Raw genomic sequence first — 224,149 nt, 5'->3', positions numbered from 1 at the left:
GATTTGCGCCACAAAGCCCTAAGTCAGCAGGGCCTCAATTTTGCTAAGTGTCGCTACGTTCACCGCAACGCCATCAGATTTAGCTGCCAGTCGCTTTGCACGGCGGCCATCTCCGGGCAAATGTGCGCCCTCTTGCGACCGGATCGCTTCGACAAGATCGACAATTCCTGTTGAAAATGCGTCATTCGCCGTCGCATTTGCGTCAATCGCAATAAAGAACTGCCCCGTCTTCGGCGGACCACCGGCCGTGCCAGAAAACGGAGAGGCGTGGATTCCCAAAGTCGCGCCGGTCAGAGCAGCAGCCAGAACTTCGGTCAGCAGCGCGATGCCAACACCTTTATAACCACCCGACGGCGCCATCGAACCCTTGAGGCCCACATTCGGATCAGTGGTTGGATTTCCTTCATCGTCCAGTGCCCAACCAACAGGGATCGGCCTGCCTTCACGCGCGTGTTTCATGACTTCGCTTTTGGCGATGGTGCTGGCGCTCTGGTCAATCAATAGGGCGGGCTGGCCGTCCGTGCCCGGAGCGGCGATTGAAAACGGATTGGTGCCGACCACCGGCTTGGCCCCGCCGGAGGGCGCAATTGAGGCCGGAGCGTTGGTGAAACCCAGACCAACCAGGCCGGCCTGCGCCAGACGATAAGTGTGATATCCAAGAACGCCGCAGTTATAGCTGTTTCTGATCGCCAGCGCCGCAATCCCCTGCGCGCGGGCAGCGGGGATCAAGGCGTCGAACCCGGCTTCAATGGCGGAATGCGCAAATCCGGTGGCAGCATCGACTGTAACGACGCCGGGGCGTGGCTGCGCCAGAACGGGCTGTGCCAGCCCATCAACCTTGCCGCATTGAACATGCTCACAGTAGATCGGGATATAGGCCAGACCATGGCTGGCAACCCCGTCAGCCTCGGTTGCCGCGGTCGCAACCGCCAAGGGACGCGCGTTTTCTTCGCTCGTCCCCGCAGCCACCAGCGCGCGAAAGGACAGGTCTTCAATTTCAGCAAGTGAAAGGGTGCGGGTTTCAATCATGTCTGTCTCTTTTCAGTCATTGTCAGAAAGCCCGGCCCCTGCGCCGAGCAAACGGGATTCTTCAGTCGCAGGAGCATAGGTAAGATGGGCAAAACGGTTGAGTATCGTCCATGCCGCCGGATCAGGCGTTGCACGCGTCTGTCGTGAACACGGCTCGATCGGTAGGTCGCTAAATGCAACCTCGACATGATCCGCGCGAATCGGGCAGTCGTTTCTCGGCATCAATCTCGCACCATCCGTCAAAGCCCTGAAATCGCCCGCCGTGACTGAAACCACCGTGTTGTGCATGCGCGCAGCATAGGCCGCAAATGGCAGTAGCATCATTGACGAAGCAACCTGTCTGATCCGGATCGGGCCTGCCAACAGCATGTGCGCACAGTCGGAAAGCAGAGCACCGACCATCAGTGGGCATAGGTCTTTGTGACCAACCCAGTCTCCGTCCAGCCCTGCGGGAACATGATCTTCCAGTGACCCGGCAAACTCGCCTTCCAGCACGCGCGACAATTCGACCGTTCCGTCCAGCCCCTGCGCACAGAGCCATCGCGTCGCTTTTGCGGCCTCTTCAGAGATGCCCCAGGCATAGCCCGCACCCCGCGTTGCGCGCTTGGCCGTGGCTTCGATTTCATTAAGGGAAAAACTCATTGGGCGCGCTCCGGATACACCCACAAATCCGCGTTTTCCGGACTCAGTTCCTCGGGGTAAGGTGCCCCCGAATACATGCAAATACGCACCCAACGATCCGAGCGCGGGTCGAAATGCGTGGCACCAAAGAACGACAATTTGGCGCGCAACATGTCGATCGGCAGGACCTCCGCGCTGATCGTATTGTCGCTGATTTCGCCATATGGTGCCAGACGGCTCATCTGCGCACGACGTACGGTGTGGCGGTGTTCAGGGTGGCGCAGCAGGAATTCGGCGATCGGACTTTCGCCCGGCCAGTCCGCCAAAGCCTTATCGGCAAGCGCGGAATCACGTGCCGGAGCAAGAGGTTGCTCATACTCCTCTATCGGTTCTTCAAACCGTTCCCCCAAACGAGGCTCAAGCTTTTCTTCCGACACATACCAGGCGCGCGCACAGTGTTCAGGCGCCGACCAGTCGAGTTCGAGCGCCCAGCCAAAACTGGAGCGGATCAGGTCGCGCACCTGTGCGACTGGCATCGCGCCGTCAATTGTAAAGGCCGCGCTATTGCCATCCGCCATGCAGCAGGCCAGCCCGTCCACCAACTCGCCATATGGTTCAAGGATCAAAGAAGCCAGCAACTCTTGCCCTTCTTCGCTAAGCGCGGTCCGGGACCACAGGATCAGGCGATCCCAGGGCTGATTTTCCGTCAGATGGGTCTGATCGAGATGCGCGTCTATCGCGCCCAGATCGGCATTCAGTGCGGCGAGTTTTTCAATCTGGATCGGGTGCTCGGACCGCCACCACGAGATCGACAATTTACTGCGCTCGAAAATCTCGCGGAACATGGCAACTTCGGCGTCTGTGGCGGCATCAAGGGACCGAACGCGTGCGATGGCCTCTTCACGGACCATGATCCAGTTGTTGAACAGGATCGGGTGATTGACGATGAAAGGCGCCATGCCCAATCCCGTCGAGTTGCCGATCCCCAGCCAGCGGGCGATATCGGGGTCAAGCTGCGCGGTCTGCGTACCACCCTTGGCATTTGCCATATGCTGCACCAGATCACGGACGAATATTCGCGTCAGATATACCGACAGCATCTCGGCCTGAAACGGGCCGCTGACCTCGGGGCGATCAGCGATCTTTTCCCGATCCGCCGCGCCGAACTTGCCCGATCCGTAAACCGCAGTTGTGCGCATCAGATAGCCAACCTTGTAGATCTGTGCGAGATCCGGTTGCTGGCCCGCAGCCAACTGGTCGACCACATGAGCCCACAACCGAACAGAACGGTTGGCACGCGACAGCGACAACTCGTTTTCACTGACACGCCCGGCCTCTTGCAGTGGTACGTTCCGAGACAAACGTTGGATATCGTCCTTGGTGGGAACACCATCAAACAAGGTGAAGGTGGCATCCCAGGCCTCGGCGATCACACGGTCCGAGCGTTGCTCGGGCGGCAGGTCATGGGCGAATGCGACCAGTGAATAAGTGCGATTGGGTCCTTGTGCGGAATAGACCGCTTGGCCAACCCCGTTGTCACCGATATCGAATACGGGACGGCTAAAAACCCACTGCTCGGCCGCCATGCGACGGGTGAGCTGGCGCATAAAACTGAGCCGGCATTGATGAAGCGAGCCCAGACGCGAAAGGCGCATCACCGTAGCGGGATCGCGGCGTTCGATATTTGGGTTCACGGTATTCATGGTTTATAAGGTCCAAAGTTCTCTGCAAAGAACCGATACCAGTTGCCGCCCATGATTCCGGCGACTTCCTCGGCATTCATGCCAACGGCACGCAATCCAGCTTCGATATTGCCAAAATCTCGATTGTCGCGGAACCAGTTTGGCATCGGCGGGAACCCGGCGTTAGAAGCCGAGCCTTCGCCATAGTCGATCTCTTTTGTCCAGCGCCCAACCCGCATCCATTCGACCACGCTATCGGGTTGGTCCTGACACAGGTCGGTACCAATCCCCAGATGCTGAGCCCCGTACTTGTCAGCGGTGCGGACGATCATCTCGCAAAAGCTTTCCAATGTGCAGTCGGACTTGTCTCTCAGGTGATGAGGATAGACCGAAAAGCCCAGCATCCCACCTTTTTCCGTCACCGCCCGGATCACGTCATCCCGCTTGTTGCGAAGCGCTGGAGACCATTCATGGGGGTTTGCGTGGGTGATCGCGATGGGACGCTCGGACAGTTCTACCGCTTCGATGGTCGAACGGTCCGCCGAATGGCTCATATCAACCACCAACCCCACACGGTTCATCTCTTTGATCACCTGCTTGCCCATGCGGGTGATGCCGGTGTCTTCGGCCTCATAACACCCAGTCGCCAGAAGGGACTGGTTGTTATAGGTCAATTGCATGAACCGCGCGCCCAGATCGTGCAGGATTTCGACCAGCCCGATATCGTCTTCGATGGGGCTGGGGTTCTGGAAACCGAAGAACACTGCCGTCCGCCCGGTTTCGCGGGCTGTGTCGATATCGCTGGCCCAGCGGCCTTTCATGATCAGGTCCGGATATTGCTCGAACCAACGATTCCACTTTTCAAAGTTCAGAACGGTTTCGCGAAAGTTTTCATGATAGGCGATGGTGACGTGGATGGCGTCCACGCCTCCTTCACGCAGTTGCCGGAAGATCTTCTCCGACCAGTTGGCATATTGCAGGCCATCGATCAGCATCAGACAGGGCCTGCGCTGATATAGGCGGTTTTGACGGTGGTGTAGAACTCCGCCGCTGCCTTGCCCTGTTCACGCGGACCGTAAGAACTGTCACCCCGCCCACCGAAAGGCACATGGTAATCGGTGCCTGCGGTGGGCAGGTTAACAGTAACAACACCCGTGCGGGCATTGCGGCGGAAGTGAGTGGCACGTGCCAGAGATTTAGTAACGATGCCCGAAGTCAGACCGAAATTGGTGTCATTGACCACGCTCAGCGCCTCGTCATAGCTGCTGACCTTGATGACGCTGGTCAAAGGCGCGAACATTTCCTCGCGGTTGATACGCATGTCATTATTGGTGTTCAGGAACACGCCCGGCGACATGTAGAAGCCGTCATGCGGCATCTCAAGACGCTGACCACCGCAGGCCAGTTCCGCGCCTTCGGATTTGCCCAGATCAACATAAGCGAGGTTCTCGCCCAGTTGTTGTTGGCTGACGACGGGGCCCATCTGAACGCCTTCTTCTAGTGCATGGCCGACCTTCATCGCCTGCGCGCCTGCAACCAGTTTCTCGACAAATGCATCGTGAATGCCCGCGTGAACCACTAGCCGCGACGAGGCCGTGCATTTCTGACCGGTGCCACCAAACGCGCCGCCCAATGCCAGCGAAACCGCCAGATCTAGATCGGCATCGTCCATAACCGCCAGTGCGTTCTTGGACCCCATTTCCATCTGAACCTTCGTCAGATTCTGTATGGCCGCTGCGGCGATGGCCTTGCCCACCGGGACCGATCCGGTGAACGAGATTGCATTGACCTTGGGGCTTTCAACAAGACGCTGCCCGATTGAGCGCCCTGACCCCATAACGAGGCTGAACAATCCTTTGGGAATATCCTGACGCTCGATGATCTCGGTCAAGGCCACTGCCGAGGCCGGGGTGATGTTGGCAGGCTTCCAGACGACAGCGTTGCCATAGCACAGCGCCGGTGCGATCTTCCACGAGGCCGTCGCAGTTGGGAAGTTCCACGGGCTGATGATCGCAACAACGCCAACGGCTTCGCGACGCACATCCACCTCGATATCAGGGCGCACAGAATCTGCGTTCTCACCGATCTGACGCAGACATTCTGCAGCGTAGTACGTGAAGAACTGACCGGCGCGATAAACTTCGCCCTTGCCTTCGGCCAGTGGTTTGCCCTCTTCCCGGCTGAGCAGCGTGCCCAGTTCCTCGGCGCGCGCCATCAATTCATTGCCGATTGCGTTAAGAACTGCTTGCTTGCGCTCCAGCCCGTAGGCGGCCCATTCCGCCTGTGCCACGCGTGCCTTATCCAGTGTCGCCTCAAGCTGGTCGCCGCTGGCCTGCGCGAACATGCCGACCAGATCGGTCAGATCAGAAGGGTTCCGGTTTTCAATTTCGCTTTCGCCTGCCAGCCATTCGCCAGCGATTAGGTTCAGTTTGGTCACAATGCGCCCCAGAGTCAGAATTCGTTTGTCACAGGATGGATTTTCGGGGGCGCATCAGTCAAACTCAAATAACTTAAACAAACTTCAAGGAAACTGAATATTGGCCATCAAAATCGAAATGTTGCGATGCTTTTGCACCGTCGCGCAGACCGGCAATCTGGTCGAGGCAGCCGATCGCCTTGGCCGAACGCAATCAGCCATCTCAATGACGCTGAAACAGCTCGAAGACCATCTGGGTAAGAAACTGTTTGAAGGCGAGCGAAAAAACCAGCTATCGCCGCTGGGTGAGCAGGTATTCGAACTTGCCCTGAAACAGATCCGCCAATTTGACCAGACCGTCCAGAACATCGATTCGGCGGCACAGGCTCAACAAGGTCTGATCAGGATCGTATCCGTCCCTTCGGTCGGGGCGTTGATATTTCCGCCCCTGCTGGAATACATGACCAGCCAATTCCCAGGTGTTAAGATCGAACTGCGTGACTCGGATACGCAACAGGTGCTCGACGCGATTGCGCAGGATCAGGCCGATATCGGCATTGCATCGGGATATCATCCATTGAATGGTGTTCGCGCTCTTCCACTATTTCAGGATCCATTTGGACTTGTCGCCGCCTCAGATCATGACCTGATCACAAGTGCAAAACCGCTGAGCATCGCTGATATCCCAACCGCGCCATTTGTGCGAAATAGGCTTTGCGATCTCATTCAATCGCCAGCGTTCCTGTCAGCCACCGAAAATGCCGCGATCACAATACACAATACACATTCACTGATCACTCTGGTTCGATCCGGTAATTGGATCACTGTTTTGCCCCAAACCGTGGCGGAATTCCTGCCAGAGGCGGTCGCTTTCCGCCCTATCGTGGATCTTGACGACAAGAGGCAGGTCTATCTGTATGTCCGCGAACGGTCGCGGTTTCAGAACCTGACCGAACAGTGCAGCACTTTCATATTGTCATGCGATTTCGCCAAGAAATAGGATTCCCAAATTCAGCCTCCGCGCAGGCGCTGCATCAGATAAACTTCGGCACCTTCCGGGATCGGCTCGGACAGACCCGTCGCGATGATGCGACCGTCAACCGCAACCGATACGCCCGCGTCAATTGGGGCCTGTAATCGGGGATGATGGCGCACCAGTTCTTTCAACAACTCCCCCGTGGTAGCCGCCTCAACTTCGACCACCTGCTGGCCTCCGGTCAGAGACCGGAGGCTGGACCAGAGGTGAACCTGGATCATTTTTCCTTAAGCGCCGCCAGAATGCGCGGCGGTGACATCGGCAGTTGCTTCATCCGCACACCAGCTGCGTTGGATACCGCGTTGGCGATGGCGGCCAGAGGCGGCACGATCCCGGTTTCTCCCACGCCGCGCACGCCAAAGGGGTGGCCGGGGTTGGGCACTTCGACAATCACCGTATCAATCATCGGCAAATCGCTTGCGACCGGAATGCGGTAGTCAAGGAAGATCGAGTTCTGCAATCGACCATCCTCGCCATAGATATATTCTTCGTTCAGCGCCCAGCCGATGCCCTGCGCGGCGCCGCCTTGGTATTGGCCTTCCACATAGGTCGGGTGGATTGCCTTGCCGGCATCCTGAATGACCGTGTAGCGGACGATGCTTGTTTTGCCGGTTTCCGGATCCACCTCGGCATCCACTATATGAGTGCCAAAGGACACACCCGCGCCTTCAGGGGTGGCTTCGAAATGACCTGAGATCGGACCTCCGGTCGCGCCCATATCTGCGGTGATGTCAGCCAACGGCAGCGGGTCGAAATCGCCCGCATTCGGGCCCGACGGTACTGCGCAACCATCCTCCCATTTCACCGCATCAACCGGAATGCCCCATTTGGCTGCTGCGCGTTCGCACAGTTTCTCAACCGCGTGGTTTGCGGCTTTGATCGTCGCCAGACCACTGGCATAGGTCACGCGGCTGCCGTGAGAGACATCATTGTAACCAAGCGAAGCGGTGTCCGCGACGGTCACCCGAATGTTTTCATAGGGAATTCCCAGAACCTCGGCCGCCATCAGGGCCATTGATGCACGCGAACCGCCAATGTCAGGCGTTCCAACCATAACTTGCGCCGAGCCATCCTCGGACAAGGCCAACGAAACAGACGTCTCGCCACCATGGTTGAACCAGAAGCCACAGGAAATTCCGCGCCCCTGTCCCGGTTTCAGCGGAGCCGAATAATGCGGATGTGCTTTGGCTGCTTCAAGTGTTTCGACAAGGCCGATGCGCTCATATGTCGGTCCATAGCTGGCTTTTGAACCTTCAGCCGCCGCGTTCTTGAGGCGCACATCCACAGGGTCGAGACCCAGTTGATTGCACAGCTCATCCAGCACGGATTCAACCGCAAAAGCACCCATTGGTGCGCCCGGCGCGCGATAGGCGGCCTGTTTGGGGCGATTAGCAATTACGTCATACCCCACCTGCCGCACGTTGGTCAGGTCATAGGGCGCAAAAGCACACATCGCAGTCAAATCGCCGGGTGCACCGGGAAACGCGCCGCCCTGCAGACGAAAAATACCTTGGGCCGCTGTGATCGTGCCGTCTTTCTTCATCCCGATCTTAATATCCATCGACGCGGATGAAGTGGGGCCGGTGGACCGGAATACCTCGGATCGGTTCATCACCAGCTTGACCGGGCGGTTGGCTTTGCGGCTTAACGCCAAGGCCACCGGTTCGATGAACACAGTGGTCTTGCCGCCGAAACCTCCTCCGATTTCGGAAGCTGTCACTCGCAACTGCGCGGTTTCGATGCCCAGCAATGTGGCACAGTATTTCTGGGCGTACCAATGACCCTGAGTGGTGCACCACAGTTCTCCCTTACCATCCATGCCCAACGACGCAAGACAGGCATGAGGCTCGATATAGCCCTGATGAGTCGCCTCGGTCACAAAGCTGTCTTCGATGACCAGATCAGCCTCGGCGAACCCGGCCTCTACATCTCCGTGACCGCTTTCATGATAGCGTACGACATTTGGATGCATGCCTTCAGGCACCGAATAGTCGGCCGCACCTTCGCGGATCACCGGTGCATCCGCAGCCATCGCCTTGTCTACATCGGTGACATGAGGCAACACTTCATATTCCACCTCGATCAGTTTCAGCGCATCACGTGCAGCCAACGCTGAAGTCGCGGCAACCGCAGCAATCGCATGGCCGTCATACAGCGCCTTCTCGCCCGCCATGACGTTTTCCAGGACATTCCAGAACTCGCCTTCCAGACCCGGCTTGAACGGGAGTACGGCAAAATCTGCACGAGTGACGATAGCCTTGACATCCTTGAGCGCCTCGGCCTTTGAGGTGTCGATCCTGACGATCCGCGCATGGGCGTGGGGTGAGCGCAGGATTGCACCGTGCAACATACCCGGCGCGTAGGCATCAGCCCCGAACCTGGCACGACCTGTCACTTTGTCGAGCCCATCAGGGCGGTCGGGGCGCGTGCCCACAAAGTTGAAGATGGACTTACGATCGTCGAGTGCCATTACGAAGCCTCCCGCAGCTCAGCAGCCGTATCCATCACGGCGCGGATGATCTTGTCATAACCGGTGCAGCGGCACAGATTGCCGGCCAGCCAATAGCGTGCCTCTTCCTCGGTTGGATTCGGGTTCTTTTCCAACAGGGATTTGGCCGCAACCAATATGCCCGGCGTGCAAACACCGCACTGCAGAGCGGCATATTCAATGAACTTCTTCTGCAACGGATGAAGGACATCGCCATCTGCGATCCCTTCAACGGTTTCGATCTGCTTGCCCTCAGCCTCGACGCCCAGCATCAGGCACGAACACACCAAACGACTATCGACGGTCACAGAGCAAGCGCCGCAATCACCCGTGCCGCAGCCTTCTTTCGCGCCGGTCAAGTTCAGCTTGTCGCGCAAACAATCCAGCAGCGTTTCACGCGGATCGCAGAGATATTCAACTTCATCACCGTTTACGGTGGTCGTTACGTGCAGCTTACTCATGCTTGCTCTCCCTTGGCGCGGGCATAGGCGATCTTGGCGGTACGCTTGGCAAGAACTCCGGCAACTTCGGTCCGAAACGCGATGGTGCCACGTTTGTCATCAATTGGGTTGCACGCGGCCGATGCGGCAGCGGCGAGGGCATCGAGCGCGGCGTCATCCAAAGTGGTGCCAATGATCGCGCGGGCTGCTTCTTCGACCAGAAGAACGGTCGGCGCGACAGCCCCAAGTGATACGCGCGCCTCGGTGATGATGTCGCCGTCCAGTCGCAGGTTTACACCCACTCCGACCACGGCGATATCCATTTCGGTACGCGGGATGAAACGCAGATAGGCATCCCCACCGTTTTCGCCACGCGCCGGAATGTTGACAGACGAGATTACCTCACCCTTAGCCAGTGAAGTTCTACTGGGGCCGGTCGGGATGTTTTCAACCGCCACGTCCCTTGCACCCTCTGGGCCAGTGACTGTGACCGTTACACCTGCCGCGACCATGGCGGGAACGGAATCAGCCGCCGGAGAGCCATTGCAAAGGTTGCCGGTCAACGTCGCGCGCCCCTGTACCTGAGTCGATCCGATCAGGTCCATTGCCTCGACCACACCGGGCCAGTCGTGGCCAAGCTCAGGGTGCTCGCTCATCTCTGCGCCGGTTGCGGCTACACCCAATGTCCAACTGCCGTCGAAATTACGGGTGATGTCATGTACGCCGTTGATTTTCTTGATATCGATCAGCGTATCCGGTGTCACCAGTTCCGAGCGCAGTTGCACCAGAACGTCGGTGCCCCCCGCCAGAAACCGCGTGATGCCCGTTGCATTTTGTGCCAGCGCCGACGCTTCGGCAAAACTGGCAGGGCTGTGATAGTCCATGAAAGTACCTCGCACCTGTTGATCAGGGTTCACTGGGTTTTGCGGGGACGTTAGTGCAGCGACCCCAGTTCGTCCATGGCCTGTACGACCTATTTTTTGATCTAAATATGTCGCATTCAGACTGCGCTCAGAGATCGATTTCGATCACACCGTCTTTTTCCGCTGCGCGGCTTTGGCAAAGAATGATCGCCCCTTCTCGTTGTTTGTTCGACAACACAAAATCACGATGTTCGATTTCGCCCGAAATCACTCCGCATTTGCAGACACCACAGATGCCATCAGAGCATTTCACATCAACGTGTATTCCCGATTCATTCAGGACCTGAGCAGCATCTTTGTCTGCAGGTACACTCAGTTCCCGACCCGATTTGGCCAACCTAAGGGTGAATTCGTAGTTCTCATACTCCGGCTGTTCGGGGACCGAAAAATACTCCAGATGCCGTGCTTCTTCTGGGAAACCCTGCGCTTCGGCGGCTTGCATGACGCCATCCATGAAACGATCCGGACCGCAGGTATAGACATGCCAACCCTCCTGATAACCGCCAAGGATCGCATCTAGGTCGGCACGCGTGCCCTCATCTGAGAAATGATAGTGGACGTGATCCGCCCAGGGCATCGTGGCCAAGTCGTCCAGATATCCCGCCCCGGCGCGCGTGCTGGCGGAGTAGTGCAGTTCAAATGGCCTGCCTAACGCATGCAATCGATGCGCGAAGGCAATCATCGGAGTAATCCCGATGCCGCCCCCCATCAGGAAGGTTTTTGATGCATCTTCTTTCAGCTCAAAGTGGTTGATCGGTTTGGAAATGAAAACCTTACGACCTTCATTGAAAATCCGATGCAATAGGGCTGATCCACCCCGCCCCTCGTCTTCACGCAGAACGCCGATCTGATAGATCGAGCAATCTGACGGGTCACCGGACATAGAGTATTGCCGCAAAAATTCAGGTGCGACCAGCACGTCCAGATGCGCACCAGCGGTCCATTCGGGCAGTGGGGCACCATTGAGCGTCGAGAATTCATACTTCGTGACATCCGCGGTCATCTTGTCGACCTTAGTCAGCTCCACCCTCATGACCGGAGCATCGCCTGCGATCTGATAACGATGAATGACCGACATATCGCCCGCAGCCTTGCGGGCTTTGTATTCATCGGCAGTCAGCATCGCTTCATACGCTGCGATCCCGGCCTCGCGGTCCATCGCAAACGGATAGGGCCACGGATGCGGCGCAAGGTAGGCCGGATACACCGCAAGCGTCTGATCCTCGTACTTCAGGTCGAGGTCCTTTTGCAGATCGCGCCGGTTCAGGGGATGTTGCGTTGGGCGATAGGCACCGTCAGCTTCCAGCTCGATATCCCACCACCATTTCTTGGTGTCATTCAGACCACCATTGCCGACGGCGTCATCCAGTTTTGCCAAGGCAGTCGCGGCCTGAGGGATATTCATCGCGGCCCATCGGAAAGGGCGTTCCTTGAATATGCCTTCCAGGTTCCAGGGGCAGGTTTTCATGCAACGCCCACACATGGCGCCGCCCGGAGTGGTGACCCGGTAGGTCGCGCATTTCTGGCTATCGGACTTCCAGATTTCGTAGCCATTGAACATCAGCTTCGGCCCGGCGGTAATCGCACCCGATGGGCACTCACGCGCGCATTTGTTGCAGTTCTCACAGAAAGTCTGCAGGCCAAAATCGATCGGCTTGTCATGCGTCATCGGCATGTCGGTTGTCACGACACCCGATTTCAATCGAGGGCCGAGATATGGGTTCAGAATAACTTCTCCGATCCGACTGACCTCGCCCATTCCCGACAGTAGCAACAGAGGGGGCTGCAGCACCTCTCCATCCATCACCGTATGGGCCTTAGCCTTGTAGCCGAGATTCCGGATTTGCTGCGCGATAACGCCGCCCAAAAGCGAAAACCGCAGATATGCGCGCATCGACTGGGCCACGCTGATCCAGTCATCACCGCTGGCACCTTCCATTGTCTCGTAACCCTGGTCAATGATCATGCTGATCGCCTGATCATGTGGCGGGTTTATCTCTTCGCCAGTGGCGTCGTGGGAATACCAACTCCATTCCGGGCACCGGCTGAGGCCCACCGCGTCGACCCCAAGGAAGTAAGTCGCAGCCTTGATATTCGCGGCATTTCGGTCGGCATCTGTAGGTCCTTCGACCTTGGCGCTGTCGCCATCCTGCAGCAGAACAAACGCGCCCAACGCACGGCGTTGGGCAAAGCTTGGGGCCGCTTTGCGGACATAATAGCCGCCTTTGGCTGCGTCCTGCAGGTTTTTGCCCATGTCGCCGAACTGTGCTCGCGCGAACATATCCGCCCGTTTGGGCACGCGGGCAACATTCTCTTCGTCGATATATGTGGTCGGGTTATCCACGCGTTTGAGGTTTTCGAACGGATGCGCACCATCGACATATCGACGCTTAGCATACGGATCACGGTTCATGGCATTCTTCGCAAAGCCGGTACCCAACCACCACGCCGGGCCCTGGGTTCGGAACCAGGGTTGTTCCGCCATGGGGCAAAGCGGGAGGTCATGAGCAAGTTCCATTTCGGTGGTTACCGCAGCCAGACCAAAGCGTTTGCCAAGCCACGGCACTACGACTTCGCCGTCCTCCAGTGAAGCCAGGCCTGCGGCCACGGCGAGTTTGCCCAGATCAACCTCGGATGACATTGCCGAGTGTGCCCGCGCATCAAAACCCAACAATCGGATGTAGTTGGCTATCACAACAGCATTCTCGGTCGCCAACAGGCAGGCGCGGTGGTCCTGTGCATCCGCAATCCATTCGGCCCCCGGCTCAGCAGGGTCAGGATCACGGTTGAATTCATAAAGAAACACAAGTGCATGGCGATGGCTGTCGATGGGTCTAGGCGCGGCCTCCATGCTTTCTTTCAGATCTGCCATGATCACGTCGATGCCCGAGGCCAGCGTCTTGGTCTGGCGGGTTCGAAGGGCATGGGCCAACCGATCGATATCCGGGTTGCGCCGGGGTTCGGCCAACATTGCATCTGGCAGCAGAGGTCCGCAGCCCATCATCGACGCGTCGTTAAAATAGCCGAACGCTTTCAGGTGGTTGACGCGATCAACGGGATCGGCTGGAAACTCAGACGCGACTGGATTCACGAAACCGTCCCGGATCGCATCCAGCATTGCCTGGAATTCTCCCATTGCATTGACGATGCTTTCGGGCCGATCAGAACGGTGAAAGCTGAGCGTGCGCATTGGTGGGACTTGTGTCAAGTCAGGCATCCGGTTTTGCCGTGCGAGCCGTTCCAACGGGTACGAGCCCATATGAACGGGTCGGTTCTTGTCCGAGAAAAAGCGGATCCCCATCGTGTGCCTCCTGCTTGCTGCCCTTCCCCCTATCCCGGCATGGACACCAAATCCATTCATGAATAATCATATACAGTATGAATAAAGTTGATTTCACTGATCTTGATGGCAAAGTCCTTCGGGTATTTCTGACAATACTCGAAGAAAGTTCAGTCTCGAAGGCAGCCGACCGGCTCGGGGTGACGCAATCGGCCATCAGCCATACGCTGGGAAAGTTGCGGCAAGTGCTTGGTGATCCGCTGTTCGTTCGATCCGGTCAAGGGCTGACTCCGACTGAACGCGCGCTTGCTCTCAAAGAGCCGGTTCAACAGGTGTTGGACAACATGCGCGCCCTGACCGTCGGCCGTCCATTTGATCCTGTGTCTGAACAGATGGGCATCCAGATCGCCACCAATGATATGCCGCGCGAGCTGATCTTTCCCGAATTGCTGCGTAAAACGCGCGACGAAGGCGTCCGGCTGCGACTGGAATTCATCCCTTCGGGGGTTCCGGACCCGGACTTACTACGCAGTGACCGGTGCCAGTTGATGCTGACCCCATTGCCGCCAGATGGGCCGGATATCTTTCAGAAACGGCTGATCACCAGCCCACTAATGATTTTCTACGATGCCGCCCACCACGACCCGCCCAAGGACTGGCAGGCATATTGCGATAGCGATCATGTCGAGGTGCGTTTCGCCGACGGACGAAATGCCCGTGCCGTAATGCGTGGCGTGGACCAAAGCCAGATCAGACCACCCGTTGTTACCTTGCCGCATTTCAACGCAATCCCGCCCTTCGTGAAAGGCAGCGACCTGATCTCGACCGATACAGCTTTGATGCAACGCGGTCCGCTGGCGACACTGGACTGTGCGCCCTTACCATTTGAGTGTGACCCAGTGTCGATCTACATGGTCTGGCACCAGCGCTCGACCAACGATCCCGCGCATCGCTGGTTACGCACACGGATCGAGAGCATTGCCGCCAATCTTCAGACCTGAGATAGAAGCCAGTCGCGCATGTGTCCTACTAATTCTGGTTGACGTGGCTTCTTAGGGGTGACGATAAAAAAGCTCAGATCATCAACCAGTACCTCGGATAATGGTTGCGATAGGCGCCCCGAGGCCAGTTCATCCGACACAAGCGGGGCATTGGCCAGCGCAAACCCCTGACCTGAGATTGCGGCGTCAACCGCCAGGCTTGTCTGACTGAAGCTTATCGTCCGGGGTTTCCCCTCTACCCCTGCACGTTCCAGATACAGAGGCCAAAGTCCGTGGGAATCGCTGAGTAGAACGTACTCCATCAGATCATCTGGGCTGTAGATTTGTGACGCCAATTCTGGAGAGCTGACAACAACGAACTCGGTCGAGAATAGCGGTATGGCATTCAGGTCCTGCGCAATCGGCGATCGGCTTTGACGTACTGCGATGTCGATCCCATCCGATCTGAAATCCGCCAACCGCTCGCGTGCATCAACCTGAACTGAAATATCGGGATAGCTGGTCAGAAAATCATTCAAACGCGGCACCAGCCATTTAGATGCAAAACTGGGCGTGACCGATATTGCGATCTGCCTATTATTGGATAGGTCATCGAAGGCATCTTCGATCAGACGAAACGCCCGACGTAGTGGCGCTTGTAGCCTGCGTCCCGCTTCGGTTAGCCGCAACCCGCGCGGAAGGCGTTCAAACAGAGCAGTCCCCAATCGCGCCTCAAGTCCACGCACTTGCTGAGCAACGGCCCCTTGAGTGACCCCAATTTCTTCCGCTGCAAGGCGAAAGTTCAAGTGATGCGCCGAGGCCTCGAAGGCGCGCATCGCGTTGAGTGGTGGAAGAGCAGGCATACTTAGACTGTAGATTTTCTACTGCTATTGCGCAATAGAACTGATTGGTCAAATTCATGCAGGTCAGTCATCTTCACATCAGTTATCGCAGAGAGGCGCGAAGATGGAAAAAGTTGCATTGATCACTGCAGGCGGCAGCGGTATGGGCGCGGATAGCGCGCGCCGGTTGGCGGCGGACGGGTTCAAGGTTGGCATCCTATCCTCTTCGGGTAAGGGTGAGACGCTGGCGCATGAATTGGGCGGCGTCGGTATTACGGGTTCGAACCAGTCAAATGATGACCTGCAAAAACTTGTGGATGCGGCGATGACCAATTGGGGGCGCATCGATGTACTGGTCAACTCGGCTGGTCATGGCCCACGCGCGCCGGTGCTCGAGCTTACGGATGAGGACTGGCACACTGGTATGGATGTCTATTTCATGAACGCGGTGCGGCCCACACGTCTGGTTACCCCTATCATGCAGGCGCAGGGTGGTGGATCGATCATCAACATCTCGACCTTTGCCGCCTTCGAACCTGACCCGGTGTTTCCGACTTCGGGCGTATTCCGCGCGGGGCTGGCGGCCTTTGCAAAACTGTTCTCGGACAAATATGCCATCGACAATATCCGCATGAACAACGTCTTGCCGGGGTTCATCGACAGCCTTCCCGAGAAGGAAGAGTTCCGCGCACGCATTCCGATGGGCCGTTATGGGCGCAGCTATGATGAGATCGCCTCGGTCGTCTCGCTGCTGGCTTCCGAGGGTGGCGGATATATCACCGGTCAGAATATCCGTGTGGACGGCGGTATTACCCGGTCTGTCTAAACTTCAAAATCGGGTTTTGACGAGGTGCGTCAGGGCAGCTCCGGTTTCGAAAAAAGCACGGCGCAGACCCGTCCAGCTCTCACGGTACTCCGTTATCGGCGGCACAGGCAACAGCAACGGATCATCGTTAAGTAGGCTTTCGGCCATCAAGCGACCGAACACGGTGCCCGGTCCGATCCCACGCCCCGAGAACCCATGCGCGGCCAGCGCATGCGGACCGATCTGAATGATCTTGGGGATGTGGTCTGAAGTCATCGCAATGCGTCCGTGCCAACCTTTGACCAGCGGTTGATCCGCCAGTTGCGGGTAGACCGCCACCAACTTGCGACTGACCCAAGCTTTGTGCGCAAAGCCTCCGACGCTGTTCAGATCACCCATTCCGCCGATGATAAATCGTCCCTCCTGATCCAGCCGGAACGATGTCATGATCAGCCCTGTATCCCAACAACCTTCACCCCCGGGCAGTATGCTGGCTCGTAGGTTATGTGACAGCGGAGCAGTGGCGTATTGGAAATAGTAGACAGGTACGTAGGCGGGCGCGGTATCGGTGATGCCTTGATGATAGGCGTTGGTCGCCTGAATGATCGATTTGGCACGCACGGTGCCGTTTTCTCCGTGCAAAACCCACACCCCCGCCTCCTGTCGCAGGGATTGGATTGGGCTTTCGGTATAGATCATCGCCCCCGCATCCTGCGCAGCGCGTGCCAGGCCGACTACAAAGGCCAGCGGTTGAATTGTGCCAGCACGGGGGTCGAACAAAGCGCCATGGACAGCGGGGCTACCTGTGCGCTTGCGTGAGGTGTTTGCATCAAGTAGCTCGACCGGCGCCCCAGAAACGCTCAACTGGCTATGGCGTGTATGCAAATCCTCAAAGCCCTTGGCCGAATGGGCACAATGTAACGTGCCATGCCTCACCGGCTCGCATGCAATCTCATGCGCATCGATCAACCCAAAGACTTCAGATGGTGCATTCGCCAGCAGATCTATCAGACGATTACCTGGCACCTGCCCCAGATGCGACTGAATTTGATCAGGTGGCAACCAAAGCCCTGCATTGACCAACCCAACATTTCGACCCGAGCCGCCATGCCCAATCTCATGTGCTTCGAGCAGGCAAACCGAAGCCCCAGCCTTTGCTGCGGTCAAGGCGGCAGAGCACCCCGTGTACCCGCCTCCTATAACTGCAATGTCTACGGTTACGTCACCGGAGAGCTTTTGCGTGTTGACACTCTCGCCGCAGGTCTGCCGCCACAACGATTGATCATAGTCAGGCATTCCCAAGCCTCGCCAAATTTTCGCCGATCATCAGGCCGGATCTAGCCAGTTGCAAGGGCGCGTTGATCGGCCCGCCCCATGGCAATCAGAAACGGGTCAGCTTCCTGCAGCGACTGGAACGACATCTTGTCCGTCATACCGCGCCAATTCCCCAAGGTCAGAGATTGCGCGACGGCACCGCCTAGCGTTGCACCGGGGCCTGTCACAATAAAGAGGTCCGGAGCAAACTCGCGCGCGGCCGTCTGGATGGCATGGGTGAAATCATAGGTCTCGGTCACCTGATGGCCAAGTGTATACTCCCACAGTGCCCCGGTATCTGTCGCTCCTGGCCACCAGATTTTACCACGGCCGTCGATCATCGGGCGCTCTGGTTGGCCAAACAGATCAGCGCCCAGTAGCGCTCGACCTTCCGCCGCCACTGGTGCCTGTAGCGCAGTGTGGAAGGCAGCATGGTTCGCCAGTCGCAAAGGAAACCTATCGTGCACAACGGGATTGGCGATTTCAAACGCAGTTAGCCCTGCCTCATTCCCTGCAAGTACCAGCATCCCGCCCAGATCAATCGAAAGCGCCAGAGCATGGTCTTTCAATGTGTTGATCCGCGCAACCGTGTCTAACAACGCTGATTTGCGTTCAACATCATTCGACCATTCTTCGTCAACGAACGGGTACACCAATTGGCCACCGATCAGTTGCTTTTGCATTAGCGTACCCATCGTATTGACCACACGAAAGCCGTTCTCTGGGGTCAATGCACCAGCGACGGCCAGCGCGATATACCATCCCATCGAATTGCCGGTGACGGCGACTACCTCAATATCCTTGGCAAGTGCCTGCGTATCCGCCAATGACGCCGCATAGATCAAGGGTGAGGCCACATCGCCACGCGAATATTTACCAACGCTGAAACGGCCAGCACCATCCAGCGCCGTAACCGTCTCCTGCCCCGCTTCAGCACGGATCTCATCGAAACTGTGAAATTGGCTCATCCGACCCGCATGATGTTGATGCAGGTAGCCCAATTCAGGCTTGTTATAAGTACCCCGACCAGGACAGATCACAACAGCAGTGCGGGTCATGATTTTCCTCCGGTCAGCGCCAAAGCAGCGTCAACAATGCCGTCCCTCGAAGGGAGTGGAGCAGCATAGGCCGGTCCGGTCGCGATAAAGCAATCCTCGGCCACAACACGAGCAGTTGGTATTGCGGGGCTGTTTTCCGCGAAGAAAGTCATCAACGCCTCAGACTGGCTGCCGGTGCGGCGGCATTCATCAATGATCAATACATGTGCGCATGAGTTGGTGGCCTCGCGCAGGGCGTCAGTGGGTAGTGGAGCAAGCCAGCGCATATCAATGATCCGGGTTTTCAACCCTGCCGCCCCAAGCTCGGGCAAAGCCTGTCTCGAAAGATAGTGCCCATTGCCGTAGGTCACGATCGCCAAATCTGTGCCGTCACCATGCACGCCAACCTCGCCCAGCGCGATCTTTTGATCCGGTGACGGATATGTGGTCATCCACCCTCCATCCTGCGCCCCGTGCAGATCGCGCATGGGATAGAGCGCGATCGGTTCAAGAAACACCACAACCCGTTGCTCCTCTCGCGCCAACCGCACGCACTCGCGCAGCATTTTTGCCGCATCCGTACCAGTAGAGGGGCAGGCGATGATCACACCCGGTATGTCCCGCAAAACGGCCAGAGAATTGTCGTTGTGAAAATGCCCGCCGAATCCCTTCTGATACCCCAGACCAGCGATCCGCAGGACCATCGGATTAGTGAATTGTCCAATCGAGAAGAACGGCAAAGTTGCCGCCTCCCCCCTGATCTGATCCTCGGCATTGTGCAGATAAGCCAGAAACTGGATTTCGGGGATCGGCACGAAGCCGTTATGACCCAAGCCGATAGCGAGCCCCAAAATAGATTGCTCGTCCAGAAGTGTATCAATCACCCGGTCCGGGCCAAAACGCTGCTGTAGCTTCTGTGTCACGCCATAAACGCCACCTTTGCGTCCTACATCTTCGCCCATACACACGATCTCATCATGCGCCAGCATCAGATCGGTCAGCGCCCAGTTGATCAGCCGACTCATCGGCTGGGGCTCATCCATCGCACGCGTATCGCCGCCAAAAGTTTCAGTCCGAGCTTTGGCACTCGGGCCATTTGTCGGCTTGCAGGGACGTTTGGGCGGGATCAGGCTTGCCATAACCTCGGCCGCATTCGCCAGATGAGGACGACTGGCAGCCTCGGTCGACACGCGGTCGGTTCTTGCGCAAGTGTCGCGGTAAATACTCAGCGCCTGGTCCGGCGACAACGCACCTGCCTGATCCAGCAGCCGTACGGTGTGCAACAACGGGTCGTTTGCCTCGTCTGCTTCAACTTCAGACTTTGGCAGATAAGTTGTCGGCACATCCGCACCAGCGTGGCCATACAGGCGCACTGTTTTCAGATGCACGAAAGCTGGTTTTCGACGCCTGCGGACATAGTCGGCGGCATCTTTTGCGACAGCGTGAGTTTCATAGATATCCAACCCGTTTGCCTGAAAATACCTGATCCCCGGACGGTGCTCCATCGACGCCTGAACCCAGCCTTTGGGCGTTTTGACGGAAATCCCGATTCCGTTGTCTTCACACACGAACAGCAAGGGCAGTGGCGTCGACTGCACGCTTGTCCATCCTGCAGTGTTGATCGCCCCCTGAGCCGTCGAGTGATTGGCTGAAGCATCCCCAAAAGAACACATTGCAATTCCGTCTTCCGGCAGCACGCGATTTTCAGGCGTGTTTCGGCGCGCAGCCCCCAGCGCATAAGCCGCACCGACAGCTTTGGGTAAATGGCTGGCGATGGTCGAGGTTTGTGGCGGGATCATCAGTGCTTTTGACCCCAGAACCTTATGCCGTCCGCCCGAGATCGGGTCATCACTTGAGCACGCAAAGCTGAGCAGCATGTCCCATGTGATCTGTTGACCCGGTACCTGTTCCGCCCGCGCTATCTGGAAGGCCGCGTCCCGATAATGGAGGAACGCAATATCGGTCGGGCGCAGGGCATGCGCAACGGCTGCCATCCCCTCATGCCCGGACGAGCCAATCGTATAGAACCCCTGCCCAGCCTTTTGCATCGCTCGACTGGTCCTGTCCAATGCACGGCTCAGAACCTGTGACCGGAACAGCGAAATCGCATCTGCATCGCTCAACCCGGAGCACGGCGGCACACCGTCGGGAAAATCGCGATCTGCAACGCGGGTCAGAAAATTCTCATGTACGATCTGGGCGCGGTCCATGGTTCTCGCTTTTGTTTGGTCTGTATCATCGGCTTTGACCGATCTCGGCGCGGGTTCGCCCAGCCTCTCGATTTTCCCGCGCCCGGGAGCGCGTTTCAAGATCACAATTGGCGATGCGTTACAGCTTTCATCGCTCTGGTGGTTGGAAAAAACCAGTGTTATTGCATTCAGAAGGTATGAGGATAAGTTATATGATTACGCCCAGGCGGTTTCTTCCCTCCATCTCATCCCTGCTCGCGCTCGAGGCTGTTGACAGGTTGGGCAGCGCTTCGGCTGCGGCAGCTGAACTGTCCCTGACCCAAAGCGCAATCAGTCGCCAACTGAAGACAATGGAGGATCAGTTGGGCGTGCAACTGATCGAGCGCAGCCAAATGCGGCTGCACCTCACGCCCGCCGCCAAAGATTATGTCCAGACCGCAAGGTCTGCAGTGCAGGAACTGGCGCGTGCGGCATTGAAGCTCAAAGCCAACCCGGCTGGCGGGTCGCTTGACCTGTCGATCCTTCCCGCGTTCGGGATGCACTGGCTTGCACCGCGCCTGCAGGATTTTGCCCGCCGCCATCCTGAGGTCACAGTCAATCTGGGGACCCGCCTCAAGCCATTTGATTTTGCCTCTGAACCATTTGATGCAGCGATCCATTTTGGTCAGCAGGATTGGGCGGGTGTTCAGTATCTGCCGATCATGAGGGAAGAGGTCCTGCCCGTTTGTGCCCCTGCACTTACCAACGTCAATTTCGACACCTTGGATACCCTCTGCGCCGCGCCGCTGTTGCACCTGGATTCCCGACCAGATGCCTGGGAGCGCTGGTTCGAGATGCAGGGCCAATCAGTCACCGGCCTGCGGGGTATGATGTTCGATCAGTTCTCGACAATGATCCAAGCCACGATCCATGGATTGGGCGTAGCATTGGTGCCTTCATATCTGGTTCAGGATGATCTGCGCTCAGGGAGACTTGTTAAGGCGTGGGACGGTCCGTATGTGAGTCTTGGCAGCTATTATCTCGTATGGCCGAATGACCGGTCTGCCCCCGAGCCGCTGCGATCTTTCCAAGGCTGGATCAGTGAACAATTGGAGCCTGATACCAGCCTTTAGAACTCCCTTAGAATTTGCCGTTGTCATTCTTCCATTCGCTGCGCGGTGCAATGGTCTCAACCGTATCCCAATGTTCAGTGATCTTGCCATCAGATACGCGGAACAGATCATAGAAAGAGCTATGCTTGCCTGCTCGCTCGCCCTCACAAACGGTCAAAACAAAATCGCCTTCCGCCAGAACCCGGTGAAGATGCTGATAGTCTATGGCCTCTATGTCGGACAATGCGGCGCGCAACGCTGTTAACTCGTCTGAGAAACCCGGGCTGTGTTCCGCAAAGGCAGTGGTGTTAACAAAAGCTTCTATCTGATCTGGATCTCCTGCGATCAGGGCATTTTCGACGAAAGAACGGACAAGCGTCCGGTTCTTTTCTGTATTCTCGATGTCCCGGCTTTCTGTGGGGCCATCCACCATACTGCGCCCCGAACCATTTGGACCCAATCGTTTCTGAATATTGTCCCAATGCTCGACCGCTCGCCCGTCTTCAAAGCGGAACACTTCAAAACCAATGTTTCTGCGCGAGAAATCATATTCGGTATGCGCAAAGACAAAGTCTCCATCTTCAAACGCGCGCACAATGTTAACGCGTGGTGAGGTATCAGACAGCCGCTTGAACAACGCCGCCAAGCCCTCACTGCCTTCATGAGTTTGTGGATTATGCTGGATATACCGCGCTTCGTTCACCACTGAAATCGGGCCCGGATCGCCCGTCTCAATACTCTTGAGCAGGGCGCATATGCGATCCTTGTTAGACGCGACCATGTCGAGGTTCCTCTCAGACAGAATATCCCTCGATCACAATGGCAGGCAGAATGCAGTGCTTCAATGGCAACGAGTGCCACAAACCTGCCTGGCCCAAGGGGAGGAGACGTTCTACAAGGAATGTCGACGACGGGCGAGAGTGCCGCGCGTTAGACGTCCAGCGAACGGGCGATAAGCTCTTTCATCACTTCGTTGGTGCCACCGTAGATCATTTGCACCCGCGCATCCGCGTAGAGCCGCGCTATCGGGTACTCCATCATGAAGCCATAGCCGCCGAACAGTTGCAGGCATTCATGCATGATTTCGTTCTGCACCTCTGAACCCCAGTATTTCACCATCGAGGCTGTCGCTGCGTCCAGTTCACCGGCCTCTAGCTTGCCGATGCAGTCATTGACGAAACTGCGCAGGACTTCGGCCTTGGTCTTACACTCGGCCAACTTGAAACGGGTATTCTGGAAATCCATCACCCGCTGGCCAAAGGCTTTGCGTTCCTGCACATATTTCACAGTCTCAGATATTGCAAAGTCGATCGCGCCCAGCGCCATGATCCCGATGGTCAGCCTTTCCCACGGCAGCTGTTTCATTAGCTGATAGAAGCCTTGCCCCTCCTCTGGGCCCAGCAGATTAGTCATTGGAACTTTGACATCCTCAAAGAACAACTCTGCCGTGTCGTTGCCCTTCATCCCAAGCTTTTCGAGGTTCCGTCCCCGGCGGAATCCCTCGGTTCCTTCGGTTTCGACGGCGATCAGCGAGACACCCTTTGCCCCAAGGGACTTGTCGGTCTTCGCCGCCACGATGACCAGATCAGCCGATTGCCCGTTGGTGATAAATATCTTGGAGCCATTAAGCCGATACGAATTGCCATCCTTCTCAGCCGTAGTCTTCACTGCCTGCACATCCGATCCAGTACCCGGCTCGGTCATGGCAAGCGCTCCGATCATCTCGCCCGAGGCAAGCTTTGGCAGCCATTTGTGTTTCTGATCTTCACTGCCATAGGTGGTGATGTAATGGGTCACAATGGACTGAATGCCATATCCCCATCCAGCATCACCGCGAGCGGTCTGTTCGTACAAGGTGACAGAATCGAAGCCCATTCCACCGCCAACACCGCCATATTCCTCGGCAATCGAACCAGCCATCAGACCCGTCTGACCCGCCTGCAGCCAAAAGTCCCGATCGACAACGCCGTTTTCGGCCCATTTCTCTGTGTTGGGAACCAAAGCATCGTCCATGAAACGGCCGGCCATCTCGGCAAACATCCGGTGTTCGTCAGTAACCCAGGCGGCGGTGCTGGTAAAAAGCGACATCAATAAGCTCTCCAGATCAGGTGTTTGACCCAAGGCTACCTGCGTGTGCGATTCCTTCCAATCCATGTGACGTGGCGTCGAAAAGCGTTGCTACGCAACGTCTTTGGTCCAGTTTCCGTCCCTGTTCACTTCTGCGTTCCCACATCTGACAGCCCACGCAATTGTCATCCATATTGAAGACGATCCGCGAAAGACCCTGGAGACAGCAAAATGCCCCGCGCCTTTTCTGAACTGACCTTCACGCCCGCAGTGCGCGCCCATCAAGAGCAGATGGGATCTGCCAAAACCTACTCAAAATTCCTCGAATCCGGGCCGCGGCAAGGTCATCAAATCGGACCGGCAGAAGAGGCGTTCATTCACGCACGCGACGGATTTTATCAAGCCACCGTATCAGAAACAGAGTGGCCCTATGTTCAGTTTCGGGGTGGACCGGTCGGGTTCCTGAAAGTGCTGGACCCGCAAACTATCGGTTACGCTGACCTGTCGGGAAACAAGCAGTACATCTCGCGCGGAAATCTTGATGGAAATGACCGCGTGGCGTTGATTCTGATGGATTACGCGAACCAGCGTCGCCTCAAGATCCTAGGTCGGATGACATTTTCCGAGGGTGTTGAAGCCGCAACCAATCTCTATGTCGACGGCTCGGAGACCGAGGCAGAGCGTGCTGCCATCATCAAAGTTGAGGCGCTCGATTGGAACTGCCCGCGCCACATCACGCCCCGCTTCACCGAGGCCGAGTTACGGCCCCACCTAAACACTCTGGGTAAGAAACTGGCTGATCTACAGACAGAAAATCAGCGGCTGCAGCGCGAGTTGGCCGAGCTCAAGGCTTCCGGCGCGTAGATCAACTTCAATCCAGGTGCGACGGTGGCGCGCAGTTGAGAACAGTGTCTTGACCTTCCAGTGACTGGAGCCTCTATATCGAGACCAAAATACATTACCAGGACGCCACGAATGGCCGAGTTACTGCATACACAGATCAGGATTACGGGCATGGGATGCGCCTCGTGCGTTGGCCGGGTCGAGGGCGCATTGCGTGCGAAACCCGGGGTGTGCTCCGCCGAAGTCAACTTCGCGACCAAGACGGCCGATATCACCTATGAGGCCTCATTCGACGAGATTCTAGACGCGCTCAACACAGCGGGCTATCCCACGGCGACAAGACAGATACGTCTGGACATCGATGGCATGACCTGCGCCTCGTGCGTGAAGCGGATCGAGCGTATTTTGCAGGCAAGCCTGGGTGTGTCAGATGTGGCAGTCAATCTTGCCACGAAAAGCGCCACAGTGACCTTTGCCGAGGGTGTGACCGAAGCGGCAATGCTTGCGAAGACTTTGACCGAAGCGGGGTATCCGACGCGCCCGCAGGCCGAGGACGGAGCCGATCATAATTGCAAAATAGATGAGTTTGCAGGACTGCGGCGCGCGACGGTGTTTGCGGCCATGTTGGCCTTGCCGGTTTTTGTTTTGGAAATGGGCGGGCATATGATCCCTGCATTTCACCATTGGGTTCATTCTACTATCGGCCTTCAAGCAAGCTATCTGATCCAGTTTACGCTAGCTTCAGCGCTGCTAGTCGGTCCTGGCCGGGTGTTCTACGCCAAAGGTATCCCATCACTGCTGAGGGGCGCCCCCGATATGAACGCGTTGGTCGCTTTGGGGACAGGCGCGGCATATCTGTACTCGGTCCTCGCGACATTTGCGCCGCAGGTTCTGCCGCAAGGCACAGCCAATGTCTATTTCGAGGCTGCGGCAGTCATCGTTGTACTGATCCTGCTGGGCCGTCTGATGGAGGCCCGCGCAAAAGGGCGAACAGGTGCAGCAATTCGCAAACTGGCCGGCCTCCAACCCAAAACAGCACGGGTCGAGAGGGATGGAACAACCCAAGACCAGCCTATCGCTGAGATCATCGTGGGTGACATCATTCAGATCCGCCCGGGTGAGCGCGTTCCTGTGGACGGCAACGTTTTGGACGGAACCTCGTATGTAGATGAGAGCATGATTACCGGTGAGCCCATACCCATCGGCAAAGCCAAGAACGATCCGGTGGTCGGAGGAACGGTGAATGGAACTGGTGCCCTTCGCATTCGGGCCACGCATGTAGGTTCGGATACCGTGCTGGCGCAGGTTGTCAGACTCGTCGAACAGGCACAGGGGGCAAAGCTGCCCATTCAAACGTTGGTGGATCGAATCACCTACTATTTTGTACCTGCGGTGATAGGCGTGGCCTTATTGACGGTTGTTGCGTGGCTGATTTTTGGACCCGCCCCGGCTTTACCGCTGGCACTGGTAGCCGGGGTCTCGGTGCTGATCATCGCCTGCCCTTGTGCGATGGGTCTGGCTACGCCGACCTCGATCATGGTGGGTACCGGGCGTGCAGCTGAATTGGGCGTGTTGTTCCGCAAGGGCGATGCATTGCAGCAGTTACAACAAGCCAAAGTCATCGCCCTGGATAAAACAGGCACCCTGACTCTGGGTCGGCCCGAACTGGAAGAGGTTGCGACAACAAACGGCTTTGACTGCGCTGAAGTCCTGCGCCTGGCCGCGGCGGCTGAGGCGCGATCGGAACACCCTATAGCTACCGCAATCACTCGCGCAGGTCCTGACATTTTGCCTGACGTGAAGGAATTCAGCTCCCTGACAGGGTTGGGCTTGCGCGCGCAGGTCGAGGGGCATTCTGTATTGATTGGGTCTGACCGCCTTATGGTACAGACCGGCATCGACCTTGGTAGCCTGCGGCCTGATGCGCAGATACGTGCAGCCCAAGGGGCTACACCGATCTATGTTGCAATTGACGGACAAGCCGCTGCTGCGCTGACAGTTTCAGACCCAATCAAACCGGGCACGCCCGAGGCACTGACCCGACTGCATGAGATGGGTGTGACCCTCGCCATGGTCACCGGCGATAACGCGCAAACCGCACAGGCGCTGGCCGATAAGCTGGGCATTGACCACGTCACCGCCGAGGTGCTGCCGGAAGGGAAGGTTGACGCAATAGAAAAGTTGCAAACCAGGTTTGGAACGCTCGCCTTTGTTGGTGATGGCATCAACGACGCGCCTGCTCTGGCAAGGGCTGATATAGGTGTGGCAATCGGAACCGGCACTGACGTGGCAATCGAAACCGCGGATGTGGTGCTGATGTCGGGCGATCTGCGCGGTGTCGTAAACGCGGTCGAAATCAGTCAACGCACGATGCGCAATATTCGCCAGAATCTCGGTTGGGCTTTCGGATACAACACGCTGCTGATCCCGGTCGCAGCCGGAGCGCTATATCCGTTAGGCGGTTATCTACTGTCACCCGCTCTAGCCGCCGGGGCCATGGCCTTGTCCAGCGTCTTTGTCGTATCCAATGCTCTGCGGCTGCGGCGCATCCGGACCAGCTTGCCGGCGGCCAGTGACAATTCACTTCAGCGGGAGGCTGTAGCATGAACATCGGAGAGGTCTCGACCCATACGGGCCTGCCCGTCAAAACCATCCGTTACTATGAAGACATCAACCTGATCAAACCGCTGCGCGACAACAATGGGTATCGTCGGTTCCGCGATCAGGACATTCACAAACTGAATTTCCTGGGTCGCGCCCGAACGCTCGGGTTCACCATCGAAGACTGCCGCACATTGCTGGCCCTTTACGAGGATGAGACCCGGGCCAGCTCTGACGTAAAACGCGTTGCGCGGGATCATCTGGCGCAGATTGACGCCAAAATTGCTGATCTCAAAGGTATGCGCGAAACGCTCAGCCATCTCGTCGATGCGTGTGCCGGGGACGACCGTCCTGATTGCCCGATTCTGAAAGACTTGGGCGGCAAACTGTGACACAGGGTTGCCCTTTAGCCCAACCTTTGATTTGTCTCTGCTGAACATCTCGCCCTGTTGTGCCGTCGAGGCCTGGGACGGATTACAAAGAGGATCATCACATGGCAAAAATCGCTTTCCTTGGTCTGGGCGTCATGGGCTACCCGATGGCCGGGCACCTTCAGGCCGCCGGTCACGACGTCACAGTCTATAACCGCACCGCATCCAAAGCAGAGGCCTGGGTTGCCCAGCATGGCGGAACCATGGCGCTTACTCCGCGTGAAGCCGCGGCAGGGGCAGAATTCGTGATGGCCTGTGTCGGCAACGACGACGATCTGCGCATGGTGTGCACAGGTAAGGATGGGGCCTTTCACGGAATGGCCAAAGGTTCAATCTTTGTGGACCACACTACGGTATCCGCCAAAGTGACGCGCGAGTTGTACGAGGCTGGCAAAGCTGATGGGATCGCTTTTGTGGATGCCCCGATCTCGGGCGGTCAGGCCGGGGCCGAGAATGGTGTATTGTCGATCATGTGTGGTGGCGATCAGGAGGCCTATGACGCAGCTGAACCGGTGATGCAGGTCTATTCCAAGATCTGCCGCCGCATTGGCGACAACGGTGCAGGCCAGATGACGAAGATGTGCAATCAGATCGCCATTGCCGGGCTGGTGCAAGGCCTCAGCGAAGCGCTGCATTTTGCTGAGAACGCCGGTCTAGATGGCCGTGCTGTCGTCGAGGTAATCAGCCAGGGCGCTGCGGGCAGTTGGCAAATGGCAAACCGGTACGAGACCATGTTGGATGACCACTTCGAACATGGCTTCGCCGTGGATTGGATGCGCAAGGATTTGGGGATCTGCCTGAATACAGCAAATGAGACCGGCGCATCGCTGCCCGTTACCGCGCTAGTCGATCAGTTCTACAAGGATGTGCAGAAACTGGGCGGCGGCCGGTGGGATACGTCCTCGCTGTTCAAACGCCTGCGTGCTTTGAGCTGACGGCAGGGGGGCTATCTGCCCCCCATCGCACCGGGGCGCGATCCCCCTGAGAGTATTTTTGGCCAGATTAAGGGGATCAAGTTGGGAATGGCATGGGGTAATGCATGGGCGATCTAAATGCATATTGGGCTGGAAAGCTGCGTCAGAACTGGGGGCTGGAAGCCCGTCTAACGCGGTTGGATGGGGAATATGACCTCAACTTTCTAGTCGAGGCCACGAATGGGCAGGACTATGTGCTCAAAGTAATGCGGGGCGGCTGCGACGCTGATCTGGTGGATTTGCAAATCAAAACATTAAAGCATCTCGATACCGAGGCTCCTGGCTTGCCGTTTCCTGACGTTGTTTCTGATTTGAACGGAACCATGTTGCCTGAAATTGCTGACGCGGATGGGCAGCCGCGGCTGGTCTGGCTGCTTGAACGAATGCCGGGGCAGTGCTTTGCCCGCAGTGTGCCAAAAAACGAGGACCTGATCCTCAAGCTGGGGCGTGTTCTAGGCGCAACGGACCGGGCGCTGGAGGCGTTCAAGCACAAGGGCTTAAGTCGTGCAGATTTCAAATGGGACCTGACCCAAGCTGGTTGGATTGTTGATCAACTGGGGGCAATTTCTGATCCGGCACGGCGCGCGCGACTGCGACAGATAGCCTTAGAATTTGATGCCATCGGTGATCAGCTGAACGGCTTACCTAAACAGGCGATCCACAATGATGCCAATGACTACAATATCCTTGTTGAAGGTGAGTTGAGCGAACGTCGAAGCGTCTCGGGCCTGATCGACCTTGGTGATATGTGCGCAGCACCGCGTGTATGCGAACTGGCCATTGCCGGGGCCTATGTCGTTCTGGACCACCCAAAACCCGAACGCGCATTGGCCGCTTTGGTGCGTGGCTATCACGCCGCCAACCGTTTGCGACCTGATGAGATCGACCTGATCTGGCCCCTTCTGCAGATGCGGCTGGCAGTGTCGGTGGTGAACTCTACTCTGATGGCGGCCGAGAACCCGGACGACCCTTATGTGACAATCAGCCAGGCTCCGGCGTGGCGATTCCTGGAGGACGCGAAGATCAATGGCGCGCTCATGCCAGCCCGCCTGCGCGCCGCTTGTGGCCTGCCGGTAGTTGACGGAGCCGAGCGTGTCCACACCTACCTGTCCAGCCATCGCGGGCATTTCGCACAGATGTTCGGGCAGGATTTATGCGATGCGCCGATGGGCTCGTTGTCTGTGGAAAATTCAACATGGCCACAAAATCCATTCCACATGCCGCTTGCTGAGGCGGCACGAGTCGGAGAGGAATTCGGAGAGGGCCTCTGGCTTGGCTATTACAATGAACCCCGCTTGATCTATGCGGAGCCAGGGTTCCGCAAGGGTCCGTGGAAAGCGTCGGATCGGCGCACCGTGCATCTGGCGGTGGATGTGTTTGCTCCAGCCGGAACGGTGCTTCATGCGCCGCTGAGTGGTCGGGTCGAGGTGGTTGAGAACCGGGACGCTCATCTCGATTACGGTGGGGTGGTGATCCTACATCACGAAACACCCGAGGGGGACGCGTTCTATACGCTCTACGGCCATTTGGACCCCGAAGTAAGCGAGCGTTTGAAACCCGGTGATCCGGTGGCTCAGGGTGCGGCTTTTGCCCGGCTGGGCAATGCCAGCCAGAATGGTGGCTGGGCCCCGCATGTGCATTTCCAACTGGCACTGACGACCGACGGGATGCAGGCCGACTGGCCCGGAGTTGCCGACCCGGATGAGATGGAACTGTGGAAAGCGGTGTGCCCCAACCCGGCGGCTTTGTTGAACCTGTCGGATGAGAAGGTTTTCTATCGCCCAACCGACAAGCAAGCTATCCTACAAGACCGACGCGATCACTTTGGCGGCAACCTCAGCCTTACCTATGATGATCCGGTCATGCTGGTGCGCGGTTGGAAGCATCACCTGTTCGACGAATGGGGGCGGCCTTATCTGGACGCGTACAACAACGTGCCACATGTGGGCCATGCACATCCGCGCATTCAAGCGGTCGCGGCGGATCAGCTGAAGAGGATGAACTCCAACACCCGCTATCTGCATCCTGCGCAGACCGCATTTGCTGACAAGATTTTGTCGAAACTGCCAGATCACCTTGAGGTCTGTTTCTTCGTCAACTCGGGAACCGAAGCCAACGAACTGGCCTTGCGGCTGGCGCGCGCGCATACCGGGGCGAAGGGTATCGTGACGCCGGATCACGGCTATCACGGAAACACAAACGCAGCGGTGGCGATCTCAGCTTACAAGTTCAACAAACCCCGAGGGGTTGGGCAAGCCGATTGGGTGGAACTGGTTGAGATCGCAAATGACTATCGCGGTTCGTTCCGCCGTGACGATCCCGACCGTGCCCGGAGGTTTGCGGATCTGGTTGATCCGGCGATTGAGGCATTACAGGCGAAAGGCCACGACCTTGCGGGCTTTATCGCAGAAACCTTCCCTTCGGTCGGCGGGCAGATCATCCCGCCAAAGGGCTATTTGCCTGCTGTCTACGAGAAAATCCGCGCTGCCGGCGGGGTCTGTATCGCAGATGAGGTTCAGACTGGTCTTGGGCGATTGGGCGAACATTACTTCGGCTTTGAACATCAGGCCGCGCTGCCTGACATCGTGGTCATGGGAAAACCCATCGGCAACGGCCACCCCCTGGGCGTGCTGGTCACCACCAAAGAGATCGCCCAAAGCTTCGACAACGGGATCGAGTTCTTTTCTACTTTTGGTGGCTCAACCCTGTCCTGCAGGATCGGGAAAGAGGTGCTGGACATTGTCGACGACGAAGGCTTGCAAGAAAATGCCCGCGTCATGGGGGCTCGCCTGATGGACGGCCTCAGGCAGATTGAAGCAGACTTTTCCTGCGTTGGCGATGTGCGCGGTATGGGCCTTTTTCTGGGCGTAGAACTGATCAACCCAGATGGCTCGGAAAGTGGCGAGATCTGTAGCTACGTTAAAAACCGGATGCGCGATCACCGCATCCTGATTGGCAGCGAGGGGCCGAAGGACAATATCCTGAAAATACGGCCGCCGCTAACCATCGAAGCGGAAGATGTGGACATGATCCTTTGGGCGTTGCGGGAAGTACTTGCGGAGGTTGGGGACTATAGCCCCGACCTCGAACGCGATCACGACCACAACCATGCAGGCTGTGGCTGCTGCTGAGTAAAACAAAACCCCGGCAAAATGGCCGGGGTTTTGCTACCACCGATCAGTGGAGCACCGCATTTGGGGGTTGGTGCCCTGTCGTCGGCAAAGGTGCCGCTAAAATCATCCGGCGTAGAGCCAGCCCCAGTTCCTCGGACAATGAGGCCAATGCTGGGGCAAAATCAGGTCGCACAATCAGCGAGGCCATCATCATCGCGTCCTCGCGCGCGCCCTCGGACGCGGCGCCGATCATCTGGGCAAAGCAGTTCTCATCAGCCCCCAGACAGGCGCATCCCAAGCCATGGCGCACCAGCGGGCGGCGACCATGATGCGTACACAGTGAACACAGCCGATCCAAAGTCAGCATCGTGGCATGGCCCTGATCTGCGCCCAGCGCGATGTCGAAATCACTAGCAGCGTTGGCGCGGCCTTTGTCACCATCACCCCAGAGGCGCAGGTACATGACGGCACCGGCCTCAATGGGGCTCAGGTCGGTCAGACGACCGACGGCCGCCCCGCCGCGCGAAGAAGGTGCGCTCATTTGGTCAGGATCAGTTTGCCCGCGCGGGTGATGCGCAGTGTATAAAGCTGATCGCCCAGCTCGATATGGGCCAGATTGCCACCGTTTGTCAGGTCTTCTGCTTTATGAGCCGGCAGCATTGAAACAGCATAACTTTGCGTCGAGGAGGGGGTTTGCATGTTCATCGGGGCATCTCCAGAGCGTCTTTGGCACGTGGCCTGTCGGTTTGTTTCGCTTGATCTGGCTGACCCTGAATAGGGTTGGCTATCTGTTCGTAAAATTAATCTGATAAAAATAGTAAGGTTTGTCAAGCCACAGTTTTGAAGCCAATTATTCGGCTCTCCATTGCGTCGTCACGAATTGCGACCTAGGCACTAATCATCAATAGTTAAAGGTGGATTCGCAGATGACGGCAGTCGTTGTATTTGACCTGGACGGCACCTTGGTAGACAGCCTTGCCGACATCGCTGCTGCAGCAAATCGAATGCTGGATGATCAAGGGCATCCGGCCTTGCCTAATGACACGATCCGTAGATTCGTCGGAAACGGTCTGCCTAAATTGGTCGAGCGTGTAATGACCCATTGCGGGATAGAGCCGGATCGGCACGCGGAACTGACGCAGCTTACCTTAAAGCACTACAATGCGGGCGCGTGCGACCAGACCGTCGTTTACCCCGGAGTCTTTGAGGCATTGGAAGAACTGCGTGAAATGGGATGTGCGCTTGGGGTCTGTACCAACAAACCCGAAGCGCCGGCCAGGCATGTATTGAGCGAACTGAAGCTGCAGCCTTATTTCGACACGGTATTTGGCGGCGACACCTTGGATATCCGCAAGCCCGACCCAGCGCATCTGCACGCCAGCTTTGAGGCGCTGCAGGCTGCCGGCCCGCACATTTTTGTCGGAGACAGCGAGGTTGATGCCGAAACAGCCCAGCGTGCAGGGGTACCGTTTTTGCTATTTGAACAAGGCTATCGCAAATCACCTATTTCGGACCTGCCGCACACGCTCAGCTATCAAAACAGCGCCAAGCTGCCTGCACTCGTTCGGCAAATCATTCAAAACGATACGGTGTAAGCCTAGTCCCAAAAAAGTTGAGGGGCCGGCCAAGGGGGTAGGAAGCCAGCCCCTCATCGGGGGAAATTAGTGAAAGTGGTTGGGCGCACTGGCCCGGTAGTTAAGGAAAAGTTAACGCATCTTCGGGAAACGCGAAATTGGGGGATTCCCGTAGTGTCGAAAAATTTTTGTCTGATCCCAGAAAAAATCTTCAAACCAGCGCGCTTCGAATGAGAAGATTCAACCGATCTGCGCAGCCGCCGCCCGCGCTATTACCAATTCCTCATTTGTCGGAATGACCATCAATTTCACGCGCGACAAATCGGTGGAAATAACCCGCCTGTTATCAGCGTTTGCATCATGGTCCAGCTCGATGCCCAACCATCCCATATCAGTGCAGATGCGATCACGGATGTAGGTCGAGTTCTCTCCGATCCCACCGGTAAACACAACCGCGTCCAGCCCACCCAGCACGGCGGCCAATGCACCTAGTTCGCGGCGAATCCGGAAGGTGTAATAGTTGATTGCATTACGCGCACCCGGCGTATTCGACGCCTCGAGTGTGCGCATGTCATTGGTCATACCCGAAAGTCCCAGCAACCCGGATTTGCGATAAAGAAGATCCGATATCTCGTCCGCATTCATGCCCTGTTGATCCATGAGATACAGCACAACCCCCGGATCCAACTGACCGCAGCGCGTGCCCATAGGCAAACCATCCATGGCCGAAAATCCCATGCTCGACCCGACCGAGCGGCCTGCGATCATGGCACACATCGAAGCACCGTTGCCAAGATGGGCTACAACCACGCGCCCACCGTGAATTAGTGGGGCAGTGTTGGCCAAATGGTCCGAGATGTAATCATAGCTCAACCCGTGAAAACCATAACGCCGAACGCCTATGTCGTAATACTCGGTCGGCAATGCGAAGGTGTCATTGACCCAGGGGTGATGGCGGTGAAAAGCCGTATCGAAACAGGCAACCTGCTTGGCATCTGGGAACCTTTCCATCGCCGCGCGTGCACCATGCAGATTGTAAGGCTGGTGCAACGGCGCAAAAGGCTCGAGCTTTTCAAGCACCTGCAAACTATCGGGGGTCAGCAATATCGGTCGATCATTGTCCGGCCCGCCGTGCACAATGCGGTGCCCAACGGCTGCCACACGTGCAGCCGGGAATTCTCGCTCTAGAAAATCCAGAATGTAGTCCAGTGCGCTGGCCTGATCGTGAAGAGCCTCGGAAGTGGTATCGACAAGTACCCGGCGATCCGTGGTCTTTGCGCTGATCTGTGCCGCCGCACTGCCAATACTCTCAACCTCACCCGAGCAGATCAGCACCGGATCGTCTCCGGTGGTTGTGAACAACCCAAACTTGAGTGAAGACGAACCCGAATTCAGAGTAATGATATGGTCCATCAGAATCTTCCCGATATACGTTCCCGTTGCAGAGTCGCATCCAAGGCAGCTGCATCCTGTATTGTGAAGCGCCGCGTCAGATCTGCAATATCGCAATTCTGTAACTGATCATTTGGATTGTAGTGGCAATGCATTGAATCTCTCGGCGGTGGATTTGACCGGAGCATTATGAGATTTCAAGCAAATGTCCAATGACATGGCCAAGCTCTTCTAGGGTTCAAAGCCCTCGGGCACACCAAAGAGCGGCGTATCAAGCGTCGTTCCCGTCAGAGCATGAAGAAAGGCAACTAGGTCGGCGATCTGATCATCCGTCAGATTTTGCCGGGTAATATCGATTTTGCGGCGCTGGCGAGCCATCTCTAAGCTGTCTTCCCAGACGATGAAGTCGACACGTTCCAGCCACGGCACTTCGGGAAGGGCTGCCATATCTGAGGTCCATGTCGCAAGGCTTTCCTGCGGGTTCAGGTGATGGCGTACAATACCTTCAAGATCGGGAAACGCACCGTTGTGACCGTAGGGTGCCGTTTTGGCAACGTTCCGCAGCATTGGCGTGCGGAACCGATAGGCGTCTTCCAGGCGATTGCTTTCACCCACACGGCCCACGTCGCGCGCATAAGGATCCCACTGACGGGTTTTCCCCGGACCAAACGCAGGCAACCCCAATGCATGGAAACTTTGATCCGAAAGCAATGGGCCAGAGTGGCAGGCAGAACAGCCCGCGTCGCCAAAGAACAGGGACATCCCTTCTTTTTGTTGTGGCGTCAGGGCCAACCGATCTCCGGCCAGAAATTGATCAAACGGACTGTCTGTGCTGCGCCATTCCAATGCCATGAACGCGGCCAGCGCGTTGGCGATCTGGGTAATCGTGATGTCTTCGGTCGTGTCGATTTCATCAAACGCACTGACCATTGCTGGGCCATAGAGAGGGTCGGTGCGGACGCGCTTCGCGAGGATCGGCCAACCTTTGTCGATGCGGTCATGCACCGCGCCCGTCACCTGATTTTCGGCGACATTACCAGCCATCTCGAACTGCGAGGTCAGCGGGAACAATGCTTGTGCGGCCAATAGGGAGTTCAATCCTTCCGGCAGCCACTCCTGTGCAGGTGAATTGAAGCCGTTGCCGTAAACGTCCGAGATACTCAGGCGGCCGTCGTGAAAGACCGTATGGATCTCCTTGGCCCCCAGATTCCACAAGCCCGGCGAGTTCCGCGGAATTCGCTTGCGGATCTTATCCGCCCCGATGCCGGGCGTGCGGTCCGGGCCTAGCCCTTGCCCGCCTTCGCCGATGCCCAGAGACAGCCCGTCCGAGGTGCCAAAATCCGGGTGATGGCAATGAGCGCAAGCAATGTTTTGGTTACCCGACAGGATAGGATCGTAAAACAGTTGATGACCGATAGCGGCCTGTTCCATATCAAAGGGAATGAAATCAGAATCCGTCAGCGGGCGCGGCAAATCCTGAGCCGCCGCGGCCCCGGCCAAGAGGAAAGCAACCCCATGCGCCAGTTTGTATTTGCCCTTTATCTGCTTGCGACTCCGGCGCTGGCCGAGTTGGAACAGGCGCGTGATTTGATGGAAGCCGGGGAGTTTAAGGCCGCGCGCGAAGAACTGTTGCCAGCGGCGCGATCCGGCAATGCCGAAGCCGAAGAGTTGATCGGTGTGATGTACGGGCTGGGTCTTGGGGTCGAGCAAGACTATGAGCGCGCGTTCGAATGGTATCTGCGCGCCTCGATGAAGGGACATCCGGGGGCACAATCCGGCATCGGCTGGTATTATGAGCTGGGTCTGGGCATGCCTGCGCCTGATCTGGTGCGAGCCTACATGTGGTACACGCTCAGCGCGATTGGCGGCGATCCCGATGCGGCGATCAGCCTTGAGGAAGTGGTCAAAAAGATGTCGCCGGAGCAGATCGAAAGGGCGCATGTTCTGGTCAACGACTACAAAGGGTGGATGTACCCGTTTCGGTGAGGGCCGGGTCCAAAGACCCGACCCAACAATTTAGTTCAGGTCCGCATCACGCGAGGCGTTTACATCCGCCTCAGCCGCTGCAACGGCCTCGGTCAGCGCAGTGAACACTTCGTCCCCGCGTGCCACGTTTGACTGGAACCACGCATAGACAGGGGTTGCAGCCTCTTTGAACGCGGCTTTCTGCTCGGGTGTAGGTACGTAGAGATCACCTCCGCCAGCAACGAAATCTTCGTATGCTTGGATCGATTTGCGCTTGGGCGAGGCAAAGGTGGCCTGCTGCAGCGCATAGAAACCATCCACGACAACGCGACGCATGTCCTCGGGCATTTCCTGGAATTTGGCGTTGTTCATCCACCACAGCGCACCCATGTAAGCGTGACCATCAAGCGTGACGTATTGCAGACCCGCATCGGGGAATTTCATGCCCATGATGTCGGTGATGCCGTTTTTGGATCCTTCAACCACACCGGTCTGGAAGCTGGTGAACAGTTCCGGCCACGGGATTGGGGTCGGCGAGGCACCAAGAGCCTTAACCAGTTCTTGTGGCAGGTCGGCCACGACTGTGCGGATTTTCAGACCTTCCATATCGCCAGGCTCGGCCACACGACGCTGCGTATTGGCGAAGTTGCGCCAGCCACCGGTGTTGCCAATGGTCATCAAGCGGATCGCGCCACCGGAATCTTCCAGCGCCATGTCGCGCATTTGGCGGGTGAAATCGCCTGACAACACGTGTTCGGCAATGCGGTCATCGGCCATCAGATAGGGCAGGTCCAGAACCTGCACGTAAGGAAAGATGCCCGACGCGCCGCCAGAGGTGGAGATGTAGATGTCGATGGTGCCATCCGCCACGCCCTGCAGACACTCGGCACCGTTCGAGCAAAGCTGCGTTCCGATGAACAGCTCAACCTCAATGGCTCCGTTCGAGGCCGCCTCGACATAGTTTTTGAAAACGACCAGACCGTCATAGTCTTCATCGTTTTCATTCGAGTTTGCTGTGGCGCGTAGCGTGTAGTCGGCGGCTGTCGCGGCAATCGCTGATGCAGCCACCAACGATGTGGCCACCGCTGCGGTTTTGATAAATCTTCTGAGCATGCGTTTCCTCCCTGTGAAACTCAGTTTGCAAATCCCGTTATCCTCGGGATCGTCATGGATAGTGCGGGGATGTATGTGATCAGGAAGATCACAATGATTTCGACTGCCAGAAACGGCAGGATGGCTTTGGCGATGGTTTCTACCCGCTCCCGCGACACTGCGGCGGCTACGAACAGAACCAGACCCATTGGCGGTGTGGCCAGACCAACGGTCAGGTTGACGCTCATGATGATGGCGAAATGGATCGGGTCGACACCAAGACTGGTGAAGATCGGACCAAGGATCGGGCCAAGGATGATGATCGCCGGGCCTGCGTCCAGAAACATACCCACGATGAACAAAAGCAGGTTGATCAGGAACAGCAGGATCAGCGGGTTTTCCGATAGGCTGAGGATTAGCGAAGCCAACTGTTCCGGCGCATGGCTGAGGCTGACCACCGTCTTAAACGCCATTGCCGCGCCCACCAACAGCAAGACGACCGCCGAGGTCATTCCCGCGTTGCTAAGTATTTCGGGAACTTCCTTCAAAGTAAGGGTGCGCAGAACAAAGAAACCGATAATGAAAGCGTATCCCACGGCAACGGCGGCGGCCTCGGTAGGCGTGAAGATTCCGCCAAGAATACCACCCAGAATGATCACTGGTGTCATCAGCGGAAAGAAGGCCTTAAGGCTGGCCTGACGACGTTCGGGCCAAGTGTATTTGCGGCTCGCGACTGGGAAGTCATAACGATCGGCCATGACTTTGATCATCAGCATCAGTCCAACGCCAACCATTACACCGGGCACAATACCTGCAAGGAACAGGGCAGCCACGCTTTCACCCATGACATAGGCATAGATGATCATGATGCCCGAGGGCGGGATGATCGGCCCGATCACCGAACTGGCCGCTGTGATCGCGGCGGCAAACTTGCGAGTATAGCCCTGCTTCTCCATCGCCGGGATCAGCATAGATCCAAGCGCCGATGTGTCGGCGACGGCAGAGCCGGACAGACCCGCGAACAGGATCGAGCTAAGCACATTCACATGCGCAAGACCGCCCCGCAGGTGGCCCATCAGGGCCTGGCTGAACTCGACGAGGCGGATGGTGATACCGCCGCGATTCATCAGCTCTCCGGCAAGCATGAAAAACGGAATGGCCATCAGCGGGAAGCTGTCCATGCCGTTATAGACATTGCGATAGAGCAGCGTGATGTCGTTGGTTTGGCCACTCAGCCACAGCAATATACCGGGTGCAGCCAGTAGCGCGAAAAAGACCGGCAGGCCGATCAGCAGGAAGACAAGGAATGTAGGCAGGAACCAAATCAGCATCTATTCAGCCCCCACCGCAGCTTCGGGAATTTCGGGCAGAAGATGCGCTCCGCCCAGCATGGTCACTAGGGATCGCAGGATCAGTTCGATATTCACCGAGATCAGCAGGATGATCCCCACCAGCAGCGAAGCCATCATCCAACTGCGCGGGATGCGGTACCATTCATCGAACCCAAAAGACGTGGGCAGATACAGGGCCGCGGTGGCAAACTTGCCGCCAAAACCTGTGACCTCGGACCAGCCAATATTGACAGCAACCAACAGCACGACCAGCGATATCAGCAGCAGGAACAGATTGAGCGAAAGGCCAAGCGCACGCGGCAGGAGACGCGCAAGCATATCGATGGCAACGAACCCTCCGCGGCGGAAAGCGGTGGGGGCCATCAGGCCCGTCATCCAGAGCATGCAAAACCGCGCAGCCTCGTCCGGCCATGGCAGGGCGTTGCCCAGAACGTATCGAAAGAACACTTGGATCAGGATTGCGATTACCATGACTGCAATCGCAACGACACCAACCGCGCGGCCCAATCGCAGCACGGTTTCGTTCACGAATGCAATCGGCGCTAGCGCCGATGCCAGTCCGCCCATGCGGATCCTCCCTTGTTCAGCTGCGGGTTTGCCCCGCAATCGTCATATCGCGCTTAGCTCTGCGCAAATTGGCCGAGTTTTCCGGCAAAGAAAGTCAGCGCGTCTCCATCCGCCATGCTGACCTTCAGAACTTTGCCCACCACGATCACATGATCGCCCGCATCGTGATAAGCGTGCTGCTCGCACTCGAACCGGGCAAGACTGCCCGGCAACAACGGGGTGCCGTTTTCACACCGGTCATGCTCGATATCACGCAGCGCGTGGGCGTCTTTCGAACACCCAAAGCATAGCTCGGCCTGTTCGGCAGACAGAACATGCACGCTGAAATGACGTGCCTCTTGGAAATAGCGGAACCGGCGCGAGTTGCGGTCTCCGGCCCACATCACCAAGGCTGGGTCCAGCGACAGGGACGAAAAGCTGTTGGCAGTAATACAGATCGGGCCATCTTCGCTGTCGCAGGTCACGACGGTAACACCCGTGGCAAAACGGCCAAAGGCATCACGCAGGGTGCGCGTGTCGTCTTTATGCGGGACGAATGTATGGTTCATATCGCGCGAGATTGCATTCATCATGGCACCTCATGTCCCAGCGCCGCCTCATACAGGCGGTACCAGCTTTCACGATCCAGCTTGACCTTCAAAGCATCCGAGACGCGCTTGATGCGGCCCAGATTATTTGTGCCCAGAACCGGTAGGATGTTTGCCGGATGCGCGAGCAGGAAGGCAACGGCCACTGCGGCTCGGTCCACGCCGAATTCTGCGGCGATCTCATCCGCTACAACACCGACCGGAGGGTTCCCGGCCATCAAAAGGCCGCCGCCAAGCGGGGACCACGCCATCAGCGGATGTCCATACTGCTGATGGAACGCCAGATCACCGTTAGTGAACGGGCCGATTTCTCCAAGCGAGATTTCAATCTGATTGGTGACCAACTGGGTTTTCATTGCCGACTGCAGCAGAGACCAATCCCAAGGGCGGAAGTTTGACACGCCTACAGCCCCGACCTTGCCACTCGCAACCACCTCGTCCAGCGCTGCACCGGTTTCAGTGTGGTCCATCATTGGATCAGGGCGGTGGATCAATAGCAGGTCGATGTGGTCAATCGCCATTTCCGACAGAGACGTATCCACCGATTTCAGAATATGCGCGCGCGATGTGTCGTAGTATTTGACCTTGGCCTCCGCATAGCGACCCATTGGCGCGACGATGTCACATTTGGTGACGATCTCCATCTTCTGGCGCAGGCTGGGATTGGCGCGCAAGGCGTTGCCCAGAACAGCTTCGGCTGCGTATCCACCGTAGATATCTGCCTGGTCGAAGGTGGTGATCCCTTGATCCAGACAAGCCTGTATCTTGGCCTCGACATGCGCTGTCGAGGTGTCACTGTCATCACCCAAGCGCCACATGCCATAGACAAGGCGGCTCATTTCCAGCGTGTCAGATAGTTTCACACGTTGCATTAGCGACGAACTCCGTTGCCCAGCGGGGTCGCCGGGGTGGTTGCTGGCACGCGTCCGTAGGCTTCGGGAAGCGAGCAGGTTTTCAGGTTGGGCATCACGCGGGCGCCAAAATGCTTGGCCTCGTCCATGTGCGGATAGCCCGAGAAGATGAAGGCGCGGATGCCCATCTTCTGATACTCTTCAATCTTAGACATAACTTGATCGGTCGAACCGACCAGCGCTGCACCACAGCCCGAACGCGCGCGACCGACGCCGGTCCACAGGCCGGGTTCGACATAGCCATATTCATCCGCCAGATCACGGTTCTTGGATTGATGCGCCACACCCAACGATGTCGCGTCCAACGCCCTCTCGCGGATCGCGCGACCGTATTCGTCATCCAGTTTCGAAACGATGTAGTCGGCGTATTCCTGTGCCTCAGCCTCGGTATCGCGAACAATCATGTGGACGCGCAGACCGTAATCCAGAGTACGATTGTAATTCTCGGCAACGGCATGAACGGCTTTCATCCTCTCGGCCAACTGATCCTTGGTTTCCGGCCACATCAGATAGACATCGCAATGCTCGCCACACAGGTCCAAAGCAGACGGGGAGTAGCCGCCAAAATACAGAAGTGGCCCACCAGCCTGGTAAGGCCGGGCCGGGTCCGTAGTCAGGCTCGAAAAATTGTAGACCTCGCCCGCATGGTTAATCTCATCCTGCGTCCAGGCCTGTTTCAGGATTTCCACCACTTCGCGCGAGCGTTGATATCGGAAAGCGCTATCGGCTTTTTCACCGGGAAAATCGGACGAGATGATATTGACCGTCAACCGCCCCTTAAGCATGTGGTCCAGCGTCGCGATGGTGCGGGCCAGCATGATGGGCTGCATCTCACCACAGCGCACGGCGGCCAGTAGGTTGATTTTTTCGGTAATCGGCGCGCACCCAGCGACAAAGCTCAGGGTGTCCTGTCCGACCTGATATGACGATGGGCAAAGGATGTTGCGAAATCCTTGCGCCTCGGCCTCTTTAACGATGCCCGAGCAATGCTCCCAACTGGATCGCAGATCACCATCGGGCACACCCAGAAACTGGTAGTCATCCGAGCAGAGCGCTGCAAACCACGAAACCTCGGCCGCATCCAGGTCGGGGGATGTGATGGGGACGATGGTCATTTGATTCACGCTCCGTACATCTTTGACTTTCCTCTTGCGTAGCAAGCGCATTGATGTAGATCAATAGTATATCAATTTTTCCTGCGACCGAGTGAAGCGCCCTTAATGTCCTCCAACAGCCGCAACCCAAATGCCCTGCCGATCTATGTCCAGATCTCAGAGCTGCTGATCCGAGATATCGCGGCGGGTCGCCTGATTGATGGTGAGCGTCTTCCGCCCGAACGAGACATGGCTTCGAACCTGAATGTCTCGGTCGGGACCTTGCGAAAATCCCTAGCCGAGCTTGAGAAAAAAGGCATGCTGGAGCGTATTCAAGGTTCGGGCAATTACATCCGCGAGACTGGAACGCAGAACAGCGTCTATGCGATGTTCCGGCTGGAATTACCCGAAGGCGGCGGGTTGCCGCGCGCTGATATCCTATCGGTTGATCATCTGCAAAAGCCCGCAGACCTGCCGGAATTCGGCCTGTCTGATCACGGTTCGCGGGTGCGCCGGATGCGCTATTTGAATGACACAATCATCGCGATCGAGGAAATCTGGCTGGACGAATCGGCTGGGACCATCGACCAGAACCTGCTGTCCGACTCACTTTATCGCTATTACCAGCAACAGCTTGGCTTCTGGATTACACGGGCTGAGGATCGCGTTTCCATCGGTTCATTGCCCGACTGGACGCCTGAAGGCTTCACCAAATCTGCCGGACACAAGGTCGGTTACATCGAACGGTTCAGCTGGTCTGAGAAAGCCAAACCTGTCGAGTTTTCTAAAACATGGTTCGATCCGGATCGGGCCAAATACGTTCAACGCCTGAAGTAAAAGGAACTGCGCATGACCCGGACCACCAACTACGGGCTGATCGGATGCGGCATGATGGGGCAGGAACACCTGCACAACATTGCTCTGCTTGAGGGCACACGCGTCGCCGCAATCTTCGAACCTGACCCGGAGATGGCGCAAAAGACGCAGGCGATTGAGCCCAATGCGAAGATGGTGTCTTCCATTCAGGATCTTCTGGCGGTCAGTGATTTGGACTGTCTGGTCATCGCCAGCCCCAACCACCTGCATGTCGATCAACTGGTCGAGATTGCGGAAACCCGCCCTCTGCCCCTGTTGATCGAGAAACCGTTATTCACCGACCCCGCCGATCTTGCCCGGCTTGAGAAACTGGAACGCATTTACCCTCACCCGATCTGGGTAGCGATGGAATATCGCTATATGCCCCCTATCGCAGCGCTGATCGAGGAAGCAGCGACCGCCAGTGGTGAGATCAAAATGCTCTCGATCCGCGAACACCGTTTCCCGTTTCTTGAAAAGGTCGACAACTGGAACCGGTTCAACCGCAACACCGGCGGTACGTTCGTTGAAAAGTGTTGCCACTTCTTCGATCTCATGCGCCTGATCCTGCAATCAGATCCGGTTCGGGTTTCGGCAAGCGGTGGCCAGGCCGTCAATCACTTGGACGAAGACTATAACGGCGATACTCCGGATATTCTGGACCACGGCTATGTCATTCTCGATTTCGCCTCAGGCGCGCGCGCGATGCTCGAGCTTTGCATGTTCGCCGAGGGGTCGCGGTATCAGGAAGAAATCTCGGCCATTGGGCCCAATGCTAAGATCGAAGCGCTTGTGCCCGGCCCGGGCCGGTTCTGGCCCGAACATCTGGGCGACGCTCCGGTACCACAGCTGATCATCAGCCCCCGCGCACCGAAAGGTCCAATCCAGAGAGAGATCCCGGTTGATCCCGAGTTATTGGCGGCTGGCGACCACAATGGCTCGACTTATTATCAGCACAAAGGTTTTCTGGAGTTGATCCGGGGTGAGCGCGCCAAACCCGAGGTCTCTCTGGGTGATGGGATTTGGGCCGTACGCATCGGTCTTGCGGCGCAGCAAGCATCCGAACAGGGCCAAACAATCAACCTGTCTGGATAGTCATCAGGGTTAGAAGATCACGTTCAGCATCAACAGCGAGACGATCAGAAATATGATCGTCATGACGCCGCCGGAACGCACGAAATCCATAACCTTGTACCCTGCGGGCCCCATGATCAGCGCGTTGACCTGGTGGGTCGGGATAATGAAACTGTTCGAGGTCGAAATCGCGACGGTTAACGCAAAGACAGCGGGGTTGCCACCGGCGGCAACCGCGATTGAAACCGCAAGGGGCACCAGCAGAACGGTGGCCCCGACATTCGACATCACCAGCGAAAACGCTGTCGCCAGAATGGCAACTCCGGCCTGAAGCGCCCAGATTGGCCATCCGTCCAGGATGATCATGATCTGTTGCGCAATCCATGCTGCAGTTCCCGTATTCTGCACCGCTTGCCCCAATGGGATCAGGCAGGCCAAGAGAAAGACCGTGTTCCACCCGACCGCGCGGTAGGCCTCGTCCACGCTCAACACGCGGGTCAGCATCATACCCGCAGCACCCGTCAGCAGGCAAAGCGACAACCGCACATCTGTGAATAGAATTAGCGATAAAGAGATCACGAAAAACAAAAGCGCCCAGCCAACCTTTTGCGGGCGTAATTCGTCTTGCGGGAAATCAGACGTGACCACAACAAAATCCGGGTCACGCTTGATCCGCATCAGGTTGTCCCAACGGGTATGGGCAACCAACATGTCACCGGCCTTGAACTTCTCAAGACCGATTTGCGTGGATTCGTGTGTCTCTGTTTCGACATGGCTTAGCGTTTCCTCCCCCCGATGGATGGCGAGCAGAGACATTCCGTAAGTTTTCCGAAACAGCAACTCCCTCGGGCATTTGCCGATCAGCTTGCTCTCGGGCGTCACGACCACCTCTGCGACCCCGGCATTTGTGGGTGCAAACTCTTCGACAAATACATCCAGATCCGGCAGAACGGTCAGCCCGTACTTTTCAGCAAATTCTTCGACAACCCAACGCCGCCCCACAATCGCCAATCGGCATGGCGCGGCGATCTCGGCTGTCAGCACCTGAACCATCGAGGTCTTGCCGCGATAAAAGGTCGAGATGATATAGAGGTGATTTTCAAAGTTGATGTCGGCCAGAATTTGCCCAACCAGAGGGCTGTCGGCCGGTACAACAACCTCAAACACGTCGGCTTTCAGCCCATAAACCCGCTGAAGATATTCCTGCGTCCCGCGCCCGGTACCGGTGCTTTCAGAACCTGAATCGCCCGGCAAAACCCATCGCCCAAGCAACAGGAAATACGCGATACCCGTCAAAATCAGCACCGCACCTATGGGTGTGACCGAGAACAACCCAAAAGGCTCCATACGCTGTGCTTCAGGCAAACCTTCATTCGCAGTTTGGATCAGATCATTCAGAAGGATCAGCGGAGAAGAGCCCACCATAGTCATTGTGCCACCCAATATGGCGCAAAACCCCATCGGCATTAGCAATCGCGACAGCGGGATCCCTGATCGAGATGAGATCCGGCTAACCACAGGAAGGAACAAAGCCGCGGCACCGACATTCTGCATGAATGACGAGATGACACCGACGGTGCCTGAAATGATGGGTAGAACCCGTCCTTCCGACTTGCCACCATATTTCAGGATAACAGAGGCGACTTTGTTCATCAGCCCTGTCTTGTCCAGCCCCGCACCAACGATCATTACTGCAATGATCGAAATGACCGCATTCGACGCAAATCCGTCAAACAGATGCGGTACATCTGCCAGATTCTCAAGGCCGGGCGCATAACTCAGCAGACCAACAATGACCAAAACGAGAATAGCGGAAAGATCGATCCGGACGATTTCAGACACAAACAGGAAAACAGTGAACGCCAAAAGCCCCGACACCACGGCCATCTCATAGGTAAATGCCAATTGCTCCACAGGGGTCACCGGGCTTCAATCGTAAACTTAATTAGCATTTCTAGGCAATTGCCCGGTGTCTGTCATGGTTTTTGTGATCGTGGTGCAAAATCAAAACCATTATCAGGTTGTACCCGCCTCCATATCGAAAGATCTAAACATAACAAACATCCCGCAATTAGCGCCACAGACAGATCGCCATTTTGTAGAATAGCGTGGATGGTCGCTAATCGTTCCGTCAAACAGCTGACTCCAGTATGTCGCGGGCAGCGCACTGTTGAGCATTTGGATCAAGCTCGGCCAAAGCAGCGCGGAAATCTCGCCCCCACAAATGGAACCCAAATGTGGTGGGTGTCACAAAATCTGAAAGCCGGGTTCCTGCTTGAAACAACGCAGGTATTTCTCGACTGGAAATATGGTAAAATGCGGTGCTGTCATGAGCGTATTTGCGTTCGCCTGACATATTCAATGCAGTTGTCAAAGCTCTTGGGCCAGTTGACCCCCAACGCAAGCGCCCAAAAGGTTTCTCGCGTTGCGACTCAACCGCCGCGTTCAATCCCAAAAGTGCTGGCGAATCCTTCCAGGCCTCAGAGGCCAACTGGTCCTCCTCAAACACCTCTCCCAACAGGGCAAGCGATTTACTATGCGCCGGAAGCCCAAAAACCGCATTATTCACGAGTGAATGATACGTTTGATGCCGTGGAAGATCCGGCAAAACACAGCCAACACAAAAACCTGCACGAGATTCAGCCGAAGCCATGAGCCTCTCGGCCGAAGCGACCATGTACATATCGGTATCGAGCCAGATCATGCCGGTCTTACTAATCAAATGATACCTGAATATGTCTGCGTGTATCGCCGGGCTTTTGTGCCTTACATGCCGAATGACCCTGCCTGGCTCATATATTTCTCTCGCATCAAAATACTCCACCCCTTCTGGCAGGTTTCGGATCGGCTCGTAAGAAAAGACAATAGGATTATAACCAAAGTCCTTCATGGAATTGAGGCAAGCACGTTCCAGTTTTCCCGGCTCTCCCCCCATCCAGAGTGTCCCAAATTTTTGGTCCTTCTCTTGCTCGCTTCGCTTCTTGGGCAACGCGGCATTCTTTGGTTCTCTCTTTGGCTTTAAGTGCAGCCAACGCATTGGGTATCTACGTCCCTCGGATGCAAGCACCCAAGTCAAATCGTCTGGCATTTGCAACTCATTCCGAAGCTGCAAAAGATCGCGTTTTGTATCGTCAACCAATTCGACATCAAATAAGACCTGTGCGTCGCGAATTAGCCTTTCTTCTTTTTCGTTGCCCAACCAAACACCACTGGAGTGCAACTCGATCAGAAACTCTGAAGACTTGAATTCACTAAGAAATTCGAAGGTTAAAAGTTCGAACTCACCGCCTTCGATATCAATCAAGAAAAACAAATCCTGAGGCTGATACCTACTAGACACCAGTTCGCGAATTGACGTTTCCGTAGCGGTGGTAGCAATCTCGACCCTGTCGCGAACACTATTCACGTGCAGGGTCTTACGGATGATCTGTCGAGCTTTGCGTCTTTGTTCGAAACATAGGCTTCGCTCGAAATGGCCCGCTTGCACCAAACCAACGCCCCAATAGCCATCTGCCGCCCCAAGATCGACGAGTATCGGCTTTGTGCTTTCCACGAAAATAGGTTGATTTTGTTGTTCGTAGATCCCCAGCAATTTCGTGAACAAATCTGCTTGCCCCCAACTGCTTTCTTCAAGCAACCGGAAACCGCGGAGGCAGCCGCCCATGACGTATCCACCACTTTCCTTAAATAGTTGGTTACCTATGTCCCTCCGATACTGGACGATCTGACGCTTTAACTGCCGCAATTCTTTTGGAGATTTGCTCGGACGCATGGAACGCTCTTGATAGAACCGAAATTTGGACCTTTTCTAGCGCAAATGTCTAATAGCGAAACCATCTCCCAACTTGTCGGCACTATTTGTGACATCAATGCAGCGGCAACGCGGAACAAAAAAAAACCGACCAACACCTGTTGGCCGGGTTTTCTGAGAGTATTTCGAAGAACTTATTCGCCCGCAGCAGCCGCCACGTCCAAAGTTACACCCGGGCCCATCGTCGAGCTCAGTGCGATTTTCTTCATGTATGTACCTTTGGCGCCCGACGGCTTGGCTTTGGCCACAGCCGAGATGAAGGCGCGGACGTTTTCCACCAGCTTGGCTTCGTCAAACGACGCTTTGCCAACACCGGCGTGCACAACGCCACCTTTTTCCGCCTTGAACTGAACTTCACCACCTTTGGCTGCTTCCACGGCCGCTTTCACGTCCATGGTTACGGTGCCAACCTTGGGGTTCGGCATCAGGTTGCGGGGCCCCAGAACCTTACCCAGACGGCCGACGATCGGCATCATGTCCGGAGTTGCAATGCAGCGATCGAATTCGATGGTGCCGCCCTGAATGGTTTCCATCAGGTCCTCTGCGCCAACGATATCTGCGCCAGCTTCTTTTGCTTCGTCAGCTTTCGGGCCGCGAGCGAAAACAGCAACGCGCATCGCTTTACCGGTGCCGTTCGGCAGGCCAACAACGCCGCGAACCATCTGGTCTGCGTGACGGGTGTCAACGCCCAGGTTCAGAGCGATCTCGATGGTCTCATCGAATTTCGAAGTTGCGTTGCCTTTGACCAGGGAAACAGCTTCTTCAACCGACAGGTTTTCCTTGCCAGCGACAGCTTCGCGCGCGGCGCGGGTACGTTTACCGAGTTTTGCCATCTTACTTCACCTCGATGCCCATAGAGCGGGCCGAGCCCAGGATGATCTGCATTGCGCCTTCCACGTCGTTGGCGTTCAGATCTTTCATTTTGGCTTCGGCGATTTCGCGAACCTGCTTCGAGGTCACGGTTGCCACGGTCTCGCGACCTGGGTTTTCCGCACCGCGGGGGCGGTTACGCTTGCCAACCGGTTTCAGACCAGCCGCTTTTTTCAGGTAATAAGACGCAGGCGGCGTCTTGATGTCCATGGTGAAGGACTTGTCCTGATAGTAGGTGATCACGGTCGGGCACGGAGCGCCGGGCTCCATGTCTGCGGTCTTGGCGTTGAACGCCTTGCAGAATTCCATGATGTTGATGCCGCGCTGACCCAGCGCCGGACCAACTGGCGGCGACGGGTTCGCCTGACCTGCAGGAACCTGCAGTTTCATTGTACCAGCAAGCTTCTTGGCCATTTGGTTTTCCTTTCAACTTAGGCAGGACGCGTCCCACCCAGATTATGTTGCGTGGTCCGGTCCAAGATCGCGATCTCAGTAACCTCCCACGAGAGAATCTCGCCCGAAGACGATAGTGGCGGCGTTTACAGTGGAACGAAGACGTTGGCAAGTGGCCGACGACCAATTGGACCATATCGAATCGCGCTTCGCAGCATCGAGAGTGAGTTCCATGGATGAGCGGCCTCGCCACCAACGTCGCGTGAACAGCTAACTATCCCATAGCTCGACAGAAATTCCAGATACTCCGCGCACAAGCAGCCAATTGTCGCCGGTTTCACCCGCGCGTGCTTAGCTGTGATATACTCAGCGAAATTAGTGATTTTTGAGTGGAGGTTAATTATGATCGTTCGTTTTATTCTATCGTTGGGTATCGCTATATCTATTGCAGCAATAGCCCCTCAGAATGCGCGCGCTGACGCTGGGGATTTCATCGGCGGTGCTGTCGTCGGAGGGGTCGCTGGATATCTTATTGGCAAAGATCAGCAAAAAAAGAAGACACAGTCATCGACAGCGACCCGAACCTACCGGCAAGGTATCCCATCCACCACTCAAGGGGCGCAAACCCAAACGGCACTGAATTACTTTGGCTACAATGCCGGTCGTGTTGACGGTCAGGTCGGGCGTGGCACGCGCTCCGCCATCGAACGTTATCAGGCCTCAATGGGTTATCCCGTAAATGGGCATGACTTTCAGCCTTATCAATATGACTTCCTGCAGCAGGCTTATTACTGGGCGACAAGCGGTGGACAGGCAGCCACGCAGCTCTCGGGTCAACCGCTGTTGATGGAGTACCGCCGACAGGTTCAATCAGGATCTTCTCTGGCTGCGGCACCTCAGGCTCCAGCTCAGGCTATTCCGGTTATCAAGCCCCAAGATACCGAACCCGCAGCGAACACCACTGAAACAACGTCTGCGAGCCTGCCGAGCCTGTTTTCGGGTGGCACCGGGGGGCCGTCGCTGGCAAATCGTTGCAGCGGGGTGATGCTTCAAACCTCGACCAATGGCGGCTATACGACTCTGTCGAACATGTCTGATCCTGATTTTGCGCTCAGCGAGCAATTTTGCCTTGCCCGCAGCTATGCGATGGCGCGCGGTGAGGATCTGATGCAGGATATCCAGGGTCTGACACCCGATCAGGTATCTGCCCAATGTGCCTCGTATGGTGAGATGCTGGCACCTCAAGTTGACGCTCTGTCTATCAGCTCAAAAACAGAAGCTGAAACCCAGGTTCGCAAAATGGCGCTGGACTCTGGATTGAGCCCCGCAGATCTCGCTGCGACGAGCAAGGTCTGTCTGGCGATGGGCTACCGTCAGGACAACATGGATACTGCCGTTGGCTCTGCGCTCATGCTGGTTGCGATGGGTGAACCCGCCTATGGAGAGTTGGTGGGCCATCACTTGCGCGAGGGCTTTGGCGTGCAGGAGCGTCGCGATCTTGCGATGCAGTGGTATGATGCGAGCCTTTCGGCACTGGATGCCGGTTCGCAGGCTGTCTTCCTGCCGTCCCAGACCGACCGTCCACAACTTTTGCGCGCGGCTATGATCCAATCGCAATAAGACGACACGCAATTCGGTATCGGCCCCTGTAGGTTTCAAAACGCGCCGCGTCGCTAGCTGCGTTGCGGCGCTTATTCCGGTCGCGTAGCATGGCCCAACTCGTGATCGCGCGCCTTTCAATCTGGGATGAGAGCCTCTCCCCAATTATTGTGACCGCAACTACGCTCAACGCGGAGTACCTTGGGGCGGAGTTTTGATACATTCACCCGCTTTTCAAATAGCCAAGCGTCTTTTGTGGAATATTGTGCTATCGATTGGCCATCCAAAGTGCTGGGCCGACAACAGCCCGAAAAAGGGAAATCAATGATGAATACGACAGGCAGAGCAATGGCAATTGCCGTGCTGGCAGCCTCGGTCGGCACCGCGCACGGAGAAACCGCCGAGATCAATGGGTCTGATATCTATTATGAAACCGTCGGAGACGGGCCGCCAATTCTGATGATGCACGGCGGCCTCGGCCTGAGCCATGATTACCTGAGACCCTATTTCGATACCTTGTCCGATACGCATACGGTTATTTACTATGACCATTTTGGCAATGGTCGTTCGGGCAGACCCGACGATTATTCTGAAATGACCTTTGACCGCCTGGTATCAGATGCCGCCGGGCTGATGGATCATCTGGGGCACGATAATTTCACGCTGATCGGTCATTCCTATGGTGGATTTGTCGCTCAGGATTTTGTCACTCGACATCCGGATCGGCTGGAGGGGCTTGTATTGATCAATACGGTCCCCGCGTTTGACTATGCGCCAACGATTTCCGGGCCAGACGAGCAAATGGCGGCTTTTGGGAAGTTGTTCAGCCAGCCCATGGCCGACAACGACGATTGGCGGTCAACTTGGGGCGAAGTCGTGAAGCTCTACTTCAAGCAATACCAAGAAGATACTGGCGCGGATCTGGATGATCGAACCGTCTATGAATATCAGGCCTGGAATGCCGCTGGCCCTCTTCTGGGCACATTCAACATGCTGGATAAACTGCCTGATGTGACTGTGCCTACTCTTGCGATGGCTGGTCAGCATGATGGCATTACGCCTCCCGGTCCTGGGGCCGAAAGAATTGGCTCATTGATGCCCAACGCCACTGTCGTGGTTTTCGAAGAATCTGCCCATTACCCATTCATAGAAGAGCAGGATGCCTTTTTTGCCAGTCTGAACGAATGGCTGAACCGATAGCAGAAACAGGCGGCGCCCTCGGGCACCGCTTTTGATTTTTTCAGGCAGAGCCCGAACAGGCGCGGCAGCCTACGGAGACCCAAATATGTTTGGGTTGTTTGGTCAAAGATCGATTTTGAGACCCGTTCGATCACGTACCAGTCCCTGATAGTCGATTCCATTAGTCACAGCGCCATCTTCGCGTGCTACTTGCGGTCTCGGACTAAGACCGCCACAATTTTATCCAACGCGGAACGAACCTGACCCAGCATTCTATCGCGAGAGGCTTATATTGCCCCCAGCATCCGAAGCGAACCAGCAACAGAACAAGGTTGATGCTCTGATCGAGTGGATGGTTGACGGAGCCCGACCAGCTGGAAATGCGGTCGAGATTATTGAAGGTATCTGCACGCGTCTGCTGGAAGCTGATGTGGCCATTGATCGGTTCGGTTTGTTCATTTGGACGCTGCACCCCAATCTGATGGGCCGGCGTTTCCTGTGGAAAGCAGGCGCTGGCGTCGACAGGGTCGATGCGCCGTCACAACTGTTTACTACGGCTGTTTATACCGATAACCCCTTGCCACACGTGATCGAGCGTCAGCAATCCATCCGTCGCCATCTGGAAGATCCAAACTGCCCCCAGGACTACATTATCGTCAGCGAACTGCGCGAGCAGGGATTCACGGACTACCTGGCGCAGCCGCTGATCTACCTCAATGGCGATACCCATGTCTGCACTTGGTCAAGTGCTACACCCGGAGGGTTTTCAGAGCGAGATCTGGCAGTCCTGAACCGGGTTCGCGGTCCGCTCGCGCGCCTGACCGAGACATATATGCTGCGACTCGACGCGACTTACCTGCTATCGACCTATGTTGGCCGTAACAGCGGCGCGCAGATACTCGATGGCAAGGTGCATCGCGGTGATGGCAGCACAATCGATGCCGTTATTCTGTTTGCTGACCTCAAGGGATTCACACATCTTTCAAATTCTGTATCCGGCGATGCACTGGTTAGGCTGCTGAATGACAGCTTTGACTGCCTTGTTCCTTCGGTGATGGATCAGGGAGGAGAGATTCTGAAATTCATGGGCGACGGCTTTTTTGCCATCTTCCCAACCAACTCGGACCATACCCCGAGCACTCAGATCACAGCCGCCATTACAGCAGTCCGCGAGGGTTTGGCGTCGCTGACCAATGCCGACTTCCAGCACAAGCTTGGCGTACGGACTGCAATCCATCACGGTCGTTTCCACTATGGCAATATAGGTGGCGGTGATCGGCTGGACTTCACGGCCATCGGCCCCGATGTCAATTTAACAGCCAGACTTGTGTCGGCGGCGACAGAACTGAATTGTGATCACGTCCTATCCGAAACCGCCGCTGCGTTTTTGCCAAAACTCTGCGAACCGGTCGGGACCGTGTCACTTAAGGGGTTTGGCGAAGATCAAACCGTTTGGCAGGTGAGTGGCCCGTAAACGCAAAAAAGGGTGCCGATAAGGCACCCCATCCAGTGGTTCAAAGAAACCAATCAGCTCTGCTTGGTCACCTGAGTGAAGTCCAGCTCGACCGGAGTTTCGCGGCCAAAGATCGAGACCGACACCTTCAGCTTCTGCGCCTCGTCGTCCACACCTTCGACCATGCCGTCGAAATCCTCGAACGGGCCGTCGTTGACCTTGACCTTCTCGCCAACCTCGAAGGTGATCATCAGCTTGGGCGCTTCTTCGCCTTCCTGAACGCGGTTGAGGATCTGGTTCACCTCAGCATCGCGCATCGGCATCGGGCGGCCCTGCGGGCCCAGGAATCCAGTGACGCGGTTGATCGAGTTCACAAGGTGATAACCCTGATCCGACATTTCCATGTGCACCAGCACATAGCCGGGCATGAAACGACGTTCGGTGGTGACCTTCTTGCCCCGGCGCACTTCGATCACCTCTTCGGTGGGCACCAGAACTTCGTCGATATCGTCCTCAAGGCCCTGTTCAGCCACCGACGTGCGGATCTGCTCTGCGATCTTCTTTTCGAAATTCGAAAGAACGCTGACCGAGTACCACCGTTTCGCCATGAACCTGTCGTCCTTGTTTGCCTTTGGCGCGTTCGAACCAGGCGAAGCACCGTCATTGAAATTCTATCACGTCACCCGGAATAAAAAGCGGCGCGCAGCTCGAATCGCCGCACGCCCATTCCGAATAGTTCCGTGTCACCTACTCTGACACAGCGCGCTGTGCAAGGGGCAATGGCGTTTCCACCCGCCCCGAACGGGCTTAGCTGAACGCGCCTAGGACCAGTTGCAGACCACCACGAATGCCCAGATCGACCAGTGCAAAAAACACAGCAGTCAGCGCTGCCATGATGAACACCATGACCGTGGTCAACAGCACCTCGCGACGGGTCGGCCAGACGACCTTTGCAACTTCGGCTCGGACCTGCTGAATGAACTGGATCGGGTTTGTGGTTGCCATGAGGCTACAATCTCTCTGCTTGCGGATGGGCCGGACATAGCCGGGCATTGCGGCAATTTCAAGGGCTGTTGGCACCGCGTCAGGGCTTGGGCTTGTCATCCCATTCGTCGCTGAGGATGCGGCGCGCATCACCTTCGGGATCTTCATACTGGTTCGAGCGCACGGTGTAGATAAAGGCGATAAGACCAACTGCGCCCAAAAGCAGCGAAATCGGGATCAGATAAGCAAGCACTTCCATCGGGGTTACCTCAGCCGCAAGGCGTTCAGTGACACCGTAATCGACGAGGTCGACATCGCCAAGGCTGCGATCAGAGGGGTTGCCAATCCGGCGACGGCCAGCGGGACAGCGATCACGTTATAGACAGTGGCAATGCGGAAGTTCTCGCGAATCCGGCGCGTCGCCTTGACAGCAGTTTCGCAGGCCTCGGCAATCGGGGACAGATCGTTGCCCAGAAGCACGATATCCGACGCCACCCGCGCGGCATCCAAGGCGCTGGCAGGAGAGATGGATACATGCGCTGCCGCCAGTGCGGCCGTATCGTTCAGCCCATCGCCGACCATCAGAACGCGCCGACCCTGATCGCTCAGTTCCTGCACCTTGGCGGCTTTGTCCTGAGGCAAGGCTTGGGCGATCCAGTTCTGGATGCCAAGCTTGTCAGCCAAGGCCTGAACTGCGGGGTGCGTGTCGCCGGATATCAGGATGACGTCTTTTCCCGCCTTTCGAAACGCGGCGATGGCTTCGGCGGCACCCGCGCGCAGGCTGTCCGTAAATGTAAAGCGCGAAGGGGTTTGCGACCCTATGGCCAGCCAAGCTGCGGTCTGCTCACAATCTTTGCCTCCGACCCAGGCAGCACGACCCAGCCGGACGCGCTGTTCATGATACATGCCTTCGGTGCCATAGCCCGGCACCTCAACCACATCACGCAATGTCGCAGGCTTTATCCCCGCCCCACGCGCCGCCTTTGCAAGGGCAATCGACAGCGGATGGGAAGAGGCCTCAGCCAATGCCAGCGCGACTTCCAGATCAGCGCGGGAATGATCACCGAGATTGGTCAGCTCGGGTGCCCCTGAAGTGAGCGTACCGGTCTTGTCGAACACCACCGTGTCCACCTCGGCAAGGCGTTCAAGGGCGGTGGCGTGTTTGATCAGCATCCCGTTGCGGAATAACCGGCCCGAAGCCGCTGTGGTTACTGCTGGCACCGCCAGCCCCAATGCGCAGGGGCACGTGATGATCAAAACCGCCGCTGCGATGTTCAGCGCGGTGCGAATATCGCCGGAATAGATATACCATCCTAAAAAGCTGAGCGCCGAAAGGATGTGCACCCCTGGCGCATAAAGCTTGGCCGCCTTGTCTGCCAGCGAGGTATAGCGTGACCGGCCCGACTCTGCGATGGCAACCAGATCGGCCATACGGTGCAGCGAGGTATCCTCGCCGACCGCGGTCGCACGGATGGTCAAGGGGCCGGTCAGGTTGACCTCGCCTGCGCTGACACTTAGCCCAGCTTCGGCAAAGACAGGAAGGGTTTCCCCGGTCAGCAGCGATCGGTCCAGCTCGGACCGGCCCGAGGTAATTTTGCCATCCACCGGCATACGCCCGCCGGGACGAACCAAGATCAGATCACCTACGTGCAGGTTAGCGACGGCGACCTCCTGTTCTGAACCATCCACCAGACGAATGGCGCGGGGGACTTCCAGCGCTGTAAGCTCTTCGGCAGCCGATCGCGCAGCGGCGCGCGTGCGATAATCAAGATACCGGCCCGCCAGCAGGAAGAATGTCAGCGTCAAGGCCGCATCAAAATAGGCGTGTTCACCGCTGAGTGCAGTTTCCCAAAGCGAGGTGACCAGCGCCAGCAGGATCGCCAAAACAATCGGCACATCCATATTCAACCGGCGCACGCGCAGCGCGCTCCAGGCGTTGGCAAAGAATGGTTGGGCCGAAAATGCAATCGCAGGCAAGGCAATCGCTGCCGATATCCAGTGGAACATGTCGCGCGTCGCATCGGTGGCACCAGACCAGACCGAAACCGACAACAGCATCACATTCATCGAGGCAAAACCCGCAACCGCGAGCCGCATCAGAAGATCGCGCCCAGCCTTATCCGATTGCGTGGCCGACAGGGCACCCGGATCCAGTTCGTGTGCTTCAAAACCGGCACGTTCCAGCACTGGTATCAGATCAACCGCACGTGTATCGGGTGTCGCTTTAATCATCGCGCGTTTCAGCGTCAGATTGACCCTCGCACCCTCTACACCGGGATGAGCATTCAACTCGCGTTCGACAGTGGAGATACAGGCCGAGCAATGGATACCTGGCAGCGACAGCGCGATTTGCACGTCCTCGGGGATTGGCCGGGCCGGTTCCGCCGCGGTCGCGACACAACCGGGACAAGCTGCCCGAGCTGGAGTAACTTGCGCTGTCATCCCTCTAACCCTTCACATAAAGCGGCACGCGTTGCGCAAACTCGGCACCGTCTTTCGCTTTAGCCACAAGGCGAATATTCCAGTTTCCTTTACCCAGCGCAGCTGGGGCGGCATAGGTGATACCGTCAAAGGTGAAGTCAGGTGAGAAGTCATCTTTGACGTGGGTAGCGCGCCCGACTACGGCTTGCAATTCTGCCACCTCAACTGGTGAACCAGTCTGATCGGTGATGCGCAATACCAACAATCCACCGACCAACTCAGCCCTGATATCCCAGCCCAGCGCCTGCTGTTCCTGCAAGCGTTCGTTGAACTCCTGGCTGGCAACGTAGGAGTTCTTGACTTCCAAACCCGGGAACGTCTTTACCGCGCTATAGGCCAGTACGAGATTTACCGCGATGATCACGCCAAAGGCCGCGACAAATACCGCCAGTGCGTGTTTGCCAGTGAATTGACGCTCTGCCATTGTCAGTTTCCTCGCCCATTGAACGTGGTGTCTTTGTATGCGCGCTCACCACTTTCCAGATCTTCGACCCAGATGCGAACTGATGTGCTGTCATCCGCTGCGGGCCCGGTGTCTTTCGCTGCTGTAACATAAACGCGCGTCAATTGTGCCGTATCTGCCGTGACATTTACAGTGTCACCTTCGACGCCCTCAATTTCGATCTGCAGCGACGGATCACCGGCAAGCGACAGTTTAAAAGCCCGTTCCTCGCCATGCTTGTTACGCAGGCGTACGTCATAGGTATTGCGGATCGTACCATCGGAAAGGGTTACGAAAGTCGGGTTCCGTACCGGAGCCACAGTCAAGTCGATGTCCGACCGGATGAACAGGGCGAAGAGCAAGGCAAAACCAACCAGCGACCACAAAGAGGTATAAAGGATCGTGCGCGGACGCAGGATGTGTTTCCACACATTCTTGGGCGGATGGCCTTCGCGTTCACGCGTTTCGTCACTTAGCGCCATATAATCGATCAGGCCACGTGGCTTGCCGATCTTGGCCATCATGTCGTCGCAGGCATCAATGCAAAGCGCGCAGGTGATGCATTCCAGCTGCTGACCGTCGCGGATATCGATCCCTACCGGACAGACATTGACGCAAGCCATGCAATCGATGCAATCGCCCAGCTCGCTGTCAGCGGTGCGTTTGCCCTTGCCACGCGGTTCACCCCGCCATTCACGGTAGCCGACGACCAAGGTATCCTCGTCCATCATCGCGGCCTGTATGCGTGGCCATGGGCAGGCATAGATACAGATTTGTTCGCGCGCGAAGCCTCCAAAGAAGAAGGTTGTACCTGTCAGGATCAGCATTGTCGTGTAAGCGACGGGATGCGCATTGCCGGTGACCAGATCACGCGCCAGCGTTGGGGCATCCGCAAAATAGAACACCCACGCGCCACCGGTTGCCAGCCCGATAAAGAACCAAACTACCCATTTGGTCAGTCGCAGGCGCGCTTTGCGGAAATCCAGCTTCTTTTGGCGATGCAGGCGCAGACGCGCATTGCGGTCGCCTTCGATCCAGCGTTCAACAAGAATATAGAGGTCGGTCCACACAGTCTGAGGGCAAGCATATCCGCACCAAACCCGGCCCAGCGCTGAGGTAAAAAGAAACAACCCCAATCCCGCCATGATTAAAAGCCCGGCAACGAAATAGAACTCGTGCGGCCAGATTTCGATCCAGAAGAAATAAAAACGTCGGTTCGCCAGATCCAGCAAAACAGCCTGATCAGGAAGGCTTGGTCCTCGATCCCATCTGATCCACGGCGTTACATAGTAGATGCCCAGTGTCACTGCCATAATGATCCACTTAAGGTTCCGGAATGGACCGGATACCCGTCTTGGGAAAATTGGTTCTCTGGCGGCGTAAAGGCTGGGGGTCGGGTTGGAATCGCTCACAGGCTGGCTCCGGGACTGGCTCTTCTGAGTGTGCGTTCTTCCAGATCACAAGCATAGGGACTTTGACATGGGTCAAAACGCGCATCGTACAGATACCTTTTATCACGTTTCACGTGCCTGACGTCTAAGCCAGCCAGCAAAAGTTCTGACAGCAGGTCTAAGTGCCGAATTTGCCGTCACAATATGGTATCCGCGCGCATCGGGCTCAGCGTAGAGTTCCACAATGCGCCCAGCTTTGATGTCTTGCTCGACGAAATGTCGCACGGTCACCGTGACCCCCTGCCCGGCGCGCAATCCTTCCAGAACCAGATTGCCAGGCAGCTGAGTCCGACCTGCACCGCGTTCTGGACCGACGCCGTGCTCGGCAAGCCAAGACGTTGCCTCGGTGGTGCCTACCTCTTCCAACCACGGCAGCTGGGCCAGCTCTGACGGGGTCAATGACGTCTTGCCTCCCAGAAGTTTCGGCGCGGCGACAATCACCACCGGCGATTGCAACAGCATTTCTGAATGAACTCCCGACCAGCCTCCGGGGCCGTAGCGGATCGCAATGTCCACTCCGCCTGGGCGCAAATCAACCACTTCGGCGGACGGGTCGAGGATCAGATTCACCTCGGGGTGGGATTCGCGAAACGCCGGAAGGCGTGGCATCAGCCATGAAGCCGCGAAAGAGGATGTCAGTGATACATGAACTGGGCGATCCAGGCCGGATCTGGCCAGATCGCTGACCGCAGCCTCGATCGCACCAAAGCCAAGTTGCAGGGCGCGGGCCAGATGCTCTCCGTCCACTGTTAGCGTCAAGGCTTTGCCGCTGCGATCCAACAGGGCTGCGCCAAGATACTTTTCCAGCACGCGCAACTGCTGGCTAATAGCGGCATGACTGACGTTCAGCGCGGCGCCGGCTTCGACAACATTGCGCTTCTCAGCAAAGGCAGCAAAAGCGCGCAGCGCGGCAAGTGGAGGAAGTTTGAGCCAATCCATATGTAATCCATACTTACATGTTGGAAAGGTTATTGAGTCGCATTTTCGGCGTCAAAGGTCAATCTATTCGGCAGAAACAACGCCACATAGGAGGCAAGCCATGCTGACTGTATTTGCCCGATCTTTCATGAACGCGACCCGCATCGACGCTCCGCACATTCGAGAGGCTCCTAAGCCGGGTCTCCGTAAGCGCCGGTGGCTGCCCGAGAGTCATTGGTGGAGAGAAAGCCCGCGCGGGGTGGATCTGAACAACCTCTGATGGCGTCTTAGATCCCCACACTAGACCGCAGCCTGACGCGGCCCTATTGTTTGGAAAATCGGCACCGGCTGTTCTGGAAACGCGCGAACAGATTGAACAGCCGGTGCCTCAGCCTTCGGGCGGAAAACCGCCCGGAGGTGTTCTTTTAGCCTCTACTGACCACCACCCAACTGGTGGACATAGGACGTAACGGCGCGGATTTGCGCGTCAGTCAAACGATTTTCCCATGGGGGCATCACACCAAAGCGGCTGTAGGTGACCGTTTCAGTCAGAGCCTCTTCACTGCCACCATAAAGCCAGATCGCGTCCGTCAGGTTTGGCGCACCTTGTGTGACGTCGCCTTTACCATCCTCGCCGTGGCACGATGCACAGTTATCCTCGAACACAACCTTGCCCGCCTGCGCCGCCGCATCGTCGGTCTGCGCATTTGTCAGAGACATGACGTATTGGACTACCTGAGTGATCTCGTCTTGCTCGAGGATCTCACCAAAAGCCGGCATCTCAGAATAGCGCGCATCGTCGCTTTCCTCGTTCCGGATACCATGGGCGATGGTGTACTCGATGTCTTCGAGCGTACCGCCCCACAGCCAGGCGTCATCCAGCAGGTTCGGGAAGCCCGGCGCGCCTTGTGCACCCGAGCCATGGCATTGCGCGCACCAGGTCCGGAACACGGCACCGCCAGAGTTCACAGCGTATTGCTGAAGCTCTGCATCCGCCGAGATCTCTTCCAGCGGCGTCTCTACCAGCTTGGCATTCCAGGGCGCGTTCGCTTCTTCAAAAGCGACCATTTCCTGCTGCACCAGCTCGCGCGAAGACCAACCCAATACACCGGCGGTTGCCGATTGGACCAGAGGCCACGCTGGATACATGATCGTATAGATCACGCCCCAGAGAATGGTCGCATAGAACGTCCACAGCCACCAACGCGGCATCGGGTTGTCGAACTCTTCGATACCGTCCCAGCTGTGACCCGTGGTGTTTGGATCGCCCGGCTGTTTTTCAGGTGTCTTGCTCATTGCCGCGCCTCCTTGGATGTGGCGGGTTTGTCTTGCTGAGGTGCAGGGGCATCCACATGTCGGAACGGGATATTGGCCGTGTCCTTGTATTCCTTGCTGGCACCGGGGCGGAAAACCCAGATCACGATGCCCAGAAAGAACGTAAACAGCAGCAACAGCATCCAGCTATCCGCAAACTGTCTTAGGAGAGTGTATTCTTCCATCTTATCCCTCCTTAGCGGCTTGCATCTGGCGTAAACGTCGAGAAGTCGACCAATGTACCCAGCATCTGCAGATAGGCGACCAACGCGTCAGTTTCCGTTAGTTCGGGCTGACCATCAAAATTGCGCACGTTCACCTTGTCACCATAGCGCTCCAAAAGACCGTCGTAGTCGCTGTCCGGATCCGCCTGAGCACGGAAGTCTGCCAGCGCGTTCTCCAGCATCTCATCGGTGTAAGGCGTGCCGACCATTGCATTCGCGGCCATGACATCACCGATGTACTTACCGTCGATCTTGCGACGCTCGAGATAACCATACTTGGGCATCACCGATTCCGGGACCACCGATTGCGGATCACGCAGGTGATCAACTTGCCATTGATCCGAGTATCGGCCGCCGACGCGTGCCAGATCAGGTCCGGTACGCTTCGATCCCCACTGGAACGGATGGTCATACATCGACTCGGCCGCCAGAGAATAGTGGCCATAGCGTTCGACCTCGTCCCGCATCGGGCGGATCATTTGGCTGTGGCAGACATAGCATCCTTCTCGGATGTAGATGTCACGCCCCGCCAGTTCCAGAGGAGTGTAAGGGCGCATGCCCTCCACCTTCTCGATGGTGTTCTCAAGATAGAACAGAGGCGCGATTTGAACGATGCCACCGATAGTAACGACCAGAAAGCTGAAAATCAGCAGGAGGGTCGCGTTGGTCTCGAGGATCTTGTGTTTGTCGAGAATTGCCATTGCTCCGGCCCTCCTTATTCAGCCGGGACCGCGACGGTCAGGCTGGCCTCTTTGGCCGGTGCCTTCCGCACAGTCATCCACAGGTTGTAGCACATGATCAGCGAGCCAGCGAGGAACATCACCCCACCCAATCCACGTACGACGTACATCGGGAACTTGGCAGCCACGGTGTCAGCAAACGAATTCACCAGGAAGCCGTTGGCATCCACTTCACGCCACATCAGACCTTCCATGATACCAGTGACCCACATCGACGCGGCGTAGAGTACGATACCGATTGTGGCGAGCCAGAAATGCCAGCTGACCATCTGCAGCGAATACAGGCGGTCCCGTTTCCACAGAACGGGCACCAGATAGTACAGCGCACCGAAGGTGATCATTCCGTTCCAGCCCAGCGCACCCGAGTGCACGTGACCAATAGTCCAGTCGGTGTAGTGAGACAGGCTGTTCACCGCACGGATCGACATCATCGGACCTTCGAAAGTGGACATGCCGTAGAAGCCGACCGAGATGACCATCATCCGGATCACAGGGTCTGTGCGCAGCTTGTCCCATGCGCCGGACAGGGTCATCAGACCGTTGATCATGCCACCCCAAGAAGGCATCCACAGGATCACCGAGAAAACCATGCCCAGCGTCGAGGCCCAATCCGGCAGCGCGGTATAGTGCAGGTGGTGCGGACCGGCCCAGATATACAGGAAGATCAGCGCCCAGAAGTGGATGATCGACAGTTTGTAGCTGAACACTGGACGCTCGGCTTGTTTCGGGATGAAGTAGTACATCATGCCCAGGAAGCCTGCGGTCAGGAAGAAGCCCACGGCGTTATGGCCATACCACCATTGGATCATGGCGTCTTGGACACCTGACCAGACTATGACCGATTTCGAACCCCAGATGCTGACTGGAATGGTCATGTTATTGACCAGATGCAGCATGGCGACGGTCACGATGAATGCCAGATAGAACCAGTTGGCCACGTAGATGTGGGGTTCTTTCCGTTTGATGATCGTGCCCAGATAGACAGCCAGATAAGCAACCCAGACAACGGTCAGCCATAGGTCGACATACCATTCCGGTTCCGCATATTCTTTCGACTGGGTTCCACCCAGCAAGTAACCGGTCGCGGCCAGAACGATAAACAGCTGATAGCCCCAGAACACAAACCAGGCCAGGTTTCCGCCCCAGAGACGTGCGGCACTTGTGCGCTGCACGACATAGAACGAGGTTGCGATCAGCGCGTTACCACCAAAGGCAAAGATAACCGCCGACGTGTGTAATGGCCGCAAACGTCCAAAGTTCATATACCCTTGCGCCCATTCGAAGTTCAGCGACGGAAAGGCCAGCTGGAACGCAATGAAAGTCCCCGCAAGGAACCCGACTACACCCCAAAAGGCGGTTGCGATCACGCCATAGCGGATCACGCCATCCATATATTCCGCCGAGCGATCTACAAGAATATCTGGCTCATCGGTGTTTCTAAGCGTCCAAATGAACAATCCGGCAGCGATGAACATCACCAGAATTGCGTGCACCTGATACGCCAAATCCCGTGCATAATTGGACCCAATGGCTGCGAACAGCACAACCAGCCCAAGCACGATCAGCTTGATGTAATTTGACATATTGCGTCCCTTTGCCATGCCCCGCGCGATTCTTCATGCCACACGGAACCCTTTTGACTGCGTGTCGTAATGCAGTGATGCCAATTGTGCTGCTTTGATCTGTGTCAAGACAACCCCCTGTTTTCTGTGAGAGGTATTTTCCAGAGACAAACACACGTTCCGCATTAAGGAGCGTCGGAATAATGAGGTCGACATGGCATATAAATCCCTGCTTACAGTCATGACAGAAACCAAGATTTCCCAATCGGCTCTGGCACAGATGATCGCCTTGGCCGACGGGCAAGACGCCCATGCCGAAGCGCTGTGCCTTGGGGTCGACCGCAGTCAGACCGGGTATTACTACGCCGGGGCCAATGCACTGATCCTGCAGGAAACCCTGAGTCGCGCAAACGCCGAGGCGGATGAAATCCTCAAATATGCTCAGGACTATCTTGGCAAATCGGGGGTGCGTTGGTCAGCTGAAAATGGGGTAGCACAGATTGCCGATATTGGCCGACACGTCGCACGCCGCGCGCGTTTTTCAGATCTAGTGATATTGCCGCGCCCATACGGAAAGGATCGCGACGCCGAGGCCGAACCGATTGTTGAGGCCGCCATGTTCGAGGGCCACGCCCCGGTATTACTGGTACCGGACGAAATTGAGCCGATCTCCTCACCCAAAACCATAATGGTAGGCTGGAATGAAAGCATCGAAGCGATGCGCGCCATCCGCTGCGCTCTTCCCTTCCTGAAGCAGGCCGAGCTTACACGGATTGTCGTCATTGACCCGCCACGTCATGGGCCCGATCGCTCGGACCCGGGTGGGCTGTTGTCTCAAATGTTGGCGCGGCACGGCGTGAAATGCGAGATTGATGTGCTGAGCAAAACCATGACACGCGTTTCGGATATTCTTAATCGTCACGCTGCCGATACCGAGGCCGACATGATCGTAATGGGCGCCTACGGGCACTCGCGCTTTCGCGAGGCCATTCTGGGCGGTGCGACTCGGAACATGCTTGAACAATCCGAAGTGCCGGTCTTTCTGGCGCATTGATCGAATTGCAAAAACCGCCCCATCGGGGCGGTTTTTTCTCAAGCCTTGCGGATCAGGCCGATTAGGAACAGAAGAATCACTGCGCCGGCCGTCGCAAAGAAAATCGAAGTGAGCAACCCACCACCGACGCCAAAGCCCAAAGCGGGAAAAATCGTGCCGGCCAAAAATGCGCCGACGACTCCGACGATGATGTTGCCAATCAAGCCGAACCCGCGGCCTTCCATGATCTTTCCGGACAGCCACCCGGCAATCGCGCCGATGAACAACATGGCCAATACACCGCTGAATTCCATTGTTGGCTCCTGTTTGTTTTGGGACCTTAGTCAGATCATTGGATATCAGACCAGAAATCCGCCATCCGAATCGTCACCCGCCTCTTCCATCAAACGCCCCATATCTGGGATCGTGACATGGCGTTTGCTTTCCAACAAGATGACCTTGTCCTTCTTGAGGGCTGAGATTTGTCTGCTAACAGTCTCAAGTGTCAGGCCTAGGTAGTCTGCCATCGCCTCTCGTGTCAGAGGAAGGTCGAATATAATCGGGCCGGTGCTGCCGGATGAATGAAGCGACGCGTCCCTACGCGCAATGATTGAGAGAAGGCTGGCAATCTTTTCCCGCGCCGTTTTCCGCCCAAGCACCAGCATCCATTCACGCGCGGCATCCAACTCGTCGAGAGTCATCTGCAACAGACGCTGCGCGATATGCGGTGTCGTCACCATCAGTTCTTCAAAAGGTTTTTTCCGAAAACAGCACATCACCAGATCGGTCGTCGCAACCACGTCATACGGCGCGTTTTCACGCCCGGGTCGCCCAACGAAATCACTAGGCAAGAGCAAGCCCACCATCTGTGTGCGCCCGTCTTCCATCGTCTGTGTCAGAGACGCAATTCCGGATACGACAGAACCGACAAAGTTCATCGGATCTCCGGACCAGATGACTGTCTGCCCGGCCTCGAAGCTGCGGTAGTACTTGATGCTCTCAAGTTCCTCCAGCTCATCCTTTTCACAATGCGCGCACACCGCGCGATGCCGTATCGGGCATTCTGCGCAATTTGTGTGGTCGAATTGGGCCTTGAGTGTCATTCGCGTTTCCATTTGATTTCGGTCAAAGTACCTTGGGCCCTCCCGCTATAGTCATATCGCTATGACACTGAAACCTCAATTGGCACGGCTTGGACTTTTTGACGCGAAAGTACCGCGTTACACAAGCTATCCCACCGCCCCTCACTTTAGCAATGACGTGGGGGCTGACTTGTTTGCCGACTGGATTTCCGGGATTGCCCCCGGCAGTTCGATCTCGCTTTATATCCACGTACCCTTCTGCCGCAGGCTGTGCTGGTTTTGCGCCTGCCGGACCCAGGGCACCCAGACGGATAACCCTGTTATTGCCTATGTGGACGTTCTGAAAGCCGAACTAGACCTGCTGGCCGCGCGTTTGCCCGAGGGTGTTACGCTGTCTCGGCTACATTGGGGTGGCGGCACGCCGACCCTGTTGAATGCGGACCTGATGCGCGAGTTGGCAGGACGGATTCTTGAAGTCGTTCCGCTGGGTCCAGATGCGGAATTCTCGGTTGAAATTGATCCGAATGAGATCGACGAAGCCAGATTGGATGCGCTGGCCGAGGCCGGGATGAACCGCGCCTCGATCGGCGTGCAGGATTTCGATGATGAAATCCAGAAAACCATCGGCCGCATTCAAAGCTACGATACCACTCGCAAAGCGGCTGAGATGATCCGCGCACGTGGAATTGCCAGCCTGAACGCGGATATCCTTTATGGTCTGCCCCACCAGACCAAAGCGCGCATGACCGAAAGCGTGCAAAAGCTACTTTCCCTGAACCCGGATCGAGTCGCACTTTATGGCTATGCGCACGTGCCCTGGATGGCCAAGCGCCAGCAACTGATTCCATCAGATGCGCTCCCCACGCCAGAGCAGCGACTGGAATTGTTCGAAACGGCCCGGCGACTGTTTCTGTGGGACAATTACGCTGAAATTGGGATCGACCACTTTGCGACACAGGATGATGGTCTGACCCATGCGCTGCGCGCTGGCCGACTGAAACGGAATTTTCAGGGTTACACGGACGATCAGGCCCCGATCCTGATTGGCCTAGGCGCAAGCTCAATTTCACGTTTCCCGCAAGGCTACGCGCAGAATGCTCCGGCAACATCAGCCCACACGAAGGCCATTCGCGAAGGGCGGTTCTCGACGTCGCGTGGGCACTTATTCAAAGGTCAAGATATCCTGCGGTCGCGCCTGATCGAGGCGCTGATGTGTGATTTCCAAATCAATTCGAACGAGATTCTACGCGACTACGACATCTCGGCCGCTGAGCTGCAGCAGATGTACGCCAAGGCGAATGCAGCCTTTGACGGACTGCTGCGCGTTGATGAAAACGGCTTGTTCATCCCGCTCGAAGCGCGCGCACTTACCCGCATGATCGCGCGCAGCTTTGATGCCTACGACCTGAGCAAAGCTGGGCACAGTTCGGCGATCTGAAAACTCTTTGGTAGGTCGTTTTTCGCGACCCACCCTACCAAACCGGCACGGGGGCTTGACGCAGGCCGTTGGTTTTCTCCACACTCAAGGGGTGGAGAGGACCGCCTCTTCACAGCCTGAGGCAGGCAAACGCAGACAGTTCTTGCCGACGCGCATGCGTTCGACAGCCCTTTTCGTGCAGCCAAGTTGCAACTGAAACAGGGACAGCACTCATGCGCGTTTTCACCGTCCTCGGCCCCAGTCAATCGGGTAAATCCACCTTGGTCGAAGCGATCAGCCGCCTCGACGGGCGGCCTACAACATTCGATGTTTCCGGAACCGTGCATTTGCACGGTTTTTCTTATTTAGACGAACCGTGGTGCGCGGTGGACGTGGACGGAGGTGGGGATGCGCTGGCCTATGTCGGCCCGGCGATGGCCATTTCAGACGCAGCTGTGGTTGTGGTTCCCCCGGATCCGGACGCCGCAGTCCTTTGTGCCCCTTATCTGAGACTGGTTGAGGAAGCAGGTATTCCCAGTTTCCTCTTCATAAATCGCATGGACAGCCCCAATGGCCGCATACGCGACATTGTAGCAGCGCTTCAGACCTATTGCAGTCACCACATCGCTTTGCGTCAAGTTCCGATTCGCGAAGGCGATGACATCATCGGGGCCGTCGACCTGATCTCGGAACGCGCGTGGAAGTATCAAGAAGGCCAGCCCTCAGCCTTGATCGAACTGCCGCAATCGGTGGAGGATCGCGAACAGGAAGCGCGCACCGAATTGCTCGAGACCCTGTCAGATTTTGATGACCATTTGCTGGAGCAACTGATCGAAGATAAGCAGCCACCCAGCAAGGAAGTCTACGAGTTGGCCGCGCAGGTTTTGCAGAACCACCAGCTGATCCCCGCCTGCCTGGGTGCTGCCAGCCATGGCAATGGCCTGACGCGCCTGATGAAAGCACTGCGCCATGAGGCGCCGGAATTCAACATCGCAGCAGACAGGGACGAGGCCGAAGATTCAGCGCGCGCCATCGCAGGCTTTGCGGATGTGAAGAAGCATATTGGTAAGATCACCGTATTGCGCGGACTGGGCGATGGCGTCAAAGCGCACGAGCCTCTGGGCGGTGAAACCGTTGGGAACCTGACCACACTCGACGCCAAAACCCAGATCGGTGCTCTTGAGGCTGGACAGATTGGTCTGGCCGTCAAATCCGATCATCTCAACCCTGGTTTCATATATGACAGCGCTGCTGCTACACCGCTGCCGGAATGGGCCTCTTCGCATCCCGCTGCGCATCGTCAGGTTGTCTCATCCGCGCATGAACGCGACGATGTGCGTCTGTCGAACGCGCTGACCCGTTTGGTTGAAATCGATCCCGGACTGCATCTGGAACAGGACGAATTAAGCGGTCATTCCATTCTAAGTTCGCAAGGCCCACAACACATGCGCCGCGTGACAGCTAAACTAGACGAAGATTTTGGGATCGAGATTGAGGCCGAGGCCGCCGGAACAGCCTATCGCGAAACCATCCGCACCAAAGTCGATCATCGTCACCGCCACCGCAAGCAATCCGGTGGCGCAGGTCAATTTGCTGATGTGGTGATCTCAATCGCGCCACTACCGCGCGGATCGGGGTTCCAGTTCGAAGAAGTAGTCAAAGGCGGGGCCGTACCCCGGAACTACATTCCTTCGGTTGAACACGGGGCCAAGGACGCACTGGTCGAAGGCCCTGAAGGTTTCCCTGTCGTGGACGTCAAGGTGACGCTCAGCGACGGCAAGCACCATAACGTGGACAGTTCGGACTATGCCTTCCGCACCGCTGGCAAGAACGCCGTGCGTGAAGCGCTACCCGAGGCCAAACCCGTCGTCCTGCAACCGATCCTGAATGCCGAGATCCATCTGCCATCAACCTTCGTCGGTGATCTAGTCCCCACGATCAGTTCTTTGCAGGGTCAGGTGCTAGGATTCGAGGGTAATCCGAACGCTTCGGGTTGGGAGATATTCAACGCGCAGCTTCCGGCTGTTGCCGAGGATGAACTGCACCGAACCCTTGCCAGCGCCACCCGTGGCACCGGTTGGGTCAAACTGCAGTTCGATCATTATGAAGAACTGCGCGGCCCTGTTCCTGCCTCTGCAAAGAACAAGGAAATGGCCTGAGGCTAGGGGGGCGGGCTGCTCGTCAGCCCGCTGCCGCGATCAATTCACGCGTGTAGTCGGTTTGGGCGTGTTCGAACAAATCCTCAGCTGCGCCCATCTCGACCACATCCCCGTTGCGCATGACGATGACGTTATGGGACATCGCGCGCACGACCTTCAGGTCGTGGCTGATGAACAGATAAGCCAGCCCGTACTTCCTTTGCAGGTCCCGCAACAGATCAACAATCTGCACCTGCACGGTCATGTCCAGCGCACTGGTCGGTTCATCCAGAACCAGCAGCTTGGGCCGCAACACCATGGCGCGCGCGATGGCGATCCGCTGGCGTTGCCCACCTGAAAACTCATGTGGATAACGGTCCATCGCGGCGGGGTCCAGCCCGACCTCGGTCATCACTTCGGCCACCAATTCACGCGGGGCACGATGGGGGTCGACATTGTGGATAGCCAACCCTTCGGCGATGATCTGCATACAGGTCATACGGGGGCTGAGGCTGCCAAACGGGTCCTGAAACACGATCTGCATATCTTTGCGCAGCCGTCTGAGTTCACGCGTTGACCAGCGGCGAACGTCCTGATCGCGGAAAGTGATTCCGCCCTCGGAGGCGATCAAACGCATCATGGCCAGAGCCAGTGTCGTCTTGCCCGATCCACTCTCGCCTACGATTCCAAGCGTTTCCCCGGCACGGACGCTGAGCGTCGCGTCATTGACGGCTTTTACATGCCCGACTGTACGTTTCAGGAACCCCCGTTGGATCGGAAACCAGACCTTCAGGTGATCGGTGCGCGCGACCTCTTCGGCATCCTCTGCCACCGGATCAGGGTGTCCTGACGGCTCAGCCGCCAGCAGCTTGCGCGTATAAGGATGCTGCGGGTTGTCGAAAATCTCGGAGGTCACGCCGGTTTCGACGATCTCACCATCCTTCATTACGCAGACCCGGTCTGCGATACGCCGGACGATGCCAAGGTCATGGGTGATGAACAGCATTCCCATGTTTTCAGACTTTTGCAGTTCAGCCAGCAGTTCCAGAATTTGCGCCTGAATGGTCACATCCAGCGCGGTCGTTGGTTCATCTGCGATCAGAATGTCCGGCTTGTTGGCCAGCGCCATTGCGATCATCACGCGCTGACGCTGCCCACCCGACAGCTGATGCGGATAGCTGTCCAAACGCTCTTCCGGGTCGCGGATGCCAACTTTGTTCAGCAGTTCAATAATCCGATTTCGCGCCGCATCACCAGCCAGCCCCTGGTGCAACGCCAGAGATTCGGCCATCTGCTTCTGGATCGTATGAAGCGGGTTTAGCGAGGTCATCGGCTCTTGGAAAATAAAGCTGATGTCGTTGCCACGCACTTCCATCAGCTTGTTCTCGGACGCGCCAATCATCTCTTGGCCGTCATAGGTGACCGAGCCTTCAACGATCGCACTATCGCCCAGCAGTGTTACGGTGCTGAGAGCGGTCACGGACTTGCCTGAGCCCGATTCCCCTACCAGAGCAACCGTTTCACCCCGGTCCACGGTAAAGGACACACCTTTCACCGCCGCAGAAACCTGCCCGTCCTGCCGGAAGGAGACTTTGAGGTTGTTCACATCCAGCAGGCTCATGAAAAGGTCTTTCTGGGATCAAACGCATCACGCACGCCTTCGAAAATGAAGACCAGCAGCGACAGCATGATGGCAAAGGTGAAAAAGGCGGTGAAGGCCAGCCACGGAGCCTGCAGGTTTTGTTTTGCCTGTAATGTGAGCTCTCCGAGCGATGGGGCCGAGGACGGAAGGCCGAATCCAAGGAAGTCTAGCGACGCCAGTCCGCCAATCGTGCCGGTCACGATGAACGGCATGAAGGTCAGCGTGGCAACCATCGCATTGGGCAGCATGTGGCGGAACATGATCGTCATGTTACCCACACCTAGCGCGCGCGCGGCACGAACATATTCCAGATTTCGAGCCCTCAGGAACTCAGCCCGTACAACGCCAACCAACCCGGTCCAACCGAACAGAATCATCAGAGCCACCAACAACCAAAAACTTCGGCCGAGAATGGCAAACATGATGATAATCACGTAGAGTGAGGGAGTTGATGACCAGATCTCGATAATCCGTTGGAAGATTAGATCGAGCCAGCCGCCAAAAAAGCCCTGAATGGCCCCTGCGAAGATGCCGATCAAACTGGCAGCCCCGGTCACAATTAGCGTGAACAGGATCGACAGGCGAAAGCCATATATTACGCGGGCCAGCACATCTCGCTTGGTGTCATCCGTGCCCAGAAGGTTTTGACTATTGGGCGGCAGCGGTGCAGCACCCGGTCGGTCCACGCTGGTGTTGAAGGAATAAGGGATCAGTGGCCAGATAGCCCAGCCGCGCTCGAAGCCGTCGGCCTCGAATGTACCGGCTTTAATCTCCTCGATAATCCCTTCAGGATCATCGAAACACTGATCTAGCCCTCCGCTGTCGATCAGGCACATGACTTCGGGGTCGCGGTAGATCGCCTCGGTCTGGAAATCGCCGCCGAATTCGGTCTCGGCGTAGAAGTTGAAGACCGGCGTGTAGAATTCGCCCCGGTACTTCACCAGGATCGGCTTGTCGTTGGCGATGAACTCGGCAAACAGCGACAGGCCAAACAGGATCGAAAAGATGATCAGCGACCAGAAGGCACGGCCGTTACGCCGAAAATTACGCCAGCGGCGCTGGTTAAGGGGGGAAAGTGCCAATTATCCCTCCCGCTTTTCAAAGTCGATGCGCGGGTCGACCAGAACGTACATCAGGTCGCTGATGATGCCGACAACCAAGCCCATCAGGCCAAATATGAAGAGCGTGCCGAAAATCACCGGATAGTCGCGCGCCACTGCGGCCTCAAAGCCCAGCCGCCCAAGACCATCGAGCGAGAAAATGGTCTCGATGATGATCGAGCCACCAAAGAACACGCCGATGAACACTGCCGGAAACCCTGCAATCACAATCAGCATCGCGTTGCGGAAGACATGGCCGTACAGCACCTTGCGCTCGCTCAGACCCTTGGCGCGGGCGGTCATGACGTATTGCTTTTTGATCTCATCCAGGAACGAGTTCTTGGTCAGCAGTGTCAGCGTCGCAAAGGCCGAGATCGTCAGCGCGATGATCGGAAGCGCGATGTGCCAGAAATAGTCGGCGATCTTGCCAAACAGGCTGAGGCTTTCCCAGTTGTCCGAGGTCAGTCCGCGCAGCGGGAATATCTGCCAATACGACCCACCGGCAAACAACACCAACAGCAGAATGGCAAACAGGAACCCGGGGATCGCATATGCCACAATGATCGCACCACTGGTCCAAGTGTCGAAACTTGAACCGTCCTTGATCGCCTTGCGGATACCCAGTGGGATCGAAACTAGATAGGCGATCAGGGTCGACCAAAGACCCAGCGATATCGACACGGGCATTTTTTCCAGCACCAGATCGATCACGCTGATCGAGCGGAAGTAGCTCTCACCAAAATCCAACGTCAGGTAATTGCCCATCATGCCTAGAAAACGTTCGAGTGGCGGTTTGTCGAATCCAAACTCTTTTTCCAGTTCAGCGATGAACTCAGGCGGCAACCCACGCGCACCGACGTATTTGTCGTCAAAGGCACCTCCAGCAGGTTCGGCGCCTGCCCCGGCATCGCCACCACCGGCGAATCCTGCAAAGACATCGCCCTGACCTTCGATTTGCGCGATGATCTGTTCGATCGGTCCGCCGGGCACAAATTGCACCAGCGTGAAATTGACGATCATGATGCCCAGAAGGGTCGGTATGACCAGCAATAGGCGTCTTAGAATATAAGCGCCCATGTTACCGCAGTGCGCCTTTGGCTTTCAGGTCAGCCTCTTTCTCAGGGTTGATCCACCAAAAATCGAGATACCCCAGTGAGAATGGAGGTAGATTTTCAGGGTATTCATACATGTCGTAGTAAGCCGTCCAGTAGTCCGCCACATACCCATCGGGTATGACAAAGAACTCATAGCGCAGCACACGGTCCAACGCCATCAATGCGGCATCCTGCTCTGCCTGATTTGTGGTATCAAAGGACGCTTCGATCACCGCGTCCACAAGAGGGCTGGCAAGACCCGCCGGGTTGAATAGGCTGAATGCAGCCTCTTCCGATCCATACATCTGGCTCAGGCCGCCACCGGTGGATAGGAATGAGCCATATCGGTTCGAATACACCATGTCGTAATCCCGCTCACGACGCCGCAGCGTGAACTGAGAGGGGTCAACTTTCTCTGCAGAGGCATCCACACCAATTGACTCCAGGTTCTGGACGTAGGTCTCGATCATCGTCGAGGTCGAGGTGGGAATACTGGACGCGTAAGGAATATTCACTTTCAGCGTCTGCCCTTCGGAATTGCGGCGCAGATTGCCTTCACCGACCGGCCATCCGGCTTCATCCAACAGTTTCGACGCTTTCCGCAGATTGCGACGGTCGTTCAGCCGGGCCGGGTTGGATTCATGAACAACAAGCGCGGGCTCGCTCAAGACTTCGGCCGGGACGACATCGCCCAGTGTTTCCAAGAACGCCAGTTCCGCGCCTTCTGGTGCACCTGTCGCCTCAAGATGAGTGCCTTGCACAAACGAATTCCGCGGCGTGTTCAGTCCGAACATCAGCGACTCATTTGCCCATTCGAAATTAAACGCCAGCGCTAGTGCTTTGCGCACATTCTTGTCGGCAAACTGCGGTTTTCCCAGATTGAACACAAACCCAGATGGTGTCGGAGGACTTCCATCAACGATCTCATCCTGCACAACATACCCTTCGTCGAGCTTCGGGAAATCGTAACTCGAGGCCCACTGCTTCGGATCACTTTCAACACGCATGGTGTACTCACCAGCCTTGAAACCCTCAAATGCGGCAGTTTGATCAGCGAAATATTCGATCCGAATGATGTCGTAGTTGTTGCGACCAACATTGATCGGCAAGTCCTTGCCCCAATAGTCATCACGACGCTTGTAAACGATGCGGCGATTGATGTCGTAGCTGTCCAGCTTGTACGGGCCGGACCCTACGGCGACCTCAAGACGAGGTTCATCAAGGCGGCGGTTTTCATCAGCTTCAAACCAAGCCTTCGAGAAGACCGGAGTTGAACCAACTGTTTCGATTAGCCCACGACGGGTGACATCCGGGCTGAAGGTAAATTTGACGGTGTGATCATCCAGCGCTTCGGCGCCCGTGACCATCCGACCGACTGCCTGTGCATAAGATGGCAAGCCCTGCTCGATAAACAGGCGGTGGCTATAGACTACATCCTCGGCCGTCACTGGGGTTCCATCCCAGAACATCGCCTCGGGGCGCAAATGGAATATCACGTAGTTGCGGCCTTCGTCATACTCCATGCTTTCGGCGATAACGCCGTAGTATTGGCCAACACTATCTGATGTGCTTTCGATCAGCGGGTCATATTGAATTGTCGTCAACGCGCCCGCGCGACCTTTTCGCGAGTAGGGGTTCAGGGAATCAAACGTACCTGATCCCGCCAGCGACAGCTCTCCACCTTTTGGCGCATCGGGATTGACATAATTCAGGTGTGGATAATCCGCCGGGTAATCCAGGTTTCCAAAGTAAGAATAGCCGTGGGTTCGAGTGATACCATCCTCGCTCGCGCTGGCTTGAACACCCCCGAAAACAACCGCTGCCGAAATTCCTAACGCCGCAGTCCAAGAATGAATTCCAGTAAAGCGCTTCACGGGCAGAAGGGGTTTCATTGGGCTCGTCCTCTGAATATCTGTCATCTTCATTTTCGTGCCAGCCAGCTAAAGGTCCAGCACTGTCAGTTGCAAGTTTAGAATGCGTGAGCGCTTTGTGAAGTTTTTCTCACGTAAAAAATGAAAAGCCGCTGCTTGGCGCAGCGGCTTTGAATTCTTGCGTAATGATCAAAAGATCAGTTGCCGATGGTCTGCAGGTAAGCAATCAAGTCGGCGCGATCCTGTGGTTTTTTCAGGCCCGCAAAGCTCATCGAGGTGCCCGAGATATAGCTGCTGGGTCGGGTCAGGAAGGCATCAAGCGCTTCAGGTGTCCAGTTGCCGCCATGCGCCTGCATAGCTGCAGAATAGCCGGTAAACCCTTTTGCCGAAGCTACAGGGCGATCTACGATAGCGTACAGGTAGGGGCCAGTGCCGTTCGCGCCGTCTTCCAATTTGTGGCAAGCGGTGCATTTACGGAACACCCTTGCTCCTTTTTCAGGATCGGCTGCTGCCAGAATCTCTTCGAAGACCACCTCTTCACCGTCGGCACTTTCGCCCGAACTTTCGGATTCGATAACGTAGGCAGCCTCGGCATGATGGCTATCACTGCTATAGAGGACATCCGCCCCCCATTTTGCCAGAAGCAGCACCAGGAAGGTGCCAAACAGGCCTGCTGCGGCCTTGGTAACTGTCATCGTGTCGAACATTGATCGCGAGTCCACTTTAGCTGTCTTCCGGGTGTCTAAGGCTTCCCCTGACAAGAGGCAAGGTATAGACACCGCGACTAAACGCCCAATTCAAGAACTTGTTGCACGGAAACGACCAAATGACCAATCGCATCGCATTTCAGGGAGAACCCGGCGCCTATAGCCATGAGGCTTGCCGCAACGCGCGCCCGGATATGGACGCACTGCCCTGCCGCACATTCGAAGATGTGATCGAATCGGTGCGTTCGGGCGAAGCTGATCTGGCAATGTTGCCGGTTGAAAACACCACCTATGGCCGCGTCGCGGATATCCACCGCCTGCTTCCCCATAGCGGGCTGCATATTATCGATGAGGCATTTGTGAGGGTGCATATCAATTTGCTTTCCGTACCCGGCGCCAAGTTGGAAGACATCACCGAAGCGCATTCACACCTTGTTTTGCTGCCACAATGCGCAGGATTTCTGCGAGAGCACGGAATTCGCGGACGGGTCAGCCCTGACAATGCCCGCGCCGCGCGAGAAGTTGCTGAGGCTGGTAACAAGCATTCCGCAGCTTTGGCCAGTGAACTGGCAGGGGAAATCTACGGCCTCAAAGTATTGGCGCGACATATTGAAGATCAGGGAGATAATACGACTCGATTTCTAGTGATGTCGCGAGAGGTAGACGATTCGCGTCGTGGCGAACATGGGATGATCACCAGTTTCGTCTTTCAGGTCCGTAACATTCCGGCCGCGCTATACAAGGCAATGGGTGGATTTGCCACCAATGGCATCAACATGACCAAGCTCGAAAGCTACATGGTCGACGGCTCCTTCACTGCGACGCAGTTCTATGCGGATATCGTGGGCCACCCGGATGATCGGAATGTAAAATTGGCGATGGATGAACTGGAGCATTTCACCACCAATGTTGAGGTGCTTGGCGTCTACCCGGCGGCGCAGCCCCGCGGGTAACATTTCGCTGTCGCTACCCCTCCTGCAGGGCAAACTCAGAGCTCCGCATCCCATTGCGCCATGCATCGAGGATGAGATCGACATTCCCATCGATGTCATCCATCGAATTGACTTCCAGATCATAGACTCTGCCTATGTGAACGACCTGTTGGTCATTCACTGCGCTGCCTTGTTCGCGGTCACCGCGCGCCATTTCTCTTTCGATTAGGATATCGGTGGGGCAATGCACAGCCACAAACAATACATCATGACCTGCCAAATGCCGCTTTAGCATTTCTGCCCATTCAGGCGTATCCAGAATGTGTTCGATGATCAGGTTGTTTCCAGCATTTGCATAGGCCGCCAAAGACGCATGGAAACCGTCAAAGAACTTGCCACGCTCGATCGACCAATCGAATTCTCTGCTTTGAAAGCGCCGTATGGGCAGCACGCCAGAATCCCGAAGATGATCAATCGAGATGTGCCAGAATGGAACCTCTGCCGCCATTTGCAATGCCCGTGCCAGTGTCGTTTTCCCACTGCTGGATGCACCGTGAAGAAAGATGATCTGCGACATGTTTTAGGGCGGGCTTATCGTTTGGGTGTTTCCAGGCTCAGACTTTGGGAACATGAAAGATCTTGCATACTGCACCTTCCATCCGGCGATATTCTCGAAATCCCATGGCTTCATAGTACCCAAGCCCCTCGAGATTGGCAGCCCCAATCGTCGCGTCGATAGCAGGTAAACCCTTATGCCGAGCGGCCTCAAGCGTCGTTTCAAATAGTGCCCGCCCCACACCGCGTCGCGCAGCAGACGGCCGAATATGTGTGCCGATGATGCCCCAGCCGACCGTAACCTCATAGGGGTTGTTTTCGGTGGCAAGTTTCAGCGATTGGAATCCCAAAATTTCTCCGTTTGGCGTGACAGCAACACTACACCGAATACGTTCGGGATCGCTGATGTAATGCCCCAAAGCAAAAGCAGCGTTGCTGTCTTTGCTTCGCTTACCGGCAGCCACGAGCTCGCTCAGCACCTTGGCAATTCCATCAGCATCAGCCTCAACAGCTTCGCGGATGATCGGTTGATCCAATCTACTCATCTACTCCCTCATATTCAGGCACCATGCAGGTGCCGTTCTTCCATGTCCCGCGCAAATTCGCTGAGCCGCGTCTGAAACTGTCGGCGGAACCTGGATCGCCCGAGCTTCAAAGACTGTAGCAATAGCCGTGCGGGAAGGGTTTTTGCGCCCAGCGATGTCTCAATCCGCAAACGTGTCCGACGTTGAGACAGTGCCAAAAGCTCGACAACCGTATCACCGTTCATTCCCTTACTACTGGATTGAAAGCGCATCAGAGACGGGCTGTCATATTCCGTCATCTCTATGGCAATCTGACGTGGTTTACCGCGTATCTTGAACTCGGTCTCCCATGCGGTTCCGGTCTGTGGCACCGCAGAATCTGCGATTCTCCTCACTTCAATCCCGCGCCGCAAGGCCATGCGTTCAAAGCGCTCGAAATCAGAAATCATGGTAAAGACCGTATCAATCGGTAATTCGATATCTTCCTGCGCTGAAAACTGCATGTTCGTTTTACTCTACCCTTGATTGAGTCCAGTTTCTCGTCAGTCCAGTGTGTCTGCAAGCCAGTGTTGCAACAAAAAATGTGCAATCGCGCCCTTTCGGGCTGGCAGGAGCTTGGGGTGGTCCCCGGCAAAGGCCTGCATCATCTCGGTCCGGGTGACCCACATCGCATCTTCGATTTCAACCGGGTCGATCTGAATATCGCGCGAAAGGGCTTCGCCTGCACAGCCAAACATCAGGGATGCAGGAAAGGGCCAAGGCTGGCTGGAAAGATAGCGCACCTCGCCCACGGGTACTCCGGCTTCTTCCATCACCTCGCGCCGTACTGCGGCTTCGAGCGTTTCGCCGGGTTCAACGAAGCCCGCCAAAAGTGAATACATCCCCTCAGGCCAGCCAGGAGAACGGCCCATCAGAACAGAATTTCCGTTCGTTATCAGCATGATAACAACCGGATCTGTGCGCGGGAAATGCTGCCCGCCACAGGATGGGCAGCTGCGTTGCCATCCAGCTTGAGCCATCTCACTATGTGCACCGCACCGGGCGCAAAACTGATGCGTTTCATGCCAGCCGATCACCGCCTTGGCTGTTGCTGCCAACTCTGCATCACGCGGATTCAGCCGTGCCATGATCCGGCGTAGCTCGACAAACACATGCCCTTTGGGCAGGTCGGGGTGCTGTTGTTCGCTACCATCCACAAACTCCCCGACGGCAGAGAGGTCGAGCCCCTCGGCCGCCCAATCAGATATATCCAAGGCAAACAGAGGCGATCCGTCGCCCATACACCCAAGCAAGATGGGCACATCGATCACACCGCCCGGACCATTTTTGAGAATATCGTGGGACATGGGAAGCAGCGCCAACTGATCCACAGCGTCACCCATAGCCAAAATTTTGCCGCGCCACAGCAGAACACATGTTGCTGACGGGTCAGCATGGGCCTGCGCCAATTTGTCCGCATCGCCTCGCAGCAATCCTGCCCGGTCCAGCCCAGAGCCGCCAAAAGTTACCTGTTCTGCGCGTTTCATGCCTGTCATTCCTGTATTTGCGCAAAGGGCTGCCATGTCTTGACCACCGGTGCAACGGGGTATTCACAGATCAATATTTCTTGCGCCGTCGAAAGACCGCAGCAATGCCTCGGAATTTGCACTAAATACAACTCATAGTGAAGTTTACGTTACACAATCATCCAGAAGTAAAAATATTGAAAGCCGAAGTTTTCCTGCCTCAAAATCGATATTCCAAAGGTCGCGCGCACATTCGGATCCTGGCGACCTCTGATCTTCATATGCACATGACGTCATACGACTATTATGCCGATCGCCCCGATCCTGATGTCGGCCTCGCCCGCACCGCAAGCATGATCCGGGTCGCCCAAGAACAGGCGGAACGCAACCGGGCGCTGGTTTTGCTATTCGACAATGGCGATAGCCTGCAAGGTACCCCGTTTGGCGACTGGGCGGCCGAAGCCATGCCAGCCCAGCACCCTTTGCCCAAGGCGTTCAATATCCTGGGGTATGATGCAGTCGGATTGGGCAACCACGATTTTGGATTTGGACTAAAATTCATCAATCGCATCACAGGTCAGTTCGAGTGTCCGGTTGTTTGCAGCAACATGAAAAGCAACACTCCCGAACAGGGCTGGGTGTCCCAAGCAATTCTGCAGCGCACAATCAGTATCGGTGGAGAAGATGTTCCTATTAGCATAGGTGTTCTTTCTGTCCTGCCACCTCAGACCGCCCGGTGGGAGGCGCATATGCTGCGGGATGACGTGCAAATTGCCGACATCCTAACCGCTGCACAACGTACAGCAGCAGAACTGCGCAAAGATGGATGCGATTTGGTCGTCGCGCTGGCTCATTCAGGCCTCGGTTCGGCAGAGGCACAGCCAGAACTGGAAAATGCCGTTATTCCACTTGCGGCCCTGACAGGCATTGATGCAATCGTTGCTGGCCATACACACCTGACTCTGCCGGGCGCGGCGCATGTCGGTTTGAAACATGTCGACAGCAATCGCGGACTTGTAAATGGCAAACCGGTGGTGATGCCGGGTTGGGGAGGCTCACACCTCGGCCTCATTGATTTGACCCTGGGTCGAGATATTGACGGCTGGCACATCGTCAAGAGCGAAGCCGAATTACGCTCAGTCAATCAAGCAAAATCGCCGGTGACCGATTGCCCGGAGTTGGCGCAGTTGTTTGCCCAAGGCCACACAGCAACACGCGTCCGCGCAGCCAAGCCCGTCGGCAATTTCCCACACCCTTTACACAGCTATTTTTCGTTCTGCGCCCCTGATCGTGGGTTGGCGCTTATCGCAACCGCTCAAGCTGCAGCGCTTCGGCCGTACCTATTGAGTACTGAATGGGCAGACCATCCCGTCCTGTCAGCCGCCGCCCCGACCAAATTCGGAGGCCGCGCAGGCACTCGATTTTATACCGATGTCCCGGCGGGAAGTATCTCGGTACGCAATGTGGCTGATCTGTGCGTGTTTCCAAACGAGTTGCGTGCCACTTTGATCACCGGAGAACAGGTTCGTGATTGGCTTGAGATGTCCGCCGGACTGTTCAATCAGCTTTCGCTGAATGATCCAGTCAACCTCATCGATCCTCTGCGGGCGGGGTATTATTTTGATGTACTGCATGGCGTGACCTGCCGGTTCGACCTGTCTCAACCCGCTCGTTTCGATGCAACCGGACGGATCACAGATCCCGGCCATAGCCGCGTTCGCGATCTTACATTTCAAGGGTTGCCTGTCGCCCCCGATCAAAGGTTTGTTGTTGCACTCAACAATTATCGCGCCAGCGGGGGCGGTCATTTTCCTGTCGACTTTCAAGCAGATCAGATAAACCTGCCGTCGCTGCGCATTCACGAAATCCTGTGCGATTACATCGCGGGAAGATCGCCCGTAGACCCATTGGAACAAGCTCCTCAGCCGTTTTCGTTTGTGCCGACCCAAAGCCGCGGAGCAATTCTGACCACCGGTCCCGGCGCGGACAAATACCTGGAAGAATTGGCGGATTATGATCCCCAGATACTGCCCCGTGATACCGATGGGTTTATGCGCATTCATCTGACCTTCTGACGGGTTGCCATTTTACAGCCGGAGGCCTATATCGATGTTCGAGAGGTTGGCGCGGGCGAGCGCCTCGCCAACCTGGTCAGGTCCGGAAGGAAGCAGCCACAACGAGCCCCGCTTGGGTCGATGTCCAACCTCTCACTTTGAACCCATTAGCCGTAGGAGGGCGTTTATGATTGTAGCAATGACCCTTCGGGCAGACCGGTTCTGATTCTTTTTTCCAGCTGACTGCCTGAATACCTCACCTGCGAATGCGCGTTCGCCATTCGACAGGATTGTTTTTTCTGATTACAGGCAGACACATGTCACTTTCCTTATCGGACCTCGGATGGTCATCTCACTTTGCAGCTCAGCATGCGGCTGAGCCGTCTCTTCTCCCCTTTCGCATCGCAGCCGTTCACCGGGATCGGTTGATCGGGTTGAGTCCAGAAGGCGAGACTCCCCTACTCTGTCCAGACCAACCAACTGGTGCTTTTGCCGTCGGAGATTGGGTGCTGACCGATGAAAACAAACGCATACGCAGTGTTCTGGAACGGCGCAGCCTGCTGCAGCGCCGGGCTGCGGGTACAGGCGTCGCAGCACAGTTAATCGCGGCCAATGTGGATGTGCTGTTCATCGTCAGTTCCTGCAATGCCGACTTCAACCTGCCCCGACTAGAGCGCTATCTTGCGCTGGCCCATCAGGCAGGCAGCTATCCGGTGATCGTTCTGACCAAGTCGGACACCTGCGACAACGCAATTGCTTATGTCGAACAGGCCCAGTCACTGGCCCCGTTTCTGACAGTTTTGGCCGTAAATGCCTTGGATCAGTCCGATATCGAACAGGTCCTGTCGTGGTGCCCGAAGGGACAGACCAGCGCCCTGGTCGGATCGTCTGGCGTTGGCAAGACGACACTCGCCAACGGGATGACTGGACAGGATCAAGCCACCTCAGGCATTCGCGAAGATGATGCGCGTGGCAGGCACACAACAACAGCGCGTGCGCTACATCGAATGAGCAACGGAGGTTGGTTGATCGATACACCCGGCATGCGTGCGTTGCGCCTGTTGGACGCGCAAGAGGGTGTGGACGAGGTGTTCTCGGACATCTCGGACCTGAGCCTGAACTGTCGATTCTCTGATTGTCAGCACAACACCGAGCCCGACTGTGCGATACAGGCTGCAATCGAAACCGGGGCACTTGATCCCGCACGGCTGGACCGATGGCGCAAGCTGCGTCGCGAAGATCAGCACAATTCGGCTTCGGTGGCGCAGGCACGCGCACGCGATAAAGCGTTTGGAAAAATGGTGCGCAGCGTGATGCACGAGAAAAAATCCCGCAAGGGACTTTGACCTTTCTGGGCACCGGTTACCGGTGCCCAGCATTTCAGGCGATCAACCGGGGCCAGACGGCAGCGTTTCGCCGGGCAAACGCGCCGATATGGCCGACTTCGGATAACCCGAATTCATTTGCCGAAAGCAGATGGCGCCGCGCGCCAGAACCATAGAGGTCGGCAAGCCGCCAAACCGCCTGGGGGGGCACAACCTGATCATCCTCAAAGGCGAATATGTCAACTTGCTTGCCCATGTCGGCCCAGCGGTTTGCCGGCAACGTGTCTCCGATTTCGGGTACATAGCTTTGGGGCGCTGTGCACCATTTGCGCCATTGCCAGTAAACTCGGGATGGCAGATTTGTTCCAAAACCCAAAGCCTTTCCGGGCAAATACCCGAGCGCATGTACCGCCAGGGGCGCATGACCGTACCAGAACAACGTCGCCAAAGCGCGGTAAGGCCAAGGATGATCCTTCAGCGTTACCAGACCGGAACAGACACAGATCATCCTGTCGATCTGATCGATATCGGGTTGGACCGGACCAAACATCCCGCCCAAAGAATGCCCAATACTCCAAAGCTTGGCCTGTGGAAACCTCCGCCGCATTTCGGTCCGTGCAGCCGGTATGTCGATCAGCGCCCAATCCGCCATGGTGACACGCGATTGCTTTTGTGAGCCTGTCAGAGAGTGACCAAAATCCCTGTAATCATAGGTAAGGCAGGCCATGCCGTGCGCTTCTGCAAGCCAACTTGCGAAATGCTGGTAGTAGTCTCTGGGCACACCGGTTGCGCCGTTGATCACAACAACTTTGTCTGGTTCTGCGACAGGGTGATAGAGCCGTGCCGACAGTATTGCCGGGCCGGACTGAAACTGAATGTCCTCGGTGACAACCGCTTGCTGTGTGTCCAACATGGTGCCCTCTGAAACCAACTGAACCGATCAGTTCACCCAAGGTGCGCCGAGTCAAGGTTGACGTGGCTGGACCGTGCGTCACATGCCATGATCAATCTTCTTGACTCCCGAACGATTGTACCGCTAGCGATGACGTGATGGTTCTCGCGCCCAACCGGGCCGGGATGAAAAGGGAACACGGTGCGGTTCTGCCCGGATAAAACCGGAACGAACCCAGTCCGAGACTGCCCCCGCAACTGTAAGCGGAGAGCGATGTCGAAATGCCACTGGCCTTGAAGGTCGGGAAGGTCGGCAAAGCAATGACCCGCAAGTCAGGAGACCTGCCATCAAATCGAAACTGCAACTCGGGCGGGGTGTCCGGGCAGGGCAAGACCGCATGCATGCTGTCCCTCCTGATTGATGCCCCTGCCCTGCGCGGAGGGCGCATGAATGATCTGGAAGACCAACACGCATAAATTCTCGGCAACAATTTGCCAACGGACCGGGAAAAACTGCCCCGCTTTGGCACGAATGGCACGGGCACTGGCCACTTCGGTTGGAAAAGCTGGCCCCACTACCACCGCAGGATTCGGAATCGAAGGAAGCTGCGATTTGACTCATTGCGCTAGTGGGTGCACCGCCCGATTTCGCTCCGGTCCCGAAGAAACCCGAGTGTTCTGTGATGCGGATTCAGACGTCGCGATCGACCATCTGGACAGCTATGCAGACCTGATGTTTGGCACGGAATCGCACCCCATCCCTGCAGGCACCTTGTCCCGACCGCCTTGCGCGATGCTGGAAGTGTTAACCCTGGGCGGAAGTACTCGGGCGCGGGCTGAATACCGTCCGTCGGCCTGATCGCTATTCGGCTACCAAAACTCTGGCAGGCGCAGTCGCCCAGCGCAGCTGCGCGTCAGTTTCAACTGCACATGGGCGCAACGCTCGCAATCTTTTCAATGCCTCGTCCGGGTGCTCTCCACACTCGACCATCAAGCGCAATACAGCCATACCAGAGCGGCCACATCCGCCTTTGCAGTGGATTAGTACTCGGCCTCCACCCGATAATGCGTGGCGAGCGGACTCGCTGGCATCCACCCAGCGCATATCAATGTCGTCGGAAGGTATACCGTAATCCTCGACTGGCAGATGAACCCAGCGACAAGCACGGCTGCGAACATCGGCCCCAAAATCCCTGGCGCCATCAAGGATCATCTCGACCTCGGTAGTCATCGACAGAATAAGGCCGGGCTTCCATCCGGTAACCGCATCAAGATCACCGGAATAGTCTCCTCCTCGCCCTGGCATTGAAGTTAACGCAAGCGTGCCCCCGCCCACTTGAAGTGCATGGATAACAATCTGAGCCATTCTACGCTCCCCCCGAAACGCTGATCAGAAAATCTTTCTGGCTGGTCTTAGACTGTACGATATTAACCGCGTCGGCCGGCAATCCAAAATGAAAATCCTCGCGGCTTGCTGTGGACGCGGACAGCGGGGCCCTCTACGCTGCGGCATAACTCGAATCCGACAGAGCAGACATGACCGATACGCCAAGCCCCGCCTACCAGGTTCTTGCCCGCAAATACCGTCCTGAAACCTTTGCCGATCTGGTCGGTCAGGACGCGATGGTACGCACACTGAAAAACGCGTTCGAGGCGGACCGGATCGCTCAGGCCTTTATCATGACCGGCATCCGTGGCACCGGTAAAACAACCACAGCCCGGATCATCGCGAAGGGGATGAATTGCATCGGGCCTGATGGCGAAGGTAAACCCACCACCGAACCCTGCGGTCAGTGCGAGCATTGCGTGGCCATCATGGAAGGCCGCCACGTCGATGTGATGGAGATGGACGCCGCCAGCCGGACTGGTGTGAACGACATCCGTGAAATCATCGACAGTGTCCGCTACCGTGCCGCCAGCGCACGCTACAAGATTTACATTATCGACGAGGTCCACATGCTATCGACCAGCGCTTTCAACGCGCTGCTCAAGACGCTTGAGGAACCACCCGAGCATGTGAAATTCATCTTCGCCACGACCGAGATCCGCAAGGTCCCGGTCACTGTTTTGTCGCGCTGCCAACGTTTCGATCTGAGGCGGATCGAACCCGAAGATATGATCGGCCTGTTGCGCAAGATCGCTGAATCCGAGAATGCGCAGATCGCCGATGACGCATTGGCGCTAATCACCCGAGCCGCCGAAGGATCCGCCCGTGACGCAACCTCGCTGTTGGATCAGGCGATTTCGCACGGTGCGGGTGAAACCAGCGCAGATCAGGTGCGCGCCATGCTCGGGCTGGCGGATCGGGGTCGAGTGCTGGATCTGATGGACATGATCCTGCGCGGTGATGCGGCCAGTGCTTTGACCGAACTTAGCGGACAATATGCAGAAGGTGCTGATCCTCTGGCTGTGCTCCGCGATCTGGCTGAGATCACCCATTGGGTTTCGGTGGTCAAAATCACCCCCGATGCCGCCGAAGATCCAACCGTTTCACCCGACGAACGTGCCCGAGGCCAACAGATGGCCGAAGCGCTGCCAATGCGTGTTCTGACCCGCATGTGGCAAATGCTGCTCAAAGCTCTGGAAGAGGTCTCGGCTGCACCCAACGCCATGATGGCTGCAGAAATGGCTGTGATCCGCCTGACCCATGTGGCCGACCTGCCAACTCCGGAAGAACTGATCAAGCGCTTAAAGGATGCACCTCCATCCCCCAATCCCGCGCCGGGTTCGGGTATCGGAGTGCCAGGCCAGGCGAGCGCTGCGCCACAGGCCTCTGCCCGACCGGCCTATACCTCTTCGGCCATCGGTGGGAATGCAGGTGGACCGAGTGCAGCTCTGGCTCAGGACGTACAGGCAGCACTAGCGCGGTATCCCACTTTTGAACATGTGGTTGAATTAATCCGTACCAACCGGGATGTGAAACTGCTGGTCGAGGTCGAAAACGGGGTACGCCTCGTGTCGTACCAACCGGGACGGATTGAATTTACCCCGACCGACAATGCCCCGACCGATCTATCTCAACGGTTGGGTGCATCGCTGCAGCGCTGGACGGGTAACCGTTGGGCAGTATCGATTGTCTCAGAAGGCGACGCTCCGACAATTGCGGAAGTTCGGGATGCTGCTGATCTGGCTCTCAAAGCCGAAGCGGAAAAGCATCCACTGGTGCAAGCGGTTCTGAGTCATTTCCCGAAAGCGCGGATCAAAAGCATCGAAACAGCCGAGCAACGCGCTGCTCAGGTCGAAACTGAAGCCCTGCCCGAAGTAGATGACGAATGGGATCCGTTCGAGGAAGACTGATCCTGAAAGCGATCTCCTCAATCCAGCCAGGTGCTCCCGTGCCGCCACGGCTCCTCGGCTGACGCCGACGATCCTGCCCGGACCAAACGGGAGGAAAGGTCTTGACGACGGGCGGGAGTGTCCTGACCTCTTGTGTCGCGCGGTTACGCTTCGTATCTAGGCCTCAAATCGAGTGACAGGAGATTACCGATGCTTAAAGGACTCGGCGGCCTGGGTGACATGGCCAAAATGATGAAATCTGCGCAGGACTTGCAGACCAAGATGACCGAGATGCAGGAAGAGCTGAACAACCTGATGGTTGTCGGTGAATCGGGCGCCGGCCTGGTCAAAGCCACCGCAACCGCCAAGGGTGAGTTGAAAGGTCTGGATATCGACCCGTCGATATTTAACGGCGATGACAAGGAAGTGGTCGAGGATCTCATCCTCGCTGCGATCAAGGACGCCCAGACCAAGGCGCAGGAGCGCTCGCAGGCTGAAATGGCCAAGCTGACCGAAAGCATGGGCCTACCCGCAGACATCAAGCTGCCGTTCTGATACACCCTCCTGACGGATCAATGGCCGGGGCTTACTTACCCGGCCTCTTTGCAGGAGCTTCGCGGTGAGTTCGAACAGCGACATCGACAATCTGATCGACCTTATGGCCAAGCTGCCCGGCCTCGGCCCTCGTTCGGCCCGACGCGCCGTCCTGCACCTGATCCGCAAACGCGCCCTGCTTCTAACGCCGCTTTCAGATGCCATGCAGCAGGTGGCTGTCACTGCCCGTGAATGCCTAAACTGCGGCAATGTGGGCACAACCGATATCTGCGACATCTGCAATAGCGAAGACCGTGCAACCGGGGAACTGTGCGTCGTGGAAGACGTCGCCGACCTCTGGGCGATGGAGCGCGCCGGGGTTTTCAAGGGTCGCTACCATGTTTTGGGCGGCACATTGTCAGCACTGGATGGCGTTGGCCCGGATGAATTGCGTATCCCACGGCTAAAGGATCGTGTTCTGGCCGAGGGTATCACCGAGGTCATCCTCGCCCTAAACGCCACCGTTGATGGCCAAACCACCGCACATTACATCGCCGACCAACTCGATGGGCAGGTCCGCCTGACTTCCCTAGCGCAGGGCGTCCCGATTGGAGGCGAGTTGGATTATCTGGATGATGGGACGATCACAGCAGCGCTTAGGGCAAGGAAGGAACTTTAGACCGTCAGATCAAGGCCGAAGCATCATCTTTCCTTGAGAACAGCATCCAGCTTCTCGAATGCTTGCTTCCATCCGCCTTCGCCTGCACTTCCGGCAGGCACACCCCGATGGACCATGGTCATGCGTGTCCTACCATCCTGTTCGAGAAGATCAATAATCACCTCGGTTATGTCTGGGCTTCCCTCGGGCATCCCCATATCTTTTGGCGAAAGAATATTTCCATCCTCGTCACACATGCTCTCGGTATAGACCAACCGGGACGGTTCTGAGATTTCTTTATAAACGCCAGTAAACCACATCCTCATGGTGGTATCCGGCGTTTTCATTTCCATACAGACCTTTCGTATACCTCCAACACGCAAATCGATCTCTGCAGTTGGAACTGAGAACCCTTTGGGCCCATACCATTTCTGAAAAAGCGCCGGATCGGTCCACATACGCCAGACCCGGTTCGCCGGAGCCTGGAATTCCTGCACAATTCGCACCCAGTTTTCTGAGTCACTCATCATTCAAATCCTTTGTTTCGCTAAGTAGTTTTTCCATCGCTTCAAACCGAACCTCCCAAATATGACGATATTGGTCAGTCCAGTTTGCAATCGATTCCAAAGGCTCCGGGTTTAGTCTGCAGGGTCGGAACTGAGCGTTTCTTGAACGCTCAATCAGCCCGGCCTCTTCCAAAACACGAAGATGTTTAGAGATTGCCGGCATGCTTACATCGAACGGCTCGGCCAGTTCTTTTACTGTCGCTTCTCCTTGCGCCAATCGCGCCAGCATGGCGCGGCGCGCAGGGTGCGCAAGAGCGGCAAATGCAATATCCAATTTTTTGTCGTCAGTCATAATCCCATTAATAAACCATATGGTTAATTAATCAACTAGTAAAATAGAAGAATGAATCACTCTGCAGTTTGAATCTCTCGAATTCTCTTTGGAAGAGAATGGTTTGCGGTTACTAAGGGTCAGTATCACTTACGATTTGGAATGATCTGATGTACCGACTTTTTGCCTTGACCCTGGCCGCCTTCAGCGCCACCGCCGCCCTGTCGCAGGAACTCATCGACAAGGGCTTTGTCGAAGGCTGGAACATCATGATGGACCCCAACCTCGGAAATGGGTGCCTGATCCAGACGATCTATCAGGATCTCTCGGTGGTGCGGCTGGGCTATGACGCGCTGGACAATCGTGGGTATTTCACCGTTTACAACAAGGCTTGGGGCGACATCAAACCAGGGCAGAGCTATCTGATCCGGTTTGATCTGGACGGCAAGAGCTTTGACGCCACCGCCATCGGGTTCAAACAGGATCGCGTGCCCGGCGCGACAGTGTTCTTTACCGACCGGAGCTTTGTCACCTCGATTGCGCAGAACAAGACCATGACCGTTTACAACCCAGAGGGTCAGACTGTCATGGCAATTGATCTGAAAGGTACGGCCAAAGCACTGGAATATGCGCGCGATTGCCAGAACAAAAAGCTCTAACGAATCGGATCAAACACGGCGTCTTTGGCAGTGCAGTCGCGGATAACATCCCGGCCACATGGAACGGGCTTGAGATCGCGGGACAGGCACAGGCGGACCTCTTCGATATATCCCTGCTTGCAGGTGATCGTGATCATGTCTGGTTCCAGATTGGCGTTGGCCTTGAGAAATGCTTCTTCCACCACCGAAGCAGGCAATTTGACCGACGCATCGAGTTTACGAAACACGTCGGGTCGCGTGACGCCTCCATAGGCCTTTCGTGACAGCGCAAAATAGTCTGGCGCACTCAGACCCGAGCAGGTTCCGTGCTTTTTCCATTGATGCCATGCCAGCCCGGATGAGCCCTGAATGTCCTCCATTTCCCGCGTCATACGGCGTGATGGCGGAGCCTCAACCGTGCGGCAGTAAGAGGGCCAGCCCTGGTGATATTGCGGCCATAGCCCGTGCAGGATCCATCCGTGATCGTGCCGGGCATCGCATTGATCCGATCCGCGCGCATCCCCCTCGCGGGCGCACCAATTGGGTGACCAGCTGAGCGACAGGACATAGTAGTCGAATTCTCCCGCTTGCTCGCCATCGGCCAGCGCTGCCATCGCGCTGAAGAACCACAATACCAGCCCCAGAATACCTTGGCGCATTCGCCTCTTCCCTTCTTTAGCTGTCGCGACTATATAGGCCCCAAGTTCCCCGACAACGGAAACCTGCCCCAAAGCCTCGGGGCCGCCGCATTCCGGCGACGGGACAGATGTATTTATAGGAGACGGGCTGATGGCAAAACCGCTTATGGCCAAGGCAACCGCCGTATGGCTGGTGGACAACACCACGATCAGCTTCAAGCAGATCGCGGATTTCGTAGGGATGCACGAGCTGGAGGTGCAGGGCATCGCGGATGGTGATGTGGCTGCTGGTGTCAAAGGATTTGACCCGATTGCCAACAACCAGCTGACTCAGGAAGAGATTGATACCGCGCAGAACAATCCGCTGCACAAGCTGAAACTTAAGTTCAACCCGGCGGCTTCAGGCGAAGAAAAGCGCCGCGGCCCGCGGTATACCCCATTGTCCAAACGGCAGGACCGTCCGAACTCGATCCTGTGGCTGGTCAAGTTCCACCCGGAACTCAGCGATGGTCAGATCGCCAAGCTGGTTGGCACCACCAAGCCGACCATCCAGTCGATCCGCGAGCGGACGCACTGGAACATCTCGAACATGCAGCCGATCGATCCGGTTGCTCTGGGCTTATGCAAACAGTCCGAACTGGATGCCATCGTGCAGAAGGCGGCGGCCAAGAAAGCTGCTGAAGGCGGCGTTATGAGCGATGATGAGCGTCGCAAGCTGGTGTCGACCGAGCAATCGCTGGAAATGGATTCTGCACCAAAGATCCCGACCGCGATTGAAGGCCTAGAGACGTTCTCGCTGTCCGACGAGCCTGAAGACAAAGAAGACGATGAGCCAATCGTTGATGCCGATAGCTTCTTCAACCTGCCCAAAGGTGGCGGCGACGAAGAAGACGAAGACGATCTGCGCCCCTGAGACGCTAACGGCCCCGATGCCCAATAATCGGGGTCACATTCCCAAGGGAAACTGATGCTTAGCATTCTGTCAGCAGTTTTTGGACCGCACCGCGCCGTATCGATTTATGTGTTCCTGAAATCCTGGTGGTTGGCGATCACCGGCGCCATCGCAATGATTGCCATCGTTGCAGGCTTATTGTTGCTGAATGACGACGGCAAGCACGAGCACGAAGCGTTTCTAACCGTTGCCGTTTTGTCGGCGACGCCGATCAATGGAGACCTCAAAAACGGGGTTATTGCATCGGTGCGCCTGCCTGATGGTTCGGCAACTTCGATTACGTCTACAGAAAGCCCTATTGCGCGTTCAGTGGGCACTGAGGCCTGCATCGAAAAACGTGTGTACGTGGCGAGCGGTGAGCCGAGATACAGGTTCAAGCTGCCGCGGTACTGCGAAGCAGGTTAGTAAAGTAAAACCGCCCGGTGTCTGCACCGGGCGGTTTTCCATTCAGATCACCTGGAATGCGATGCCTGCGATGATGGCCCCGCTGATGCCCAGCCCCAGATAGGTTGCGAATACGCGAGGTTTGACCAGCGACCACACCGCCGCCATTGCGGGGATTGAACTGACGGCTCCAGCCACCATGAATGACATCGCAGCACCAGCGCTCATACCTTGTTCCATAAGGCCAGCCAGCAGCGGTGGCGCTACGTAAGAGTTCAGATAGGCCGGCATTCCGACCAATGCTGCGACAACGATGGGAACAACGCCTTCACCACCGACAACTCTGGCAATCAGGTCCGCTGGAACATAGCTGACCAGCAGTGCTTCGAGTACGTAAGCAAATGCCAGCCATTTCAGCAGGAATAGACCGTTGTGAACAAACTCAGCCCGAAAACGCGAGCGGCGTTCAGGCTCCTTCCAGAACTGCCATACGGGCTTGTCATCCTTCTTTGGTCCGCATCCACAGCATCCCGCTGGTTTGTATTCGCGCAACGGCTGTGCGAACGCGCCGCCCTTCATCAGGGCGCGTACTGCGAATCCGCCGAACAGCCCCAAGGCAACGGCGGCCACGGCTTTGCCGATCGCAAATGGCCAGCCCAACGCACCAGCTGTGATAAGCAATGTCGGCGGGTCGATAAGCGGGGAACTGAGCCAGAATGCCATGACTGCCGATAAGGGCGCACCCAGAGCCAACAATCCCGCGATGAACGGGATGACTTCGCAGGAACAAAAGGGCGCCAGTCCGCCAAACAAGGCAGCAAGAAAGATCATCCGCGTCTCACGCCCTTCAAACGCACGGGCTACCATCACTTCAGCTCCGGTTGCCTTGAGGTAGGACAGCAGCAAAACGGCAAACAGGATGTATTGCCCTGTATGCGCAAGTGCCTTACCGGCAAATGTCACGATTTCGGCCCAGTTACTTGGGTCAAGAACGGCCACCAGCACCAGGATGACCACGATCAGCGCCCACGGCGTTTTGATCAGACTGACCAGATTTCTCGCCGAGGGTTTGGGGTTTTGGGTCAACTCAGCCATCGTTCGCGGCCTTTTCTACCTCATCTGCACAGCATTCGCTGAGGATGAACTGCGCAAGATTTCTCAACTCATCAAAGCACGCCCGATTGATTGTAGTGCGCCCGATCTTTTCTTGTTCAACAACACCACCAGCAGCGAGAAACCGCAGATGATGCGCCAATGTCGACGGCGCGATGCCCGTACGAGACTGGATTTCTCCGACAGTCAGCCCGGTCTCGCCGGCGCGCACCAACGTTTTCAGAACTTTCAGCCGGGCTTCGGACCCCATGGCCGAAAAACCGGCAGCGGCTTCTTCCCACACAAGCTTTCTCCATATAACTAGTTTTATAGTTATATAGCTCAATAACCAACCAACGTCAACCAAACAGATGCGAATGGCTATAAGTCCAGATTGCTTCCAACTTAAGTCCAGCCTATAACGACGCTATGGGCATTTCGGTCGACACGTTCTTTCTTGAGCGCAACGGGCAAGGCACGTTGCAGGCGCAGCTTCAGCAGCTGATCGCCGAAGGCATTCTTTCAGGGCGTTTTCATGTTGGCGAGAAACTGCCCTCGTCTCGCAAACTTGCGGCTCATCTGGGTGTCAGCCGGATTACCGTTACCCTTGCCTACACTGAGCTTCTGGCAAACGATTATCTGACCGCCAAAGGCCGGTCGGGATACTATGTGTCGGAAAACGCTCCGGTGCCGCCAACCTATGCCCCGGTTCGGCGTGATAACGAGAATGTAGACTGGGACCGTGCCTTTGCCCGCCGTTTTTCGGATGGCGATGTATTGACCAAGCCTAGCAACTGGCGCGATTACCGCTATCCGTTCATCTATGGTCAGGTCGACAGAAAACTGTTCGACCACGCAAACTGGCGCCTCTGTGCAGTAAGGGCGCTTGGACACAAAGATTTCCATTCATTGACCGGGGACTATGTCGACCAGGATGATCCTCTGCTACTTGAATTCATTGCAAGACACACTCTGCCACGCAGAGGCATCGTGGCTCGGCCCGAGGAGATCTTGATCACTCTGGGTGCTCAGAACGCACTTTGGCTGGCCTCGCGCATTTTGCTTAACCGGAATCGAAGAGCCGCGATTGAGGATCCCTGCTATTACGCCTTGCGTGATCTTCTGATCCACTCAGACTGCCAGCTATCCTATTTGAAGGTAGATCGTGAGGGTTTGCTCCCAGATACGATACCGGATGATACTGACGTAATTTTCACCACTCCCAGCCACCAGTGCCCTACCACCGCAACGATGCCGGTTGATCGCCGCAATGCCCTTTTGAGCCGCGCCCGGGAATTGGACGCGATGATTGTCGAGGATGACTATGAGTTCGAGATGTCATTTCTGGGTGCCCCGTCGCCAGCGCTGCGATCGATGGATCGGGACGGGCGGGTGATCTATGTGGGCAGCTTCTCAAAATCTCTGTTTCCGGGGCTTCGTCTGGGTTACATGGTCGGTTCCGAGCCCTTTATCCGCGAAGCACGAGCACTCCGGTCACTCGTGCTACGCCACCCTCCTGGCCACATGCAGCGCACAGCAGCCTATTTTCTGTCGCTCGGTCACTACGACGCGCAGATCAGGCGTATGTCCAAAACACTGCAACGCCGACGAGAAGCAATTGAAGAAGCGATCAAGCAGTATGGCCTGACGGTGGCAGGTCGCGGCATGCTTGGCGGCTCCTCGATCTGGATGCAGGCACCAGAACGTATCGACACGACGAAACTGGCAAGCGATCTGCAGCGCCAAAGCGTCCACATTGAACCGGGCGAGCCCTTCTTTTCAGGCACGAACCGACCGCAGAACTACTATCGATTGGGGTATTCTGCGATTTCGTCAGCGCGTATCGGACCCGGCATCCAGCAAATCGCTGAGACTATTCGTCAGTCTTGAGGCGTACTGGACCTAAGTCACCACCAGTTCTGGCCCTAACGCCACAGACACCCGTACGCCAAAACCGACCAGAAAACCGGGTCCCTAACCCTGGTCCCGCCATCTATGATCGGAGATTACGCAGATGAAGATGACCACCGAAGAAGCCTTTGTAAAAACCCTGCAGATGCATGGCATCGAACATGCGTTCGGAATCATCGGTTCTGCGATGATGCCAATTTCTGACATTTTTGAGAAAGCTGGTATCACTTTTTGGGATTGCGCGCACGAAGGTTCGGGCGGAATGATGGCTGATGGCTACACCCGCGCGACCGGCAAGATGTCGATGATGATCGCCCAGAACGGCCCCGGCATCACCAACTTTGTCACCGCTGTTAAGACTGCTTACTGGAACCACACCCCGCTGCTGCTGGTCACCCCGCAAGCTGCCAACAAGACCATGGGTCAGGGCGGTTTCCAAGAGATGGAGCAGATGCGCATGTTCGCAGACTGCGTTTGCTACCAGGAAGAAGTGCGTGACCCCAGCCGTATGGCCGAAGTGCTGAGCCGCGTCATCATGAACGCCAAACGCGCGTCGGCCCCTGCGCAGATAAACGTCCCGCGCGACTTCTTCACTCAGGTCATCGACATCGATCTGCCGGCTGTTGTTGAATTCGAGCTGCCTTCGGGTGGCGCAACGGCTGTGTCCGAAGCTGCCGCGCTGCTGTCGAACGCAAAGAACCCTGTCATCCTAAACGGTGCAGGCACAGTTCTGTCGAATGGCGGCATCGAAGCGTCGAAAGCACTGGCCGAGCGTCTGGACGCTCCGGTTTGCGTTGGTTACCAGCACAACGACGCATTCCCTGGCTCGCACCCGCTTTTCGCTGGCCCGCTGGGCTATAACGGCTCGAAAGCCGGTATGCAGTTGATCAAGGAAGCAGACGTTGTTCTGTGCCTCGGCACCCGCCTGAACCCGTTCTCGACTCTGCCGGGTTACGGCATGGAGTACTGGCCGGCGGACGCGAAGATCATTCAGGTCGACATCAACCCTGACCGTATCGGCCTGACCAAGAAGGTTTCGGTTGGTATCGTGGGCGATGCGGCAACTGTTGCCACCAACATTCTGAACCAGCTGTCTGATACAGCCGGTGACGAAGGTCGTGATGCGCGCAAAGCGAAGATCGCTGAAACCAAGTCGCGCTGGGCGCAAGAACTGACCTCGATGGATCACGAGCAGGACGATCCGGGTACCACCTGGAACGAACGCGCACGCGCTGCCAAGCCGGATTGGCTGAGCCCCCGTAAAGCATGGCGCGCGATCCAGTCCGCTCTGCCAAAAGAGGCGATCATCTCGTCCGACATCGGCAACAACTGCGCCATCGGCAACGCCTACCCTTCGTTCGAAGAAGGCCGCAAATATCTGGCCCCCGGCCTGTTCGGCCCCTGTGGCTATGGTCTGCCCTCGGTCATCGGCGCCAAGATCGGCTGCCCGGATGTACCTGTTGTCGGTTTCTCGGGTGATGGTGCCTTCGGCATCGCAGTCACCGAACTGACCGCGATCGGCCGCGAAGAATGGCCCGCCATCACCCAGGTTGTGTTCCGCAACTATCAGTGGGGTGCGGAAAAACGTAACTCAACCCTGTGGTTCGATGACAACTTCGTCGGCACAGAGCTGGACACCAAAGTGTCTTATGCTGGCATCGCCAATGCGTGCGGCCTGAAAGGCGTCATCGCACGCACTCAGGACGAGTTAACCGCTGCGCTGAGCCAGGCGATCGAAGACCAGAAGAACGGCATCACCACACTGATCGAAGCAATGATCAACCAGGAACTGGGTGAACCCTTCCGCCGTGACGCGATGAAGAAGCCAGTTGAAGTTGCCGGTATCGACGCGGCTGACATGCGACCACAGCAGGTTTGATCGCTGTAAAATCAAAGTCCGGACCGGGTTCAACCGGTCCGTCAAACAAAAGCAGAGGAAGAGGCTTTCGCGCTCTCTTCCTCTGAGTGGTTAAGCCCCGCGTTCCTACGCTCCAGAGCGTTCAACACGCGCAGGCACCAAGGCGATTCGCCACAGGGAGAGAGATAACGTGAACCAACAACCAAACCTCAACCTATCCCCGCCTGTGTCAGATGAGATTCGCCGCACCACCTGCTACATGTGCGCCTGCCGCTGCGGTATCAACGTGCACATGAAGGATGGAAAGGTCGCCTATATTGAAGGCAACCGGGATCATCCGGTGAACAAAGGGGTGCTTTGCGCCAAAGGCAGCGCGGGGATCATGCAGGTGAACGCACCGTCGCGGCTGCGCGCACCGCTCAAACGGGTTGGACCGCGCGGTTCGGGTGAGTTCGAGGAAATCAGCTGGGATGAGGCCTTAGACATAGCAGTCGGTTGGCTGAAACCGGTCCGCGAAGACAATCCCGAGAAACTGGCCTTTTTTACAGGCCGTGACCAAAGTCAGAGTTTCACCAGCTTCTGGGCGCAGAATTTCGGAACATGCAATTACGCGGCGCACGGCGGGTTCTGCTCGGTGAACATGGCAGCCGGTGGCATCTACACGATGGGCGGCGCATTCTGGGAGTTCGGTCAGCCCGACTGGGATCACACCAAGCTGTTCATGCTGTTTGGTGTGGCAGAGGACCACGATTCAAACCCCATTAAGATGGGCATCGGCAAAATCAAGGCCCGCGGCGCGCGTGTGATCGGGGTCAACCCGATCCGCTCGGGATACAACGCGGTGGCTGATGATTGGGTCGGCATCACCCCCGGAACCGACGGCCTGTTCATCGTGTCGCTGATCCATGTGCTCATGAAGGCCGGTAAAATTGATCTGGATTACCTCAGCCGCTACACCAACGCACCGGTCTTGATCAACGCATCCGAAGGCCCGGAAAAAGGTCTGTTCCTGAAAGACGACGACGGCAAACCGCTGGTCATTGATCGCAAAACCGGCGAGTTGACTGCGTTCGACAAACCGGGTGTGCGGCCTGATCTCTCGGCAACCTACGAGAAAGATGGGGTCACGCACCGTCCGGTTTTCCACCAGATGGCAGAACGCTATCTGGCCGACGAATACGCACCCGAGGCAATCGCCGATAAATGCGGCGTACCTGCGACCCGTATTCGAGCGATCGCAGCCGAACTGGCCCGTGTGGCCTTTGATGAAGCCTTCGAACTGGACCATGAATGGATCGATTTCCGGGGCGAGAAACACTCGAAGATGATCGGTCGCCCCGTCGCGATGCACTCGATGCGCGGCGTCTCGGCCCACGCGAACGGCTTCCAGACCTGCCGCGCCCTGCATGTGTTGCAGATCCTGCTTGGGACCGTCGAAGTCCCCGGCGGTTTCCGCTTCAAGCCACCCTACCCCAAGCCGGTCGAAGCGCATCCGACCCCGCATTGTAAGGTGACGCCGAATACACCCCTGGACGGGCCGCATCTGGGATTTGTCCGCGGCCCCGAGCATCTCGCGCTTAAAGAAGACGGCAGCCCAGCGCGGATCGACAAAGCGTTTACATGGGAAAACCCGATGTCCAGCCACGGGCTGATGCATATGGTGATCTCGAACGCCCATGCGGGCGATCCCTACAAGATCGACACGCTGTTCATGTATATGGCCAACATGTCCTGGAATTCGACCATGAACACCAAAGGTGTCATGGAGATGCTGACGGACAAGGATGAGAACGGCGAATACGTGATCCCGCATATCATCTATTCCGACGCCTACAGCTCGGAAATGGTGGCTTACGCTGACCTGATCCTGCCCGACACCACCTATCTGGAACGCCACGACTGTATCTCGCTGCTGGACCGCCCGATCTGCGAAGCCGAGGCCGCCGCAGATGCGATCCGCTGGCCCGTGATCGAACCCGATCGCGATGTGCGCGGCTTCCAGTCGGTTTTGATTGATCTCGCCAATCGCATGGGCCTGCCTGGCTTTACCAACGAGGACGGCAGCGCCAAGTGGACGGATTACGCCGACTACATTGTGAATCACGAGCGCAAACCCGGCATCGGGCCATTGGCTGGTTTCCGGGGCGAAAACGGCGACAAGGAAGGCCGTGGCGAGGTCAACCCGGACCAGTTGGTCCGCTATATCGAAAACGGCGGTTTCTACGTGGCCCATATCCCCGAAGGGGCCGACTATTATAAGCCCTGGAACAACGCCTATCAGGATTGGGCTGTTGGCATGGGTATCTATGACAGCCCGCAGCCCTACCTCTTCCAGCTCTATTCCGAGCCGATGCGCAAATTCCAACTAGCCGCCGAAGGCCACGGGGAACGCCAACCCCCAGATCACCTGCGCGCGCGGATCCAAGAGACTATGGACCCTCTGCCCATCTGGTACGAAACCGATCAAACCGGCAACGAAGGCTTCACCGTCAACGCTCTGACCCAGCGCCCCATGGCGATGTACCACAGCTGGGGCACTCAAAACGCCTGGCTGCGGCAACTACATGGGCGCAACCCGCTTTACGTCCCGACCAAGCTGATGCGTGAACACGGGCTGCAAGACGGCGACTGGGCCAAAGTCAGCTCTCCACATGGCGAGATCACGGTTCCCGTCATGGAGATGGCCGCGCTGAACGACAATACAGTGTGGACTTGGAACGCCATCGGAAAGCGCAAAGGAGCTTGGGCCTTGCAGGAAGACGCCCCCGAGGCCACCAAGGGTTTCCTGCTCAACCACCTGATCCACGAGCTGCTGCCCCCCAAAGGTGACGGTCTGCGCTGGGCAAACTCTGATCCGATCACCGGTCAGGCCGCCTGGTTCGATCTGAAGGTAAAGATCGAAAAAGCCGCCGCACCAAGCGACGCCGAAAGCCAACCCGAGTTCGATCCGATAAAATCCCCGGTTGGCACCGGTCCCAAAAATCTGGCGTGGAAGGTAGGAAAATGACCCAACTCCCCACATCTACCGACCGCAAAATGGGTCTGGTCATCGATTTGGACACCTGCGTCGGATGCCATGCCTGTGTGATCTCTTGCAAAGGCTGGAACACCGAGAATTATGGTGCACCTCTTTCAGATCAGGATGCGTATGGCGCAAACCCCTCGGGTACTTTCCTCAACCGCGTGCATTCCTACGAGGTGCAGCCAGCGGAAGGGCACGCCCAACTGATCCACTTCCCCAAATCATGCCTGCATTGCGAAGACGCGCCCTGCGTCACGGTCTGCCCAACCGGCGCCAGCTATAAGCGGGCTGAGGACGGTATCGTTCTCGTTAACGAAAGCGACTGTATCGGCTGTGGCCTTTGCGCCTGGTCATGCCCCTATGGTGCGCGCGAATTGGATCAGGCCGAAGGTGTGATGAAGAAATGCACCCTTTGCGTCGATCGAATCTACAACGAAAACCTGCCCGAAGTGGATCGTGTACCCTCTTGCGTGCGCACCTGCCCGGCGGGCGCGCGTCATTTTGGAGACCTCGGGGATCCTGACAGCGATGTCAGCAAGCTGGTCGCCGAACGTGACGGTATGGACCTGATGCCCGAAATGGGCACCAAACCCGTCAACAAATATCTGCCACCCCGACCCAAGGACAAGATTGAGGAGCAGATCGACATTCTGGCCCCTCTGCTGGCCCCGGTCGCCGAAGAGCCCAAGGGTTTCCTTGGCTGGCTCGACAAGACCCTGGAGAAGCTCTGATGCACCCGGCCCCTTCCGTTATCATCTTTACCACACTGTCCGGCCTCGGCTTTGGCCTGCTGTACTTTCTGGGCTTTGGCACCCCTGACGTCTCGGGCATCACCGCTTTCGTGTTCTTCGCCATCGCCTTTGCGCTGGCCATCGGTGGGCTGCTGGCCTCTACTTTCCACCTCGGCCACCCGGAAAGGGCATGGAAAGCCTTTAGCCAGTGGAAAACAAGTTGGCTCAGCCGAGAAGGCGTCTGCGCCGTTGCAGCTTTGTCGGTGATGGGGCTTTATGCCATCGGCGTGATTTTCCTTGGGCAGCAGTGGACGCTTCTCGGGGTTGTCGGCTCCATCCTTAGTCTCGCAACGGTCTTCACGACCTCGATGATTTACACCCAGCTCAAAACCATCCCGCGCTGGAATATGTGGGCGACCCCGGCGATGTTCATCACTTTCAGCCTTGCCGGCGGCGCGTTGCTGGCTGGTGCGGAAAGTATTGCACCCACGCTGCTGGTCGTCGCCGCCATTGTGCAACTGATTTACTGGGTCATGGGCGACAATGCGTTTCAAAACGCTGGTACCGATCTGGGCACCGCAACCGGCCTTGGCAATCGTGGCACGGTGCGTGCGTTCGAGCCGCCACATACCGGTACAAACTATCTGCTGCGGGAATTCGTGCATGTGGTCGGGCGCAAACACGCGCAAAAGCTGCGGGCCATCTCTTTCGCGCTGGCCTTCGTGTTGCCGATCCTGCTGCTTATCCTTCCAGCAGATGGCGTTGTCCTGAAACACATCCTAGCTTTGTTTGCTGTCATGTCACATCTGACCGGCGTCGCGGTTTCACGCTGGTTGTTCTTTGCGCAAGCAGAGCATGTGGTCGGGTTGTACTACGGCAAGCGCTGATGGGGGCTCTGCCCCCGTCGCGGCAAGCCGCGCCTCCCCCGAGATATTTTTAGCCAGATGAAGTTTGGATCCCGAATTGAAAAGGGCGGCACTCGATCTTCGAGGCCGCCCTTGCGATTCTGTATGTTGACTTCAGATTAGTCCAGCGTGCGCCATTGCGGCTTCAATAGTGGCTTTGGTGCTGTCTTCCAGATCGGTCAAAGGCGAACGCACTTCGGTGCTGCATAGGCCAAGTTTGTTGAGCGCGTATTTTGCGCCGACCAAGCCAGGCTCGATGAAGATCGCTTCGTGCAGCGGCATCAGCAGGTCCTGATAATCCAATGCTTTTGCATAATCGCCCGCCAACGTGGCCTGCTGGAATTCGGCACAGAGCTTCGGGGCCACGTTTGCGGTGACCGAGATGCAGCCCACTCCGCCATGAGCGTTGAAGCCAAGTGCTGTCGCGTCTTCCCCGGACAGCTGACAGAAATCGGCCCCGCAGCTCGCGCGCTGCTGGCTGACGCGTGCAAGATCGCCGGTCGCGTCCTTGACCCCGACTATGCGGGGCAGTTTCGCCAGTTCGCCCATCGTTGGTGGGGTCATGTCGATGACCGAACGACCCGGGATGTTGTAGATGATAATCGGGATATCGGCGCTGTCATGCAGAGTTTGGAAATGCGCCAGCAGCCCTTTCTGGGTCGGCTTATTGTAATAGGGTGTTACAACCAGCGCCGCATCCGCACCAATTTTCTGTGCGAATTGAACGAACCGTATGGCCTCGACCGTGTTGTTGGACCCGGCACCAGCGATGACAGGAACGCGACCTGCGGCGGCTTTGACCACCTCGGCAATCACCGTTTCATGCTCTTCATGGCTGAGCGTCGGGCTTTCGCCGGTCGTACCAACCGGTACCAGTCCGGTCGAACCTTGCTGAATTTGCCATTCGACCAGGTGTTTGAGCGTATCCAGGTCCAACGCGCCGTTGCTGAACGGGGTGACCAGGGCTGGCATCGAGCCTTTAAACATGGAACGCTCCTTAGGTGTTTTTGCGCACCGGTCCGTCACGATTAAGGGTTTGTGAGTTGATCCCGGCGGCGCAAGGTTTATCCTGCATGGCTGTATCCTTGGTTTGTTGGGGAATGCAAGGGATGAGACGTATTCTGTCGCTTGGAATAGCGATGATTCTGGCGTTGGTGCTACAGCCGCAGGCCACTCGGGCGGATGCGACGCAGGATTTGCGCGCGGGGCTCTATGAGATGCGCAAGGGCGACTGGAATGCCGCGCTGCGCGTGGCAGGTCACCGTGGATCGGTGGCGCGGGACATCATTGTCTGGCATTGGTTGCGCGAGGGTTTTGGCAGCTCGGGTGACGTGCTGGTATTTCTGGAGCGGCGTCCGGATTGGCCCGGTCTGGCCTGGTTGCGCCGTAAGAGCGAGCCATCGTTCACCGCAGCCGATCCGGATCGGGTTCTGAATTTCTACGAGGGGATGCCTCCGCAAACCGCCGAAGGCGCGTTGAACTATGCCGTGGCATTGAAAAGCAAAGGCCGCAACGGTGAGGCCGAAGCCGACATCGTAACGGCGTGGCGGACAATGCCGATGGGGTCAGGTCTGCAAAAGAGCTACCTGGAGAACTTTAGCAAACTCCTGAAACCGCATCACGAGGCGCGATTGGACCGGATGCTGTGGGACGGGCATTTGGTCAGTGCAGGGCAGATGCTGCCCCTTGTCGATGCCGACTATCGCAAACTGGCTGAGGCACGCATTGCTTTGCAAAAACGCGAAAATGGTGTGGACGGCAAGGTCGCCGCTGTACCCGGTTCGTTGGCCAAGGATCCTGGTCTGGCCTTTGATCGCTTCGTATGGCGGGATCGAAAGGAACTGGACGACAGTGCCATTGATCTGATGCTGGCGCGTTCCACCGGACCAAAGTCGCTGGGCGAGCCTGACAAATGGGCGGAAGGCCGGCGTCGGCTGGCGCGGCTCGAGATGCGTGCCGGTGATGCAGAGCGCGCCTATGCGATTGCCGCAAATCATCACATGACGCCTGAAATGGGCTATGGCTATGCAGATCTGGAATGGCTTTCCGGATTTCTGGCCCTGCGCAAACTGAATGATCCGGCCACAGCAGTACGGCATTTCCAGAATTTCTCGGGTGCCGTGCAATCGCCGATCTCGAAGGGTCGCGGTGGATATTGGCTGGGTCGTGCCCACGCGGCGCAAGGTGATGCGGACAAGGCGCACGAGGCCTATGCAGAAGGCGCAAACTATCAGACCTCGTTCTACGGATTGCTCGCTGCAGAGCAGATCGGCCGTCCGTTTGACAGCGAATTGGCTAGTCCACGCCGTGCACCGCATTGGAAACAGGCCGCGTTTGCGGAATCCAGCGTGCTTGAGGCTGGGTTGCTGTTGCTGCGCGCTGGCGAGGGTAACCTGTCTGAGCGTTTCCTGACCCATCTGGTGGAGAGCCTCGATCAAACGCAAGCCGCTCAGTTAGGTGATCTCGTAATCGAACTGAATGAGCCGCATCTGGCCGTTATGATCGCCAAACGAGCTGCGACCACCGGCATGGTTTTGCCTGCCGCCTATTACCCGGTGCATCCGGTGGCTGATATGGGCCTGCCCATGGCGAAGGAGATGACACTTGCAATTGCCCGCCGTGAAAGCGAGTTCGATCCAGTTGTTATCAGCGGTGCGGGTGCGCGTGGCTTGATGCAGGTTATGCCAGCCACTGCCAAACTTGTGGCGCAAGATCTGGGCATACTGGGAGGGCACAAGACGGGGCGTTTGACCACGGACTGGCAGTATAACGCTAAACTAGGGGCGAATTATCTTGCGACACTAGCCGAGGACTTCAATGGCAATGTTGTAATGATGGCCGCTGGTTACAACGCCGGGCCAAGGCGTCCAATCTCGTGGATGGAACGCTACGGAGATCCGCGTCGGGGTCAGGTGGACGTGATCGACTGGATCGAAACCATCCCGTTCAAGGAAACGCGCAACTATGTGATGCGCGTCGCTGAAAGCCTACCGGTCTATCGCGCGCGGCTAGGTCAGCCAGCGCTCCCGGTGCCATTCTCACAGGAGCTAACCGGCTCGACTCTTTCGTCTTTCGCGCCATAGGGTGAACAGACCTGCGGCAATCACGATTGCTGCGCCCAGAACCACCTCAGGGCGCAGCGTTTCGTGGAAGATCGTGATGCCCAGAATGGCGCTCCACATCAGATGGAAATAGGCGAAAGGTTGCACTGCGCTGGCCTCGGCCATCTCATAGCATTTGATCAACAGCCAATGCCCCAGCGCTCCTGTGATGCAGAGCAGACCCATCCATAGCCAGTCGGTTCTGGCCATCGGTTCCCAGAACCAGACGCCAACAGCCGTCATTGCGACTGCGCCAGCCACGCCGGTCCAGAAAAAGCTGGTCGCGGTACTGTCGCGCCGTGCAGCGTATCGAGTCAGAAGGCCGTAGACCGCGAACATGAATGCCGAGATCAATGGCACCACGGCCCAGGGGTTGAACACTCCCGCACCGGGCTGGAGGATTATCAGGACGCCGATGCAACCGACACCGATGGCGGCCCAGCGGCGCCAGCCGACTTTCTCGCCCAAAACAGGGCCGCTGAGGGCGGCGATCAACAGCGGATAACAAATGAAAACTGCCTGACTTTCGATCAGCCCCAGAATGGTGAAACTGAAAACTGCCACGCAAATCTCACCGGCCAGCAAAAGGCCACGGAAAATCTGCAGCCCGAACTGCTCGGTTTTCGCCGCCGTCCGCAGCCCCCCTGTTGACCTTGCAGCGACGGCAATCACGAAAGCGGCAAAGAACCAGTACCGGATCATCACAACCATGTAGGTGTTGTAGGTGCCCGCCAGATGCCGTGAGATCCCGTCCTGTAACGCAAAGACAATCGTTGCTGCGATCATCAAGGCAATGCCAGCGTTAACGTTGTTTTTCTGACTCATGTCTTCACCGCCCGCGTCATATGCCGCTTGCGACCAAAACCGGGGGTGCGTGTCACCTCGAACCCCGCATCGGTCAAACCGCGACGCACAAAACCGGCGGCGGTATACGTTGCCGCAGTGCCATCTTGGGCCGTGTGATCAGCAACCTGCTGCATCAGGTCAGCGCCCCACAGTTCGGGGTTCTTCGCCGGTGAGAAGCCATCCAGAAACCACGCATCTGCAGTGTCATCCCAATTGGGCAATGTCTCACGCGCGTCTCCGACCATGACTTCAAGATGCAATGTATCCAGCACACATTTCTGCCCTTTCCAGGCATTTAGAAAGCGCTCAGCCCACGGCGCCACCTCGGGAAAGGCCGCCAAAGCGCGCGCCATATCATCGGGCGCCATTGGATAGGCTTCGAAACTCGTGAACCGCAGAGGTGTGGTCTGACCCGCTGCTTCCCAGGCCGACCAGACGGTCAATAGGTTCAACCCGGTGCCAAAGCCAAGCTCGGCGATATGAAATCCCGGTGCAAAGCGCACGGGCAGATTATTCCCGGCCAGAAACACATGTCGCGTTTCTTCCAACCCGTTTTGCAACGAGTAGTAGGGATCATCGAACCGATCAGAGACCGGAATCTGATCCTCTGTCCAAGTGAGTTCGGCACGCTGGTCTGCCATCGGGGAATCCTGTAGCTAAGCGGCGCGACACTGAACAAGGAAAAGGGGATTGGCAATGGTCGATGTGACGGTGCGCGGCGCAGGGATATTTGGCCTATCGATCGCCTGGACCTGCGCAAGACGCGGCGCCAAAGTCCAGATCGTTGATCCCTTTGGCCCCGGGGCGGGCTCCAGCGGCGGCTTGGTCGGCGCGTTGGCCCCACACGTCCCCGAAAACTGGAACGCTAAAAAAGCGTTTCAGTTCGAAAGCCTCATCATGGCCGAACCGTTCTGGAAGCATGTCGAGGCCACAGGCGGGGTGTCACCAGGATACGCGCGGCTTGGCCGGCTGCAACCCATTGCAGATGCTCGGACATTAGACTTGGCCCGCGCACGCGAACTAACGGCCAAGGAACTCTGGCAGGGACAGGCCGACTGGAACGTCAGAGCGTTGGAAAAGATCGGCGCGTGGTGCCCGCCCAGCCCGACAGGATTTGTTATTCATGATACGCTTAGTGCGCGCATGCACCCTCGGCGTGCCTGCGCCGCATTGGTTGCGGCGCTCGCGGTAATGGGGGTCGAGGTCACCACAGATGCTCCCGACAAAGGGCAAGTCGTCCACGCGACAGGGCTTGCAGGCCTGCAGGAACTCAGCGCAGCATTTGGCAAAACGGTCGGTAATGGCGTCAAGGGACAGGCGGCGCTATTGCGATTTGATGCGGGTGCCGTCCCGCAGCTGTTTGCTGATGCTATTCACTTTGTACCCCATACGGATGGCACACTCGCCATCGGTTCAACGTCCGAGCGTGAGTATGATGACCCAACCAGCACGGATGCGGCATTGGAAGAGCTGCTGGATCGCGCGATGCGGGCAGTGCCGGTGCTGCACGGGGCCGAGGTGATTGAGCGTTGGGCCGGTGTTCGCCCGCGCAGCAAGAGCCGCGCGCCAATGCTGGGTGCACATCCGTTGCACAAAGGACAATTTATCGCAAATGGTGGCTTCAAAATCGGCTTTGGCATGGCCCCGAAGGTAGCTGAGGTCATCGCCGACCTGATTCTCGACAATCGCGATGCAGTTCCTGATGGTTTTCGCCCCGAGGCGTCGCTGTGAACACCGCATACTCTGAACCCACACGACTGAACCGCGACAGCCTTGTGCTGCCTGAGGTATTACGCCTGATCCGTGAAAGCTTTGCGTATATGGAAGGTCGTATTGATCCGCCTTCTTCGATGCACCGCCTAACTCTGGACAGTCTGCGCAGGCAGATCGATGAGGGCGAGATTTGGGTGATCGGAGACCGCCCCGATGCTGTTGTTTTTCTGACACCCAAACCGGGTCGATTATATCTTAGCAAACTGGCTGTAGACCTTCGCCAGCGCGGTCGCGGTCTGGCCCGTATACTAATCGAACAAGCTCAGGTCCAAGCACGCAGGTACGGGTTTGACATACTGGAACTACAGTCCCGGGTCGAGCTCGTCGAAAACCACGCGACTTTTGCCCGGCTCGGATTCTCAAAGACCGGTGAGACGGCCCATCCGGGCTTTGATCGACCGACCTCAATTACCATGCAAAAAAGGTTGGGCTGAAGTTCAAAACCCGGCTTCGGCCCGCAGCTTCTTCATCAGCGTGTTCAGTGTGTTTTCGTAGCGCTCATTAGACAATCGTCCTTCACTATCGAATTCGTTTGAACTGTCGGCCAAATGCAATTCAGGCCCCTGCAGAATGCGAGGCTGAAAAGGAACCATGAAAGACCGCAGGATCATCTGAGCCCGCTCACCGCCGGCACGGCCGGCTGCAGCAGACATGACTGCCACAGGCTTATCCATCCAAGGCTTGCCGCTGGTCCGGCTAACCCAATCCAGCGCGTTTTTCAGAACACCCGAGGGCCCCTTGTTGTATTCCGGCGTCGAAATGATCACCGCATGAGCCTGCGCAATCTGATCAGCCAACACATGTACCGCTTCGGGGATACCCTCACCAACCTCAACATCGCCGTCATAAAGAGGCAGATTCAAATCTGCCTCGATGAACGTGCCGGCATCAAATAAGCGGGCAGCCTCGCGAAGAAGCTTGCGATTGGTCGCCTCTCTTCGCAGTGAGCCGGAAAGGCCAAGAAGGATCGGTTCGGACATGGGGAAACTCCGCTGTGGTGTTTCCCCCTAGTTAGCCCGGGATGATCCTGAACCAAAGCCCACATGACGCGCAGTCACTGTGCGCGAAACATCCGGTCAGGTATTGCCGCTGGGAACGACCACAATCTCAACCCGTCGGTTCTGGGCTTTTCCTTCCGGTGTCAGGTTCGACGCAATCGGATTGTTTTCGCCCTGCCCTACGGTCGTGATGCGGGAAAAGCTTACGCCGTTGGCCTGCAGAATATCGGCGACGGCATTCGCGCGACGCTCGGACAGACCCAGGTTGTATGACGCCTCTCCGTCGCTGTCGGTATGACCAATGATCTGCACGTTCGAGTTCGGGTAGTTAACCAGGTTCTGTCCAACCTTCACCAGATCAGCGCGGAGGGCCGGACGCACGGTGGAGCTATCTGTGTCGAAGGTGATATCATTCGGTACTGTAACGATCAGGCGGTCACCCGCGTTGACGATAGTGATGCCGTCATTGGCCAGCTGTTGCCGTAACTCAGCCGCCTGCCGGTCAAGCTGGTTGCCAATTACACCACCGCCTGCAGCACCGATCGCACCGCCGGCCAGCGCCCCCAGCAACGGATCTGAATCATTAGCGATTGCGCCCACACCCGCACCGATCAGCCCCCCAAGCAATGCGCCTTGTTTCGCATTTTTATTGGGATCTTCTTGCACGGTTAGAGTGCCGGGGTCGGTACACGCCGCCAAAAAAAACGCCGAACACAGCCCGGCTGTTAGTACACATTTGGAAATCGTCATAAATTCACCTTCTGCTCACGTACCCGTTCACCGGGTTTGCTTCGTTGCGCGGAGTATAACATGGTGAGAACAATAGGCCTCAAGCAACAATTGGGTGAGATCGGCGAATACCCGCCATTTAGTCCGCTCCGACAGGGTCGCTCCAGTGATTTTGCTCCTGCCAGATCGCGCGCAATGGCTCTCCCTGCCCACAAAAGTGATCTTCCGTCAATTCGCAGGCCCAAATCCGATCGGTGCGGAAGTGGCGGAACCCATTTCTCAGCTCGCACCAAGCGGCCAACATTGTGCATTCAATGTGGTAGATCAGGGCAACGGGTCGCACCGTTCGTTCGCTGCGTTCACCTTCCGAATTCACATAGGTGATGCGGATCTTTTGTTCAGCCCTGATCGCTTCTCGATAGTTTACGACTGGCACACACCCCTTTTCAGGATCATCCATAGGAGCCCCCCATGGAGCAACCTGCAGCCAATCCGCAGGCACCCGTAACGCTTCGATCTTGCGACACACCCTGTCTGCGGCTTGCTGCAAGGTGCTGTCGCCCGTACGTGCCAACATCGAAAGACCGACCCAAAGGGCCTCAACCTCTTCTGCGTCAAAATTCAGTGGCGGCAAATCATATCCCCGCCGCATCAGATATCCGACACCCGCCTCACCCTCGATGGGCGTGCGCTGCGCCTGCAACGCAGCGATATCACGATAGACAGTACGCACCGATACCTCGAGCTTTGCAGCCAGTGCATCAGCAGTCACAGGTGTCTCGGCAGCACGCAAAATCTGTATGATTTCGAACAGACGGGTTGAACGGCGCATCAGAAGCTCCTTGCGATCTGCTGACAACTTAGCACACCCCACTGACAAGGCGGTGTCAGGAGTGTTGAGCGAAGATAGGTCAAACACCAATCAGGAGACTGCCCATGCCTTATCTCGACAATCACATCATGATGACTTTGAAGTTGGATCGCTGGTCTCAGGATCACGTATTACGCGGCTTCGAAATCGAGCGCGAGCTGGCTGCTGCCCGAGAATGCAAAGCCGCGCGACCCATCAAACGTACCAAGCGGTTTTCCTTAGGTAATCTGAAGATGTTGTGGACCAGCACCGCCGAAGTTTAGAACTCAGCTGGGGCGCGGAATTTCATTGATACACCGCCTTCTGGGTTTTTCAGTCGCAATTCTTCAGAATGCAGCATTAGCCTCGGAAAATCGCGCGCTGCGCCGTCCGCGTAAAATGGATCACCTAGGATCGGATGGCCCAGCGCCCGCATGTGTACACGCAATTGATGCGATCGCCCGGTTTTGGGAAACAGGCGGATACGGGTCGACTGACCTTCGTATTTCACAACACGCCATTCGGTGATCGCTGGCTTTCCCGTCTCGTGGCACACCATCTGGCGTGGGCGATTGGGCCAATCAACGATCAAAGGCAAATCCACAGTCCCCGTTTTCGCTTCGACCTGTCCCCAAACACGGGCGATATAGGTCTTACGGGTCTGACGGTTTTCAAACTGCAGCCCCAGATGCCGCTGCGCGTGCGCTGTCTGGGCAAAAACCATGACACCCGATGTGTCCCGATCCAAACGGTGCACCAGCAGAGCCTGAGGAAACGCGGCCTGGACACGGGTCAGCAGGCAATCGGCCAGATGCTCCCCCCGTCCGGGCACAGACAGCAAACCCGATGGCTTGTTCACCACGATCAGCTGTGTGTCTTCATACAGCACGTCCAGAGGTGTTTGCGGGGGATCATAGGTCTCGCTCATGCGCGCCTGACTATCCCAGCCCGTCACCTCCCGCAACGTCGTCCTTGCTTGAACGAAACGGTTCAGCAACTCTCGGGTCAACAAGAAGGAAGATGGCATGCACCCGACGATCAAACGAATGCAGGACGTTGTCGCCAAGGGCGATGAAAGCCTGATCCACGAATTGCTGGCAGAGGACGTGCGGTTTTTGCCCCCAACCTATTATAGCACCTGGACAGGGCGTGAACCGGTTGCGGCGGTTCTGGGTCATGTAGGTCAGGTATTCTCGGATTTTCGGTATCGCCGGATCATGGGTGACGGCAACGATTGGGCGTTGGAGTTTCAATGCAAGGTCGGAGATCTGGACGCAGTCGGGGTTGATTTGATCACTTTGAACGCTGATGGCCTCATTCAAGATTTCGAAGTTGTCATGCGCCCTTACAAGAGTGTCGGCGCCCTGCGTGAAGCCATGATGGCGCGGGTCATGAAAGATGCGCGTTTTCTGAAATTCAAGGATGCGCTGAACTGAAGATGCCTTTCCCTGTTGCTGCGGACCAAATTCTCCGCGTCCCGTTATTGCCCGTACTGGCTGTTCAGGGCCACTCTGTGCGACGCAATGCTCACTTGCTGCCTGAACCAGAAGGTCCTCGCGAAGGGCGTGAAGGGCGCGGTCCACGATTGCGCTTGTTGATTGCCGGGGACAGCTCGGCCGCCGGTGTAGGCGCAGGCACGCAAAAACAAGCGCTGTCGGGGCAATTGGTCAGCCTACTGGCAACACACCACACCGTAGAATGGCGGTTGGAAGCTGCGACCGGATATACCACGCAAGATACAATCGACCGATTGCAGAGACTAAAAGACCAATTTGATGTGGTGGTGACGGCCCTTGGCGTGAATGACGTGACCCGTGCCGTGACCGCACAACGCTTTGAAGATCAGCAAGCACGCCTTCTGGCCTTGCTGACCGGGCAAATCGGAGCACGAAATGTAATCGTGACGGCCGTTCCCCAGATGGCGCGATTCCCAGCCTTGCCTCAGCCCTTGGCATGGGTATTGGGGCAACAGGCCGCGCGGCTGGACCGAGGATTGCAAAAGGTGGCTGCTGGTTTCCCGCAGGTTTCCCATCTGTCATTGAATCTTCCCGACGATCCGTCCCTCGCCGCCCCGGATGGATACCATCCAAACCCTAAAACCTATGCGATCTGGGCTGCCGAAATCACTCGACTTATTCGTCAGGCCTGAGACCGTATCTGCCGGATCATCGGAATCGAATACACGACCAACCCGGACCAAATCAAAGGGAAGGCAATCATTCTTGCCTGGTCAATATGTTCTCCGAACAGGGTGATCGCAGTGATAAAGATCATAGTGGGCGCGATGTACTGTAATATGCCCATGGTCGACAGGCGTACCAATTTTGCCCCGTTTGCATAGATCAACAAGGGTACGGCTGTTACGATACCCGCACCTGCCAGCAACAAAGTGTCTGACGCAGCCGCCCCAAAATGCCCCGTTCCGCTTGCGCCCAACCATGTAACATAGGCCAAAGCCGGGATAAGCAGGATCAGGACTTCAAGCAAAAATCCCTGATTGGGTCCAATCGGAAGAGAGCGTTTGAAGAATGCATAGAATCCCCAACTGACCATCAACCCCAAAGCAGCCCAAGGCAGGCTTCCGGCTTGAAACACTAGAACCAACACGCCCAATGCGGCCAGCCCGACTGCGACCAATTGTGTACGGGTTAAGGGTTCGCGTAGCAGGATCGCCCCGAGCGCAATACTGAACAAAGGATTCATATAGTAGCCAAGTGCCGCATCCAGCGCGTGGCCAGATGAAATCGCCCAAACATAAATCGCCCAGTTCACCGAAATCAAAGCCGCAGTCAGCGCTGCCATGCCCAACATCTTCGGATTGCGAAGTGCAGCTTTAAGATCACCGGTACGCCCAAGCGCAACCAACAGCAACCCAGCCACCGGAACCGACCAGATGACGCGATGTGCAACGACCTCTATCGGGCCGATATGTTCCATCGCCTTCATGTACAGCGGCAGGAAGCCCCAAAGGACATAGGCCAATACGGCCAGCACAAGCCCTTTGGGCGTATCCGTGTTGTTTGGCGTTACAGGGGTCTCTGCCACGATGGGTCTCCGACTGATACTGTATTTCTCTACGGCAAATCAGACGGGCTTGGGAACCATCAAAACTGTGAAGCCGGTCATCAGGAATCCTGATATGTTTCATCTGAAACAGGCAGGCCAAACAAACAATTCGGGGCGCCACAGCGCCCCGACAGTTTGGCTATACTTTTACGCGTTCGGACTTTGGGTCGTACATCGGTTTGAGCGATGCCTCAGCTTTCACTTTCACGCCGCAAACGTCTATTTCATAGCTCGAAGCCAGAACATCTGCCGCTTTCTCGCCTTGGCAGGGTACATAGCCCAGACCAATCGCGCCGCCGAGTGTATGGCCATAGTTGCCAGAACTGAGATACCCCACATATTCTCCATCGCGTATGATCGGCTCATTGTGGAACAACAGCGGCTCGGGGTCGGTCAGCTTGAACTGGACCAAACGGTTTTGAGGCCCGCTTTCTTTGCGGGCTATAACCGCCTCTCGCCCAATGAAATCACCGCCCTTATCCACTTTGACGGCAAAGCCCAATCCTGCATCGACCACGTGATCTTCACAGGTGATGTCATGTCCAAAATGGCGGAAGCCCTTCTCGATACGGCAGCTGTCCATCATGTGCATACCACAAAGCTTCAGGTTCATATCCTGACCGGCCTCATGCAGCGTTTCGAACACGTGACCCGCCATGTCGGATGAAACATAGATCTCCCACCCAAGCTCGCCCACATATGTCACGCGGTGGGCACGGGCGAGGCCCATACCGATCTCAATCTCCTGCGCGGTGCCAAAGGGGTTGGTCGCGTTCGAGAAATCCGCTGGTGAAACCTTTTCCAGAAGTGCGCGGGCATTTGGCCCCATGACAGCCAGAACGCCTTCGCCTGAGGTGACATCCGTGACGACGACGTTGAAATTGACCGCATAACGCATCATCCAGGTCTGATCCGCCAGACGGGTCGCCGCTGGGGTGACGACCAGATAGGCGGTCTCGGTCAGGCGCGTGACGGTCACGTCGGCTTCGATACCACCAGCGCGGTTTAGGAACTGGGTATAGACGATCTTACCATTGGGCACCGAATAATCGCCGCCACCAATATAGTTCATGAATTTCTCGGCATCCGGCCCTTCGACACGGATTTTGCCGAAGGACGACATGTCGTACATGCCTACATTTTCGCGCACTGCGCGGTGTTCTGCGGCCGCGTTTTCAAACCAATTCTGGCGCTTCCAACTATATTGGTATTCACGTTCCTGTCCGTCATTGGCAAACCAGTTAGCGCGCTCCCACCCGGCAATTTCGCCCATGACCGCACCCTGTTCCAGCAGATGATGGTGAAATGGTGTCCGACGGACGCCCCGTGCGGTAGCCTTTTGGCGGTAGGGGTAATGGTCAGCGTAAAGCAGGCCAAGCGTTTCTTTCGAACGCTCAAAGAGGTATTGTTTATTGCCCTGAAAGGGCTGCATGCGGCTGATGTCCACATCGCCCAGATCAAATGGCTTTTCACCCGAATCCATCCATTCGGCCAGTGCCATGCCAGCCCCGCCCGCCGACTGAATACCGATTGAGTTGAACCCGGCCGCGACCCAGACATTGTCCATCTCGGGTGCAAGGCCCAGATGATAGGCGTCGTCCGGTGTAAAGGATTCAGGACCATTGAAGAACGTGTGAATCCCGGCCTCGGCCAGCATTGGCATCCGATTGCAGGCTGCTTCGAGTATCGGTTCGAAATGGTCGAAATCTTCAGGCAATTGGTCAAATTCGAAACTGTCAGGGATGCCGTTCATTGCCCAGGGCTTGGCGTTCGGCTCAAACGCGCCCAGCAGGATTTTCCCTGCATCCTCTTTGTAGTAGGCGCATTCGTCTGGCACGCGCAGCACGGGCAATTGGGTCAGACCGTCGATCCCCTCGGTGACGATATAGAAATGCTCGCAAGCGTGAAGCGGTACGTTCACACCTGCCATCTTGCCAACCTCGTGGCCCCACATCCCTGCGCAGTTCACCACCATGTCGCACTCGATATGGCCCGAAGCGCCGCCATCATCTGCGACCCAATCAACGCCCGTCACTTGACGGCCCTGCTTGACGATGTCGGTGACTTTCACACGTTCCTTGACGATACCACCGCGCTGACGCGCGCCTTTGGCCAAAGCCAGAGCGATATTTGCCGGATCACCTTGCCCGTCCAATGGCAGGTAAACTGCCCCTTTAACCCCTTCCAGGTTCAGATGGGGATACAGCTCTTGCACACGGTCATTGCCGATCTCTTCGACCTCCACCCCGAAAGCGCGGGCCATAGCGGCCTGACGATAGATCTCTTCCTTACGCTCGTCGGTCAAAGCGACCGTGATCGATCCGCAGCGCTTGAACCCAGTGGCAACACCGGTCTCTTCTTCAAGCGCGCCGTATAGTTCCTGGCTGTACTTGGCCAGTTTGGTCATGTTCGCCGTCGCGCGCAGCTGCGCGATCAGTCCCGCCGCGTGCCATGTCGTACCGCTGGTCAGTTGCTTGCGCTCCAACAGAACGACATCGCCCCAACCTTTCTTGGTCAGATGATACGCAACCGAACATCCAATGACGCCGCCGCCGATGATGACCACTCGGGCCTTGGTGGGAAGATCAACCATCCTGACGTCTCCGCTGATTCAGGTTTTCTGCAAAATGCCACGAAGGATCGACAATAAAAGCATCAAAAGCGTCAGCTTAAATACAAAAATCACCGATATTCCGGGCGTCTTTTCTGGCGTCTCAGAACAAAAGGTGTGATGCCGAAAAAACTTTTGTAGACGGATGAAAATCCGTTTGGAAAACCGCAAACCAGCCCGATTTCCCGCACGCTCATCGTCGTATTCAGAAGCAGGTTGTTAGCTTTGGCCAGTCGCATTTCCCGGTAGAACCCGTTTGGCGTGGTTCCAAAAATTGCTTTGAATTTTCGCTCAAGAGAGCGGTTCGATACGTGCAATATGTCAACGATCTGTTTGATCGGCAGAGGTTCCTCGATGTTCGCCTGCATCAGCTTGATGCACTGGTCCAGTTTCTCATCACCAGTGGCCGTTGTCCGGGTGCCGGAAAAAGGCTGCATGGATGAAAAGTCACGGATGTTTTCATGCAGCATAATGTCGGCAACCGTCATCTTGGCCGCACCTGAGATATGCCGCCCGATCACGGCCAGCGCGATATCTGTGGTTGCCTCCATGCCAGCGCAGGTGACAACCGAACCTTGCTCGGTGGCGATAGATAGCTTGGCCTCAAACCGAGCACCACGTTCGCGCAGGAAAGAGGCATTTTCCCAGTGGGTTGCCATATGATCAGCGCTATTTTCGTCGATATACCGGCTTGCAGCTTCAGCCAACAAAAATACCTGAGCGCCTCGAAACGTATAGTCGCGCACGACACGGCCCAGAGAGAGTTCGGGCTGATCCGGGTCTGAGTTTCCGATCACAAACAGATAATTCGCATTCGGTTGCACCGGGACGGTGTCGGTCGATACTGTCGCTCCGCTGCTGCTTTCCACCGGCCCTCCTTTTCGTGACCGATAAGTGAATGTGAACGGCGGGTGGGCACATACACGGTTCGCTAAGCGCAATACCTCAACCAGCGATGCCAGTTCGAGCAATACGAAACCCGACGCAACCAGAATGTCAAAATGGTACTGGACGCGATCCTGCTGTTGGTCAGATTTGGTCCGGACAGGCATCTAGGTCCCTCAGACGATTATGTGTCCGGCCGCACGTAAATTCTCGGCGAGTGTTTTGATGTGGTCCGGCCCGACTTCGCAGCAACCACCAACAATCGTAGCGCCCTGCGCCACCCAACCCATCGCGTGCCGTGCATAGGCATCAGGGCCTAGGTCATGGCGGCTTTCCAAGGCATCAACCGTTGGGGCATCTTCCAGAAAGCCTTCTTTGATGCCTGTAAAGCCGTTGGCATAGGCCCCGTACGGGCGATCCAACATTGCGATGACATCCAAAGCCGCCGGAATCGCTTCGGGGCGTGAACAGTTGATCAGCACCGCCTCGGGTGCATAGCGCGTAACAAGAGGGGCAATGTCCCCCAGTGGTTCGCCTGAACGCAGGCGAGTTCCGTCCTCGTCCATGACCGACAGGGCAAGCCAGACGGGTTTCCCACAGTTCTCGGTTCCGCGCAGCGCACCTTCGGCTTCCTGCACCGAGCATACTGTTTCGATCAGAAAAAATTCGACCCGGTCCGACATCATTGCAGCCAGCTCGGCGAATTTCGCGGCGGCATCTGCGGGGTCGGGGTTCAGATCGGGCCGATAGCTGGCCAATAACGGGCCAAGCGCGCCTGCGATCCGCCCGCTGGTGCCACAGCGCGCCAGTTCGGCCTGTGACAAGGCAGCGTCAATGAGATTGGGCATCTGATCTTCGATCCCCTCACGAACCAAACGTGAGCGGTGTATTGCGTAGGTGTTTGTCGTAGCGATCGTTGCACCGCTGCGGAAATAGGCGGCGTGAACCTCCGCCACAAGTTCGGGTTTGTCGATCATCACGCGTGTTGACCAAAGTGGCGTCGGCTTGTCACCGCTCAACTTCACCAACTCCTGCCCGATCGAACCATCCAAAAGCGTAATATCAGCCATTTATTCTCTCTTTCACGGCACCAGAACCAGCTTTCCGGGCAAAGTCTTGGACAGGAAATCCTCTTGCGCCTGAACAATGTCGCGCAACGGATAGGTCTTTGAGACCAAGGGCTTGATCCGACCTGCATTCATCAATGCAACAAGGCGGTCAAAAACATCCGGTGGCTGATAGGTGCACCCATGGATCGTGATGTCGCGCAGATAGATATCCCGCAAGTCCGCGCTGACAATGGGACCTGCGATCGCGCCGGCTACGGCATAGTGGCCGCCGGGTTTCAACGCAAGTATCAGGCCTGGCCAAGCCGGACCTCCGACCACATCTATAACGACATCGAACATGTCTTCCGGCAAAGCCGCGTCGCGTTCAAAAGTCCCGATTGCGCCCTGTGACTTGACCACCTCAGATTTGGCGGCATAGCTAACGCCCCAGACCGTCGCCCCGCGCAGCGCTGCAAGCTGGACGGCGGCAAGGCCCACACCGCCCGACGCCCCTGTGATCAGCACTTTTTGACCTGCGATGACACCGGCACGAGTCAGCAGGCCTTCGGCCGTTCCAAAAGCACAGGGAATCGCGGCAATTTCAACGTCAGACAAAGGCGATTCAGTTACGTCGTACAGGTCATCACTTTCCATCAGACAATACTGGGCAAAAGCCCCGTCAATTTCTGAACCGAGCACGATAAAATCCTGTGGTCGGCCAGGAACCGGGCGCGGCAAATTGATCGGGCAAGTCACCCGTTGACCAGGCTTGAACGCCGCACCCGATCCAACCGCATCGACAATTCCACAAAGATCGCCACCCTGGATCCGGGGAAAGTGCAGCGCACCTCCCCAACCACCTGCTTCGACCTGCTGATCTACCGCATCCGTTGCACCCGTGACGTCCGAGGAATACCAGCCGATCCGCGTATTTATGTCAGTGTTGTTCACCCCGGCAGCGGCAACGCGGACCAGGACCTGCCCCGGATCAGGGTTTGGAACTGGGATATCGTCCCGCCATTCCAACACCTCGGGTCCACCGTGGCCATTCAGATATACGCCTTGCATCTGCCGGGTCATTTGCGTTCCTTTCTATATAGGTCGTCAGGCCCTCAACCGTTCATTCGAAGGATCCCAAAGCGGTTGGTCTTCCTGCACAACAGCACGGCATTTTTGACCGTAGATTTCAACCTCCAGCTCAGTTCCTGGCACGGCCTGATCTGCACGCACCATGCCCAGCGCGACGGAAGCACCGATGCGGTACCCCCACGCACCTGAGGTCGTTTCACCCACGATCTCATCGCCGCTCCAGATGCAGGACATGTAAGGCGCATCAACCTCGCCTGCGTCCACGATCAGAGTGACAAAGGATTTCTTAACGCCTTGCTGCTTTTCGTTCTGAATGGCCGCTTTGCCAACAAAATCCTGCGGCTTGTCGAGTTTGACAAAACGACCCAAACCACCTTCAAGCAAAGAGTAATCCGTGCTCAGATCGCCCTTCCATGCGCGATAACCTTTCTCGATCCGCAAAGAGTTTAGCGCATACATGCCAAAGGGTTTGGCCCCGGCAGCCAGCACGGCTTCGTAGATGGCTGGCATCGCATCGTTTTCAGCGTGGATTTCCCAGCCCAACTCGCCCGCGAAAGAGACGCGGATCAGAAAGGCATCCTGCCCGGCAACTTTGGCAAACTGATGGGTCAGCCAGCCTTGCTGCAGATCCGCATCCGTGATGCCGGACAACACATTCCGCGACATCGGCCCCGTTACGATCAGCGTATCGCGCTCGGTTGTGGTTTCGCGAACAGTCACACCTTCGGGCACCGAATTCCGGATCAAATCCCCATCATGCCACTGCGCCGTCGCGGCGGTGATCAGGACGAAGTTGTTCTCAGCCAGACGGATACAGGACAACTCAGTCAGGATGCGCCCTCTTTCATCCGAGACATAGATCAGGTTCATGCGCCCGGCTTTGGGTATACCTCCGGTGCAGAACCCACGCAGCCAGTCATCCGCACCATCCCCTTGTATCCAGAACCGAGAGAACCCGGGCAGATCCAGCACGCCGCAGTGATCGCGCACGGCTTCGCACTCTTCTTTGACCCGCTGCTCCCAAGGACCTGAACGTCCCCAAGTATGTGTAGCCTCCAGAGAGGTGTCATCGCCGGGTTGCGCGAACCAGTTGGCGCGTTCCCAGCCGTTGTAGGCCCCCATGACACCGCCCAGTTCCTTGACCTTGGCGTGCACAGGCGAGAGTTTCTTGTCGCGTGCAGCGGGCCATTCATGATGGGGGAAGTGCATGGCGTATTCGTTGCCATAGACTTCCATACCTTTCTGATTGCAGTAATCCTGATCGGTGTAGTCGGTATAACGACGCGGATCGACGGCCCACATGTCCCATTCGGTGTAGCCGTCGACAATCCATTCGGCCAGAACTTTGCCAGCGCCACCACCTTGGGCGATGCCAAAGGTGAAAGTATGAGCCTCGAACGCGTTTGTCACACCCGGCATCGGGCCAATCAGAGGCAAACCGTCCGGCGCGTAGGGGATCGGGCCATTGATGACACGACCAACGCCCGAGGTTGCCATCAGCGGCACCCGCTCCATCGCATCTGTGACGATATCTTCGATGCGGTCCAGATCGTCATTCCACAGTTGGAAGCTGAAATCCTCGGGCATCGGGTCATCCTCGGTCATCCAGTGGCCCTTACAGTTGGGTTCGTAGGGACCAAGGTTGAAGCCGTTCTTCTCCTGCCGCAGATAGTATGAGATATCCACATCGCGCAGCAGCGGCAGCTTGCCGCCGCTTTCTTTTGACCACGCTTCAATCTCGGGGATTTCGTCGGTCAACAGGTACTGGTGGCTCATCACCATCGCGGGCACGGTGCGGCCGCCAAAAGGTTTGAACCATTCCCCTACGCGCTGGGCATAGTAACCACCTGCGTTCACCACATAGTCACAGGCGATGTCACCCTTATCGGTATGCACGGTCCAAGTGCCGTCATCATGCTGGGTCACACCTGTTGCCGGGCAGAAGCGGATGATCTTCTGCCCCATATCGCGCGCGCCTTTGGCCAGAGCCTGGGTCAGCTGCGCCGGATCGATGTCGCCATCGGTCGGGTCATAGAGCACGCCTTCAAGATCATGAGTCTCAAGGAAGGGATAGCGTTCCTTGGCCTCCTCCGGCGTCCACATCTCCATCGGGATACCCTGATAGCGGCCCATGGACATGGCCCGCTCGAATTCCTGCATCCGCTCCTTGCTGTGCGCCAAACGGATCGACCCCGAAACGTGGTAGTTCATCGGATAGTCGACCTCGTCCGCAAGGCGCGAATACAGCTCGGTCGAGTAGCGCTGCATGTTCATGATCGCCCACGAGGTCGAAAAGGTCGGCACGTTACCCGCCGCGTGCCATGTCGAGCCTGCGGTCAGCTCGTTCTTTTCCAACAGAACACAATCCGTCCAGCCCTTCTTGGCCAGATGATAAAGCGATGAGCAGCCGACAACGCCACCGCCGATGATGACCACGCGGGCCTTGGTTGGAAAATCACTCATGTGTTTGGTTCCCTATTAGTGAGCCCGCTGCGGCAGGTCGTCTTTGATGTCATAGTAATCGCCCTTGTCCGCCACGAAGATGTGCTGGGCGAGTTTCAAACCGGTCGGCTCATCCAAAGAGCCCACGGAAATTGCGATCGTGTCCTCGTCATTGTGCTGCCAGAAGAGGAACGAGCCACAAGCGCGGCAGAAGCCGCGCTTGGCAATGTCAGAGGCGCGATACCAGCCCAGCGTTTCGCTGGCGGTAAAGTTGAGATTGTCCTGATGCGTGACGGTCGAGGCCCACAAATGCCCCGACTGTTTGCGGCACTGCCCGCAATGGCAGGCATTTGGTGGCGTGAGGTCTCCGTCAACAACAAAAGCGACCGCGCCGCAAAGGCAGGAACCGGTATGCATGTCTTTATCCCCTCGCTGTCGGCGTAGAACTGGCCCCCAGCAAAACGCCATAGATGATGAAACAGGTCGCCATCATGCGGCGTACCCAGATATTGAACACCGCCCCCAGTGCGGCCTTGCCCATCAGTGCCCCCAGCAAGGTGAACCCGGTATAGCTGAGTGTCGTGATGACCAGTGCCGTCGGCATGATCACAGCCATCTGCTGCCAGATGGGTACATCCGGCTGCACAAACTGCGAAAACGCCGCAAGGTATCCGGCGACGCTTTTGGGGTTGATCGTGGCGACGGCCAACGCATGAAAGTAAACATGCCGCGCCGGACGCTCAGAAGCTGGAGCAGGCTTCGCAGCGTTCATCCAACCGCGAACGCCCATCCAGATAAGAAATCCCGCCCCGATCAGTTTGGCGATAAAGAACCCCATTGGCGACGCGGCAATCAAAGCAGTAATCCCCACAGCCGAGAGGATCAGGAACGCGCTTGCCTGTGTCAGAATGGCGAGCACGCCCAGCATAGCTTTGGGGAATGGCAGGCTCATTCCATTTGAGATGCAGTTGACCGCATTCGGCCCCGGGGTGGTCACAAACACCACCCAGAACAGAGCGAATATGGTCCAGGCCTCAAAACTCATCAGTACACCGGCGGCGCGATGACCCAGATGGCCACGGCGGGTTCGTCGAACGGGTTGGACCATGTGTAGGATTCATGCTTGATCCGGAAGCTGTCACCGGGACCAACCTGAAAACTGCGCGTACCAATCGTCAGTTCCAGACGGCCTGACACCATATAGCCGACTTCCTGTGTCGGCCGGTTTGCTGGCGTCTGCATCTGCGAATGCGGCTCGAACGTTGAATGCACCATCTCGAAATCGTCGGTCAGGTCAGGCGAAAGCAATTCTTCAATCAGACCTTCTTCACCCGAGCCCATCGGACGACGTGATCCGGCCCGCACGACATATCCTTGCTCATCCGCTGGAGCTGCAGAATGAGCAAACAGCATCGACATCGGCACGCCCAAACACTCGGCAATCTGTCGTAGATCCGAGATTGAAGGCTCGGACATGTCTCTTTCGACCTGGCTGAGCCAGCCTACGGACCGATCCAATCGATTAGCGATTTCAGTCAGCGTCAACCCGCGCGCTTTACGCAGCGCGCGCAGGTCGGCACCGAGTGTTGCGCTGTGGGGGGCCTGAGAGTTCAATTTGCGCTCCGAGGTAGCGTGAAATTTTTTCTTACTTTTTCACGGTGCCTCGAATCGGTGAAATTTCCAAGCATTTTTTCACTTGGGTCCGCAAAAATAGTTGGCTATGCACGGTCCATGTGGATTGCCGTAATCTATCTTTGGGCCATTAACGCCCTAACCATATTGATCTTTGGTTGGGACAAGTTGCGTGCACGCCGCAGAAAGCGGCGCATTCCTGAGCGGCGCTTGTTGTGGTTGGCAGCTCTGGGCGGCAGTCTGGCCGCGCTTCTTGGGCGCTGGATATTTGGACACAAGACACGCAAGCGCGGATTTTCTACGTGGCTTTATGCCATTACCGCGTGTCACGCCGGGCTTTGCTATCTGATCGTCTCTCACGACCTCGGGGCGCTATTGCAATAGATGCAGATTCCTAGCGCGCAAAAACATGCGCAAGAACGGAGCCAAGCGCAACCGCGTCATCCTCGGTAAACGCATCAGGTTGATCGCTGTCGATATCAAACACTGCGATAACGTCTCCGTTAGCATCCCGCACGGGCAGCACCAACTCGGATCGTGTGGAAGATGCACAGGCAATATGGCCCGGGAAGGCGTCGACATCCGGGACCAATTGAGTCTGCCCTGTCCGGGCAGCCGCGCCACAAACGCCCCGTTCGAAAGGGATCACAAGGCAGCCGTGCCCACCTTGATAGGGTCCGATTTTCAACACCTCGGGCTCGGTCACGCGATAAAACCCTGTCCAGTCGAAACGGTCGTCAGAGTGATGCACTTCGCATGCCACCGTGGCCATCAGCGCAACCTCGTCGGTTTCACCTTCGGTCAAGGCGGCAATGGTTTTGGCGAGTGTGTCGTAATCGGCTGTCATGTTGATGGACCTTGCATCCGGGGAACTGCGGGCGCTGCCGCCAATTCCCCGGAGTATTGGCAAAAAGTCAAAGCGTCAAACGCGTTCTATTGCTATGGCCGTCCCTTCTCCGCCACCGATGCAGATTGCCGCGACACCGCGCTTGAGGTCCCGTTTTTCCAACGCGTTGAGCAGCGTGACCATGATCCGGGCCCCGGAGGCGCCAATCGGATGACCAAGCGCACATGCGCCGCCATTCACGTTCACGATCTCACGGGACAAGCCCATTTCGTGCATGAAGGCCATGGGCACAACAGCGAAGGCTTCGTTGACTTCCCACAGATCGACATCCTCTTTCTTCCAACCGATACGATCCAACAATTTCTGCGCGGCAGGGACCGGAGCAGTTGTGAACAACCCCGGCGCTTGAGCATGGCTGGCGTGACCAAGGATTCGCGCACGCACGGTCAGGTTCTGCTTTTCAGCCGCCTCAGCCGAAGCAAGCACAAGGGCGGCTGCACCATCCGAGATCGAAGAAGAATTGGCCGCCGTTACCGTTCCATCCTTGCGAAAGGCTGGTTTCAGCGTGGGTATCTTCTCGGGCCGCGCCGACTGTGGTTGCTCATCTGCATCCAGCACGACCTCTCCCTTGCGGGTTTGAATCGAGACCGAGGTAATCTCTTGATCAAAGGCATTATTTTCCTGCGCTGACAGAGCGTTCGAAAGCGATCGCAGAGCATATTCGTCCTGCGCCTCGCGCGTGAACTGGTAGGATTCGGCGCAGTCTTCGGCGAAAGTGCCCATGAGGCGGCCTTTGTCATAGGCGTCCTCAAGCCCGTCCAGAAACATGTGATCAACCACCTGCCCGTGCCCGATCCGTGCCCCGCCGCGCATCTTGGGCAGAAGGTAGGGTGCATTAGTCATGCTCTCCATCCCGCCAGCGACCATTGTCTGAGTATGGCCCAAAGCGATCTGGTCAAACGCAATCATTGCGGCCTTCATGCCGGAGCCACACATTTTGTTAATCGTTGTGGCGGGCACCTCTTCACCCAAGCCTGCTGCAAATCCCGCTTGGCGCGCAGGGGCTTGGCCCTGACCCGCTGGAAGGACGCAGCCCATAAGCACTTCGTCAACGGTCTCAGCCCCTGCACCTTTCAACGCGGAACGGATTGCAGCACCACCCAAATCCGCAGCAGCGACGCCGTCAAACATTCCCTGAAATCCACCCATTGGCGTGCGTGCGGCCCCCGCGATCACAACTTCGTTCATCCGGAATCTCCCTCGTGCTTTCTCGACCATGGATACCGAATGGTAAGAATTACCGTCTAGCGTATTTCTACGATCAAATTGCAATACGAAGGGCGGTTAACCATGGGGCTCAGCAGCGACACGACCGGCGAGACACAAGTAATATCCGTTCACTGCGACCGCATAGATGCCGCAATGGCGATTCAATTCAAAGAAGACATGCGGGCAGAAACACAAACCGGAGCGAAACGAATTGTTCTGGATTTGTCATCGGTAGAATTCATAGACTCCAGTGGCCTGGGGGCCATTGTCGCCTCAATGAAACAACTGGGCGACGGGCGACGCCTGGACTTGGCAGAACCGCGCCCGATTGTTCAAAAAGTGTTTCGTCTTACGCGTATGGACACCGTTTTCAGGTTGTTCGCTTCGCTGGATGAAGCGATATGCGCAGAGGCGGATTGACGACCGGCAGGAGTAAATCGCCGTGGGCGCCAATTGCAAACAAGATTGTCTCATTTTGAGCTTTCCTGCGACTCAGGTTCAGGCCTCCGAAGGGATAGCTATTTTAAGTGCTCGACTGGCAAAACACGGCTTGCCAGAAAGTAAAGCTGACGATGTTAGAATTGCGCTCACCGAAGCCATAAACAATGTGGTTGAACACGCCTATGCCGAGATCTCCTCTACTGACATTAGAATTGATTGCTCTTTGTGCGCAAAAGAACTGATAGTCCAAATTTTTGACTCCGGCGATCCAATGCCCGGTTTGCGTGTGCCAAGCAGCCAACCGGCACCCGTCGACACAGATTTGGAGAACCTTCCTGAAGGCGGCTTTGGCTGGTACCTGATTCACCGACTTAGCAGCGACATTCTGTATGAGCGCAAAGACGGAGTTAATCTGCTCTACCTTCGCTTCAACTTTGACACGCCACACTGATCGGCACCAAATGGCCACAATAACGCCCAGATCGAACCATTGTCGCGCCGCAAACAAAGATCATAAACAAGGGGTAGCTCAGATAGCTTCCCTCGGCGCCTAGCGTCACAGCCCCCACCCAGTGAACGGCGCCGAGGAACCTCCTTCCTGAAATTGTTGGACAATTTTATCCCAAGCCCTAATCTCGGCCTGATTACGGAAGAGGTACTCTATGCGCGATCTGCACAAGCCCGGACGGTCTGAAGTTCTGGCAACCGAAGGAATGTGTGCCACATCACATCCACTGGCCGCCAAAACAGCTTTGGACATTCTTGAACAAGGGGGCAATGCGATGGATGCCGCCATTGCGGGTGCTGTGCTTTTGGGCATTTGCGAGCCACAGATGACCGGCTTGGGTGGCGATTGCTTTGTTCTGTATAACCGCGCAGATGAGAACAGCGTGCGCGCACTAAACGGCTCAGGTCGTGCCGCAGCGGATGCTGATGCAGGGGCATTGCGTGATCGCGGACTAAGCTCCGTCCCTCTGACCAGCCCCGATGCGGTGACTATTCCTGGCGCCGTTGAGGCCTTTTGCCGATTGGCACAATCGGAGGGGCGATTGGGGCTGGAAGCGATTCTGCGACCGGCCATCCACTATGCTGAAATTGGCGTACCAGTTGCGCCGCGCGTAGCGTTTGATTGGCGAAACAGCGCCGCGACACTGCAAGGTGCCGCACGGGATCACTATCTGAAGGATGGCAAACCCCTGCAAACCGGTCAGATTTTTCGAGCACCGGGCCAGGCAGAGGTACTGCGCCGAGTGGCACGACAAGGGCATGACGCGTTTTATAACGGTGAGATTGCCGAAGACATGCTGGCGGCCTTGTCCGAACTTGGAGGCACACACACAGCACAAGATTTCGCGGCGGTTCAGAGTGACGAAGCGTCGCCTGTTCGTGGAGATTACGCAGGTGTCGATCTGTACGAACATCCACCAAACGGTCAGGGTGCCACCGCTATCCTTTTGCTAAACATCCTGAAACAATTTGATTTGGCAGCACTCGACCCATTGGGGGCCGAGCGGGTGCATATCGAGGCCGAGGCCACCAAACTGGCCTATGACGCCCGCAACCGGTTCATTGCCGACCCCGATCATAGCAGCCGGATGGCGCATTTCCTTGCCCCAGAAACCGCTGCAAGCCTGGCTGCCCTCATAGACCCGAAACGCGCTATGTCCGCAGCCGCCCCTCTGACTGAATCCGTGCACAAGGACACCGTCTATATCACGGTTGTAGATCGGGATCGCATGGCGGTTTCGCTGATCTATTCGATCTACCATGGGTTCGGCTCGGGCATTGCTTCCGAGAAGTTCGGAATATTGCTGCAGAACAGGGGGGCCGGGTTTAATCTTGAACCTGGACATCCAAATGAGTTGGCAGGTGGGAAGCGTCCTATGCACACCATCATTCCCGGCCTTTTGCGTGAAAATGGCCGGATAACGATGCCCTTTGGCGTCATGGGGGGTGCCTATCAACCGACCGGCCATGCCCGGCTTGTATCAAACCTGACGGATTTCAAGATGGAGATGCAGCAGGCCATAGACACCCCCCGCGCGTTTGCGGATGGAGGTGTATTAAAAATGGAACGCGGCTATTCTGACCCAATCAAACAACAATTATCCGATATGGGGCACATCATTGAAGTTCTGGAAACACCTCTTGGGGGCGCGCAAGCCATTCGAATCTGTGACACAGGCATCTTGATAGGGGCAAGTGACCCGCGTAAAGACGGCTGCGCCCTTGGATACTAAACACTTACAATACAGCTACGGAATTCAGTTCAACTGAAAATGCAACGGGTATGATCCGTCCTGAAACGGGCCGAACATATTGGGGATGTCGGGGTGATCAACGGGCTCACCCGATTGGTCTTCGATCAGATTTTGTTCTGAAACATAAGCCACATAGAAGGATTGGTCGTTTTCAGCTAGCAGGTGATAGAACGGCTGATCTTTCAGAGGGCGGCTATCTTCGGGGATGGCCTGATACCATTCTTCTGAATTCGAAAATTCCGGATCGACATCAAAAATTACCCCTCGAAAAGGGTGTCTTTTATGTCGAACCACCTGTCCCAGGCGGTACTTGGCTTGTGTCTTTAACATTGTTTCGGCCCCCAAAGAGGTTACTACCTCTTTTCGGGCGGAAAAGCCAATCATTGAGTGGAAATTCGGGGAAACAGTCTGTGCACCTACTACTGACAGTGTTCGAAATCGTGGCCCCTGTGTTCCTTTTGGCTGGGATCGGGTTCGCATGGGTTAGGCTTGGATTTGAGTATCGGCTACAGTTTGTAACGCGTCTTGCGGTCACACTTGCGGTGCCCAGTCTGATTTTTGTCGCCCTGATGCAGACCAATATTCCCGGTGGGGATCTGACCCGGTTCACCATTGCGGCAATTGCGGCCCATATCGCGCTGGCAGCAGTGTTTTGGGCCTTTGTGCGATTGACCGGAATGGAGCAACGCACTTATCTGGCACCGCTTATCTTTGGAAATACCGGCAATCTTGGGCTACCGCTTTGCATATTTGCATTTGGTCAGGCAGGATTGGGTTATGCGGTGATCTTTTTGGCAGTGACCGCTCTGTTCTCATTCACCTACGGTATCTATCTGGTTGCCGGGCGCGGAGCATTTGGGAAGGTTCTGCGCGAACCCATGGTTTGGGCCACGTTGCTGGGGGCTTTGTTTCTTTGGCGCGGGTGGCAAACACCTCTGTTTCTGACCAACACGCTGGAATTGCTGGGTCAAATGGCGATTCCGATGATGCTGATTACACTGGGCGTAGCGATTGCCCGACTGACAACCCAAAAACTGCAACAGGCGATTTTGCTTTCTCTGCTCAAGCTTTCTGTTTGCTTCGGGCTCGGCTGGGCTTTTGCCGCCGGTTTTGGGTTGGGGCCTGTGGCTTTTGGAGTGTTGGTCTTGCAGATGTGCACGCCAGTCGCCGTGACATCATACCTGCTGGCGGAAAGGTTCGAGGCTGATTCCGACGCTGTTGCCGGCATGGTTATGGTCTCGACGATGTTGTCTATTGCAGCACTACCTCTAATTCTCGCTATTATTCTGTAACGATTGTGATTTCCAAAATGCTCAATCTGCGCTAGAATAAAGAAAAAAGGCACGAGGCACATGAGCAGATTTCTTTTCGTACTCTTCGGGGTGCTGCTTTTGGCATCCTGTGGTGGCGGGTCGAAGCAGCCGCCAAGCAGACTGAATGACGCGTGCAGCATTGCGCGCGAAAAGCCCGACTATATCAAGGCCTTCAAAAGCACCGAGCGCAAATGGGGCGTTCCGGTCCACGTTCAGATGGCAACGATTTACCAGGAAAGCCGGTATAGGCACGACGCACGCACCCCGCACAAATATGTGCTGGGTGTTATTCCTATGGGTCGTCAAAGCAGCGCCTACGGTTATGGCCAGGCGCTTGATGGCACCTGGGAGCAGTATCAGCGCGAAACGGGAAAACGCCGCGCCAAGCGGGATCGTATTCGCGATGCGTCAGATTTCATCGGCTGGTACATGAACAAAAGCTATGAGCGGAACGGCATCCACCCCAGCGACACGCGCAACCAGTATCTGGCCTATCACGAAGGTCATACGGGTTACGCGCGCGGCAGCTACAACAGCAAGTCATGGCTGCTGAATGTGGCGAGTGATGTGGACGCCCGCGCAGAGCTGTATCAGGCCCAGTTGGCGAATTGCCGATATTGAACCTGTCGGGTCAGCGATTGCTTGACCCGATTCTGGCTTTGTCAGAAAATACATTTGAATCGAGGGTCCCCCCCTCGGTCAGAGGCCCAAGCAGAACGGTCGTCCGACTGCCTGCGTTGTCGTGTATCACCCATTTGCGCAGCTCAACCGGATCGGAAGTAAACATCAGTTCGATCCGGCCGCTTTCAGGGTTCTTGGGGTCCTGAGCCGTGACAATCGTAGCTGTTCCGTCAAAGTCGTGACCCACAACCATGTTGGCTTGTGCAAGATTGACATTGCGCGCCAAGACCAGAGACAGCGGAGTACGTTTCAAAGGGTACTGCTCGGGCGGTTGGTTCGATTTGGGGTCGAATATCTGCACCGTTCCGGCCCGTGCTAAAACCACCGCGTCATTTGGCGGATCATATTCAAACCGCATCTTACCCGGGCGCTGCAACCACAGCTTTCCGGTGCTCAACGAGCCATCATCATTTACTTGCGTGAAGGTGGTCTGAACCGTTTTCAACTGATTCAGATAGTTAGAGATCTGCGACAGCGGCAGCTTGTCCGCCGCCCATGCGGCAGGTGCGGCCAGTGTCAGAGCAAGGGCAAAAGCAATCTGTTTCATACGCCCCAGATAAGCGTTCTGCCCTTGTTATTAAATATCCTATTGCTCGGGGACGAGGATTTCACGTTTGCCCACGTGATTTGCCCCGGAAACTACGCCTTCGTCTTCCATCTGCTCAACAAGCCGCGCCGCTTTGTTATAGCCAATGGCGAGTTTCCGCTGAATGTACGAGGTTGAACATTTGCGATCCTTGATCACAATCGCCACCGCCTGATCATAAAGGGCGTCTTCTCCGTTGGTGTTACCACCGGTATTCAAGCCCAGAACGGCGTCGATATTGTCAGCCTTTTCCTCGGCCGGGCCATCGACTACGCCGCTCATGTAATCCGGCGGGCCGAACTGTTTCAGGTGATTGACGATTTCCTCGACCTCTTCATCTGAGACAAACGGGCCGTGGCAACGGGTAATCTTGGCGCCGCCCGCCATATACAACATGTCGCCCTGCCCCAGCAGCTGTTCGGCGCCCATCTCGCCCAGAATGGTGCGACTGTCGACCTTCGAAGTTACCTGGAATGAAATCCGTGTCGGGAAGTTCGCTTTGATCGTGCCGGTGATCACATCGACCGAGGGGCGCTGCGTAGCCATGATCAAGTGAATACCCGAGGCGCGCGCCATCTGCGCCAGACGCTGGATGCAGGCCTCAATCTCTTTACCTGCGACCATCATCAGGTCGGCCATCTCATCGACGATGACGACGATATAGGGCATTGCCTCAGGCGCGAATTCCTCGGTCTCGAACATCGGCTCACCGGTTTCATCGTCGAATCCGGTCTGGACCGTGCGGCTGAACATCTCTCCCTTGGCCAGCGCGTCTTTCACACGGCCATTGTAGCCCGCGATGTTGCGCACGCCCATCTTGGACATCTTGCGATATCGGTCTTCCATCTCGCCCACGACCCATTTCAGAGCAACGACCGCCTTTTTCGGATCGGTCACGACGGGTGAGAGCAGATGCGGGATACCGTCATAAACAGACAGTTCCAACATCTTCGGATCAATCATGATCAGGCGGCATTCATCTGGCGTCAGCTTATACAGCAACGACAGGATCATCGTGTTGATCGCCACTGACTTACCTGAGCCAGTCGTACCCGCGATCAGCAGGTGAGGCATCTTCGCGAGGTTCGCTACGACAGACTCACCGCCGATATCCTTACCTAACGCCAGCGGCAGCGCGTGATTTCCATCGCCGAAATCACGGCTGGCGAGGATTTCGCGCAGCACCACCATCTCACGATTTTCATTCGGCAGTTCGATCCCGATCACCGAGCGCCCCGGTAGAGTCGACACCCGCGCCGACAGGGCCGACATCGAGCGCGCGATATCGTCCGCCAAACCAATCACACGGCTGGCCTTCAGGCCCGGAGCCGGTTCAAGTTCGTACATGGTGACCACGGGGCCGGGGCGGACGCTGACGATCTCACCCTTGACGCCATAATCATCCAGTACGTTTTCCAGCATCCGCGCATTTTCCTCCAGCGCCTCATCACTCAGGTGATGACGCTGAATGCTGGCCGGGTTTGACAACAAGCCCAGCGGTGGCAGTTCGAAATCGGAATGCCGCTCCTCAAATGAAAGTGTCGGCTGCGCCTCGGCCTGTGCCCGGCGCGAAGGCGGCGGAGCGCGGCGAACCGGCTGAGCCACTACGGGCTTACGCGGTTCTGCCACCGGTATCTTAACCGCCTGCCGTGGTTGCGGCGCTTGTTCAGGGGCATCCTCAAACACTGCCTCGTCTTCATAGTCCGGTTCGGCCACAAAATCAGCCTGAGCCAAATAAGACGCCTCAGAACCAGCAGTCATCGGTGGTTCGGGGGGCAAACCGGCAGATGTCATCGGAGGCTCAGGTGGCAATTCATCTGCCACGCCAGAGTTCAATATCAGCGGATCCGGACCCCTACCCCGCCCTTTGGTCAATGGCAGACTCGGATCAGGTTCAGGCGTCAGCTCCCCTGCCGCGACCTTACGATTGCGTACCGCAGCCGAAATCTTGGACCGAATACGATCCTCGCCGGGCATATCGTAATAGCCTTCGACAGCGACGTTTTCGATCAACTCGGGTTCGGGCATCGGTTCGGGGCGGCGGATCAGCGATGGCATCCGCGCCAGAAGACCTGTCTTAGCTGCGGGCTCCTGAACTTCAGGCTCAGGGTCTTCAAAAACAGGATCTGCATAGGCCAGATCATCATCAAAATCCGCCTGCACCGCTACTGCGCGTTCTGCTTTACGCTCGACCCACTGCGCTTTTCGATCGCGCGCGGCCTGCGCGGTCGCGGTCGCCCCTCGGCCCAGCGCATTCATCAGCAAGTCATAAGCCATGACCAGCCCCAACAAGAAGGCCCGGAAACCATTGCGCACATCGACTTTGGTAAAACCCAACACGAAAACGCCCAGCGCTAGCATCCCAACCGCCATCGCGAGCGACATCAGCTTGACAAGAAAATGGGAAGAGATCGGCAACAGCGTCAACAAAGCGCCCATCACCGTGTCACCAAACAGACCGCCCAGCCCATAGCTATGCGTAGCCCGCCACTCGACACCCGGCACCAGCGTCGCTGCGTATACGGCCAGAACTGCAATCCAGATCGGAGCGAAAATCAAACGGGCAATGGCGCGATCTTCGCCAAAATGACCAGCAAAGCGCACGCCCCAGGTGACCAATACCAGCGCGACACCCAGGCTGCCCCACCCCACGATCATGAACAACGGTGCGGCGATCGAGGCCCCGATGCGCCCCATCCAATTCTGCACAGGTGCGTCGGTTGAGACCATCCAGTTCGGATCGTCAGGCGTATAGGACCATACCATCGCGGCGGCTGCGAGCCCCAACAAGATCAGAGCGATCCCGATCAGTTCCTTACTGCGCCGTTCGATGGCGGCCTGCGTGGTGCTGTCCAGCAGCGGGTCACGGTTGCGCGCGTTCAATGATGCCATTTTGCCCTCGTACCTCACGAATAGATGCAGTCGCGGAGCGTGATCAGCCCGCGCTTCATCTCTGTTTTTGGAGCCACCATAGCGACCCTGATAAATTGCTCGCCCGGGTTTTGCCCCGGATCACCTTGGGAAAGATATGCGCCTGGCAGAACCCGAACGCCGGTTTCCTGCCAAAGCTTCAATGCGGTTACTTCGCCGTTTTCGACCGGCAGCCACAGGAAGAACCCGGCCTCAGGCGGCATGTAACCCTGCACACCTGCAAAGATCTCATCCGCGATGGCGTATTTCTCCTGATAAAGAGCGCGGTTCTCCTGCACATGCACCTCATCGGCCCAGACTTTGGCGGCGGCGGCCTGCAACGGTGCAGGCAAGGGGGCACCCGCATAGCTGCGCAACAGCTTGACCTGTTTTATTGTCTCAGGCCCACCCGCGATCAGCCCGGACCGCAATCCGGCCAGATTTGATCGCTTGGACAGTGAGTTGAACAGAGTAACTCGCTCGGAATCAGCACCCAGCTCCTGTGCAACGGTCAGCGCGCCGACCGGAGCGGTGTCGCGGTAGATCTCGGAGTAACACTCATCGGCAAAGATGCGAAAATCGTATTTCTCGGCCAATTGGATCAGTTCAGCCCAATAGTCTCGCGATGCGACCGCCCCCTGAGGGTTCGCGGGTGAACAGATATAGGCGACGGCCGTGCGATTCAGCACCTCTTCGGGCAAACTGGTGTAGTCCGGCAAATGGTCAGTTGCGGCGGTTGCGGACACAAAATAGGGCTGCGCTCCGACCGAGATCGAGGCGACCATGTAGACCTGATAAAACGGGTTAGGGCACAGAATGATCGGCTGCTGGCCGTTCTTCTGTTCAGGGCACAGTGCCATCGCGGCATTGTACAACCCCTCGCGGGTGCCGTTCAGTGCCATCACATTGGTATCTGCATCCATCGACACGCCATAGCGATGGTTGACCCAGTCAGCGATTGCAGCGCGCAATTCGGGCGAGCCCTCGTTTGGCGGATAACCTTGAAATCCGGCGGCGTTTTCCAAGATCACGTCGGTTACCCAGGGCGGAAAATCGTGCTTGGGCTCGCCAATGGTCATGTGAACGATATCGCCACCCGGTTGATGATGATCCAACAGGGCGCGCAGACGCGGGAATGCATATTCCGGTAGGTTCGAAAACCGCTCGGGGTAATTCATCATACTGCCTCAATATCGGGGTCATTTTGCGCCCCGTTTCTTGGCAGATTACAGATCGACCCGGGTCTCGTCCAGACAAAGAGGTTCCGAATCAGGGGATTGTGGCATTCAGGTCAAAGCACCTTCGGCGGCTGATCCGAGCCGTAACAGGGCCTCTTCCGACCCCGGATAGCCCAGCATCATCAGCCCGCAACCGGGTGTTCCCGTGGGCAAAGTCAGCGCCGCAAGCCCCATCAGATTTCCAATCCTTGTGTTTCGGAGGGCCAAGAGATTTTCGGTGACATAGTAGTCATGATCATTCATCAGCCGGTCGAGATTGGGCGGTAGGATCGGCGCCGTCGGCGCAAGCACCGCGTCAAACCCGGCGGTCGCCGCGTCCCAGGCCTGACGGCAGGCAGTCAGCTTTGACCAGGCAGCCACGTAATCCGGGCCGGTATAGGCTTTGCCCATGCGGAACCGTTCCAGGATTTCGGGATACATCGCTTCAGGGTTCGCTTCGATCACGTCGCGCCACAGACCATAGGCTTCGGTCGTATAAAGCACACCTGACAGTCCCATCGCATCGTTCAACTCGGGCACTTCAAGCGGAACAATCTCGGCCCCGGCCTCTTTCAGACGCACTAGCGCCTCATCATTGGCCTTGGCTGGTGCCTCGCGCAGATCATCTTTGGCCACGTTCTGCAAATCAGCAAAGCGGCGACCTTTCAAAGAGGCTCCGCGCAAATCAGCCGGGGCTGTGCCCTCCAGCGCAGCCAGCATATGAGCGGCATCCTCAACAGACCTTGTCAAAGGCCCAACCGTATCGAATTTCAGGCAAAGCGGTACGACGCCTTCGAGGCTAACGCGCCCCGCCGTGGTTTTGAGCCCCACAAGATCGTTCCATGCAGAAGGAATGCGCACCGATCCACCCGTGTCTGACCCGATGCCACCAGCCGCAAGACCCCATGCCACCGAGGCCCCTGCCCCTGAGGATGAACCTCCGGGTACGGCCTCTTCGTCATTCACACACGGAGGTGTGGCCGTCACAGGGTTGAGGCCCAAACCCGAGAACGCCAATTCGCTCATGTGGGTTTTACCCAGACAGACCGTGCCCATTGCTGTTGCGTTCCGTACCACCTGCGCGTCAGAATCGGGCACGCGGCCCTTCAGCAGGGCCGAACCTGCCTCGGTTCCGACGCCAGCCGTGTCGAACAGGTCTTTCCAGCTGATCGGAACCCCATCCAGCAATGATCGACGCAGGCCAAGTTTGACCCGCTCTTGAGCTGCTTGTGCCTCGGCGCGGGCGCGGTCGTGGGTAACACAGGCGTAAATGCGATCGCGATGTGGATGGGCGTCAATCGCGCTCAGATATGTTTCGGTCAGTTCAACCGGATCGATCTGCCCCATTCCGATACCACGGCCCAAATCACATGCCGTCATGGTCAGCCAGTCTTGCATCCGGTCCCCTCCAGTTAATTCCGTGTCCGGACGGTAGCGACAGGACCGCACATGGACAATCCCGAATGGGCACGCATATTGCAGCACATGGAACACAGATCCGACATCCTGATCGTTGGCGGTGGCCTGAATGGCCCCGCTCTTGCGCTGGCACTGGCTCAGACCGGGCATTCGGTCACTGTAATTGATGCCCTGGCCGAAAAGGTACGCAAGAACGCGGCCTTTGATGGGCGTGCTTACGCACTGGCGCTGGCCTCACAACGTCTTCTGGACGCAATCGGCACTTGGGAGAAGGTCGAAGACCACGCCCAGCCCATGCTCGAAATCAAGGTCACGGACGGCCATGCCGGTGCAGGGCCCTCGCCATTTTTCATGCATTTTGATCATGCTGAGATCGAAGAAGGCCCAATGGGCTATATGGTCGAAGACCGCCACCTCAGGCGCGCCTTTCTGGAAGCCATGGCCGAACATGCCGGGATCACCGAAATCAGCGGCAAAACTGTTGTATCTCAGGACATCACAGCACTCGGAGCGACGCTGACGCTGGATGATGGTTCGACTCTGTCTGGCAATCTTTTGGTCGGTTGCGATGGTCGTCGCAGTGGGACTGCAGCGCGCGCTGGAATAAAGCGCACGGGCTGGGACTATGGCCAGACCGCTTTGGTTTGCGCCATAGAACACGAACTGCCCCATCACGGAATTGCCCATCAATTCTTCATGCCCCCCGGCCCGCTGGCGATTCTGCCTCTGACCGGCAACCGTAGTTCCATCGTGTGGAGCGAACGCAGTGAGACGGCCAAACAGATCAATGCCCTGCCCGAGGCAGACTACCTGCAGATCCTGCGCCCGCGCTTTGGTGATTTCCTTGGGGACATCCACCTGCAAGGCGACCGGTTCACGTATCCGCTGAACCTGACAATTGCCAACTCCTTCATAGCAGATCGGCTGGCCTTGGTTGGAGACGCCGCCCACGGCATGCACCCCATTGCTGGGCAAGGCCTGAACGCGGGACTGCGCGATGTGGGGGCCTTGGCCGAGGTCCTGACTCTTGCTGGACGACGTGGCGAAGATATCGGATCAACGCTGGTACTGGAGCGCTATCAGGAGTGGCGTCGGTTCGACACCGCCTCGCTCGCAATGGCGACGGATGTGTTCAACAAGCTGTTTTCAAACGACAACCCTCTGCTCCGCATGGGCCGGGATATCGGTATGGGCATTGTCGGATCTCTGCCCGGACTGCGCCGGGGCTTTGTGCGCGAGGCAGCAGGGCTGACCGGCGATCTGCCGAAACTGCTGCAAGGGCGCCAGATTTAGTCCAGTTCGCGCGCCTCATCCACAAGCATCACCGGGATACCGTTGCGGATCGGGAAGGCTAGCCCGGCGGCTTTGGACACGAGTTCCTGCCGCTCGGCATCATAGTGCAGCGTTGTGTGGGTCTGCGGACAAATCAACGCCTCAAGCATATGGCGATCAAATGCGTGTTCGGGTGTGCTCATTGCAGATGTTCCTCATTCGATCCGCCACGCATGGCGAACTCAATCAATGTCACCAAGGTCTCGCGCCGGGTACGCAGGCAGGGGGCTTCAAGCAGGGCCTGCTTCTCCTCAGGGTCGAATTCGAGCATCATCGACAGCGAATTGACCAAAAGCTCGTCGTCTGCGTCTTTCATCGTGTCCCAATCGGTCGACAACTGGCGCGATGAGAAAAACCGCTCCAGTAGTTTTAGGAACCTGTTTCGATCAAAACCATCATCCACTTCGGCCTTGCCCAGATCACGATCGAACCCATCCCAAGACACTGAGGCGCGCCGATATGGGGTGAAACTGTCCAATTCTGATTTGACCCTAAATCGCGATATACCAGTCAGAGTGATCAGATAGCGACCATCTTCAGTCTCGGAAAACTGCGTGATGCGGCCAGCGCAACCGATTTGATGCAGCTTGGTCTCGTCCCCCTGACAGGTGTTCGGCTGCACCATCCCGATCAGCCGCTCGGACGTTTTCAGAGCGTCATCCAGCATCTGGAGATAGCGCGGCTCAAAAATGTGCAGCGGTAGGCGCGAGCGCGGCAACAGCAGCGCTCCGGGCAGAGGAAACACAGACACCGTTTCCGGCAGATCAGCGGGGTGCATCATGTAGACGAGTGTAGCCCTGATCGGAATTTAGGCAAATATCATCGAGCTGAGCTTGCGCCGTCCGTTCAACACGATCGGATCATTGGGCTTGAGCGCATCGAAGATCGTGAAGAGCTGAGCCTTGGCCGCGCCCTCATTCCATTCGCGATCGCGGCGGAACAGTTCGAGCAATTGAGCGACCGCCTCTTCAACATCACCGTTGGCATGCAAGGCCTGCGCAAGATCAAATCGGGCTTGATGGTTGTCAGGTTCAGCCTCAACCGCCGCAGTCAATTCACCAACCGGCCCAGCATCCGCCGCCTGTTTAGCCAGTTCGAGCTGCGCATGGGCTGCTTCAACCTCGGGCGAAGTTGAAATCTCGGCCGGGGCACCGTTGAGGATGGCTTCAGCCTGATCCAAATCACCCAGCGCGATATGCGCCCGTACTAGCCCGCCATAAGCTGCAGCGTGGTTGGCATCCTCGCCCAGAATAGCCGCAAAGGTTTGCGCTGCGTCAACGGCCGCCCCTTCAGTCAACATTTCTTCTGCGGCCTGAACCGCATCGTCCAGCTGATTGCCGGGGCTCTCGCCACCTGCGGCTTCGATCACGCGATCAATAAATGCCTTGATCTCAGACCCCGGCAAGGCGCCTTGAAATCCGTCAATTGGTTGCCCCTTATGAAAGGCATAGACTGTCGGAATCGACTGCACACGCAACTGGCCCGCGATCATCTGAGCCTCATCCACGTTGATCTTGACCATCTTGACCGCGCCCTTGGCTGCGGTCACCGCCTCTTCAAGTGCCGGGCCTAGCGTTTTGCAAGGACCGCACCATGGAGCCCAGAAATCGACGATGATCGGCATCTCTTGCGAGGCTTCGACCACATCGGCCATGAAAGTGGCCTCGGTCCCATCCTTGATCAGATCAGTGGTATCAGGGCCGGCTGCGCCGTTCAAAAGATCCATGGTATTTACTCTCAGGTTCGTATTTGCGTTCTATATGCAGCCCCGCAGTTCAGAAACCAAGGGCTGAGTCGAGCGTTTTTACATCAATCAGACGTCGAATGTCGCAAAAACCGGCGCATGATCGCTTGGTTTCTCCCATCCACGCGCATCGCGCAAAACTCGGCTGGAATGGCCAGCGTTCGAGATATCAGGCGTGGCCCAGACATGATCCAGCCTGCGCCCCTTATCTGCCGCGTCCCAATCCCGAGCCCGGTAGGACCACCAGCTATAAAGCTGCCCTTCGGGGATATCCTGCCGGGTAATATCGACCCAGCCACCCGCATCCTGCGTCTCGGCCAGCGCTTCAACTTCGATCGGCGTATGCGAAACCACCTTGAGCAGTTGTTTGTGCGACCAGACATCATCTTCGCGCGGGGCAATATTTAAATCGCCAACCAGTATGGACTTTTCCGGCTTCTCGGCATGGAACCAGTCCCGCATATCGGTCAGGTAGTCCAGTTTCTGACCAAACTTCTCATTCATCTTGCGATCCGGGACATCACCTCCGGCAGGAACATAGAAATTGTGGATGGTCACACCATTTTCCAGCCGACCCGCGATATGGCGTGCATGACCCAATCCCGCGAAATCTTTGTCCCCCACTTCCTCGAGCGGCAGCCGGGACAGGATGGCGACACCGTTATAGCCCTTCTGCCCCCGCGCGATCATATGCGTGTAGCCAAGCTCGGCAAAGCCCTCGGTCGGGATCTTGTCGACCGGCGACTTGCATTCCTGCAAACACAGCACATCTGGCGCCTCTTCCTGCAGCAATTTCAGCACGATAGGCTCACGCAGGCGGACCGAGTTGATGTTCCATGTGGCAAGGGTAAAGGGCATATCGGAAAGTTCCTTTGTCTCGATCTGCGCAGGTTAGCGCGCGACTGTGAGCGGCGCCATGGGAAAAGACCGACAAATCAGATCCTATTACCCGAAACGGCATGTATCGGGCTTTCAGCCCGTTTTAATACGATACTTTCTGAACTTCGCACCCTCATACGCGATTTCACCGATATAGTGGGCCCCCAACCGTGCCAAAGCCCCCAATTTTTGACGCGATAGAGGCAGTAAAAACGTCACGAACGGGATGCGCGGGTCCGCAATAGCAAATTCAATTGCCTGTCGCGTGATCCGCGAGCCTAATCCAAAATATTCAGGCCTCAGAACCAAACCATAGTCCCACTCATCACCTTCTTTTTGGAACCCACCCCAACCTATGTATGTATCGCCCAGCAATATTGCCCAATGCCCAAGCCCGTCACGCACCCAGTACTCTTCCTTGACCTGAACAAATTGGTCGACGGCTGCGTTGTCCCATCCGCTTGTTAACAGAGGCAAATGTTCAACCAAGCGAGGATCAGACATGTGCGAAAGAATATCTTGCGGATCAACCTCGGGTAGGCGTGTAAAAGTCAGTTTCATCTCAATCTCTGATCGTGACAGCATAGTAGAGTTCAGGCGATCAATTGGCTGAGCGTTAAAAAAAGCCGGGCCATGAGGCCCGGCAGTCCAACAGGGAGGTGCATGTCATAACCCGGACATGCGCGGGTTGGGAGTAATCTAAAGATACCTGCAGGGTATCACTTTGATCCAAGTCAATCCACCATTAGTCAAGCAACAAGGCGATATCCGCCCGATTCTGTGACCAAAAGGCGCGCATTTGACGGGTCGGGTTCGATCTTCTGACGAAGACGGTAGATGTGTGTTTCCAATGTGTGCGTCGTAACACCGGCGTTATAACCCCACACTTCGTGCAGCAGGACATCGCGCGCGACAACGCCATCGGTCGACCGATAGAGAAACTTGAGAATGTTCGTCTCTTTCTCAGTCAGTCGGATCTTGCGATCATCTTCGGTCATCAGCATCTTCATCGCTGGCTTGAAGGTATAGGGACCAAGAACAAATACTGCATCCTCAGATTGTTCGTGTTGACGCAGTTGGGCCCGAATGCGTGCCAAAAGAACCGGGAATTTGAAAGGCTTGCTGACATAGTCATTTGCACCTGCATCCAGGCCAAGGATCGTATCGGCATCACTGTCGTGCCCGGTCAGCATCAGTACAGGGCTTTTGACACCTTGCTTGCGCATCAGCCGGCACAGTTCGCGGCCATCGGTATCGGGCAGGCCGACATCTAGAATAACCAGATCATAAATCGCTTCGCGTGCACGCTCCATTGCGGACTGACCATCTGATGCTTCGAACACATCAAAATCTTCAGTCATCACGAGTTGCTCACTGAGCGCTTCGCGCAGATCTTCGTCATCATCCACCAGCAGGATTTTCTTGAGCTGAGCCATGTCCGGTCCTCCTAAGCCTTTTCCATCACTTGCGTACGGAGAATGCAATCAGCAAGGTATACTGCAGTCGCCTCACGGCCTCGTGTCTGTCGCATAGGAATTGTTTCACATTTCCCATTGATCGGGGTAGGAGAAAGACAAATCGTTATAGGGTAACATACATGAGTCTCGTCCCCAACATAACTGAACTGCTGGCGCGGGCGCGGGCGGACCTGCGAATGGGTGTTCCTGTCGTTCTAACGGATGAACTCGGTTTCGGTGTTCTTGCTTTCGCCACGGAAACGCTGAGCCCGCAGAGACTGGCAGACTTGCGTACCCTTGGTGGAGAACCGGTTGTGGCCATTACAATGCGGCGCGCCGAAACACTAAAAGCGCGCGCGTATGACGGCGATCTGGCCCGGGTCATGATCCCGGCGGATGCCGAGCTAAGCTGGGTCCAGGCAGTCGCAGACCCCTCGGACGATCTGAACGCGCCCATGAAAGGGCCGCTGATGACCCAGCGGCAGGGCAGCGCAAATTTGCACCGGATCGCGATTGCGTTGGCCAAATCGGCCCAACTGCTACCCGCGACTGTGGTCGTCCCCATCGATGAAAGCCATGAGTTTGCAGCAACGCACGCGCTGACCCGTATCGATCATGCACGCGCGGCACCACATCTGACCGATCGAAGCGCGTTGCATCCTGTCGTCGCCGCGCGCCTTCCGATGGAAGTTTCAGAGGCTGGTCGCTTGCACGTATTCCGCCCCGAAGACGGCGGAGAGGAACATTACGCCGTTGAGATCGGACGCCCGGACCGAGACAAACCCGTCCTCGCTCGGCTGCATTCAGCCTGTTTTACCGGTGATCTTATGGGCAGCCTGAAATGCGACTGCGGTCCGCAATTGCGCGGCGCTCTAACTCAGATGGGCGCCGAAGGTGCGGGGGTACTGCTCTATCTGAACCAGGAAGGCCGCGGCATTGGACTCGCCAACAAGATGCGCGCCTATTTCTTACAAGATCAGGGTTTTGATACTGTCGAAGCCAATCATCGATTGGGTTTCGAAGATGACGAGCGGGATTTTCGACTGGGGTCCGACATCCTGAAGTCTCTGGGGTTCAGTTCGGTACGTCTGCTGACCAACAACCCCGCTAAGATCGCAATGATGGAGCGAACCGGAATCGCCGTCACTGAACGCGTTCCTCTGAAGGTGGGCGAAACCGATTTCAACCGCTCATATCTTGCAACCAAAGCGGCGAAATCGGGTCATTTACTGTGACACCACGTGATCTGGTTCTAACACCTCGGGGCATACGGTTTCTGGGGCGCATGTTCCCCTGTGCGATAGGCAGGGGATCTTTGAGTCGAACCAAACGGGAAGGTGATGGGGCTACGCCTGTGGGCGCACATCATATTGTCGGGATGCTCTACCGCGCTGACCGAATGTCGCGCCCCGCTTCTTGGGCGCGCCCTATCGGACCAAACGATTTATGGTCAGACGACGTAGAAGACACTGCCTATAATCATCTGGTTCATACGCCTCACGGCTACAGCCACGAAAAGCTGCGTCGTCCCGACCCGTTGTACGATCTGATACTTATAACCGACTGGAATTACCCTGACTCGATACCCGGTCAAGGTTCGGCCATTTTCCTGCATCAGTGGCGACGACCGCGCTATCCCACAGAAGGCTGCATCGCCTTCCGGCGCGACCATCTACGATGGATCGCGCGGCAGATTGCACCGGGTAATCGGCTGATCATTCCTCAGGCTTAACGCGCGCACCAAAGATGGCTGATCCGACGCGAACGTGAGTCGCGCCCAAGGCAATTGCGGATTCGAAATCGCTGCTCATCCCCATCGATAACCCGTCCAACCCGTTCCTTTCGGCTATTTTTGCCAAAAGCGCGAAGTGCAGCGCGGGTTCTTCATCGACCGGAGGGATGCACATCAATCCACGAAGGGGCAGGTCAAGGCCTCGGCATTCAGCGATAAAGGTATCCGCATCAAGTGGAAGTACGCCTGCCTTCTGATCCTCTTCTCCCGTATTGACCTGAATGAACAGATCCGGGCACTTGCCCATCTCTTGCGCCAATCTCGCCAGTGTTTTCGCAAGCTTGTGCCGGTCGACCGAATGGATCGCATCGCACAGCTCTATCGCCTGCCGTGCCTTGTTGGTCTGCAGCGGTCCGATCAAATGCAAATCGACATCTGGATAACTTTCCCGGAACGCGGGCCATTTGCCCGCTGCCTCCTGAACCCGGTTCTCTCCAAAACACCGATGGCCCTGTTGCAAAACGGCTTCGACCCGATCGTTGGGTTGAACCTTGGAAACCGCGATCAACTTTACAGACCCAGTGGCGCGCCCGGATGCGGATTCCGCTTTTGCGATACGGTCGGTGATCTCTTGCAGCGACATGGGGCCTCTCATTTTGCGTTTGCTGCAGCAAAACATCATGTAGACAAAAAAGAAAAGGGCAGGTCCGAAGACCTGCCCTTAAACCTTGCGGTTCAAATCAACTTAGAAGTTGAAGTTGACACCGAAGTCTGCGCGAACGCGGCTGTCGCCGTCACCAGCTTTGGTGTTGCCCAGACCACCTTTCAGCGATACACCGCCACCCAGGTCATGGATGAAGCCGATGCCGTACTGCTGGGTGTCGTCGTCTGCGCTACCGTCACCGTAAGCAGCGGTCAGAGTGGTTGCCGCGCCCAGGTTATAGGCCAGCGAGAAACCATACGCGGTGCCGTTCAGGTTATCTGCTGCAACGTCATCGTCAGCTACAAACAGGGTACCGTTAAAGTCGCCGAAGTCAGCGCCCAGGGTCAGTACAGTCAGAGTGTCTTTCTCACCACCGAACGGACGGTCGGTCTGACCATAGGCCAGAGCGGCTGTGACGTTGCCGAAGGTGTAAGTTGCACTGATATCCCAGCGGTCGCCGCTGTCGGTGTCTGCACCGGCAGTTGCAGTTTCAGCAAAAGTGGCTTGGTCATACGACGCACCGAAGGCGAAGTCGCCAACTGCGTACTGGAAGAACACAGCGTTCGAACCTGCACCGGTCGACGAGAATGCCAGGAAGCTGTAGTCAACAGCGGCATACTGACCGATGAAGAATTCCAGGCCAGGCTCGTTACCGTAGTAGTTTGCCAGGTTGTCGAAGGCACCCGATACGTTGCCCGCGTCAACACGCAGACCACCGTAGATTGCCGAGAAGCGCGCGCCGCTCAGCTGAGCTGTGCCTGCTTCGCCGTTGCCGGCGTTTTCGTCAGCTTGCAGACGAACACGAGCCGAGAACTCAACACCACCGTCGGTTTCTGCGGTGCCGTCGATGTTCAGACGGAAACGCGAGATCAGGATTGTGTTGTCGGTGTCAACGCCAGAAGCGGTGCCGCCATCAATCGAATCAACGGTGCCGGTACGGTCTTCCAGGTAACCAATACCAAAGCGGCCATAACCGCTGAATTTAACGTCGGCCGCTGCAACACTTGCGGTTGCGATCAGAGCGGTCGATGCGAAGAGAACTTTTTTCATCTTGTTTCCCTCGGTTTCAAAGATATTTCTACTCGACACATGCAAAGCACGCGTCTCAGCACGGACACCGTTTCGCTTTTTTTACCCCGGTTGCGCAAGCTTGGCATAAACGCTCTGCCGTCATTCAGATCGAATTGGTGCAAGGATGCCACAGTCGATTTTCCGCCAGGTCCTGCGGGCAACTCACGCCCATATGTAAAGAATAGGCTTGTTGCAGCACCACTCCTTGTCTAGGAGTGACATTCAAACAGTACAAAACAAGTAAAACAGGACCTTCCAACGATGCGCCTGATAACGATTCTGGGTTTGATCATGGTGACGGCGACTGTCTCTGCCTGTAGTCGTGGGCGACTGCCGCCAGGAGACGCCAGCGTTTTGACCGTTGATGGCAGCTCGTCAGAAGAGCGTGAGCTGAATGATCCGAATCGTACAACGATATGGGACATCTTCGGCCCGGACACATCCGAGCAGGTCACACAGGTAAACCGCTATCTTTGGGCCGCGTCACTGGATGTGCTGAATTTCCTGCCTATTGAAGAGGTTGATCCGTTTACAGGTGTGATCGTTACCGGTTACGGAAGGCCGCCCGGCGGCGGGCGGTCGTATCGCGCAACGGTACATATTAGTGATCCAGCGCTCGAGGCGCGCTCACTTTCTGTTGCGCTTCAGACCAGTGGCGGTTCCCCGGTCAGTGCGGCAACCTCTCGCGCGGTTGAGGATGCAATCCTATCCCGGGCCCGTCAGCTACGGATTGCTGACAACAAGTTCTAGCAACCCGCAAGAAATCACAATAATACAACGCCGGGTTCATGCCCGGCGTTTTCATTCACGAAGGACCGCACCATGTCGCGCTACTCGGCCAACGAAATCGAAGCAAAATGGCAAGAGGCCTGGGACAAGGCCGGAATCTTCACCGCCAACCACAAGGCGGACAAGCCGAAATACTACGTGCTTGAAATGTTCCCCTATCCCTCAGGCCGCATTCATATGGGGCATGTGCGCAACTATACGATGGGCGACGTGATCGCGCGGCATAAACTGGCGACCGGACATAACGTGCTACATCCGATGGGCTGGGATGCCTTCGGAATGCCAGCCGAAAATGCCGCGATGGCAATCGGCGGCCACCCTAAAGACTGGACCTACAGCAACATCGCCGACATGCGCGGACAGATGAAACCGCTGGGCCTGTCGATCGATTGGTCCCGTGAATTTGCCACCTGTGATCCGGAATACTATGGCCAACAGCAAGCGCTGTTCCTAGATATGCTTGAGGCCGGTCTTGTCTACCGCAAGAATGCCGTAGTGAACTGGGACCCGGTCGACATGACCGTTTTGGCCAATGAACAGGTGGAAAACGGCCGTGGCTGGCGTTCGGGCGCCTTAGTGGAGCGTCGGGAACTGACTCAGTGGTTCTTCAAGATCTCGGATTATTCCGAGGAGCTACTCGACGCGCTGGACACGCTGGATAACTGGCCCGCCAAGGTGCGCCTGATGCAAGAAAACTGGATAGGCAAGTCGCGCGGCCTTCAGTTTGGGTTCGAACGAACCGATGGCGAAGAACCTATCACCGTCTATACGACTCGTCCCGACACGCTGCTGGGGGCATCTTTTGTTGGCATCTCGCCTGATCACCCGATCGCCAAGCAGCTTGAAGCCGAGAACCCCGAAGTTGCTGAATTTGTTGCCGAATGCCGCAAGGGTGGCACGACCGAAGAAGCCATCGAAACGGCCGAAAAGCTGGGTTACGACACCGGCATCCGCGTCAAGCACCCTTTGGACCCGAACTGGGAGCTGCCGGTTTGGATCGCCAACTTCATCCTCATGGACTATGGCACCGGCGCGATCTTCGCCTGCCCCGCCCATGACCAGCGCGATCTGGATTTCTGCCGCAAATACGACCTGCCGGTGATCGACACGTTCTTCGCACTGGACAGTGACACACCGGTCGACAAAATCGCCTTTGTGCCGCCTAAGACCGAAAAGGTCCGCTGGGTGAAACATTTTGCCGGACTGACCGAGGCGACCGGTGATGAGGCGATTAACGCGACGGTCGATTTCGCCGAAAAAGCAGGATGGGGTGAAGGCGTCACTAAGTACCGCCTGCGCGACTGGGGTCTGAGCCGTCAGCGGTATTGGGGTTGCCCGATTCCCGTGGTCCATTGCGACAAATGCGGCACCGTGCCCGAGAAGAAAGAGAATCTGCCAATTCAGCTACCCTATGACGGTGGCAACGGCGAACCAATCGACTTTTCGATCCCTGGCAACCCGCTGGACCGTCACCCCAACTGGCGTGACACCCCTTGCCCGTCCTGCGGCGCACCGGCCAAGCGTGAAACCGACACGATGGACACGTTCGTCGATTCGTCGTGGTACTTCGCCCGTTTCACTGCGCCGCGCGCGGAATCGCCAACCGATCTTGTCGAAGCCGAGTATTGGATGAACGTCGACCAGTATATCGGTGGGATCGAACACGCGATTCTGCACCTGCTCTATTCCCGTTTCTTCGCGCGGGCGATGAACATCACTGGCCACCTGCCGAAAAAAGCCATCGAGCCCTTCAATGCGCTGTTCACGCAAGGCATGGTCACGCACGAGATCTACCAGACTCGCGATGCCAAGGGCCGACCGGTCTATCATCTACCCGAGGATGTGACCGACGGCAAATTGGCCGACGGCACCGAGGTCGAGATCATCCCCTCGGCCAAGATGTCGAAATCCAAGAAAAACGTGGTTGATCCGGTAAGCATCATCTCGGCCTTCGGTGCCGATACCGCGCGCTGGTTCGTGCTGTCCGATTCGCCACCCGAACGCGACGTGGAATGGACCGCGTCCGGCGCTGAAGCCGCGTTCAAGCACCTGAGCCGGGTGCACCGGATCGCATCGGAAATCGTCGGGTCGGACGTGGCTGCCAATGCCGAGGACGAAGCGCTACTGCGCGAGATGCACAAAGCCATTCACGATGTGTCAGGCGGCGTCGAATCCTTCGGCTTCAACGCCTCGATCGCCAAGCTTTATGCCTTCACCAACACGCTGGCGAAATCAAAGGCGGGCACCGCAGCCAAGCGCGAGGCCGCAAAAACGCTGGCACAGCTTATGTCGCCCATGACCCCTCACCTGTCAGAAGAGCTTTGGCAGATGCTGGACGGCGAAGGTTTGGTCGCAACAGCACCGTGGCCTGTGGCCGATGAGGCGATGCTGGTTGATGACACCATCACCCTGCCCATTCAGATCAACGGCAAACGCCGTGCAGAAATCAGCGTCCCGAAAGACATGGACAAGGCAGAGGTTGAAAAAATCGCGCTCAGCACCGAAGCTGTGCAAAAGGCGCTGGATGGCGCTGCTCCGAAAAAAGTGATCGTTGTTCCGGGCCGAATCGTAAATGTCGTCGTTTGATCGCAGAACCTTGCTGTTGATGCCGCTAGCGCTTGCCGCTTGCGGGTTCGAGCCGGTCTTTGCACCCGGTGGATCAGGCTCGGCTCTGGATGGCAAGGTCGAGGTATCAGCACCGAATACGGTCGAAAGTTTTCTGCTGGTACAGAATCTTGAGCGTAAATTGGGCCGAAGCGCGACCTCCGGCAATGAATACAAACTAGATGTCGTGGTTTCGACGGTCACCCGCCGAGCCTCAATCACGACGGCAAATGAAACCAATCGCTACACGATTGATGGCAATGCCAGATACGAGTTGAAGTCCGACGCGACCGGGCAGGTCCTTGCCTCTGGACGGGTCACAGATTTCGTCGGTTATTCTGCCGCTGGCTCGACCGTCTCAACATTGGCTGATGAACGCGACGCGACCGAGAGATTGATGGTGATCCTGGCCGATCAGATCGTAAATCGTCTATATGCCACACCGGGCCTGTCCGCATGAAGCTGAGCCCGCGCGAGGCTGAGGGATATTTTGCCAAGCCGGATGAGGGCAAAGCGGGTCTGCTGATCTACGGCGCGGACGCCATGCGGGTTGCCCTGAAACGCCAACAGGTACTGGCCGCCCTGCTTGGACCCGGCGCGGAAGAAGAAATGCGCCTGACCCGAATCCCTGGAAGCGAGCTGCGCAGCGACCCGGCCTTGTTGCTGGACGCAGTAAAGGCGGTCGGGTTTTTTCCCGGACCACGCGCGGTATTTGTCGAAGACACGACAGATATGGCAGCGCCCGCGATTCTCGCCGCTTTGGAAGACTGGGATCATGGCGACGCTCAAATCGTTGTAACCGCTGGTCAGCTCAAACCCAGCTCAAAAATCCGCAAAGCGTTTGAGGCGAACCCGGCAGCGTACGCCGTTGGTATCTATGATGATCCACCCTCTCGGGCCGAGGTGGAACGAATTCTAGCGCAAGCCGGATTACAGAATATTCCGCGTGATTCGATGTCGGCCCTCAGCGAGCTCGCCATGGCGCTTAGCCCCGGCGATTTCACGCAAACTGTAGAGAAACTGTCACTTTACAAGCGTGGCGACACAAGCGAACTGATCATAGAAGATATCGAGGCATGCGCGCCAAGGTCGACTGAGGCCGCGCTGGATGATGTGTTGAACGTTGTCGCCGAAGGCCGTGCACAAGAGATCGGGCCATTGATCCGGCGGTTGCAGGCGCAGGGCACCAATGCGGTAACCTTGTGTATCGGTGCCACGCGACATTTCCGGACTCTCTATGCCTGTGCGTCAGATCCAGGTGGGGCGGCACAGGGAATCGGCAAATTGCGCCCCCCGGTCTATGGCAAACGGCGCGATCGGATCTTACGGCAAGCCCAGGGTTGGGGGGCACAGAAATTGCAGACCGCATTAACGGTTCTGACCGATACTGACCTGTCCTTGCGCTCGGCTGGCCAAACCGCACCAGCAATGGCGCTAGTGGAGAGGGCCATGATCCGCTTGGCAATGCTGGCCAGATCCGGCTGAAGCCTATCGGTTCAACCATTCAACAGCCGACTGCCCAGCCCATCGACCCGTCGCCAGACAGCCGGTCAGAAGATAACCGCCAGTTGGCGCTTCCCAATCCAGCATCTCGCCTGCACAGAAGACGCTAGGCAAGGCGGTCAGCATTAGGCCTTCATTCACCGAATGACGCTCAATACCACCTGCAGTCGAGATCGCTTCATCCATCGGGCGCAGGCCAGAATGGTGTAAAGGCAGGTTCTTCAGGGTCTCAACCCAATGCGAAGGTGCCAAATCGCTGCCTTTGGTCATTTCATGAAACAAAGCGACCTTCTGCGAAGACAGGCGCAAACCATTCTTCAGCCAATGCGACAGAGTCGCCTTGGGTTTCTTCGCACTCAATCGCTCATGCAGCGCATCTTTCGAAACATCCGGAACCAGATCCACAAAAAGCGGCAAGCCATTCCGAAGTGCCGGCGTCAGAGAATACAGGCCCCCACCTTCCAAACCCTTTGCGGAAATCGTCGCCTCACCTCGGCTTTGAAATTGACCTGCCCACCATCTCACCGACTTTAGGGCCGCACCAAAATGAGGCTGCATATACGAGCTCCAATCGATTGATAGAGCCGCATTTGCGGGTGCGAACGGGGCCACGCTGACACCTTGTTCTACAAGCCAAGGTGCCCATGCCCCATCCGATCCAAGCCGCGCCCAACTGGCGCCGCCGAGCGCTAATATAGTCGCGTCTGGGGTGCAAAACTGCGCCCCAATGGGCGTTGCAAACACCAACGCACCATTTTGCCAACCTTTCCAACGCCATCGGGTTTTGATCTCGACACCAGCCCGATCAAGTCGGGACAACCACGCCCGCAATAAGGGCGATGCCTTCATCGCTTTGGGAAATACACGGCCAGTTGAACCTGTGAAAAGTTCTTGCCCCAGACCACCGGCCCAAGACATGACCGCCTGCGCGTCAAACGCTTGGATCATCGGATGCAGCCAGTTCGCAGCTTCCCCATATGCGGAAATAAGAGTCTCAAAGGGTTCGTCTTTGGTCAGGTTCAGCCCAGACTTTCCTGCCATCAAAAATTTGCGCGCCACCGAAGGTTTCGCTTCGGCCACAAGAACCTCATGCCCTGCAGCAGCAAGTTGCTCGGCAGCAATCAATCCCGCTGGTCCTGCTCCTATGACAACGGTTTGCGCCATTGTGTCCCTCTTGCCCAATGCACGCTTCGGCGCAAAGTTAGGTCATGGCAAATTCTAATCCGATCTGCCCGCTCTGTAACCGCCCGATCCCTGAAGGGGGTGGTAGCCTGCACCATCTGATCCCAAAGCTCAAAGGAGGCAAGGGCGGGCCAACCGTTTTATTGCATCAGATCTGTCACAACGAAGTACATGCAACACTCACCGAGGCCGAATTGGCGCGCGACTACAACACGGTCGATTCGCTGCGCGCGCACCCAAGGCTGAAAAAGTTTCTGGATTGGGTGCGTAAACGCCCACCGGGTTTTCGGTCAAAGGTGCCCGGTAAACGGCGCGGTCGTTAACTACCCGGGAGCCATGGATCACCGAATGCATCCTCTCGCGGGTCTGCCAATCCTTCGACCTCAATCCCAAGATAATCCGGCACCGGCGCAAACCGGGCACTTGGGATATGTTGGAACTCCAACGTCGTGTAGCGGCGCTTCCACAGCCATTCGCGATTCTCGACCGCCCAGAGATCGGGGTTAGGAGGCGCGTCGGCTGTAAACGCATAGAAATGCAGATCAAAGCCGTAAGGTTCGACATCTTGCATAGATAGCAAAGTCATTCCCTGAGATCGGCAAAACGCATCTTCAGCGGCGATGTCACCAGTCCGCAAGGTGATCTGACCAATGTGGGCCTCGGCAAATGGGGTGTCCGGGCTGACGGCTTCGTCGGGTCGGTTACCCTCGAAATCATGCTGCAGCAGCTCGATGACAAACCCCTCGGGATCACTCAGATGGCACATGTAGCCAATGTCCAAAAACTGTCCCGGCGCGCTGACCTCGATACCCTTCTGGCGCAGTATATCTGCCGCAAGATCAACATTCGGCAGCGTGATCCCGATCTTCCAATAGCGCTGACCACGGTCGTGGTGATAGCGGCCGCCACCCGGCATCAGCAAAAGATCAGCATCTTGGCCGGGGTATCCCACGCGGCGATTGGCACCTTCGGCCTGAACCGACATACCAAGCGCATCGCGATAGAACGCAGCTAACCCATTCGGATCTGTCACTCGCAAGCGCAGTGCAGCCATCCTCATGGGCACAATCCGGCGATACCTGCTGCAATCGCTGGGTCAGCAGACAGACTGTCTGCTACCAACTCCCGCGCGGTGGGCATCAATAGATCGGCGTCGACAACCCGATCAACCAACCCAAAGTTGTACGCTTCTTCGGCCGACATCTTTTGCCCGGCCATCAAGATCATTTTAGTTCTGGACGGGCCAATCAAAGCGGCCATCCGTTTAGGATCAGAGGGTTGCGGCAAAAAACCCAGCTTCATGACTGGATAGAAAAACTTGGCTGACGGAACTGCGATACGCAGATCACAGGCCAGAACCATACCGTTGGCCCCACCCGCCAGCGTGCCATTGAGCGCCGCCACCGTCAGGCAGGGCAACGCAGCAATCGCGCCCGAAAGTCGTTCCCACAGATCTGAGGTTGCAAGTCCCGCCCGCGCTTCCTCGAGATCTGCACCTGCGCTGAAAACCCGGCCTACGCCGGTCAGGATCAACGCGCGGGCCTCAGTTGCGGTCTCTGCGATGTGGACCAATTCACCCAGCATCGCTGAAGTCAGTGCATTGGCCTTTTCCGGGTTGTTCAACGTGACCGTCCACAACCCGTCTTCTTGGGTCAGATCAATCACGTCAGACCAACTCGTTTGCGGATTTCTTCATTGCGCAGCGATATCTCGGTCCCCAAAAACTCATCCGCATCCGCCGAACACATCCACATCAACGCCCGAGCCGGCCAATCTGCGGGGATATGATCGTCCCAATCCAGCTGGCTGACCGGGTTGATACCGCTGGCCTTGATCACCCGCTGCATATCAGTGGCCACGGTCCCCGGCGACAAGCCCATGGCGCGGATGCCATGATGCGCCTCTTCCAAATGAACGCATTCCGTTAACATCTTGGCGCCAGCTTTGGAGGCGCAATAGTGGCTCCAGGCTTCCACCGGATTAGACGCCGCGCCGGACGAGACGGTCAAAACCGTCCCCCCGCCTGACGCCCGCATGATGGGCAAAGCCGCGCGCATTCCATAGAAGATACCTTTTAGATTGATATCGATCGCATGGCTCCAAGCCTGTGTATCTGCGTTCGAAAGATGAAAAATCGGATCGATCACACCCGCGTTCCCGATCAGCACCTCCAGTGCGCCAAACCGATCAATGCAGTCGGCAACTGTCTGTTCTACCTGCGCAAAATCGCTGACATCGCAAGCCAACGCGATCACATTTTCACCCAGCGCCGCAGCCAACGCTTCGATCTGATCACGGCTGCGCGCGACCAGAGCCACATTGGCCCCGGCTGCGGCAAAAACGCGCCCGGCTTCTGCGCCGATGCCTCGACTAGCCCCAGTGATCAGTACAGTTTTCCCTTGCATATGCATCGCTTAAATCCCTGCATTTGAAATTGTCTTAACTCGTAACCCGCAAATGGGGAATTGGTCCACCCCTTCCCCCTTGACGCTGATCGCTACAGGCACGACGATGCCGTCAAATTGATCAAGAAGGGTTCTCTTATGACTGTTTTCCTTCGCCGCAGCTGCGGTGCAGCTTTGGCATATGCCGTTGCCACAAACGGCGCATTTGCAGATGTAACAGCCGATGATGTCTGGTCCGACTGGCAGGCCTATCTGGGCGGGATGGGCTATGACGTAACCGGTGAGCAAAGCGTATCGGGCAGCGTCACAACCATCTCGAACATGACGATGGCGATGGCGATTCCGGATACCGAAGGCACATTTGATATGGTCGTCCCCGAGATGACGCTGACCGAGAATGGCGACGGCACTGTCAATATCGGGTTCCCTGCCAGCTTTCCAATGACAATTTCGGGTGAAGCTGAGGGGGAGACCTTCTCGGCCGATCTGGTCTATTCTCATGACGCTCTGGAAATGGTCGTCTCGGGTACTCCCGAAAATATGACTTACGACTATACGGCGAACAGTCTGTCTCTGACGCTGGACTCGATGGAATTCGACGGTGAGACTGCGCCGGATGACATGTTGGCCCTGAATGTCCAGATGAACGATATTGCTGGCGCTTCCCAGATGGAAATCAACGAGAAGCGCAATATAGAGCAGCAACTTACCGCTAGCAGTCTGTCCTATGACGTCGCCTTTAACGAGCCCGATAGCGAAGATACGGGCCGGATCAGCGGCAAGCTTGATGACCTGAAGTTTGACGGCGATACAATCATCCCACCCGGCATGGATGTCGCAAGTATTGAAGACATCTATAAGGCCGGGTTCGCCGCGTCAGGGACCTTTACCTATGCCTCGGGTAGCACCGAAATGGCGGGTACATCCGAGGGCGAACCGTTCTCGCTGAGCAGCAGTTCCGAAGGTGGCAGATTTACCGGCAGCATCGATGCCCAGAGGCTTGTTTACGATCTTGCGCAGAACGGCACGAAGCTGGCGGTCACAACGGCCGACCTGCCGTTCCCAATCGAAATGGCAATGGCCAATGCCGGGCTGAAATTTGAGTTCCCCGTTCAGGCGTCGGAAGAGATCCAGCCCTTCGGGTTTGGCATGAACCTGACCGATTTCACCATGTCCGACATTTTGTGGAGCATGTTTGACCCTGCAGGCGCGCTGCCCCGTGATCCGGCAACCATTGCGTTGGATACGACCGGCACCGCCAAGGTTCTGGTTGATTTCATGGACCCAGAAGCAGTGGAAGAGCTTGAGACATCTGATGTGGTTCCGGGCGAGTTGCATTCACTGAAGATCAACGAACTGCTTGTGTCGCTGGTCGGGGCAGAGTTGACCGGGAATGGAGACTTCACGTTCGACAATTCCAACACCGAAGAGTTTGATGGTCTACCCGCCCCGTCGGGCGTCGCCAATCTGAAACTTGTCGGGGCCAATGCTCTGCTCGACAAGCTGATCGGCATGGGCTTTGTCTCGGAAAACGATGCGCTTGGTGCCCGTATGATGATGGGTCTGATGGCTGTTCCAGGCGAAGAACCCGACACGTTGAATTCGAATATTGAGTTCACCGAGGACGGGCAGATTCTGGCCAACGGTCAGCGTATCAAGTGATCAACATATGGGGAAAGGCCGCAATCGTGGCCTTTCCCGCCTGAGGCACATTACGCTATTGTGCTGCAGGCCTTGCGGGACGAACGATCCGAGGCTAGGTCCAGTATAACCAGACCGGAGGCCTCATGACCCGAACACCTCAGAACATCAGCGACGAACTGCTGGACGCAGCCCGCAGGGCTGGCGCCGAGGCGGCCGATGCCATTGTTATTGATGGATCATCCGTTTCTGTCGAGGTGCGTGGTGGTGCGTTGGAACATGCCGAACGCTCGGAAGCAACCGATCTGGGGCTGCGGGTTTTTCTGGGCAAGCGTCAGGCGATCGTTTCCAGTTCAGACAGCCGTCCCGAGACCCTCAAAGCGATGGCCGAAAGGGCAGTTGCCATGGCCCAGGAAGCCCCGGAGGATCCGTTTACCGGTTTGGCTGAACCCGACCAGTTGATCACCGACTGGGACATGGATGCACTGGAACTTTTTGACACGGCCCCTGAACCCAGCGCCGAAGCTCTGATGCAGGACGCGTTGGCTGCCGAAGCAGCGGCGTTGGAAGTTGCGGGCGTATCGCAGGTTTCTGACGCGGCGTCGGCTTATGGCACTCACCGGGTCCATCTCGCCGCGACAAACGGCTTTTCGGGTGGCTACATGCGCAGCAGCCGTTCAACCTCATGCGTTGCCATATCCGGCGAGGGCACGGGGATGGAACGTGACTATGACGGTGACAGCCGTACCTTTCAGTCAGATCTGCGCAGCCCGGCCGAGATTGGCCGAACAGCAGGTGAGCGCGCGGTTCAGATCGTCGGCGCGCGCAAACCGCAGACCGGCAGTTTCCCTGTCGTCTTCGACGAGCGTATTTCTTCGTCCCTGATCGGCCATCTGCTGGCGGCCAGCAATGGCGCCGCTATTGCACGCGGAGCCTCTTGGCTGAAGGAAAGCCTAGGGCAGCAAGTTCTGCCGTCACACCTGTCGCTGATCGAAGACCCGCATCGCCCGCGCATCTCCGGCTCGCGCCCATTTGACGCCGAAGGCCTGGCAACACACCGGCGGGCTATCGTTGAGGATGGCGTGCTGACTGGGTGGACACTGGATTTGTCCAGCGCGCGCAAACTAGAAATGAGTTCTACCGGGAACGCCGCGCGCGGCGTATCCGGGCCACCCTCACCCAGCAACTGGAACCTTAGTCTGACGCCGGGCGACAAAACACGTGCTGACTTATTGCGCGATATGGGGGCAGGGCTGTTGGTTACGTCGATGATTGGCTCGACCATCAACCCCAATACCGGCGACTATTCCCGCGGTGCATCGGGTTTTTGGGTCGAAAACGGTGAGATCACGCACCCTGTCAACGAATGCACCATCGCGGGGAATCTGCGCGACATGTTGATGCGCATCATTCCTGCCAACGATGCGCGGGCTTACCTGTCGCGCGTTGTGCCCTCGCTGCTGATTGAAGGGATGACCCTTGCCGGCAACTGACCTGTCCCTGCTGATCGACGCCGCGCTTGAGGCGGGAAAGATCGCCACGCGCTATTCGGGCCCTGACGCCCAGCGCTGGGACAAACCCAAAGGCGCAGGACCGGTTACCGAAGCTGATCTGGCCGTCAATGCAATGCTCGAGCGTGAACTGCAGGCTGCCCGCCCGGACTACGGCTGGCTCAGCGAAGAAACCGAGGATTCACCTGATCGCCTGACCCGTAATCGGGTCTTTGTCATTGACCCCATCGATGGCACCCGCAGTTTTGCCGAAGGATCACGCACCTGGGCGCATTCGCTGGCCGTGTCTGAGCAGGGGGAGGTAACGGCAGCGGTCATTTATCTGCCAATGCGCGATCTGCTTTATGCCGCCGCAAAAGGGCAAGGCGCAACGCTGAATGGCAGACCCATATACGTTTCTGGGCGGGTGCAGCTGTCCGACGCCGAGATTCTGGCCGCAAAACCTAATCTTGATCCGCGCCATTGGCTGTCTGAGGCTGTCCCGGAATTTCGCCGAGTGTACCGGCCGTCACTCGCTTATCGGATGGCATTGGTTGCACAAGGACGGTTCGACGGAATGCTGACCCTGCGCCCCAGCTGGGAATGGGATATCGCCGCCGGTGATCTTATCCTGCGTGAGGCGGGCGGACGCTGTACAGATCGGTTAGGGCATCCATTACGGTTCAATAATGCTCACCCTCGCCTTAATGGCGTTGTAGCGGCGGGCTCAGAGGTACATGAAAATCTTCGTTCCAGATTGGACCCGCGCGGGATCGGCATCTCAGCATGAGTAAACCACGATCTCTCAGCCTGGCGGCCTATCGGGTCCTTTCTTGGGGTGTTCCCAAGAACACCAGTTTTGCAGGTATAGCGCGTCCCGAGGGAGAAGTTTTATGGGTGCATGTCAGCACACCATACCGGCTGCGCGCCGTTGATGATTTCTGTCGCCGCTTGATGTCCGCGCGACCGGGTTTGTCGCTGCTTCTAACAGCGCCTCCCGACGCCGATATCGGAGAATGGGAAGAGTGCACCTGCCAAATTCTAAAGCTCCCGGCCGAACACACCGGTGCCGCACGAGCTTTCCTGGACCATTGGCGCCCCGATATGGGACTTTGGTTCGGCGGTGGATTAATGCCAAACATCATTACCCGTGCGCAGGAACGGTCAATCCCGCTCGTACTGCTTGAGGCATTGGTTGAAGTGAAGACAGCACGAGGTGGGCGTTGGCTCCCGGATATTACCCGTTATACGCTGGATTGCTTTACGACCATCCTCACCACAAATGATGAAACAGCACGCCAAATCCGGAGGTTGGGGGTCAACTCGGCAAAAATTTCGGTCGAGCCTCCTCTTCATGTCAGCCCCAACCCAACCCCCTGGCCTGAGGATGAATTGATCGAGACCAACCACATTCTGGCCGGTCGGCCAGTTTGGCTGGCCGCATGGGTTCAGGCCAAGGAGTTTATTTCGGTACTCAGTGCACATCGCCAGGCACTACGATTGTTACCGCGTCTTGCTATGGTTCTGCACGTGGCCGATGCATCCGAGGCCGCGCCATTGTACAAGCGATTAGAGGCGATGGACTTGCGATGCGCTAATTGGGACGAAGGTCATGCCATTGAGGATACAACGCAAGTCATCGTGACATCAGAACCCGAAGATCTGGGCCTTTGGCATCGTGTTTCAGCCGTGACATTCATGGGCAGTTCGTTGGAACGCAACGCAGGTGGTCAAGACCCGTTAATTGCAGTCGCGTTGGGATCGGCGGTGATTAATGGCCCGCATGTCGGCAATTACCAGGTCCTTTATGATAGGTTGAACCAAGCCAACGCCGCCATAACCATAAAATCGGCGACTGAGTTGGGCGATGGCGTAGTCGAGTTGCTGGCTCCGGACCGTACCGCAGACATGGCATTGGCCGGTTGGCAGATTGTAACCGAAGGCGCGCCACAGGCGGATCAACTGATCGACATGGTGCAAGACACGCTTGACCGGCGGAGGGCCCACCATGCGCGCCCCTGATTTCTGGAATTCGGCCCCCGATCAGTTGGACTTGCGGGCCAGATTACTTGCACCGCTCGGCCGCATCTACTCGTCCGCGACAGCCCGCCGCGTGGCGAGCGGGCAGAGCCTCTCACCGGGGATACCGGTAATCTGCGTCGGCAACCTGAACGCGGGCGGCACCGGCAAAACGCCAACCGTAATATGGGTACTGGATTGTCTGAGGGGCATCTGGCACCAACCTCATGTTGTCACCCGCGGACATGGCGGATCTCTAGAAGGCCCAGTGCAGGTTGACCCACGGAAACACACCGCGGCGCAGGTGGGCGACGAACCCCTTTTGTTGGCCGCATTCGCCGAAGTCTGGGTTGCCAAGGATCGTGCCGCCGGCGCACAGGCTGCCGCGGCTGCGGGCGCGACCGCAATTGTACTGGATGACGGATTTCAAAATCCCTCGGTCAACAAAGACTTTTCGATCATCGTGGTAGATGCCGCGCGGGGATTTGGCAACGGGCTGTGCCTTCCTGCCGGACCCTTGCGAGAACCCGTGGAAGCGGGGTTGAAGCGGGCTGATCTTGTATTGTCCCTTGGCGATTCCGAGGCGCAATCGATTTTCGCTGAAATATGGAGCCACGCGCTTTCGGTGCCCCACGCCACGGGTGAGATGCGACCGCTGCAAACCGGGATGGACTGGAGCGATACCTCTGTTCTGGCATTTGCGGGCATCGGATACCCCGAAAAGTTTTTTGAAACTCTGCGGCAACAAGGCGCAAAACTGCTGCGCGCCGAAGCTTTGGACGATCACCAACCGCTGACAACCGCCCTTATGAGCCGCTTGGAGAAGGACTCTAAAGCATTGAGCGCCCAATTGGTTACAACCGAGAAGGACGCCGTGCGCTTACCTGCGGCGTTCCGAAGTAAGGTCCTAACACTTCCGGTCCGGCTACACATCAATCAGGATGAAATGGTCAAAGCGATGTTAACCAAAGTCGCGCCCTCACCCTGAACGAATGGCCAGCCCGATACAGGCTGGCCCAACAGGGATTAGCTGCCCAGCTCGTCTTCGATCAACTTCTTGAAGTCGTCATAAGACTGGTTATCAACCTTCTTGCCATTCACGATGAAAGAGGGTGTCGCCTGAATTCCATCACGTTCAGCGTTCTCTTGGTACCAGGCTACCAAAGTCTGCGCGCGGGTGCCGTCCTGCAAGCAGGCTTCAAGCTGATCATTGTCGATACCTGCAAGACGACCAATCTTGCGCAGCTCGTCAACGATTTCGGCAGGACCACCGGCGCGAGTCCATTCGGACTGACCTTCGTAAAGCAGATCGGTAATGCCAAAAAACTTCTCGGGACCCGCACACCGCGCCACCATCGATGCCCAAAGGCCATAGCGGTCAAAATATACCTCGCGATAGGTGAACTTGACCTTGCCCGTGTCGATGAAGTCCTTCTTGAGCTGCTTATATGCGCCCTGATGGAAATTCGCGCAGTGCGGACAAGTGTATGATGCATATTCGATGATCTCGACTGGCGCGTCTTCCGCCCCCTGCACCATCTCAACGATGGTTGACGTGTCCAGATCCGCCTCTTGCGCCTCGGCGGTACCGACAAGCGGGTTCGAAGGGATCGTATTACTCGACGTTGTCAGCCAATAGCCGCCTGCGGCTACGGCGACAGCCGCACATATTACGGTTGCAATCCGGCTCATTCCTCAGCCCTTTCTTAGCGTTTCTGTCTGGATAAAACGTTGCGGCCCAAACGTTCAAGTGCTGCACGCAAATCTTCATCATGAACTGCGCGCGACACATTGTCGGCCTCAGCTGCAACTTCTGGTGAAACAACAGGTTTTGTCTGTTTCAGTTTATGATCGAAACTCGCCTGCCCCTCGGCAAATCCGGTCGGCGCGGTCTGGGTGATACGTACCCGATTGATCGCGTTGTAGCCATAGACGGCATTCACCTTGTCACGGAGCTGCTCTTTCTGCATCTCCAGCATTGGCGCCTGTGGCCCGGTTGTCAGCACCGTCAGAGTCGCCCCAAATCCGCCCTTGGCGTACCCTACATTCACCGGCCGGGCGATCGACGCGATGTCCTGGCCCACAATCTCGGCCCAATGAGTCAAAAGGCGCGAGACGGCAAAACCCCGGCTTTCCCCGGCCTGCCTGATCCGGTCATTCAGCAAAGTGGCGGTGCGCTTGAACCCGCGGGTCGAAGAACGTCTGCGTTGCATCAGGTTTCCAACTCTTGCACGGCTATTGTAATAAGCTGCGACCTGTGCGCCAGTGAAACCCGACAGGGAGTTACATAAAACTTGCGTGACTGCACCGAAATCGACCTGAGCAAGACGCTGTTGGACTGGTACGACCGCCACGCGCGGGAAATGCCGTGGCGGATTGGCCCGGTGGATCGCGCCGCCGGTGTCATGCCTGATCCCTATCGGGTCTGGCTTTCCGAAGTTATGCTACAGCAGACCACCGTAGCCGCTGTGCGCGACTATTTCATCAGATTCACCACCCGTTGGCCCACTGTCAAAGCCTTGGCACAGGCCCAAGACGATCAGGTCATGGGCGAGTGGGCTGGCCTTGGCTATTACGCCCGTGCGCGCAACTTATTGAAATGCGCGCGCGTTGTCGCTGCTGAGTATGATGGTCAATTCCCCGAGAGATACGACGCATTACTGAAACTGCCGGGAGTTGGGCCCTACACCGCTGCTGCTATTGCAGCGATTGCATTTGATCAATCCGAGACTGTTTTGGACGGCAACGTCGAACGAGTCATGGCGCGGTTATATGACATTCACGATCCCCTGCCTGGTTCAAAACCCCTATTGAAAGAAAAGGCCGCGTCACTGACACCACCTCTGCGGCCCGGGGATCATGCTCAGGCGGTTATGGATTTGGGCGCGACGATCTGCACACCTAAATCTCCAGCTTGCGGGATTTGTCCACTCTATGCACCCTGTCTGGCGCGGGCTGCGGGTACGCAGACAGAACTACCGCAAAAAACACCCAAAAAACCGAAACCAACACGGTTGGGTCATATCTATATTGCCCAACGCAGTGATGGTGCTCTGCTATTGGAACGCCGCCCCGACAAAGGCCTGCTGGGCGGCATGTTGGGCTGGCCCGGCTCGGACTGGTCCGACGCGCCTGTAGAAAATCCGCCGTTCCCGGCGCGTTGGCAAGAAATACCGGGCGAAGTGCGGCACACTTTCACCCATTTTCACCTGATCCTGCGTATCTGGACGACCAAACTGCCCGATGGGTTTACTCCGGATGATTTTGTGATCATGGACAAACACCAGTTCAAACCCAGCGACTTACCCACCGTTATGCGCAAGGGGTTCGATCTCTGGCGCGGCCAATAGACCGCTGTGCAAAACATAAAGAGCGGTCTACTGTTCGGGCAACGCTTTGGAGCCCCAAGATGATTGCATCTGACACCCTCTCTCGCTGGCAATCTGCCGTTCCATTTTGGGTCTCATACCTGCTGGTCCCACTCATTTGGATGACCTCCTTCGCTGGTGGTTGGTGGGTCTTGATTGTGCCTCTTTCAACTTGGTGGGCCTTTGCTGTGCTGGATCAACTGACGGGGCTTAACTTGGAAAATGCCGACCCGGATGCGCCAGATGAAGAGCTGGACTGGTATATTTGGCTGATCAAAGCATGGGCTCCGGTGCAGTTCCTCACGCTTTACGGACTGATCTGGTACACGACCCGCGCAACGGGACTGACCACAATCGAAAAAATTGGCGTATTCTTCGGCATGGGCGTTATTTCAGGCACGATCGGAATCAATTACAGCCACGAGTTGATGCACCAGAAAGGCAAGCTGGAACGATGGCTGGGTGATATCCTGCTGTCGATGGTGCTTTACTCCCATTTCCGGTCCGAGCATCTGCTGGTCCACCACCGCTATGTTGGCACCCCACGCGACCCTGTGACCGCACGCTACAACGAAGGCTTCCACCGCTTCTATCCGCGCGTCCTGCGCCAAAGTCTGAAATCGGCGTTTCACGCGGAAGCGAACAAACTGGCCCGCAAAGACCGCCCCTGGACAGCTTCCACGAACCCCTTCTGGCGGTATTGGGCCCTGCAATCGACCATGCTGCTTCTGGCGTACCTGCTCGGAGGATGGGCCGGGCTAGGCTTGTTCCTGCTGCAGGCAGGTACCGCGATCTGGCAGCTAGAATTGGTCAACTATGTCGAACATTACGGCCTGACGCGCAAATATCTTGGCGACGGGAAGTACGAACACGTCCACCCGCGCCACTCGTGGAATGCGTCGCATAAAGCGTCGAACTGGCTACTTATCAACCTGCAACGCCATTCGGATCACCACTACAAACCAAGCCGCAGGTTCCCTTTGCTGCAACACCATTCTCAGGACGCCGCCCCGCAACTGCCATATGGGTATCCGGTCATGACAATTGCTGCGATGATCCCACCATTGTGGCGACGCATCATGAACCCCAAGGTCCGAGCGTGGCGACGTCAATACTATCCCGAGATCGCCGACTGGCAGCCCTATAACAAGGCGCAGAACCCTCTGCCTCGAACCTAACCGCAGCACGCGCCAGCGTGCTGCCCGGCCCGACAGGAAGGATCGCATCTTTGATGCGGTTCTGACAGGCGGGAGCCCCTATTTTTGGAGCACCCAAAAATCCATCGGGGCGGCGACACCGCGCACCGTCTGATCCGGCCGCTGTTCAAATCCTGCCATCAAGTCTTCTGAGTTCGGTGTTTCTTGCAACGCTTGGGTGCGCAATGCATCGCTGACAATTATGCGGGCAGCGCATTCGCGCGTCATGGCCTCAAGCTTTGCAGCAACATTTACCGCATCGCCTATCACGGCGAACTCCAGCCGGTTCGCTCCGATATCACCCAGGACAACTGAGCCAAAGTGAACCCCTACTCCGATCTGAATCTCTGCCTCGCCGGCGCGTTTGCGATCAATATTCCAGCGGTCGATCATATCGACCATCGACCGGGCACAAGCCAATGCATTGCTCGCATCCAATTCACCCGGCAGCGGTGTGCCAAACGTAGCCATCAATCCGTCTCCAAGATACTTGTCGAGCGTTCCATGATGGCGAAACACCTCTGTCTCCATCCGCGCATGGAACCCGCGCAAGACCTCGATAACCTCATACGGATCGCGCCCCGCAGAAAATTTGGTGAACCCAACGATGTCGATGAAAAGAACCGCAATGTCTTCTTTGCGGACCTGCTTTAAAGGCTCATCGTTCTGGCTGAGCTCATCAACCACATTCGGAGAGAAATAGCGCGACAAGTTCGCGCGCTCACGTTCAAGCCCGGCATTCGACATCAACAAGCGATTAAGGCGCCGCATCGAAACACCAAGCGTCACTGCAACCATGACAAAAACGATCACCTGCTGAATACGAAGCGTCGGCATGAAACTGTTGGGATCCATGAATTCTGCGACGTCTGGATAACCTGCCAAGGCCTCGGATACGCGCTCGCTGATCCCCGGTATCGGCGTGGAGACCCACCAAGCGATCACCCAACCTGCTGTCCACATGAACGCCGTCCAAGTTCCAATCGCGATGACGGTACGCCAGGAATAGGCAAGAGTTCCTGCAGCCAGAATGATGAAGAAATACTGGAAGTTGTCGAACCGATACTGCATTGCCAGCGGCCGCACGTCGTCGCTGAATGGGTTAGGAACGATCATACCCAGTGTCATGATCAGCAGATCAATGAAGATCAAAAATAGCTCTGTTCGGGATTGACCAACGCGCCCCGCACGTCGGATCAGCCAACCATTGGCGCAGATCAGCAAAAGAATGAAATGGTACCAGAGAACCTCCCAGTGGGGGTTCAGGTAAATCAGCAATAGTGCTGTAAAGGCCATTGCGATCCAACGCGCCCGAACTGCAAGCTCCAAACCCTCACGCTTATTTCGTTCCAGCGCGGCTTCGGTGTACTTGTTGTCTAGGTCATAATTGTCCGGCTGCGTGAAGAACAGTCTGCTCAGACGAGATTGACTGGCGGTTGTCTCGGTCATTGCATCGGTCTCCCATATGCGCTGTCAGGGGCTGCCCTATGCAAACATCCTATAGAGGAAAACAAAAGACCCCGCCTAAACGGCGGGGCAAGGCTTAGTGCCTTGTGTCAGGCCACAGGCACCGGCGGTATTGAGTAAATCAGCTATGCATCTCTGATCGGATCTGCTGACGCAGCACATCAATTGGCACAGTCTTGCCATCGCGTTTGAAGCACCAGTAAGTCCAGCCATTGCAGGACGGCGCGTTTTCAAGATGCGCCCCCACTTGATGGATCGAGCCCTTGACGTTGTCGCCTACCAACGTCCCATCCGCGCGTACCTTAGCCTTGTGGCGCTGGTTCATGGAATAAAGCTCCTCACCCGGACGCAGCATGCCGCGTTCGACCAATTGGCCAAATGGCACGCGTGGCTCGGCGCGTTTGCTGGCGCTGACTTCCAGCGCCTCGCGGTCGAATTTACGGACCTTGGCGATGCGCTTTTCAGCCACCTTTCGATAGCTTTCTTCGCGTTCGATACCGATGAACTCTCGCCCAAGCATTTTCGCGACAGCACCCGTGGTGCCAGTACCAAAGAAGGGGTCGAGCACAACGTCACCCGGATTGGTCGAACCAATCAAAACACGATGCAGCAGTGATTCTGGCTTCTGTGTCGGGTGCGCCTTGTCGCCATTTTCATCCTTCAAGCGCTCGTGCCCGGTGCAGATCGGCAGCACCCAATCGCTGCGCATCTGTACGCCTTCATTCAGCGCTTTCAGCGCTTCGTAGTTAAACGTGTATTTCGCACCCTCACGTTTGGAGGCCCAGATCATCGTCTCATGCGCATTGGTGAAGCGCTTGCCGCGGAAATTCGGCATCGGGTTCGATTTTCGCCAAACCACATCATTCAGAATCCAATAGCCCGCATCCTGCAGGGCGGAACCCACGCGGAAAATATTGTGGTAAGACCCAATCACCCAGATCGCGCCATTGGGTTTCAGCAAACGATGCGCCGCTTTCAGCCATTCACGCGTGAACTGGTCATAGGCGCCAAAGCTTGAGAATTGATCCCAGTGATCATCGACCGCATCGACCTGAGAGTTGTCTGGCCGGTGCAACTGGCCTTTCAACTGCAGATTATACGGGGGGTCCGCAAAAATCAGATCAACCGACGCCTCGGGCAGACTGTTCATCACCTCGATGCAGTCCCCGGATAGAATCGTGTTTAAAGGGAGCGCGGTTGCGCCCTTCGTCTTGATTGTGGTCATATCACTGCCTCAGTTCCACGGCGCTTTTGCGCTCATTTGGTTGGGACAAGGATGAGTCAAAGATGATTCGCCGTCAATTTCTTTTTTGAATCAGCGACTTACGATTTACTCTTGATACAAGATATTGTGGACCGGTTTGAACGAACGTCTATGGTGTGGGGTCACCCCGAGATTTCGCAGCGCCTCGCGGTGCTGTTTTGTCGGATATCCGGCATTTGCCTCCCACCCGTAGCCGGGATGCTGTTGCGCCAAATCCACCATCAATTGATCACGCCAAATTTTCGCAATGATCGACGCTGCCGCAATCGACATCGATCGAGCGTCACCCTTCACCACGGCTTGCGAGGGTAGTTTCATCCCGCGCGGAATCATATTCCCATCGATCAGCAGAAAATCCGGTGCCGGGTCGAGCGCCGCGACCGCACGCACCATCGCCAGATGAGAGGCGCGTAGGATGTTGTGCTCATCTATCTCGGCAACTGTGGCTTCGGCCACCGCGACCTCTGCCCGATTGCGCAATGTCTCATCCAAACCAACGCGACGTTTGGCCGTCAGTTTTTTTGAATCGTTCAACCCGTCCGGAATATCCTGCGGATTCAATACCACCGCTGCCGCAACAACCGGCCCGGCCAATGGACCACGCCCAACCTCATCCACCCCGGCAATTCGGGTGTATCCGCGCGCCAGCAAAGCCCGTTCGAGTTCGAAATCAGGTGTCGTCATACCATTGGCAAACCGCGTTTCCTTGCCGGGCGCAAGAAAAAAGAAGAGGGCAGCTTGCGCCACCCTCTCCCGCGTGGCGCTTCTGTGGCGCCACTCCTGCTCGAAACCGGTTACTGGTAAACGACGCGGTATCCTTTCTGGCGCAGGCAGGCGGGTTCGTATGCCCGTTTTACCCTTTTACCATTCCAGAAACCAACCTTGCATTGGTGTGGCAGGCTATCGGCATGTTTATAGTGCTTCTTCAGGCAGTTCGGCCCAAGCAAGGGACGATTGCTCGAATAGGCATTGAACGTGCGCAGGCAGCGCTGCGGCAGATCATAACGGGCCACCCGCTTTGGCAACGGGCGTACAGCATGTTTTTTCTTGGCCTTCTTCACCTTGGCTTCCGCCTTCTTATGACGCTTGCGACGTTCTGCCTCTTCGTCGCGCTTTTTCTCTTGATGATAGTGGTTGACCGCAGCACCTATGATCGCGATTGCAGCCAATCCGCCGAGAATATCTCGGGTATCCGCCGCGCTTGCCTGTGACGCTGAGATCCCGGTGATGGCGACGGCGGTTGCGATGATCAGAGCAATGAACTTCCGGTGCATGATACGTGTCCTTTCGGATAATGGGGCAGGCCTGTTAACGACCGCAAAACTGATGACCCGACATTGCGACCTCCCCCTTCAGACAAGCAATAACGGCAATCTGTTATCCAATATCAGCACCTCAAAACCCCTGAGGTTATTGAATATCCGTCCAACCCATGCGCAGGATGCAGCCCATGAAACAGATCCTATCTTCTCTGGCTCTGACGGCCTTGATATCGGTTGGGTCGCAGGCCGTCGCGGCAGATTGCTATGCCGACTACAAAGCAAAGCAGGACAATCCCTTGCGTCTGCACTATGGCGTCATGCTGGTCTCAAGCTGCGATAAGGGCTCGGCCCGGAACGAAGTCGCAAAGCGGCTGAAATCGAACGGCTGGACCCTGTTGAACGTGATGACCGTTTTTGAGGCGAATGGATTGGATCAAAGGAAGGCCAATGCCGGAAAATTCTATCTCCGTTACTGAAGCGCGTCGCTCGGGGGTTCGGTTGGTTGGTCTGGGGATAGCGGCGATCGTCGCGATCCTGGTGACTGCAGCGGTTTTCCTGTTCTGGACGCTACCGGATGCGAACGCTTTCAACGCGCGCGTCGAGCGGTTGTTTGTCGAGTCTGACCTGACCTCACAATCCGAAATCCGCCTGCTGGAAATATTGGCCCAATCCGGCACAGCATTCGCTGATACGCTGTCCAGCTATCGCATGGTCATCTTCGTGCTGCTGGTCTTTGCCAGCGCCATGCTGATTACCGCGTTGGTGTTTCTGGTGATGCTAGTCCTGCTGAATCGCCGCATGGCGCAGATTGAGCGGACCGGGATTCAGGTGACCTCGCTGCTAATCAGCCGCGAGGAAAACACGGTTTACCTCAACAACATGGATTTCAGGCTGACTCCCGCAGCAATGGAAACCCTATCGGTACTAGCCGAATCCCGGCTGGATGACGAAGTTCTGTCCGGAGCGCAGATCGAAGCCATGATTTCAGGGCGGAACGTGATCGATTGCGAAGAAGCCGCTGGTGCCACCCGCATCAAACGCCTAAGGGACGCACTCGGCAATCAGATGGTCAGTGAATTGCTGGTGAAAAACATCGCAAAAAAAGGCTACATGTTGTCGATCGAAAAAGACGTTATTCAGATGGTCTGACTGCTTCATCGCGGTAAAATCTGTGTACACATCTTGGAATCGTCACCCTGAAGGCCCATCATATAAGGGCTTGGCCAGGGGAGGTTGCAGATGAACGTCCATGCCACACCAAATGTCAAAGGCTATGGTATTTCGGTTGAACCGTTAAAAGGGCGGATTGCGATCTACCGTGGTGATATCCTGCTAGCCGAAAGCCATAATGCCAAGGTTATGTATGAAACGCGGCTGCCCCCTGCAGTTTACATCCCGCGTGAAGATCTGTGCGTGGAACTCAGCCCCGAGACTGAGTTGCAAACATTCTGCCCCTTCAAGGGTACCGCAACCTATCACGACATCAGCCTGCCGGAAGAGCAACTGAAAAACTCGATCTGGGCCTATGAAGATGCCTTTCCCGAAAGCGCAGCCATTCAAGGACATATCGGCTTTATGCCCAACACGGCGACGCGGATCGACCTTGGAGAAAACCAACTTCGGCAACCCGATGACGGCAATATCAGCGGGCCTTTGATCGACTGGTTGATGCGCGGAGCGTCGGATATCGAAACACCTGATGCTTTCACCAAAGCACTGGCCGAGAAAATGCTGGAACACGGCATCGCAATACAACGCCTTAGCATCCTGGTCTGGTCGCTGCACCCGTTGATCGCAGGCAAACACTACATCTGGGAAAAGGACACGGCCGAGATTTCGACCCACACCCCGACCTACGAGATCCACGATCATCCTGCCTTTACCAACAGCCCACTGCGCCACGTCTCAAATGGCCTGGGCGGCGTGCGTCAACGCCTGAACAACGACAATCCCCATAACAGTTTTCCGATCATCGAAGATCTGCGCGCGAAAGGGGCAACAGACTATGTTGCCATGCCACTGCCCTTTTCAGATGGGCGAATAAACGTCCTGACTCTGACCAGTGATCACCCAGATGGATTCACAACAGAAAACCTTGGCCTGGTTTTTGAGTGCTCTTCCGTAATCGCGCGCTTCTACGAGGTCTTCATGCAGCGTGAAAACGCCCAGGTTTTGCTTGAGACCTATGTGGGCAAACGCTCGGGCGCTCGGGTTTTGGGCGGTGAAATCCGCCGAGGTGATGGCGATGATATCGATGCGGCCATAATGTTTTGTGATCTGCGCAACTCAACCGCGCTCGAAGAGACGTTGGGCCGCGATGAATACATCGATTTGCTGAACGCGTTCTTCGAAACAGTATCGGGGATCGTGCACGACCATGATGGAGAAGTGTTGAAATTCATCGGCGACGCGGTACTGGCTGTTTTCCCGGCGGGGGACGACGCCGCTAATGCCCGGACCAACGCGCAGCTCTCCGCGATTGAGATCGTCGAGAAACTGGCTGAGCTGCGCAACGGCGAAAATGACTATCATTGCGATTGCTCAATAGGCGTCGCCTATGGTCGTGTTACTTACGGCAATGTCGGCTCACAAGAACGGCTGGATTTTACAGTGATCGGACAAGCGGCCAATATCGCCGCCAGACTAGGGGAATATGGCAAAACAGCTGGCCACAGAATCGTTGTATCACACGATATCGAGCCCGCCTGCAAACAGGCCATCCCGTTAGGAGAGATCAAGCTGCATAACGTTTCGCAACCGATTAGTTCTTTTGCACTGCAAGCTTCTGCAGATATCTAACCGGATACTTAAATTGTTAGCGGATACGACGCGTCGAAAGATCTGAACACCTAGTTGCTGAAGCCTGGTCTTTAACACACTCGAATTCACGCTTCAGAGCTTTAGCGATTTCTGACCCAGATCGAACTCCGTCCGAGATCAGGAATTTAGTATCAAAACCCGCCACCCAGCAGGATCAAAGCCGTTTGTGCAGGTGAAGTTACACTCTGGATTTGCGCGATCTGGCTGAGGGTCAGATAGGTATCTGTTAATTTTTCGACGGCTTCTATGTCCGTAAATTGCGCCAGATCCGAGGATCCGGTGGCGCGATGCAACCGATCCTTGAAGACTTCAAGTTGTTTGTCTAAATCCAACTGTGCAAATGATCTGGGCAGGCCTAACGCCGTCTCCATCATATTGCGCAGCGGTGGCAATCCCATAAGGTCGAACCATTTTCTGTTCTCACTTCCACCTTGTTGAGCTATCTCGCGCAAGGCGTGCTGCGTGAATAATGCGATGCGCATCGTTTCATCGGATTCACCAACCGATATTTCGAACCGAGCGGTCAGATTATCTTCCGCGATCTTCTCCATCGCGCTGACCAAACCGGTCTTGGGAATCTCACCCGGCCCCAATCCAAAAGCTTTTGCAAAGTCACGATATCGGTTGTCAGCCAACCTGTTCGCCAACGCATCATTCGCCTGAGTACCGTCCGACAGGATCTTTTGTATGAAAAACCGATTGTTCAGATCATCTTCGAGGCCAAAAGCGCCCAAGGCGATCTGTAGCAAGCGACGATCAGCTACCAGATCTTCAGCCGAGCGAACATTTCCTATGTTTTTCAGAAAATACGCTGTCTCACGCTCATTAATCGACGAGTTTGAAAAACTTTGCAGTTGTGCGTCATACGTCCGCTGAAGAAATCGCCAGCCCACAATTCCACCGGTGGGTACAACCGGTTGAAAGGTCATTGCTTATACGCCATCAACCGCTCTTCTCGTGGTAATAGAGAGCGCAACGCTTTTAGGCACTTATAGTATTGCTCGGCCACCAACGCTTCTGTGGCATCGGCTAACACTCGGCGGCTATCGGTATCTGTAAAGACCTGGCTTAACTCCTCCACGCGTCGCAGCAACTGCTGACGCGCTTGATCGGGTTCAGTGTCACCAGACAGCACAAGCTGTGCCGCATAGCAGACACGACGCACTGGGGTGTTCACCTCCTCAGGGTGAATTGCATCGCGCAGACGCAGAACTTTGGCTCGCGGTGTCATGATGGAAAATCTGCTGCGGCGGTCACCATTTTCGATGACGACACCGTTGATCAGAACCCGCTCTTTTGGGGCAAGCTTTAGCACCAGACCGCCCATCAATTCCCCCTCATTTGACGTAGTCCTCGCAAGACTGCCATGTTGATTTCAAGCAGCGGCTCTACTGTCGCTTTATTTCCCAACACCTGGCTGCTGTGTTGTTCCGTGAATTCAGCGAGATAAAATATTCGAGCCCGCAGATTGTTCGGCAGTGCATTATCAGCATCCGCAACATCGGTCGCCAACACGCTCCATAACCGGCGGTTTTCATGCAATGCCTGGACGAAGGCGCTAAAATCCGTTTCCCTGCGTGCTGCCGCAGAATTCAGACGGTGTGTGATTTTGGATATCGCCTCATATTCCGTATCCCGGGGCGTTCGCGTCGGTGCAGCAGATTGCGCATAAGCGCGTTGGGCGAGCGTTTGCGGAGTCACTTGAAATCCTTCCGATTGTCCATCAGCGGGCAGTTAAGGCCGGAGCACGGCGCGCGCGCCCCGGCTGAGTTCCTGAATTAGCGGAACAGCGACAGGATGGACTGCGGAGCCTGGTTCGCAATAGAAAGAGACTGCGTCGCCAGCTGTTGTTGCACCTGCAGAGCCTGCAACCGGGCCGACGTCTCTTCCATGTCGGCGTCGACCAATGAACCAATACCGGATTTGAACGAGTCCGCCAGGTTCGAGATGAACTCTTTCTGGGTTTCAATCCGGCCCTGCGACGAACCAAATGCGGCCGATGCATCAATCGCGGTGTTGATCAGTGTCTCGATGGTTCCTAGTGCTGCCGCGGCACCTGCATCGGTCGATACGTCAATCGACGACAACGCACCCAAACCGCCTGCTCCGGCATTGGTGAATTGCGCCGAAACGGTCACATCGCGATCTGCGTCAGCACCCGCTGTCGCAGTCCCGGTAACGAATGAAAGCGTACCCGCCGCGCTGGAGTCATAGTCGATAGCCACACCGGTAATACCCAAGGCATCAATCTGGTTCTTCAACCCAACTGCGACAATCGCATCAGTATAAGCTGAGTCGTAGGTGCCCGACGGGTCCAGATCTCCAGCTTGAACCGTATAGGAAGCAACTTTGTCACCGATGGTAATCGACACCTGGTCACCAGCAGCAAAGTTGTCAGTCGAGCTGTCGATAACGATATCACCCGAACCGCCGGACTTATCCATTGTGAACCCGGCCGCATCATTGTCGGTGGTTACGTTATCCGACCCCGCCAGAACCCCCTTCGACGCATAGCCGCCGGTCGACAAATCCTGGCTCGCGACCGAAATTGATGATGCATTTACGTTTCCAGCGCTATCACGGTCCAGCGACGCAAGAATGGATGCTGTACCTGCCGACCCATCGACTAGGTTTAGACCATTGAATTGCGCCGCGCCTACGACCGATGCGATCTGGTCCCGCAATGCCGTCACATCGTCATTGATCTTGCCGCGGTCGACATTGTCTTCCTGTGCCGCAACAATCTTGCCTTTCATCTGGTTCTGCAGATCTGTAACCGTTTCCGAAGCGTTCCGTGCAACTGCCACTGTGGATTCACCCAGCGCCAGGCTGTCTTTGATGGCGTTGAAACCCTTAACGTCCGATTCCATCACTTTGGAAATAGCCCAGACGGCAGAGTTGTCCTTGGCCGTCGCCACATCTTTACCGGTCGAAATCGCGTTCTGCGTCATCGCAAGGTTCTTGTTTACGGATTTGAGAGTTTGCAGCGCAACCATTGCGCCATTGTTCGTCAGAATGCTGGACATATTTGTCATCCTCTTTGCGTTCGAGCGCCTTCGACGCCCATGTTGGACCCACCGAACCGGCGGGCATTCCGTCGTTCTGACCTTTGCGTCGCGCCCTGTGGCCTTCGCGCCACCTGCTGTTCCAGGTGCAATCCCAACTTTGACCCTGATCCCCTAACGGAGTGCTAAGACGAATAAATCCAAAGCTTTGGATTTGAAGCAAACCCAGCCTTATGCACGCTTCTCCAGCTTTGCCTGCAAGCGCACCGAATACCCATTCCGCTGACCCGCCGCGTCATAAGTACTGAACTCCTGACGCACGCGACGCAGTTCCGACATGCGTTCAGCAACGGCGCGGATGCCCTCGGCTGCACTGGTCAATAGTGCCTGATTACGCGCGACTTTCATCTGAACACGAACAAGGTCGTCGCTATCAATGACTTTCAGGCCGTTGAGAGCATCAATCAGGTCTTCCTTTTCAGGTGCCAATCGGTTCAGGTCGTCAAGATCGCCGCCTATCAATGCCTTACGCTCCTGATCCAGCAGATCCTCCAACGCCTTTATCGGATTTTCACCCATCGGCCTTCTCCATCATTGCATTAAAGAGAACCTCTGACAGACCAATTCCACCAGCGCGGGCCATCTGCTGGGCCTGCTGCTGAATTAGAAACGAAGAAAACTGATCTTCACCTGCGCCTCCTCCGAACGATTGCCGCGCCTGCCCAAGGCCCGCGGATTTCAACGTCTCAGCGAGAAAGGTCGCCTCAAGCTCGATTGAGGCAGCTCTAAGCTTATCTGAAGCTTGAGCGGCCGGCGTCGTTGCTCCAATCGCTGATATCGACATTGGATTCTCCGTAAATTGCTTCGAACTTTCATGATCAAAGAGGAAAGCAGTTAAAATAATTGTAACTTCCTGAGGTCAGAGTCCGGGTCAAACAAACACAGCCGGAGCAAGAAATGTCCAACCCGCTGACCGTTTTGACGGCCTCAACCACCACAGGAGGCAAATCCGATGCCCAGCACGGGGGAGCGCGTGAGAACAAGGGAGCTCAGGCCTTTGAGGACGTCATGAACGAAGAGGCCGAGTTGAACGATCCTGAGAGCTTGCCAACAATTTCAAAACAGAAAGTCGCAGTAGAAGAACAGCCGGATGTCGAAATCAACGACTCTGTTAGAACTAATGAGGAACCACTATCCCAAAACGGTGATGAGGAGTTGCCAAATCCCGAGGCTGCGTTTCCGCAACTGTTGACGATTGCGGACAGCGAATTGCAAGCGCCGGGACAGTCGGAAATAGCGGTACCCTCGCCCGCTGTAGGACCGGTGTCTAATCAGAACATATCCACTTCACCAACCGATCAGACAAATAGGTCGACAACAATAGGTTCGACCACCCCGGCAGCGTCCGAAATCCCGGCAGCGCCGGAACAAAAATCCGATAAAGTTGAAAAACGGGTGCTCACACGGACGCTAGGTCCGTACGGGATCAGCCCGAATTCGAATGCACGCCCAATTCAGTCTGGAAATTCGGCCGAAGTCGGCATCCGCCCGGATTTAGACACACCGATCGCGTCGGTACTTAAAGCAGTCTCGCAGCAGCAAACAGCTAGCGCCACTAATGCTCTAATATCGGCCCAAGCCACAAATATAGCTCCTGTGGACACAATCCGCGAACCTGCAACAGACCACGAGATTCTCGATATTCCGACACTAAAGGAAGCCACATCTGTGCCCACCCAGCGGGAAACCATGGGCATAACACCATTTATACCCCATCGCGCCGAAAATGCCCGCGCCATTGCGGGCCAACTGGCAGCCATCATCTCAGCAAGGCCCGGCGCTCAGGGCGTAGACATTGCCCTCAACCCCGAGGAACTGGGCCGCGTCTCGATCACATTAACCAACCGTGAAGACGGGTTGCATCTGATGATCATGACGGAACGGCCAGAAACGCTTGATTTGATGCGGCGGCACATCACGCTGTTATCCGCTGAATTCGAGAAACTTGGATACCAAGGTATGTCACTTGATCTGGGCCTGTCCGGTAACACAGCAGAGCAAGAAAAAGATCCCGAGGCGCAGCAGTTCTCTGACACATCGGAGGTCGCTGTTGATGAGACTCATAATGCACCAATAGTTCAATCCGGCCCGCGTGGTGGCCTTGATGTGAGGCTTTAAGCGATGATCACCCAGTCGAGTTCAACCGCAGACCCAATCGCCACCTCAGGTGTACCCAGCAACGCGCAACGTTCTGCTCTGACGTCGGATTTCGAGACATTCCTGCGCATGCTGACGGTACAGGCACGAAATCAGGATCCGCTGGAACCATTGGACTCATCAGAATATGCCTCGCAGCTCGCGCAGTTTTCGATGGTCGAACAACAGGTCAAAGCAAATGAACTTTTATCTGGTCTGGCTTTGACGTTGGGATCGGTCAATCTGATCCAGCTTGCCAATTGGGTTGGTATGGATGTTCAAGTTGCCGCACCATTTCAATTTGAAAACCAGCCTGTTACGCTCTTTGCCAGTGCAGCTCCTGATGCAACCAGAGCTGAACTGATCATCCGCAACACGCAGGGCGACGTGGTCGACCGAATTACCGTACCCGTCGATGAAACCGAATTCGAATGGCACGGTGTTGACAGTACCGGCACTGCGTTTCTGGCAGGGAGTTACTCTGCGTCTCTCGTGAGCTTTAAGGGAGACAAATTGCTAACCGAAACGCCCACTGCTGCCTTTGGCCGTGTTGTTGAGGCCAAGGTTGGTGAAGGCGCGGTCATGTTAACACTTGAAAGCGGGGCAGAAGTATCTGCGAATGAGGTTACCCAAATCCGAACAGGTGCTTGATCTGTTGGGCGGCGCAGGTCAAAGCTTGGCAAAATCGACTCGCTGCTCAATCTGGTAACTTCCCTGTCTGACCAAATCCCACCTCCGCCAAAGCTGGTTGCCCAGCTACATTCTCAAGGGCTGATTGATGTTCGAGCCCAATTCCAGGTGCTGTACGGTGGGCGTACAAATCAGGTGTGGAAGGTACTGTCGGATCACAGCGACGCGGTCCTCAAGCTGTATCGCGCACCGTTTCAGAACCCGCTGTTTCGCAACGACGCTATACTTGAGGCGAACTGCTTGCGCACACTCAACAGCACCGGATTTGTGCCCAATCTTCGGGCAACCGGGTCTTTCGAGAAGGCGAACTGGGTTTACTACGATCATGCACCAGGCAATCCATGGCGCGAAGGCGTCGAGAACGTCGCTGTTCTGCTAAGGCGACTACACAGTCTTTCGATAAATCTGGACCTTCCCGCTGGCTGCAATGGCAGCGAGGATCTGAGATGCCATGCTGAGCAAATCTTGCGCAGTTGCCAGAACGCTGAGACTCAGCAGCTGATCGCGTTGAAGCCGCGGGGGCAAATACCACCTCTTGCCGAGCGATGTCTGATCCATGGTGACCCGGTGGCGGGCAACATTCTGCAATCATCTGCCGGGCTGACACTCATCGACTGGCAATGCCCGGCCTTGGGTGACCCATGTGAAGACTTAGCGATATTTTTATCGCCCGCGATGCAGCAGCTTTATCGCGGTGCACCTCTGTCGGAGGCGGAGGTAGCGAGCTTTCTAACCGCCTACGATCGGCACCAAGTTACTGCGCGATACTTATCTCTGCGCTCTTGGTATGGCTGGCGAATGGCGGCCTATTGTCTGTGGCGGGTCGAAAACGGATCACCCGAATATGTTCGGGCCTTTGAATTGGAAATTCGCGCCTTATAGATCCGCAAGACCAAGCAATGCATAGGCTGGCGGCATCAAGGCACGACGCCATCTACCCAATGGAAAACGGGCTGGCGGTTGCTTGATCGGCAAAGGAAGCTCACTTGGTTGCCCGAGGACCATCCGGGCGAGGGCTCGGCCACAATATGTCCCCATGGCAACGCCGTTGCCGTGATATGCAAAGCCCGCAAACAACCCGGCTTGATCCGGAACCGGACCCGCAAAGGGCACGAGGGCGCGGGACAGGCAGACCATACCGGACCAGATATGCGTAACGTCAATCGAGGCCCACGCAGGAAACAAGCGTCTGAAATCCTGCAACGCCTTTTGCCGAATGCGCATTTCGGCACGGGGTGACGACATCAATCCCCCACGCATTCCGAACAGAAACCGCCTATCGGGCATCAACCGGAAATAATGCAGCAGGTTGCGCGTGTCATATGCGATCTGATCCGAAGTCCAGCCTTGAGCCTGTAATTCGTTTTGGGACAGAACGCGTGTGACAAAAGCCGTCGATTGCGTCGGCATATAGCGCGCAGCCATCCATTGGGGTAAATCCTCGCTGGAATACCCATTTGTGCAGGTTAGCACGTTCGAAGCCCGAACATGACCGGTGGGGGTATGCAGAGCAAAGCCTTGCGCGATTTTGCATATCTTCTGAACCGGGCTGTGTTGGTACAACTTTGCACCCTCAGCCTGCGCTGCGTTGGCCAAACCAAAAAGGTACTTACGAGGGTTCAAACCAAAACCTATAGGCGTTGTGTATCCGCCAAAAAACGCGCCTCCCAACCCTAAATCTGCCAGTTCATGCTGCTCATGCAGCTGGCCTTCTGAGGCGACGCTTTGACGTAGTCGTGCCATCGCTCGCTTGGAATGGGCCAGTTGAGTTTCACCCCGCGAGTGCCTGTCCGCATCGAGTTCATGACGCGCCAGAAGATCGGCAACCAACGACACTGCGTCTTTTTCAGCCTGAAAATATGCTGCTGCCTCAATTGCACCGTAACGACGTCTGAGAGTGGCTTCACTGAGCTTCGAACCACCCAGACAGCAGAATCCTCCGTTTCGCCCTGACGCGCCCCAGCCCGGAGAGTTCGCCTCGAACACAGCAACCGATACGCCCTCTTTCGCTAAATGCAGCGCTGCAGATAGGCCCGTGAACCCGCCACCGATTATGGCAACATCGACCTTCAACTCTCCTTGGTGCTTAGGCCAATCAGGTGCCTCAACCGTCTCGTCCCACCAGCATCCTGAACGAGGGGCCGCTCTGTAGGCGTAATCCGAAAAGATTCGCTTCATTCGGTGCGCGCCGCGGCTTGTTCATCCTGCTTTTGCCGCATCATCGCGCGTTTGGTCACCAATGATGCGGTGATGACACCCAACGTTACCACAGCGATCATAAGCGTCGACAACGCGTTGATTTCTGGACTGACACCCAGACGCACAGCCGAGAATATCTTGATGGGAAGTGTCGTGGCGGATGGTCCAGAGGTGAAGGACGCAATGACCAGATCATCAAGCGACAAGGTAAACGCCAACAACCAGCCGGAAACAACGGCGGGCGCAATGATCGGCAACGTCACTAGACGAAAAGCCTGCGCCGGCGAACACCCCAAATCCAGCGCGGCCTCTTCCAGCGACCGATCAAATGTAACAAGGCGGGAAGAGACGACAACCGAAACGAAGCACATGGAAAATGTCGTATGAGCCAGAACGATAGTCAGGATCCCCCGATCCAACCCGATCCCGATGAACAACAGCAGCAGAGACAGGCCCGTTATCACCTCTGGCATCACCAGAGGGGCGTAGATCATCCCCGAAAATAGCGTTCGTCCAAAAAACCGCCCGCCACGCACCAAAACATATGCCGCTGCCGTGCCAAGGATCGTCGCCAAAGTCGATGAGAACACAGCGACCCGCAGTGTAACCCATGCCGCGTCAAGGAACGCCTCGTTCTGAACCAGCTCTCCGTACCATTTGGTCGAAAACCCGGCCCAGACGGTGACAAGCTTGCTTTCGTTGAAGCTAAAAATGATCAGGATGATCATCGGGATATACAGGAACGCGAACCCCAATGTCAGCGACACCGTGTTGAACCAGCTGAGTCTGCTCATTGTTCAGCCTCCGTCTGCTTTTGCTGGTTGCGCTGGAACAGCACGATCGGAATCACAAGGATCAGTAGCAAAACCACGGCCACCGCACTGGCGACCGGCCAGTCGCGGTTCGAGAAAAATTCTTCCCAAAGAACCTTGCCGATCATCAAAGTTCCGGAGCCACCCAGAAGCGACGGGATCACGAACTCACCGATCACCGGGATCATCACAAGAAAACAACCCGCGATGATACCTGGGCGTGACAGAGGGATTGTGATCAACCAGAAAGCCTGCATGCGCGAACACCCAAGGTCTTCGGCGGCCTCGATCAGCGACCCGTCCATACGTTCTAGAGACGAGTAAATCGGCAGAATCATGAAGGGCAAATAAGTGTAGACGATGCCAATATAGACCGCCGTATTGGTGTTAAGAATGGTCAGCGGGGTTGAGATAATGCCCGTCCACAGCAGCAGTTGGTTCAGATAACCTTCATTGCTGAGAATGCCCATCCACGCGTAGACCCGGATTAGGAATGACGTCCAGAAGGGCAAGATAACCAACATCATGAATGTGGGCCGCCATTCTTCAGGCGCGCGCGCCATCGCGTAGGCGATCGGGTAGCCGACAATCAGCGTAAGAATTGTTGAAATCAGGGCGATTTTGACGCTGGAAAGGTAAGCTTTCCAGTATAGATCGTCCTCGGTCAGCCAAACGAAGTTCTCAAGATCAAGCTGGCTGAAGAAGTTCTTAATGCCTGTCCAGCCCCCAGAGAAATCCAATGTCGGCGTGTAAGGTGGAATGGCCAGCGCGGTGTCCGAAAGTGAGATTTTCAGAACGATAAAGAACGGCACCAGAAACAGCGCCAGAAGCCAGACATAGGGAATGGCGATCAGAACAGCGCGACGCATCAGTTTTCCAACAAGACCGCGGCAGTCGCTGTCCAGGACAGCCAGACCGGGTCTTCCCAAGTAAACGAGCGGCGCGAGATACGACGGGTATTCGCCGTTTGTGCTTTGATGATCGTGCCGTTTGGCAGCTCAACATGATAGGTCGACAGGTTGCCCAGATAAGCGATGTCATGCACCTTGCCCTGGATCGCATTGATCGCATCTGTGGGGCGCTCGGCTGAAATGGCGACTTTCTCGGGACGGATCGCCAGATGGCAGCCCTGCCCGTTGGACAATTGGGTTGCAGTTGAGGCTATGAGCGGAGGCTGCCCCTCGGCCCAATCGATCTGATATCTTTCATCCCCTTGTGCCGTGGCACGCCCTTCGATGATGTTCACGTCGCCAATAAAATCAGCGACATAGACGGAATTCGGTGTCTCATAGATGCGATCGGGTGTCGCCACTTGCATCAACTTGCCCTGATCCATGACAGCCACTCGGCTGGCAACGGTCATCGCCTCTTCCTGGTCGTGAGTCACGATGACAAAGGTCGTGCCGGTCTTTTCCTGAATGTCCATCAACTCGAATTGGGTATCTTGACGCAGCTTCTTATCCAGCGCCCCCAAGGGTTCGTCGAGTAAAAGCAGTTTTGGCGCTTTGGCCAATGACCGGGCCAGCGCCACGCGTTGGCGTTGACCGCCCGAGATCTGATGCGGCTTACGGCGCGCAAACTGCTCAAGGCGGGTCAGGCGCAGCATCTCTTCAACTCGTTCTTCCAGATCGCGCTTGGGCATGTTGTCCCGACGCAGACCAAAAGCGATATTGTCCCAGATGCTCAGATGAGGGAACAGGGCGTAAGACTGAAACATCATGTTCACCGCCCGCTTATTGGGCGGGATCGGATCGATATCCTGACCCCCAAGAAGGATATGGCCATCGGTCGGAGTTTCAAAACCGGCCAGCATCCGCATCATCGTGGTCTTTCCGCAGCCCGACGGCCCAAGCAGAGCAAAGAACTCACGCTCATAGATATCCAGCGAAAGGTTATCGATTGCAGTGAATGCGCCAAATCGTTTGGTGACGTTCTGGAACTGGATCAAGGGTTTCGCCTGCGGGTCGTCCCACGGCGCAAAGACTTCAGTGTTCAAAGTGGCCCCCGGTAATCGGTCAGGATAAATATGGCGCAAGGCAGTTTGTCTGCCTTGCGCATCAATCAGATCAGGTGCCTGATTTCACCTTGGTCCAGAGACGAGTCACCACCCGCTGGGTTTTTGCCGGATAAGGCGTGGTGATATAGAGATTCTGCATCGTCGTATCATCCGGATAGATCGCCGGATCTCCGATTACGTCCTCTTCCAGGAACTCTTGCGAAGCCTTGTTACCGTTGGCGTAGTAAACATAGTTCGACGCGGCAGCCATGTTGTTGGCATCCAGAATAAAGTCCAGAAACTTGTGTGCACCTTCTGGATTTGGTGCATCAACAGGTATGGCCATCTGGTCAAACCACATCAGCGAGCCTTCCGCGAATGGATGGTATTCGATGACCACACCATTTTCTGCCTCATCGGCACGATCCCGAGCTTGCAGAATGTCCCCTGACCAACCGACGGCCACACAGATATCACCGTTGGCAAGCGCATTGATGTATTCCGAGCTGTGGAACTTCTGCACATATGGACGCACGCCGGTCAGAACCTCTTCGGTTTTCGCAATGACGTCCGTGTCATGGCTATCCGGGTCCTCGCCGATATATTGCAGCACCATCGGAATGATCTCGGCGGGTGCATCCAGGAAATGGACACCGCACGAGGCCAGCTTTTCCATGTTTTCAGGCTTCAGCACCAGATCCATGCTGTTGAGCGCAACATCGTCGCCCAGAACTTCTTTGACCTTGTCAACATTCAAGCCGATGCCGGTGGTTCCCCACATGTAGTTGATCGAATAAGCGTTGTTGGGGTCATACCCTGCGGTGCGCTCCTGAATCACATCCCACAGGTTTCCTGCATTCGATAGTTTGGCTGCGTCGAGTTCCTGGAACGCGCCCGCTTGAATCTGGCGTTGTAAAAACGTTCCCGAAGGCACAACCACATCATAACCTGACCCACCGGCCAGCATTTTGGTTTCCAGAACCTCATTGCTATCAAACACGTCATAGATCAGGGTCAGGCCTGTCTCTTCTTCGAATTTGCTCAGCAACTCCTCGTCAATATAGTCGGACCAGTTATAGACGCGCACTTCTTCAGCAAAAGCGGCCGAAGTCCCCAATGCGACGATCGCTGTCATCCCCAGCGTTTTTAGTTTCATAGTCTTCTCCCTGCGATTATGCGGCTATTTTCACTTTTTTTTGGATTTGATCAAGTTTTGCGTTTTGCAGCGGTTTCACCTATGGTCGGAACAGGTGTAAATTCAGACAAGATAGAAACGCGCGGATTGAGGTAAACCATTTGGATTTGATCAAAAATAAGGCGAGCACACAGCCGGATGATGAAGAAAAACGCCCTGCGCATGAACAGGTCTATCGCACTCTGAAATCGCAGATCCTGTTTGGTGATCTTGTGCCAGGACAGCCGGTAACGATTCAGGGTCTGACTGATTCGTTGGGCGTAGGCATGACCCCGGTGCGCGAGGCGATACGACGCCTAATTTCTGACGGCGCCCTGATCTTTCAAGGCAACCGACGGGTCAGCGTACCCTTATTATCTGCCAATGATATCGAACAGATGATTTTTGCAAGAATATCAATAGAAACAGAGCTTTCAAGGCGTACCACCAGGAACATTTCGTCGACCGAAATTGACCATCTGGAGAAGCTGGATCAACGGCTCGACCTCATGATTACAGATGGGGATGTTGGCGGATATCTGCGATTGAACCACGCCTTTCATCAAGCCCTGTATTCGCATGCCGATGCCCCGATTCTGGTCGACCTGGCCGAACGTCTGTGGTTGAGATTCGGCCCTTCATTGCGGATTGTTTGCGGTCGATTCGGCACCCAAAGCCTACCCGATAGACATAAGGATATCATCGTCGCACTGCGCAATAAGGATGCGGAGAAGGCTGCTTTGGCAACGGCACAGGACATTGAGCAAGGTATGGGAATGATGGGCGATGCCCTGCCCGGCACCTAGAATGCAGCGATTCGATTGACAGTGTAAAATTTGATCATATTCTGTCCTGCAATCACGCTTGCAGGAGAATCGCCGATGTCCACTATCACCAATCACATGCCCACCGTCGAATTGCAGGCGCTGGATGCGGCGCATCACATTCACCCGTTCTCGGCAAATGGATCGCTGGGTGAGGAAGGCGCACGTGTAATCACCCGCGCCAACGGCGTGTATCTGACCGACAGCGAAGGTGAAGAGATTCTGGATGCCATGGCCGGGCTCTGGTGCGTCAATATCGGCTATGGCCGCGATGAACTGGCCGACGCCGCCGCCCGTCAAATGCGCGAACTGCCGTATTACAACACGTTCTTCAAAACGACCCACATCCCGGCTATCGCACTGGCCGCCAAGCTTGCTGAACTTGCACCCGGAGATCTGAACCACGTGTTCTTCGCCGCTGGCGGGTCCGAGGCCAATGACACCAATATCCGTCTGGTTCGCACCTATTGGGCTGAGAAAGGTCAGCCGGACAAGAATATCATCATCAGCCGCAAGAATGCCTATCACGGTTCTTCGGTCGGATCCGCATCGCTGGGCGGTATGGCCGGAATGCATGCGCAAGGCGGCATCCCGATTCCAAATATTCACCACATTAACCAACCAAACTGGTGGGCCGAAGGTGGTGACCTCGCTCCTGAAGAGTTTGGCCTCGCCCGCGCACGCGAATTGGAAGAGGCCATTCTAGAGCTTGGTGAAAACCGCGTCGCAGCCTTTATTGCCGAGCCAGTGCAGGGTGCGGGTGGTGTTATCGTTGCGCCAGACACTTACTGGCCGGAAATCCAACGTATTTGCGACAAATACGATATCCTGCTGATCGCAGATGAGGTGATTTGCGGGTTTGGTCGGACTGGGAATTGGTTCGGGTCACAAACTGTCGGCATCAGACCACACATCATGACCATCGCCAAAGGCCTCAGCTCGGGCTACGCGCCTATCGGTGGGTCTATCGTAAATGATGAAATTGCTGAAGTCATCGGCAACACCGAATTCAACCACGGTTATACATATTCCGGCCATCCCGTTGCTGCTGCGGTTGCGCTGGAAAACCTGCGCATTCTGGAAGAAGAAGGAATTGTGGATCATGTCCGCGATGTTGCGGCCCCCTATCTGAAGAAGAAATGGGAGGCACTGGTTGATCACCCATTGGTCGGCGAAGCTAAGATCGTTGGAATGATGGCGTCAATCGCGCTGACACCGGATAAATCCAGCCGCGCAAAATTTGCGTCTGAACCCGGCACGATTGGGTATATCTGTCGCGACCGCTGCTTTGCGAACAACCTGATCATGCGCCACGTGGGCGACCGGATGATCATCTCGCCACCCCTGATCCTGACGCCTGAGGACATCGATGAGATGTTTGTGCGTATTAACAAATCGCTGGACGAAGCATTGGAAGAAATCAACAACAGGGGATTGATGAAATCCGCGTCCTAGTCACGATCAAAGGGCGGCCCATTTGGTCCGCCCTTACTTTCAACGCATCCGCTCCAGCAGACTGAGCGACGGGTACCCGTCCGGAACCAACCCTTGAGCGACCTGGAACGCTCGGACCGCATTGATCGTATTCGGACCGGTGCGACCATCAATCCCTTGAGTGTCAAACCCAGCCTGCGTCAACCGACGCTGCAACTCTTTCTTTTCGGTAAAACTCAGCACGCGATCTCCACGTGGCCATTCGGCTTGAAACGGAGCACCGCCTGCAAGCCGGTCAGACAGATGCCCGATCCCGATCACATAAGCATCGGCACCATTGTATGCCTCGATCACCTTGAAATTATCGAAGATCATTAGAGCAACACCACGGCCACCCGCTGGCAACAAAATTGCAGCTTTTCCATAGTCGGGCACCACCTGGCCTGTGTGCGCCAGAACTCCTCGGGCCGCCCATTCTGACGGCATCAGTGTAACGTCTCGTCTTGCATCTGCATAATCAAAGCCGGATGGTAACTTGACCTCTACCCCCCATGGTTGGCCTTTGGTCCATCCATGCTTTGCCAGATAGGCGGCGGCTGACGCCAGAGCATCAGTTGGATCATCCGACCAGATATCGCGCCGCCCATCGCCATCGAAATCTACTGCGTGATCCAGAAATGAGGTCGGCATGAACTGCGTGTGCCCCATCGCTCCGGCCCAACTGCCGACCATATTCACAGCATCCACGTCCCCGGACTGCAGGATCTGAAGGGCCGCGATAAGCTGGGATTCAAAGAAACTCGCCCGCCGTGCATCAAAGGCCAGTGTCGCGAGCGATCTGATAGTTTGCTTGCCACCCCGATAGGTTCCGAACGAGGTTTCGAGCCCCCAAATAGCGGTGACAACCTCTTTTTCAACGCCATATTGCGCCTCTATCCGCGTCAGATTTTCCCGATGCCGGTCCAAGCCCGCGCGTCCATTCGAAATCCGCGTTTTTGAAACTGCCGAATCCAGATACTCCCAGATCGGTTTTGAAAACTCAGCCTGATTGCGATCTCGTTTGATGATGTCGCGGTCATAGGTCACCCCGGCCAATGCTCGGTCCAGCGTCCGGGCCGAGATTCCTTGAGCGCGGGCCCGCTCGCGAAACGCTCCAAGCCAAGCCTGAAAGCGCGCGTTCCCTTCGGCAGATACGCGATAATGTTCGACCTCAGGGCGCAATACTGGCCTTACCGAAACCATCACGTCTGCCGAAGCCAGTTGAATATTGTCGACCAATGGTCGGGCCAGAGGCCGTATTGATTTATCTGTTGTATCCGCCTGCACGATGGATGCCCATAATGCGGCGGTCATGACGCCACCTACGCACTTACGCATTCCGATTTTTCCTGATTACTGCTCAGGTTCAATGATAGCGCACAATCGGTATTTTTCAAAATGTAGAAAATTAGCTTTCCTGTTCCTGTGCCTCGCGTTCAGCACGAATACGGGCAATCGCCTCTCGCAGTAACGACACGCGCTTGGGGCGGAAGCTTTCGTCGGACACGCCCATGTCTTGCATACGGTCCAGCCGGAAAACGCGAAAGTCCTCGCGCAAGTGACACCAGCTGAGCAGAACGCTGGCGCGATCCATGTAGACGATACTCAGTGGATTGACCCGACGCCGGGTTCCCACGCCCTTGGCATCGGTATAGGCAAACTCAACCGCGCGTTCGTCCCATGCTGCTTGGCGCAGGACTGCAACATCAATTGTTGGCACCGCTGGCCTGTCAAACCGCGTGGCGGTCAGAACAGCATGGCTTAGTCGGTGGGATTGGCGCAGCGGCAACCGGCCTTGCAGCTTTCGCAAGGCCTCGCTTGCCGCATCAGACAGCGCCGGATCGCCAATCAACTGCACCTCTCGTAGACCTAATACCAATGCTTCAAGCTCGTCATTGGTAAAACCCAGTGGTGGCAATGTTGCATCTTCGATCAGGGTAAACCCAAACCCGGCCTCGCCGTCTATTACGGCCCCCAGAGCACGCAAAGCATCGATGTCCCGATGTATTGTACGCGGTGAAACGCCCAAATCCTGTGCCAGCTGGACCGACGTTCTGGGTGATGGGCCAGAACGCAGGGCTTGCATTAACTGAAACAGGCGAGCGGTACGAGACATACTGCACACTAACCTAAACTTAATGTCAGAAACTGTCATTAGTCAGGCGTATCCATCGGACATCACAATTATGGAGCTGATGATGCTGACCCTTCTTACTTTCCCCTCTGCGTTCGGCCTGTTCAGTGCCAGCCCGTTCTGTGTGAAAACCGCCCTGATGCTTCAACGGGCAGGACAGCGCTGGCAGCGGTCCGACCTTTTAGACCCCCGCAAGATGCCGCATCAGAAACTGCCTGTTCTGCGCACACCCGAGCGTCTGATCCCCGACAGCGACTTGATCCGCGATTGGCTCGAGTCTCAGGGTGCAGATTTCGATGCCGGTTTGAATGGCCTGCAAAAAGCCCAATCCCGAACCCTAATCCGCATGGCCGAGGAACATCTTTACTTCCATGTCGTCCAGGATCGTTGGGCCAATGATGAGGTCTGGCCAATCCTGCGCGATACGTTCTTCACAGTCATTCCAGCACTGATCCGCAAGCCGGTTTCGAACTCGATCCGTAAATCCGTTGTCAAAGGATTGGCCTTTCAGGGTGTTTCCCGATTCTCACCTGCAGAACGACAGGACCGGCTAGAGCGCGACCTTGAAGCGATATCGACCTATCTTTGGCAATCACCCTACCTGATGGGTGAGGAACCGACCTCGGCGGATATGAGCATCGGTCCAATGCTGGCCGGGATGCGTGCGACACCGTCCGACACCCCCCTGACCCGCCGGATCAAACAGGATAAGCTGCTCAACAGTTATATCGATCGAATGGAACAGGCGATCCCACTGTCATGACACCCTTTGAGGATGCAAAAATCGCCGCAGCTTACGGGGCGATGCCAGAAGAAACTCGCGCAGGAGCACTTATGCTGCGCGAGTTGATTTTCGAAACTGCGACCTCGCTACCGCGGGCTCAGCCGCTGGAAGAAGCGTTGCGGTGGGGGCAGCCAGCCTATTTGGCACCCAAGGGATCAACGATCCGACTGGGCGGACACAAAGCCGCTCGGTTTGCGTTGTTCGTGCACTGCCAGAGCAGACTGATGGGGGATTTCACTTCTGCTTTTCCCGATGAAGATCAGATCGATGGCAATCGCGCCATTCTGTTCGACACGCCCGATCAGATCGACCCCACACGCCACGGCTGGCTGATTGCGCGCGCGTTAACCTATCATCTCTGACGGCGTTTGCGTTCAACCTTGCGCTTGATTTTGTCCTTCTTGCGCTTGGTGCTGACCGCCTTGCGTCGCGACCCGCGTTTGGTTGGACCGCGTCCTCGTGGCAGGGCTTGATCATCGATAGAGAGCAGTTCCAATTCCAATCCGCCGGTTACAGGCGTTGCCTCGGTCAGCCGCACGGTGACGCGCTGACCAATGGCAATAATTAGGCCGGTATCCGAACCCATCAGCGTCCCGGCTTCACGGTCAAAATGAAAGAACTCACGTCCCAGAGAGCGCACTGGAACCAGACCATCCGCTCCGGTCTCGTCCATCTTCACGAAGGCACCGAACCGGGCGATGCCACTGATCCGGCCGGTGAACTCATTGCCGACCCGCTCGCTGAGATAGGCCGCCAGATAGCGATCCGTCGTATCGCGCTCGGCCATCATGGATCGGCGCTCGGTATCCGAGATATGCGTGGCCGTTTCCTCCAACCGCGCGATTTCCTCCTCGGTCAGCCCGTCCTTGCCCCAGCCATGGGCCGTGATCAGCGCGCGGTGCACGATCAGGTCCGCATAGCGGCGGATGGGTGAGGTGAAATGTGCATAATTCCGCAGAGCCAGTCCAAAATGTCCAAAGTTTTCAGGGTTGTAATAGGCCTGTGCCATCGACCGTAAAGTGGTTAGGTTGATCAACTCAGCATCTTCGGTACCCGCGGCAGCATTCAGCAGCGCGTTCAGGTGGCGGGTCTGCAACACTTGCCCTTTGGCCAGATTCAAACCTGCTGCTTGCGCCGTCTCTCTCAGGCTTTCCAGCTTCTCAGGTGCGGGCTCTTCGTGGACGCGAAACAACAGCGGGCGGCGTTTGGAGATCAGGGTCTCAGCGGCGGCGACATTGGCGAGGATCATGAACTCCTCAATCAACTTATGCGCATCCAGCCGGTCACGGAACGCGACGCTGGTCACCTCGCCTGCGTCGCTCAGAACGATCTTACGTTCAGGCAAGTCCAGTTCCAACGGCTGGCGCTCCGCCCGCGCTTTTTTCAATGCGGCATAGGCGGCATAGAGCGGATTTAGAACGGTCTCCAGCAACGGCCCGGTGCGGTCGTTCGGATTGCCATCGATCGCTTCTTGCACCTCGGTATAGTTCAGCGAGGCGGCAGAGCGCATCAGGCCGCGCACGAACCGGTGGCCGATCTTATTACCCTCGGTATCAATCTGCATCCGAACCGCGATACAAGCGCGCGGCACACCTTCGTGCAGGGAACACAGATCGCCGGATAGGCGATCCGGCAGCATCGGCACCACGCGGTCCGGGAAATAGCTGGAGTTGCCCCGCTTGCGCGCCTCGCGATCCAGCGCCGTACTGGGTGTCACATAGGCGGCCACATCGGCGATGGCGACCCAAATCACATGGCCACCTTTATTCTTCGGGTCATCGTCTGCGTGCGCATAACAGGCATCGTCATGGTCCCGTGCATCCGCAGGATCGATCGTCAGCAAGGGCATATCCCGCAGGTCTTCGCGCCCTTTCAGGCCAACAGGTTTGGCTTTGTCGGCCTCTTCAATCACCTTGTCCGGGAAATCGTCAGGAATGCCATGTTGGTGGATGGCGATCAATGAGACAGCCTTGGGCGCGGTCGGATCGCCAAGCCGTTCAACAATGCGCGCCCGTGGCAGGCCCATGCGGTTCTTGGGTCCGGCCTGCTCGGCCTCGACCAACTCCCCGTCCTTGGCGCCCAGAACGGCCCCGTCCGCGACCAGCCATTCAGTGGAGCCAGCCTTGTCGATAGGTACGATCCGGCCACCCTCGGCCCCTTTGCGGAAAATGCCAACGACCTTGCGCGGGTTGGTGCCGATACGGCGGATCAGACGTGCCTCGTAATTGTGGTCTTCCTCGTGCACAACGGTCAGACGGGCCAGAATGCGGTCACCCTCGCCCAATGCCGGATCGCTGGCGCGGGTGATGAGCAGAATAATGGGCTCGACCCCCTCACCGTGCCATTCCAACGGCCGAGCAAACAGGTCGCCATCCGCGTTCGGAGCCTTCACCTGCAACACGCTGACCGGCGGCAGGCGGTCAGGATCACGATAGCTGCGCTTGCGCTTTTCCAAATGCCCTTCGGCCTCAAGCTCTTTCAGGATGCGCTTCAGGTCGATCCGATCTGCGCCCTTGATGCCAAAGGCCTTGGCGATATCACGTTTCGAGGTCAGGGTAGGGTTCGCCGAGATCCAGTCGAGGACCTCTTGCTTGGTCGGAATGCGTGTCATGAGTTTGGCCTAGCACGGGCTTGCGACCGCGTCATGACCAAAAAGCGGCCTGTCGGGTCAGCCGTGCAGATCGGCCACGGTATCCACATCGCGCAGGTGATCCAGCAACGTCACTCGACGTCCATTTACCGAAGCCAGCGTGTCGGCCAAAGCGTTCTCAGTCGACCAGCGCACGTTGTTGAACATCCCTGACGGCAACGCGCCATAACGCTGCGCACCGACCAACCAATAGCCCCCGTCAGGGGCTGGCCCGAACACGATTTCAGCCCGGCCCAATGCACCGAAGGCCCGCGCGATGTGTCCGCGTGTAATCCCCGGAATATCTGCACCGATCAAACATACTGGCCCATCGGGGGCACCGCGCAGCATCCGCCCCATACGATCACCGAGATCTCCGCGCCCTTGCGGCTTACGCGGGAGATCGACTGGCCAGACACGGCTGTTCATCCCCTCCCGATCCGGAGTAACCGCCAGAACAATCTGCCAGCGCGGATCGCGCAGGCGTCGGACAAGTGACCGCGTTTGATGTCGAAACCACCAAGCCGCACCGACCATGCCAATATCGCGTCCCAGACGGGTTTTCACCCGCCCCGGACGTGGCTCTTTCACCATGATGACCAAAGTCTTTTGCATCAATCAGGCAAAATAATCCGATAGAATTCGCGCGTATATTGCCTTGAGCTGATGAATTTGTGCCACCTCAACGCACTCATCAACCTGATGCATCGTGCGCCCGACCAGCCCGAATTCGACCACTGGGCAATGGTTCTTGATGAACCGGGCATCCGAAGTGCCGCCAGTGGTTGAAAACTCGGGGCAGATATTGGTTTCTGCCTCAACGGCGCGCGCTACCAGATCCGAGAGCGGACCCGGAGGAGTCAGAAAGCTCTCACCTGAGATTTTGATCTTGGTTTCGATTTCAACTCCAAACGCCTTGGCAACTGATTCAGCCTCGGATTTCAACCAGTCGCTCAGGCCGGCGCCCGAGTGCAGGTCATTGAACCGAATGTTCACTGTTCCAGAGCATTGCGCCGGGATGACGTTCGTCGCTGGATTGCCCGTATCGATCGTCACCACGGCCAATGTTGAGGCATCAAAGTGGTCGGTCCCCTGATCCAGCTCGCGACTGGCCAGCCGATCCATCAACCGCGCCATTGCTGGCAATGGGTTTTTCGCCCGGTGCGGATAAGCAGAATGCCCCTGCACCCCGGTCGCGGTAAACCAAGCTGACATCGAGCCGCGCCGACCGATCTTCATCATTTCACCCATCTTATTCGGACAGGTTGGTTCCCCTACTAGACAGACCGACATCCGCTCATCCGTCGCATCCATGTGATCCAGCAGGGCGACAGTGCCATCAACCGCATCACCCTCTTCATCACCTGTTATTGTCAGAATCACCGCACCATCCGGAGGCGTATTGCGCACAAAATCAATGGCTGCTGCGGCAAAGGCCGCCACACCCGATTTCATGTCCGTTGCACCACGGCCATACATTACTCCATCACGAATTTCTGCTCCGAATGGGGGCGCAGTCCAAGCGGCCTCATCACCCACCGGAACAACATCTGTGTGGCCGTTGAAGCCAAAGCTGCGAGCATGCCCTTTCTTCCCCCAACGCGCAAATAGGTTGCTGACACCTCCGCGATCCACACGGGTGCATTCAAAACCTGCATCTGCGAGTTCACGTTGCAGTAAAACCAGCGCGCCGCCCTCTTCGGGTGTGACCGAAGGGCAACGGATCAGATTTGCGGTCAGCTCAACTGGATCGGTCATAACGGGCCTCTTGTTCTGATGGATGCCGGTGTTCGTGCACAGATTCAACGAATTGCCCAGCTTGCCAACCCCGAATAGTCAGATTTCCAATCCAAAATCCAAAGACTTCGATTTTAGCACACCAATAAAACATGAGCCTTGACCCTGCGGCTGCCTTGCCGCGCTGCCCCGAACTGGGTTAGAGGGCCGCGAAACAGGTGATTCCAAATGAAGCGCGTCTTCTTCGCATTGATCTGCCTGACTTTCGCGACTCTCGCGCAGCAAAGCCAGGCTCAGACCCTCACGGTTACAACTGTGACCCGCCCTCCGTTCTCGTTTGTCGAGGATGGCGCCCAGACCGGTTTCTCGATGGACCTGCTGGCGGCATTATCTGAGTCGCTGGGCTGGGAGTATTCGATCAACCGTGTCGAGAGCTTTGGCGAAATGCTGGGGGCTGTTCAGGATGGTTCAGCCGATCTGGCCATCGCAAATATTTCGATCACCGCCATGCGTGAAACCCGCATGGATTTTACGCAGCCCATCTTTGAAGCCGGGCTACAGATCATGGTTCCGTCCGAGGCAGCGCGCCAACCGTCTTTACTGCACGCCCTGCTGTCGCGCGAGCTGTTCATCGCCATTGGTCTGGCCTTTGCCATTCTTCTGGGCGGCGGCATGCTGATGTGGAGTTTCGAGAAACGCGCGCAGCCCTATTTTGACCGGAAACTGAATGAGGCTTGGTTCCCTTCCTTCTGGTGGGCGCTCAACCTCGTGGTTAATGGCGGATTTGAAGAGCGGATGCCCCGCACTCCGTTCGGGCGCATTCTGGGGGTTGTGCTGGTGGTTTCCTCGCTGTTCATCGTATCGGTGTTTACGGCCCGGATCACATCGGTGATGACTGTAGATGCTATCACCGGCAGCGTGAATTCGGTTAATGACCTCTATGGCAAGCAAGTCGGAACCATCTCTGATTCAACAGCAGCCAACTTTCTGAACCGCCGCGAGATCGAGTTCACGGGCTATGCCGACCTTCAGGACATGCTGGCTGCGTTCAAAGACAAGGATCTGGATGCAGTCGTATTCGATGCGCCCATTCTGTCCTATTACGCCAGTCATGAGGGTCGAAGAACGGCAAGTATGACCGGCGGGATTTTCCTACGCGAAAATTATGGCATCGCCTTCCCAACCGGTTCGCCTTTGGTTGAAGACGTCAACCAGGCGCTTCTCTCTCTTCGCGAAGACGGTACCTATGATGAAATCTACCGCAAATGGTTCGGAGCGCGAAACTAAGCCGGGCTCTCGTCTCCAAAGAATGGCGTCATCTGCGCAACTATGACGGCGTTTTCGTCCAGCGCCCGCTGCATCAATGCCCGCTCATCCGGATCGATATCGTGCCCCTGCGCTTCACGCTCGGCAAGCGTGCCGTAGCCGGTGACATCCAGAGGAGCGGTATCGGCTTGTTTTAGAATCGCCACCGTTTCACGCACGGCTTCTGCCTCATCCACACCGCTGGCAAAACACATCAGCGCGGCTCCGGTTGCGTCTTTTGGCAAACCATCTCCATCCTTCCGGCCAATCTGAACCAGAAGAGTATAGACTTGCTGACGCGAGGGTTTCTTTTGCTTCTGCATAAGGCCCGCAATACGCTGAGCCAGAGTGTGGGTCAACTCAGGTCCGACCGCTCTGGCGGGCCGCTTCCAGCAAAACCAATGCGGCTGCGCGCTGCCTGTCGCGCCACCCTTCCTTTGGAACCAAGGGCATCACCGCATCTGTATTGAAGTAAATCGCTGTGATCCCTGCAGCCGCGACATCCACAAGATTCGGATCAGCGCTCGTACTCTCAGCGCGGATCTCGGCAGCGATACGGTCTTCAAACTCGTATACGAAGCGCAACAGGGGTTGGCGAATTTCTTTGTGTCGCTCCGAGGCCGCAACCAAAGCCGCAAAAACAGCGGCGCTTTCAGAAGAATAATCAACGCGTCCAAACAACGCTTCGATCAAAGCATCAATGCGCCCTGTTGCTGGCAACATATCGAAGAAGGATTTTGTCCGCGTAGCAAAATCACTCAGAACATGGTCCAGCAGGCGCTGGATCATTTCTTCGCGATTGCCAAGGTAGTGACGAAGCAGAGGCCGCGCGATCCCCGCTTCTTCGGAGATACGGGCGAGTGTTGAGCCATCCAATCCATACCGCGCGACACATTTGGTAAATGCGCTCAGTATTTCCTGCGTACGGACATCTTTCAAACTGGTTCTGGGCATGAGCTATTCGTTCAGGCGGTCTGAGTGGGGAAAATGTCCGTCAGGATGTAAAGTACTCCGAAGCCGAACCACATCGCCGTTAGCACCCAGAACAAAACCGGGTTCTCTCTGCGCTCAATAGCTTCAACAAGAAAGGCCTGCCCTGATCGAATTGCCAGAACTCCCCAGTACACAAAAACCACACCCCAGATCGCATATACCCCCGCCAGTGTTGATGCCAGCAGCACCAGCACAGCCGCGATAGTCATCCATTTGTGATGCCTTAGGCTGTTTCCAGGTTTCATCTGCCCGCCTTATCCTTCGGTCGAAATCTTGAAATTGGATACTGGACAAATCGCTTTATTGTCAATAATGACAATTATCATTTTTGACAATCTAAGGAAGTGACATGCAAGCCCCGGCATCGCTACCCGACAAACCGAAAAACCGACTACCGCGAGAAGCCTATGTTTCAGAGGATTGGTTTCAGGTTGAACAAGCACATATCTTCAGCCGCTGCTGGACCTTTGCCGGTGTGACAATGGATTTTCCTGAACCCGGAGATTTTCGCACGATCAAAGCCGGAGCAAAATCCGTAATTGTCATCAAAGGCGCCGATGGTGAGTTACGCGGGTTTCACAATCTTTGCCGCCATCGTGGTACAGAACTTCTGGAAGGATGCGGCAATGCAGGCAAAACCATTGTCTGCCCCTATCACAACTGGGTCTATAATCTGGACGGTGCTTTGCGCGGAGTTCCTGCCCAGCGTGAGTGCTTTCCTGATCTCGACAAGAAATCCAATGCTCTTTTTGGGACGGCTGTGGGCGTATTTCGCAATCTTGTTTTCGTTAATCCTGACCCGGATGCGGATTTTGACAACTGGCTGAGCGGGCTGGATCAAATTCCCTGGCCGCATGATCTGAACTCGACCGAGCTGCAGGAAAATCCCGACAACGTGGTTTATGAAATCGAGTGCAATTGGAAGGTCTTCTTCGAGAACGCAATTGATGGCTATCATCTTGCCTATCTGCACAAAGACACGCTGGGAGGGCCGACCCATGACAAAAACCTGTGGGAGGTGTTTGGTCAAAATATGATTTGGTGGTCGACCGAGCGCGAAGGTGTGAAACACAGGATTCCGCAATTCGTTGAAAACTCCGCCAAAGGTTCAGGTTTGAAAACCGTTAAAAATGCTGAAACTCCCGGGTATGGCGGGGTCTACATGCTGTTCCCAACCACGATCCTAACGCCCAATCCCTGGGGATTCTCGATTTCAACGATGGAACCCATAAGCGCAAACAGGATGCGATTAAGGGTGCGGAACTGGTCTCCGAAGGGCTGGTTTACTTACACGCACCGCGCGGCTGACATTCCCGGGTACGATGCCGAAACAGGGCTGATCAAATCCTCGCACTGGACCAAACACCCGCTGGAAACGGGCGATTTCCAAACCGAAGATGTCTGGGTTTGCGAAAAGATGCAAAAATCCATGCAATCTCCGCGCTTCGAAGTGGGCGCTCTCGCCAAAGGCGCTGGCGGCGAGGCCGCAATAGATTTCTTTCAACAGACAGTGCTGGGGTTGATGCCCAAGCAATAATAGATTTGGCCGCAACATCTGCTCTGCGGCCAAATCTTAAATAAACAGCTCAGGATCAGTCGCGCAGCAGATCGTTGATCCCGGTTTTCGAGCGCGTCTTTTCATCAACGCGTTTCACGATGACCGCGCAATACAGGCTGACGTTGTTCTTGGACGGCATCGAGCCTGCAACAACCACCGAATAGGGCGGAACCTCGCCATACATAACCTCACCGGTTTCGCGATCGACAATCTTGGTCGACTTGCCAATGAATACGCCCATGCCCAGAACCGAACCTTCGCGGACAATACAGCCTTCAACAACCTCGGAACGGGCACCGATAAAGCAGTTATCTTCGATGATGGTGGGACCAGCCTGCATTGGCTCCAGCACTCCGCCGATGCCAACACCGCCCGACAGGTGCACATTCTTTCCGATCTGTGCGCAAGAACCGACCGTTGCCCAGGTATCGACCATGGTGCCTTCGTCCACATAAGCACCCAGGTTCACAAATGACGGCATCAACACCGCACCGGGTGCAATATAGGCTGACTTGCGCACGACGCAGTTGGGCACCGCCCGGAAACCTGCAGCGCGCCACTGGTTCTCATCCCAACCGGCGAACTTGCTGTCGACCTTGTCCCACCAGCCACCGGCTTGCGGGCCGCCATTTTGGATCTCCATATCCTTGATACGGAACCCCAGAAGAACGGCCTTCTTAGCCCACTGGTTTACGTGCCAGTTGCCATCTGCCTGCTTTTCGGCAACGCGCAATGAACCGCTGTCCAACGCATTCAGAGTATCCTCGATGGCCTCACGCTGCTCGCCCGTCGTGGCCGGTGTGATCGTATCACGCATGTCCCAGGCGGCTTCGATGGCGGCTTCAAGTTGCGCGTTTGACATAGGCGTCTCCCTAGAGAATCTGTTCACGTTGATGTGGCCTATACGCAAGGTGAAACCATGGCGCAATGCGACGCAAGCAACCCTACATGCGTCAATCTTCTGCTATTGCGCCAAGAACTGTAAACATGTCCCTGTCATTTTGCGTTCCAGCATTGGGTGCGGTCAGCAAAACATCTCCGTAGAAAACCGAGTTTGCGCCGGCGAGAAAACACAATGCCTGCTCTGCGGTCGAAAAGTCAGACCGGCCCGCCGACAAGCGTACGCGGGTTGCTGGCATGGTGATACGTGCGGTCGCAACCATGCGCACCAGGTCGAAGATGCTCACCTTCTCTCGTTGCTCCAGCGGAGTGCCTTTAATCGGGATCAGAGCATTGATTGGAACGCTTTCGGGATGTGGGTCAAAACTCGCTAGAACCCGCAATAGAGAAGCACGATCCCGCAGACTTTCACCCATGCCGATGATACCTCCACAACACAGATCGATACCTTCGTCACGGCAATAGCTGAGTGTTTCCAACCGATCCTGATAGGTGCGCGTCCCGATGATCTCACCATAGAACTCCGGCGAGGTGTCAAGGTTGTGATTGTAGGCAGTAAGTCCCGCGTCGGCGAGTCGTTGGGCCTGATGCGGCTTCAACATACCCAGTGTCACGCAGGCTTCCATCCCCAGATTGCGAACGCCCCGAACCATTTCCAGAACATTGTCGAATTCTTCCCCATCCCGCACTTGGCGCCACGCGGCCCCCATGCAGAACCGCTCGGCCCCGGCATCCCTGGCCCGTTTCGCCAGCGAGACCACATGCCCGGGGTCCATCAATTTCTCTTTGGTCAGTTCGACCTCGCGGTGATGCGCGGATTGAGGGCAATAGGCACAATCTTCCGGGCAGCTGCCGGTTTTGATCGATAGCAGGCTGGCCTTCTGAATGTCTTCCGGGTCGTGATACGTCCGATGGATGGTATTTGCACGGCCAACCAGATCCAGCAGCGGGAGGCGCAGTAGCGCCTCCACCTCATCCACGGTCCAGTTGCTGCGGATGTCCTGTCCGGTATCAAGCATCCGCTTGCGACCCGCGGATTTTCTGCATCAAACCCGTTGGCAGGCCAATCACGATAACGGCCGCCAACGCGATCTTTACAAGATCACCTACGATAAACGGGCTGAAACCGTAAACCAGCACTTTGTCTGCAGGTACAAACTGGGCCAGCCACCCCAGACCCAGAGCGTAGATCGCTACAAGTCCAGCTAACATGGCCGGGACCAAAAACAGCTTGCGCAGATTATCCGCCACCCATCCGACAATGGCCGCGGCAACAACGAAGCCGAGCAGATAGCCACCAGTGCCGCCCATCATATAGGCCAGTCCGATGCCTTTTTCGGGTGTCCCGGCAAAAACCGGCAGACCGACGGCTCCAGCCACCATGTAGCCAATCACAGTTGCGGATCCGAGGCGCATCCCGAAAGCTGCAGAAATCGCCATGACGGCAGCGACCTGCAGGGTCATCGGCACCGGCCAAAATGGCACTTGGACTTTTGCGCTGGCTGTCAGCAGAAGGATGCCCATCACGACACGGATGATCTGTCCCGCCGGGCTGAGCGCACCGGTAGTCGGCAAGGCGGATCGCAGCATGGTTTTCATTGTACTTCCTTTTATAGATAATTATTGACCAGTTGACTCATGATCATCATTTTTATCTATTAAAAATCAAGTGAAATCTTCAGCAGTGAAAAATAGCACTTAACTGCCTGAAAGAATTCAATTTGCGCGGCGAATATGGCGCACCAGAATCGATGTCGCCGCTGACACATCTTTGCTTTTTAACGCCTGAATTATAGCCGCGTGATCCGTATCGATCCGCTGCATCCATTTTGGTCGCCAGTGCGCGAACAGATGCCGCGCGCTGGCAATATGCAGATCATCAATCGCATGCAACAGGCGAGGTAGGCCGCATGGCGTCAGGATAGCTCGGTGAAAGACTCTGTTCCGCGCTTCCCATTGCGGCATACTGTCAGCCTCATCGCAGTCTTTTCGCGCCTGATCAGCTACTTTCAGTGCGGTTGGGGTCATGTTTTGCGCCGAATGCTGCAGCGCCAGAGCTTCAAGCGCGACACGCATTTCGATCACCTCACGCACTTCGGCGGGGTCCAAGGCAGTGACACGCATGCCCTTTCGCGGCTCGCTTTTGGCTAATCCATGTGCCTCAAGCCGCAGCAGAGCTTCACGCACCGGCACATGGCTGGTTTCAAAGTCGCGCGCGATATGGTCCTGACGCAACTTCTCACCGGCGGCAAGGTTGCCGGTTATGATTTTCTGGCTCAGCGCTTCATATATCGTGTCGGCAATGGTCGCATTCATAAATTATAGATAAAATTCACAACGCGTCTCCGCAAGCGGTTAATTCAATCAGCCAGGGGGTCCGGCGCAATATTCCCACCGCAGATAAGAACCGCAACCCGCTCATCTGGTTCGGGCTGATATGCACCTGAGATCAGCGCAGCCATGGCTGCGGCCCCAGCTGGTTCCACCAAAATTCGATGAGCTTGCCACAATGTCTGCTGGGCCTGCGTTATCGCCTCATCGGGAACCAAAACCGAAGTCATCCCCTGTGCCAGACCGAAGCAGATATCGCCAATTCGACGTGCGCCTAACGCATTCGCTGCAATGCCTGAGACCGAAACATCAACCGGCTCACCTTCAGCCAAGGCAGCATTCAGCGCGCAGGAGGTTTCTGGCTCGACAGCCACAACCTTGCGCGCACCCTGAAACCAAGCCAGCGCCCCAGCAATCAGGCCGCCGCCACCGACAGCAACCAGAACTGTATCTGCCTGCAAACCCTGCGCGTCCCATTCAGCAAAACACGTCCCTTGCCCGGCAACAGTTGCGGGCGCGTCATAGGCGTGGATTTGCATTGCACCAGATTCAGCCTCATGTGCCTGAGCCATGGTCAAAGCGTTGGCATATTCCCCCGGAACCACGCTCAGATCGGCTCCGATCCGTTCGATCAGGGAAATCTTCGACGGTCCTGCAAGCTCGGGCACAAAAATCTTCGCCGGATGACCTAACGCATGCGCCGCATAAGCCGCAGCCGCTCCATGGTTGCCACCCGATGCCGCCACCACGCCCGCCGAAGGAACATCCATGCTGAGCAAAGTGTTGAACGCGCCGCGCGCTTTGAAGCTGCCAGTGTGTTGCATATGCTCCAGCTTCAACTCGACCGGATAACCCAGCGCATTGCTCTGCATCACAGGTGTGATTTGTGCATGTCCGGCAATGCGATCCCGCGCTGCCAATATTTCACTTTTCCAATCCATTCTTGTCTTTCCGTGACTGGCACTCTTCCCGCGAACCCTATAGCTGTTTTGGAAACACGCAAGCAGGGAACCCCGTTTATGAGAGAAGATCGCCTCAGCCCCTTTCGCGACGCACAGACCGACCGCTCGACCGCAAGCGAAGTGCCGGACACGCCGCAGACGCGGTCATCGGCCTATCGACTTGCCTTCGCTGATGATGATTTCCTGTGCCGGGATGAGCTGCGCCCCGTTCGCCTGCAACTGGAGTTGCTCAAGCCCGAGATGATCATGACCGAGCGTGAGATCACCTCGACTATCGTCATGTTTGGCGGTGCACGCATCCCGGAACCAGCCCAGAAACACACGGCGCGGACTGAGACCTTGGCCGGGCTGTCAAAATACTACGATGAGGCGCGCGAGTTTGCGCGCCTGATGACAGAGAAATCGAACCAGACCGGCTGCCGTGAGAATGTGATCGTCACCGGCGGCGGACCCGGCGTAATGGAAGCGGGTAATCGCGGTGCACTGGATGCGGGTGGCTGTTCGATCGGCCTGAACATCGTGCTGCCGCACGAACAGGCCCCGAACCTGTATGTAACGCCTGATCTCAGCTTCAACTTCCACTATTTTGCTATCCGCAAAATGCACTTCCTGATGCGCGCCCGCGCCATCACTATTTTCCCGGGCGGGTTCGGCACCATGGATGAGTTGTTCGAATCCCTGACCCTAATCCAGACAGGACGGATGGAACGCGTTCCGTTCCTGCTGTTCGGGCGTGAGTTCTGGGAGAGAGTCATCAACTGGGAGGCGCTGGCGGACGCGGGCACCATCTCGGACGAAGATCTGGACCTGTTCCGCTTTGTCGACACCGCGCAAGAGGCGGTCGAGATCATCGAGAACTGGGAACCTGCTCCCCCGCGTGACCAAATTCCGGGGCGCTGAGCTATGACTATACCCAAGACCGGCGAGATGCTCCACCTGCGCGGAAACGCGTTGGACAAGGGCGAGCCTGTAGCCCTGCCATTGACCCAAAGCAGCATGTTTCATTTGCCGGGTGATCCAGACGGTCACGCCAGTTATGGCCGAGTCGACAACCCGACTTGGGTTCACCTGGAGCACGTCCTGTCGCATCTCGAAAACGCGCCTTGCCTCAGCTTTCCTTCTGGCATGGGGGCGATTTCGGCTGCGTTGTTTGCCACGGTCAAAGCAGGGTCTCGTTTGCTGATCCCATCCGACGGATACTATGTGACCCGGCTTCTGGCCGACCGGTTCCTGTCGAATCTGGGCGTTTCAATCGTCGAACGCCCAACTACTGCCTTTGCCGAAGGTGGCTTTGATGGAATTGATGTCGTGTTCTTGGAAAGCCCATCGAACCCCGGTCTGGATATGCTTGATCTGCCAGCAATCGCCAGGCCCGTGCGCGAGGCTGGTGGCATCACGATTGCCGACAACACAACCATGACACCATTGGGCCAACGCCCACTGGACCTTGGCGTCGATGTGGTGGTGAGTTCGGATACGAAGGCGATGGGCGGGCATTCGGACCTGCTGATGGGCCATGTCGCCAGCCGCGATGCGCAAATCATGGAACGGGTAGAGGAATGGCGCCGCGTTTCAGGTGCGATACCGGGGCCGCACGAGGCGTGGTTGTTGCACCGTGGCCTTGAAACGCTGGATGTGCGGTTTGATCGCATGTGTAGCTCGGCGCAAGTTCTGGCCGAACGGTTGGCATCGCACCCGGCCGTGAAACACATTCGCTATCCCGGCCTGCCCGGTGATCCATCGCACGCATTGGCGGCTGCCCAAACCGCTCGGTTCGGTTTTCTGCTGACAATCACGCTGGAGTCTGAGGCCAAAGCCGAACAGTTCATCAACGCCTGCCCCCTGCTGCGCCCTGCCACATCCTTCGGCGGTGTCCACAGCTCAGCCGAGCGGCGTGCCCGCTGGGGCGATGCGGTCGACCCTGCCTTTATCCGCTTGTCTGTCGGGTGCGAGCCTGTAGAAGAACTGCGGCGGGCGATCGAGGCCAGCCTGAACGCGTTATGATTTCTTCTTAGGTTCACGCAGCTCGGTGAACACGTAGATTGGCAGCACGATGCTGGCGATCAACGCGCCCAGCCATACCAGCAAAGTCGCTGCCAGCAGGTTGGAAATACCTCCAACTGTTAGCCCCGCTGTTATCAGATCGGTCACCAGCAAGCCCACAAATGTGACAATCAGTGCGATCCCACCTTTCAGCGCCGGGGCCTTCTTCTCGCCCAGCTTCAGGATCAGCGGTTCGGCCACAACCTGAACCAGCGTAAAGACAATCGCTACAACGATGAACGAGATCGGCTTGATTGCAAAGCCCGCCAGCAGCAGCGAAGCAAGCAACAACCCGATGGCATTCCCGGCTAGTAACGCGAGAGCGGATTTTATTCTGCGCGACATAAGGTGATCTCCAACAATCAACACTTCGAAACATGCAGATATTAGCAGGACAACCAGAATTTGCGAGGTAATTCGACCCCGAAGGTTTTTTGACCTGTTGAAATCACATGATAAAATACCTTCATCAATGCCAGACCACACCTACATCGATGAGAGGCAATATGAGCGACGATCCTTATACCGTTCTTGGTGTCGCCAAAGACGCCAGCGATGCCGAGATCAAGAAAGCCTACCGGAAGATCGCGAAGGAGTGTCACCCGGACCTTAAGCCGGGTGATGCGGAAGCCGAAGCCAAGTTCAAAGCCGCTGCCGCCGCTTATGACCTGTTGAAAGACCCCGAAACGCGCAAACGCTATGACAATGGCGAGATTGATGCGTCCGGTCAGGAACGTCCACAGCAGCAATATTATCGGGACTATGCCGAAGCTGCAGGCAACCCCTATCGCGGGTATTCGACCGAGCAAGACGACATGTCCGACATCTTCGCCGAGTTCATGCGCGGGCGGGGTGGTTATGGCCAACAAACACAAGAGTTCCACGCGCCGGGGCACAACCTGAATTACTCACTGCAGATCAGTTTTCTGGATGCCGTATTCGGCGCCAGCCAAAAGCTGACCCTACCGGATGGGAACCGGATTGAAGTGAAGATACCGGCGGGCATCACGACCGGTCAAACCATCCGCCTGCGTGGCAAGGGGGCACCGGGATATGGTGAAGGCCCTCCCGGGGATGCGCTGGTCACCATCTCGGTTGCGGATCATCCGGTGTTTGACCGTCAGGGCGATGACATCCATATTACGTTGCCCATCACCATTGACGAGGCGGTATTGGGCGGCAAGGTCCAAGCGCCCACCATCGACGGGGGCGTCAATGTCAGTGTCCCTGCAGGGACCAGCAGCGGCAAAACCCTGCGCCTGCGTGGCAAAGGGGTCAAGAAGCGCGGCTCGTCCGATAGGGGTGATCAGTTCATCGAACTGACCGTCGCAATGCCGGACAAGGTAGACGATGATTTGAAGCAATTCATGGAGACATGGCGCGAAACCCACAGCTATGATCCGCGCAAAGGAATGCCGTCATGAGCCGCACATTGACCGAAGCCGAACTGATCGAAACCATCGCCCGCCTGACTTCGGATCGCCTAACCGAATATCTGGCGGCTGAGATCGTGATCCCCGAGCAATCGGAGCAAGGGCTGCGATATCAGCGCATTGACGTTGCCCGACTGGAACTGGCATGCGAGCTGCATGACCAGTACGATATGGAGGCCGACGCACTGTCGATGATGATCTCGCTGATCGACCAGATGCATGGGCTGCGCGCCGAATTGCGCGAGGTGCTGAACGCGGTCGAGGCCCAACCGGAACCTGTTCGAAAACAACTGATCGAGGTCATCGGCACAGCGCGGTTCAGTCGCAGGTAACGGGGTTTTGGGCACAGGGGTATTGGCGTAGAAGACGCCCTTGATCCTTAGCCCGGTATCCCTATGACCCAGTCCAGATCCGAATTGCTGATGCCTGCGGGCAATCTACGCAAGTTAAAACTCGCCATCCTGTATGGCGCGGATGCGGTCTATCTGGGCACACCGGATATGTCGCTGCGGACTAAATCCGAGTTCTCGCTGGAAGAGGTGATCGAGGGGGTCGAGTTCTGCCATAGCCACGGCCGGCGCGCGTACCTGACGCTGAACTTGTTCTCGCACAATAAGGACATCCCGAAGCTCGATGAATACATCGACACCGTCCGCAAGGTGAAACCCGACGGGCTGATCATCGCTGATCCCGGCGTGTTCCAATACGTCCGTGAACGGGCGCCTGAATTGCCGCTGCATATCTCAACCCAGGCCAATATCTGTTCTTGGTTGTCGGTGAAGTTCTGGCAGGATCAGGGGGCCGAGCTTGTAGTCCTGGCGCGCGAAGTCTCATACCCCGAACTGGTCGAGATTCGCGAGAAATGCCCCGACATCAAGCTTGAGGCATTCGTCCACGGCGCCATGTGCATGACCTATTCGGGCCGCTGCCTGCTATCTAACTTCATGGCCGAACGCGGGGCGAATCAAGGCAACTGTGCCAATTCTTGCCGTTGGAACTATGGTCTGAAACTGCGTCTGAAAGACGGTACGCATCAGGAGCTGCGCATTACCGACGAAAACGCCGATATGTTTGAATTCCTGCTGGAAGAGGGCTGCCGCCCCGGTGAACTGATGCCCATCGAAGAAGATGATCGGGGGTCTTATATCCTGAACTCGCGCGATCTGTGCATCATGCCAAAACTGGATGAATACCTGAAGATCGGCGTCGACAGCCTTAAGGTCGAAGGGCGCGGTAAGTCAGAATACTACGCCGCCATCGTTGCACGGGCCTATCGTATGGCCATTGACGACTATCACGCCGACCCCGAGAACTGGGACCCGAAACCTTACATGCGTGAACTCGAAACCGTCGGGAACCGAGGCTACACGCTGGCCTTCCACGAAGGCCGACTGACAAACTACGCCCATGATTACGAGCACACCGCGTCTATCGCGCAGTGGGAATATGCGGGAATCGTCACTGAAGTGACCGAGGATGCCTTTCTAGTCGAGGTGAAAAACAAGCTGGAACCGGGGGATGTGTTAGACTTCGTCTCTCCGATTTCACGCGAGACGGTTCTGTTGCGGGTCTATGACTTTGAACGCGCCCAAGATGGCGCGAGACTAAACGTGGTGCATGGGAGCACCAAGACAATTATCCGCCTGCCATTCACTCTGTTCGATCACGAGGATATCGAAGATTTACGCGCGCGTTTCCCTGTCTACTCGGTTCTGCGCAAGGAACGCGCCCTGACGGACGAACACTGGAGCCGCATTCGGTTCGACAAGCTGGTGCAAGGGCTGGAGACCACGGGTCGTGACAACGCCAAAGCTTATGCGCGCCGCCGCGATGAATTGATTGAAAAAATCGGAGAAGACGGCAACGAACGCCGCTTCAAAACCAATCGCATCGGAACCGAAGGGTGTTGCGGCAAAGGCTGCAACGGCTGTTTGATCTTCTGGCAGGATGAGAAATTCGCGCGTGCACGCGAGGTTCTGTCCAAACGCAAGCAGGGTGAGCAACTTAGCCGCCGCGAGGCCACCGAACTGACCTTACCAGCAAGCTGAAGTTCAGTTCTCGACGCGATACTCTTCAGGCACGTAAAACGTATAATCCCTGTCAGCAACCGCCTCGTGGCAGACATGGCAGTAATCGACCTCGGACGCGCGAAAGCCCATCGTGTCGCCAAACAGCGAACCATCCGGCATCACCATGATGTATCGCCAATCTGCTGTCTCAGGGTTGGTACCCGCCGGTAGTTTTTCCATCACGAACAAGGCACCCGGATGCACGTTACCCTCATCGGTGACGGTCATGCTGTCTTTGGCCAGAACCGAGCCCACAGGCAAAACCTCACCTTCCTGCAAGGTTCCGTAATTATGCGCCATGCGATTGGCGTAGCTGTTGACATAGCGCTGCCCATGGGTGGCCGAGATATAGGGTGCATCGTTGAAAAGCGGCCAGGCTTGATAGTTCAAAAGCACGTCCAACTGGGCTGCGGCATAGCCTCGTTCCATGCGCCGGGACAGAGATTTGTAATGAGCCTGAGCATCTTCCTTGGACAGATCAGCCGGGTTTTCAATGGCCAGATGAGCATCCTGATCGTTGTTCTGTGCATTTCCCGCAACAGAAATAAGCCCCAACACCGCAATAAACAGCACGATCTTAACGATCGGCAGGTGTCTTGTAATCATTCTATGGCCTCCCTGACTGATCAGTTCGCCGAAATGCCGCATTAAGTTCGAAAAATGATAGCGGCCTTAAATAGTGTTGCCAGCACCGCCCCAGCAACTTCACCACTTTGTGTTTGCTAGTGACCCCCCAACCAGAGCAGATGCCCCTTAAACATAGCAAATTCTGAATGCCAAAACAGCATTCAACTTATTAAGTTTATCGTAGTGACGGACAATCTGCGGAATCTAATGGTTCAGGCCAGCCTCGGCCTCAATCTGCTTGCGCGATTTTCGGGCGCGTTCGGTGGCCGATTTCAACTGCCCGCAGGCAGCCATGATATCCTCACCGCGCGTTTTGCGGATGGGTGAGGCATAACCCGCCTGATAGATGATATTGGCAAAGGCTCGGATGCGATTGTTCGAGCTACGCTTGTAAGGCGCGCCGGGCCATTCGTTGAACGGAATCAGGTTGATTTTGGCCGGAATCTTATGGCGCTTGATGTGCTCGATCAGTCGATGCGCGTCCTCATCGCTGTCGTTCACGCCATCCAGCATCACGTATTCAAACGTAATTCGCTCGGAGTTCGAGGCATTGGGGTAGCTGGCCAGTGCCTGCAGCAGCTCTTCGATGTTCCAGCGCTTGTTGATTGGCACCAGCACGTCGCGGGTTTCATCGGTTGTGGCGTGGAACGAGATCGCCAATAGGCAGCCAATTTCCTTGGCGGTACGTTCAATTTCAGGCACCACACCCGAAGTCGACAGGGTAATACGTCGGCGCGACAGAGATATTCCTTCGGGGTCCATAGCAATCTTCATCGCGTCACGGACATTTTCAAAGTTATAGAGCGGCTCGCCCATACCCATCAGCACGATATTCGACAATAGCCGTGTCTCGTCCTTGGGGGCACCGGGTGTCGGCCATTCCTCAAGATCGTCCCGCGCCATCATGACCTGCCCGACGATCTCTGCCGCGGTCAGATTGCGCACCAGTTTCTGTGTACCCGTATGACAGAATGAGCAGGTCAGCGTGCAGCCGACCTGAGACGAGATGCACAGCGTACCGCGATCTTCTTCGGGGATGTAGACGACCTCTACTTCGTGCCCTCCCGCGATGCGACACAGGTATTTGCGTGTGCCGTCCTCGGACACCTGACGTGTCACGACTTCGGGGATTTCGATTAAGAAATTCTCGGCAAGTTGTGCCCGATAAGCTTTGGCGAGGTTGGTCATCTCACCAAAATCGCGCACACCCCATTGATAGATCCACTGCCAGATCTGGCCGGTGCGCATCTTTGCCTGCTTTTCCGGTGTACCATGCTCAATCAGCACATCGCGCAATTGATCACGGGTGAGGCCAACAAGGTTCACCTTCCCCTCGGGCAATTTGCGGGGGATGGTCATGACATCTTGAGTGATCGGCGCTTTGGGCGACATGTGGCTATCTCAATGGATTCTGGCTTGGGATGCGCCTCTATATAGGAACGCGCACAAAGATCAAAAGAAATCGTGCATCAATTTGCATAGCGCAGCAATTCGTCAACACGTGCCCGCCCAAGATCAACGCGGCACGCAGTTATGGCAATGCCGGTGCCTGATCCACCACCAAACGACGCACCCACCGCTTCGCACTGTGCATCGCGATAAGCTGTCCACGCGTTTTGCGATGCCTCCAGCGCGGGCGTGGCAACAGCGCGGCCGGTGACGTCATCCAGTTCCCTTGCAGCGCCAAGTGCCAAGGAATAGCTGGAGTCTATCGCGGCATTCACGCGCGTTTCCATGTCCGAAACACAAGACCCAATCTCAACCTGCGATCCGGCGTCGATACACTCCATTGTTGGGTCCGCAACTGCGGACATGGGAAACAGCAGAAAAACAATAGCCCATCGCATCCGTCGATCCTCCTGACAGAGACACCTGTCTATCACAGATCAAAACCTACGCCCAATCAAGTTGGACCGCCAAGGCAGAAACCTCAGCGGTCCATTTTTGTCAGTTTACTGCAGGTGGGATGTAGCAATCTTCTGCATCCAGAGTTTTTACGGGATCTTCCGGTCCACATTGCTCACCCGTAATTGGATAAGTTTCCGCTTCCTTCTCGCATCCTGCAAGGATCGCCGCAGACGCCACCAAAAGCGCGGACAGATATTTGTTTGGATTCATTGCCAACTCCTCAAATTGATCTAAACTGATTAGTTCAGAAATTTGAGAAGTCGGCTTTGACACGGATCAAAAACACATTCTGACGTTGGATAAATTTCCAATAAACCCAAAAGATCTACCCATACGTAGAAAACCCCGCCGGATAGCGGGGTTTCGAGGTCATATCTGTGTGCACTTTAGTTCGTGCAGCGCTTTTCAGCGTCTTCGATCGCGGCCGTGAAACCCAGCAATGAGAACGTATCTTTGGTCTGTGTTCCACGTTCCGAACGGGCAGTCAGCACGGCTTCGCTTCCGCGCTTCATAGCCGTGACGATCTTGGCATCGTCCGAGGCGGTTGCAGGCCACGCCCATTCGCCATCCGTGAACAGTTCGAATTCGCTGCCATCGACAAGTAGATTGACAGTCGATCCAGAGGCAAACGGATAGCCGCCGGTAAAGGTCACTTGCCCTTTGACCTCAGCATTTGGGCGGTAGAAAACAAACAGCAGGATATCGCTGCGCCGCACGGAAACGACGCGGCCACCGCGTGTGTTCACTGTTTCCTTGGGCGCGGAAACGCTCCAGCATTCGGTGGGGTCTTCTTCGACAAACACGCTCCAATCGGTCTTTGCCGCGACGCGGTTCGTACTAGTAGCCTGCTGAGCAATTGCCGTTGTCGCAATTCCTGCCATGCACAGGCCCGCGATCACGCGAACGAGCTTTAGTCCCATCTGTCCAGCCTCCTAGCCCGACCTAATACCTCATACCCATCGGACATGCGTGCGAACCCTGCCGGTTCGTCTGTTCAGTTGCGTATTCCGATGATTGTCGACATACACACACTAACGCAGGTTTCGCCACAGGCGAAAGGGCGATTGGCAGATTTTTGCGCATGATTTATGGGGTGGACATGACACAAGCCGTACCGATGACAGAACTCTGGCGCGGATCGCTATTAGAGAGCCTGCATCTGGGTCACGCAGTGATCTGTGACGATAGTGGTCAGATCGTGCGCAGTTGGGGGGATCCGAACGCGATAATCTACCCCCGATCCTCGGCCAAAATGATCCAGGCCCTGCCATTGATCACCTCGGGTGCGGCGGCGAAATACGGTTTGAACAGCGAACATCTGGCACTGGCCTGTGCCTCGCATAACGGGGCGCATATCCATACCGATCGCGTGTCCGCATGGCTCGATCACCTCGGCCTGTCCGAGCCCGATCTGCGCTGCGGCCCGCAGGAACCCGCTGACATGGCAGCCCGAGACGGACTCATCCTGGCGGACGATACGCCCTGCCAGATACATAACAATTGCTCAGGTAAGCATTGCGGTTTCCTGACTTTGGCCCAGCATATGGGGGCCGGGCCTGAATATCTTGAAATCGATCACCCGGTTCAGCAGGCCTGCCTGTCTGCCATCGAAGAGACCACAGGTGAGACGAGCCCAACCTTTGGGATCGATGGTTGCTCAGCCCCGAATTTTGCGACGTCCCTGGTGGGACTTGCGCGATCAATGGCATGGTTTGCGTCAGCCGCTGACCGGTCAGACCGCTCCAGCGAAGCAGCATCGCAGCTTACGGCGGCGATGGTGAAGCACCCCGAACTTGTCGCCGGAGAAACCCGCGCCTGTACCGAATTAATGCGCGCGATGAATGGACGCGTGGCAATCAAAACAGGGGCCGAAGCCGTCTTTGTCGCCATCATTCCCGAAAAGCGGATGGGTGTGGCGTTGAAAATCACCGACGGCACGACCCGCGCCAGCGAATGCGCCATCGCGGCCATTCTGGTAAGCTTGGGCGTGCTAGCGGTCGATCACCCGGCCACCCGCAAATTCATGAACGCCACGCAATACAGCCGTCGCGGGCTGGAATGTGGTGTGATCAAGCCAACGCCGGACTTCCCCGGCTAAGACTTACATCTCGATCTCGTGCACCTCGGCCACTTCGACCGAGCCTGAGCCGTTCACCACCATTGGGCAGCCCTTGGCCATCGCGGTTGCGGCTTCGATGCTATCAGCCTTTACAACCGTAAACCCCGAGGCCGGATTGGCGCCGCCATTATCTTCAACGCTACCGTTGGTGACCGTATAGGATTGACCCACAGGATTTCCGGGAATCTCAAGCGAACCGCCAATGTCCTGAAACCAGGCACTCCAAGCGGCCATGGTCGCCTCGACCTCAGCGGGATCGGTTGGGGTGTGGCCCCCGTGATAAACAAACAAATATTGGGGCATATCGCTCCTCCCTGATGAAAACCTATGTGCAAAGGGCTTCGAGCTTGCGCAGCGAAGATGTCCAGCCTTCGTTGTGGTTCGTGGCCGACTGGGCATCGACAAGCTCGCGATGATCGACCACCAGCCGTGATCCGCTGTCGGTTGCGGAAACCGAAAAGGTCACATGGCTTTCGGCACCGCGCTGACCCTGATCGTCGTGCCATGCCCATGTAAATCCAACCGATTTTGGCCGATCGATATGAGTGACGTGCCCCGAAACCTTGAATTGCTGGCCCTCGCCATTCTGCATCACCGAATACCACGGACCAATGCGAGAAAAATCGAGATCATGTTCCGGCACATGCAGACCCTCGGGGCCCCACCATTGCAGCAGTTTTGCGCCGTCGCTGACCCATGCGAACAGGTCCTCGGGACTGACGGGAAAATCTCGTTCCAGTTTCAGCTCGGCCATGAGTTTTCCCTTTCAATAAGCTCGCCCAAACGGTCGAGACTGCTTTCCCAGAAATGTCGTTTCGAAATCGTCCACTCGGCAATTGCACGTAGACCCTCGGGCTGCACCGAATACATCCGCTGCGTGCCGCGCACCCGTTGTTGCACTAGCCCGGCCTCGCGCAGGACCTTCAGGTGACGCGAGATCGCAGCCCCTGACATGCCCTTGCCTTCAATCAGGTCGCCGACGGGCAGCTCGCCTTCGTCCATCAGTTGCTCGACAATCGAGAACCGAGTGGCATCAGACAAGGCGGAGAATGCGGTCAGAAGCGTGTTCATGGCTTTATTTAACACATACGTTAAATTAAAGGAAGCCCTTTAGAGGCCTTGAAACTCTGACCTGCTGTAGCCCTGCAGATACAACAACGCCGTCAGATCACCGTGATTTATGCGGACATCACATTCGGCAGCGACCGAAGGCTTGGCGTGCAGCGCGACACCCGTCCCCGCCCGGCCCAACATGCCAAGATCATTGGCCCCGTCACCAACGGCGATTGCATCACTTTCTGAAATGCCAAGGCTGGCCGTGATCTGCTCCAATGCCTCGATTTTGGCCTGTCGCCCCAGAATGGGCCGCTTCACGTCGCCGGTAAGCTTGCCATCCTCTGCCAGCAATGTATTCGCCCGGTTCTCATCAAACCCAAGCGCATCGGCGACCTTGGCGGTAAAAGCGGTAAAACCACCCGATACCAAAGCAGCGTAGGCACCATTCGCGCGCATCGTGGAAAGTAAGGCCTTACCGCCGGGCATCAGCGTGATCCGTTCCTCAAGAACCTTGCCGATCACGCCTTCATCCAGCCCCTTCAACAGTCCGACGCGCTCGGTCAGCGCACCTTCGAAATCCAGTTCGCCATTCATCGCGCGCGCAGTGATGTCCTTGACCCGATCGCCCACCCCGGCCTCATCAGCCAGTTCGTCGATGCATTCCTGTTGGATCATCGTGCTGTCCATATCCGCCAACAGCATCTTTTTCCGGCGGCCTTTAGCCTTCTGCACGACCAGGTCCACGCCCATCTGTTGCAGATCGGCCCAGACGTCCCAGCGATTTTCGGGGATTTCTGGCAGGGTAATCTCGGCCGCCTCTTCAGGGCTGAGCCAGCTTGCCTCACCCCCGCCCCAAGCATTCCGCAACGACTCGACCAGCGTTGCCTCCAGCGAAGGGGTCGCTGGGTTGGTCAGCAAAGTGGCTATGTACATGTCGGGCCTCCGGTTAGCACACCTGCGGGATATCGCAGGTGCAGCATTTTCACCAGAGGCAGTTGGCCTAGCCCAGAATACCCGGCAGCCGCAGCCCATGTTCGCGGGCGCAGTCTTTGGCGATCTCGTACCCCGCATCCGCGTGGCGCCACACCCCCGAGGCGGGATCGTTCCACAACACCCGCTCCAGGCGCCGTGCGGCATCTTCGGTGCCATCTGCACAGATCACCACACCTGCGTGCTGGCTGAAACCCATGCCAACGCCGCCGCCATGATGTAACGAGACCCAGGTCGCACCGCTGGCCGTATTGATCAGCGCATTCAGCAGCGGCCAGTCCGACACAGCGTCTGAGCCATCCAGCATCGCCTCGGTCTCACGGTTCGGGCTGGCGACCGAGCCAGAGTCCAGATGGTCTCGCCCAATGACAACTGGCGCTTTCAGCTCGCCATTGGCTACCATTTCGTTGAAGGCCAATCCGGCGCGATGGCGATCGCCGAGGCCGATCCAGCAAATACGTGCGGGCAGACCCTGAAACGCGATGCGTTCCTGCGCCATGTCCAGCCAGCGATGCAGGTGTTCGTTCTCGGGGAACAGCTCCTTCATCTTGGCGTCAGTTTTGTAGATATCCTCGGGGTCACCAGACAGGGCGCACCAGCGGAACGGGCCGATGCCCTTGCAGAACAACGGGCGGATATAGGCGGGGACAAAGCCGGGGAAGGCAAAGGCATTCTCAAGCCCTTCGTCCTGCGCCACCTGCCGGATGTTGTTGCCATAGTCGAGCGTCGGAACGCCTGCGTTCCAGAAATCGACCATCGCAGCCACATGCTGCTTCATCGACGCACGGGCAGCTTTTTCAACCGATTTAGGATCAGTTTCACGCTTGTCTTTCCACTGCGCCATGCCCCAGCCGATGGGCAGATACCCATTGATCGGGTCATGGGCGCTGGTTTGGTCAGTAACGATATCGGGGCGCATGCCACCGGCCTGCATCCGCGCGTAAATCTCGGGGAACACCTCCGCCGCATTGCCCAGCAGACCCACAGATTTCGCCTCGCCCGCCTTTGTCCAGCGGTCGATCATCTCAAGCGCTTCGTCCAGCGTTTCGGCTTTTTCGTCGAGATACTTGGTGCGCAGGCGGAAATCGATCGAGTCTGGATTGCACTCAACTGCCAGACAACTGGCACCGGCAAACACCGCTGCTAGAGGCTGTGCGCCACCCATGCCGCCCAGACCACCGGTCAAAATCCACTTGCCAGTAAGGTCACCGCCATAGTGCTGACGACCTGCCTCGGCAAAGGTCTCATAGGTGCCCTGAACGATGCCCTGCGTACCGATATAGATCCACGACCCAGCCGTCATCTGGCCGTACATCATCAAGCCCTTCTTATCGAGCTCGTTAAAATGATCCCAATTGGCCCAATGCGGCACGATGTTCGAGTTGGCGATTAGAACGCGCGGTGCATCTTTATGAGTACGGATGATCGCCACCGGTTTGCCCGACTGGACAATCAGGGTTTCATCCTCTTCGAGATCCTTCAGCCCTGCGACGATCCGGTCGAAATCGTTCCATGTCCGCGCCGCCCGACCGATGCCTCCATAAACCACCAGCTCATGCGGGTTTTCGGCCACATCCGGATGCAGGTTGTTCATCATCATCCGCAATGGCGCTTCGGTCAGCCAGCTTTTTGCGTTCAGTTCGGGGCCGGTGGGCGGATAGATATCGCGGGTATTCTTGCGAGGATCGGTCATGTCAAAGCTCCAATGCAGTGTCTTGGATGGCGTCGAGAGTATCCACCAACCAGCGACGCAGGCGTTCGGCTTTCTTGTCGTCAAACGCCCACGGAGGGGTTTCGGTGGAAAGATAGGTGGATTGCGCCAGCTCCATCTGGATCGCGTGCAGGCCTTCATTCGGGCGGCCATAGTGACGGGTCGTCCAGCCCCCTCGGAAGCGCCCGTTCAGGACGGTGCTGTAGGGGGAGGAATGCGAAAATTCATAGGCCGCGGCCTCAATACCGGGGGCGCAGGTCACGCCACCATCGGTGCCGATGTTCATATCCGGCAGGGTACCTTCGAACAGGAACGGGATCTTGCTGCGGATCGAGTGGCAGTCAAACAGGATCGCCACCCCGTGTTTTGCCCGCACCCTTTCAAGCTCTTGCTCAAGCGCGTTGTGGTAGGGCGCGTGGTAGGCGATGCGACGCGATTCAATCTCGTCTGCTGAGGGCTCTTGCCCCTCTACCCAGATCGACTGACCGTCAAAATCGGTCAATGGCACCAATGTTGTCGTATTCTGCCCCGGATATAATGATGCGCCCGCAGGGTCTCGGTTGGCGTCAATGACATAGCGGTGGACATGAGATTGCACGACCGTCGCATTGGCCACCAACCCATCGTAGAGCTGATTGATATGCCAATCCGTATCCGCCAAAATTTGCCCGTTCGCGTTCAGTCGCGCGGCGATGTCGTCGGGTACAAACGTGCCGCCATGCGGTTGGCCCAGAACAATAGGCCCATCGCCACGCTGAACGCTGAAAACTTGCATTACGACAGCTCCGGCATGGGCTGGGCAGCTGCCTGCAGAATAGTTCCGCTTTCGACTAGGGATTTCGCGGTTTCCAATTCGGGCGCCAGATAGCGATCATCGCCTAGCGACGGGATGTCCTCGCGCAAGCGCCCAACTACACTGTTCAGTGCTTTGCTGGTAGCCAGAGGCGCACGAAACTCGATGCCTTGCGCTGCGCAGAGCAATTCGATCCCCAAAATATAGTTCAGATTGTCCACCATCCGGCTCAGCCGCCGCGCCCCGTGTGCAGCCATCGAGACGTGGTCTTCCTGGTTGGCCGATGTGGGCGTGCTGTCTGTCACGCAGGGGTTGGCCAGGTGCTTGTTTTCGCTCATCAGAGCGGCCGTAGTGACCTCAGCGATCATCAGGCCCGAGTTCAGCCCTGGCTCTGGCGTCAGGAATGGTGGCAGATCAAAGCTGAGCGTAGGATCGACCATCAGCGCGATCCGACGTTGCGCGATTGCTCCAATTTCGGACAGGGCCAGTGCGATCATATCGGCGGCAAAACCCACCGGCTCAGCGTGGAAGTTCCCGCCCGATACGATGGCATCCGGATCGGTCAGAACCAGTGGGTTGTCGGTGGCCGCGTTGGCCTCGATCACCAGTGTTGCGGCAGCTTGCCGGATTACGTCCATCGCCGCGCCCGACACCTGTGGCTGGCACCGGATGCAGTATGGATCCTGTACCCGCGTATCCCCTTCGCGATGACTTTCGCGGATTTCAGAGCCGTCCAGTGTGGCTCGCATCGCCGCTGCTGCCTCGATCTGGCCGCGATGCCCGCGCAGCGCGTGAATTTCGGGTTGCAGAGGGGCGGTGGAGCCCATGATCGCATCCGTTGAGGCCGCCGAAATCACCAACGCGTTTTGCGCCGAACGCCAGCCCTCGAACAAACCGGCCAGCGCAAAGGCGGTCGAAAATTGTGTCCCGTTGATGAACGCGAGACCTTCCTTTGGGCCAAGTTGAATCGCCTCTAAGCCAACTGTTTTCAAGGCCGCCGCACCCGGCATAACGGAGCCATTTACCTCAGCCTCGCCCTCGCCAATCACAACTGCGGTCATATGGGCCAGCGGCGCAAGATCTCCTGATGCGCCGACCGAACCCTGCGCCGGGATCACAGGTGTCACACCGCGGGCCAGCATTTGTTGCAGCAATTCGACAAGCTCCCAGCGAACCCCCGACGCTCCGCGCCCGAAGGACAGCAGCTTGAGCGACATCATCAGCCGCGCCAGACGACGCGGCACGGCCGGACCCACCCCGCAACAATGGCTGAGGATCAGATTGCGCTGCAGGATCGAGGTGTCCTTGGCCGCAATTTTATGGCTCGCCAGCTTACCGAAGCCAGTATTCACGCCATAAACAGGCTCAGTCCCTTCGGCGGCTTGCGCTATACGAGCCGCAGCGGCGTCTACCTTGGGTCGGCAGGCATCATCCAACGAGATCGCGGCCTCGGTCCAATAAATCTCGGCCAATTGATCCAGCGACACCTGGCCCGGAGTGAGCGGTAGGGGAGTCATTCCTCACCTCCAAAAATACGTTTGTGCAGAGGGTTGAAACCGATGCGATAAGACAGCTCGGCCGGATGGGTCACGTCCCAGATGGCGAGATCAGCACGCAAACCGGGTGCGATCATGCCCGTATCTTCCAGACCCAAGGCGCGCGCCGCGACGCGGGTGACGCCTGCCAGGGCTTCCTCGGGTGTCATGCGAAACAAGGTGCAACCCATGTTCATCGTCAAAAGCAGAGAGGTCAGCGGTGATGACCCCGGATTGCAATCGGTCGCCAGCGCCATTGGCACATTCTGCTGGCGCAACATCTCAACTGGCGGCATCTGCGTCTCGCGCAGCGTGTAGAATGCACCGGGCAAAAGGACCGCAACCGTTCCGGCGGTGGCCATGGCAGCAACACCGTCGGCGTCCAGATACTCGATATGATCAGCGGACAGAGCCCCGTGGGCTGCCGCCAGCTTTGCCCCGCCGAGGTTAGACAACTGCTCAGCATGCAGCTTCACCGGCAAGTCAAGCTCTTGCGCGACAACAAAAACCCGTTCGATCTGTGTGGGGTCAAAGGCAATGCCTTCGCAGAACCCATCCACCGCGTCCACCAGTCCTTCGGCATGGGCCGCGCGTAGGGTCGGAATGCAAACCTCATCGATATAGGCATCGTCGCGGCCCGCAAATTCCGGCGGAGTGGCGTGTGCGCCCAGAAAGCTGGTGTTAACCCGAACGGGCCGCTCCTGCGCAATCCGGCGCGCGGCACGCAGCATGCGCAGTTCGGATTCGGTATCCAACCCATAGCCGGACTTCACTTCGATGCAGGACACACCTTCGGCCAACAGCGCATCCACGCGCGGAAGAGCACCTGCCAGCAGCTCATCTTCTGTTGCCGCCCGCGTGCCGTTTACGGTCGACAGGATGCCCCCGCCCGCGCGCGCGATTTCCTCGTAGGTCGCTCCGTTTAGGCGCATCTCGAATTCAACCGCGCGGTTACCGCCGAATACTACATGGGTGTGGGCATCAATCAGCCCGGGCGTGATCAGTCGGTCCCCGTAATCAACACGCTGCCATTCAGCATAAGATGCTGGAACTTCAGATTGGCGGCCCACCCATACGATCTGCGATCCTTCGACGGCAATCGCGCCATCCTCAATCATCCCATAGGGCTGGTCGCCCCCCATGGTGGCCACCTGTTTGCTCCAAATTACGGTTTTTTTCTTCATGGCGATTCTTTTGGGCTCCCCCTGCGCTTGATTTTTTCGTATACGGGTAAATACATAAAGTCTACACAAAATGGAATTGCGATGACGGTTCATGCCAAAACGGCCCTGTTAGGCTCTGACTGGGTTAGCGATCTTCGGGTTGAAATCGAACACGGTCGGATCACGAAGCTGGAACACGGGAAAGACGCCCATCCAAGCGACACCCGTGTCGATGTCCTGCTTCCCGCTTTGGCCAACCTGCACAGCCACGCCTTTCAGCGCGCCATGGCCGGTATGACCGAAACCCGCGCTGCCGGGCGCGAAAGCTTTTGGACCTGGCGCACCCTGATGTACCGCTTTCTGGATCGCCTCACCCCTGAGCACATCGAAGCCATCGCTGCACTGGTTTTCATGGAAATGCAGGAGGCCGGGTATGCCTCGGTCGGGGAATTTCACTATGTCCACCAACAACCCGGCGGTGCGCCCTATACGCAGCTTTCCGAGCTGAGCCAGCGCATCTTTTCGGCAGCAAGCCAAACCGGGATTGGCCTGACGCATCTGCCGGTGCTCTACACCTATGGCGGCGTCAAACAAGAGCCGCTAGCAGGTGGTCAGTTACGCTTCAGCAATGATGTGGATCGGTTTTTGCAGCTTACTGAAGAGTGCCAACCGCTTCTGCCCCACGCAGATAGTCAGATTGGCATCGCGCCGCATTCCTTGCGCGCGACCTCACCGGATGACCTGCAGCAGGTGCTCAAGGCAACTCCTAACGGCCCGGTGCATATCCATATCTCGGAACAAGTGAAGGAGGTCGCGGATGTCGAGGCCGCTCTGGGTCAGCGTCCGGTGGATTGGTTGTTGAACAACGTGGACGTGAACGAGCGCTGGTGCCTGATCCACGCCACCCACATGACCGATGATGAAACACGCGCCCTCGCCCAATCCGGAGCGGTGGCAGGTCTCTGCCCGATCACTGAGGCCAATCTGGGCGATGGCATCTTCAATGGGGCTGTCTATACCGACGCCGGAGGTGCCTTTGGTGTCGGATCAGACTCGAATGTACGCATTTCACTGCCTGAGGAGTTGCGGACGCTGGAATATTCCCAAAGGTTGCGTGACAAAGCGCGCACGGTTTTGGTGCGCGGCGAAGGATCGGTTGGTCAGGCTCTTTATAACGGGGCCGCACGAGGTGGAGCGCAAGCCCTTGGGCGCGCGGCTGGAAATATAGCTGTGGGTCACCTTGCCGATCTGGTCGCAATCGATCGCAGCCACCCAACTCTGTGCAGTCTGCGCGACGATCAACTGCTTGACGGGCTCTGCTTTGCGGCGCCAGACGGAACTGTGACCGATTTGTGGTCTGCCGGGCGACATCAAGTGTGCGGAGGGCGGCACATCGCTCGCGATGCGATCCTGACCAATTATCGCGCGGCGATGAGTGACCTGCTGGCGGACCTTTGAATCATGACCCAGACAAGCGATACCACCAGCTACAAAGACATTAAGCAAACCGTCCTGCAACGCATCCGATCCGGCGAATGGCAACCGGATGCCCTGCTTCCCAATGAGCAAGAGCTTGCGGTGGAATTTTCGTGCACCCGCACCACAGTCAACCGTGCGCTGCGGGAACTGGCGGATGAAGGGTTTCTGGAAAGGCGTCGAAAGGCGGGCACCCGGGTTCTCAGCGCGCCGCAGCGTCAGGCACGATTCACCATTCCACTGGTCCGTGATGAGATTGAAGCTGCGGGCGGCATCTATCGCTATGCGCTGGTATCGCATGAAACACAGACCGCTCCCGATTGGCTGACGGCTCGTCTGGCCCTGCGCGTGGATCAGCGAGTCATGCAGGTGCGATGCATGCATTTTTCCACCAACACACCCTTTCAGTTCGAGGACCGCTGGATCGTGATCGACAGCGTACCGCAAGTGGAACAGGCCGATTTCTCAAGTATCGGACCGAATGACTGGCTGGTGCAAACCGTCCCTTTCACAAATGTCGAGCTAACATTTCTAGCCAGCCGCGCTGACGCCACATTGGCCGGGTTTTTAGATGTGTCCGAAGGAGAGCCCGTCTTTACGGCAGAGCGCATCACATGGCTGCAAGGTCAGCCGGTGACCTTCGCCAAAATGTACTTTGCAGCGGGCTACCGGATGACCACCGAATTCTGATTTTCCGGGCTTTACCCCCTGCCATTTACGAGACAGAGTTCCAGCGTCGGATGGAAAGGAAACCGGGATGGGCAACCCGCTCTATGATCGTTTGTTTGGCATTCATGCGGGCAAGGACACGCCGTTTCTGCATCTCGCCGATGGTCAGACACTGACCCATGCCGCGTTTCTGGACACGGCAGCCCGTTTGGCCAATGCGCTGACCGGACTGGAACTGGAACCGGGAGACCGTGTCGCAGTGCAGGTGGAGAAGTCCGCCGAAGCACTGGCGCTTTATGCCGCCTGTGTCCAGGCGGGGCTGATCTTTCTACCCCTCAACACGGGCTACACGACGCAAGAGCTCAGCTATTTCATCGAAAATAGCGGCGCATCTCTGGTGGTCTGCGACGCGGCCAACGAGGCTGGGCTTGCTGATATCGCACAAAAGAACAACGCCCGGTTAGAGACGCTGAACGCGGACGGTTCGGGTAGCCTGACACGGCGTGCGTTGGGGATGCTTCCTGCCTTTGAACCGGTCCGCCGGACCGAGGACGATCTGGCCGCTTTCCTCTATACTTCGGGCACGACCGGACGCTCGAAAGGGGCGATGCTGACGCAAGCCAATCTGCTATCGAACGCGGAGACTCTGGTAAACGAGTGGCAGTTTACGAACAGCGACGTGCTGCTCCACGCACTTCCGACTTTTCACACCCATGGGCTGTTTGTTGCGACCAATGTCATGCTCGCCTCGGGTGGATCGATGATCTTTCTGCCCAAATTCGACCTGGACGACATGCTACGTCTGATGCCTCAGGCAACGACGATGATGGGCGTACCAACCTTCTACACCCGGCTGCTGAGCGACCAACGGTTCACGCGGGAGCTGACGCAGGATATGAGGCTGTTCATTTCAGGATCGGCACCTTTGCTGGCAGACACGCATGTTCAATTCGAAGACCGGACCGGCCATCGCATTCTGGAACGCTACGGAATGACCGAAACCAACATGAATACGTCAAACCCATACGACGGCGAGCGCCGCGCAGGAACCGTTGGATTTCCCTTGCCAGATGTCGAATTGAAGGTCACGGACCCTGAATCGGGGGAGACTCTGCCAAATGGTGAAATCGGGATCATCGAAGTACGCGGCCCCAACGTGTTTCAGGGCTATTGGCAAATGCCCGAGAAAACCGCCGCCGAACTGCGCGAAAATGGGTTCTTCATCACCGGTGATCTGGGACGGATCGACGAGGATGGATATGTCCACATCGTCGGACGCGGGAAGGACCTGATCATCTCAGGGGGGTACAACATTTACCCTAAAGAGATCGAGCTGCTGCTGGATGAACAACCCGGCGTGCTGGAGAGCGCGGTGATCGGCGTACCCCACCCGGATTTTGGAGAAACCCCGGTTGGCATTCTGGTTCCGAACCCCGGTCAGACGCCTGATATCGAAGCGATCATGGATACGATACAGGGTGCTTTGGCCCGTTATAAACATCCCCGCCAACTGATCCTGCTTAACGAACTGCCGCGTAATACAATGGGCAAGGTGCAAAAAAACATCCTGCGTGACCGCTGCAAAGACCTGTTCACAGAGTCCTGATCGTCAGGGCAAAAGCGCAACGCGGCCCTTGTCCGTCAGCAACCAGCAATCCCGACCTTCAAACACCGCAACGCCTACCGGGCGGCCATACCCTGCACCACTATCCAGATTGATGCGATTACCATAATGCGTCGCTTGATCCACTGGCGTATGTCCATGGACGATAAGCTTCGGATGCGGGCCACGGTGATTGTGAAAGCTCTGCCGGATCCACACCAGATCATTTTCCCGTTGTTCGCTCAGCGGTATTCCGGGCCGGATGCCTGCGTGAACAAACGCAATCTCTGGCGTCTGATGCATGGCTACGAGCCCCTGCAGAAACATCCGATGCGCCACAGGAACCGCGCCCCGTGCAATGGCATGTAGATCCTCTAGGCGCGTCTGCTGATCGAAGAACACGTCATAGCTTTGAAGTGTTTCGACACCACCCAACCGCTCGTGCAGCCAATGATATCCTACCAACATATGCGGATCGTGACGTGGCACATCCTCCAGAAACCACGAAAACATCCGGTCATGATTGCCTAGCAGGGTGACCCAGCGCCTGCCCGCATCACGTCCTGCGATCAAACGGTCAATGACGCCCCTGCTATCTGGGCCTCGATCGACGTAATCACCCAAAAACACGATTTCGGCGTCCGGACCACCATCGCGCTCGATCAGCGACAATGCGCGGTCAAACTCGTCCACACGCCCGTGCAAATCACCGATTGCGTAGATCGGGTTGGTCATCTGGTTCCCCTCGGGCATCTGCGACTGCTGCACTTCTGACGCAAATACGACTCTTTGAAAAGGCGATGCCCGCGCTTTGCACAAGCCCGGGCATCAATCTGTTTCAGAAATTCAACAGCGACACTCAGGCCACCTCAAACTCCAGTGGCTTGATCTGGGTAAACAGACCGGTTTCCGCCAGCTGCGCGCGCGCTTCAGCCGGAACTGGTTCGTCGACGTATAACAGCGCGATCGCTTCGCCTCCCGCCTCAGCACGACCAAGGGTAAAGTTCGCGATGTTCACACCATGCGTGCCCATAGTTTGCCCCAAGGCACCGATGATGCCTGGCACATCCTCGTTGGTGGTATAAAGCATGTGGGCGCCAACCTCGGCGTCGATATTGATGCCTTTGATCTGAATAAAGCGCGGCTTGCCGTCACTGAACACGGTTCCCCCGATCGAACGTTCGCGTTTCCCGGTCACGACGGTCACCTTGATATAGCCTTCAAAGGCTCCGGACTTATCCTGATTGGTGGTCGAGATTTGAATCCCCCGCTCTTTGGCCACGACCGGAGCAGAAACCATATTCACCTCGGGGTTGAATTTCTTCATGATTCCAGCGATCACCGAACAGTTCAGCGCCGCCAGGTTCATCTCGGCCGCAACGCCATCATAAAGGATGTTGATCGCCTTGATCGGTTCGTCCGTCATCTGACCAATGAAACTGCCCAAATGGCCAGCCAACTTGATCCATGGCCCCATGACCTTGGCCTCTTCCGCCGTAACGCTTGGCATGTTCAGCGCGTTTTCGACCGCGCCGGTCAGCAGGTAGTTCGAAATTTGCTCGGCCACCTGCAACGCCACGTTCTCCTGCGCTTCGGTCGTTGCAGCGCCAAGGTGAGGTGTGCACACCACATTGGGCAGATTGAACAGCGCGTTCTCTTTGGCAGGCTCCTCGCTGAACACATCAAAAGCCGCCCCGGCGACATGTCCCGACTGCAACGCCTCCGCCAGCGCGTCTTCGTCGACCAAACCCCCGCGCGCGCAGTTGACAATGCGCACACCGGGTTTGGTTTTGGCAAGGTTCTCGCGGCTCAGAATGTTACGAGTCTGGTCGGTCAGCGGCACGTGCAGAGTAATAAAGTCAGCACGCGACAGCAGCTCGTCCAGCTCGACCTTTTCAACGCCCATCTTGGCGGCTTTCTCTTCGCCGAGATAGGGATCATAGGCGACAACCTTCATCTTTAACCCCAGCGCACGCTCGCAAACGATGCCGCCGATATTACCCGCGCCGATCACGCCGAGTGTTTTGTTGGTCAGCTCGATCCCCATGAACTTGGACTTTTCCCACTTGCCCGCATGGGTCGAAGTGCTGGCCTCGGGAATTTGCCGTGCGACCGCGAACATCATCGCAATGGCGTGCTCGGCTGTAGTGATCATATTGCCGAATGGCGTGTTCATCACGATCACACCTTTTTTCGACGCCGCATCCTTGTCGATATTATCGGTGCCGATCCCAGCACGGCCAATGACTTTAAGCTTGTCCGCTTTATCAAGAATGGTTGGCGTGACCTTGGTGGCCGAGCGGATCGCAAGGCCATCATACTGGCCGATTACCTCGGCCAATTTGTCTTTGTCCTTACCCAGATCGGGCATGAAATCCACATCAATGCCGCGATCACGGAAGATCTGCACGGCGGTTTCGCTGAGCTTGTCAGATACGAGTACTTTGGGGGCCATATCTTTGGTCCTTGAATTGTATGGAAGCTCCGGGCCTTGGGTGGCCCGGCAATAACATCAGGCAGCTTCAGTCTGCGCCGCGATCTCGGTCTCGAAGGCCCATGCGAGCCATGGCAACATCGCCTCTATATCCGAGGTCTCGACCGTGCCACCGCACCAGATGCGCAAACCCGCAGGGGCATCGCGATAGGCACCAATATCCAGTGCGATGTTTTCGACTTCGAGCCGTTTGGCCACGGCCTTGGCAAAAGCCGAACCATCCTGAATACGCGCGTCGGTAAACTTCAGGCAGACCGAGGTATTGGACCGTGTCGCCGCGTCTTCCGCCAGATTTGCAATCCAGCCATTCTGGTCGCAGAACGCGTGCACTGCGCCAGCATTGGCATCCGCGCGGGCAATCAGTCCTTCAAAGCCACCGACGGATCGCGCCCAATCCAGCGCAAAAAGGTAGTCCTCAACCGCAAGCATCGACGGCGTGTTGATGGTGGCCCCGGTGAAGATGCCTTCGATCAGCTTGCCACCTTTGGTCAGGCGGAAAATCTTGGGCAGGGGCCATGCTGGGGTGTAGCTCTCCAAGCGTTCGACCGCACGCGGCGACAGAATCAGCATCCCATGAGCCGCCTCACCACCCAGAACCTTCTGCCAGCTGAACGTGGTCACATCCAGCTTGTCCCAGGGCAAGTCCATCGCAAAGGCCGCCGAGGTTGCGTCACAGATCGTAAGACCCTGACGATCATCGGCAATCCAGTCGCCATTCGGAACCCGCACACCCGAGGTGGTACCGTTCCAAGTAAACACTACATCATTGGCGAAATCGACGGACACGAGGTCGACGATTTGCCCGTAATCGGCAGTTTTCACATCCGCGTCGATTTTCAGCTGCTTGATCACATCGGTCACCCAACCCGCGCCAAAGCTTTCCCAGGCCAGCATCTCGACCTTGCGCTCACCCAGAAGCGACCACAGCGCCATCTCAACCGCACCGGTGTCTGAGGCAGGTACGATGCCGATGCGATAATCCGCTGGAATACCCAGAATCTCGCGCGTGCCTTCAATGGCCGCCTTCAGCTTGTCCTTACCAACAGCAGCACGATGCGAACGGCCCAAGGCCGCGTCCGCCAGTTTGGTCAGATCAAATGTGGGGGGTTTGGCACAAGGGCCCGAAGAAAAACGCGGATTGGCCGGCCGCGTCGCCGGTTGTTCGATTGTCATCTGTATTACCCTTCCAGATACACGCCCCTCGTTGGGGAGGGGTGTCCCACGGATAGGGGTATGGCTCCTTCGCACCTGCAGCAAGCGAAAAAGACCCATCGACCGTTAAAAACGACATCTTAAAGGGTATCAAATCGGGACAGAGGTTTCCGATGAGCGAAAAACCCGCCGGTAGTCCGGCGGGTTTTTGTTTGTGTATTACTCTGCGGCTTCTTCGTATTCTGACATGGGCGGGCATGTGCAGATGAGG

General features: G+C 56.6%; 226 protein-coding genes, 1 other RNA gene and 1 riboswitch. Of the genes, 86 read left to right on the top strand and 141 right to left on the bottom strand.

Going from position 1 to position 224,149, the window contains the following annotated elements; genetic code table 11:
• Positions 1-18: 18 nt before the first annotated feature.
• The 5 genes from ACR0JR_RS14305 to ACR0JR_RS14285 are packed head-to-tail and all read right to left on the bottom strand — an operon-like array spanning position 19 to position 5,769.
• Entirely contained in the window at positions 19-1,029 is a 1,011-nt protein-coding gene (locus tag ACR0JR_RS14305; protein WP_170771378.1) for an Ldh family oxidoreductase, read from the bottom strand.
• Positions 1,030-1,041: 12 nt separating this feature from the next.
• Positions 1,042-1,671, bottom strand: coding sequence for a DUF3726 domain-containing protein (locus ACR0JR_RS14300; protein ID WP_480456707.1), 630 nt, complete (start codon positions 1,669-1,671; stop codon positions 1,042-1,044).
• Entirely contained in the window at positions 1,668-3,353 is a 1,686-nt protein-coding gene (locus tag ACR0JR_RS14295) for a hypothetical protein (RefSeq protein WP_480456706.1), read from the bottom strand. Before ACR0JR_RS14295 ends, ACR0JR_RS14300 begins: the two co-directional genes overlap by 4 nt.
• Positions 3,350-4,327: a membrane dipeptidase gene (locus ACR0JR_RS14290; RefSeq protein ID WP_480456705.1), complete on the bottom strand. Its 978-nt coding sequence runs from the start codon at positions 4,325-4,327 to the stop codon at positions 3,350-3,352. The genes ACR0JR_RS14295 and ACR0JR_RS14290 overlap by 4 nt, the downstream gene beginning before the upstream one ends.
• A complete protein-coding gene (locus tag ACR0JR_RS14285; RefSeq protein WP_480456704.1) occupies positions 4,327-5,769 on the bottom strand; it encodes an aldehyde dehydrogenase family protein in 1,443 nt (480 codons plus the stop codon). The genes ACR0JR_RS14290 and ACR0JR_RS14285 overlap by 1 nt, the downstream gene beginning before the upstream one ends.
• Before the next feature lie 100 nt (positions 5,770-5,869).
• Here ACR0JR_RS14285 and ACR0JR_RS14280 point away from each other — a divergent pair, with 100 nt between their 5' ends.
• Positions 5,870-6,748, top strand: coding sequence for a LysR family transcriptional regulator (locus tag ACR0JR_RS14280; protein ID WP_480456703.1), 879 nt, complete (start codon positions 5,870-5,872; stop codon positions 6,746-6,748).
• 11 nt (positions 6,749-6,759) lie between these two features.
• Here ACR0JR_RS14280 and ACR0JR_RS14275 read toward each other — a convergent pair whose 3' ends face one another.
• The 5 genes from ACR0JR_RS14275 to ACR0JR_RS14255 all read right to left on the bottom strand — a co-directional run bounded on the left by ACR0JR_RS14275 (position 6,760) and on the right by ACR0JR_RS14255 (position 13,936).
• Positions 6,760-7,005, bottom strand: a complete 246-nt coding sequence (locus ACR0JR_RS14275; protein WP_010441051.1) for a MoaD/ThiS family protein — start codon at positions 7,003-7,005, stop codon at positions 6,760-6,762.
• Entirely contained in the window at positions 7,002-9,254 is a 2,253-nt protein-coding gene (locus ACR0JR_RS14270) for a xanthine dehydrogenase family protein molybdopterin-binding subunit (protein ID WP_480456702.1), read from the bottom strand. Before ACR0JR_RS14270 ends, ACR0JR_RS14275 begins: the two co-directional genes overlap by 4 nt.
• Positions 9,254-9,733, bottom strand: a complete 480-nt coding sequence (locus ACR0JR_RS14265; protein ID WP_480456701.1) for a (2Fe-2S)-binding protein — start codon at positions 9,731-9,733, stop codon at positions 9,254-9,256. The genes ACR0JR_RS14270 and ACR0JR_RS14265 overlap by 1 nt, the downstream gene beginning before the upstream one ends.
• Positions 9,730-10,596 (bottom strand): FAD binding domain-containing protein, encoded by an 867-nt coding sequence (locus ACR0JR_RS14260; protein WP_480456700.1) that lies wholly within the window; start codon positions 10,594-10,596, stop codon positions 9,730-9,732. The genes ACR0JR_RS14265 and ACR0JR_RS14260 overlap by 4 nt, the downstream gene beginning before the upstream one ends.
• Before the next feature lie 127 nt (positions 10,597-10,723).
• Positions 10,724-13,936, bottom strand: a complete 3,213-nt coding sequence (locus ACR0JR_RS14255; protein WP_480456698.1) for a reductive dehalogenase — start codon at positions 13,934-13,936, stop codon at positions 10,724-10,726.
• Positions 13,937-14,013: 77 nt separating this feature from the next.
• On the opposite strand from ACR0JR_RS14255, the gene ACR0JR_RS14250 reads away from it, so the two are divergent.
• On the top strand, positions 14,014-14,916 hold the full coding sequence (locus ACR0JR_RS14250) for a LysR family transcriptional regulator (protein ID WP_480456696.1): 903 nt from the start codon (positions 14,014-14,016) through the stop codon (positions 14,914-14,916).
• Here the strand turns inward: ACR0JR_RS14250 and ACR0JR_RS14245 are convergent.
• Positions 14,907-15,758: a LysR substrate-binding domain-containing protein gene (locus tag ACR0JR_RS14245; RefSeq protein ID WP_480456695.1), complete on the bottom strand. Its 852-nt coding sequence runs from the start codon at positions 15,756-15,758 to the stop codon at positions 14,907-14,909. The two genes, ACR0JR_RS14250 and ACR0JR_RS14245, sit on opposite strands and share 10 nt — an antisense overlap.
• 103 nt (positions 15,759-15,861) lie before the next feature.
• Between ACR0JR_RS14245 and ACR0JR_RS14240 the strand changes: the two genes are divergently transcribed.
• Positions 15,862-16,563, top strand: a complete 702-nt coding sequence (locus tag ACR0JR_RS14240) for an SDR family oxidoreductase (RefSeq protein WP_480456694.1) — start codon at positions 15,862-15,864, stop codon at positions 16,561-16,563.
• A 3-nt stretch (positions 16,564-16,566) separates the two neighbouring features.
• Here ACR0JR_RS14240 and ACR0JR_RS14235 read toward each other — a convergent pair whose 3' ends face one another.
• The 3 genes from ACR0JR_RS14235 to ACR0JR_RS14225 are packed head-to-tail and all read right to left on the bottom strand — an operon-like array spanning position 16,567 to position 21,103.
• A complete protein-coding gene (locus tag ACR0JR_RS14235; RefSeq protein WP_480456693.1) occupies positions 16,567-17,838 on the bottom strand; it encodes an NAD(P)/FAD-dependent oxidoreductase in 1,272 nt (423 codons plus the stop codon).
• A gap of 41 nt (positions 17,839-17,879) precedes the next feature.
• Positions 17,880-18,914, bottom strand: a complete 1,035-nt coding sequence (locus tag ACR0JR_RS14230; protein ID WP_480456692.1) for an ACP S-malonyltransferase — start codon at positions 18,912-18,914, stop codon at positions 17,880-17,882.
• Positions 18,911-21,103 (bottom strand): dehydrogenase E1 component subunit alpha/beta, encoded by a 2,193-nt coding sequence (locus tag ACR0JR_RS14225; protein WP_480456691.1) that lies wholly within the window; start codon positions 21,101-21,103, stop codon positions 18,911-18,913. The genes ACR0JR_RS14230 and ACR0JR_RS14225 overlap by 4 nt, the downstream gene beginning before the upstream one ends.
• Positions 21,104-21,294: 191 nt before the next feature.
• Between ACR0JR_RS14225 and ACR0JR_RS14220 the strand changes: the two genes are divergently transcribed.
• The gene (locus ACR0JR_RS14220; RefSeq protein WP_480456690.1) at positions 21,295-22,194 is read left to right on the top strand and encodes a LysR substrate-binding domain-containing protein; all 900 of its coding nucleotides are present in this window, start codon (positions 21,295-21,297) and stop codon (positions 22,192-22,194) included.
• A 7-nt stretch (positions 22,195-22,201) separates the two neighbouring features.
• On the opposite strand, the gene ACR0JR_RS14215 is transcribed toward ACR0JR_RS14220, so the two are convergent.
• Both ACR0JR_RS14215 and ACR0JR_RS14210 read right to left on the bottom strand, forming a co-directional pair.
• Positions 22,202-22,954 (bottom strand): nuclear transport factor 2 family protein, encoded by a 753-nt coding sequence (locus ACR0JR_RS14215; protein WP_480456689.1) that lies wholly within the window; start codon positions 22,952-22,954, stop codon positions 22,202-22,204.
• Positions 22,955-23,103: 149 nt separating this feature from the next.
• Positions 23,104-24,261 carry an acyl-CoA dehydrogenase family protein gene (locus tag ACR0JR_RS14210; protein WP_170544993.1) on the bottom strand — a complete coding sequence of 386 codons (1,158 nt, stop codon included), beginning with the start codon at positions 24,259-24,261 and terminating at the stop codon, positions 23,104-23,106.
• Positions 24,262-24,471: 210 nt separating this feature from the next.
• Between ACR0JR_RS14210 and ACR0JR_RS14205 the strand changes: the two genes are divergently transcribed.
• From ACR0JR_RS14205 to ACR0JR_RS14185, 5 genes are all read left to right on the top strand, one after another.
• Positions 24,472-25,104 (top strand): pyridoxamine 5'-phosphate oxidase family protein, encoded by a 633-nt coding sequence (locus tag ACR0JR_RS14205; RefSeq protein WP_480456687.1) that lies wholly within the window; start codon positions 24,472-24,474, stop codon positions 25,102-25,104.
• Positions 25,105-25,215: 111 nt separating this feature from the next.
• Positions 25,216-27,690, top strand: coding sequence for a heavy metal translocating P-type ATPase (locus ACR0JR_RS14200; protein ID WP_480456685.1), 2,475 nt, complete (start codon positions 25,216-25,218; stop codon positions 27,688-27,690).
• Positions 27,687-28,076, top strand: a complete 390-nt coding sequence (gene cueR, locus ACR0JR_RS14195; protein ID WP_480456684.1) for a Cu(I)-responsive transcriptional regulator — start codon at positions 27,687-27,689, stop codon at positions 28,074-28,076. Before ACR0JR_RS14200 ends, cueR begins: the two co-directional genes overlap by 4 nt.
• 101 nt (positions 28,077-28,177) lie before the next feature.
• Complete coding sequence (locus ACR0JR_RS14190; RefSeq protein WP_480456683.1) at positions 28,178-29,050, top strand: NAD(P)-dependent oxidoreductase; 873 nt, start codon at positions 28,178-28,180, stop codon at positions 29,048-29,050.
• Positions 29,051-29,154: 104 nt separating this feature from the next.
• Positions 29,155-32,220, top strand: coding sequence for an aminotransferase class III-fold pyridoxal phosphate-dependent enzyme (locus ACR0JR_RS14185; RefSeq protein ID WP_480456682.1), 3,066 nt, complete (start codon positions 29,155-29,157; stop codon positions 32,218-32,220).
• Positions 32,221-32,266: 46 nt separating this feature from the next.
• Here ACR0JR_RS14185 and ACR0JR_RS14180 read toward each other — a convergent pair whose 3' ends face one another.
• A complete protein-coding gene (locus tag ACR0JR_RS14180) occupies positions 32,267-32,743 on the bottom strand; it encodes a hypothetical protein (RefSeq protein ID WP_480456681.1) in 477 nt (158 codons plus the stop codon).
• Positions 32,740-32,907, bottom strand: coding sequence for a hemin uptake protein HemP (hemP, locus tag ACR0JR_RS14175; protein ID WP_010441016.1), 168 nt, complete (start codon positions 32,905-32,907; stop codon positions 32,740-32,742). The genes ACR0JR_RS14180 and hemP overlap by 4 nt, the downstream gene beginning before the upstream one ends.
• Before the next feature lie 221 nt (positions 32,908-33,128).
• Between hemP and gph the strand changes: the two genes are divergently transcribed.
• On the top strand, positions 33,129-33,797 hold the full coding sequence (gene gph / locus ACR0JR_RS14170) for a phosphoglycolate phosphatase (RefSeq protein ID WP_480456680.1): 669 nt from the start codon (positions 33,129-33,131) through the stop codon (positions 33,795-33,797).
• 219 nt (positions 33,798-34,016) lie between these two features.
• Here gph and ACR0JR_RS14165 read toward each other — a convergent pair whose 3' ends face one another.
• Both ACR0JR_RS14165 and ACR0JR_RS14160 read right to left on the bottom strand, forming a co-directional pair.
• The gene (locus ACR0JR_RS14165; RefSeq protein ID WP_170476067.1) at positions 34,017-35,189 is read right to left on the bottom strand and encodes an acetate/propionate family kinase; all 1,173 of its coding nucleotides are present in this window, start codon (positions 35,187-35,189) and stop codon (positions 34,017-34,019) included.
• 210 nt (positions 35,190-35,399) lie between these two features.
• Positions 35,400-36,668 carry a cytochrome-c peroxidase gene (locus tag ACR0JR_RS14160; protein WP_480456679.1) on the bottom strand — a complete coding sequence of 423 codons (1,269 nt, stop codon included), beginning with the start codon at positions 36,666-36,668 and terminating at the stop codon, positions 35,400-35,402.
• Positions 36,669-36,683: 15 nt separating this feature from the next.
• On the opposite strand from ACR0JR_RS14160, the gene ACR0JR_RS14155 reads away from it, so the two are divergent.
• Positions 36,684-37,154 carry a tetratricopeptide repeat protein gene (locus tag ACR0JR_RS14155; protein WP_170476070.1) on the top strand — a complete coding sequence of 157 codons (471 nt, stop codon included), beginning with the start codon at positions 36,684-36,686 and terminating at the stop codon, positions 37,152-37,154.
• 30 nt (positions 37,155-37,184) lie between these two features.
• On the opposite strand, the gene ACR0JR_RS14150 is transcribed toward ACR0JR_RS14155, so the two are convergent.
• From ACR0JR_RS14150 to ACR0JR_RS14125, 6 genes are read right to left on the bottom strand one after another with little or no spacing between them, the layout of a single operon-like run.
• Entirely contained in the window at positions 37,185-38,246 is a 1,062-nt protein-coding gene (locus tag ACR0JR_RS14150) for a TRAP transporter substrate-binding protein (protein WP_480456678.1), read from the bottom strand.
• 20 nt (positions 38,247-38,266) lie between these two features.
• On the bottom strand, positions 38,267-39,556 hold the full coding sequence (locus ACR0JR_RS14145; RefSeq protein WP_170476074.1) for a TRAP transporter large permease: 1,290 nt from the start codon (positions 39,554-39,556) through the stop codon (positions 38,267-38,269).
• A complete protein-coding gene (locus tag ACR0JR_RS14140; RefSeq protein ID WP_480456677.1) occupies positions 39,557-40,144 on the bottom strand; it encodes a TRAP transporter small permease in 588 nt (195 codons plus the stop codon).
• A 53-nt stretch (positions 40,145-40,197) separates the two neighbouring features.
• Positions 40,198-40,713: a flavin reductase family protein gene (locus tag ACR0JR_RS14135; protein WP_170780773.1), complete on the bottom strand. Its 516-nt coding sequence runs from the start codon at positions 40,711-40,713 to the stop codon at positions 40,198-40,200.
• Complete coding sequence (locus tag ACR0JR_RS14130; RefSeq protein ID WP_480456676.1) at positions 40,713-41,603, bottom strand: aldo/keto reductase; 891 nt, start codon at positions 41,601-41,603, stop codon at positions 40,713-40,715. The genes ACR0JR_RS14135 and ACR0JR_RS14130 overlap by 1 nt, the downstream gene beginning before the upstream one ends.
• The gene (locus ACR0JR_RS14125; RefSeq protein ID WP_170780775.1) at positions 41,603-42,757 is read right to left on the bottom strand and encodes an LLM class flavin-dependent oxidoreductase; all 1,155 of its coding nucleotides are present in this window, start codon (positions 42,755-42,757) and stop codon (positions 41,603-41,605) included. The genes ACR0JR_RS14130 and ACR0JR_RS14125 overlap by 1 nt, the downstream gene beginning before the upstream one ends.
• A 105-nt stretch (positions 42,758-42,862) precedes the next feature.
• On the opposite strand from ACR0JR_RS14125, the gene ACR0JR_RS14120 reads away from it, so the two are divergent.
• The gene (locus ACR0JR_RS14120) at positions 42,863-43,573 is read left to right on the top strand and encodes a GntR family transcriptional regulator (RefSeq protein WP_480456674.1); all 711 of its coding nucleotides are present in this window, start codon (positions 42,863-42,865) and stop codon (positions 43,571-43,573) included.
• A 12-nt stretch (positions 43,574-43,585) separates the two neighbouring features.
• The gene (locus ACR0JR_RS14115) at positions 43,586-44,686 is read left to right on the top strand and encodes a Gfo/Idh/MocA family protein (RefSeq protein ID WP_480456673.1); all 1,101 of its coding nucleotides are present in this window, start codon (positions 43,586-43,588) and stop codon (positions 44,684-44,686) included.
• Positions 44,687-44,695: 9 nt separating this feature from the next.
• Here the strand turns inward: ACR0JR_RS14115 and ACR0JR_RS14110 are convergent, their stop codons facing one another.
• The 4 genes from ACR0JR_RS14110 to rplK form a co-directional block, all read right to left on the bottom strand.
• Positions 44,696-46,552: an SLC13 family permease gene (locus tag ACR0JR_RS14110; RefSeq protein ID WP_037321196.1), complete on the bottom strand. Its 1,857-nt coding sequence runs from the start codon at positions 46,550-46,552 to the stop codon at positions 44,696-44,698.
• Between the two features lie 244 nt (positions 46,553-46,796).
• Entirely contained in the window at positions 46,797-48,437 is a 1,641-nt protein-coding gene (locus ACR0JR_RS14105) for a glycosyltransferase family 32 protein (protein ID WP_480456672.1), read from the bottom strand.
• 173 nt (positions 48,438-48,610) lie between these two features.
• The gene (gene rplA / locus ACR0JR_RS14100; RefSeq protein ID WP_010440987.1) at positions 48,611-49,309 is read right to left on the bottom strand and encodes a 50S ribosomal protein L1; all 699 of its coding nucleotides are present in this window, start codon (positions 49,307-49,309) and stop codon (positions 48,611-48,613) included.
• A gap of 1 nt (position 49,310) precedes the next feature.
• Entirely contained in the window at positions 49,311-49,760 is a 450-nt protein-coding gene (gene rplK / locus ACR0JR_RS14095) for a 50S ribosomal protein L11 (RefSeq protein ID WP_010440985.1), read from the bottom strand.
• Between the two features lie 381 nt (positions 49,761-50,141).
• On the opposite strand from rplK, the gene ACR0JR_RS14090 reads away from it, so the two are divergent.
• The 3 genes from ACR0JR_RS14090 (at position 50,142) to ACR0JR_RS14080 (ending at position 53,991) form a co-directional block, all read left to right on the top strand.
• Positions 50,142-51,359, top strand: coding sequence for a peptidoglycan-binding domain-containing protein (locus tag ACR0JR_RS14090; RefSeq protein WP_480456671.1), 1,218 nt, complete (start codon positions 50,142-50,144; stop codon positions 51,357-51,359).
• Between the two features lie 306 nt (positions 51,360-51,665).
• The gene (locus ACR0JR_RS14085; protein ID WP_480456670.1) at positions 51,666-52,538 is read left to right on the top strand and encodes an alpha/beta fold hydrolase; all 873 of its coding nucleotides are present in this window, start codon (positions 51,666-51,668) and stop codon (positions 52,536-52,538) included.
• 271 nt (positions 52,539-52,809) lie between these two features.
• A complete protein-coding gene (locus ACR0JR_RS14080) occupies positions 52,810-53,991 on the top strand; it encodes an adenylate/guanylate cyclase domain-containing protein (RefSeq protein WP_480456669.1) in 1,182 nt (393 codons plus the stop codon).
• Positions 53,992-54,044: 53 nt separating this feature from the next.
• Here ACR0JR_RS14080 and nusG read toward each other — a convergent pair whose 3' ends face one another.
• The 7 genes from nusG to ACR0JR_RS14045 all read right to left on the bottom strand — a co-directional run bounded on the left by nusG (position 54,045) and on the right by ACR0JR_RS14045 (position 60,267).
• Entirely contained in the window at positions 54,045-54,578 is a 534-nt protein-coding gene (gene nusG / locus ACR0JR_RS14075) for a transcription termination/antitermination protein NusG (RefSeq protein ID WP_010440977.1), read from the bottom strand.
• A 199-nt stretch (positions 54,579-54,777) separates the two neighbouring features.
• On the bottom strand, positions 54,778-54,975 hold the full coding sequence (gene secE / locus ACR0JR_RS14070) for a preprotein translocase subunit SecE (protein WP_010440974.1): 198 nt from the start codon (positions 54,973-54,975) through the stop codon (positions 54,778-54,780).
• Between the two features lie 79 nt (positions 54,976-55,054).
• Positions 55,055-55,213 carry a cbb3-type cytochrome oxidase assembly protein CcoS gene (gene ccoS / locus ACR0JR_RS14065; protein ID WP_010440972.1) on the bottom strand — a complete coding sequence of 53 codons (159 nt, stop codon included), beginning with the start codon at positions 55,211-55,213 and terminating at the stop codon, positions 55,055-55,057.
• Between the two features lie 5 nt (positions 55,214-55,218).
• Positions 55,219-57,396, bottom strand: a complete 2,178-nt coding sequence (locus ACR0JR_RS14060) for a heavy metal translocating P-type ATPase (RefSeq protein WP_480456668.1) — start codon at positions 57,394-57,396, stop codon at positions 55,219-55,221.
• Positions 57,397-57,400: 4 nt separating this feature from the next.
• Positions 57,401-57,859: a FixH family protein gene (locus ACR0JR_RS14055; protein ID WP_480456666.1), complete on the bottom strand. Its 459-nt coding sequence runs from the start codon at positions 57,857-57,859 to the stop codon at positions 57,401-57,403.
• A 2-nt stretch (positions 57,860-57,861) separates the two neighbouring features.
• A complete protein-coding gene (gene ccoG / locus ACR0JR_RS14050; RefSeq protein WP_480456665.1) occupies positions 57,862-59,289 on the bottom strand; it encodes a cytochrome c oxidase accessory protein CcoG in 1,428 nt (475 codons plus the stop codon).
• A gap of 102 nt (positions 59,290-59,391) precedes the next feature.
• The gene (locus ACR0JR_RS14045) at positions 59,392-60,267 is read right to left on the bottom strand and encodes a LysR family transcriptional regulator (protein WP_480456663.1); all 876 of its coding nucleotides are present in this window, start codon (positions 60,265-60,267) and stop codon (positions 59,392-59,394) included.
• A 100-nt stretch (positions 60,268-60,367) separates the two neighbouring features.
• On the opposite strand from ACR0JR_RS14045, the gene ACR0JR_RS14040 reads away from it, so the two are divergent.
• Positions 60,368-60,526, top strand: coding sequence for a hypothetical protein (locus ACR0JR_RS14040; protein WP_158005269.1), 159 nt, complete (start codon positions 60,368-60,370; stop codon positions 60,524-60,526).
• Between the two features lie 152 nt (positions 60,527-60,678).
• On the opposite strand, the gene ccoP is transcribed toward ACR0JR_RS14040, so the two are convergent.
• The 4 genes from ccoP to ccoN are packed head-to-tail and all read right to left on the bottom strand — an operon-like array spanning position 60,679 to position 64,107.
• On the bottom strand, positions 60,679-61,542 hold the full coding sequence (gene ccoP, locus ACR0JR_RS14035; protein ID WP_260023225.1) for a cytochrome-c oxidase, cbb3-type subunit III: 864 nt from the start codon (positions 61,540-61,542) through the stop codon (positions 60,679-60,681).
• A complete protein-coding gene (locus ACR0JR_RS14030; RefSeq protein WP_010440962.1) occupies positions 61,539-61,745 on the bottom strand; it encodes a CcoQ/FixQ family Cbb3-type cytochrome c oxidase assembly chaperone in 207 nt (68 codons plus the stop codon). Before ACR0JR_RS14030 ends, ccoP begins: the two co-directional genes overlap by 4 nt.
• Before the next feature lie 11 nt (positions 61,746-61,756).
• Positions 61,757-62,485: a cytochrome-c oxidase, cbb3-type subunit II gene (gene ccoO / locus ACR0JR_RS14025; RefSeq protein WP_170476112.1), complete on the bottom strand. Its 729-nt coding sequence runs from the start codon at positions 62,483-62,485 to the stop codon at positions 61,757-61,759.
• Positions 62,486-62,499: 14 nt separating this feature from the next.
• Positions 62,500-64,107, bottom strand: a complete 1,608-nt coding sequence (gene ccoN / locus ACR0JR_RS14020; RefSeq protein ID WP_480456662.1) for a cytochrome-c oxidase, cbb3-type subunit I — start codon at positions 64,105-64,107, stop codon at positions 62,500-62,502.
• Between the two features lie 193 nt (positions 64,108-64,300).
• On the opposite strand from ccoN, the gene ACR0JR_RS14015 reads away from it, so the two are divergent.
• On the top strand, positions 64,301-65,140 hold the full coding sequence (locus tag ACR0JR_RS14015; RefSeq protein ID WP_480456661.1) for a universal stress protein: 840 nt from the start codon (positions 64,301-64,303) through the stop codon (positions 65,138-65,140).
• A 38-nt stretch (positions 65,141-65,178) separates the two neighbouring features.
• On the opposite strand, the gene ACR0JR_RS14010 is transcribed toward ACR0JR_RS14015, so the two are convergent.
• Both ACR0JR_RS14010 and fnrL read right to left on the bottom strand, forming a co-directional pair.
• Positions 65,179-65,433, bottom strand: coding sequence for a GlsB/YeaQ/YmgE family stress response membrane protein (locus ACR0JR_RS14010; protein WP_170780789.1), 255 nt, complete (start codon positions 65,431-65,433; stop codon positions 65,179-65,181).
• A 45-nt stretch (positions 65,434-65,478) separates the two neighbouring features.
• Entirely contained in the window at positions 65,479-66,222 is a 744-nt protein-coding gene (gene fnrL / locus ACR0JR_RS14005) for a transcriptional regulator FnrL (protein WP_170780790.1), read from the bottom strand.
• 61 nt (positions 66,223-66,283) lie between these two features.
• Between fnrL and hemN the strand changes: the two genes are divergently transcribed.
• Positions 66,284-67,639 carry an oxygen-independent coproporphyrinogen III oxidase gene (hemN, locus tag ACR0JR_RS14000; protein ID WP_170545074.1) on the top strand — a complete coding sequence of 452 codons (1,356 nt, stop codon included), beginning with the start codon at positions 66,284-66,286 and terminating at the stop codon, positions 67,637-67,639.
• A 212-nt stretch (positions 67,640-67,851) separates the two neighbouring features.
• Complete coding sequence (locus ACR0JR_RS13995; protein ID WP_480456660.1) at positions 67,852-69,777, top strand: elongation factor G; 1,926 nt, start codon at positions 67,852-67,854, stop codon at positions 69,775-69,777.
• 22 nt (positions 69,778-69,799) lie between these two features.
• Here the strand turns inward: ACR0JR_RS13995 and ACR0JR_RS13990 are convergent, their stop codons facing one another.
• The 5 genes from ACR0JR_RS13990 to ACR0JR_RS13970 form a co-directional block, all read right to left on the bottom strand.
• Entirely contained in the window at positions 69,800-71,377 is a 1,578-nt protein-coding gene (locus ACR0JR_RS13990) for an ABC transporter ATP-binding protein (protein ID WP_480456659.1), read from the bottom strand.
• Complete coding sequence (locus ACR0JR_RS13985; RefSeq protein WP_010440942.1) at positions 71,374-72,480, bottom strand: ABC transporter permease; 1,107 nt, start codon at positions 72,478-72,480, stop codon at positions 71,374-71,376. Before ACR0JR_RS13985 ends, ACR0JR_RS13990 begins: the two co-directional genes overlap by 4 nt.
• Positions 72,481-73,575 (bottom strand): microcin C ABC transporter permease YejB, encoded by a 1,095-nt coding sequence (locus ACR0JR_RS13980; RefSeq protein WP_170476127.1) that lies wholly within the window; start codon positions 73,573-73,575, stop codon positions 72,481-72,483.
• Position 73,576: 1 nt separating this feature from the next.
• Complete coding sequence (locus tag ACR0JR_RS13975; protein ID WP_480456658.1) at positions 73,577-75,484, bottom strand: extracellular solute-binding protein; 1,908 nt, start codon at positions 75,482-75,484, stop codon at positions 73,577-73,579.
• A 176-nt stretch (positions 75,485-75,660) separates the two neighbouring features.
• Positions 75,661-76,170 (bottom strand): c-type cytochrome, encoded by a 510-nt coding sequence (locus ACR0JR_RS13970; protein ID WP_029621890.1) that lies wholly within the window; start codon positions 76,168-76,170, stop codon positions 75,661-75,663.
• Positions 76,171-76,289: 119 nt separating this feature from the next.
• On the opposite strand from ACR0JR_RS13970, the gene ACR0JR_RS13965 reads away from it, so the two are divergent.
• Positions 76,290-77,123, top strand: coding sequence for a prephenate dehydratase (locus ACR0JR_RS13965; RefSeq protein WP_480456656.1), 834 nt, complete (start codon positions 76,290-76,292; stop codon positions 77,121-77,123).
• Between the two features lie 13 nt (positions 77,124-77,136).
• Here ACR0JR_RS13965 and ACR0JR_RS13960 read toward each other — a convergent pair whose 3' ends face one another.
• The 4 genes from ACR0JR_RS13960 to nudC are packed head-to-tail and all read right to left on the bottom strand — an operon-like array spanning position 77,137 to position 79,707.
• Positions 77,137-77,679 (bottom strand): phosphotransferase-like protein, encoded by a 543-nt coding sequence (locus ACR0JR_RS13960; RefSeq protein WP_170780795.1) that lies wholly within the window; start codon positions 77,677-77,679, stop codon positions 77,137-77,139.
• A 37-nt stretch (positions 77,680-77,716) separates the two neighbouring features.
• A complete protein-coding gene (locus ACR0JR_RS13955) occupies positions 77,717-78,202 on the bottom strand; it encodes an N-acetyltransferase family protein (RefSeq protein ID WP_480456654.1) in 486 nt (161 codons plus the stop codon).
• Positions 78,203-78,216: 14 nt separating this feature from the next.
• Positions 78,217-78,684, bottom strand: coding sequence for an SRPBCC family protein (locus ACR0JR_RS13950; RefSeq protein WP_480456653.1), 468 nt, complete (start codon positions 78,682-78,684; stop codon positions 78,217-78,219).
• A 39-nt stretch (positions 78,685-78,723) separates the two neighbouring features.
• On the bottom strand, positions 78,724-79,707 hold the full coding sequence (gene nudC, locus ACR0JR_RS13945) for an NAD(+) diphosphatase (protein WP_480456652.1): 984 nt from the start codon (positions 79,705-79,707) through the stop codon (positions 78,724-78,726).
• Positions 79,708-79,844: 137 nt separating this feature from the next.
• Between nudC and ACR0JR_RS13940 the strand changes: the two genes are divergently transcribed.
• The 3 genes from ACR0JR_RS13940 (at position 79,845) to rsgA (ending at position 83,086) form a co-directional block, all read left to right on the top strand.
• On the top strand, positions 79,845-81,761 hold the full coding sequence (locus ACR0JR_RS13940) for a bifunctional 2',3'-cyclic-nucleotide 2'-phosphodiesterase/3'-nucleotidase (RefSeq protein WP_480456651.1): 1,917 nt from the start codon (positions 79,845-79,847) through the stop codon (positions 81,759-81,761).
• Positions 81,762-81,800: 39 nt separating this feature from the next.
• An RNA gene (ffs, locus tag ACR0JR_RS13935) (signal recognition particle sRNA small type) lies at positions 81,801-81,899 on the top strand.
• Between the two features lie 158 nt (positions 81,900-82,057).
• Entirely contained in the window at positions 82,058-83,086 is a 1,029-nt protein-coding gene (gene rsgA / locus ACR0JR_RS13930; protein ID WP_480456650.1) for a ribosome small subunit-dependent GTPase A, read from the top strand.
• Between the two features lie 34 nt (positions 83,087-83,120).
• On the opposite strand, the gene ACR0JR_RS13925 is transcribed toward rsgA, so the two are convergent.
• The gene (locus ACR0JR_RS13925; protein ID WP_480456649.1) at positions 83,121-83,978 is read right to left on the bottom strand and encodes an alpha/beta hydrolase family protein; all 858 of its coding nucleotides are present in this window, start codon (positions 83,976-83,978) and stop codon (positions 83,121-83,123) included.
• Positions 83,979-84,099: 121 nt separating this feature from the next.
• Positions 84,100-84,320: riboswitch (cobalamin riboswitch) on the top strand.
• Here ACR0JR_RS13925 and ACR0JR_RS13920 point away from each other — a divergent pair.
• Together ACR0JR_RS13920 and ACR0JR_RS13915 are read left to right on the top strand one after the other, a co-directional pair.
• Positions 84,278-84,433 (top strand): hypothetical protein, encoded by a 156-nt coding sequence (locus ACR0JR_RS13920; RefSeq protein ID WP_480456648.1) that lies wholly within the window; start codon positions 84,278-84,280, stop codon positions 84,431-84,433. Its footprint overlaps the riboswitch before it by 43 nt.
• A gap of 55 nt (positions 84,434-84,488) precedes the next feature.
• A complete protein-coding gene (locus tag ACR0JR_RS13915; RefSeq protein ID WP_480456646.1) occupies positions 84,489-84,815 on the top strand; it encodes a hypothetical protein in 327 nt (108 codons plus the stop codon).
• A gap of 3 nt (positions 84,816-84,818) precedes the next feature.
• Here ACR0JR_RS13915 and ACR0JR_RS13910 read toward each other — a convergent pair whose 3' ends face one another.
• Positions 84,819-85,322, bottom strand: a complete 504-nt coding sequence (locus ACR0JR_RS13910) for a protein-tyrosine phosphatase family protein (RefSeq protein ID WP_480456645.1) — start codon at positions 85,320-85,322, stop codon at positions 84,819-84,821.
• 170 nt (positions 85,323-85,492) lie between these two features.
• Here ACR0JR_RS13910 and ACR0JR_RS13905 point away from each other — a divergent pair, with 170 nt between their 5' ends.
• From ACR0JR_RS13905 to recR, 3 genes are all read left to right on the top strand, one after another.
• Complete coding sequence (locus tag ACR0JR_RS13905) at positions 85,493-87,253, top strand: DNA polymerase III subunit gamma/tau (protein ID WP_480456644.1); 1,761 nt, start codon at positions 85,493-85,495, stop codon at positions 87,251-87,253.
• Between the two features lie 189 nt (positions 87,254-87,442).
• On the top strand, positions 87,443-87,787 hold the full coding sequence (locus ACR0JR_RS13900) for a YbaB/EbfC family nucleoid-associated protein (RefSeq protein ID WP_039539825.1): 345 nt from the start codon (positions 87,443-87,445) through the stop codon (positions 87,785-87,787).
• 64 nt (positions 87,788-87,851) lie between these two features.
• Positions 87,852-88,445, top strand: a complete 594-nt coding sequence (gene recR / locus ACR0JR_RS13895; protein WP_480456643.1) for a recombination mediator RecR — start codon at positions 87,852-87,854, stop codon at positions 88,443-88,445.
• Positions 88,446-88,468: 23 nt separating this feature from the next.
• Here recR and ACR0JR_RS13890 read toward each other — a convergent pair whose 3' ends face one another.
• Together ACR0JR_RS13890 and ACR0JR_RS13885 are read right to left on the bottom strand one after the other, a co-directional pair.
• Positions 88,469-88,951, bottom strand: coding sequence for an SRPBCC family protein (locus tag ACR0JR_RS13890; RefSeq protein WP_480456642.1), 483 nt, complete (start codon positions 88,949-88,951; stop codon positions 88,469-88,471).
• Positions 88,944-89,282, bottom strand: a complete 339-nt coding sequence (locus tag ACR0JR_RS13885; RefSeq protein ID WP_480456641.1) for an ArsR/SmtB family transcription factor — start codon at positions 89,280-89,282, stop codon at positions 88,944-88,946. Before ACR0JR_RS13885 ends, ACR0JR_RS13890 begins: the two co-directional genes overlap by 8 nt.
• A 149-nt stretch (positions 89,283-89,431) precedes the next feature.
• Here ACR0JR_RS13885 and ACR0JR_RS13880 point away from each other — a divergent pair, with 149 nt between their 5' ends.
• On the top strand, positions 89,432-89,920 hold the full coding sequence (locus ACR0JR_RS13880) for a hypothetical protein (protein ID WP_480456640.1): 489 nt from the start codon (positions 89,432-89,434) through the stop codon (positions 89,918-89,920).
• Here the strand turns inward: ACR0JR_RS13880 and ACR0JR_RS13875 are convergent.
• Positions 89,917-90,558 carry a ribonuclease T2 family protein gene (locus ACR0JR_RS13875; protein ID WP_480456639.1) on the bottom strand — a complete coding sequence of 214 codons (642 nt, stop codon included), beginning with the start codon at positions 90,556-90,558 and terminating at the stop codon, positions 89,917-89,919. The two genes, ACR0JR_RS13880 and ACR0JR_RS13875, sit on opposite strands and share 4 nt — an antisense overlap.
• Before the next feature lie 130 nt (positions 90,559-90,688).
• Here ACR0JR_RS13875 and ACR0JR_RS13870 point away from each other — a divergent pair, with 130 nt between their 5' ends.
• Both ACR0JR_RS13870 and ACR0JR_RS13865 read left to right on the top strand, forming a co-directional pair.
• Positions 90,689-91,450: a DUF1013 domain-containing protein gene (locus tag ACR0JR_RS13870; RefSeq protein ID WP_170476161.1), complete on the top strand. Its 762-nt coding sequence runs from the start codon at positions 90,689-90,691 to the stop codon at positions 91,448-91,450.
• Positions 91,451-91,504: 54 nt separating this feature from the next.
• Positions 91,505-91,894, top strand: coding sequence for a hypothetical protein (locus ACR0JR_RS13865; RefSeq protein ID WP_319545389.1), 390 nt, complete (start codon positions 91,505-91,507; stop codon positions 91,892-91,894).
• A gap of 42 nt (positions 91,895-91,936) precedes the next feature.
• Here the strand turns inward: ACR0JR_RS13865 and ACR0JR_RS13860 are convergent, their stop codons facing one another.
• Both ACR0JR_RS13860 and ACR0JR_RS13855 read right to left on the bottom strand, forming a co-directional pair.
• On the bottom strand, positions 91,937-92,968 hold the full coding sequence (locus tag ACR0JR_RS13860; RefSeq protein WP_480456638.1) for a permease: 1,032 nt from the start codon (positions 92,966-92,968) through the stop codon (positions 91,937-91,939).
• Complete coding sequence (locus ACR0JR_RS13855) at positions 92,961-93,269, bottom strand: ArsR/SmtB family transcription factor (protein WP_170476167.1); 309 nt, start codon at positions 93,267-93,269, stop codon at positions 92,961-92,963. The genes ACR0JR_RS13860 and ACR0JR_RS13855 overlap by 8 nt, the downstream gene beginning before the upstream one ends.
• A gap of 125 nt (positions 93,270-93,394) precedes the next feature.
• Between ACR0JR_RS13855 and pdxR the strand changes: the two genes are divergently transcribed.
• The 5 genes from pdxR to ACR0JR_RS13830 all read left to right on the top strand — a co-directional run bounded on the left by pdxR (position 93,395) and on the right by ACR0JR_RS13830 (position 101,374).
• Positions 93,395-94,855, top strand: coding sequence for a MocR-like pyridoxine biosynthesis transcription factor PdxR (gene pdxR / locus ACR0JR_RS13850; protein ID WP_480456637.1), 1,461 nt, complete (start codon positions 93,395-93,397; stop codon positions 94,853-94,855).
• A 124-nt stretch (positions 94,856-94,979) separates the two neighbouring features.
• Entirely contained in the window at positions 94,980-96,755 is a 1,776-nt protein-coding gene (xsc, locus tag ACR0JR_RS13845) for a sulfoacetaldehyde acetyltransferase (RefSeq protein ID WP_010440889.1), read from the top strand.
• 169 nt (positions 96,756-96,924) lie between these two features.
• Positions 96,925-99,741 (top strand): molybdopterin oxidoreductase family protein, encoded by a 2,817-nt coding sequence (locus ACR0JR_RS13840; RefSeq protein ID WP_480456636.1) that lies wholly within the window; start codon positions 96,925-96,927, stop codon positions 99,739-99,741.
• Positions 99,738-100,487 carry a 4Fe-4S dicluster domain-containing protein gene (locus tag ACR0JR_RS13835; protein ID WP_170545147.1) on the top strand — a complete coding sequence of 250 codons (750 nt, stop codon included), beginning with the start codon at positions 99,738-99,740 and terminating at the stop codon, positions 100,485-100,487. Before ACR0JR_RS13840 ends, ACR0JR_RS13835 begins: the two co-directional genes overlap by 4 nt.
• Positions 100,487-101,374: a dimethyl sulfoxide reductase anchor subunit family protein gene (locus ACR0JR_RS13830; protein ID WP_010440886.1), complete on the top strand. Its 888-nt coding sequence runs from the start codon at positions 100,487-100,489 to the stop codon at positions 101,372-101,374. The genes ACR0JR_RS13835 and ACR0JR_RS13830 overlap by 1 nt, the downstream gene beginning before the upstream one ends.
• Before the next feature lie 132 nt (positions 101,375-101,506).
• Here the strand turns inward: ACR0JR_RS13830 and dapA are convergent, their stop codons facing one another.
• Positions 101,507-102,379: a 4-hydroxy-tetrahydrodipicolinate synthase gene (gene dapA / locus ACR0JR_RS13825; protein ID WP_480456635.1), complete on the bottom strand. Its 873-nt coding sequence runs from the start codon at positions 102,377-102,379 to the stop codon at positions 101,507-101,509.
• A 122-nt stretch (positions 102,380-102,501) separates the two neighbouring features.
• Here dapA and ACR0JR_RS13820 point away from each other — a divergent pair, with 122 nt between their 5' ends.
• Positions 102,502-104,475, top strand: a complete 1,974-nt coding sequence (locus ACR0JR_RS13820) for a lytic transglycosylase domain-containing protein (RefSeq protein ID WP_480456634.1) — start codon at positions 102,502-102,504, stop codon at positions 104,473-104,475.
• Here ACR0JR_RS13820 and ACR0JR_RS13815 read toward each other — a convergent pair.
• Both ACR0JR_RS13815 and mnmC2 read right to left on the bottom strand, forming a co-directional pair.
• Entirely contained in the window at positions 104,440-105,318 is an 879-nt protein-coding gene (locus tag ACR0JR_RS13815) for a DMT family transporter (protein WP_480456633.1), read from the bottom strand. The genes ACR0JR_RS13820 and ACR0JR_RS13815 overlap by 36 nt on opposite strands.
• Positions 105,315-105,980, bottom strand: a complete 666-nt coding sequence (mnmC2, locus tag ACR0JR_RS13810) for a tRNA (5-methylaminomethyl-2-thiouridine)(34)-methyltransferase MnmC2 (RefSeq protein WP_480456631.1) — start codon at positions 105,978-105,980, stop codon at positions 105,315-105,317. The genes ACR0JR_RS13815 and mnmC2 overlap by 4 nt, the downstream gene beginning before the upstream one ends.
• Before the next feature lie 55 nt (positions 105,981-106,035).
• On the opposite strand from mnmC2, the gene ACR0JR_RS13805 reads away from it, so the two are divergent.
• Both ACR0JR_RS13805 and ACR0JR_RS13800 read left to right on the top strand, forming a co-directional pair.
• Positions 106,036-107,070, top strand: coding sequence for an NAD(P)/FAD-dependent oxidoreductase (locus ACR0JR_RS13805; RefSeq protein ID WP_480456630.1), 1,035 nt, complete (start codon positions 106,036-106,038; stop codon positions 107,068-107,070).
• Positions 107,067-107,546, top strand: a complete 480-nt coding sequence (locus ACR0JR_RS13800) for a GNAT family N-acetyltransferase (protein ID WP_480456629.1) — start codon at positions 107,067-107,069, stop codon at positions 107,544-107,546. The genes ACR0JR_RS13805 and ACR0JR_RS13800 overlap by 4 nt, the downstream gene beginning before the upstream one ends.
• A gap of 3 nt (positions 107,547-107,549) precedes the next feature.
• Here ACR0JR_RS13800 and ACR0JR_RS13795 read toward each other — a convergent pair whose 3' ends face one another.
• From ACR0JR_RS13795 to ACR0JR_RS13785, 3 genes are all read right to left on the bottom strand, one after another.
• Complete coding sequence (locus tag ACR0JR_RS13795; RefSeq protein ID WP_480456626.1) at positions 107,550-108,092, bottom strand: NADPH-dependent FMN reductase; 543 nt, start codon at positions 108,090-108,092, stop codon at positions 107,550-107,552.
• A 96-nt stretch (positions 108,093-108,188) separates the two neighbouring features.
• A complete protein-coding gene (locus tag ACR0JR_RS13790; protein WP_480456625.1) occupies positions 108,189-108,860 on the bottom strand; it encodes a YiaD family glycine zipper/OmpA-like lipoprotein in 672 nt (223 codons plus the stop codon).
• A gap of 118 nt (positions 108,861-108,978) precedes the next feature.
• Positions 108,979-109,671: a helix-turn-helix transcriptional regulator gene (locus tag ACR0JR_RS13785; RefSeq protein WP_319545402.1), complete on the bottom strand. Its 693-nt coding sequence runs from the start codon at positions 109,669-109,671 to the stop codon at positions 108,979-108,981.
• Between the two features lie 104 nt (positions 109,672-109,775).
• On the opposite strand from ACR0JR_RS13785, the gene ACR0JR_RS13780 reads away from it, so the two are divergent.
• Positions 109,776-109,973 carry a hypothetical protein gene (locus ACR0JR_RS13780; RefSeq protein WP_010440872.1) on the top strand — a complete coding sequence of 66 codons (198 nt, stop codon included), beginning with the start codon at positions 109,776-109,778 and terminating at the stop codon, positions 109,971-109,973.
• On the opposite strand, the gene ACR0JR_RS13775 is transcribed toward ACR0JR_RS13780, so the two are convergent.
• Positions 109,970-110,617, bottom strand: a complete 648-nt coding sequence (locus tag ACR0JR_RS13775; RefSeq protein WP_319545403.1) for an RluA family pseudouridine synthase — start codon at positions 110,615-110,617, stop codon at positions 109,970-109,972. The genes ACR0JR_RS13780 and ACR0JR_RS13775 overlap by 4 nt on opposite strands.
• A gap of 97 nt (positions 110,618-110,714) precedes the next feature.
• Here ACR0JR_RS13775 and ACR0JR_RS13770 point away from each other — a divergent pair, with 97 nt between their 5' ends.
• Together ACR0JR_RS13770 and ACR0JR_RS13765 are read left to right on the top strand one after the other, a co-directional pair.
• Positions 110,715-111,125 (top strand): nuclear transport factor 2 family protein, encoded by a 411-nt coding sequence (locus ACR0JR_RS13770; protein ID WP_480456623.1) that lies wholly within the window; start codon positions 110,715-110,717, stop codon positions 111,123-111,125.
• Between the two features lie 77 nt (positions 111,126-111,202).
• Entirely contained in the window at positions 111,203-111,838 is a 636-nt protein-coding gene (locus tag ACR0JR_RS13765) for an SGNH/GDSL hydrolase family protein (protein ID WP_480456621.1), read from the top strand.
• Here the strand turns inward: ACR0JR_RS13765 and rarD are convergent.
• From rarD to ACR0JR_RS13720, 9 genes are all read right to left on the bottom strand, one after another.
• Positions 111,829-112,734 carry an EamA family transporter RarD gene (gene rarD, locus ACR0JR_RS13760; RefSeq protein ID WP_480456620.1) on the bottom strand — a complete coding sequence of 302 codons (906 nt, stop codon included), beginning with the start codon at positions 112,732-112,734 and terminating at the stop codon, positions 111,829-111,831. The two genes, ACR0JR_RS13765 and rarD, sit on opposite strands and share 10 nt — an antisense overlap.
• A gap of 160 nt (positions 112,735-112,894) precedes the next feature.
• Complete coding sequence (locus tag ACR0JR_RS13755; RefSeq protein WP_480456618.1) at positions 112,895-115,348, bottom strand: GcvT family protein; 2,454 nt, start codon at positions 115,346-115,348, stop codon at positions 112,895-112,897.
• Positions 115,349-115,437: 89 nt separating this feature from the next.
• Entirely contained in the window at positions 115,438-116,418 is a 981-nt protein-coding gene (locus ACR0JR_RS13750) for a GlxA family transcriptional regulator (RefSeq protein WP_319545407.1), read from the bottom strand.
• A 9-nt stretch (positions 116,419-116,427) separates the two neighbouring features.
• Complete coding sequence (locus ACR0JR_RS13745; RefSeq protein ID WP_480456616.1) at positions 116,428-117,321, bottom strand: homocysteine S-methyltransferase family protein; 894 nt, start codon at positions 117,319-117,321, stop codon at positions 116,428-116,430.
• Positions 117,322-117,333: 12 nt separating this feature from the next.
• Positions 117,334-118,380, bottom strand: coding sequence for an alcohol dehydrogenase family protein (locus ACR0JR_RS13740; protein WP_480456614.1), 1,047 nt, complete (start codon positions 118,378-118,380; stop codon positions 117,334-117,336).
• 24 nt (positions 118,381-118,404) lie between these two features.
• Positions 118,405-120,852 carry a GcvT family protein gene (locus tag ACR0JR_RS13735; protein ID WP_480456613.1) on the bottom strand — a complete coding sequence of 816 codons (2,448 nt, stop codon included), beginning with the start codon at positions 120,850-120,852 and terminating at the stop codon, positions 118,405-118,407.
• Positions 120,853-120,867: 15 nt separating this feature from the next.
• The gene (locus ACR0JR_RS13730; RefSeq protein ID WP_029621880.1) at positions 120,868-121,248 is read right to left on the bottom strand and encodes a GFA family protein; all 381 of its coding nucleotides are present in this window, start codon (positions 121,246-121,248) and stop codon (positions 120,868-120,870) included.
• A gap of 4 nt (positions 121,249-121,252) precedes the next feature.
• Positions 121,253-121,876 carry a LysE family translocator gene (locus ACR0JR_RS13725; RefSeq protein WP_480456739.1) on the bottom strand — a complete coding sequence of 208 codons (624 nt, stop codon included), beginning with the start codon at positions 121,874-121,876 and terminating at the stop codon, positions 121,253-121,255.
• Positions 121,876-122,445: a helix-turn-helix domain-containing protein gene (locus ACR0JR_RS13720; protein WP_480456612.1), complete on the bottom strand. Its 570-nt coding sequence runs from the start codon at positions 122,443-122,445 to the stop codon at positions 121,876-121,878. Before ACR0JR_RS13720 ends, ACR0JR_RS13725 begins: the two co-directional genes overlap by 1 nt.
• 117 nt (positions 122,446-122,562) lie before the next feature.
• On the opposite strand from ACR0JR_RS13720, the gene ACR0JR_RS13715 reads away from it, so the two are divergent.
• Positions 122,563-122,847 (top strand): DUF1294 domain-containing protein, encoded by a 285-nt coding sequence (locus tag ACR0JR_RS13715; protein WP_170476242.1) that lies wholly within the window; start codon positions 122,563-122,565, stop codon positions 122,845-122,847.
• A 10-nt stretch (positions 122,848-122,857) separates the two neighbouring features.
• Here the strand turns inward: ACR0JR_RS13715 and ACR0JR_RS13710 are convergent, their stop codons facing one another.
• Positions 122,858-123,310, bottom strand: coding sequence for a GAF domain-containing protein (locus ACR0JR_RS13710; protein ID WP_480456611.1), 453 nt, complete (start codon positions 123,308-123,310; stop codon positions 122,858-122,860).
• A 75-nt stretch (positions 123,311-123,385) separates the two neighbouring features.
• Positions 123,386-124,558: a thiolase family protein gene (locus tag ACR0JR_RS13705; RefSeq protein ID WP_480456610.1), complete on the bottom strand. Its 1,173-nt coding sequence runs from the start codon at positions 124,556-124,558 to the stop codon at positions 123,386-123,388.
• 102 nt (positions 124,559-124,660) lie between these two features.
• On the opposite strand from ACR0JR_RS13705, the gene ACR0JR_RS13700 reads away from it, so the two are divergent.
• The 3 genes from ACR0JR_RS13700 to ACR0JR_RS13690 all read left to right on the top strand — a co-directional run bounded on the left by ACR0JR_RS13700 (position 124,661) and on the right by ACR0JR_RS13690 (position 127,260).
• Positions 124,661-124,999 (top strand): STAS domain-containing protein, encoded by a 339-nt coding sequence (locus ACR0JR_RS13700; RefSeq protein WP_170771531.1) that lies wholly within the window; start codon positions 124,661-124,663, stop codon positions 124,997-124,999.
• Between the two features lie 55 nt (positions 125,000-125,054).
• Entirely contained in the window at positions 125,055-125,471 is a 417-nt protein-coding gene (locus tag ACR0JR_RS13695) for an ATP-binding protein (RefSeq protein ID WP_480456608.1), read from the top strand.
• Positions 125,472-125,682: 211 nt separating this feature from the next.
• Positions 125,683-127,260 carry a gamma-glutamyltransferase family protein gene (locus ACR0JR_RS13690; RefSeq protein WP_480456607.1) on the top strand — a complete coding sequence of 526 codons (1,578 nt, stop codon included), beginning with the start codon at positions 125,683-125,685 and terminating at the stop codon, positions 127,258-127,260.
• 24 nt (positions 127,261-127,284) lie between these two features.
• Here the strand turns inward: ACR0JR_RS13690 and hspQ are convergent, their stop codons facing one another.
• Positions 127,285-127,611 carry a heat shock protein HspQ gene (gene hspQ, locus ACR0JR_RS13685; protein WP_010440833.1) on the bottom strand — a complete coding sequence of 109 codons (327 nt, stop codon included), beginning with the start codon at positions 127,609-127,611 and terminating at the stop codon, positions 127,285-127,287.
• An 80-nt stretch (positions 127,612-127,691) separates the two neighbouring features.
• Here hspQ and ACR0JR_RS13680 point away from each other — a divergent pair, with 80 nt between their 5' ends.
• On the top strand, positions 127,692-128,573 hold the full coding sequence (locus tag ACR0JR_RS13680) for an AEC family transporter (RefSeq protein ID WP_480456605.1): 882 nt from the start codon (positions 127,692-127,694) through the stop codon (positions 128,571-128,573).
• Positions 128,574-128,633: 60 nt separating this feature from the next.
• A complete protein-coding gene (locus ACR0JR_RS13675) occupies positions 128,634-129,215 on the top strand; it encodes a transglycosylase SLT domain-containing protein (protein WP_010440829.1) in 582 nt (193 codons plus the stop codon).
• Between the two features lie 10 nt (positions 129,216-129,225).
• Here ACR0JR_RS13675 and ACR0JR_RS13670 read toward each other — a convergent pair whose 3' ends face one another.
• From ACR0JR_RS13670 to ACR0JR_RS13655, 4 genes are all read right to left on the bottom strand, one after another.
• Complete coding sequence (locus ACR0JR_RS13670; protein ID WP_480456604.1) at positions 129,226-129,822, bottom strand: LolA family protein; 597 nt, start codon at positions 129,820-129,822, stop codon at positions 129,226-129,228.
• A 39-nt stretch (positions 129,823-129,861) separates the two neighbouring features.
• Entirely contained in the window at positions 129,862-132,753 is a 2,892-nt protein-coding gene (locus ACR0JR_RS13665; protein ID WP_480456603.1) for a DNA translocase FtsK, read from the bottom strand.
• A 14-nt stretch (positions 132,754-132,767) separates the two neighbouring features.
• The gene (locus ACR0JR_RS13660) at positions 132,768-133,949 is read right to left on the bottom strand and encodes an aminotransferase class I/II-fold pyridoxal phosphate-dependent enzyme (RefSeq protein ID WP_480456738.1); all 1,182 of its coding nucleotides are present in this window, start codon (positions 133,947-133,949) and stop codon (positions 132,768-132,770) included.
• A gap of 108 nt (positions 133,950-134,057) precedes the next feature.
• The gene (locus tag ACR0JR_RS13655) at positions 134,058-135,386 is read right to left on the bottom strand and encodes an amidase (protein WP_480456602.1); all 1,329 of its coding nucleotides are present in this window, start codon (positions 135,384-135,386) and stop codon (positions 134,058-134,060) included.
• An 87-nt stretch (positions 135,387-135,473) separates the two neighbouring features.
• Between ACR0JR_RS13655 and ACR0JR_RS13650 the strand changes: the two genes are divergently transcribed.
• Positions 135,474-136,700 carry an FAD-dependent monooxygenase gene (locus tag ACR0JR_RS13650; protein WP_480456601.1) on the top strand — a complete coding sequence of 409 codons (1,227 nt, stop codon included), beginning with the start codon at positions 135,474-135,476 and terminating at the stop codon, positions 136,698-136,700.
• Here ACR0JR_RS13650 and ACR0JR_RS13645 read toward each other — a convergent pair.
• From ACR0JR_RS13645 to ACR0JR_RS13620, 6 genes are all read right to left on the bottom strand, one after another.
• Positions 136,697-136,882 carry a Trm112 family protein gene (locus ACR0JR_RS13645; protein WP_010440817.1) on the bottom strand — a complete coding sequence of 62 codons (186 nt, stop codon included), beginning with the start codon at positions 136,880-136,882 and terminating at the stop codon, positions 136,697-136,699. The two genes, ACR0JR_RS13650 and ACR0JR_RS13645, sit on opposite strands and share 4 nt — an antisense overlap.
• Positions 136,879-137,520, bottom strand: coding sequence for an LON peptidase substrate-binding domain-containing protein (locus ACR0JR_RS13640; RefSeq protein WP_010440815.1), 642 nt, complete (start codon positions 137,518-137,520; stop codon positions 136,879-136,881). The genes ACR0JR_RS13645 and ACR0JR_RS13640 overlap by 4 nt, the downstream gene beginning before the upstream one ends.
• A gap of 27 nt (positions 137,521-137,547) precedes the next feature.
• Positions 137,548-138,465, bottom strand: coding sequence for a tetratricopeptide repeat protein (locus ACR0JR_RS13635; RefSeq protein ID WP_480456600.1), 918 nt, complete (start codon positions 138,463-138,465; stop codon positions 137,548-137,550).
• 87 nt (positions 138,466-138,552) lie between these two features.
• Positions 138,553-139,341: an exodeoxyribonuclease III gene (locus ACR0JR_RS13630; RefSeq protein ID WP_010440811.1), complete on the bottom strand. Its 789-nt coding sequence runs from the start codon at positions 139,339-139,341 to the stop codon at positions 138,553-138,555.
• A gap of 114 nt (positions 139,342-139,455) precedes the next feature.
• Positions 139,456-139,947, bottom strand: coding sequence for a GNAT family N-acetyltransferase (locus ACR0JR_RS13625; RefSeq protein ID WP_480456599.1), 492 nt, complete (start codon positions 139,945-139,947; stop codon positions 139,456-139,458).
• Positions 139,948-140,111: 164 nt separating this feature from the next.
• Positions 140,112-140,798 carry a response regulator transcription factor gene (locus ACR0JR_RS13620; protein ID WP_008756096.1) on the bottom strand — a complete coding sequence of 229 codons (687 nt, stop codon included), beginning with the start codon at positions 140,796-140,798 and terminating at the stop codon, positions 140,112-140,114.
• A 161-nt stretch (positions 140,799-140,959) separates the two neighbouring features.
• On the opposite strand from ACR0JR_RS13620, the gene ribA reads away from it, so the two are divergent.
• Complete coding sequence (ribA, locus tag ACR0JR_RS13615; protein WP_170780842.1) at positions 140,960-142,054, top strand: GTP cyclohydrolase II; 1,095 nt, start codon at positions 140,960-140,962, stop codon at positions 142,052-142,054.
• Positions 142,051-142,551, top strand: coding sequence for a L,D-transpeptidase family protein (locus tag ACR0JR_RS13610; RefSeq protein WP_170780843.1), 501 nt, complete (start codon positions 142,051-142,053; stop codon positions 142,549-142,551). Before ribA ends, ACR0JR_RS13610 begins: the two co-directional genes overlap by 4 nt.
• On the opposite strand, the gene ACR0JR_RS13605 is transcribed toward ACR0JR_RS13610, so the two are convergent.
• Positions 142,535-143,194, bottom strand: coding sequence for a YggS family pyridoxal phosphate-dependent enzyme (locus ACR0JR_RS13605; protein WP_480456598.1), 660 nt, complete (start codon positions 143,192-143,194; stop codon positions 142,535-142,537). The two genes, ACR0JR_RS13610 and ACR0JR_RS13605, sit on opposite strands and share 17 nt — an antisense overlap.
• A 102-nt stretch (positions 143,195-143,296) precedes the next feature.
• Positions 143,297-144,304, bottom strand: coding sequence for a porin (locus ACR0JR_RS13600; RefSeq protein ID WP_010440800.1), 1,008 nt, complete (start codon positions 144,302-144,304; stop codon positions 143,297-143,299).
• 282 nt (positions 144,305-144,586) lie between these two features.
• Between ACR0JR_RS13600 and ACR0JR_RS13595 the strand changes: the two genes are divergently transcribed.
• The 4 genes from ACR0JR_RS13595 to holA all read left to right on the top strand — a co-directional run bounded on the left by ACR0JR_RS13595 (position 144,587) and on the right by holA (position 149,203).
• A complete protein-coding gene (locus ACR0JR_RS13595; RefSeq protein WP_010440798.1) occupies positions 144,587-145,075 on the top strand; it encodes a DUF3576 domain-containing protein in 489 nt (162 codons plus the stop codon).
• Between the two features lie 72 nt (positions 145,076-145,147).
• Positions 145,148-147,700, top strand: coding sequence for a leucine--tRNA ligase (gene leuS, locus ACR0JR_RS13590; protein ID WP_480456597.1), 2,553 nt, complete (start codon positions 145,148-145,150; stop codon positions 147,698-147,700).
• Positions 147,687-148,178, top strand: coding sequence for an LPS assembly lipoprotein LptE (lptE, locus tag ACR0JR_RS13585; protein ID WP_480456595.1), 492 nt, complete (start codon positions 147,687-147,689; stop codon positions 148,176-148,178). Before leuS ends, lptE begins: the two co-directional genes overlap by 14 nt.
• Positions 148,175-149,203, top strand: a complete 1,029-nt coding sequence (holA, locus tag ACR0JR_RS13580) for a DNA polymerase III subunit delta (RefSeq protein WP_170476285.1) — start codon at positions 148,175-148,177, stop codon at positions 149,201-149,203. Before lptE ends, holA begins: the two co-directional genes overlap by 4 nt.
• Before the next feature lie 3 nt (positions 149,204-149,206).
• On the opposite strand, the gene ACR0JR_RS13575 is transcribed toward holA, so the two are convergent.
• Positions 149,207-150,385, bottom strand: coding sequence for a TIGR03862 family flavoprotein (locus tag ACR0JR_RS13575; RefSeq protein WP_480456594.1), 1,179 nt, complete (start codon positions 150,383-150,385; stop codon positions 149,207-149,209).
• A gap of 44 nt (positions 150,386-150,429) precedes the next feature.
• Here ACR0JR_RS13575 and ACR0JR_RS13570 point away from each other — a divergent pair, with 44 nt between their 5' ends.
• Positions 150,430-150,726: an HNH endonuclease gene (locus ACR0JR_RS13570; protein ID WP_480456593.1), complete on the top strand. Its 297-nt coding sequence runs from the start codon at positions 150,430-150,432 to the stop codon at positions 150,724-150,726.
• On the opposite strand, the gene ACR0JR_RS13565 is transcribed toward ACR0JR_RS13570, so the two are convergent.
• Genes ACR0JR_RS13565 through ACR0JR_RS13555 form a run of 3 tightly spaced genes read right to left on the bottom strand, consistent with a single transcriptional unit; the run spans position 150,723 to position 152,814 of the window.
• Positions 150,723-151,457 carry a VOC family protein gene (locus ACR0JR_RS13565; RefSeq protein WP_480456592.1) on the bottom strand — a complete coding sequence of 245 codons (735 nt, stop codon included), beginning with the start codon at positions 151,455-151,457 and terminating at the stop codon, positions 150,723-150,725. The two genes, ACR0JR_RS13570 and ACR0JR_RS13565, sit on opposite strands and share 4 nt — an antisense overlap.
• Positions 151,458-151,459: 2 nt before the next feature.
• Positions 151,460-152,068, bottom strand: coding sequence for an enoyl-CoA hydratase/isomerase family protein (locus ACR0JR_RS13560; protein WP_480456591.1), 609 nt, complete (start codon positions 152,066-152,068; stop codon positions 151,460-151,462).
• The gene (locus ACR0JR_RS13555; RefSeq protein WP_480456589.1) at positions 152,065-152,814 is read right to left on the bottom strand and encodes an SDR family oxidoreductase; all 750 of its coding nucleotides are present in this window, start codon (positions 152,812-152,814) and stop codon (positions 152,065-152,067) included. Before ACR0JR_RS13555 ends, ACR0JR_RS13560 begins: the two co-directional genes overlap by 4 nt.
• A gap of 132 nt (positions 152,815-152,946) precedes the next feature.
• Between ACR0JR_RS13555 and ACR0JR_RS13550 the strand changes: the two genes are divergently transcribed.
• The 5 genes from ACR0JR_RS13550 (at position 152,947) to lpxK (ending at position 158,946) form a co-directional block, all read left to right on the top strand.
• Positions 152,947-154,470 carry a DUF2125 domain-containing protein gene (locus ACR0JR_RS13550; RefSeq protein ID WP_480456588.1) on the top strand — a complete coding sequence of 508 codons (1,524 nt, stop codon included), beginning with the start codon at positions 152,947-152,949 and terminating at the stop codon, positions 154,468-154,470.
• A gap of 125 nt (positions 154,471-154,595) precedes the next feature.
• A complete protein-coding gene (locus ACR0JR_RS13545; RefSeq protein WP_480456587.1) occupies positions 154,596-155,942 on the top strand; it encodes a TldD/PmbA family protein in 1,347 nt (448 codons plus the stop codon).
• Positions 155,929-156,729: an inositol monophosphatase family protein gene (locus ACR0JR_RS13540; RefSeq protein ID WP_480456585.1), complete on the top strand. Its 801-nt coding sequence runs from the start codon at positions 155,929-155,931 to the stop codon at positions 156,727-156,729. The genes ACR0JR_RS13545 and ACR0JR_RS13540 overlap by 14 nt, the downstream gene beginning before the upstream one ends.
• A complete protein-coding gene (locus tag ACR0JR_RS13535) occupies positions 156,726-157,961 on the top strand; it encodes a 3-deoxy-D-manno-octulosonic acid transferase (protein WP_480456584.1) in 1,236 nt (411 codons plus the stop codon). Before ACR0JR_RS13540 ends, ACR0JR_RS13535 begins: the two co-directional genes overlap by 4 nt.
• On the top strand, positions 157,948-158,946 hold the full coding sequence (gene lpxK, locus ACR0JR_RS13530; protein WP_480456583.1) for a tetraacyldisaccharide 4'-kinase: 999 nt from the start codon (positions 157,948-157,950) through the stop codon (positions 158,944-158,946). Before ACR0JR_RS13535 ends, lpxK begins: the two co-directional genes overlap by 14 nt.
• A gap of 38 nt (positions 158,947-158,984) precedes the next feature.
• On the opposite strand, the gene ACR0JR_RS13525 is transcribed toward lpxK, so the two are convergent.
• Together ACR0JR_RS13525 and ACR0JR_RS13520 are read right to left on the bottom strand one after the other, a co-directional pair.
• A complete protein-coding gene (locus ACR0JR_RS13525; protein ID WP_170771577.1) occupies positions 158,985-159,650 on the bottom strand; it encodes a DsbA family protein in 666 nt (221 codons plus the stop codon).
• Between the two features lie 14 nt (positions 159,651-159,664).
• Positions 159,665-160,171: a DUF721 domain-containing protein gene (locus tag ACR0JR_RS13520; RefSeq protein ID WP_480456581.1), complete on the bottom strand. Its 507-nt coding sequence runs from the start codon at positions 160,169-160,171 to the stop codon at positions 159,665-159,667.
• A gap of 150 nt (positions 160,172-160,321) precedes the next feature.
• Between ACR0JR_RS13520 and ACR0JR_RS13515 the strand changes: the two genes are divergently transcribed.
• Both ACR0JR_RS13515 and ACR0JR_RS13510 read left to right on the top strand, forming a co-directional pair.
• Positions 160,322-161,308 carry an A/G-specific adenine glycosylase gene (locus tag ACR0JR_RS13515; RefSeq protein WP_480456737.1) on the top strand — a complete coding sequence of 329 codons (987 nt, stop codon included), beginning with the start codon at positions 160,322-160,324 and terminating at the stop codon, positions 161,306-161,308.
• Between the two features lie 59 nt (positions 161,309-161,367).
• Positions 161,368-162,504, top strand: a complete 1,137-nt coding sequence (locus ACR0JR_RS13510) for an alkane 1-monooxygenase (protein ID WP_480456580.1) — start codon at positions 161,368-161,370, stop codon at positions 162,502-162,504.
• A 78-nt stretch (positions 162,505-162,582) separates the two neighbouring features.
• On the opposite strand, the gene ACR0JR_RS13505 is transcribed toward ACR0JR_RS13510, so the two are convergent.
• The 4 genes from ACR0JR_RS13505 to ACR0JR_RS13490 all read right to left on the bottom strand — a co-directional run bounded on the left by ACR0JR_RS13505 (position 162,583) and on the right by ACR0JR_RS13490 (position 166,527).
• Positions 162,583-163,971, bottom strand: a complete 1,389-nt coding sequence (locus ACR0JR_RS13505) for an adenylate/guanylate cyclase domain-containing protein (protein WP_170545276.1) — start codon at positions 163,969-163,971, stop codon at positions 162,583-162,585.
• Between the two features lie 139 nt (positions 163,972-164,110).
• The gene (locus ACR0JR_RS13500; protein ID WP_170545279.1) at positions 164,111-165,214 is read right to left on the bottom strand and encodes a site-specific DNA-methyltransferase; all 1,104 of its coding nucleotides are present in this window, start codon (positions 165,212-165,214) and stop codon (positions 164,111-164,113) included.
• Positions 165,215-165,319: 105 nt separating this feature from the next.
• Positions 165,320-165,937: a ribonuclease HII gene (locus tag ACR0JR_RS13495; RefSeq protein ID WP_170476321.1), complete on the bottom strand. Its 618-nt coding sequence runs from the start codon at positions 165,935-165,937 to the stop codon at positions 165,320-165,322.
• A gap of 110 nt (positions 165,938-166,047) precedes the next feature.
• Positions 166,048-166,527, bottom strand: a complete 480-nt coding sequence (locus tag ACR0JR_RS13490; RefSeq protein WP_170545285.1) for a hypothetical protein — start codon at positions 166,525-166,527, stop codon at positions 166,048-166,050.
• 176 nt (positions 166,528-166,703) lie between these two features.
• On the opposite strand from ACR0JR_RS13490, the gene ACR0JR_RS13485 reads away from it, so the two are divergent.
• From ACR0JR_RS13485 to ACR0JR_RS13475, 3 genes are all read left to right on the top strand, one after another.
• Positions 166,704-166,991, top strand: coding sequence for a hypothetical protein (locus tag ACR0JR_RS13485; protein ID WP_170545287.1), 288 nt, complete (start codon positions 166,704-166,706; stop codon positions 166,989-166,991).
• Entirely contained in the window at positions 166,963-167,664 is a 702-nt protein-coding gene (locus ACR0JR_RS13480; protein ID WP_170545290.1) for a helix-turn-helix domain-containing protein, read from the top strand. The genes ACR0JR_RS13485 and ACR0JR_RS13480 overlap by 29 nt, the downstream gene beginning before the upstream one ends.
• Positions 167,665-167,754: 90 nt before the next feature.
• On the top strand, positions 167,755-169,314 hold the full coding sequence (locus tag ACR0JR_RS13475; RefSeq protein WP_480456578.1) for a DUF427 domain-containing protein: 1,560 nt from the start codon (positions 167,755-167,757) through the stop codon (positions 169,312-169,314).
• A 152-nt stretch (positions 169,315-169,466) separates the two neighbouring features.
• On the opposite strand, the gene ACR0JR_RS13470 is transcribed toward ACR0JR_RS13475, so the two are convergent.
• The 4 genes from ACR0JR_RS13470 to ACR0JR_RS13455 all read right to left on the bottom strand — a co-directional run bounded on the left by ACR0JR_RS13470 (position 169,467) and on the right by ACR0JR_RS13455 (position 172,361).
• On the bottom strand, positions 169,467-170,264 hold the full coding sequence (locus ACR0JR_RS13470; protein ID WP_480456577.1) for a DUF1217 domain-containing protein: 798 nt from the start codon (positions 170,262-170,264) through the stop codon (positions 169,467-169,469).
• Complete coding sequence (gene flbT / locus ACR0JR_RS13465; RefSeq protein ID WP_480456576.1) at positions 170,261-170,662, bottom strand: flagellar biosynthesis repressor FlbT; 402 nt, start codon at positions 170,660-170,662, stop codon at positions 170,261-170,263. Before flbT ends, ACR0JR_RS13470 begins: the two co-directional genes overlap by 4 nt.
• Complete coding sequence (gene flaF, locus ACR0JR_RS13460; protein ID WP_480456574.1) at positions 170,662-171,036, bottom strand: flagellar biosynthesis regulator FlaF; 375 nt, start codon at positions 171,034-171,036, stop codon at positions 170,662-170,664. Before flaF ends, flbT begins: the two co-directional genes overlap by 1 nt.
• Positions 171,037-171,113: 77 nt before the next feature.
• Complete coding sequence (locus ACR0JR_RS13455) at positions 171,114-172,361, bottom strand: flagellin N-terminal helical domain-containing protein (RefSeq protein WP_480456573.1); 1,248 nt, start codon at positions 172,359-172,361, stop codon at positions 171,114-171,116.
• Here ACR0JR_RS13455 and ACR0JR_RS13450 point away from each other — a divergent pair.
• A complete protein-coding gene (locus ACR0JR_RS13450; protein ID WP_162096913.1) occupies positions 172,351-172,518 on the top strand; it encodes a hypothetical protein in 168 nt (55 codons plus the stop codon). The genes ACR0JR_RS13455 and ACR0JR_RS13450 overlap by 11 nt on opposite strands.
• 53 nt (positions 172,519-172,571) lie before the next feature.
• On the opposite strand, the gene ACR0JR_RS13445 is transcribed toward ACR0JR_RS13450, so the two are convergent.
• Positions 172,572-172,919 carry a flagellar export chaperone FlgN gene (locus ACR0JR_RS13445; RefSeq protein WP_170545305.1) on the bottom strand — a complete coding sequence of 116 codons (348 nt, stop codon included), beginning with the start codon at positions 172,917-172,919 and terminating at the stop codon, positions 172,572-172,574.
• Positions 172,912-173,184 carry a rod-binding protein gene (locus tag ACR0JR_RS13440; RefSeq protein ID WP_480456572.1) on the bottom strand — a complete coding sequence of 91 codons (273 nt, stop codon included), beginning with the start codon at positions 173,182-173,184 and terminating at the stop codon, positions 172,912-172,914. The genes ACR0JR_RS13445 and ACR0JR_RS13440 overlap by 8 nt, the downstream gene beginning before the upstream one ends.
• A gap of 113 nt (positions 173,185-173,297) precedes the next feature.
• On the opposite strand from ACR0JR_RS13440, the gene ACR0JR_RS13435 reads away from it, so the two are divergent.
• The 3 genes from ACR0JR_RS13435 (at position 173,298) to ACR0JR_RS13425 (ending at position 176,108) form a co-directional block, all read left to right on the top strand.
• Positions 173,298-174,518, top strand: coding sequence for a flagellar hook-length control protein FliK (locus ACR0JR_RS13435; RefSeq protein WP_480456571.1), 1,221 nt, complete (start codon positions 173,298-173,300; stop codon positions 174,516-174,518).
• Positions 174,519-174,521: 3 nt separating this feature from the next.
• Positions 174,522-175,187 (top strand): flagellar hook capping FlgD N-terminal domain-containing protein, encoded by a 666-nt coding sequence (locus ACR0JR_RS13430; RefSeq protein WP_480456570.1) that lies wholly within the window; start codon positions 174,522-174,524, stop codon positions 175,185-175,187.
• Positions 175,188-175,361: 174 nt separating this feature from the next.
• Positions 175,362-176,108, top strand: a complete 747-nt coding sequence (locus tag ACR0JR_RS13425) for a phosphotransferase family protein (RefSeq protein WP_480456569.1) — start codon at positions 175,362-175,364, stop codon at positions 176,106-176,108.
• Here the strand turns inward: ACR0JR_RS13425 and ACR0JR_RS13420 are convergent.
• From ACR0JR_RS13420 to ACR0JR_RS13400, 5 genes are all read right to left on the bottom strand, one after another.
• On the bottom strand, positions 176,103-177,404 hold the full coding sequence (locus ACR0JR_RS13420) for an NAD(P)/FAD-dependent oxidoreductase (protein WP_480456568.1): 1,302 nt from the start codon (positions 177,402-177,404) through the stop codon (positions 176,103-176,105). The two genes, ACR0JR_RS13425 and ACR0JR_RS13420, sit on opposite strands and share 6 nt — an antisense overlap.
• The gene (locus ACR0JR_RS13415) at positions 177,401-178,219 is read right to left on the bottom strand and encodes an ABC transporter permease (RefSeq protein ID WP_170476358.1); all 819 of its coding nucleotides are present in this window, start codon (positions 178,217-178,219) and stop codon (positions 177,401-177,403) included. Before ACR0JR_RS13415 ends, ACR0JR_RS13420 begins: the two co-directional genes overlap by 4 nt.
• Positions 178,216-179,106 (bottom strand): ABC transporter permease subunit, encoded by an 891-nt coding sequence (locus tag ACR0JR_RS13410; protein WP_480456567.1) that lies wholly within the window; start codon positions 179,104-179,106, stop codon positions 178,216-178,218. Before ACR0JR_RS13410 ends, ACR0JR_RS13415 begins: the two co-directional genes overlap by 4 nt.
• A complete protein-coding gene (locus ACR0JR_RS13405) occupies positions 179,106-180,233 on the bottom strand; it encodes an ABC transporter ATP-binding protein (protein WP_480456566.1) in 1,128 nt (375 codons plus the stop codon). Before ACR0JR_RS13405 ends, ACR0JR_RS13410 begins: the two co-directional genes overlap by 1 nt.
• A 70-nt stretch (positions 180,234-180,303) precedes the next feature.
• Positions 180,304-181,389, bottom strand: a complete 1,086-nt coding sequence (locus tag ACR0JR_RS13400; RefSeq protein ID WP_010440724.1) for a polyamine ABC transporter substrate-binding protein — start codon at positions 181,387-181,389, stop codon at positions 180,304-180,306.
• Positions 181,390-181,529: 140 nt separating this feature from the next.
• Here ACR0JR_RS13400 and ACR0JR_RS13395 point away from each other — a divergent pair, with 140 nt between their 5' ends.
• Positions 181,530-182,213 (top strand): GntR family transcriptional regulator, encoded by a 684-nt coding sequence (locus ACR0JR_RS13395; protein WP_170780874.1) that lies wholly within the window; start codon positions 181,530-181,532, stop codon positions 182,211-182,213.
• A gap of 75 nt (positions 182,214-182,288) precedes the next feature.
• The gene (locus tag ACR0JR_RS13390; RefSeq protein WP_480456565.1) at positions 182,289-183,686 is read left to right on the top strand and encodes an aspartate aminotransferase family protein; all 1,398 of its coding nucleotides are present in this window, start codon (positions 182,289-182,291) and stop codon (positions 183,684-183,686) included.
• Between the two features lie 39 nt (positions 183,687-183,725).
• Here the strand turns inward: ACR0JR_RS13390 and ACR0JR_RS13385 are convergent, their stop codons facing one another.
• Positions 183,726-185,042 carry a lytic murein transglycosylase gene (locus tag ACR0JR_RS13385; RefSeq protein WP_170780876.1) on the bottom strand — a complete coding sequence of 439 codons (1,317 nt, stop codon included), beginning with the start codon at positions 185,040-185,042 and terminating at the stop codon, positions 183,726-183,728.
• A 70-nt stretch (positions 185,043-185,112) separates the two neighbouring features.
• Positions 185,113-185,820 carry a helix-turn-helix transcriptional regulator gene (locus ACR0JR_RS13380; RefSeq protein ID WP_170780877.1) on the bottom strand — a complete coding sequence of 236 codons (708 nt, stop codon included), beginning with the start codon at positions 185,818-185,820 and terminating at the stop codon, positions 185,113-185,115.
• 22 nt (positions 185,821-185,842) lie between these two features.
• On the opposite strand from ACR0JR_RS13380, the gene ACR0JR_RS13375 reads away from it, so the two are divergent.
• Both ACR0JR_RS13375 and ACR0JR_RS13370 read left to right on the top strand, forming a co-directional pair.
• Positions 185,843-186,601 carry a glutathione S-transferase family protein gene (locus ACR0JR_RS13375; protein ID WP_480456563.1) on the top strand — a complete coding sequence of 253 codons (759 nt, stop codon included), beginning with the start codon at positions 185,843-185,845 and terminating at the stop codon, positions 186,599-186,601.
• Positions 186,598-186,984 (top strand): DUF1801 domain-containing protein, encoded by a 387-nt coding sequence (locus tag ACR0JR_RS13370; protein ID WP_170780879.1) that lies wholly within the window; start codon positions 186,598-186,600, stop codon positions 186,982-186,984. Before ACR0JR_RS13375 ends, ACR0JR_RS13370 begins: the two co-directional genes overlap by 4 nt.
• Here ACR0JR_RS13370 and rnr read toward each other — a convergent pair.
• From rnr to dapE, 3 genes are read right to left on the bottom strand one after another with little or no spacing between them, the layout of a single operon-like run.
• Entirely contained in the window at positions 186,975-189,233 is a 2,259-nt protein-coding gene (rnr, locus tag ACR0JR_RS13365; protein ID WP_480456562.1) for a ribonuclease R, read from the bottom strand. The two genes, ACR0JR_RS13370 and rnr, sit on opposite strands and share 10 nt — an antisense overlap.
• Positions 189,234-189,290: 57 nt before the next feature.
• Positions 189,291-189,866 (bottom strand): TIGR04282 family arsenosugar biosynthesis glycosyltransferase, encoded by a 576-nt coding sequence (locus ACR0JR_RS13360; RefSeq protein ID WP_480456560.1) that lies wholly within the window; start codon positions 189,864-189,866, stop codon positions 189,291-189,293.
• A 3-nt stretch (positions 189,867-189,869) separates the two neighbouring features.
• Positions 189,870-191,009, bottom strand: coding sequence for a succinyl-diaminopimelate desuccinylase (gene dapE / locus ACR0JR_RS13355; RefSeq protein WP_480456559.1), 1,140 nt, complete (start codon positions 191,007-191,009; stop codon positions 189,870-189,872).
• Between the two features lie 207 nt (positions 191,010-191,216).
• Between dapE and ACR0JR_RS13350 the strand changes: the two genes are divergently transcribed.
• Positions 191,217-192,275 (top strand): transporter substrate-binding domain-containing protein, encoded by a 1,059-nt coding sequence (locus tag ACR0JR_RS13350; RefSeq protein ID WP_170771620.1) that lies wholly within the window; start codon positions 191,217-191,219, stop codon positions 192,273-192,275.
• Here ACR0JR_RS13350 and ACR0JR_RS13345 read toward each other — a convergent pair.
• The 3 genes from ACR0JR_RS13345 to ACR0JR_RS13335 are packed head-to-tail and all read right to left on the bottom strand — an operon-like array spanning position 192,272 to position 193,531.
• Positions 192,272-192,616: a hypothetical protein gene (locus ACR0JR_RS13345; RefSeq protein ID WP_010440705.1), complete on the bottom strand. Its 345-nt coding sequence runs from the start codon at positions 192,614-192,616 to the stop codon at positions 192,272-192,274. The two genes, ACR0JR_RS13350 and ACR0JR_RS13345, sit on opposite strands and share 4 nt — an antisense overlap.
• 37 nt (positions 192,617-192,653) lie before the next feature.
• Positions 192,654-193,247 (bottom strand): TetR/AcrR family transcriptional regulator, encoded by a 594-nt coding sequence (locus ACR0JR_RS13340; RefSeq protein ID WP_480456558.1) that lies wholly within the window; start codon positions 193,245-193,247, stop codon positions 192,654-192,656.
• Between the two features lie 11 nt (positions 193,248-193,258).
• Positions 193,259-193,531 (bottom strand): hypothetical protein, encoded by a 273-nt coding sequence (locus ACR0JR_RS13335; protein ID WP_260023317.1) that lies wholly within the window; start codon positions 193,529-193,531, stop codon positions 193,259-193,261.
• A 104-nt stretch (positions 193,532-193,635) separates the two neighbouring features.
• Here ACR0JR_RS13335 and ACR0JR_RS13330 point away from each other — a divergent pair, with 104 nt between their 5' ends.
• Complete coding sequence (locus ACR0JR_RS13330) at positions 193,636-194,823, top strand: aromatic ring-hydroxylating oxygenase subunit alpha (protein WP_480456557.1); 1,188 nt, start codon at positions 193,636-193,638, stop codon at positions 194,821-194,823.
• A 55-nt stretch (positions 194,824-194,878) separates the two neighbouring features.
• Here ACR0JR_RS13330 and dapD read toward each other — a convergent pair whose 3' ends face one another.
• The 5 genes from dapD to ACR0JR_RS13305 form a co-directional block, all read right to left on the bottom strand.
• Positions 194,879-195,706, bottom strand: coding sequence for a 2,3,4,5-tetrahydropyridine-2,6-dicarboxylate N-succinyltransferase (gene dapD, locus ACR0JR_RS13325; RefSeq protein WP_010440698.1), 828 nt, complete (start codon positions 195,704-195,706; stop codon positions 194,879-194,881).
• Between the two features lie 91 nt (positions 195,707-195,797).
• Positions 195,798-196,763, bottom strand: a complete 966-nt coding sequence (gene bioB / locus ACR0JR_RS13320; protein ID WP_480456556.1) for a biotin synthase BioB — start codon at positions 196,761-196,763, stop codon at positions 195,798-195,800.
• Entirely contained in the window at positions 196,756-197,343 is a 588-nt protein-coding gene (locus ACR0JR_RS13315; RefSeq protein WP_170780886.1) for a biotin transporter BioY, read from the bottom strand. Before ACR0JR_RS13315 ends, bioB begins: the two co-directional genes overlap by 8 nt.
• Positions 197,344-197,460: 117 nt before the next feature.
• Positions 197,461-198,060, bottom strand: coding sequence for a GntR family transcriptional regulator (locus ACR0JR_RS13310; protein WP_480456555.1), 600 nt, complete (start codon positions 198,058-198,060; stop codon positions 197,461-197,463).
• A 44-nt stretch (positions 198,061-198,104) separates the two neighbouring features.
• Complete coding sequence (locus ACR0JR_RS13305) at positions 198,105-199,016, bottom strand: threonine/serine dehydratase (RefSeq protein ID WP_480456554.1); 912 nt, start codon at positions 199,014-199,016, stop codon at positions 198,105-198,107.
• Between the two features lie 78 nt (positions 199,017-199,094).
• On the opposite strand from ACR0JR_RS13305, the gene ACR0JR_RS13300 reads away from it, so the two are divergent.
• Positions 199,095-199,937: an LOG family protein gene (locus ACR0JR_RS13300; protein WP_480456553.1), complete on the top strand. Its 843-nt coding sequence runs from the start codon at positions 199,095-199,097 to the stop codon at positions 199,935-199,937.
• A gap of 3 nt (positions 199,938-199,940) precedes the next feature.
• Positions 199,941-201,041 (top strand): cystathionine gamma-lyase, encoded by a 1,101-nt coding sequence (locus tag ACR0JR_RS13295; RefSeq protein ID WP_480456552.1) that lies wholly within the window; start codon positions 199,941-199,943, stop codon positions 201,039-201,041.
• Here the strand turns inward: ACR0JR_RS13295 and ACR0JR_RS13290 are convergent.
• Positions 201,036-201,425 (bottom strand): hypothetical protein, encoded by a 390-nt coding sequence (locus tag ACR0JR_RS13290; protein ID WP_480456551.1) that lies wholly within the window; start codon positions 201,423-201,425, stop codon positions 201,036-201,038. The genes ACR0JR_RS13295 and ACR0JR_RS13290 overlap by 6 nt on opposite strands.
• Before the next feature lie 161 nt (positions 201,426-201,586).
• Between ACR0JR_RS13290 and ACR0JR_RS13285 the strand changes: the two genes are divergently transcribed.
• From ACR0JR_RS13285 to ACR0JR_RS13275, 3 genes are all read left to right on the top strand, one after another.
• Positions 201,587-202,504, top strand: a complete 918-nt coding sequence (locus ACR0JR_RS13285; protein ID WP_480456550.1) for a DnaJ C-terminal domain-containing protein — start codon at positions 201,587-201,589, stop codon at positions 202,502-202,504.
• Positions 202,501-202,845: a hypothetical protein gene (locus ACR0JR_RS13280; protein ID WP_010440680.1), complete on the top strand. Its 345-nt coding sequence runs from the start codon at positions 202,501-202,503 to the stop codon at positions 202,843-202,845. The genes ACR0JR_RS13285 and ACR0JR_RS13280 overlap by 4 nt, the downstream gene beginning before the upstream one ends.
• A 63-nt stretch (positions 202,846-202,908) precedes the next feature.
• Positions 202,909-204,561, top strand: coding sequence for a U32 family peptidase (locus tag ACR0JR_RS13275; protein WP_480456549.1), 1,653 nt, complete (start codon positions 202,909-202,911; stop codon positions 204,559-204,561).
• A gap of 3 nt (positions 204,562-204,564) precedes the next feature.
• Here the strand turns inward: ACR0JR_RS13275 and ACR0JR_RS13270 are convergent, their stop codons facing one another.
• The 5 genes from ACR0JR_RS13270 to ACR0JR_RS13250 form a co-directional block, all read right to left on the bottom strand.
• Complete coding sequence (locus ACR0JR_RS13270; protein WP_170476410.1) at positions 204,565-205,188, bottom strand: cytochrome P460 family protein; 624 nt, start codon at positions 205,186-205,188, stop codon at positions 204,565-204,567.
• A 225-nt stretch (positions 205,189-205,413) separates the two neighbouring features.
• The gene (rlmN, locus tag ACR0JR_RS13265) at positions 205,414-206,601 is read right to left on the bottom strand and encodes a dual-specificity RNA methyltransferase RlmN (protein WP_480456548.1); all 1,188 of its coding nucleotides are present in this window, start codon (positions 206,599-206,601) and stop codon (positions 205,414-205,416) included.
• Positions 206,602-206,678: 77 nt separating this feature from the next.
• On the bottom strand, positions 206,679-207,056 hold the full coding sequence (locus ACR0JR_RS13260) for a lysozyme inhibitor LprI family protein (RefSeq protein ID WP_480456547.1): 378 nt from the start codon (positions 207,054-207,056) through the stop codon (positions 206,679-206,681).
• Between the two features lie 100 nt (positions 207,057-207,156).
• A complete protein-coding gene (locus ACR0JR_RS13255; protein WP_170476416.1) occupies positions 207,157-207,327 on the bottom strand; it encodes a hypothetical protein in 171 nt (56 codons plus the stop codon).
• Positions 207,328-207,503: 176 nt separating this feature from the next.
• A complete protein-coding gene (locus ACR0JR_RS13250; RefSeq protein ID WP_170780892.1) occupies positions 207,504-208,037 on the bottom strand; it encodes an invasion associated locus B family protein in 534 nt (177 codons plus the stop codon).
• Between the two features lie 179 nt (positions 208,038-208,216).
• Here ACR0JR_RS13250 and ACR0JR_RS13245 point away from each other — a divergent pair, with 179 nt between their 5' ends.
• Positions 208,217-209,215, top strand: a complete 999-nt coding sequence (locus ACR0JR_RS13245) for an asparaginase (RefSeq protein ID WP_480456546.1) — start codon at positions 208,217-208,219, stop codon at positions 209,213-209,215.
• Positions 209,216-209,218: 3 nt separating this feature from the next.
• Here the strand turns inward: ACR0JR_RS13245 and ACR0JR_RS13240 are convergent, their stop codons facing one another.
• The 8 genes from ACR0JR_RS13240 to hutI form a co-directional block, all read right to left on the bottom strand.
• Positions 209,219-209,539 (bottom strand): YciI family protein, encoded by a 321-nt coding sequence (locus ACR0JR_RS13240; RefSeq protein WP_480456545.1) that lies wholly within the window; start codon positions 209,537-209,539, stop codon positions 209,219-209,221.
• A gap of 22 nt (positions 209,540-209,561) precedes the next feature.
• Complete coding sequence (locus ACR0JR_RS13235; RefSeq protein ID WP_480456544.1) at positions 209,562-209,990, bottom strand: SRPBCC family protein; 429 nt, start codon at positions 209,988-209,990, stop codon at positions 209,562-209,564.
• Complete coding sequence (locus tag ACR0JR_RS13230; protein ID WP_480456543.1) at positions 209,978-210,307, bottom strand: ArsR/SmtB family transcription factor; 330 nt, start codon at positions 210,305-210,307, stop codon at positions 209,978-209,980. The genes ACR0JR_RS13235 and ACR0JR_RS13230 overlap by 13 nt, the downstream gene beginning before the upstream one ends.
• A 39-nt stretch (positions 210,308-210,346) precedes the next feature.
• Complete coding sequence (gene serB, locus ACR0JR_RS13225; protein ID WP_480456542.1) at positions 210,347-211,225, bottom strand: phosphoserine phosphatase SerB; 879 nt, start codon at positions 211,223-211,225, stop codon at positions 210,347-210,349.
• Between the two features lie 67 nt (positions 211,226-211,292).
• On the bottom strand, positions 211,293-212,975 hold the full coding sequence (hutU, locus tag ACR0JR_RS13220; protein WP_480456540.1) for a urocanate hydratase: 1,683 nt from the start codon (positions 212,973-212,975) through the stop codon (positions 211,293-211,295).
• A gap of 1 nt (position 212,976) precedes the next feature.
• Positions 212,977-213,768, bottom strand: a complete 792-nt coding sequence (gene hutG / locus ACR0JR_RS13215; protein WP_480456539.1) for an N-formylglutamate deformylase — start codon at positions 213,766-213,768, stop codon at positions 212,977-212,979.
• Complete coding sequence (gene hutH / locus ACR0JR_RS13210) at positions 213,768-215,303, bottom strand: histidine ammonia-lyase (protein WP_480456538.1); 1,536 nt, start codon at positions 215,301-215,303, stop codon at positions 213,768-213,770. Before hutH ends, hutG begins: the two co-directional genes overlap by 1 nt.
• Positions 215,300-216,505, bottom strand: a complete 1,206-nt coding sequence (gene hutI / locus ACR0JR_RS13205) for an imidazolonepropionase (protein WP_480456537.1) — start codon at positions 216,503-216,505, stop codon at positions 215,300-215,302. The genes hutH and hutI overlap by 4 nt, the downstream gene beginning before the upstream one ends.
• 81 nt (positions 216,506-216,586) lie before the next feature.
• Here hutI and ACR0JR_RS13200 point away from each other — a divergent pair, with 81 nt between their 5' ends.
• From ACR0JR_RS13200 to ACR0JR_RS13190, 3 genes are all read left to right on the top strand, one after another.
• The gene (locus ACR0JR_RS13200) at positions 216,587-217,942 is read left to right on the top strand and encodes a formimidoylglutamate deiminase (RefSeq protein ID WP_480456536.1); all 1,356 of its coding nucleotides are present in this window, start codon (positions 216,587-216,589) and stop codon (positions 217,940-217,942) included.
• Between the two features lie 3 nt (positions 217,943-217,945).
• On the top strand, positions 217,946-218,650 hold the full coding sequence (locus tag ACR0JR_RS13195; protein ID WP_480456535.1) for a GntR family transcriptional regulator: 705 nt from the start codon (positions 217,946-217,948) through the stop codon (positions 218,648-218,650).
• 67 nt (positions 218,651-218,717) lie between these two features.
• The gene (locus ACR0JR_RS13190) at positions 218,718-220,235 is read left to right on the top strand and encodes a malonate--CoA ligase (protein WP_480456534.1); all 1,518 of its coding nucleotides are present in this window, start codon (positions 218,718-218,720) and stop codon (positions 220,233-220,235) included.
• A 3-nt stretch (positions 220,236-220,238) separates the two neighbouring features.
• Here ACR0JR_RS13190 and ACR0JR_RS13185 read toward each other — a convergent pair whose 3' ends face one another.
• The 3 genes from ACR0JR_RS13185 to ACR0JR_RS13175 form a co-directional block, all read right to left on the bottom strand.
• Positions 220,239-220,967 (bottom strand): metallophosphoesterase family protein, encoded by a 729-nt coding sequence (locus ACR0JR_RS13185; RefSeq protein ID WP_480456533.1) that lies wholly within the window; start codon positions 220,965-220,967, stop codon positions 220,239-220,241.
• A 124-nt stretch (positions 220,968-221,091) separates the two neighbouring features.
• Positions 221,092-222,687: a phosphoglycerate dehydrogenase gene (gene serA, locus ACR0JR_RS13180; RefSeq protein WP_480456532.1), complete on the bottom strand. Its 1,596-nt coding sequence runs from the start codon at positions 222,685-222,687 to the stop codon at positions 221,092-221,094.
• Between the two features lie 57 nt (positions 222,688-222,744).
• Entirely contained in the window at positions 222,745-223,899 is a 1,155-nt protein-coding gene (locus tag ACR0JR_RS13175) for a phosphoserine transaminase (protein ID WP_480456531.1), read from the bottom strand.
• Positions 223,900-224,149 lie beyond the last annotated feature (250 nt).

This window comes from Ruegeria sp. AA3, from assembly GCF_056542905.1.
Note: the sequence above shows the minus strand (reverse complement) of the source record. Positions and strands in the feature narration are given on the sequence as shown.

What these genes read in the sequence shown, in the direction of transcription:
- ACR0JR_RS13200 (WP_480456536.1), top strand. Translation starts at nt 216,587, where the DNA reads ATGACGGTTCATGCCAAAACGGCCCTGTTAGGCTCTGACTGGGTTAGC.
- ACR0JR_RS14040 (WP_158005269.1), top strand. Translation starts at nt 60,368, where the DNA reads ATGCTGACTGTATTTGCCCGATCTTTCATGAACGCGACCCGCATCGAC.
- ACR0JR_RS13315 (WP_170780886.1), bottom strand. Translation starts at nt 197,343, where the DNA reads ATGAAAACCATGCTGCGATCCGCCTTGCCGACTACCGGTGCGCTCAGC.
- lptE (WP_480456595.1), top strand. Translation starts at nt 147,687, where the DNA reads ATGTCGTCGTTTGATCGCAGAACCTTGCTGTTGATGCCGCTAGCGCTT.
- ACR0JR_RS14250 (WP_480456696.1), top strand. Translation starts at nt 14,014, where the DNA reads ATGAATAAAGTTGATTTCACTGATCTTGATGGCAAAGTCCTTCGGGTA.
- ACR0JR_RS13545 (WP_480456587.1), top strand. Translation starts at nt 154,596, where the DNA reads ATGACCCGAACACCTCAGAACATCAGCGACGAACTGCTGGACGCAGCC.
- ACR0JR_RS13195 (WP_480456535.1), top strand. Translation starts at nt 217,946, where the DNA reads ATGACCCAGACAAGCGATACCACCAGCTACAAAGACATTAAGCAAACC.
- ribA (WP_170780842.1), top strand. Translation starts at nt 140,960, where the DNA reads ATGAGTCTCGTCCCCAACATAACTGAACTGCTGGCGCGGGCGCGGGCG.
- ACR0JR_RS14245 (WP_480456695.1), bottom strand. Translation starts at nt 15,758, where the DNA reads ATGCCTGCTCTTCCACCACTCAACGCGATGCGCGCCTTCGAGGCCTCG.
- ACR0JR_RS14180 (WP_480456681.1), bottom strand. Translation starts at nt 32,743, where the DNA reads ATGAGCGCACCTTCTTCGCGCGGCGGGGCGGCCGTCGGTCGTCTGACC.
- rsgA (WP_480456650.1), top strand. Translation starts at nt 82,058, where the DNA reads ATGTCACTTTCCTTATCGGACCTCGGATGGTCATCTCACTTTGCAGCT.
- ACR0JR_RS13300 (WP_480456553.1), top strand. Translation starts at nt 199,095, where the DNA reads ATGAGAGAAGATCGCCTCAGCCCCTTTCGCGACGCACAGACCGACCGC.
- ACR0JR_RS13660 (WP_480456738.1), bottom strand. Translation starts at nt 133,949, where the DNA reads ATGAATTACCCCGAGCGGTTTTCGAACCTACCGGAATATGCATTCCCG.
- ACR0JR_RS13630 (WP_010440811.1), bottom strand. Translation starts at nt 139,341, where the DNA reads ATGCCCTTTACCCTTGCCACATGGAACATCAACTCGGTCCGCCTGCGT.
- ACR0JR_RS13620 (WP_008756096.1), bottom strand. Translation starts at nt 140,798, where the DNA reads ATGGCTCAGCTCAAGAAAATCCTGCTGGTGGATGATGACGAAGATCTG.
- pdxR (WP_480456637.1), top strand. Translation starts at nt 93,395, where the DNA reads ATGGGCATTTCGGTCGACACGTTCTTTCTTGAGCGCAACGGGCAAGGC.
- ACR0JR_RS13380 (WP_170780877.1), bottom strand. Translation starts at nt 185,820, where the DNA reads ATGTCTCGTACCGCTCGCCTGTTTCAGTTAATGCAAGCCCTGCGTTCT.
- ACR0JR_RS13605 (WP_480456598.1), bottom strand. Translation starts at nt 143,194, where the DNA reads ATGTCGCTGCAAGAGATCACCGACCGTATCGCAAAAGCGGAATCCGCA.
- ACR0JR_RS13595 (WP_010440798.1), top strand. Translation starts at nt 144,587, where the DNA reads ATGCGCCTGATAACGATTCTGGGTTTGATCATGGTGACGGCGACTGTC.
- ACR0JR_RS13190 (WP_480456534.1), top strand. Translation starts at nt 218,718, where the DNA reads ATGGGCAACCCGCTCTATGATCGTTTGTTTGGCATTCATGCGGGCAAG.
- fnrL (WP_170780790.1), bottom strand. Translation starts at nt 66,222, where the DNA reads ATGACACTCAAGGCCCAATTCGACCACACAAATTGCGCAGAATGCCCG.
- ccoO (WP_170476112.1), bottom strand. Translation starts at nt 62,485, where the DNA reads ATGGCAATTCTCGACAAACACAAGATCCTCGAGACCAACGCGACCCTC.
- ACR0JR_RS13185 (WP_480456533.1), bottom strand. Translation starts at nt 220,967, where the DNA reads ATGACCAACCCGATCTACGCAATCGGTGATTTGCACGGGCGTGTGGAC.
- nudC (WP_480456652.1), bottom strand. Translation starts at nt 79,707, where the DNA reads ATGAAACGCGCAGAACAGGTAACTTTTGGCGGCTCTGGGCTGGACCGG.
- ACR0JR_RS13515 (WP_480456737.1), top strand. Translation starts at nt 160,322, where the DNA reads ATGCCGTGGCGGATTGGCCCGGTGGATCGCGCCGCCGGTGTCATGCCT.
- ACR0JR_RS13650 (WP_480456601.1), top strand. Translation starts at nt 135,474, where the DNA reads ATGGAACACAGATCCGACATCCTGATCGTTGGCGGTGGCCTGAATGGC.
- serB (WP_480456542.1), bottom strand. Translation starts at nt 211,225, where the DNA reads ATGTACATAGCCACTTTGCTGACCAACCCAGCGACCCCTTCGCTGGAG.
- ACR0JR_RS13925 (WP_480456649.1), bottom strand. Translation starts at nt 83,978, where the DNA reads ATGTTGGACACACAGCAAGCGGTTGTCACCGAGGACATTCAGTTTCAG.
- ACR0JR_RS13385 (WP_170780876.1), bottom strand. Translation starts at nt 185,042, where the DNA reads ATGCGTAAGTGCGTAGGTGGCGTCATGACCGCCGCATTATGGGCATCC.
- ACR0JR_RS13955 (WP_480456654.1), bottom strand. Translation starts at nt 78,202, where the DNA reads ATGAGTAGATTGGATCAACCGATCATCCGCGAAGCTGTTGAGGCTGAT.
- ACR0JR_RS13740 (WP_480456614.1), bottom strand. Translation starts at nt 118,380, where the DNA reads ATGACCCGGCAGATGCAAGGCGTATATCTGAATGGCCACGGTGGACCC.
- hemN (WP_170545074.1), top strand. Translation starts at nt 66,284, where the DNA reads ATGACACTGAAACCTCAATTGGCACGGCTTGGACTTTTTGACGCGAAA.
- bioB (WP_480456556.1), bottom strand. Translation starts at nt 196,763, where the DNA reads ATGCTTGATACCGGACAGGACATCCGCAGCAACTGGACCGTGGATGAG.
- ACR0JR_RS13815 (WP_480456633.1), bottom strand. Translation starts at nt 105,318, where the DNA reads ATGAGTCAGAAAAACAACGTTAACGCTGGCATTGCCTTGATGATCGCA.
- ACR0JR_RS13420 (WP_480456568.1), bottom strand. Translation starts at nt 177,404, where the DNA reads ATGAAGCGAATCTTTTCGGATTACGCCTACAGAGCGGCCCCTCGTTCA.
- hutU (WP_480456540.1), bottom strand. Translation starts at nt 212,975, where the DNA reads ATGACCGATCCTCGCAAGAATACCCGCGATATCTATCCGCCCACCGGC.
- ACR0JR_RS13600 (WP_010440800.1), bottom strand. Translation starts at nt 144,304, where the DNA reads ATGAAAAAAGTTCTCTTCGCATCGACCGCTCTGATCGCAACCGCAAGT.
- hemP (WP_010441016.1), bottom strand. Translation starts at nt 32,907, where the DNA reads ATGAACATGCAAACCCCCTCCTCGACGCAAAGTTATGCTGTTTCAATG.
- ACR0JR_RS13715 (WP_170476242.1), top strand. Translation starts at nt 122,563, where the DNA reads ATGTGGATTGCCGTAATCTATCTTTGGGCCATTAACGCCCTAACCATA.
- ACR0JR_RS13520 (WP_480456581.1), bottom strand. Translation starts at nt 160,171, where the DNA reads ATGCAACGCAGACGTTCTTCGACCCGCGGGTTCAAGCGCACCGCCACT.
- ACR0JR_RS13750 (WP_319545407.1), bottom strand. Translation starts at nt 116,418, where the DNA reads ATGCCTGTCCGGACCAAATCTGACCAACAGCAGGATCGCGTCCAGTAC.
- ACR0JR_RS13445 (WP_170545305.1), bottom strand. Translation starts at nt 172,919, where the DNA reads ATGGGTGAAAATCCGATAAAGGCGTTGGAGGATCTGCTGGATCAGGAG.
- ACR0JR_RS14190 (WP_480456683.1), top strand. Translation starts at nt 28,178, where the DNA reads ATGGCAAAAATCGCTTTCCTTGGTCTGGGCGTCATGGGCTACCCGATG.
- ACR0JR_RS13555 (WP_480456589.1), bottom strand. Translation starts at nt 152,814, where the DNA reads ATGCATATGCAAGGGAAAACTGTACTGATCACTGGGGCTAGTCGAGGC.
- ACR0JR_RS13975 (WP_480456658.1), bottom strand. Translation starts at nt 75,484, where the DNA reads ATGAAACCCCTTCTGCCCGTGAAGCGCTTTACTGGAATTCATTCTTGG.
- ACR0JR_RS13340 (WP_480456558.1), bottom strand. Translation starts at nt 193,247, where the DNA reads ATGCCCAGAACCAGTTTGAAAGATGTCCGTACGCAGGAAATACTGAGC.
- ACR0JR_RS14125 (WP_170780775.1), bottom strand. Translation starts at nt 42,757, where the DNA reads ATGACCATCGTCCCCATCACATCCCCCGACCTGGATGCGGCCGAGGTT.
- ACR0JR_RS13525 (WP_170771577.1), bottom strand. Translation starts at nt 159,650, where the DNA reads ATGAGCCGGATTGCAACCGTAATATGTGCGGCTGTCGCCGTAGCCGCA.
- ACR0JR_RS13710 (WP_480456611.1), bottom strand. Translation starts at nt 123,310, where the DNA reads ATGACAGCCGATTACGACACACTCGCCAAAACCATTGCCGCCTTGACC.
- rplK (WP_010440985.1), bottom strand. Translation starts at nt 49,760, where the DNA reads ATGGCCAAGAAGCTTGCTGGTACAATGAAACTGCAGGTTCCTGCAGGT.
- ACR0JR_RS13335 (WP_260023317.1), bottom strand. Translation starts at nt 193,531, where the DNA reads ATGAAACCTGGAAACAGCCTAAGGCATCACAAATGGATGACTATCGCG.
- ACR0JR_RS14225 (WP_480456691.1), bottom strand. Translation starts at nt 21,103, where the DNA reads ATGGACCGCGCCCAGATCGTACATGAGAATTTTCTGACCCGCGTTGCA.
- ccoN (WP_480456662.1), bottom strand. Translation starts at nt 64,107, where the DNA reads ATGTCAAATTACATCAAGCTGATCGTGCTTGGGCTGGTTGTGCTGTTC.
- ACR0JR_RS13705 (WP_480456610.1), bottom strand. Translation starts at nt 124,558, where the DNA reads ATGAACGAAGTTGTGATCGCGGGGGCCGCACGCACGCCAATGGGTGGA.
- xsc (WP_010440889.1), top strand. Translation starts at nt 94,980, where the DNA reads ATGAAGATGACCACCGAAGAAGCCTTTGTAAAAACCCTGCAGATGCAT.
- ACR0JR_RS13835 (WP_170545147.1), top strand. Translation starts at nt 99,738, where the DNA reads ATGACCCAACTCCCCACATCTACCGACCGCAAAATGGGTCTGGTCATC.
- ACR0JR_RS13295 (WP_480456552.1), top strand. Translation starts at nt 199,941, where the DNA reads ATGACTATACCCAAGACCGGCGAGATGCTCCACCTGCGCGGAAACGCG.
- ACR0JR_RS14185 (WP_480456682.1), top strand. Translation starts at nt 29,155, where the DNA reads ATGGGCGATCTAAATGCATATTGGGCTGGAAAGCTGCGTCAGAACTGG.
- ACR0JR_RS14105 (WP_480456672.1), bottom strand. Translation starts at nt 48,437, where the DNA reads ATGCGTCCGAGCAAATCTCCAAAAGAATTGCGGCAGTTAAAGCGTCAG.
- ACR0JR_RS14270 (WP_480456702.1), bottom strand. Translation starts at nt 9,254, where the DNA reads ATGGCACTCGACGATCGTAAGTCCATCTTCAACTTTGTGGGCACGCGC.
- ACR0JR_RS13370 (WP_170780879.1), top strand. Translation starts at nt 186,598, where the DNA reads ATGACACCCTTTGAGGATGCAAAAATCGCCGCAGCTTACGGGGCGATG.
- ACR0JR_RS13870 (WP_170476161.1), top strand. Translation starts at nt 90,689, where the DNA reads ATGGCAAAACCGCTTATGGCCAAGGCAACCGCCGTATGGCTGGTGGAC.
- ACR0JR_RS13305 (WP_480456554.1), bottom strand. Translation starts at nt 199,016, where the DNA reads ATGGATTGGAAAAGTGAAATATTGGCAGCGCGGGATCGCATTGCCGGA.
- ACR0JR_RS13880 (WP_480456640.1), top strand. Translation starts at nt 89,432, where the DNA reads ATGTACCGACTTTTTGCCTTGACCCTGGCCGCCTTCAGCGCCACCGCC.
- ACR0JR_RS13470 (WP_480456577.1), bottom strand. Translation starts at nt 170,264, where the DNA reads ATGACCTTTCAACCGGTTGTACCCACCGGTGGAATTGTGGGCTGGCGA.
- ACR0JR_RS13950 (WP_480456653.1), bottom strand. Translation starts at nt 78,684, where the DNA reads ATGCAGTTTTCAGCGCAGGAAGATATCGAATTACCGATTGATACGGTC.
- ACR0JR_RS13790 (WP_480456625.1), bottom strand. Translation starts at nt 108,860, where the DNA reads ATGACGATTTCCAAATGTGTACTAACAGCCGGGCTGTGTTCGGCGTTT.
- ACR0JR_RS13670 (WP_480456604.1), bottom strand. Translation starts at nt 129,822, where the DNA reads ATGAAACAGATTGCTTTTGCCCTTGCTCTGACACTGGCCGCACCTGCC.
- leuS (WP_480456597.1), top strand. Translation starts at nt 145,148, where the DNA reads ATGTCGCGCTACTCGGCCAACGAAATCGAAGCAAAATGGCAAGAGGCC.
- ACR0JR_RS14120 (WP_480456674.1), top strand. Translation starts at nt 42,863, where the DNA reads ATGTCCTCCAACAGCCGCAACCCAAATGCCCTGCCGATCTATGTCCAG.
- ACR0JR_RS13430 (WP_480456570.1), top strand. Translation starts at nt 174,522, where the DNA reads ATGATCACCCAGTCGAGTTCAACCGCAGACCCAATCGCCACCTCAGGT.
- ACR0JR_RS14165 (WP_170476067.1), bottom strand. Translation starts at nt 35,189, where the DNA reads ATGGACCATATCATTACTCTGAATTCGGGTTCGTCTTCACTCAAGTTT.
- secE (WP_010440974.1), bottom strand. Translation starts at nt 54,975, where the DNA reads ATGGCAACCACAAACCCGATCCAGTTCATTCAGCAGGTCCGAGCCGAA.
- ACR0JR_RS14305 (WP_170771378.1), bottom strand. Translation starts at nt 1,029, where the DNA reads ATGATTGAAACCCGCACCCTTTCACTTGCTGAAATTGAAGACCTGTCC.
- ACR0JR_RS14265 (WP_480456701.1), bottom strand. Translation starts at nt 9,733, where the DNA reads ATGAGTAAGCTGCACGTAACGACCACCGTAAACGGTGATGAAGTTGAA.
- ACR0JR_RS13875 (WP_480456639.1), bottom strand. Translation starts at nt 90,558, where the DNA reads ATGCGCCAAGGTATTCTGGGGCTGGTATTGTGGTTCTTCAGCGCGATG.
- ACR0JR_RS14290 (WP_480456705.1), bottom strand. Translation starts at nt 4,327, where the DNA reads ATGCTGATCGATGGCCTGCAATATGCCAACTGGTCGGAGAAGATCTTC.
- ACR0JR_RS13640 (WP_010440815.1), bottom strand. Translation starts at nt 137,520, where the DNA reads ATGATGCACCCCGCTGATCTGCCGGAAACGGTGTCTGTGTTTCCTCTG.
- ACR0JR_RS14260 (WP_480456700.1), bottom strand. Translation starts at nt 10,596, where the DNA reads ATGGACTATCACAGCCCTGCCAGTTTTGCCGAAGCGTCGGCGCTGGCA.
- ACR0JR_RS13400 (WP_010440724.1), bottom strand. Translation starts at nt 181,389, where the DNA reads ATGAAACTAAAAACGCTGGGGATGACAGCGATCGTCGCATTGGGGACT.
- ACR0JR_RS13290 (WP_480456551.1), bottom strand. Translation starts at nt 201,425, where the DNA reads ATGTCGCGCAGAATAAAATCCGCTCTCGCGTTACTAGCCGGGAATGCC.
- rplA (WP_010440987.1), bottom strand. Translation starts at nt 49,309, where the DNA reads ATGGCAAAACTCGGTAAACGTACCCGCGCCGCGCGCGAAGCTGTCGCT.
- ACR0JR_RS13625 (WP_480456599.1), bottom strand. Translation starts at nt 139,947, where the DNA reads ATGCTGTCACGATCAGAGATTGAGATGAAACTGACTTTTACACGCCTA.
- hutG (WP_480456539.1), bottom strand. Translation starts at nt 213,768, where the DNA reads ATGCAAGTTTTCAGCGTTCAGCGTGGCGATGGGCCTATTGTTCTGGGC.
- ACR0JR_RS13285 (WP_480456550.1), top strand. Translation starts at nt 201,587, where the DNA reads ATGAGCGACGATCCTTATACCGTTCTTGGTGTCGCCAAAGACGCCAGC.
- ACR0JR_RS13885 (WP_480456641.1), bottom strand. Translation starts at nt 89,282, where the DNA reads ATGACTGACGACAAAAAATTGGATATTGCATTTGCCGCTCTTGCGCAC.
- hutI (WP_480456537.1), bottom strand. Translation starts at nt 216,505, where the DNA reads ATGAAGAAAAAAACCGTAATTTGGAGCAAACAGGTGGCCACCATGGGG.
- ACR0JR_RS13770 (WP_480456623.1), top strand. Translation starts at nt 110,715, where the DNA reads ATGCACCCGACGATCAAACGAATGCAGGACGTTGTCGCCAAGGGCGAT.
- ACR0JR_RS13275 (WP_480456549.1), top strand. Translation starts at nt 202,909, where the DNA reads ATGACCCAGTCCAGATCCGAATTGCTGATGCCTGCGGGCAATCTACGC.
- ACR0JR_RS13410 (WP_480456567.1), bottom strand. Translation starts at nt 179,106, where the DNA reads ATGCGTCGCGCTGTTCTGATCGCCATTCCCTATGTCTGGCTTCTGGCG.
- ACR0JR_RS13735 (WP_480456613.1), bottom strand. Translation starts at nt 120,852, where the DNA reads ATGAGTGATTTTCCAACCAAGGCCCGCGTGGTCATCATCGGCGGTGGC.
- ACR0JR_RS14155 (WP_170476070.1), top strand. Translation starts at nt 36,684, where the DNA reads ATGCGCCAGTTTGTATTTGCCCTTTATCTGCTTGCGACTCCGGCGCTG.
- ACR0JR_RS13795 (WP_480456626.1), bottom strand. Translation starts at nt 108,092, where the DNA reads ATGTCCGAACCGATCCTTCTTGGCCTTTCCGGCTCACTGCGAAGAGAG.
- ACR0JR_RS13415 (WP_170476358.1), bottom strand. Translation starts at nt 178,219, where the DNA reads ATGAGCAGACTCAGCTGGTTCAACACGGTGTCGCTGACATTGGGGTTC.
- ACR0JR_RS13350 (WP_170771620.1), top strand. Translation starts at nt 191,217, where the DNA reads ATGAAGCGCGTCTTCTTCGCATTGATCTGCCTGACTTTCGCGACTCTC.
- ACR0JR_RS13645 (WP_010440817.1), bottom strand. Translation starts at nt 136,882, where the DNA reads ATGAGCACACCCGAACACGCATTTGATCGCCATATGCTTGAGGCGTTG.
- ACR0JR_RS13915 (WP_480456646.1), top strand. Translation starts at nt 84,489, where the DNA reads ATGGCACGGGCACTGGCCACTTCGGTTGGAAAAGCTGGCCCCACTACC.
- ACR0JR_RS13980 (WP_170476127.1), bottom strand. Translation starts at nt 73,575, where the DNA reads ATGGGCGCTTATATTCTAAGACGCCTATTGCTGGTCATACCGACCCTT.
- hspQ (WP_010440833.1), bottom strand. Translation starts at nt 127,611, where the DNA reads ATGTTAAAGACACAAGCCAAGTACCGCCTGGGACAGGTGGTTCGACAT.
- cueR (WP_480456684.1), top strand. Translation starts at nt 27,687, where the DNA reads ATGAACATCGGAGAGGTCTCGACCCATACGGGCCTGCCCGTCAAAACC.
- ACR0JR_RS14045 (WP_480456663.1), bottom strand. Translation starts at nt 60,267, where the DNA reads ATGGATTGGCTCAAACTTCCTCCACTTGCCGCGCTGCGCGCTTTTGCT.
- ACR0JR_RS13730 (WP_029621880.1), bottom strand. Translation starts at nt 121,248, where the DNA reads ATGCATACCGGTTCCTGCCTTTGCGGCGCGGTCGCTTTTGTTGTTGAC.
- ACR0JR_RS14090 (WP_480456671.1), top strand. Translation starts at nt 50,142, where the DNA reads ATGATCGTTCGTTTTATTCTATCGTTGGGTATCGCTATATCTATTGCA.
- nusG (WP_010440977.1), bottom strand. Translation starts at nt 54,578, where the DNA reads ATGGCGAAACGGTGGTACTCGGTCAGCGTTCTTTCGAATTTCGAAAAG.
- ACR0JR_RS13240 (WP_480456545.1), bottom strand. Translation starts at nt 209,539, where the DNA reads ATGCCCCAATATTTGTTTGTTTATCACGGGGGCCACACCCCAACCGAT.
- ACR0JR_RS13725 (WP_480456739.1), bottom strand. Translation starts at nt 121,876, where the DNA reads ATGAGTTTTGAGGCCTGGACCATATTCGCTCTGTTCTGGGTGGTGTTT.
- ACR0JR_RS13375 (WP_480456563.1), top strand. Translation starts at nt 185,843, where the DNA reads ATGTCAGAAACTGTCATTAGTCAGGCGTATCCATCGGACATCACAATT.
- ACR0JR_RS13990 (WP_480456659.1), bottom strand. Translation starts at nt 71,377, where the DNA reads ATGAGCCTGCTGGATGTGAACAACCTCAAAGTCTCCTTCCGGCAGGAC.
- ACR0JR_RS14030 (WP_010440962.1), bottom strand. Translation starts at nt 61,745, where the DNA reads ATGGAAGAATACACTCTCCTAAGACAGTTTGCGGATAGCTGGATGCTG.
- ACR0JR_RS14140 (WP_480456677.1), bottom strand. Translation starts at nt 40,144, where the DNA reads ATGGGCGGACTGGCATCGGCGCTAGCGCCGATTGCATTCGTGAACGAA.
- dapD (WP_010440698.1), bottom strand. Translation starts at nt 195,706, where the DNA reads ATGTCAAACGCGCAACTTGAAGCCGCCATCGAAGCCGCCTGGGACATG.
- ACR0JR_RS13450 (WP_162096913.1), top strand. Translation starts at nt 172,351, where the DNA reads ATGCTGGACATATTTGTCATCCTCTTTGCGTTCGAGCGCCTTCGACGC.
- ACR0JR_RS14145 (WP_170476074.1), bottom strand. Translation starts at nt 39,556, where the DNA reads ATGCTGATTTGGTTCCTGCCTACATTCCTTGTCTTCCTGCTGATCGGC.
- ACR0JR_RS13575 (WP_480456594.1), bottom strand. Translation starts at nt 150,385, where the DNA reads ATGGCGCAAACCGTTGTCATAGGAGCAGGACCAGCGGGATTGATTGCT.
- ACR0JR_RS14085 (WP_480456670.1), top strand. Translation starts at nt 51,666, where the DNA reads ATGAATACGACAGGCAGAGCAATGGCAATTGCCGTGCTGGCAGCCTCG.
- ACR0JR_RS14135 (WP_170780773.1), bottom strand. Translation starts at nt 40,713, where the DNA reads ATGAATGCAATCTCGCGCGATATGAACCATACATTCGTCCCGCATAAA.
- lpxK (WP_480456583.1), top strand. Translation starts at nt 157,948, where the DNA reads ATGCGCGCCCCTGATTTCTGGAATTCGGCCCCCGATCAGTTGGACTTG.
- rnr (WP_480456562.1), bottom strand. Translation starts at nt 189,233, where the DNA reads ATGACACGCATTCCGACCAAGCAAGAGGTCCTCGACTGGATCTCGGCG.
- ACR0JR_RS13250 (WP_170780892.1), bottom strand. Translation starts at nt 208,037, where the DNA reads ATGGGACTAAAGCTCGTTCGCGTGATCGCGGGCCTGTGCATGGCAGGA.
- ACR0JR_RS14205 (WP_480456687.1), top strand. Translation starts at nt 24,472, where the DNA reads ATGCCCCGCGCCTTTTCTGAACTGACCTTCACGCCCGCAGTGCGCGCC.
- ACR0JR_RS13635 (WP_480456600.1), bottom strand. Translation starts at nt 138,465, where the DNA reads ATGGATCTTTTGAACGGCGCAGCCGGCCCTGATACCACTGATCTGATC.
- ACR0JR_RS14015 (WP_480456661.1), top strand. Translation starts at nt 64,301, where the DNA reads ATGGCATATAAATCCCTGCTTACAGTCATGACAGAAACCAAGATTTCC.
- ACR0JR_RS13490 (WP_170545285.1), bottom strand. Translation starts at nt 166,527, where the DNA reads ATGCACCGGAAGTTCATTGCTCTGATCATCGCAACCGCCGTCGCCATC.
- ACR0JR_RS14220 (WP_480456690.1), top strand. Translation starts at nt 21,295, where the DNA reads ATGATTACGCCCAGGCGGTTTCTTCCCTCCATCTCATCCCTGCTCGCG.
- ACR0JR_RS13920 (WP_480456648.1), top strand. Translation starts at nt 84,278, where the DNA reads ATGACCCGCAAGTCAGGAGACCTGCCATCAAATCGAAACTGCAACTCG.
- ACR0JR_RS14275 (WP_010441051.1), bottom strand. Translation starts at nt 7,005, where the DNA reads ATGATCCAGGTTCACCTCTGGTCCAGCCTCCGGTCTCTGACCGGAGGC.
- ACR0JR_RS14110 (WP_037321196.1), bottom strand. Translation starts at nt 46,552, where the DNA reads ATGGCCGTGGTGTCGGGGCTTTTGGCGTTCACTGTTTTCCTGTTTGTG.
- ACR0JR_RS13910 (WP_480456645.1), bottom strand. Translation starts at nt 85,322, where the DNA reads ATGGCTCAGATTGTTATCCATGCACTTCAAGTGGGCGGGGGCACGCTT.
- ACR0JR_RS13785 (WP_319545402.1), bottom strand. Translation starts at nt 109,671, where the DNA reads ATGCGCCGTTCAACCCGTCTGTTCGAAATCATACAGATTTTGCGTGCT.
- ACR0JR_RS13345 (WP_010440705.1), bottom strand. Translation starts at nt 192,616, where the DNA reads ATGCAGAAGCAAAAGAAACCCTCGCGTCAGCAAGTCTATACTCTTCTG.
- ACR0JR_RS13510 (WP_480456580.1), top strand. Translation starts at nt 161,368, where the DNA reads ATGATTGCATCTGACACCCTCTCTCGCTGGCAATCTGCCGTTCCATTT.
- ACR0JR_RS14210 (WP_170544993.1), bottom strand. Translation starts at nt 24,261, where the DNA reads ATGTCGCTTTTTACCAGCACCGCCGCCTGGGTTACTGACGAACACCGG.
- ACR0JR_RS13745 (WP_480456616.1), bottom strand. Translation starts at nt 117,321, where the DNA reads ATGGCTGATATTACGCTTTTGGATGGTTCGATCGGGCAGGAGTTGGTG.
- ACR0JR_RS13900 (WP_039539825.1), top strand. Translation starts at nt 87,443, where the DNA reads ATGCTTAAAGGACTCGGCGGCCTGGGTGACATGGCCAAAATGATGAAA.
- ACR0JR_RS13780 (WP_010440872.1), top strand. Translation starts at nt 109,776, where the DNA reads ATGCCTTATCTCGACAATCACATCATGATGACTTTGAAGTTGGATCGC.
- ACR0JR_RS14060 (WP_480456668.1), bottom strand. Translation starts at nt 57,396, where the DNA reads ATGACAGCGCAAGTTACTCCAGCTCGGGCAGCTTGTCCCGGTTGTGTC.
- ACR0JR_RS13865 (WP_319545389.1), top strand. Translation starts at nt 91,505, where the DNA reads ATGCTTAGCATTCTGTCAGCAGTTTTTGGACCGCACCGCGCCGTATCG.
- ACR0JR_RS13960 (WP_170780795.1), bottom strand. Translation starts at nt 77,679, where the DNA reads ATGTCGCAGATCATCTTTCTTCACGGTGCATCCAGCAGTGGGAAAACG.
- ACR0JR_RS14150 (WP_480456678.1), bottom strand. Translation starts at nt 38,246, where the DNA reads ATGCTCAGAAGATTTATCAAAACCGCAGCGGTGGCCACATCGTTGGTG.
- ACR0JR_RS13535 (WP_480456584.1), top strand. Translation starts at nt 156,726, where the DNA reads ATGAGTAAACCACGATCTCTCAGCCTGGCGGCCTATCGGGTCCTTTCT.
- ACR0JR_RS14300 (WP_480456707.1), bottom strand. Translation starts at nt 1,671, where the DNA reads ATGAGTTTTTCCCTTAATGAAATCGAAGCCACGGCCAAGCGCGCAACG.
- ACR0JR_RS13390 (WP_480456565.1), top strand. Translation starts at nt 182,289, where the DNA reads ATGTCCACTATCACCAATCACATGCCCACCGTCGAATTGCAGGCGCTG.
- ccoS (WP_010440972.1), bottom strand. Translation starts at nt 55,213, where the DNA reads ATGGAAGTGCTTGCTTATCTGATCCCGATTTCGCTGCTTTTGGGCGCA.
- ACR0JR_RS13255 (WP_170476416.1), bottom strand. Translation starts at nt 207,327, where the DNA reads ATGAATCCAAACAAATATCTGTCCGCGCTTTTGGTGGCGTCTGCGGCG.
- ACR0JR_RS13270 (WP_170476410.1), bottom strand. Translation starts at nt 205,188, where the DNA reads ATGATTACAAGACACCTGCCGATCGTTAAGATCGTGCTGTTTATTGCG.
- ACR0JR_RS13890 (WP_480456642.1), bottom strand. Translation starts at nt 88,951, where the DNA reads ATGAGTGACTCAGAAAACTGGGTGCGAATTGTGCAGGAATTCCAGGCT.
- flbT (WP_480456576.1), bottom strand. Translation starts at nt 170,662, where the DNA reads ATGGGCGGTCTGGTGCTAAAGCTTGCCCCAAAAGAGCGGGTTCTGATC.
- ACR0JR_RS13755 (WP_480456618.1), bottom strand. Translation starts at nt 115,348, where the DNA reads ATGGTTGATCTTCCCACCAAGGCCCGAGTGGTCATCATCGGCGGCGGC.
- serA (WP_480456532.1), bottom strand. Translation starts at nt 222,687, where the DNA reads ATGGCCCCCAAAGTACTCGTATCTGACAAGCTCAGCGAAACCGCCGTG.
- ACR0JR_RS13995 (WP_480456660.1), top strand. Translation starts at nt 67,852, where the DNA reads ATGCGCGTTTTCACCGTCCTCGGCCCCAGTCAATCGGGTAAATCCACC.
- ACR0JR_RS14255 (WP_480456698.1), bottom strand. Translation starts at nt 13,936, where the DNA reads ATGGGGATCCGCTTTTTCTCGGACAAGAACCGACCCGTTCATATGGGC.
- ACR0JR_RS13455 (WP_480456573.1), bottom strand. Translation starts at nt 172,361, where the DNA reads ATGTCCAGCATTCTGACGAACAATGGCGCAATGGTTGCGCTGCAAACT.
- ACR0JR_RS13310 (WP_480456555.1), bottom strand. Translation starts at nt 198,060, where the DNA reads ATGAATGCGACCATTGCCGACACGATATATGAAGCGCTGAGCCAGAAA.
- holA (WP_170476285.1), top strand. Translation starts at nt 148,175, where the DNA reads ATGAAGCTGAGCCCGCGCGAGGCTGAGGGATATTTTGCCAAGCCGGAT.
- dapE (WP_480456559.1), bottom strand. Translation starts at nt 191,009, where the DNA reads ATGACCGATCCAGTTGAGCTGACCGCAAATCTGATCCGTTGCCCTTCG.
- ACR0JR_RS13805 (WP_480456630.1), top strand. Translation starts at nt 106,036, where the DNA reads ATGGTCGATGTGACGGTGCGCGGCGCAGGGATATTTGGCCTATCGATC.
- ACR0JR_RS13245 (WP_480456546.1), top strand. Translation starts at nt 208,217, where the DNA reads ATGACACAAGCCGTACCGATGACAGAACTCTGGCGCGGATCGCTATTA.
- ACR0JR_RS13905 (WP_480456644.1), top strand. Translation starts at nt 85,493, where the DNA reads ATGACCGATACGCCAAGCCCCGCCTACCAGGTTCTTGCCCGCAAATAC.
- mnmC2 (WP_480456631.1), bottom strand. Translation starts at nt 105,980, where the DNA reads ATGGCAGACCAGCGTGCCGAACTCACTTGGACAGAGGATCAGATTCCG.
- ACR0JR_RS14295 (WP_480456706.1), bottom strand. Translation starts at nt 3,353, where the DNA reads ATGAATACCGTGAACCCAAATATCGAACGCCGCGATCCCGCTACGGTG.
- ACR0JR_RS13550 (WP_480456588.1), top strand. Translation starts at nt 152,947, where the DNA reads ATGACTGTTTTCCTTCGCCGCAGCTGCGGTGCAGCTTTGGCATATGCC.
- rlmN (WP_480456548.1), bottom strand. Translation starts at nt 206,601, where the DNA reads ATGTCGCCCAAAGCGCCGATCACTCAAGATGTCATGACCATCCCCCGC.
- ACR0JR_RS14200 (WP_480456685.1), top strand. Translation starts at nt 25,216, where the DNA reads ATGGCCGAGTTACTGCATACACAGATCAGGATTACGGGCATGGGATGC.
- ACR0JR_RS13675 (WP_010440829.1), top strand. Translation starts at nt 128,634, where the DNA reads ATGAGCAGATTTCTTTTCGTACTCTTCGGGGTGCTGCTTTTGGCATCC.
- ACR0JR_RS14235 (WP_480456693.1), bottom strand. Translation starts at nt 17,838, where the DNA reads ATGCCTGACTATGATCAATCGTTGTGGCGGCAGACCTGCGGCGAGAGT.
- ACR0JR_RS14230 (WP_480456692.1), bottom strand. Translation starts at nt 18,914, where the DNA reads ATGACCCGCACTGCTGTTGTGATCTGTCCTGGTCGGGGTACTTATAAC.
- ACR0JR_RS14130 (WP_480456676.1), bottom strand. Translation starts at nt 41,603, where the DNA reads ATGCAACGTGTGAAACTATCTGACACGCTGGAAATGAGCCGCCTTGTC.
- ACR0JR_RS13330 (WP_480456557.1), top strand. Translation starts at nt 193,636, where the DNA reads ATGCAAGCCCCGGCATCGCTACCCGACAAACCGAAAAACCGACTACCG.
- ACR0JR_RS14010 (WP_170780789.1), bottom strand. Translation starts at nt 65,433, where the DNA reads ATGGAATTCAGCGGTGTATTGGCCATGTTGTTCATCGGCGCGATTGCC.
- dapA (WP_480456635.1), bottom strand. Translation starts at nt 102,379, where the DNA reads ATGTTTAAAGGCTCGATGCCAGCCCTGGTCACCCCGTTCAGCAACGGC.
- gph (WP_480456680.1), top strand. Translation starts at nt 33,129, where the DNA reads ATGACGGCAGTCGTTGTATTTGACCTGGACGGCACCTTGGTAGACAGC.
- ACR0JR_RS13440 (WP_480456572.1), bottom strand. Translation starts at nt 173,184, where the DNA reads ATGTCGATATCAGCGATTGGAGCAACGACGCCGGCCGCTCAAGCTTCA.
- ACR0JR_RS13485 (WP_170545287.1), top strand. Translation starts at nt 166,704, where the DNA reads ATGAAACAGATCCTATCTTCTCTGGCTCTGACGGCCTTGATATCGGTT.
- ACR0JR_RS13665 (WP_480456603.1), bottom strand. Translation starts at nt 132,753, where the DNA reads ATGGCATCATTGAACGCGCGCAACCGTGACCCGCTGCTGGACAGCACC.
- ACR0JR_RS13820 (WP_480456634.1), top strand. Translation starts at nt 102,502, where the DNA reads ATGAGACGTATTCTGTCGCTTGGAATAGCGATGATTCTGGCGTTGGTG.
- ACR0JR_RS13260 (WP_480456547.1), bottom strand. Translation starts at nt 207,056, where the DNA reads ATGCGATGGGCTATTGTTTTTCTGCTGTTTCCCATGTCCGCAGTTGCG.
- ACR0JR_RS13700 (WP_170771531.1), top strand. Translation starts at nt 124,661, where the DNA reads ATGGGGCTCAGCAGCGACACGACCGGCGAGACACAAGTAATATCCGTT.
- ACR0JR_RS14215 (WP_480456689.1), bottom strand. Translation starts at nt 22,954, where the DNA reads ATGGTCGCGTCTAACAAGGATCGCATATGCGCCCTGCTCAAGAGTATT.
- ACR0JR_RS13570 (WP_480456593.1), top strand. Translation starts at nt 150,430, where the DNA reads ATGGCAAATTCTAATCCGATCTGCCCGCTCTGTAACCGCCCGATCCCT.
- ACR0JR_RS14055 (WP_480456666.1), bottom strand. Translation starts at nt 57,859, where the DNA reads ATGGCAGAGCGTCAATTCACTGGCAAACACGCACTGGCGGTATTTGTC.
- ACR0JR_RS13495 (WP_170476321.1), bottom strand. Translation starts at nt 165,937, where the DNA reads ATGACGACACCTGATTTCGAACTCGAACGGGCTTTGCTGGCGCGCGGA.
- ACR0JR_RS13235 (WP_480456544.1), bottom strand. Translation starts at nt 209,990, where the DNA reads ATGGCCGAGCTGAAACTGGAACGAGATTTTCCCGTCAGTCCCGAGGAC.
- ACR0JR_RS13775 (WP_319545403.1), bottom strand. Translation starts at nt 110,617, where the DNA reads ATGAGCGAGACCTATGATCCCCCGCAAACACCTCTGGACGTGCTGTAT.
- ACR0JR_RS13655 (WP_480456602.1), bottom strand. Translation starts at nt 135,386, where the DNA reads ATGCAAGACTGGCTGACCATGACGGCATGTGATTTGGGCCGTGGTATC.
- ACR0JR_RS14115 (WP_480456673.1), top strand. Translation starts at nt 43,586, where the DNA reads ATGACCCGGACCACCAACTACGGGCTGATCGGATGCGGCATGATGGGG.
- ACR0JR_RS13280 (WP_010440680.1), top strand. Translation starts at nt 202,501, where the DNA reads ATGAGCCGCACATTGACCGAAGCCGAACTGATCGAAACCATCGCCCGC.
- ACR0JR_RS13475 (WP_480456578.1), top strand. Translation starts at nt 167,755, where the DNA reads ATGAACGTCCATGCCACACCAAATGTCAAAGGCTATGGTATTTCGGTT.
- ACR0JR_RS13690 (WP_480456607.1), top strand. Translation starts at nt 125,683, where the DNA reads ATGCGCGATCTGCACAAGCCCGGACGGTCTGAAGTTCTGGCAACCGAA.
- ccoP (WP_260023225.1), bottom strand. Translation starts at nt 61,542, where the DNA reads ATGAGCAAGACACCTGAAAAACAGCCGGGCGATCCAAACACCACGGGT.
- hutH (WP_480456538.1), bottom strand. Translation starts at nt 215,303, where the DNA reads ATGACTCCCCTACCGCTCACTCCGGGCCAGGTGTCGCTGGATCAATTG.
- ACR0JR_RS13360 (WP_480456560.1), bottom strand. Translation starts at nt 189,866, where the DNA reads ATGCAAAAGACTTTGGTCATCATGGTGAAAGAGCCACGTCCGGGGCGG.
- ACR0JR_RS13480 (WP_170545290.1), top strand. Translation starts at nt 166,963, where the DNA reads ATGCCGGAAAATTCTATCTCCGTTACTGAAGCGCGTCGCTCGGGGGTT.
- ACR0JR_RS13830 (WP_010440886.1), top strand. Translation starts at nt 100,487, where the DNA reads ATGCACCCGGCCCCTTCCGTTATCATCTTTACCACACTGTCCGGCCTC.
- ACR0JR_RS13970 (WP_029621890.1), bottom strand. Translation starts at nt 76,170, where the DNA reads ATGTTCGACACGATGACAGTTACCAAGGCCGCAGCAGGCCTGTTTGGC.
- ACR0JR_RS13860 (WP_480456638.1), bottom strand. Translation starts at nt 92,968, where the DNA reads ATGGCTGAGTTGACCCAAAACCCCAAACCCTCGGCGAGAAATCTGGTC.
- ACR0JR_RS13505 (WP_170545276.1), bottom strand. Translation starts at nt 163,971, where the DNA reads ATGACCGAGACAACCGCCAGTCAATCTCGTCTGAGCAGACTGTTCTTC.
- ACR0JR_RS14240 (WP_480456694.1), top strand. Translation starts at nt 15,862, where the DNA reads ATGGAAAAAGTTGCATTGATCACTGCAGGCGGCAGCGGTATGGGCGCG.
- ACR0JR_RS13565 (WP_480456592.1), bottom strand. Translation starts at nt 151,457, where the DNA reads ATGGCTGCACTGCGCTTGCGAGTGACAGATCCGAATGGGTTAGCTGCG.
- ACR0JR_RS13230 (WP_480456543.1), bottom strand. Translation starts at nt 210,307, where the DNA reads ATGAACACGCTTCTGACCGCATTCTCCGCCTTGTCTGATGCCACTCGG.
- ACR0JR_RS13965 (WP_480456656.1), top strand. Translation starts at nt 76,290, where the DNA reads ATGACCAATCGCATCGCATTTCAGGGAGAACCCGGCGCCTATAGCCAT.
- ACR0JR_RS13500 (WP_170545279.1), bottom strand. Translation starts at nt 165,214, where the DNA reads ATGACCACAATCAAGACGAAGGGCGCAACCGCGCTCCCTTTAAACACG.
- ACR0JR_RS13175 (WP_480456531.1), bottom strand. Translation starts at nt 223,899, where the DNA reads ATGACAATCGAACAACCGGCGACGCGGCCGGCCAATCCGCGTTTTTCT.
- ACR0JR_RS13435 (WP_480456571.1), top strand. Translation starts at nt 173,298, where the DNA reads ATGTCCAACCCGCTGACCGTTTTGACGGCCTCAACCACCACAGGAGGC.